The sequence below is a fragment of the Brevundimonas sp. AC546 genome, from assembly GCF_979258305.1.
The window spans coordinates 1,001,252-1,228,005 of the sequence record NZ_OZ409849.1 but is presented as its reverse complement, the minus strand read 5'-3'; the positions used below and the strand labels follow the sequence as shown (position 1 = coordinate 1,228,005).

201 protein-coding genes, 1 tRNA gene, 4 pseudogenes and 1 riboswitch (2 of these 207 running past the window's edge) are annotated in these 226,754 nt (G+C 66.8%); of the genes and pseudogenes, 134 read left to right on the top strand and 72 right to left on the bottom strand.

All coding sequences use genetic code 11. From position 1 onward, the window contains the following. The 10 genes and pseudogenes from gspE to ACZZZD_RS06075 form a co-directional block, all read left to right on the top strand. A protein-coding gene (gene gspE, locus ACZZZD_RS06120) for a type II secretion system ATPase GspE (RefSeq protein ID WP_463433580.1) crosses the window boundary here: on the top strand, positions 1-78 show its end. The gene continues 1,476 nt to the left of window position 1, outside the view; only the last 78 of its 1,554 coding nucleotides appear in the window; its start codon lies beyond the left edge, outside the window; its stop codon occupies positions 76-78. Further along, positions 78-1,295 carry a type II secretion system inner membrane protein GspF gene (gene gspF, locus ACZZZD_RS06115; RefSeq protein ID WP_463433578.1) on the top strand — a complete coding sequence of 406 codons (1,218 nt, stop codon included), beginning with the start codon at positions 78-80 and terminating at the stop codon, positions 1,293-1,295. The genes gspE and gspF overlap by 1 nt, the downstream gene beginning before the upstream one ends. A 13-nt stretch (positions 1,296-1,308) precedes the next feature. After that, entirely contained in the window at positions 1,309-1,761 is a 453-nt protein-coding gene (gene gspG, locus ACZZZD_RS06110) for a type II secretion system major pseudopilin GspG (RefSeq protein ID WP_463433576.1), read from the top strand. Further along, positions 1,742-2,206 (top strand): GspH/FimT family pseudopilin, encoded by a 465-nt coding sequence (locus tag ACZZZD_RS06105; RefSeq protein ID WP_463433574.1) that lies wholly within the window; start codon positions 1,742-1,744, stop codon positions 2,204-2,206. Before gspG ends, ACZZZD_RS06105 begins: the two co-directional genes overlap by 20 nt. After that, on the top strand, positions 2,199-2,567 hold the full coding sequence (gspI, locus tag ACZZZD_RS06100) for a type II secretion system minor pseudopilin GspI (RefSeq protein ID WP_463433572.1): 369 nt from the start codon (positions 2,199-2,201) through the stop codon (positions 2,565-2,567). The genes ACZZZD_RS06105 and gspI overlap by 8 nt, the downstream gene beginning before the upstream one ends. Then, a complete protein-coding gene (gene gspJ, locus ACZZZD_RS06095; protein WP_463433570.1) occupies positions 2,564-3,160 on the top strand; it encodes a type II secretion system minor pseudopilin GspJ in 597 nt (198 codons plus the stop codon). The genes gspI and gspJ overlap by 4 nt, the downstream gene beginning before the upstream one ends. A 41-nt stretch (positions 3,161-3,201) precedes the next feature. After that, positions 3,202-4,158 carry a type II secretion system minor pseudopilin GspK gene (gene gspK, locus ACZZZD_RS06090; RefSeq protein WP_463433568.1) on the top strand — a complete coding sequence of 319 codons (957 nt, stop codon included), beginning with the start codon at positions 3,202-3,204 and terminating at the stop codon, positions 4,156-4,158. Further along, positions 4,155-5,246 carry a type II secretion system protein GspL gene (gene gspL / locus ACZZZD_RS06085; RefSeq protein WP_463433566.1) on the top strand — a complete coding sequence of 364 codons (1,092 nt, stop codon included), beginning with the start codon at positions 4,155-4,157 and terminating at the stop codon, positions 5,244-5,246. The genes gspK and gspL overlap by 4 nt, the downstream gene beginning before the upstream one ends. Continuing rightward, positions 5,243-5,389: pseudogene (gene gspM / locus ACZZZD_RS06080) on the top strand (type II secretion system protein GspM); the annotation flags it as partial. The gene gspL and the pseudogene gspM, both read left to right, overlap by 4 nt. Positions 5,390-5,414: 25 nt before the next feature. Further along, positions 5,415-5,729, top strand: a pseudogene (locus ACZZZD_RS06075) (hypothetical protein); the annotation flags it as partial. A gap of 243 nt (positions 5,730-5,972) precedes the next feature. Here ACZZZD_RS06075 and ACZZZD_RS06070 read toward each other — a convergent pair. The 5 genes from ACZZZD_RS06070 to ACZZZD_RS06050 all read right to left on the bottom strand — a co-directional run bounded on the left by ACZZZD_RS06070 (position 5,973) and on the right by ACZZZD_RS06050 (position 15,471). After that, positions 5,973-8,879, bottom strand: coding sequence for a TonB-dependent receptor (locus ACZZZD_RS06070; RefSeq protein ID WP_463436094.1), 2,907 nt, complete (start codon positions 8,877-8,879; stop codon positions 5,973-5,975). A gap of 154 nt (positions 8,880-9,033) precedes the next feature. Next, positions 9,034-10,023: a FecR family protein gene (locus ACZZZD_RS06065; protein ID WP_463433564.1), complete on the bottom strand. Its 990-nt coding sequence runs from the start codon at positions 10,021-10,023 to the stop codon at positions 9,034-9,036. A gap of 87 nt (positions 10,024-10,110) precedes the next feature. Continuing rightward, on the bottom strand, positions 10,111-10,692 hold the full coding sequence (locus ACZZZD_RS06060; protein ID WP_463433562.1) for an RNA polymerase sigma factor: 582 nt from the start codon (positions 10,690-10,692) through the stop codon (positions 10,111-10,113). 45 nt (positions 10,693-10,737) lie between these two features. Beyond that, on the bottom strand, positions 10,738-13,494 hold the full coding sequence (locus tag ACZZZD_RS06055) for a TonB-dependent receptor (protein ID WP_463433560.1): 2,757 nt from the start codon (positions 13,492-13,494) through the stop codon (positions 10,738-10,740). A 141-nt stretch (positions 13,495-13,635) separates the two neighbouring features. After that, positions 13,636-15,471, bottom strand: coding sequence for a Ca2+-dependent phosphoinositide-specific phospholipase C (locus tag ACZZZD_RS06050; RefSeq protein WP_463433558.1), 1,836 nt, complete (start codon positions 15,469-15,471; stop codon positions 13,636-13,638). Between the two features lie 201 nt (positions 15,472-15,672). Here ACZZZD_RS06050 and ACZZZD_RS06045 point away from each other — a divergent pair, with 201 nt between their 5' ends. Further along, positions 15,673-15,972 (top strand): hypothetical protein, encoded by a 300-nt coding sequence (locus ACZZZD_RS06045; RefSeq protein WP_463433556.1) that lies wholly within the window; start codon positions 15,673-15,675, stop codon positions 15,970-15,972. Positions 15,973-16,318: 346 nt separating this feature from the next. Here the strand turns inward: ACZZZD_RS06045 and ACZZZD_RS06040 are convergent, their stop codons facing one another. Continuing rightward, the gene (locus tag ACZZZD_RS06040; RefSeq protein WP_463433554.1) at positions 16,319-17,761 is read right to left on the bottom strand and encodes an aldehyde dehydrogenase family protein; all 1,443 of its coding nucleotides are present in this window, start codon (positions 17,759-17,761) and stop codon (positions 16,319-16,321) included. Positions 17,762-18,018: 257 nt separating this feature from the next. Between ACZZZD_RS06040 and kdgD the strand changes: the two genes are divergently transcribed. From kdgD to ACZZZD_RS06025, 3 genes are read left to right on the top strand one after another with little or no spacing between them, the layout of a single operon-like run. Continuing rightward, positions 18,019-18,963 (top strand): 5-dehydro-4-deoxyglucarate dehydratase, encoded by a 945-nt coding sequence (gene kdgD, locus ACZZZD_RS06035; RefSeq protein ID WP_428153445.1) that lies wholly within the window; start codon positions 18,019-18,021, stop codon positions 18,961-18,963. Positions 18,964-19,019: 56 nt separating this feature from the next. Beyond that, positions 19,020-19,925, top strand: a complete 906-nt coding sequence (locus ACZZZD_RS06030) for a LysR substrate-binding domain-containing protein (RefSeq protein ID WP_428153446.1) — start codon at positions 19,020-19,022, stop codon at positions 19,923-19,925. Between the two features lie 11 nt (positions 19,926-19,936). Next, positions 19,937-21,508: a carboxylesterase/lipase family protein gene (locus tag ACZZZD_RS06025; protein WP_463433550.1), complete on the top strand. Its 1,572-nt coding sequence runs from the start codon at positions 19,937-19,939 to the stop codon at positions 21,506-21,508. Between the two features lie 29 nt (positions 21,509-21,537). On the opposite strand, the gene ACZZZD_RS06020 is transcribed toward ACZZZD_RS06025, so the two are convergent. Further along, positions 21,538-23,385, bottom strand: coding sequence for a hypothetical protein (locus tag ACZZZD_RS06020; protein WP_463433548.1), 1,848 nt, complete (start codon positions 23,383-23,385; stop codon positions 21,538-21,540). Then, on the bottom strand, positions 23,385-24,749 hold the full coding sequence (locus tag ACZZZD_RS06015; protein WP_463433546.1) for an MFS transporter: 1,365 nt from the start codon (positions 24,747-24,749) through the stop codon (positions 23,385-23,387). The genes ACZZZD_RS06020 and ACZZZD_RS06015 overlap by 1 nt, the downstream gene beginning before the upstream one ends. A 352-nt stretch (positions 24,750-25,101) precedes the next feature. Between ACZZZD_RS06015 and ACZZZD_RS06010 the strand changes: the two genes are divergently transcribed. From ACZZZD_RS06010 to ACZZZD_RS05975, 8 genes are all read left to right on the top strand, one after another. Further along, complete coding sequence (locus ACZZZD_RS06010) at positions 25,102-27,924, top strand: TonB-dependent receptor (RefSeq protein ID WP_463433544.1); 2,823 nt, start codon at positions 25,102-25,104, stop codon at positions 27,922-27,924. 326 nt (positions 27,925-28,250) lie between these two features. Then, entirely contained in the window at positions 28,251-28,340 is a 90-nt protein-coding gene (locus tag ACZZZD_RS06005) for a potassium-transporting ATPase subunit F (protein WP_196066341.1), read from the top strand. 18 nt (positions 28,341-28,358) lie between these two features. Further along, on the top strand, positions 28,359-30,068 hold the full coding sequence (gene kdpA / locus ACZZZD_RS06000; protein ID WP_463433542.1) for a potassium-transporting ATPase subunit KdpA: 1,710 nt from the start codon (positions 28,359-28,361) through the stop codon (positions 30,066-30,068). An 18-nt stretch (positions 30,069-30,086) separates the two neighbouring features. Continuing rightward, positions 30,087-32,153 (top strand): potassium-transporting ATPase subunit KdpB, encoded by a 2,067-nt coding sequence (gene kdpB, locus ACZZZD_RS05995; protein ID WP_463433540.1) that lies wholly within the window; start codon positions 30,087-30,089, stop codon positions 32,151-32,153. A 23-nt stretch (positions 32,154-32,176) separates the two neighbouring features. Further along, a complete protein-coding gene (locus tag ACZZZD_RS05990) occupies positions 32,177-32,893 on the top strand; it encodes a TorF family putative porin (RefSeq protein WP_463433538.1) in 717 nt (238 codons plus the stop codon). A gap of 10 nt (positions 32,894-32,903) precedes the next feature. Next, on the top strand, positions 32,904-33,482 hold the full coding sequence (gene kdpC / locus ACZZZD_RS05985) for a K(+)-transporting ATPase subunit C (protein ID WP_463433536.1): 579 nt from the start codon (positions 32,904-32,906) through the stop codon (positions 33,480-33,482). Continuing rightward, on the top strand, positions 33,483-36,194 hold the full coding sequence (locus ACZZZD_RS05980) for a DUF4118 domain-containing protein (RefSeq protein WP_463433534.1): 2,712 nt from the start codon (positions 33,483-33,485) through the stop codon (positions 36,192-36,194). Further along, positions 36,194-36,883, top strand: coding sequence for a response regulator (locus ACZZZD_RS05975; protein WP_463433532.1), 690 nt, complete (start codon positions 36,194-36,196; stop codon positions 36,881-36,883). Before ACZZZD_RS05980 ends, ACZZZD_RS05975 begins: the two co-directional genes overlap by 1 nt. Before the next feature lie 267 nt (positions 36,884-37,150). On the opposite strand, the gene ACZZZD_RS05970 is transcribed toward ACZZZD_RS05975, so the two are convergent. Together ACZZZD_RS05970 and ACZZZD_RS05965 are read right to left on the bottom strand one after the other, a co-directional pair. Next, the gene (locus tag ACZZZD_RS05970) at positions 37,151-38,263 is read right to left on the bottom strand and encodes a glycoside hydrolase family 5 protein (protein WP_463433530.1); all 1,113 of its coding nucleotides are present in this window, start codon (positions 38,261-38,263) and stop codon (positions 37,151-37,153) included. A gap of 71 nt (positions 38,264-38,334) precedes the next feature. After that, entirely contained in the window at positions 38,335-39,573 is a 1,239-nt protein-coding gene (locus ACZZZD_RS05965) for an MFS transporter (RefSeq protein ID WP_463433528.1), read from the bottom strand. A gap of 127 nt (positions 39,574-39,700) precedes the next feature. On the opposite strand from ACZZZD_RS05965, the gene ACZZZD_RS05960 reads away from it, so the two are divergent. The 3 genes from ACZZZD_RS05960 (at position 39,701) to ACZZZD_RS05950 (ending at position 46,135) form a co-directional block, all read left to right on the top strand. Then, the gene (locus tag ACZZZD_RS05960) at positions 39,701-40,735 is read left to right on the top strand and encodes a LacI family DNA-binding transcriptional regulator (RefSeq protein ID WP_463433526.1); all 1,035 of its coding nucleotides are present in this window, start codon (positions 39,701-39,703) and stop codon (positions 40,733-40,735) included. Positions 40,736-40,857: 122 nt separating this feature from the next. Next, on the top strand, positions 40,858-43,575 hold the full coding sequence (locus tag ACZZZD_RS05955) for a TonB-dependent receptor (RefSeq protein ID WP_463433524.1): 2,718 nt from the start codon (positions 40,858-40,860) through the stop codon (positions 43,573-43,575). Between the two features lie 67 nt (positions 43,576-43,642). Continuing rightward, positions 43,643-46,135, top strand: coding sequence for a glycoside hydrolase family 3 protein (locus ACZZZD_RS05950; protein WP_463433522.1), 2,493 nt, complete (start codon positions 43,643-43,645; stop codon positions 46,133-46,135). Positions 46,136-46,173: 38 nt separating this feature from the next. Here ACZZZD_RS05950 and cobU read toward each other — a convergent pair whose 3' ends face one another. Beyond that, positions 46,174-46,692 carry a bifunctional adenosylcobinamide kinase/adenosylcobinamide-phosphate guanylyltransferase gene (cobU, locus tag ACZZZD_RS05945; protein WP_463433520.1) on the bottom strand — a complete coding sequence of 173 codons (519 nt, stop codon included), beginning with the start codon at positions 46,690-46,692 and terminating at the stop codon, positions 46,174-46,176. A gap of 37 nt (positions 46,693-46,729) precedes the next feature. After that, positions 46,730-46,936, top strand: a riboswitch (cobalamin riboswitch). 153 nt (positions 46,937-47,089) lie between these two features. Between cobU and ACZZZD_RS05940 the strand changes: the two genes are divergently transcribed. From ACZZZD_RS05940 to pyk, 16 genes are all read left to right on the top strand, one after another. Then, a complete protein-coding gene (locus tag ACZZZD_RS05940; RefSeq protein WP_463433518.1) occupies positions 47,090-49,072 on the top strand; it encodes a TonB-dependent receptor plug domain-containing protein in 1,983 nt (660 codons plus the stop codon). A gap of 4 nt (positions 49,073-49,076) precedes the next feature. After that, on the top strand, positions 49,077-50,054 hold the full coding sequence (gene cobD / locus ACZZZD_RS05935; RefSeq protein WP_463433516.1) for a threonine-phosphate decarboxylase CobD: 978 nt from the start codon (positions 49,077-49,079) through the stop codon (positions 50,052-50,054). Further along, positions 50,051-50,674, top strand: a complete 624-nt coding sequence (gene cobO, locus ACZZZD_RS05930) for a cob(I)yrinic acid a,c-diamide adenosyltransferase (RefSeq protein ID WP_463433514.1) — start codon at positions 50,051-50,053, stop codon at positions 50,672-50,674. Before cobD ends, cobO begins: the two co-directional genes overlap by 4 nt. Further along, positions 50,674-51,558, top strand: coding sequence for an ABC transporter substrate-binding protein (locus ACZZZD_RS05925; RefSeq protein WP_463433512.1), 885 nt, complete (start codon positions 50,674-50,676; stop codon positions 51,556-51,558). Before cobO ends, ACZZZD_RS05925 begins: the two co-directional genes overlap by 1 nt. Beyond that, positions 51,555-52,541: a FecCD family ABC transporter permease gene (locus ACZZZD_RS05920; RefSeq protein WP_463433510.1), complete on the top strand. Its 987-nt coding sequence runs from the start codon at positions 51,555-51,557 to the stop codon at positions 52,539-52,541. The genes ACZZZD_RS05925 and ACZZZD_RS05920 overlap by 4 nt, the downstream gene beginning before the upstream one ends. Further along, positions 52,538-53,308 carry an ABC transporter ATP-binding protein gene (locus ACZZZD_RS05915; protein WP_463433508.1) on the top strand — a complete coding sequence of 257 codons (771 nt, stop codon included), beginning with the start codon at positions 52,538-52,540 and terminating at the stop codon, positions 53,306-53,308. Before ACZZZD_RS05920 ends, ACZZZD_RS05915 begins: the two co-directional genes overlap by 4 nt. Next, on the top strand, positions 53,301-54,227 hold the full coding sequence (gene cbiB, locus ACZZZD_RS05910) for an adenosylcobinamide-phosphate synthase CbiB (protein WP_463433506.1): 927 nt from the start codon (positions 53,301-53,303) through the stop codon (positions 54,225-54,227). Before ACZZZD_RS05915 ends, cbiB begins: the two co-directional genes overlap by 8 nt. Beyond that, the gene (locus ACZZZD_RS05905) at positions 54,215-55,702 is read left to right on the top strand and encodes a cobyric acid synthase (protein WP_463433504.1); all 1,488 of its coding nucleotides are present in this window, start codon (positions 54,215-54,217) and stop codon (positions 55,700-55,702) included. The genes cbiB and ACZZZD_RS05905 overlap by 13 nt, the downstream gene beginning before the upstream one ends. 8 nt (positions 55,703-55,710) lie before the next feature. Beyond that, positions 55,711-56,709 carry a nicotinate-nucleotide--dimethylbenzimidazole phosphoribosyltransferase gene (gene cobT / locus ACZZZD_RS05900; RefSeq protein ID WP_463433502.1) on the top strand — a complete coding sequence of 333 codons (999 nt, stop codon included), beginning with the start codon at positions 55,711-55,713 and terminating at the stop codon, positions 56,707-56,709. A gap of 1 nt (position 56,710) precedes the next feature. Next, positions 56,711-57,478, top strand: coding sequence for an adenosylcobinamide-GDP ribazoletransferase (cobS, locus tag ACZZZD_RS05895; protein ID WP_463433500.1), 768 nt, complete (start codon positions 56,711-56,713; stop codon positions 57,476-57,478). A gap of 62 nt (positions 57,479-57,540) precedes the next feature. Further along, positions 57,541-57,975: a tyrosine phosphatase family protein gene (locus ACZZZD_RS05890; protein ID WP_463433498.1), complete on the top strand. Its 435-nt coding sequence runs from the start codon at positions 57,541-57,543 to the stop codon at positions 57,973-57,975. 274 nt (positions 57,976-58,249) lie between these two features. Beyond that, positions 58,250-60,286, top strand: a complete 2,037-nt coding sequence (locus tag ACZZZD_RS05885; protein WP_463433496.1) for a TonB-dependent receptor — start codon at positions 58,250-58,252, stop codon at positions 60,284-60,286. Between the two features lie 163 nt (positions 60,287-60,449). Then, positions 60,450-61,658: an LL-diaminopimelate aminotransferase gene (locus tag ACZZZD_RS05880; RefSeq protein WP_463433495.1), complete on the top strand. Its 1,209-nt coding sequence runs from the start codon at positions 60,450-60,452 to the stop codon at positions 61,656-61,658. Positions 61,659-61,660: 2 nt separating this feature from the next. Then, entirely contained in the window at positions 61,661-62,605 is a 945-nt protein-coding gene (locus tag ACZZZD_RS05875) for a DUF808 domain-containing protein (RefSeq protein WP_463433493.1), read from the top strand. A 75-nt stretch (positions 62,606-62,680) separates the two neighbouring features. Further along, the gene (locus ACZZZD_RS05870) at positions 62,681-64,390 is read left to right on the top strand and encodes an alkaline phosphatase family protein (protein ID WP_463433491.1); all 1,710 of its coding nucleotides are present in this window, start codon (positions 62,681-62,683) and stop codon (positions 64,388-64,390) included. Positions 64,391-64,525: 135 nt separating this feature from the next. Then, complete coding sequence (gene pyk / locus ACZZZD_RS05865) at positions 64,526-65,971, top strand: pyruvate kinase (protein WP_463433489.1); 1,446 nt, start codon at positions 64,526-64,528, stop codon at positions 65,969-65,971. Here the strand turns inward: pyk and ACZZZD_RS05860 are convergent. From ACZZZD_RS05860 to ACZZZD_RS05845, 4 genes are all read right to left on the bottom strand, one after another. After that, positions 65,968-67,005, bottom strand: a complete 1,038-nt coding sequence (locus ACZZZD_RS05860; RefSeq protein ID WP_463433487.1) for an oxidoreductase — start codon at positions 67,003-67,005, stop codon at positions 65,968-65,970. The genes pyk and ACZZZD_RS05860 overlap by 4 nt on opposite strands. A 7-nt stretch (positions 67,006-67,012) precedes the next feature. Next, positions 67,013-67,999 carry a helix-turn-helix domain-containing protein gene (locus ACZZZD_RS05855; protein ID WP_463433485.1) on the bottom strand — a complete coding sequence of 329 codons (987 nt, stop codon included), beginning with the start codon at positions 67,997-67,999 and terminating at the stop codon, positions 67,013-67,015. A 152-nt stretch (positions 68,000-68,151) separates the two neighbouring features. After that, entirely contained in the window at positions 68,152-68,451 is a 300-nt protein-coding gene (locus tag ACZZZD_RS05850) for a helix-turn-helix domain-containing protein (RefSeq protein WP_463433483.1), read from the bottom strand. After that, positions 68,444-68,581, bottom strand: a complete 138-nt coding sequence (locus ACZZZD_RS05845) for a hypothetical protein (protein ID WP_159850192.1) — start codon at positions 68,579-68,581, stop codon at positions 68,444-68,446. The genes ACZZZD_RS05850 and ACZZZD_RS05845 overlap by 8 nt, the downstream gene beginning before the upstream one ends. Between ACZZZD_RS05845 and ACZZZD_RS05840 the strand changes: the two genes are divergently transcribed. After that, positions 68,580-70,115, top strand: a complete 1,536-nt coding sequence (locus tag ACZZZD_RS05840) for an acyl-CoA carboxylase subunit beta (RefSeq protein WP_463433480.1) — start codon at positions 68,580-68,582, stop codon at positions 70,113-70,115. The two genes, ACZZZD_RS05845 and ACZZZD_RS05840, sit on opposite strands and share 2 nt — an antisense overlap. Positions 70,116-70,300: 185 nt before the next feature. Here the strand turns inward: ACZZZD_RS05840 and ACZZZD_RS05835 are convergent, their stop codons facing one another. Further along, positions 70,301-70,672, bottom strand: a complete 372-nt coding sequence (locus ACZZZD_RS05835; protein ID WP_463433478.1) for a GIY-YIG nuclease family protein — start codon at positions 70,670-70,672, stop codon at positions 70,301-70,303. 126 nt (positions 70,673-70,798) lie between these two features. Here ACZZZD_RS05835 and ACZZZD_RS05830 point away from each other — a divergent pair, with 126 nt between their 5' ends. The 7 genes from ACZZZD_RS05830 to tdh all read left to right on the top strand — a co-directional run bounded on the left by ACZZZD_RS05830 (position 70,799) and on the right by tdh (position 80,348). Beyond that, a complete protein-coding gene (locus ACZZZD_RS05830; RefSeq protein WP_463433476.1) occupies positions 70,799-72,778 on the top strand; it encodes an acetyl-CoA carboxylase biotin carboxylase subunit in 1,980 nt (659 codons plus the stop codon). Positions 72,779-72,938: 160 nt separating this feature from the next. Then, positions 72,939-74,318, top strand: coding sequence for a methylmalonyl-CoA mutase family protein (locus ACZZZD_RS05825; protein ID WP_463433474.1), 1,380 nt, complete (start codon positions 72,939-72,941; stop codon positions 74,316-74,318). Beyond that, positions 74,315-76,498, top strand: a complete 2,184-nt coding sequence (gene scpA / locus ACZZZD_RS05820; RefSeq protein ID WP_463433472.1) for a methylmalonyl-CoA mutase — start codon at positions 74,315-74,317, stop codon at positions 76,496-76,498. Before ACZZZD_RS05825 ends, scpA begins: the two co-directional genes overlap by 4 nt. Next, positions 76,495-76,917, top strand: a complete 423-nt coding sequence (gene mce / locus ACZZZD_RS05815; protein ID WP_463433470.1) for a methylmalonyl-CoA epimerase — start codon at positions 76,495-76,497, stop codon at positions 76,915-76,917. Before scpA ends, mce begins: the two co-directional genes overlap by 4 nt. A gap of 63 nt (positions 76,918-76,980) precedes the next feature. Then, positions 76,981-77,898 (top strand): DUF4232 domain-containing protein, encoded by a 918-nt coding sequence (locus ACZZZD_RS05810; protein WP_463433468.1) that lies wholly within the window; start codon positions 76,981-76,983, stop codon positions 77,896-77,898. A 41-nt stretch (positions 77,899-77,939) separates the two neighbouring features. Continuing rightward, a complete protein-coding gene (locus ACZZZD_RS05805; RefSeq protein WP_463433466.1) occupies positions 77,940-79,130 on the top strand; it encodes a glycine C-acetyltransferase in 1,191 nt (396 codons plus the stop codon). Between the two features lie 165 nt (positions 79,131-79,295). After that, positions 79,296-80,348, top strand: a complete 1,053-nt coding sequence (tdh, locus tag ACZZZD_RS05800) for an L-threonine 3-dehydrogenase (RefSeq protein ID WP_463433464.1) — start codon at positions 79,296-79,298, stop codon at positions 80,346-80,348. Positions 80,349-80,514: 166 nt separating this feature from the next. Here tdh and ACZZZD_RS05795 read toward each other — a convergent pair whose 3' ends face one another. Both ACZZZD_RS05795 and ACZZZD_RS05790 read right to left on the bottom strand, forming a co-directional pair. Next, the gene (locus ACZZZD_RS05795) at positions 80,515-82,911 is read right to left on the bottom strand and encodes a TonB-dependent receptor (protein ID WP_463433462.1); all 2,397 of its coding nucleotides are present in this window, start codon (positions 82,909-82,911) and stop codon (positions 80,515-80,517) included. A gap of 101 nt (positions 82,912-83,012) precedes the next feature. Next, a complete protein-coding gene (locus ACZZZD_RS05790; RefSeq protein ID WP_463433460.1) occupies positions 83,013-84,035 on the bottom strand; it encodes a DNA topoisomerase IB in 1,023 nt (340 codons plus the stop codon). Positions 84,036-84,151: 116 nt separating this feature from the next. On the opposite strand from ACZZZD_RS05790, the gene rlmJ reads away from it, so the two are divergent. Continuing rightward, a complete protein-coding gene (gene rlmJ / locus ACZZZD_RS05785) occupies positions 84,152-84,967 on the top strand; it encodes a 23S rRNA (adenine(2030)-N(6))-methyltransferase RlmJ (RefSeq protein ID WP_463433458.1) in 816 nt (271 codons plus the stop codon). Positions 84,968-85,198: 231 nt separating this feature from the next. Further along, positions 85,199-85,930, top strand: coding sequence for a glutamine amidotransferase-related protein (locus tag ACZZZD_RS05780; protein WP_463433456.1), 732 nt, complete (start codon positions 85,199-85,201; stop codon positions 85,928-85,930). On the opposite strand, the gene ACZZZD_RS05775 is transcribed toward ACZZZD_RS05780, so the two are convergent. Next, positions 85,927-86,985 carry a YeiH family protein gene (locus ACZZZD_RS05775; protein ID WP_463433454.1) on the bottom strand — a complete coding sequence of 353 codons (1,059 nt, stop codon included), beginning with the start codon at positions 86,983-86,985 and terminating at the stop codon, positions 85,927-85,929. The two genes, ACZZZD_RS05780 and ACZZZD_RS05775, sit on opposite strands and share 4 nt — an antisense overlap. 79 nt (positions 86,986-87,064) lie before the next feature. Here ACZZZD_RS05775 and ACZZZD_RS05770 point away from each other — a divergent pair, with 79 nt between their 5' ends. Next, complete coding sequence (locus ACZZZD_RS05770; RefSeq protein ID WP_463433453.1) at positions 87,065-87,940, top strand: LysR family transcriptional regulator; 876 nt, start codon at positions 87,065-87,067, stop codon at positions 87,938-87,940. Here ACZZZD_RS05770 and hemF read toward each other — a convergent pair. Continuing rightward, entirely contained in the window at positions 87,937-88,818 is an 882-nt protein-coding gene (hemF, locus tag ACZZZD_RS05765) for an oxygen-dependent coproporphyrinogen oxidase (protein WP_463436092.1), read from the bottom strand. The genes ACZZZD_RS05770 and hemF overlap by 4 nt on opposite strands. Positions 88,819-88,921: 103 nt before the next feature. Between hemF and ACZZZD_RS05760 the strand changes: the two genes are divergently transcribed. After that, positions 88,922-90,166 carry a dipeptidase gene (locus tag ACZZZD_RS05760; protein ID WP_463433451.1) on the top strand — a complete coding sequence of 415 codons (1,245 nt, stop codon included), beginning with the start codon at positions 88,922-88,924 and terminating at the stop codon, positions 90,164-90,166. On the opposite strand, the gene ACZZZD_RS05755 is transcribed toward ACZZZD_RS05760, so the two are convergent. Together ACZZZD_RS05755 and ACZZZD_RS05750 are read right to left on the bottom strand one after the other, a co-directional pair. Then, a complete protein-coding gene (locus tag ACZZZD_RS05755; RefSeq protein ID WP_463433449.1) occupies positions 90,163-90,774 on the bottom strand; it encodes a DUF2726 domain-containing protein in 612 nt (203 codons plus the stop codon). The two genes, ACZZZD_RS05760 and ACZZZD_RS05755, sit on opposite strands and share 4 nt — an antisense overlap. Before the next feature lie 75 nt (positions 90,775-90,849). After that, on the bottom strand, positions 90,850-91,299 hold the full coding sequence (locus tag ACZZZD_RS05750) for a tRNA (cytidine(34)-2'-O)-methyltransferase (protein WP_463433447.1): 450 nt from the start codon (positions 91,297-91,299) through the stop codon (positions 90,850-90,852). A gap of 194 nt (positions 91,300-91,493) precedes the next feature. Between ACZZZD_RS05750 and petA the strand changes: the two genes are divergently transcribed. From petA to ACZZZD_RS05720, 6 genes are all read left to right on the top strand, one after another. Next, on the top strand, positions 91,494-92,051 hold the full coding sequence (petA, locus tag ACZZZD_RS05745; protein WP_463433445.1) for a ubiquinol-cytochrome c reductase iron-sulfur subunit: 558 nt from the start codon (positions 91,494-91,496) through the stop codon (positions 92,049-92,051). A gap of 16 nt (positions 92,052-92,067) precedes the next feature. Continuing rightward, positions 92,068-93,372 (top strand): cytochrome b, encoded by a 1,305-nt coding sequence (locus tag ACZZZD_RS05740; protein WP_463433443.1) that lies wholly within the window; start codon positions 92,068-92,070, stop codon positions 93,370-93,372. A 5-nt stretch (positions 93,373-93,377) separates the two neighbouring features. Then, entirely contained in the window at positions 93,378-94,262 is an 885-nt protein-coding gene (locus ACZZZD_RS05735) for a cytochrome c1 (RefSeq protein ID WP_463433441.1), read from the top strand. Positions 94,263-94,332: 70 nt separating this feature from the next. Then, positions 94,333-94,797: a hypothetical protein gene (locus ACZZZD_RS05730; protein WP_463433439.1), complete on the top strand. Its 465-nt coding sequence runs from the start codon at positions 94,333-94,335 to the stop codon at positions 94,795-94,797. An 81-nt stretch (positions 94,798-94,878) separates the two neighbouring features. Beyond that, a complete protein-coding gene (locus ACZZZD_RS05725; RefSeq protein WP_463433437.1) occupies positions 94,879-96,546 on the top strand; it encodes a M28 family metallopeptidase in 1,668 nt (555 codons plus the stop codon). 72 nt (positions 96,547-96,618) lie between these two features. After that, positions 96,619-98,259 (top strand): M28 family peptidase, encoded by a 1,641-nt coding sequence (locus ACZZZD_RS05720; RefSeq protein ID WP_463433435.1) that lies wholly within the window; start codon positions 96,619-96,621, stop codon positions 98,257-98,259. A 132-nt stretch (positions 98,260-98,391) separates the two neighbouring features. Here ACZZZD_RS05720 and ACZZZD_RS05715 read toward each other — a convergent pair whose 3' ends face one another. Next, positions 98,392-99,822: a helix-turn-helix domain-containing protein gene (locus ACZZZD_RS05715; protein ID WP_463433433.1), complete on the bottom strand. Its 1,431-nt coding sequence runs from the start codon at positions 99,820-99,822 to the stop codon at positions 98,392-98,394. 155 nt (positions 99,823-99,977) lie between these two features. Between ACZZZD_RS05715 and aceA the strand changes: the two genes are divergently transcribed. Together aceA and ACZZZD_RS05705 are read left to right on the top strand one after the other, a co-directional pair. Next, positions 99,978-101,258: an isocitrate lyase gene (gene aceA / locus ACZZZD_RS05710; protein WP_463433431.1), complete on the top strand. Its 1,281-nt coding sequence runs from the start codon at positions 99,978-99,980 to the stop codon at positions 101,256-101,258. A gap of 20 nt (positions 101,259-101,278) precedes the next feature. After that, positions 101,279-101,488 (top strand): hypothetical protein, encoded by a 210-nt coding sequence (locus ACZZZD_RS05705; RefSeq protein WP_087121723.1) that lies wholly within the window; start codon positions 101,279-101,281, stop codon positions 101,486-101,488. Positions 101,489-101,555: 67 nt separating this feature from the next. Here the strand turns inward: ACZZZD_RS05705 and ACZZZD_RS05700 are convergent, their stop codons facing one another. Beyond that, entirely contained in the window at positions 101,556-102,689 is a 1,134-nt protein-coding gene (locus ACZZZD_RS05700; protein ID WP_463433427.1) for a hypothetical protein, read from the bottom strand. A gap of 82 nt (positions 102,690-102,771) precedes the next feature. After that, positions 102,772-103,707: a ribose-phosphate pyrophosphokinase gene (locus tag ACZZZD_RS05695; RefSeq protein ID WP_135193234.1), complete on the bottom strand. Its 936-nt coding sequence runs from the start codon at positions 103,705-103,707 to the stop codon at positions 102,772-102,774. A 190-nt stretch (positions 103,708-103,897) separates the two neighbouring features. Between ACZZZD_RS05695 and ACZZZD_RS05690 the strand changes: the two genes are divergently transcribed. Beyond that, a complete protein-coding gene (locus ACZZZD_RS05690) occupies positions 103,898-104,752 on the top strand; it encodes an outer membrane protein assembly factor BamD (RefSeq protein WP_463433424.1) in 855 nt (284 codons plus the stop codon). A gap of 76 nt (positions 104,753-104,828) precedes the next feature. Then, complete coding sequence (recN, locus tag ACZZZD_RS05685; protein WP_463433422.1) at positions 104,829-106,526, top strand: DNA repair protein RecN; 1,698 nt, start codon at positions 104,829-104,831, stop codon at positions 106,524-106,526. Between the two features lie 9 nt (positions 106,527-106,535). Here the strand turns inward: recN and ACZZZD_RS05680 are convergent, their stop codons facing one another. The 4 genes from ACZZZD_RS05680 to ACZZZD_RS05665 all read right to left on the bottom strand — a co-directional run bounded on the left by ACZZZD_RS05680 (position 106,536) and on the right by ACZZZD_RS05665 (position 109,898). After that, the gene (locus tag ACZZZD_RS05680) at positions 106,536-107,453 is read right to left on the bottom strand and encodes a cobalamin biosynthesis protein CbiG (protein ID WP_463433420.1); all 918 of its coding nucleotides are present in this window, start codon (positions 107,451-107,453) and stop codon (positions 106,536-106,538) included. 86 nt (positions 107,454-107,539) lie between these two features. Beyond that, positions 107,540-108,055, bottom strand: coding sequence for a hypothetical protein (locus ACZZZD_RS05675; RefSeq protein ID WP_463433418.1), 516 nt, complete (start codon positions 108,053-108,055; stop codon positions 107,540-107,542). A 5-nt stretch (positions 108,056-108,060) separates the two neighbouring features. Next, on the bottom strand, positions 108,061-108,858 hold the full coding sequence (xth, locus tag ACZZZD_RS05670) for an exodeoxyribonuclease III (RefSeq protein WP_463436090.1): 798 nt from the start codon (positions 108,856-108,858) through the stop codon (positions 108,061-108,063). A gap of 101 nt (positions 108,859-108,959) precedes the next feature. Next, complete coding sequence (locus tag ACZZZD_RS05665; RefSeq protein WP_463433416.1) at positions 108,960-109,898, bottom strand: hypothetical protein; 939 nt, start codon at positions 109,896-109,898, stop codon at positions 108,960-108,962. A gap of 194 nt (positions 109,899-110,092) precedes the next feature. Here ACZZZD_RS05665 and ACZZZD_RS05660 point away from each other — a divergent pair, with 194 nt between their 5' ends. From ACZZZD_RS05660 to ACZZZD_RS05635, 6 genes are all read left to right on the top strand, one after another. After that, on the top strand, positions 110,093-111,109 hold the full coding sequence (locus tag ACZZZD_RS05660) for an MBL fold metallo-hydrolase (RefSeq protein ID WP_463433414.1): 1,017 nt from the start codon (positions 110,093-110,095) through the stop codon (positions 111,107-111,109). Next, positions 111,106-111,879 (top strand): enoyl-CoA hydratase, encoded by a 774-nt coding sequence (locus ACZZZD_RS05655; protein ID WP_463433412.1) that lies wholly within the window; start codon positions 111,106-111,108, stop codon positions 111,877-111,879. The genes ACZZZD_RS05660 and ACZZZD_RS05655 overlap by 4 nt, the downstream gene beginning before the upstream one ends. Positions 111,880-111,947: 68 nt before the next feature. Continuing rightward, entirely contained in the window at positions 111,948-112,442 is a 495-nt protein-coding gene (locus ACZZZD_RS05650; protein WP_463433410.1) for a GNAT family N-acetyltransferase, read from the top strand. Positions 112,443-112,479: 37 nt separating this feature from the next. Then, positions 112,480-113,025 carry a DUF1285 domain-containing protein gene (locus tag ACZZZD_RS05645; protein ID WP_463433408.1) on the top strand — a complete coding sequence of 182 codons (546 nt, stop codon included), beginning with the start codon at positions 112,480-112,482 and terminating at the stop codon, positions 113,023-113,025. Beyond that, entirely contained in the window at positions 113,022-113,684 is a 663-nt protein-coding gene (locus tag ACZZZD_RS05640; protein ID WP_463433406.1) for a CoA pyrophosphatase, read from the top strand. The genes ACZZZD_RS05645 and ACZZZD_RS05640 overlap by 4 nt, the downstream gene beginning before the upstream one ends. Further along, a complete protein-coding gene (locus tag ACZZZD_RS05635) occupies positions 113,681-114,895 on the top strand; it encodes a CCA tRNA nucleotidyltransferase (RefSeq protein WP_463433404.1) in 1,215 nt (404 codons plus the stop codon). Before ACZZZD_RS05640 ends, ACZZZD_RS05635 begins: the two co-directional genes overlap by 4 nt. Here the strand turns inward: ACZZZD_RS05635 and ACZZZD_RS05630 are convergent. After that, the gene (locus tag ACZZZD_RS05630; RefSeq protein ID WP_463433402.1) at positions 114,870-115,829 is read right to left on the bottom strand and encodes an endonuclease/exonuclease/phosphatase family protein; all 960 of its coding nucleotides are present in this window, start codon (positions 115,827-115,829) and stop codon (positions 114,870-114,872) included. The two genes, ACZZZD_RS05635 and ACZZZD_RS05630, sit on opposite strands and share 26 nt — an antisense overlap. 68 nt (positions 115,830-115,897) lie before the next feature. Here ACZZZD_RS05630 and ACZZZD_RS05625 point away from each other — a divergent pair, with 68 nt between their 5' ends. The 21 genes from ACZZZD_RS05625 to ACZZZD_RS05525 all read left to right on the top strand — a co-directional run bounded on the left by ACZZZD_RS05625 (position 115,898) and on the right by ACZZZD_RS05525 (position 133,143). Then, positions 115,898-116,359 (top strand): DUF4112 domain-containing protein, encoded by a 462-nt coding sequence (locus ACZZZD_RS05625; protein ID WP_463433400.1) that lies wholly within the window; start codon positions 115,898-115,900, stop codon positions 116,357-116,359. A 144-nt stretch (positions 116,360-116,503) separates the two neighbouring features. Next, positions 116,504-117,955, top strand: a complete 1,452-nt coding sequence (locus tag ACZZZD_RS05620; protein ID WP_463433398.1) for a DUF2793 domain-containing protein — start codon at positions 116,504-116,506, stop codon at positions 117,953-117,955. Next, complete coding sequence (locus ACZZZD_RS05615; RefSeq protein WP_463433396.1) at positions 117,952-118,107, top strand: hypothetical protein; 156 nt, start codon at positions 117,952-117,954, stop codon at positions 118,105-118,107. The genes ACZZZD_RS05620 and ACZZZD_RS05615 overlap by 4 nt, the downstream gene beginning before the upstream one ends. Next, the gene (locus tag ACZZZD_RS05610; RefSeq protein WP_463433394.1) at positions 118,104-118,373 is read left to right on the top strand and encodes a hypothetical protein; all 270 of its coding nucleotides are present in this window, start codon (positions 118,104-118,106) and stop codon (positions 118,371-118,373) included. Before ACZZZD_RS05615 ends, ACZZZD_RS05610 begins: the two co-directional genes overlap by 4 nt. Next, positions 118,370-118,753: a M15 family metallopeptidase gene (locus ACZZZD_RS05605; protein ID WP_463433392.1), complete on the top strand. Its 384-nt coding sequence runs from the start codon at positions 118,370-118,372 to the stop codon at positions 118,751-118,753. Before ACZZZD_RS05610 ends, ACZZZD_RS05605 begins: the two co-directional genes overlap by 4 nt. Next, a complete protein-coding gene (locus ACZZZD_RS05600) occupies positions 118,750-119,229 on the top strand; it encodes a hypothetical protein (protein WP_463433390.1) in 480 nt (159 codons plus the stop codon). The genes ACZZZD_RS05605 and ACZZZD_RS05600 overlap by 4 nt, the downstream gene beginning before the upstream one ends. Before the next feature lie 370 nt (positions 119,230-119,599). Continuing rightward, on the top strand, positions 119,600-120,418 hold the full coding sequence (locus ACZZZD_RS05595; protein WP_463433388.1) for a flagellin: 819 nt from the start codon (positions 119,600-119,602) through the stop codon (positions 120,416-120,418). 275 nt (positions 120,419-120,693) lie between these two features. Then, entirely contained in the window at positions 120,694-121,500 is an 807-nt protein-coding gene (locus ACZZZD_RS05590) for a flagellin (protein ID WP_463433386.1), read from the top strand. Between the two features lie 144 nt (positions 121,501-121,644). Further along, positions 121,645-122,451, top strand: a complete 807-nt coding sequence (locus tag ACZZZD_RS05585; RefSeq protein ID WP_463433384.1) for a flagellin — start codon at positions 121,645-121,647, stop codon at positions 122,449-122,451. A 114-nt stretch (positions 122,452-122,565) separates the two neighbouring features. Next, positions 122,566-123,396 carry a flagellin gene (locus ACZZZD_RS05580; protein WP_463433382.1) on the top strand — a complete coding sequence of 277 codons (831 nt, stop codon included), beginning with the start codon at positions 122,566-122,568 and terminating at the stop codon, positions 123,394-123,396. A 67-nt stretch (positions 123,397-123,463) separates the two neighbouring features. Next, positions 123,464-123,751 carry a flagellar protein FlaG gene (locus tag ACZZZD_RS05575; protein ID WP_463433380.1) on the top strand — a complete coding sequence of 96 codons (288 nt, stop codon included), beginning with the start codon at positions 123,464-123,466 and terminating at the stop codon, positions 123,749-123,751. Between the two features lie 136 nt (positions 123,752-123,887). After that, a complete protein-coding gene (locus ACZZZD_RS05570; protein WP_463433378.1) occupies positions 123,888-124,736 on the top strand; it encodes a flagellin in 849 nt (282 codons plus the stop codon). Between the two features lie 60 nt (positions 124,737-124,796). Next, complete coding sequence (locus ACZZZD_RS05565) at positions 124,797-127,487, top strand: NHL repeat-containing protein (protein WP_463433376.1); 2,691 nt, start codon at positions 124,797-124,799, stop codon at positions 127,485-127,487. A gap of 81 nt (positions 127,488-127,568) precedes the next feature. Further along, positions 127,569-128,237, top strand: coding sequence for a hypothetical protein (locus tag ACZZZD_RS05560; RefSeq protein WP_463433374.1), 669 nt, complete (start codon positions 127,569-127,571; stop codon positions 128,235-128,237). Then, entirely contained in the window at positions 128,237-128,659 is a 423-nt protein-coding gene (locus tag ACZZZD_RS05555; protein ID WP_463433372.1) for a hypothetical protein, read from the top strand. The genes ACZZZD_RS05560 and ACZZZD_RS05555 overlap by 1 nt, the downstream gene beginning before the upstream one ends. 169 nt (positions 128,660-128,828) lie before the next feature. Next, positions 128,829-129,329: a single-stranded DNA-binding protein gene (gene ssb, locus ACZZZD_RS05550; RefSeq protein WP_159850440.1), complete on the top strand. Its 501-nt coding sequence runs from the start codon at positions 128,829-128,831 to the stop codon at positions 129,327-129,329. Between the two features lie 26 nt (positions 129,330-129,355). Then, positions 129,356-129,811 carry a thiol-disulfide oxidoreductase DCC family protein gene (locus ACZZZD_RS05545; RefSeq protein ID WP_463433369.1) on the top strand — a complete coding sequence of 152 codons (456 nt, stop codon included), beginning with the start codon at positions 129,356-129,358 and terminating at the stop codon, positions 129,809-129,811. Next, complete coding sequence (locus ACZZZD_RS05540; RefSeq protein WP_463433367.1) at positions 129,808-131,109, top strand: SDR family oxidoreductase; 1,302 nt, start codon at positions 129,808-129,810, stop codon at positions 131,107-131,109. The genes ACZZZD_RS05545 and ACZZZD_RS05540 overlap by 4 nt, the downstream gene beginning before the upstream one ends. Further along, on the top strand, positions 131,106-131,576 hold the full coding sequence (locus ACZZZD_RS05535) for a DUF2269 family protein (RefSeq protein WP_463433365.1): 471 nt from the start codon (positions 131,106-131,108) through the stop codon (positions 131,574-131,576). The genes ACZZZD_RS05540 and ACZZZD_RS05535 overlap by 4 nt, the downstream gene beginning before the upstream one ends. A 63-nt stretch (positions 131,577-131,639) precedes the next feature. After that, complete coding sequence (locus ACZZZD_RS05530) at positions 131,640-132,578, top strand: DMT family transporter (RefSeq protein WP_463433363.1); 939 nt, start codon at positions 131,640-131,642, stop codon at positions 132,576-132,578. Between the two features lie 31 nt (positions 132,579-132,609). Beyond that, complete coding sequence (locus tag ACZZZD_RS05525) at positions 132,610-133,143, top strand: DUF1003 domain-containing protein (protein WP_463433361.1); 534 nt, start codon at positions 132,610-132,612, stop codon at positions 133,141-133,143. A gap of 39 nt (positions 133,144-133,182) precedes the next feature. On the opposite strand, the gene ACZZZD_RS05520 is transcribed toward ACZZZD_RS05525, so the two are convergent. Then, positions 133,183-133,758, bottom strand: a complete 576-nt coding sequence (locus ACZZZD_RS05520; RefSeq protein ID WP_463433359.1) for a superoxide dismutase family protein — start codon at positions 133,756-133,758, stop codon at positions 133,183-133,185. Between the two features lie 122 nt (positions 133,759-133,880). On the opposite strand from ACZZZD_RS05520, the gene gyrA reads away from it, so the two are divergent. The 5 genes from gyrA (at position 133,881) to ACZZZD_RS05495 (ending at position 140,013) form a co-directional block, all read left to right on the top strand. Continuing rightward, entirely contained in the window at positions 133,881-136,661 is a 2,781-nt protein-coding gene (gene gyrA / locus ACZZZD_RS05515) for a DNA gyrase subunit A (protein WP_463433357.1), read from the top strand. 175 nt (positions 136,662-136,836) lie between these two features. After that, positions 136,837-137,685, top strand: coding sequence for an aminotransferase class IV (locus tag ACZZZD_RS05510; protein ID WP_463433355.1), 849 nt, complete (start codon positions 136,837-136,839; stop codon positions 137,683-137,685). Between the two features lie 53 nt (positions 137,686-137,738). After that, positions 137,739-138,227, top strand: a complete 489-nt coding sequence (gene coaD / locus ACZZZD_RS05505) for a pantetheine-phosphate adenylyltransferase (protein WP_159850458.1) — start codon at positions 137,739-137,741, stop codon at positions 138,225-138,227. A 6-nt stretch (positions 138,228-138,233) separates the two neighbouring features. Then, positions 138,234-139,109 carry a peptidylprolyl isomerase gene (locus tag ACZZZD_RS05500; protein ID WP_463433353.1) on the top strand — a complete coding sequence of 292 codons (876 nt, stop codon included), beginning with the start codon at positions 138,234-138,236 and terminating at the stop codon, positions 139,107-139,109. Positions 139,110-139,137: 28 nt separating this feature from the next. Then, the gene (locus ACZZZD_RS05495; RefSeq protein WP_463433351.1) at positions 139,138-140,013 is read left to right on the top strand and encodes a peptidylprolyl isomerase; all 876 of its coding nucleotides are present in this window, start codon (positions 139,138-139,140) and stop codon (positions 140,011-140,013) included. Positions 140,014-140,326: 313 nt separating this feature from the next. On the opposite strand, the gene ACZZZD_RS05490 is transcribed toward ACZZZD_RS05495, so the two are convergent. Beyond that, complete coding sequence (locus ACZZZD_RS05490) at positions 140,327-141,439, bottom strand: Ppx/GppA phosphatase family protein (protein WP_463433349.1); 1,113 nt, start codon at positions 141,437-141,439, stop codon at positions 140,327-140,329. A 147-nt stretch (positions 141,440-141,586) separates the two neighbouring features. Here ACZZZD_RS05490 and hspQ point away from each other — a divergent pair, with 147 nt between their 5' ends. Together hspQ and phhA are read left to right on the top strand one after the other, a co-directional pair. Further along, complete coding sequence (hspQ, locus tag ACZZZD_RS05485; RefSeq protein ID WP_428156016.1) at positions 141,587-141,895, top strand: heat shock protein HspQ; 309 nt, start codon at positions 141,587-141,589, stop codon at positions 141,893-141,895. 55 nt (positions 141,896-141,950) lie between these two features. Beyond that, complete coding sequence (gene phhA, locus ACZZZD_RS05480; RefSeq protein WP_463433347.1) at positions 141,951-142,826, top strand: phenylalanine 4-monooxygenase; 876 nt, start codon at positions 141,951-141,953, stop codon at positions 142,824-142,826. Positions 142,827-142,829: 3 nt separating this feature from the next. Here phhA and ACZZZD_RS05475 read toward each other — a convergent pair whose 3' ends face one another. The 6 genes from ACZZZD_RS05475 to ACZZZD_RS05450 form a co-directional block, all read right to left on the bottom strand. Next, the gene (locus ACZZZD_RS05475; protein ID WP_463433345.1) at positions 142,830-143,225 is read right to left on the bottom strand and encodes a hypothetical protein; all 396 of its coding nucleotides are present in this window, start codon (positions 143,223-143,225) and stop codon (positions 142,830-142,832) included. 76 nt (positions 143,226-143,301) lie between these two features. Beyond that, on the bottom strand, positions 143,302-144,585 hold the full coding sequence (locus ACZZZD_RS05470; RefSeq protein WP_463433343.1) for an MFS transporter: 1,284 nt from the start codon (positions 144,583-144,585) through the stop codon (positions 143,302-143,304). Positions 144,586-144,592: 7 nt separating this feature from the next. Continuing rightward, complete coding sequence (gene astB / locus ACZZZD_RS05465; RefSeq protein ID WP_463433341.1) at positions 144,593-145,939, bottom strand: N-succinylarginine dihydrolase; 1,347 nt, start codon at positions 145,937-145,939, stop codon at positions 144,593-144,595. A 175-nt stretch (positions 145,940-146,114) separates the two neighbouring features. Further along, positions 146,115-147,533 carry a succinylglutamate-semialdehyde dehydrogenase gene (gene astD, locus ACZZZD_RS05460; protein WP_463433339.1) on the bottom strand — a complete coding sequence of 473 codons (1,419 nt, stop codon included), beginning with the start codon at positions 147,531-147,533 and terminating at the stop codon, positions 146,115-146,117. Between the two features lie 178 nt (positions 147,534-147,711). Continuing rightward, positions 147,712-148,719, bottom strand: coding sequence for an arginine N-succinyltransferase (locus ACZZZD_RS05455; protein WP_463433337.1), 1,008 nt, complete (start codon positions 148,717-148,719; stop codon positions 147,712-147,714). A gap of 1 nt (position 148,720) precedes the next feature. Then, positions 148,721-149,971, bottom strand: coding sequence for a hydrolase (locus ACZZZD_RS05450; RefSeq protein WP_463433335.1), 1,251 nt, complete (start codon positions 149,969-149,971; stop codon positions 148,721-148,723). Between the two features lie 96 nt (positions 149,972-150,067). Here ACZZZD_RS05450 and ACZZZD_RS05445 point away from each other — a divergent pair, with 96 nt between their 5' ends. Next, on the top strand, positions 150,068-150,610 hold the full coding sequence (locus ACZZZD_RS05445) for a hypothetical protein (protein WP_463433333.1): 543 nt from the start codon (positions 150,068-150,070) through the stop codon (positions 150,608-150,610). Beyond that, complete coding sequence (gene arsC, locus ACZZZD_RS05440; protein WP_463433331.1) at positions 150,610-150,951, top strand: arsenate reductase (glutaredoxin); 342 nt, start codon at positions 150,610-150,612, stop codon at positions 150,949-150,951. Before ACZZZD_RS05445 ends, arsC begins: the two co-directional genes overlap by 1 nt. 13 nt (positions 150,952-150,964) lie before the next feature. Here the strand turns inward: arsC and ACZZZD_RS05435 are convergent, their stop codons facing one another. The 4 genes from ACZZZD_RS05435 to ACZZZD_RS05420 form a co-directional block, all read right to left on the bottom strand. Then, on the bottom strand, positions 150,965-155,215 hold the full coding sequence (locus ACZZZD_RS05435; protein WP_463433329.1) for a translocation/assembly module TamB domain-containing protein: 4,251 nt from the start codon (positions 155,213-155,215) through the stop codon (positions 150,965-150,967). Further along, positions 155,212-157,005, bottom strand: coding sequence for an autotransporter assembly complex protein TamA (locus ACZZZD_RS05430; protein ID WP_463433327.1), 1,794 nt, complete (start codon positions 157,003-157,005; stop codon positions 155,212-155,214). Before ACZZZD_RS05430 ends, ACZZZD_RS05435 begins: the two co-directional genes overlap by 4 nt. A 44-nt stretch (positions 157,006-157,049) precedes the next feature. Then, complete coding sequence (locus ACZZZD_RS05425; RefSeq protein ID WP_463433325.1) at positions 157,050-157,316, bottom strand: hypothetical protein; 267 nt, start codon at positions 157,314-157,316, stop codon at positions 157,050-157,052. A 74-nt stretch (positions 157,317-157,390) separates the two neighbouring features. Then, positions 157,391-158,473 carry a CaiB/BaiF CoA transferase family protein gene (locus tag ACZZZD_RS05420; protein WP_463433323.1) on the bottom strand — a complete coding sequence of 361 codons (1,083 nt, stop codon included), beginning with the start codon at positions 158,471-158,473 and terminating at the stop codon, positions 157,391-157,393. A 94-nt stretch (positions 158,474-158,567) separates the two neighbouring features. On the opposite strand from ACZZZD_RS05420, the gene ACZZZD_RS05415 reads away from it, so the two are divergent. After that, positions 158,568-158,644: transfer RNA gene (locus ACZZZD_RS05415), tRNA-Lys, on the top strand. A gap of 38 nt (positions 158,645-158,682) precedes the next feature. On the opposite strand, the gene ACZZZD_RS05410 is transcribed toward ACZZZD_RS05415, so the two are convergent. Continuing rightward, complete coding sequence (locus ACZZZD_RS05410; RefSeq protein ID WP_463433321.1) at positions 158,683-159,402, bottom strand: NUDIX hydrolase; 720 nt, start codon at positions 159,400-159,402, stop codon at positions 158,683-158,685. A gap of 139 nt (positions 159,403-159,541) precedes the next feature. After that, complete coding sequence (gene rnr / locus ACZZZD_RS05405) at positions 159,542-161,857, bottom strand: ribonuclease R (RefSeq protein WP_463433319.1); 2,316 nt, start codon at positions 161,855-161,857, stop codon at positions 159,542-159,544. A 116-nt stretch (positions 161,858-161,973) separates the two neighbouring features. Here rnr and ACZZZD_RS05400 point away from each other — a divergent pair, with 116 nt between their 5' ends. Both ACZZZD_RS05400 and ACZZZD_RS05395 read left to right on the top strand, forming a co-directional pair. Further along, positions 161,974-163,374, top strand: coding sequence for a pyridoxal-phosphate dependent enzyme (locus ACZZZD_RS05400; protein ID WP_463433317.1), 1,401 nt, complete (start codon positions 161,974-161,976; stop codon positions 163,372-163,374). A gap of 5 nt (positions 163,375-163,379) precedes the next feature. Further along, positions 163,380-164,543, top strand: a complete 1,164-nt coding sequence (locus tag ACZZZD_RS05395; protein WP_463433315.1) for a cystathionine gamma-synthase — start codon at positions 163,380-163,382, stop codon at positions 164,541-164,543. A gap of 2 nt (positions 164,544-164,545) precedes the next feature. Here the strand turns inward: ACZZZD_RS05395 and ACZZZD_RS05390 are convergent, their stop codons facing one another. From ACZZZD_RS05390 to ACZZZD_RS05365, 6 genes are all read right to left on the bottom strand, one after another. Then, complete coding sequence (locus ACZZZD_RS05390) at positions 164,546-164,803, bottom strand: hypothetical protein (protein ID WP_463433313.1); 258 nt, start codon at positions 164,801-164,803, stop codon at positions 164,546-164,548. 25 nt (positions 164,804-164,828) lie between these two features. Next, positions 164,829-165,002: a hypothetical protein gene (locus ACZZZD_RS05385; protein ID WP_425984430.1), complete on the bottom strand. Its 174-nt coding sequence runs from the start codon at positions 165,000-165,002 to the stop codon at positions 164,829-164,831. 42 nt (positions 165,003-165,044) lie between these two features. Then, complete coding sequence (locus ACZZZD_RS05380; protein WP_008260450.1) at positions 165,045-165,257, bottom strand: cold-shock protein; 213 nt, start codon at positions 165,255-165,257, stop codon at positions 165,045-165,047. A 174-nt stretch (positions 165,258-165,431) separates the two neighbouring features. Then, a complete protein-coding gene (locus tag ACZZZD_RS05375; protein ID WP_463433308.1) occupies positions 165,432-166,145 on the bottom strand; it encodes a TorF family putative porin in 714 nt (237 codons plus the stop codon). 38 nt (positions 166,146-166,183) lie between these two features. Then, positions 166,184-167,116 (bottom strand): NAD(P)H-dependent flavin oxidoreductase, encoded by a 933-nt coding sequence (locus ACZZZD_RS05370; protein ID WP_463433306.1) that lies wholly within the window; start codon positions 167,114-167,116, stop codon positions 166,184-166,186. A gap of 104 nt (positions 167,117-167,220) precedes the next feature. Continuing rightward, positions 167,221-167,799 carry an endonuclease domain-containing protein gene (locus tag ACZZZD_RS05365; protein WP_463436089.1) on the bottom strand — a complete coding sequence of 193 codons (579 nt, stop codon included), beginning with the start codon at positions 167,797-167,799 and terminating at the stop codon, positions 167,221-167,223. A gap of 161 nt (positions 167,800-167,960) precedes the next feature. On the opposite strand from ACZZZD_RS05365, the gene queF reads away from it, so the two are divergent. Then, entirely contained in the window at positions 167,961-168,422 is a 462-nt protein-coding gene (gene queF, locus ACZZZD_RS05360; protein WP_463436088.1) for a preQ(1) synthase, read from the top strand. A 298-nt stretch (positions 168,423-168,720) separates the two neighbouring features. After that, on the top strand, positions 168,721-169,596 hold the full coding sequence (locus ACZZZD_RS05355; RefSeq protein ID WP_463433304.1) for a DUF817 domain-containing protein: 876 nt from the start codon (positions 168,721-168,723) through the stop codon (positions 169,594-169,596). Here the strand turns inward: ACZZZD_RS05355 and ACZZZD_RS05350 are convergent. Both ACZZZD_RS05350 and ACZZZD_RS05345 read right to left on the bottom strand, forming a co-directional pair. Then, entirely contained in the window at positions 169,568-170,230 is a 663-nt protein-coding gene (locus ACZZZD_RS05350; protein ID WP_463433302.1) for a DedA family protein, read from the bottom strand. The two genes, ACZZZD_RS05355 and ACZZZD_RS05350, sit on opposite strands and share 29 nt — an antisense overlap. Positions 170,231-170,302: 72 nt before the next feature. Next, on the bottom strand, positions 170,303-170,896 hold the full coding sequence (locus ACZZZD_RS05345) for a nitroreductase family protein (protein ID WP_463433300.1): 594 nt from the start codon (positions 170,894-170,896) through the stop codon (positions 170,303-170,305). A gap of 45 nt (positions 170,897-170,941) precedes the next feature. Here ACZZZD_RS05345 and ACZZZD_RS05340 point away from each other — a divergent pair, with 45 nt between their 5' ends. Together ACZZZD_RS05340 and cysE are read left to right on the top strand one after the other, a co-directional pair. Further along, positions 170,942-171,568 carry an NUDIX domain-containing protein gene (locus tag ACZZZD_RS05340; protein WP_463433298.1) on the top strand — a complete coding sequence of 209 codons (627 nt, stop codon included), beginning with the start codon at positions 170,942-170,944 and terminating at the stop codon, positions 171,566-171,568. Between the two features lie 20 nt (positions 171,569-171,588). Next, positions 171,589-172,416, top strand: coding sequence for a serine O-acetyltransferase (cysE, locus tag ACZZZD_RS05335; RefSeq protein ID WP_159844961.1), 828 nt, complete (start codon positions 171,589-171,591; stop codon positions 172,414-172,416). A 12-nt stretch (positions 172,417-172,428) separates the two neighbouring features. Here cysE and ACZZZD_RS05330 read toward each other — a convergent pair whose 3' ends face one another. The 3 genes from ACZZZD_RS05330 to ACZZZD_RS05320 all read right to left on the bottom strand — a co-directional run bounded on the left by ACZZZD_RS05330 (position 172,429) and on the right by ACZZZD_RS05320 (position 174,993). Continuing rightward, complete coding sequence (locus ACZZZD_RS05330) at positions 172,429-172,581, bottom strand: hypothetical protein (protein ID WP_463433296.1); 153 nt, start codon at positions 172,579-172,581, stop codon at positions 172,429-172,431. Beyond that, positions 172,578-172,811 carry a hypothetical protein gene (locus ACZZZD_RS05325; RefSeq protein WP_463433294.1) on the bottom strand — a complete coding sequence of 78 codons (234 nt, stop codon included), beginning with the start codon at positions 172,809-172,811 and terminating at the stop codon, positions 172,578-172,580. The genes ACZZZD_RS05330 and ACZZZD_RS05325 overlap by 4 nt, the downstream gene beginning before the upstream one ends. 106 nt (positions 172,812-172,917) lie before the next feature. Then, positions 172,918-174,993 carry a TonB-dependent siderophore receptor gene (locus tag ACZZZD_RS05320; RefSeq protein ID WP_463433292.1) on the bottom strand — a complete coding sequence of 692 codons (2,076 nt, stop codon included), beginning with the start codon at positions 174,991-174,993 and terminating at the stop codon, positions 172,918-172,920. A gap of 48 nt (positions 174,994-175,041) precedes the next feature. Here ACZZZD_RS05320 and ACZZZD_RS05315 point away from each other — a divergent pair, with 48 nt between their 5' ends. Continuing rightward, on the top strand, positions 175,042-176,247 hold the full coding sequence (locus ACZZZD_RS05315) for a DUF1624 domain-containing protein (protein ID WP_463433290.1): 1,206 nt from the start codon (positions 175,042-175,044) through the stop codon (positions 176,245-176,247). Positions 176,248-176,332: 85 nt separating this feature from the next. Further along, on the top strand, positions 176,333-176,542 hold the full coding sequence (locus ACZZZD_RS05310; protein WP_463433288.1) for a DUF3126 family protein: 210 nt from the start codon (positions 176,333-176,335) through the stop codon (positions 176,540-176,542). A gap of 26 nt (positions 176,543-176,568) precedes the next feature. Here the strand turns inward: ACZZZD_RS05310 and ACZZZD_RS05305 are convergent, their stop codons facing one another. Further along, a complete protein-coding gene (locus ACZZZD_RS05305) occupies positions 176,569-177,369 on the bottom strand; it encodes a DUF4198 domain-containing protein (RefSeq protein ID WP_463433286.1) in 801 nt (266 codons plus the stop codon). Positions 177,370-177,493: 124 nt separating this feature from the next. Here ACZZZD_RS05305 and ACZZZD_RS05300 point away from each other — a divergent pair, with 124 nt between their 5' ends. Beyond that, positions 177,494-178,192 (top strand): AIM24 family protein, encoded by a 699-nt coding sequence (locus ACZZZD_RS05300; protein ID WP_463433284.1) that lies wholly within the window; start codon positions 177,494-177,496, stop codon positions 178,190-178,192. Positions 178,193-178,254: 62 nt separating this feature from the next. Here ACZZZD_RS05300 and ACZZZD_RS05295 read toward each other — a convergent pair whose 3' ends face one another. Continuing rightward, the gene (locus ACZZZD_RS05295; protein ID WP_463433282.1) at positions 178,255-178,497 is read right to left on the bottom strand and encodes a DUF2164 domain-containing protein; all 243 of its coding nucleotides are present in this window, start codon (positions 178,495-178,497) and stop codon (positions 178,255-178,257) included. After that, positions 178,497-180,404, bottom strand: a complete 1,908-nt coding sequence (locus ACZZZD_RS05290) for an ABC-F family ATP-binding cassette domain-containing protein (RefSeq protein WP_463433280.1) — start codon at positions 180,402-180,404, stop codon at positions 178,497-178,499. The genes ACZZZD_RS05295 and ACZZZD_RS05290 overlap by 1 nt, the downstream gene beginning before the upstream one ends. 150 nt (positions 180,405-180,554) lie before the next feature. Between ACZZZD_RS05290 and ndk the strand changes: the two genes are divergently transcribed. Then, the gene (gene ndk, locus ACZZZD_RS05285) at positions 180,555-180,974 is read left to right on the top strand and encodes a nucleoside-diphosphate kinase (RefSeq protein WP_426016316.1); all 420 of its coding nucleotides are present in this window, start codon (positions 180,555-180,557) and stop codon (positions 180,972-180,974) included. A gap of 149 nt (positions 180,975-181,123) precedes the next feature. Continuing rightward, entirely contained in the window at positions 181,124-181,324 is a 201-nt protein-coding gene (locus tag ACZZZD_RS05280) for a YMGG-like glycine zipper-containing protein (protein ID WP_017504673.1), read from the top strand. Between the two features lie 77 nt (positions 181,325-181,401). Here the strand turns inward: ACZZZD_RS05280 and ACZZZD_RS05275 are convergent, their stop codons facing one another. From ACZZZD_RS05275 to ACZZZD_RS05260, 4 genes are all read right to left on the bottom strand, one after another. Continuing rightward, complete coding sequence (locus ACZZZD_RS05275; RefSeq protein WP_463433278.1) at positions 181,402-183,453, bottom strand: M13 family metallopeptidase; 2,052 nt, start codon at positions 183,451-183,453, stop codon at positions 181,402-181,404. A 733-nt stretch (positions 183,454-184,186) separates the two neighbouring features. Beyond that, entirely contained in the window at positions 184,187-186,271 is a 2,085-nt protein-coding gene (locus ACZZZD_RS05270; RefSeq protein ID WP_463433277.1) for a glycoside hydrolase family 65 protein, read from the bottom strand. Between the two features lie 60 nt (positions 186,272-186,331). Further along, a complete protein-coding gene (locus ACZZZD_RS05265; protein ID WP_463433276.1) occupies positions 186,332-186,622 on the bottom strand; it encodes a hypothetical protein in 291 nt (96 codons plus the stop codon). Next, complete coding sequence (locus tag ACZZZD_RS05260) at positions 186,619-187,224, bottom strand: cysteine hydrolase family protein (RefSeq protein WP_463433274.1); 606 nt, start codon at positions 187,222-187,224, stop codon at positions 186,619-186,621. Before ACZZZD_RS05260 ends, ACZZZD_RS05265 begins: the two co-directional genes overlap by 4 nt. 435 nt (positions 187,225-187,659) lie before the next feature. On the opposite strand from ACZZZD_RS05260, the gene ACZZZD_RS05255 reads away from it, so the two are divergent. Together ACZZZD_RS05255 and ACZZZD_RS05250 are read left to right on the top strand one after the other, a co-directional pair. Next, entirely contained in the window at positions 187,660-188,382 is a 723-nt protein-coding gene (locus ACZZZD_RS05255) for a cytochrome c oxidase assembly protein (RefSeq protein WP_463433272.1), read from the top strand. Beyond that, positions 188,379-189,098 (top strand): cytochrome b, encoded by a 720-nt coding sequence (locus ACZZZD_RS05250; protein ID WP_463433270.1) that lies wholly within the window; start codon positions 188,379-188,381, stop codon positions 189,096-189,098. Before ACZZZD_RS05255 ends, ACZZZD_RS05250 begins: the two co-directional genes overlap by 4 nt. 7 nt (positions 189,099-189,105) lie before the next feature. Here the strand turns inward: ACZZZD_RS05250 and ACZZZD_RS05245 are convergent. After that, positions 189,106-189,567, bottom strand: a pseudogene (locus ACZZZD_RS05245) (c-type cytochrome); the annotation flags it as partial. A 223-nt stretch (positions 189,568-189,790) separates the two neighbouring features. Here ACZZZD_RS05245 and ACZZZD_RS05240 point away from each other — a divergent pair. The 6 genes from ACZZZD_RS05240 to ACZZZD_RS05215 all read left to right on the top strand — a co-directional run bounded on the left by ACZZZD_RS05240 (position 189,791) and on the right by ACZZZD_RS05215 (position 195,829). Then, positions 189,791-190,189 (top strand): c-type cytochrome, encoded by a 399-nt coding sequence (locus ACZZZD_RS05240; RefSeq protein WP_463433268.1) that lies wholly within the window; start codon positions 189,791-189,793, stop codon positions 190,187-190,189. Continuing rightward, positions 190,179-191,156 (top strand): cytochrome c oxidase subunit II, encoded by a 978-nt coding sequence (gene coxB, locus ACZZZD_RS05235; RefSeq protein ID WP_463433266.1) that lies wholly within the window; start codon positions 190,179-190,181, stop codon positions 191,154-191,156. Before ACZZZD_RS05240 ends, coxB begins: the two co-directional genes overlap by 11 nt. Continuing rightward, positions 191,153-193,699 carry a cytochrome c oxidase subunit I gene (gene ctaD, locus ACZZZD_RS05230; RefSeq protein WP_463433264.1) on the top strand — a complete coding sequence of 849 codons (2,547 nt, stop codon included), beginning with the start codon at positions 191,153-191,155 and terminating at the stop codon, positions 193,697-193,699. The genes coxB and ctaD overlap by 4 nt, the downstream gene beginning before the upstream one ends. Continuing rightward, the gene (locus ACZZZD_RS05225) at positions 193,696-194,004 is read left to right on the top strand and encodes a hypothetical protein (RefSeq protein ID WP_463433262.1); all 309 of its coding nucleotides are present in this window, start codon (positions 193,696-193,698) and stop codon (positions 194,002-194,004) included. The genes ctaD and ACZZZD_RS05225 overlap by 4 nt, the downstream gene beginning before the upstream one ends. Before the next feature lie 95 nt (positions 194,005-194,099). Then, positions 194,100-194,525, top strand: coding sequence for a DUF2231 domain-containing protein (locus ACZZZD_RS05220; RefSeq protein ID WP_463433260.1), 426 nt, complete (start codon positions 194,100-194,102; stop codon positions 194,523-194,525). A gap of 38 nt (positions 194,526-194,563) precedes the next feature. Further along, entirely contained in the window at positions 194,564-195,829 is a 1,266-nt protein-coding gene (locus ACZZZD_RS05215; RefSeq protein ID WP_463436087.1) for a PQQ-dependent sugar dehydrogenase, read from the top strand. 6 nt (positions 195,830-195,835) lie between these two features. Here ACZZZD_RS05215 and ACZZZD_RS05210 read toward each other — a convergent pair whose 3' ends face one another. The 5 genes from ACZZZD_RS05210 to ACZZZD_RS05190 form a co-directional block, all read right to left on the bottom strand. Continuing rightward, positions 195,836-196,510, bottom strand: a complete 675-nt coding sequence (locus ACZZZD_RS05210) for a helix-turn-helix transcriptional regulator (protein ID WP_463433258.1) — start codon at positions 196,508-196,510, stop codon at positions 195,836-195,838. Between the two features lie 172 nt (positions 196,511-196,682). Further along, on the bottom strand, positions 196,683-197,570 hold the full coding sequence (locus tag ACZZZD_RS05205; RefSeq protein WP_463433256.1) for a hypothetical protein: 888 nt from the start codon (positions 197,568-197,570) through the stop codon (positions 196,683-196,685). A gap of 31 nt (positions 197,571-197,601) precedes the next feature. Continuing rightward, entirely contained in the window at positions 197,602-200,217 is a 2,616-nt protein-coding gene (locus ACZZZD_RS05200) for a fimbria/pilus outer membrane usher protein (RefSeq protein WP_463433254.1), read from the bottom strand. A 9-nt stretch (positions 200,218-200,226) separates the two neighbouring features. After that, entirely contained in the window at positions 200,227-200,967 is a 741-nt protein-coding gene (locus ACZZZD_RS05195; RefSeq protein ID WP_463433252.1) for a fimbrial biogenesis chaperone, read from the bottom strand. Positions 200,968-201,037: 70 nt separating this feature from the next. After that, positions 201,038-201,628, bottom strand: a complete 591-nt coding sequence (locus ACZZZD_RS05190; RefSeq protein WP_463433250.1) for a hypothetical protein — start codon at positions 201,626-201,628, stop codon at positions 201,038-201,040. Between the two features lie 409 nt (positions 201,629-202,037). Between ACZZZD_RS05190 and ACZZZD_RS05185 the strand changes: the two genes are divergently transcribed. Next, on the top strand, positions 202,038-202,784 hold the full coding sequence (locus ACZZZD_RS05185; RefSeq protein WP_463433248.1) for a helix-turn-helix transcriptional regulator: 747 nt from the start codon (positions 202,038-202,040) through the stop codon (positions 202,782-202,784). 32 nt (positions 202,785-202,816) lie between these two features. Here the strand turns inward: ACZZZD_RS05185 and ACZZZD_RS05180 are convergent, their stop codons facing one another. Both ACZZZD_RS05180 and ACZZZD_RS05175 read right to left on the bottom strand, forming a co-directional pair. Beyond that, a complete protein-coding gene (locus ACZZZD_RS05180; protein ID WP_463433246.1) occupies positions 202,817-203,158 on the bottom strand; it encodes an energy transducer TonB family protein in 342 nt (113 codons plus the stop codon). Positions 203,159-203,276: 118 nt separating this feature from the next. Next, complete coding sequence (locus ACZZZD_RS05175) at positions 203,277-204,152, bottom strand: LysR family transcriptional regulator (protein ID WP_463433244.1); 876 nt, start codon at positions 204,150-204,152, stop codon at positions 203,277-203,279. Positions 204,153-204,268: 116 nt separating this feature from the next. On the opposite strand from ACZZZD_RS05175, the gene ACZZZD_RS05170 reads away from it, so the two are divergent. From ACZZZD_RS05170 to ACZZZD_RS05110, 13 genes and pseudogenes are all read left to right on the top strand, one after another. Continuing rightward, positions 204,269-205,771, top strand: coding sequence for a CoA-acylating methylmalonate-semialdehyde dehydrogenase (locus ACZZZD_RS05170; RefSeq protein WP_463433242.1), 1,503 nt, complete (start codon positions 204,269-204,271; stop codon positions 205,769-205,771). Positions 205,772-205,778: 7 nt separating this feature from the next. Beyond that, positions 205,779-206,915, top strand: a complete 1,137-nt coding sequence (locus ACZZZD_RS05165) for an isobutyryl-CoA dehydrogenase (protein WP_463433240.1) — start codon at positions 205,779-205,781, stop codon at positions 206,913-206,915. Continuing rightward, positions 206,915-207,319, top strand: coding sequence for a hypothetical protein (locus ACZZZD_RS05160; protein WP_463433238.1), 405 nt, complete (start codon positions 206,915-206,917; stop codon positions 207,317-207,319). Before ACZZZD_RS05165 ends, ACZZZD_RS05160 begins: the two co-directional genes overlap by 1 nt. A 216-nt stretch (positions 207,320-207,535) precedes the next feature. Continuing rightward, positions 207,536-207,757, top strand: a pseudogene (locus ACZZZD_RS05155) (DUF6968 family protein); the annotation flags it as partial. Then, the gene (locus ACZZZD_RS05150; RefSeq protein WP_463433236.1) at positions 207,754-208,803 is read left to right on the top strand and encodes an enoyl-CoA hydratase/isomerase family protein; all 1,050 of its coding nucleotides are present in this window, start codon (positions 207,754-207,756) and stop codon (positions 208,801-208,803) included. The pseudogene ACZZZD_RS05155 and the gene ACZZZD_RS05150, both read left to right, overlap by 4 nt. Before the next feature lie 54 nt (positions 208,804-208,857). Beyond that, positions 208,858-209,760: a 3-hydroxyisobutyrate dehydrogenase gene (mmsB, locus tag ACZZZD_RS05145; protein ID WP_463433234.1), complete on the top strand. Its 903-nt coding sequence runs from the start codon at positions 208,858-208,860 to the stop codon at positions 209,758-209,760. Between the two features lie 361 nt (positions 209,761-210,121). Continuing rightward, on the top strand, positions 210,122-211,195 hold the full coding sequence (locus tag ACZZZD_RS05140; RefSeq protein ID WP_463433232.1) for a LacI family DNA-binding transcriptional regulator: 1,074 nt from the start codon (positions 210,122-210,124) through the stop codon (positions 211,193-211,195). Between the two features lie 49 nt (positions 211,196-211,244). Further along, positions 211,245-214,283, top strand: coding sequence for a TonB-dependent receptor (locus ACZZZD_RS05135; protein ID WP_463433230.1), 3,039 nt, complete (start codon positions 211,245-211,247; stop codon positions 214,281-214,283). Positions 214,284-214,379: 96 nt separating this feature from the next. Continuing rightward, a complete protein-coding gene (locus ACZZZD_RS05130) occupies positions 214,380-215,834 on the top strand; it encodes a glucoamylase family protein (protein ID WP_463433228.1) in 1,455 nt (484 codons plus the stop codon). Beyond that, complete coding sequence (locus ACZZZD_RS05125) at positions 215,831-217,099, top strand: sugar ABC transporter substrate-binding protein (protein WP_463433226.1); 1,269 nt, start codon at positions 215,831-215,833, stop codon at positions 217,097-217,099. Before ACZZZD_RS05130 ends, ACZZZD_RS05125 begins: the two co-directional genes overlap by 4 nt. Next, positions 217,096-218,028: a carbohydrate ABC transporter permease gene (locus ACZZZD_RS05120; protein ID WP_463433224.1), complete on the top strand. Its 933-nt coding sequence runs from the start codon at positions 217,096-217,098 to the stop codon at positions 218,026-218,028. Before ACZZZD_RS05125 ends, ACZZZD_RS05120 begins: the two co-directional genes overlap by 4 nt. Positions 218,029-218,173: 145 nt before the next feature. Beyond that, on the top strand, positions 218,174-218,989 hold the full coding sequence (locus tag ACZZZD_RS05115; RefSeq protein WP_463433222.1) for a carbohydrate ABC transporter permease: 816 nt from the start codon (positions 218,174-218,176) through the stop codon (positions 218,987-218,989). Positions 218,990-219,152: 163 nt separating this feature from the next. Beyond that, positions 219,153-222,365, top strand: a complete 3,213-nt coding sequence (locus ACZZZD_RS05110) for a discoidin domain-containing protein (RefSeq protein WP_463433220.1) — start codon at positions 219,153-219,155, stop codon at positions 222,363-222,365. A 156-nt stretch (positions 222,366-222,521) separates the two neighbouring features. Here the strand turns inward: ACZZZD_RS05110 and ACZZZD_RS05105 are convergent, their stop codons facing one another. Further along, a complete protein-coding gene (locus tag ACZZZD_RS05105; RefSeq protein ID WP_463433218.1) occupies positions 222,522-223,610 on the bottom strand; it encodes an ABC transporter ATP-binding protein in 1,089 nt (362 codons plus the stop codon). Between the two features lie 88 nt (positions 223,611-223,698). Beyond that, positions 223,699-224,346, bottom strand: a complete 648-nt coding sequence (locus ACZZZD_RS05100) for a glutathione S-transferase family protein (RefSeq protein ID WP_463433216.1) — start codon at positions 224,344-224,346, stop codon at positions 223,699-223,701. Between the two features lie 136 nt (positions 224,347-224,482). On the opposite strand from ACZZZD_RS05100, the gene ACZZZD_RS05095 reads away from it, so the two are divergent. Next, positions 224,483-226,754, top strand: partial view of a TonB-dependent receptor domain-containing protein gene (locus tag ACZZZD_RS05095; protein ID WP_463433214.1) — the 5' portion only. The gene runs 347 nt beyond the window's last position; the window shows 2,272 of its 2,619 coding nt (coding positions 1-2,272); it begins with the start codon at positions 224,483-224,485; its stop codon lies beyond the right edge, outside the window.

Sequence of the window (226,754 nt, the reverse complement as noted above, 5' to 3'; positions counted from 1 at the left end):
CGTGTCGCCCGGCAGGAAACCCAGCAGGACGCCGCTCATCTGGAACCCCCGACGTCGTCACAGGGAGCCGCGGCCTGATGGCCTTGTTCGACTATGTGGCTGTGGACGCTGAGGGCCGAACCGTCACGGGCGCCGTCGCGGCATTGGACGACGCCGCCGTCCGAAAGACGCTGGGCCGAAAGAGGCTGGTTCCCTTGGACATCACGCCCTCGACCGGCGCGACGTCCCATGTTGATCGCGCGTCTTCGGGCAAGCCGGGGCGTTTGAGCTCGAAGGCCCTGGCGCTCACGACCCGGCAACTGGCGACCTTGGTTTCGGTCGCGCCCATTGAAGAGGCCTTGCGCACGATCGCTCTTCAGGCGGATCGGCCCATGGTGCGAATGATCCTGGAGACCGTGCACCGCGGAGTGATGAGCGGACGGCGTCTGTCGGACGCGATGGCTTTGGAACCCAGAGCCTTTCCGCCGCTCTATCGCGCAATGGTTTCGGCAGGTGAAACGTCCGGAGCGCTTCAGTCGATCCTTGAGCGTCTGGCCGACAGACTCGAACTGGACGAGCAGGTTCGGGGCAAGGTGATTACCGCTCTGGTCTATCCTCTCGTCTTGGCCATCGTTGCGCTCGGCGTCATCGGGGCCCTGATGACCTTCGTCGTTCCCAAGGTCGTCGATCAGTTCGACAGCATGGGGCAGACCCTGCCGCTGCTGACGCGCCTGGTGATCGGCGTGTCGGAGCTGATGCAAAACTGGAGCTGGCTGCTCGCGCTCGTCATCGCCGTCGGGGCGATCGGTTTTGCAGCGATGTGGCGAAACCCGGCCTTTAGGCTGACAGTCGACCACCTGCAGCTGCGATTGCCCCTGGTCGGGCGACTGACCCGCGATCTGCACGGCGCCAAGATGGCTCGGACGCTGTCGACGATGATCGCCGCAGGTCTTCCGGTTCTGGAGGGCCTGACCATTACGGCGCGCACCGTGTCCAACCGGGCGCTGAGGCGCGCGACCGAGACGATGGCGGATACGGTGCGCGAAGGCGGCGGCCTGTCGAGCGCCATGCGCCGGGCCGACGTTTTCCCTCCCATCCTTGTCTACATGACCGCCTCGGGTGAGAGCAGCGGGCGGCTGGAGCCCATGCTCGACCGCGCGGCCGACTATCTTGAGCGCGAGTTCGCGACGTTCACAGCCGTGATGCTGAGCCTGCTGGAGCCGGCGATCATTGTCATCATGGGCGGGATTGTCTGCCTGATCGTGCTGTCGATCCTGTTGCCCATTCTTCAGATCAATACCCTGGCGATGGGGTGAGGAGTTGCTTGAGATGACCCAAACCAAGAAACAGGCCCAGCGTCGCCGACGCGCCGGATTCACCCTGGTGGAGCTGATGGTGGTGATCGTCATCATCGGTCTTTTGGCGACGGTCGTCGCCATCAATGTCCTGCCGGCCCAGGGCAAGGCCATGGTCGGAAAGGCCAGAGCCGATATTTCGACGCTCGAACAGGCGATCGAAACCTATCGGCTCGACAACCTGACCTTCCCGGATAGCGCCCAGGGCCTGCAGGCTCTGGTGGCGGCGCCCCAGGGTTTGTCTCAGCCTGAGCGCTACCGCGAAGGCGGCTACGTCCGTCGGTTGCCCAAGGATCCCTGGGGCCAGGACTATCAGTATCGGCGCCCGAGCACGCACGGCGGTCAGTTCGACGTCTTCTCATGGGGCGCGGACGGCAAGGAGGGCGGCGAGGGTGAGGATGCGGACCTTGGCAACTGGCAGAGCTAGGCTCGGTCGGAAGCCGCGCGCCGGTTTCACCCTGGTCGAGCTGATGATGACGGTCGCCATCATCGCGATGGCGGGCGCCGCCGTGGTCATGGTCGCGCCCGATCCGAGGCCCGCCGTTGGTGCGGAGGCCGAGCGATTCGCCGCCCGATTGGCCAGCGCGCGAGACGAGGCGATGCTGACCAACCAACCGATCGCCGTCGAGACGACCACGTCAGGTTATGGGTTTCAGGCTTTCGATGGTTGGGCCTGGACCAAGCTAGAGGAGGGGCCATTCAAACCCGTGCTTTGGGAAACCGGCACCATCGCCGAGGCGGGTCAAGAGGCGGCGCTGGTCGTCTTCGACCCCACAGGCGTGGCGGACCCGTACCGACTGACCCTGAGACGCGAGGGCCGGGCGCGGGTCGTGACGGTGGATGGCGCCGGCGAGGTCAAGGTCGATGACTGATCGGTGCGCCCGGCGCAATGGCTTCACCCTGGTCGAGATGCTGGTCGCCCTGGCGGTCTTCGGCCTGTCCGCCATGGCGCTGTTGAATCTGGTTGGGGAGAACACGCGTTCGGCGGCGCGGGTGGAGAGCCGCACCCTCGGCGGGATCGTGGCGGACAATCTGGTCATCGAGGCGGTCATCGCGCCTTCGCTCAGTGACGGCGTGTCGAACGGGCGAACGAACCTGGCGGGCCGGGACTGGAGCTGGACACGGATCGTGGCGCCCACCGACGTCGCCGACATCCAGCGGGTCGAGGTCCGGGTGTCTAATGACGAGGGGCAGGCGGCGGATCGCACGGCCTTCCGGGCGCGGGCCTCATGAGCCGGGATCCAGGACGAGCAGGCTTCACCCTCGTTGAAGTCATGATCTCGCTGCTGATCTTTGCGTTGATCGCCGCAGCAGGCGCGACGGTGTTGACCCAAACCATCGACAACCGTTTCGCCATCAAGGCTGAAACGGACCGGACTGGCGACCTGCAGCGTATGCGCGCGCTTCTGAAATCGGATATTGGCCAAGCGACTGCGCGTCGGACGCGGGGCACGACAGGTCGCCCGCAACAGCAGCCGATCATCGGCGCGACCCAGGCGGGCGCGCCGGTCCTGACTCTGGTGAGGGCCGGCTGGTCCAATCCCGGCGATCAGCCCCGCGCCTCGCTTCAGCGGGTGGAGTACAGCCTTGTTGACGACCGTCTCGAACGGCGGGTTGCACCCCGGCTGGACGGATCTCGTGTCGGATCGGCCCAGGTGCTCTATCGCGGTGTGTCGGACGTGAAGATCAGTTTCGTCCGCGACGGGGTCGAGGCGCCTGCGTTTATTTCCAGCGCGGACAAGCCGATGCCGGACGCGGTGCGTCTGGTGATGACGCTCAAAGGTCTGGGCCGGGTCGAGCAGCTCTTTCTGGTGGGCGGCCGATGACCCCTTCGGGCAGAGCGAGAACTTCCGGGCGCCGCGAAGGCATGGCCTTGCTGACCGTGCTGCTGCTGGTGGCGGTGATGTCGGTCGTGGCCGTGGCCGTGCTGGATGACGTTCGCTTCTCGGTCAGGCGCGCCACCAACGCCGAGGGTCAAGCCCAAGCCCAGATGTACGCCGACGGCGCCGAACTGCTCGCGCTGCGCCAGGTCGCCCAACTCATCGCGATGGGACCGACCAGGACGCCGCTGGAGCCGGAGTGGAACGGGCGTGTTCTCAGCTTTCCGATCGACGGAGGAAGCCTGAGCGCGGTCGTGCGCGATGGTCAGAACTGCTTCAACCTCAACAGCGTGGCCGAAGGACAGGGCGAGGACCTGACGGCGCGTCCGGCCGGGATTGCGCAGTTCGTCGCCCTTGGACGAAGCGTCGGCCTGACGGAGGGGACAGCCCGCGCTGTGGCCGACGGTCTTGTGGATTGGCTCGACGTTGATCCGGCGACCCGGCCCTCGGGCGCAGAAGATGGCGCATATGCAGGCTCAGCTGTCCCTTATCGAACCGGCGGCGTCATGCTGGCCGAGGTCAGTGAGCTTCGCGCGATCCGTGGCGTCGACGCCCAGACCTATAAACGTCTGCGGCCTTTCGTCTGCGCTCTGCCAGTCGCTCGGCCAAGCGTGCTGAACGTCAACACCCTGACGCCGGAGGCGGCGCCGCTGCTGATGATGTTGATGGAGGGCAAGATCGGTCTGTCGGCGGCGCGCGCCGCGATTGAGGCGCGGCCTCGCAACGGATGGCAGAGCGTTGACGCCTTCTGGAGCCAGCCAGCCCTGCTGGGATCCGCCGCCTCGCCGCAAGCGCGGGAGCAGACGAGCCTTCTTACCCGATATTTCGATCTGCGCGTCGATGTCGATTACGGCGGCTCCCGCGCAGTTCGCACCGCCCTTCTTTATGCGCCGCCCGAGGGCGGGGCCAGAACCGTCATCCAACGCTGGACCCTCGACGAATGAGTTCCACTCGCCTGATCCTTATCCCGAGCCGGGCCTCGGAACCCGCCTCATTCATGGTGATTGCGTCGGACGGCGCGGTCTTGCAGCGTGGTCTGATGCCGCTCGATCCGGTCGAGAAGCCCCTGGCCATGCGAACAGTGGCCATTGCGCCCGGCGCCGATGTGCTCGTCCAATGGGTGCATGTGCCGGCTGGGAGCGACGTTCAGAAGCGCTCGGCGGTCTTGTGGGCGCTGCGAGACCGGCTGGCTGCGGCCTCGGAAAGTCTTGAAGTCGCCCTAAGCGCAGCCGTCGAGGGTGAGGATCAGGTCGCGGTCATATTCGACGCGTCATTGCGGCGGGTCTGGCTGGACTATTGCGAAGCGCTCGGCGTTACCGTCGATGTCCTGTTGCCCGACACGCTCGTCGTTCCCGCGCCGCTGTCAGAAGACAGCATAATGGCGGTGTCGTTTCCGCCTAATGTCGCCCTGCGGGGTCGACGTCTGGCGGCGACTGTCCAGCCTGATATGGTCGAACTGCTCACCGAAGGATGGTCGCTCGTCATCCTTGAAGAGGCCGAGGATATCGAGCGGCTGATGATCGAGGCGTCTCTGCGGCCGGCGATCAATCTCATTGAGCGCCGCCGTGTTTCCGTCGGTGGCAGCTGGAAGCGGGTTATGGCTCTGGCCGTCATTCTCGTGTCGACACCATTGATGTTGACCCTCGCCATGGCTGCGCGTGACGACATCATGGCGAGCCGGATGGAAAAACAGACTCGGCAGATCCTAACGCGCGCGGCGCCTGACCTGGCGACCTCTCCCGATCCCCGGGCCGCTCTGGAGGGTCGGCTCACAGCAGCTCCGGCGGGGGGTGTCACCGGCGTAGCTGCGGCGCTTTTTGCGGCCGTCGAGGGCGTGGATGGGGCCGAACTCGACAGTTTCACCGCAGATCCGGAAGGCGGCGTGCGGGCCACGGTGAGCTATTCCGCATATCAGGATCTCGACACGCTCAAACGCGCGGTGATGAGCGCCGGCCTTGTGATGGACGACGCAAGCACGGTCGATGACGCAGGTCGCGTCGTCAGCGAAATCCGGATCGGAGTCGCATTATGATTGCTCTGTTTGACCCGGCGACGCGCTGGTGGTGGTCACGTACGGACCGCGAGCGGCAGATGCTCGCCGTTATGGCGGTCATGGCTGCGGGTGTCTTCGTGTGGATGCTCGTCGTGAGTTCCTGCAGGGGCCTGGCGCGACGCAGCAGCCGAGCGGCGCGCCGAGGCGCGCACGACCTTGTTGCGGATCGACGCGGGCGTGAGGCGTCTGCCGAACAGCCCGAGCACCGCAGCCGCAAAAACGGCCCGGACCGACATCGAACCCCTGGTCCGGCAGAGCGCCGAGGCAGTCGGTTTGGTCATCACCACGGGTATGGATCCGTCAGGCGGGTTGGGGTTCCGGACCGATCAAACGACGAGCGCGCAACTCTTTGCCTGGCTGATGACGCTCAAGACGGAGCATGGATTGGACGTTTCGCGGTTGGCTGTTGTCGAAAATGCGGACGCCACTCTTCAGGTGGATGGCGGGTTCGCGCCGTCTTGAAGCCACTGTGTTTGCTGCATTCATGCCAAACGCTGTGGGCTCCCCACAGCTTCTAGAGTGCTGTCAGGACCAGAATCGATCTGGAGATGCTCCCTTCAATCGCCCGACCACGGTCCGAAATGCCCATTCTCACGGCGGAAACCTCGTCGGTCCATTATGGCGATAGTGGCGCATCACGGACGCTCCAAACCGCGAGAGGTTCCCGGCAGCCTCGGCTGGTGTAATGGTGTTTCGCAAAGCTTCCTACCAGTTCAACTCCAGGCCGAACGAAACCTGCCGACCGGCAGAGCCGACTTGGAGTAGGCGAGCGGGCGTGCGTTCGTAGGCCAGATCGCGGGTGTCGGTCAGGTTGGTGGCGGCGATTGACAGTCGGGTCCTTGCGTCGATCCGATAGGTGGCCTGGGCGTCCAGGTAGCCCGCGGCGCCGACGATGAACGCCGATACCCCGCCGCCCTGCAGGTCGGCCTCGGAGCGGAAGGCGGATCGCCATGACCAGGACAGGTTCAAGGCAAAGGGGCCGCGCTCAAGATACGGATTGATCGACCAGGCGAGGTCCGAAACGCCGGTCAGGCGCTCGCCGTCCGCCAGGCGGCTGTCGGTCCAGGTCGCGCTGGCCCAGACGCCCAAACCGCCGCCCAATCGGTGGTGCAGGCCCGCCTCCAGCCCGTCGATCCGGGCCTGGCCGACATTGCGTGGACGCGACATCAGCACCGGCGCCTGGACCGCCGCGCCGGTTCGGGTCTCGAACGTCAGGGTCTCGACGGCCCAGGTCGCCTGGATGAAGTCGCGGATCGTCTTACGGAACAGGGCCAAGCTGAAACTGGTCCGGCGGCCGGTGACCTCATAGGACAGGTCCAGATTGGTCGAGACATAGGGGGTCAGTTCGGGGTTGCCGCCGATCCCGCTGAAGATCACGCCCGGCTCGGGCCTGTCGACGGCCGCCTGCCCGTATTGATAGATGGCCGAGACCAGAACGCTGGCGGGCACCGTCGAGGCGCGCAGGTCGGCCAGGGAGGGGCGGGTGATGGTCCGTGACGCCGCCAGGCGCACGACGGCGTCGTCCGCGATGTCGAACGCCAGGTTCAGGCTGGGCAGCAGGATCGCATTCTCGCCGTCATGAGTCAGGGGCGTGACCTGCGCCGCGCCGCCCACGGCAGCCATGCGCGCGCCCTCCACCTGGGTGCGCGTCCCGACCAGCCGCAGCCCGGTGTTGCCGAAATAGGACAGGCCGCTCCCACGCCCGTCGAAGTCCGCCCGGACATAGGCCGCCGCAACCCGCTCCTCGACGCCGTAAGAGTTCTGCAAGTCCGAGCCTGTGGGCGTCAGGTCGTCCGGCCGAAAGACCACGTCGTCGCGTTCGCCGGGCAGGACGAAGGCGGCGCGTAGCCGGTCGAACGCTGGCGTGATCCAGGGCCCGGGGCGCGCAGCGATCAGGTCGGAAAACACATCCCCCGGCGTGACGCCGTCATAGAGGCCGGCGATGTCGCCCTGGCCGGGGCGCAGGGCCGCGCGTCGGTCGCGGCGCTGATAGTCGCGGCTGCGCGTGCTGAACTGCCCCCCCATCTGAACGGACGAAAGCCGAAGGCCGCCCCAGGTTCGGTCCAGGGTCCGGCGGGCGTCCAGGACGGCGGTCACGTCCTCGTCGCGGGATTCGACCGCCCTGATATTCAACTGAGCCAGAACCAGCCGGGAGGGATCCAACAGATCGAAGTCGGTCGTTAGCCGGTCTGCCCGACGCGCGTCGGCGGCGCCCTTCAGATCGAAAACGTAGGCGACGCCTTCCGGCGACTGGGCCGACAGTCGCTCCAGCGGCGTGTCGAGCACGGAGTGCGCGCTGGAGACGCTGAGGCGCGGGGTCAGTCGCCAGTTCCCGCGTCGCAGTTCGGCCCCCAGCGAGGTGGCGATGTTCAGGTGCGACTGGTCCGAGAACTCGGTGTTGTTGTCGATCCGTCCGGCGGCGATCCGGCCCGCCGTGACGACCCCGTCCTGTACCCGCTGGATCGCGCCCGGCGTCGCCAACCGCTCGCCCAGGCCGAAGACCAGCCGGTCCTCGCGGATGGCGTTGTCGAAGGTCGAGACCAGGGCGTCGAGGTCGAGGCGAAGGTCAGGCGAGACCTGCCAGTCCACGCCGACGAAACCGCTGCGGCGGCGTCGATCCTCGCTTTCGACCGTGGTGCGCAGGTCGTTGGGCGCCGCCAGAGTGCGGCCGTCCACGACGATCTCTCCATAGCGCATGACCTGAAACCGATCATAGCGGACCGATCTCTGCTCCTGCGACAGACCCGCGACCAGGCCGGCGGAACCGCTCGATAAGACCCATCGTCCGCCGACGGACAGATCGGGGCTGATGCGTCCGTCACGCGTCGTGGTCTCGCCGCCAAGCCGCAGCGTCAGGAACGGATCGCCGTCCAGCCCGCCGGCCGTCTCGATGTCGATGTTGGAGCCGATGCCGCCTTCAGTCAGGTCCGCCGTGGCGGACTTGGTCAGGCGCGCGCCCGCCAGCAGATCGACGGACAGGGCGCGAAACCGGAACTGCCGTCCGCTTTGCGTCGAGTTGCGGATGTTCTCGTTGAAGGCCACGGGGGCGCCGTTCAGGGTCACGGACTGGAACAGCGGCCCCAGACCCCGCACGCTGACGAACTGACCCTCGCCGACCTCGCGCTCGATGGCGACGCCCGGCACCCGTTGCAGCGCCTCGGCCAGATTGGCGGACGGCAGGTCGCCGATCCGTTCGGACGATAGGCCGTCGGAGATGACGTCGGCGTCGCGCTTGCGCCGCAAGGCCTCGTCGATCCGATCCGACAGGCGGCCGACGACCTCGACCGCTTCCAGTTCGGTCGTTTCGGGCGGGGGCGACGCGGCCGGGCGGACTGTCGGGGCGACGGCCCATATGCGCACGCCCCGCGGCCCGACGAAGCGATACCGCAGATCGGTCCCCTCCAGCATCCGCGCCAGCGCGACGCGCCAGCTCATCCGTCCGTTGACCGCGCGCGTCCGCACGTCCCGGCCGGGACGTTGCACGAAGGCCAGTTCGCACCCGGCCTCCAGGCACAGGCGCAACAGGGCGGACGAGGCGTCCTGGCCGGCGATGTCGAAGGCCTGAACGCGCGACCCGGACTGGGCCAGCGCCGGCTGGGCAAGGGCAGCCATCACGGCGACGGTCGCAACCCCGCAGACGACGCGCCGAGGCTTGCGTCGCACGCCGGCGGGCAGCGATGCAGCGGGCGGTTTCACAGCGAGCCTCGGGGAGATGTTCCGTGAAGCCCTTAGCGCAGTCCCATGACAGGTCTGCGATACGGCCGCCTCACTCCGCGCGGATCAGCCGCCGGCCGTCTTCGTCCTGCACGATGCGGATCGGCAGCAGGGCCGCCATCCGGTCCTCCAGCGCGTCCTCGCCCTCAAGCGGCAGGACCACGGTCACGCGGGCGCGCCCCAGCGCGGGATCGGCCAGGACCAAGGGGTGCGCCGAGTAACGGGCGACGGCGGCGACCACGGCCGACAGGGGCGCGTCCTGGAACACCAGGCGACGCTTGCGCCAGGCCGTCGCCATCTCGACGTCGGCGGCGGTCTTGCGGATGCCCGGCTTGCCCGGCTGGAAGTCCGCGCGTTCGCCCGGCGACAGCGTCAGGGCGCCGTCCAGCGCACCTTTGGCCGTCGCATCGCGCGTCCCGACCGCGACCCGCCCCTGCAACAGCGAGATCTGCGCGCCGTCACCGGTCAGGGTCGTGACGAAGCGCGTGCCGGTCACGATCACCCGACGATCCCCGACTGCGACCTGGAAGGGACGGGCTGTGTTGTGGGCCACCTCGAAATAGGCCGCGCCCCGTTCCAGCGTCGCACGGCGCGCGTCGTCGCCCAGGTTCACGCGGATGGCGGATCCGGCGTCCAGTGTCACCCGCGACCCATCGTCCAGGGCGATGTCAGTGATTCTGCCGGGCGCCGTCTCGTAAAGCCGACCCTGTTCGGCGCCCTTCAACATCGGAACCAGGACGACGGCGGCGGCGACGGCCGCCACGGCGAGACCTGACGTCAGCAAGGGACGGCGCGTCATCGACTTGCGCTCGCTGCGACGCAGGGCCGCCAGATCGCCGGCGAAGGCGCTGCGCAAGGGTTCCAGCGCCGCTTGGTCAGCCTTGGCCTGTTCGTACTGACGTAGATGGTCGGGATCGGCCTCCAGCCACGCGATCAGGCCGGCCTGTTCGCGTGTGCCCGCGCCCGGCCGCGCCATGCGGGCCAGCCACGCCTCGGCCGTCCTGGGACGGGCGGCGATCAGGATGTTCAGGCGCTCCAGCATCAGCGTGGCGATTTCCTCTTAAACGCGCGGCGCGGGTCGCCTTTGCAGCCCGCCTCAAAAAACACAACGATCCAGATGCGAGACACCTCAGTCGCCCCGCGATTTCTTCAGTTGACGGAGGGCTTCGGCGATATGTTTTTCCACCATGCTGACCGATACGCCCAGCCGCCCGGCGATCTGGCGGTAGGTCAGGGCCTCGAACCGGTGCAGCAGAAAGGCGTCGCGGGTCTTGGGCGGCAAAGCGCGGATCACGGCGGCGGCGGCGGCCAGGTCCTGTCGGCGGATCAGCCCGGTCTCGGCGTCGGGCGTCTCGCTAGCGATGGCGCGCGGTCCGTTGTCCAGGTCGTGGATGTCATGGGCGCTGCGTCGCGCGCTCTCGCGTCCTTCGGCCTTCCAGCGGTCCAGCTGGATGTTGCGCGCGATGACGAACAGCAGGGGCCGGGCGTCGGCGCTGTTCAAATCATGGCCGGCGCGGTGAAAGCGCACGAAGGCCTCCTGAACCACGTCCTCGGCGTCGCCGGCGCCGCGGGTCTTGCGCAACAGATAGGCGACCAGATCGGCCCGCAGACGGTTCACCTCGGCCTCGACGCCGGTGTCCGCCGCAGGCGCAAAGACGCCCCCTCCCGAACAGGAGGAGGCGTCACGGCGAGGCGAACGCGCGGGGATCACGCGCTCGCCTGACAGTCAGGGCAGGGGTTCAGGTCCACGAACGGATCAGAACTCCATCCGCAGGCCCAGATTGATCCGGCGTCCCGACATTTCGTACATCGTGGGGAAGGACGGATCCATCGTGTAGCCCTTGGTCGCCTCGTCGGTGACGTTGATGCCTTCCAGGTTGATTTGGATGGCGTCGGTCACCCGGTAGCTGGCCGACAGATCGACTTGGCCATAACCCTCGCGCCAGATCGGATACATTTCGTAGCCTATGGCTTCGACGTACTTGTCCTTGAAGTTGTAGGACGCCCGCGCCTGGAACCTGGCGTTCTCGTAGAACAGGGTGACGTTGTAGGTGTTGTCGGCCAGGCCGACCGGCGGGGTGGGAATGCCCAGCTTCGACGTGCCGGTCAGCGAACTGTCCAGCACGGTGTAGTTGGCGTTGATCCCGAACCCTTCCAGCGGTGCATAGAACTGGCCGAACGGCACCACGGCGACCAGCTCGACCCCGCTGACCTCATAGGAGCCCGGTTCGTTGATCGGCTGATAGACGTCGAAGGTATAGACCCCGTCGATCGTGCCGTTGGCATTATACTTGGTCACGTTCGGCACGGTGCCCGTCAGGGCCTGACGCACCACGCCCTCGATTTCCTTCCAGAAATACGAGACCGCCAGCAGGCCGCCGTCGCCCAGATACTGCTCCAGCCCCACTTCCCACTGTTTGGCGTAGGTCGGCTTCAGATTGGGGTTGCCGTCGGTGAAGCGGAAGGAGTTGAAGCTGGCCGTGCGCTTGTAGGCCAGGTCCGTCAGGGCCGGGCGGATCAGGGTCTCCGACGCCGCAGCGCGGAACACCAGGCTGTCGGTCAGTTCAGCCGTGAGGTTCACGCTGGGCAGCAGCTTGTCATAGCCGCCGTCGCTCGAAATCGGCGCAGGCGTGAAGCCGGTCGAACCGTTCGGGTTCTGGATCTGGTGATAGCCCGAAGAAGTGATCGAGGTATCGACATAGCGCGCCCCGCCGTTGACCGAGACCGGCACCGGACCGATGTCGAAGTTCAGGTCCGCCATGGCGTAGAGCGAAAGGACCTTTTCCGACACTTCATAGTAGTCGCCGGGCGTGAACGGCGTGGAGAAGCCGTCGTAGCGGAAGGTGCGACGGGCGTAGTCGTTCGACACCTGGCTCCAGTTCAGATCGCGAATGCTGAAGGCGCCGCCGGGAACCAGGTCGCCGATCGGCGTCAGTTCGCTTTGCGACATCGGACGGTTCAGATAGTCGACGCGGCCCGGCCCGGTCCCCTGGATGTTCAGGGCGCCGTACTGCCGCTCCTTGGACTTGTCGGTATAGCGCGCGCCGAACTGGACGCTGGTCAGGGCCGGGAAAAAGTCCAGGCCCAGGTATTTGGTGAAGTCGATCTGGGCGGCGTATTTGTCGTCGGTGATCTGTTCCAGCGACGTCTCATAGGCTTCGAACAGATAGCTCTGAGGCGAGTTATACATGTCGATCGAGGCGGGGTTGGCGCTCTTGATCGTCTCGCCGCCGTCGGCGGTCCAGCGCGTCCGCGACGGCGCATAGGCGACGTGCTTCAGATTGGCGTAGTCCAGCGTCTTCTCGGCGCCGGAATAGCCGGCCAGGGCGTGCAGCTTCCAGCTGTCGCCGCTCCAGTTCAGCTCGGTCCCGAACTGGCGATAGTCGGTCTCGTTGATCTGCTCCTTGCTGAGCATCTCGTGCTGGGTGAGCGTGTAGGAGACGTCGCGCAGCACCACCATTCCGTAGTCGGCCAAGGTGGTCTTGTCGAACTCGTGGATCGTCTCAAGTGTCGAACGGCTGGAGGCCGAATAGGCCGCCGCATCATACTGGTCTTCGGTGGTCTCGTAGCGGCCGATCAGGGCGTCGAACGACAGGCTGAACTCAGCCGACGGACGATACTGCAGCGACAGGGCTCCGCCCCACTGATCCTGGGTGTTCAGATAGGCGCGGTCGCCCACCTTGTCCTGGAAGATGATCCGGTCGGTCTCGGCCGTATTGGCGCGGTTCTGGACGATCACGCCGGCGTCGCGCGCCAGGACGGCGGCGGCCTGCGTGCCGCGCACGCCGGTCGAGGTCGCCAGGAAACGCGTCAGGGGACGGAAGTTGATGCCCGATTCCGAGTCCGTGCGGTTGGTCCGGCGTGCGCTCGAGAAGGACACCAGCGCCCCCCAGTCGCCCCAGGTGTCGCTGGCCAGGAAGGACAGTTTCGGATCGGTCTTTTCCGAGATGGAGTTGTAGGCGCCCTCGGCCGAGGCCACGACGCGACGACCCTCGTAGTCGAACGGACGTGCGGTCGAGATGTTGACCGAACCGGCGATGCCGCCTTCCTCGTCCGCCGCGCGCGGGGACTTCTGGACCGTGACCTGCTGGATGATTTCCGAGGCGAAGATGTCGAACTCGACGTCGCGCCCGCCGCTGCCCGAGGCGGTCGCCAGGCCGTTGATGGTGACGAAGGTGAACTCGCTGGGCAGGCCGCGCACCGACACGCGCTGGCCCAGGCCCCTGTTGCGCTCGATGGTCACGCCGGGGATGCGTTGCAGCGCCTCCGCCAGGTTCTGCTCGGGGAAGTTGGCCACGTCGGTCGCCACGATCGAATCGGAGAAGCCGATCGTCTTGCGCTTGATGTCGACGGCCTCTTCCAGGCTGCGGCGATAGCTGCCGGTGACGATGATCTCGTCGACCTGGGACACGTTAGCCTGCGCCGAGACTTGGTCGGCCGTTTGCGCGAAGGCGGCGAACGGCGAGACGGCCGCGACGACCAGCGCCGTCGTGCCGAGAATTCGGTTCTTCATTTGGACTACCCCCAGAGAGCTTGACGCGTTTCACCCGCGAAACACGTCGACCGGCCCATGGCGTCACGCCGGCCGATCTACCGCCCTCAACGACGGCGTCACCCCGCCCCTCAGCGTGTGACAGCCGATTTCATCCAATGTTCACGGCGCTGTCGCGTTCGGCCCCGCAACCGGCCCAAGACGGGCCTTGGCCAGCGCCGCCTGCACCTCGGCGCGCGCCGCCTCCATGTCGCGGCGGAAGGTCTCCGAGCGCTGTTCGGCGCCATAGATGACCGCGCCCGACAGGATGCCGGCCTCGGCGGCGCTGTAGCTGTGCGAGCCGCAGACGAAGCGGCTCTCGGCGAACTCGCGACCGCGCGCATACAGGGCGTCGGCCCGCTGGGGCGCCAGTTCGGCCAGGATCATGGCGATGTGCATCCCATGCGCCGAATGGCCGGATGGATAGTCGGGATTGCCCGCCAGATGGTCGCTTTTGGCCTCGCAGATCGGCAGGTCCGTGCCGATATAGGGCCGCTTGGTTCCCCAGTGTTCCTTGGCCACGCCCACGACCGAGCGGTCATTGCCCGACCGGTCCAGCAGGGCCGTCAGCACCGGCGCCTGTTCCGGCGTCAGGCGCACGCCCAGCGCCTGGGCGAAATGGTCGTATTTGTCGCCCGTGACATCGGCGGTCGCCACGTCCCAGCGCGCCGTGCCCTGAAGCGCGCGGGTCTCGCGGAACACCTCGGCGTTGGCGCGGTCGCGGGGCGAACCCGGCTCGGGCGGCGGGGCCAGCACCGTCGTCAGGTCCGGTCGATCCCCTGGCGCCAGATAGCCGCGCACGGGCGCGCCCGAAACCATCTCGACCGCCAGCCCGTCGCAGCGCGCGGCCGCCCGCACCGGATTGCACGCCGCCGCCTGGGCACCCGGCAGCCGCACCTCATAGGTCGCAAAGCGCGGATCGGCCCAATAGTAGTCGGTCGACACATACTGCGCCCCGCTGGCGAAGGCGGCGGTGCGACGGCCCACGTCGGCGGTCCTGGCCTCGACCGTATCGGCGTCGGCGCGAGTGCGCACGATGAAGCCCTGGCGCACGGCCGCGCGGATGCGATCCTGCTGGGCCACCGGATCGTTGAGCGTCAGATAGGCGGCGGCGGAGCTGGCCTCGTCGGTGTTGACGAACATCGCCCGGCCCTGAAGCGACGGTCGCCCGGCCGCATAGGCCGCGACCTTCTCCGGCCCTTCGTCCAAAGCAAAGAAGACCTTGCCGCGCGCCTCGCCCACCGTCGGCCAGCCGCCCGCCAGCACGCCGTGGCGAAGAGTGGCGTGGTCGCCGCGCACCTGGTCCGGCGTGATCAGGCGACCGGCGTCGAACACCGCGCGGATCTCGGCGTCCAGCGCGTCCCAGGCGGCCGCGTCGAAGTCCATCGGCGCCATGCCGCCCGGCATGGAGGCCCCACCTGTCTTGGCGTTCAGCATGATCAGGATCGGCGCGTGATCGGGATGGGCGGCCGACCAGTCGCGGATCTGGGTCAGACAGGCGACGAAGGTCAGGCAGGAACTGCGGAAATCCACGTCGGGCATATGCAGCACCTTCATCCCCGGCCGCGCCATGGCGTCCTGGAAGTCCGCGCTTGTCGGCGCGCCCTGGCCTGCTCGACCGAGGGCCGAGGCCGGGCGCGCATATCGGCCGCCCAGGGGGTCGTTCAGCACGTCGATCTCCAGCTGACGGGCGCCGGCGTCCAATTGTTCCGTCAACGGACGATGCGCATAGTCCAGCCCCGTCGCGCGCGGATCGGCCGCCGTCATCGCCGCCAGTTCCGCCTCGGGGATGGCCAGTTTGTAGCTGTTGTGGGTGCCGACCGCGGCGATGTCGTTCATCCGCAACGACCGATCCATCCAGACCCGCGCACAGCCATCCCCGCCCGCTGCGCGCACATCGGCGGCGGCCGGCTCGCAGGATGACGCGCCCAGAAGCAGGGCGAGGACAAGAGCGCTCATGATCGATCTCCGGGAGGGACGCCGCTGGAAATCGCGCGTCCCTCAGACAACGACCGTGAACCACGCTTCCTCAACAGGGGCGTGACAGGTTCTGCTCGCGGCTCGCCTGTCTGGCCACTACGGCGCGTTGCCGCAACGTCCAGATGCTTCGTCATACTGGCCTCGATCGACTTCGCTCGATCCCGACGATTGGAGATATTGATGCGCGGGCCGGAGGAAGACAGCGAAGCGGTGACGCGTGTAAGGGCCTATCTGCACGTCATACGATCTGCCGAAGACGCGCCGATGCCGCCGCTACTGCTGAAGGTATGGGTCGCCCACGACTGTATGGTTGAACGGCTGGAGTTCGTGCCCTTCGTCCACGAACAGACCAACACCGACCTGCGCGCCGCCGCCGTAGGTCGCCGCTTCCCGTCGCCAACTCAGGACATGCTGCTGCCGCTCAGAGTCGCTGTGCAACCGGCGCCGGCCGAAGACTCAGCAAGCGCGCCTCAAGAGTAGTCGTGCTGTCAGGTTATTGGCCGCAGGACTAAATTTGGTCGGCCGCACATGATCTCACGCTGTTGCCGCCGGTCAGGCCTCCTCCTTCGCATCGGTATCGGCCGGACGACGAGCGTGTGCAGCAAGCCGGATCCGCCCAGTACACCCACGAAGTCGGACAACGGATACGCGCCCACAACGCCGCAGCTTGATCGGTCCGAGGCCGCCTAACGCCGCCCTTGCGGGCCTACACCGATTACCGCTTGGCGCATTACGGACGCTGGGAGCATGAGAGGGCAGGGCGGTTTGCGCCTAAGTCGCATTCAGAGAAATGTTTTCGCTGTGGGGGCACTCCCCTTTCGGCGTGTCACCCCGCCGAATAGCTGGTCTTGATCTGGGTGTAGAACTCCACGGCGGCGAAGCCCTGTTCCCGCGCGCCGTAGGAGGACTTCTTCGAGCCGCCGAAGGGGACGTGATAGTCGACCCCGGCGGTGGCCAGGTTGACCATGGTCATGCCGGCGCGGGCGTTCCTCTGGAATTCGCGGGCGTGTTTCAGCGACTGGGTGACGATGCCGGCCGACAGGCCGAACTCCACGCCGTTGGCGACGGCGAGCGCCTCCTCGTAGCTGGCGACGCGGATGGTCGAGGCGACGGGGCCGAAGACCTCTTCATTGTTGATGCGGGCGTCGGCGGCGGTATCGGCGATCAGGGTCGGCTGGACGTACCAGCCGGGCGCGTCGAACGTCAGGCGCTCGCCGCCCGTGACGATGCGGCCGCCGGCTTCGCGGGCGATGTCGATGTATTTGTAGGAGGTCTCGCGCTGGGCCTCGGTCACCGCCGGGCCCATCTGGGTGTTGGGATCCAGCGCATCGCCGACGCGCAGGGCCGCGACCTTCTCGCCCAGGGCCTTGACGAAGCGGTCGTGGATGCCGTCCTGAACGATCAGGCGGCTGGAGGCGGTGCAGCGCTGGCCGGTGGCGAAGAAGCTGCCGTCCAGGGCGATGTTCACGGCCCGGTCCAGGTCGGCGTCGTCCAGCACGATCAGCGGGTTCTTGCCGCCCATTTCCAGCTGGACCCGCGCCTGGCGCCGGACCGCGCCCTCGGCGACGCCCGCGCCCACGGCTTGCGAGCCGGTGAACGAAATGCCGTCGATGCCCGGATGGGCGACGATGGCGCGGCCGACGTCGCCGTCGCCGATGACCATATTGACCACGCCCTTGGGCAGGCCGGCCTCATGCAGGACGGCGATCAGGGCCTCGGCCGTGGCCGGGGTCGGGCCGGCGGGCTTGATGACGACGGTGTTGCCGAAGGCGATGGCCGGCGCGATCTTCCACGCCGGAATGGCGATGGGGAAGTTCCAGGGCGTGATCAGTCCGAAGACGCCGACCGCCTGACGATAGGTCTGGATCTCCACGCCGGGGCGGGTCGAGGCCAGGTTCTGGCCGTGGACGCGCAGGGCCTCGCCGGCGAAATACTTCAGGATGCGGGCGGCGCGCATGGTCTCGCCGATGCCCTCAGGCAGGGTCTTGCCCTCCTCACGGGCCAGCAGGCGACCGATCTGGGCTGCGCGCTCCATGATCAGCGACCCGGCCTTGTCCAGCACGTCGAAGCGCACTTCCGGCGAGGCGTCGGACCAGCCGGGGAAGGCGGCGCGCGCCGCCTGAACGGCCTGATCCACCTCGGCGGCCCCGCCCTTGGGCGTGCGCGCCACCACGTCGCGCGTGTCCGACGGGTTCAGGCTCTCGCCCGCAAACGCGCCCGCGACCTTCTCGCCGCCAATCCAGTGCGTGAGGTCAAGCGTGTCAGTCATGAAGGGGACTCCTGCGGTGATACAGGGGAGCTAGGAAGTCCGGCCCCCAACGGGAATTGCCAATTCGGCATGGATCGGTGCGGCGTTCGCATCGATCCCATTTGGCGGGACGATCGGACCAATCCAGACAAAAGCCGCATCGGTCGATAGCGGCTTTGGCTTAGACCCGCCGGGATGGGGTGGATACCGTTAAGTCCAAGGCGAGAAGACAAAACGCCGCAGGGGCGGCTATGCGCCGTGAGACGACAGGAATTCCCATGTCCAGAATGACTCCGACCGAGATGGCCGGCACGATCGGCGGCGGCCTGCTGTCGTTTCCGGTGACCCATTTCGACGCCGAGGGCCGCTTCAATGAGGCCGGCTATCGCGAACATTGCGGCTGGATGCTGCAGCACGATCTGGCCGGCCTGTTCGCCGCCGGCGGGACGGGCGAGTTCTTCTCGCTGACGCCGGGCGAGGTCGAGGCCGTGGTCAAGGCTGCGGTGGCCGAGACGGCCGGCAAGACCCCGGTGATCGCGGGCGCAGGCTATGGCACCGCCATCGCCGTCGAGATGGCGAAGTCGGCTGAGGCTGCGGGCGCCGACGGCATCCTGCTGCTGCCGCCCTATCTGATGTTCCCCGGCCAGGAAGGCCTGGCGGCGCACGTCGAGGCGGTGTGCAAGGCCACTAGCCTGGGCGTCATCGTCTACAACCGCGACAACGCTGTGCTGAAGGCCGAGACGCTTGAGACGCTATGCGAGCGCAATCCGAACCTGGTCGGGTTCAAGGACGGCGTCGGCGACATCGAGCTGATGATGCAGGTCTATGCCCGGATGGGCGATCGGCTGACCTATGTCGGCGGCCTGCCCACGGCCGAGACCTTTGCGCCGGCCTATCTGGAGATGGGCGTCACCACCTATTCGTCGGCCGTGTTCAACTTCGTGCCTGACTTCGCCTTGAGCTTCTACAAGGCGGTGCGCGAGCGCGATCACGAGACGATCATGGCGGGTCTGCGCGACTTCGTGCTGCCGTACGTGGCCCTGCGCAACAAGGGCAAGGGATACGCTGTTTCCATCGTCAAGGCGGGCATGACGGCCATCGGCCGCAGCGCCGGTCCGGTTCGCACGCCGTTGACCGACCTGAACGCGGCCGAGTTCGCCGAGCTGGAAGCCTTGATCGCCAAGGTCCAGCCGGCGCCGGTCAAGCTGGCGGCGAACGGCTGAACCGTGACCTGTCCCCCTCGGATCGAAGCGACTAGGTTCGTCGGTTCGAGGGAGGCATGACCATGTTCGAACTGAGCCAGCTCCGGTGCTTCGTCGCCGTGGCCGAGGAACTGCATTTCGGCCGGGCGGCGACGCGGCTGAACATGACCCAGCCGCCGCTGAGCCGGCAGGTGCAACTGCTGGAGCGGATCTTGGGCGTGGTTTTGCTGGACCGCACCAGCCGTTCGGTGCGGCTGACGCCCGCCGGTCGGGGCTTTCTTATCGAGGCGCGGCGGATCCTGCGTCTGGCCGAGACGGCGGCCCTGGCGACGCGGCGGATCGCCAGCGGCGATGCGGGGCGGGTGGCGATCGGCTTCACGGCGGCGTCGGGCTACAGCTTCCTGCCCAAGCTGGTGGAGTTGGGGCGCACCAAACTGCCCAATGTCGATCTGGCGCTGCGCGAGATGGTGACCGGCGAACAGATCGAGGCCCTGCTGACCGGGCGGATCGATCTGGGCCTGATCCGGCCGCCATTGAACCGGCCCGAGTTCGACAAGTTGCGGGTCATGACCGAGCCCTTGCTGGCGGCCCTGCCGACCGGCGATCCGCGCCTGGCCAAGGCGGTGATCGACCTTTCGGATTTCGACGGCCTGCCCATGGTCATGTATGCCCCCGAGGGGGCCGGTTATTTCTACGGCATGCTGAGCGGCCTGTTCGACGAGGCGGGGGTCTCGCCGCAGTTCGTGCAGCACATGAGCCAGATCCACTCGATCCTGGCCCTGGTCCACGCCCGGATCGGCGCGGCCGTGGTGCCGGAGGCGGCGACGCGTCTGCATTTCGACGGGGTGGAGTTCCGGCCCCTGAACATCACCCCGGCCCAGCCGGTCGAACTGTTCGTGGCTTGGCGCCGCGACAACGACAATCCCAGCCTGAAGCCCTTCCTGGCCCTGATCGAGGCCCAGGTGGAGGGCGCTGCCCCCTAAGGAGACGCCTCATGGTCGAGCACACGCGACGGACGGTCTGCGCCTTGGGCGGCGGGGTCGCGCTGGCGGCAATGGCCGGAGGGGTGATGGCTGAGGGTGCGGCGCCGGTGGCGACGACGCGTCACGGTCGGGTGCGCGGTTCTCTGGATCGGGACATCAAGGTCTTCAAGGGCCTGCGCTATGGGGCGGATACGTCGGCGCGACGGTTTCAGTCGCCGGTCGCGCCCCAGGCCTGGCGCGGGATCGCCGAGGCGACGACCTATGGCCATGCGTCGCCGCAGAAGAGCGACGAGCCGGACCAGGACGAGGACTGCCTGTTCCTGAACGTCTGGACGCCGGGCCTGGCCGACGGGGCGGCGCGGCCGGTCATGGTCTATGTCCACGGCGGAGCCCATGCCAACGGCTCGGGTTCCAGTCCGCTGTATGACGGCGCAGCCCTGTGCCGACGCGGCGACGTGGTGGTGGTGACGGCCAACCACCGGCTGAATGTGTTCGGCTACAACGGTCTGGGCCAAATCCTGGGCGGCGCCTATGCGGCCTCGGGCAGCGTCGGCAATCTGGATCTGATCCTAGCGCTGGAGTGGGTGCGGGACAATATCGCGAACTTCGGTGGCGACCCGGCGAACGTCACCGTTTTTGGTCAGTCGGGCGGCGGGGCCAAACTGGTGACGCTGATGGCCATGCCGCGTGCGGCCGGTCTGTATCACCGCGTTATCACCATGAGCGGTCAGCATGTGACGGCCATGGGGCCGCAGCATGCTGAGCTGCGGATGCGCGCCTTCTTGGATCATCTGGGGCTGACGCCGGAACGGGCGGCCGAGCTGGCGACCCTGCCGGCGGCGCGACTGGTCGAGGCGTTGCGGATGGCCGATCCGATCGAGAAGGGCGGGATGTATTTCCACTCGGTGATGGATCACGACACGCTGCCGCGTCATCCGTTCGTGCCGGATGCGCCGCGCGAGAGCGGGCATATCCCGATGATCATCGGCAACACCCATGACGAGGCACGGGCCTTCACGGCGGGGGACGAGCGGAACTTCCACCTGACCTGGGATACGGTGGCGGCCAAGCTGGCGCCGGAGTTCGTGGTCGATCTGAACGCGCAATATGTGGTCGACTGGTATCGTCAGCGTTTCCCGCAGATGTCGCCCAGCGATGTCTTCTTCGCGGCGGCGACCTGTGGTCGGTCGCGGCCGGGGCATCTGATCCAGGCCGAGGAACGGGCCAGGCTGAACGGCCCGACGTGGATGTATCAGCTGGACTTCGGGTCGCCGGTCGAGCCGCGCCTGGGCGCCTTCCACAGTTTCGACATCGCACTGGCCTTCGACAATTGCGACAAGCCGGGCTCGAAGACGGGGACGGGCGCGCAGGCGCTGAAGGTGGCCGAGGCGATGAGCGAGACCTTCATCGCTTTCGCCCGGACCGGCGATCCGAACAACGCCGCCATTCCGGCCTGGGGGCGCTATGCGCTTTCGGAGCGGGCGACGATGATCTTCGACGTGGACAGCCGGATCGAAAACGATCCTCGCGCCGACGAGCGTCGCCTGTTCCAGACCGCGCCGTTCCTGAAACAGGGAACCTGATTTAGAGTGGTAAGCGAGAGCTGGCGGCTCTACCGATCCCAGGGGAATTTCAGCGTCGGCGTGTTGACGTAACGGTCCATCGCCAGAATCAGTCGAGCGCCGGATCCCGGCGCAAGGCGCAGGGTGAAGGCGGCGTCGTTCACCTCGCGCCGCATGTCGCCGACGGCGACCGAGCGAATACGGTGCTCGCCATAGCCGCCGCCCTGCACGATCACGGTGCGCGACTGGGTCGGGCTGAGGTTGACCAGGGTGACGGCGGTCTCTGTCGCGGTCATTCGGTCGATCAGGGCGGCCATGTCCTGGGGCAAACCGGCGCGGCGGGCGTCGGCGTCGAAATAGCGCAGACGGGCGTACAGCGGCGAACCGCCGGCGTTGGCGCTGGTCGGGGACCAGGTCGGACGGGCGATGTGAAGCGCCCCCATGGTCTGTTGCATCAGGGCGGTGACGGCGGCGGGGTTCTGGTCCAGCACGGCGTCGGCCAGACGTGTGTCGGGCGTGGTCGTGTCCTCGCGCTGAGCCTTGGCCCGTTCGGCGACCTTGACCATGTCGGCGGCCAGGGCCTTTTCCGGCCAGGCCGCGTCGCGGCCTTCCAGATAAGCGATCCACGGATGATCGGGGGCGCGACGACGGTCGGCCTCCTTCATCGAGAACCACCAGATGTCGTGGGCGTTCGCTAGGTGCAGCCCGTCCTTCCAGCCGTACCAGCCGTCTGGCCCGTACATGGTCGGGGTCTGGACCTTGCCATCGACCGTGCGTTTCTGGGCGTTGATACGGTCGGCCTGGGCGCGCCAGGTCTGGAGATATTTGTCGTCGCCGGTCAGCAGATACGCGTTGAAGAAGCCGATGGCGGTACGCGGCACCCGGTTACGGTTCTCGCGCTCGCCGTTGACCGGATTGACCGGGCTGAAGCCCCAGCCATAGGTCCCGCCCCACCATTTGCCGTCAGCGGCCGAGCCGATCACTCCGTCCAGCCCGACGTTGGACGGCAGGATGTCGTCGTTGGCCTTCGCCCGTTCCGCCCAGGCGTCGACATAGGTCAGCAGCCAGTCGCGATATTTGGCCTCGTGCCCCAGCATGAAGGCGTTCAGGGCCAGGGTGGTCGAGAACAGGTTCAGAGGATGATCGCCGACGATGTCGGTGTATTCCTCGTAGTGCTGGAGGGTTTCCTCGTAGGTGTCCTCGCCGTGCTCCATATGAAAGCCGGTGGTGTCGAACGGGTCGCCGGCCCAGTCCAGGGCCGTGGCCTTGCGCAGCATCGGCCCGCGCGAGCCGTTCATCAGGCTGCGGATCACCTTGTGTTCGGGGTCGTAGTTCGGCGCGCTGGGATCCTCGCCCATATAGAGGCCAGCGAAGCGGCGGGCGCGGGCGTTCAGGCGGGGATCGTGCGGGTCGGACAGGCCCTGGACGTTGAACATCGTCATCTCTTCGGCATGGTGCTGCCAGTCGAGTTGGACGTTGAACTCCTTGTAGAACATGCCGCCGCGCGCGATTTCGACGTCGGTGGTCTTCGCCTGGGTGAACTGGCGCAGGTGGCCTTCCCAAGCCTGGGTGTACATCGTCTTGACGATGTCTGGTCCGCCGAGGGCGTGAAGCAGGGGCCAGTCGTTGACGTTCTCGATCGTGTCGTCGGGACCGTCGTTGGCGCCCCAGCGTTCGAAATGCAGGAAATAGCCCCGCGCGTCGAAGTACCGGGCGTAGAAGACCTCGCACGCCTCGGCCTGGGTTCGGATCAACTCGCGCTGCATCAGGGCCCAGGTCGGCGCCGCCATCGGAGAGGCGATCTCGACCGGTGCGGCGAAAGCGGACGCCGGCTTGAGCGCTAGGCCCATGGCCGCCAGCGAGGCGCCGGCGAGAACGCTTCTGCGGGTGGCGCGCATCAGGCCTTGGCCTCTTCGACCTTCAGGGTCAGGCGTTCGATCTTGCCGGTGATCAGGAAGTAGGCGGCGATGACCAGCAGGCAGTGCAAACCGACGAACCAGAGGGCGCCGTCGAACGAGCCGGTGGCGGCGACGATGTAGCCGATGACGATGGGGGTTACGATGCCGGCCGTATTGCCGAAGGTGTTGAAGATGCCGCCGGTGACGCCGACGAATTCGCGCGGCGAGGTGTCGGACACGACAGCCCAGCCCAGCGAGGCGATGCCCTTGCCGAAGAAGGCCACGGCCATGACAACGACGATCAGGGCCGAGTTGTCGATATAGGCGCAGGCGATGATCAAGGCTGACAGGACCATGCCGATCAGCAGAGGGGTCTTGCGGGCGATGGTCAGGGAGCCAGTCTTCTTGAGCAAGATATCCGAGATGACCCCGCCCAGCACCCCGCCGACGAAGCCGAACAAGGCCGGGGCGGCGGCGGCGAAGCCGGCCTCCATGATGTTCAGGCCGCGCTCCTTGACCAGATAAATCGGGAACCATGTCACGAAGAAATAAGTCAGGACGTTGATGCCGTACTGGCCGATGAAGACCCCGATCAGCATGCGGCTGCCCAGCACCTGTTTGACGTTGTTCCAGGTGAAGCCGGCCGATTTGGTCAGGGCCTTGTTCTCCATGTTGATCAGGCCGCCGCCGGCCGCGATGTAGTCCAACTCGGCCTGATTGACGCCGGGATGCCGGTCCGGGCTGTGGACCAGCTTCCAGAAAACGAAGGCCGCGACGATGCCCAGGCCCCCCATCACGAAGAAGACCGAGTGCCAGTCGAAGGTGTGCACCAGCCAACCCATGAAGGGCGCGAACACCACCAGCGAGAAATACTGGGCCGAGTTGAAGATGGCCGAGGCGGTGCCGCGCTCGGAACCGGGAAACCAGGCGGCGACCAGCCTGGCGTTGCCGGGGAAGGAGGGGCTCTCGGCCAGGCCCACCATGAAGCGCATGGCGAACAGGCCGATGAAGATCATGCCGCCCGCCAGGAAGCCGGAGAAGCCCTGGAACAGGGTGAACAGCGACCACAGGGCGATGGCCAGGGTGTAGATCAGCTTGGTGCCGAACCGGTCCAGCAGGGCGCCGCCAGGGATCTGGCCCAGCACATAGGCCCAGGCGAAGGCGGACAGGATGTAGCCCATCTGAATCGCGTCCAGACCCAGTTCCTTGGAAGCGGCGTCGCCGGCGATTGAGAAGGTCGAACGGTCCGCATAGTTGATCGTCGTCAGCAGGAAGATCAGCAGCAGGATCATGAAACGGACACGGGTCCGGCGGCCTGTCGGCGCAGCGGCATCGCCGGTCGGGGGGGCTTCCTGGGCGGTCATTCGACGCGTTTCCTCGATCTGTGGAGACCAGACCGGGGTCGCATTCGCCGCGGGCCGCCTCATCCCTGTGGTCACGCTTCTTTTGAGCGCATTGAATCCGACGATAGGTAGGATGACACCGGGCGTCTAAGCCAAAAACCCTATGGATTGATCCATAAGCGGTATCGATCCGGTTTCGTGCATCGGTTCAGTTTTTGTATCGGTCCATGCCTTCTTCGGATTGGCCTGTATCGATCGACCGATCCAATGTCGGCTTGAAGCGGACCGGCGAAGGTCGGCCGTCGGCGTATCGGGCGACCGGGACGCCACCCAACGAGAGACCCACGAAACGTGGGCAAGGGGAGGAGACCATATGATGCGCTCGACGCATGGATTCCAATTTGCGCTCAAGGTCGGCGTCTCGGCGCTGGCGATGTCGGCGATGCTCGGCGCGGGCGGTGCGGTGGCGCAGGACGCCTCGACGCCGGCTTCGGGTCAGACCGACGCGACAGACGTCGATGAGATCGTCGTCACCGGCTTCAGGGCCTCGCTGGTCAGCGCGCTGAACATCAAGAAGAACGAGAGTGGCGTCGTGGACGCCATTTCGGCCGAGGACATCGCAGACTTCCCCGACCTGAACCTGGCAGAGTCGCTGCAGCGTATCCCCGGCGTGTCCATCACACGCCGATCGGGCGAAGGGCGTCAGATTTCGGTGCGCGGCCTTGGCTCCGACTATACCCGGGTACGGGTCAACGGCATGGAGGCCATCGCCACCTCGTCGGGCACGTCCAACTCGGGCGGCACCAATCGCGGACGCGGCTTCGATTTCAACATCTTCTCGTCGGACCTGTTCTCCAACCTGATCGTGCGCAAGACGGCCTCGGCCGAGGTGGACGAGGGTTCGCTGGGCGCCACGGTCGATCTGAACGCCTCCAAGCCGTTCGACAGCCCCGGCCGCCGCGTCGTCCTCTCAGCTCAGGGCAGTTACAACGAGCTGGCGGGCGACATCACGCCTGGCGTCTCGTTCCTGGCCAGCGACCGCTTCCTGGACGGCAAACTGGGCGTGCTGGTCTCGGCCTCCTACGACGAGCGCCACCTGATCGAGGAAGGCGCCAACATCACCCGCTGGACCTACGGCGGCTTCAACGATGGGTGGAATCCGGCTTCCACCGTCGCTGGCAAGACGATCCAGCAGATCAACTACAAGGTCGGGGACGAGGGTCGAAACGGCTATGACGACGCGGCGAATGGGCTCTACCATCCCCGTATCCCGTCCTACGCCAGTTATGACACGTCATCGCAGCGACTGGGTCTCTCCGGTGCTGTGCAATTTCGCCCGAACGACTCGACTTTATTTACCGTCGAAGCGCTCTATTCCAAGTTCGAGGGCGAACGCTACGAGTCGCAGCTTCAGGCCTTGGGCCTCAGCCGAAACGGCTCCGGTAAGCCGCAGTCGATCATTCGTTCGGGCATCGTCGAGGGCAATAACCTTGTCCAGGCCAATATCGATCGCGTCGATCTTCGCACTCAGACCAGCCTGAACCAACTGAACACCGAGTTTAAACAGATCACTGCCGTCGTCGAACACGACTTCAACGATCGTTTCCGTGTCAAGGCCACCGCCGGCCGGTCGGAATCGACCTATGAGGATCCAATCGCGACGACCGTCACCTTCGAACGGTTGAACTCCGACAACTTCTCCTACGATTTCCGCCCGCGGATGATGGAGATGAGCCTGGGCTTCGATGCGACGGACCCGAACGCCTGGGCCATGGTGCCCGGTACGTCGGAAGTGCGTCTGACACCGGAGTGGGTCGATAACGCGTTCACCACCTACAAGCTGGCCAGCGAATACGACGTCAACGACAACCTGACGCTCAAAGTCGGCGTCGACTACAAGCGGTTCGACTATTCGACCGGCGCCCAGCAACGTGCGACCACGAACAACGTGCCGGCGATCCCCGCCGGGGCGGGCATCGCCGCCCTGTCGCGCACCTTCAATTTCGATGAAGGCCTAGGCCTGCCCGGCACGGCGCTCAAGAGCTGGCTGGCGCCTGATCTTGGCAAGTTCATCGCCCAGTACGACATCTACAGCAACACCGGCATTTGGGCACTGCGCGAGAACACGGGCGCCACGGCCGCGATCAAGGAAGAGACGACCGGCGCCTACGTACAACTGGATTATAACTTCAACGCCTTCGGTCTGCCCTGGCGCGGCGACATCGGTTACCGCTGGTTCCAGACCGACCTCGCGTCGAGCGGCAACAATGCGGTCGGTGGCGCGATTTCCTATGCCACGGTCGACAACAGCTATGACATGTGGCTGCCGTCCGCCAATCTGGCGGTCGATCTGCGCGACGACCTGATCGTCCGCGTCAGCGCCGCCGAGACCATCGCGCGCGCCGGCATCGGCAGTCTGTCGCCCGGCGGCACAGTTAACGTCCAGGGCACCAACCGAAACTACTCAGCGGGCAACCCCTTCCTGGAACCGATCAAGTCCAAGAACCTGGACCTCTCGCTGGAATGGTATCCCCAAACTGGTGCAATCATGGCGGTGGGCGTCTTCTACAAGGACATCGACACCTTTGTTCAGACCCTGCGCCGGCGCGCGCCCTACAACACTCTGGGGCTGCCCGATTCTTTCCTGATCGGCACCGGCGCAACGTCGACCGATGAGTTCGATATCAGCCAGCCGATCAATACCCCTGGCGGTGAACTGAAGGGCTTCGAGGTAAATCTGCAACTGCCTTTCACCGATCTGCTGCCCGGCATCTGGTCCGGCTTCGGCATCTTGGCCAACTACACCTATGTCGACTCGCAGATCGACTATGTCACCTCGACGACGGCTGGGGCGCCGATGATCAACGCCACTCTGACCGGCCTGTCGAAGAACGCCTGGAACGGCACCCTCTATTATGAGAACGAGAAGTTCAGCGCTCGCGTTTCGGTCGCCTATCGCGACCAATATCTGACGGGCGTGCCTGGCACCGACTTCAACAATGTCGCGGGCACGAACGAGACGACCAACGTCGATGCTCAGGTCAGTTACAATCTGACGGATGATCTGCGGCTGAGCGTTGAGGGGCTCAACCTGACCGACGAATACGCCGATCTGTATGTAGACGATTCCAACCGTCTGAACGCCTACACCCACACGGGCCGGCAGTTCGTCGTCGGACTTCGCTACACCTTCTAAGCGGGCCTCCCTCCCTGATCCCGCGCTTGGCGCCGCCCCTTCACTGGGGCGGCGTTTTTTTTTAGCCCACTTCCGTTGGCTTCTCCGCGTGGACTCAACCTGACAGCGCTTTTTGATTTGAGGTGTTTTTGGTTCGGGCCAAGAGCGCGGTTTTATGAATCCTTTAGGCGCGAAGCGGGAACTCGCATCGCGCCATTATGCGGCTCCATGGTCCAGTCCCGCTCGAACTTGAGCGAGGAGGCTGGCATGGCCGATGTGATTTATCTGGCGGTGGGGGCAGGGGCGTTCGCCGCCTTTGCCGCACTGGCCGCTGCGTTGAAACGGGTATGACGATGATCGCCATGCTCTGGGGGGCGGGGGCGGTGGTCGTCGCCGTTTACATGGTCGCGGCGCTGCTGCGGCCCGAGCGGTTCTAAGGGACCGGGACGGAATTCATGAACATTCAAGGATGGGGCGAGATCGCCCTGACCCTTGGGCTGGCCGTAATGCTCGGCTGGCCCATCGGCATTTATATGTCGCGCGTCTGGAACGGCGAACGGACCTGGCTGGACCCGGTGCTCAAGCCGGTGGAAGCCGTCTTCTATGGCGCTGCGGGCGTCGATCCGAAGCGCAGCCAAGGCTGGCTGGGCTATGCCGGCGCCCTGCTGGCCTTCAACCTTGCGGGCTTCGTCCTGCTGTATGCGATCCTGCGTCTGCAGGGCTTGTTGCCGCTGAACCCGCAAGGGTTCGCGGGCGTGTCGCCGCACCTGGCCTTCAACACCGCCGTCAGCTTCGTCACCAACACCAACTGGCAGAGCTACGGCGGCGAGACGACCCTGTCGACCTTCACCCAGATGGTTGGCCTGACGGTGCAGAACTTCGTCTCGGCCGCCACCGGCGCGACCATTGCGGCGGCCCTGGCGCGCGCCTTCGTCGCCAATCGCGGCGAGGGCGTCGGTAACTTCTGGGCCGACCTGACGCGCACCACCCTCTATGTCCTTTTGCCCGCCGCCCTGATCCTGGCCGTGACCCTGTCCGGTCTCGGCATCGTCCAGAGCCTGGCGGCGAACGTCCACGCAGTCGGCGTCGAGGGCGGGTCCCAGACACTGCCGCTGTTCCCGGCGGCCAGCCAGGTCGCGATCAAACAGTTGGGTATCAACGGCGGCGGCGTCTTCAACGTCAACGGCGCCCACCCGTTCGAGAACCCGAACGCCATCACCAATCTTCTCAGCGCCGTGGCGATCAACGTCATGGGTTGGGCCGCCTTCTTCGCCTTTGGCCGCACGACCCTGGCGGGACGCGACATCAAGGCCCTGGCGACGGCGGCGCTGATCCTGCTGACCGTGTCCAGCGCCGCCATGTATGTCATCGAGACCCAACCGGCGCCGTCCCTGGTCGCAGCCCAGGTGGACGCCTCGGTGAACATGGAGGGCAAGGAGGTTCGCTTCGGCGCCCCGGCCTCGACCGTCTGGTCCGTCGTCACGACCGGCGCCTCGAACGGCTCGGTCAATTCGATGCACGCCAGCTTCATGCCCTTGGGCGGCGGCTTGCAGATGTTCCTGATGCAACTGGGCGAGATCCTGCCCGGCGGCGTCGGTTCGGGCATCGCCATCATGGTGGTCATGGCCCTGCTGTCGGTCTTCGTCGCCGGCCTCATGGTCGGTCGAACGCCGGAATATCTGGGCAAGAAGATCGAGGCGCGCGAGATTCAGTTCGCCATGATCGCGGTGCTGATCCTGCCGCTGACGGTGCTGGGTTTCTCGGCGATCTCCGCCGTCTTCCCGACGGCGCTGGCGGGCCTGCTGAACAGGGGACCGCATGGCCTGTCCGAAATCCTGTACGCCTATACCTCGGCGGCGGCGAACAATGGCTCGGCCTTTGCGGGCCTGACCGCCAACGCGCCCTGGTGGAACACGACCCTGGGCCTGGCCATGCTGTTCGGGCGGTTCATTCCGGCCGTCGCCGTCCTGGCCATCGCCGGCAGCCTGGTCGTCAAGCCCAAGCTGGCGCCCAGCCCCGGCACCCTGCCCACCGACAACGGCCTGTTCATCGGCCTGCTGATCGGCGTGATCCTCATCCTCGGCGGTTTGCAGTTTCTGCCCGCCCTCGCCCTGGGACCCATCGTCGAGCACTTCCAGGTGCTCGCCGCGGTCGCCGGCGCCTGATCCTCCGGACATCCTGACATGACACAAATCACATTGGACCCCGGCGAAGGCGGCCGTTCGTCGCCCCTCGCGGGCGGGCTCTCCGGGGCGATGATCGGACGCGCCGTCGGCGACGCGCTCGTTAAGCTGAACCCCGTCAAACTGATCAAGAACCCGGTCATCTTCACCACCTGGATCGTGGCGCTTCTGTCCACGATCTCGGCGGCGGCGGCCATCGCCGGCGGTCAGTCGGCAGGCTTTGCGGTGCAACTGGCCCTGTGGCTGTGGGCCACGGTCCTGTTCGCCAACATCGCCGAAAGCATCGCCGAGGGACGCGGCAAGGCGGCGGCCGACAGCCTGCGCGCCACCCGCGTCACGACCAAGGCCAAGCTGATCGTCGATCCCAAGACCGGCACGGTGGTCCCCACCAATGCGTCGGAGCTTGAGGTCGGGTCGATCATCCTGGTCGAGGCGGGCGACGTGATCGCCTCGGACGGCGAGATCATCGAGGGCGTGGCCTCGGTCAACGAGGCCGCCATCACCGGCGAAAGCGCCCCGGTGATCCGCGAAAGCGGCGGCGACCGTTCGGCCGTGACCGGCGGCACCACCGTCGTGTCCGACTGGATCAAGGTGCGCATCACCGCCAAGCCGGGCTCCACCTTCCTCGACCGCATGATCGCCATGGTCGAAGGCGCGGACCGTCGCAAGACACCGAACGAGCTGGCCCTGGCCGTGCTGCTGGCCGGCTTGACCCTGATCTTCCTGATCGCGGTCGTGACCCTGGTGGGGCTGGGTGCGTACTCCGGCGTCGATCTGGACCCGATCGTCTTGGGCGCCCTGTTCATCACCCTGATCCCGACCACGATCGGGGGGCTGTTGTCCGCTGTCGGCATCGCCGGCATGGACCGGTTGCTGAAGGTGAACGTTCTGGCGACCTCTGGCCGTGCGGTCGAGGCGGCAGGCGACGTCGACACCCTGCTGCTCGACAAGACAGGCACCATCACCTTCGGCAACCGCATGGCGACCGAGGTCATTCCGGTTCCGGGCGTCCGACCCGAGGCCGCCCTGGCCGCCGCCGTCATGGCGTCCCTGGCCGACGAGACGCCCGAGGGCCGCTCCATCGTCGAACTGGGCCGCAACGCCGGCGTCTCGGTCGATCAACCGACCGGCGCCGTCGCCATTCCCTTCACCGCCGTCACCCGTCAGTCGGGCCTGGACGTCGGCAAGGACAGCTGGAGAAAAGGCGCGGTCGATGCGGTGTTGAAGGATCTGGGTCGGGCCGACGGCACGGCTCCGGCCGAGTTCCGCCAGGCCGTGGACCGGATCGCCCGTTCGGGCGGCACGCCCCTGGCCGTCACCCAGAACGGCGCCCTGGTCGGCGTCATCCACCTGAAGGACGTGGTCAAGCCGGGCGTGAAGGCGCGCTTCGCCGACCTGCGCCGTATGGGCCTGCGCACCGTGATGATCACCGGCGACAATCCGGTCACGGCCGCCGCCATCGCGTCGGAGGCCGGGGTGGACGACTACCTCGCCGAGGCCACGCCCGAGGACAAGATGCGCCTCATCAAGGCCGAACAGGCCAAGGGCCGTCTGGTCGCCATGTGCGGCGATGGCGCCAACGACGCGCCTGCGCTCGCTCAGGCCGATGTCGGCGTCGCCATGCAGACCGGCGCCCAGGCCGCCCGCGAGGCCGGCAATATGGTCGATCTCGACAGCGACCCGACCAAGGTCATCGAGATCGTCGAGGTCGGCAAGCAACTGCTGATCACACGCGGCGCCCTGACGACCTTCTCGGTCGCCAACGACGTGGCCAAGTATTTCGCCATCATCCCGGCGATGTTCGTGGTCTCCCTGCCGGCCCTGGGCGCGCTGAACGTCATGCATCTGCACAGCCCGCAGAGCGCCATCCTGTCGGCGGTGATCTTCAACGCCCTGGTCATCGTCGCCCTGATCCCGTTGGCGCTCAAAGGCGTCAAATACCGGGCCATCGGCGCCGGCGCCCTCTTGGGTCGCAACCTGCTGATCTACGGCCTGGGCGGCCTGATCGCCCCGTTCGTCGGCATCAAGCTGATCGACCTCCTCATCTCCGCGCTCGGCCTGGCCTGATGCGCGCTTCCAAGGACACCTCGATGCGTAAACCCCTCTCCAGGGCCTCGGGCCGCAACGACGCCTGGTTCGCCGCCGCCTGCATCGTCGGCATCGCCGGCTTGGGCCTGTGCAGCGAAGCCAGGGCCCAGGACGTTTCGGCAAACGTCGCCGTCACCTCCGACTATGTCTTCCGCGGCGTCAGCCAGACTCAGGAAAACCCGGCGATATCGGCGGGCGTCGATCTGACCAGGAACGGCTTCTACGCCGGCGGCTGGGCCTCTAACGTCGACTTCGGCGACGACACGGACGCCGAGGTCGATCTCTATGCCGGATATCGGCCCGAGGTCGCCGGCTATGCCCTGGACTTCGGTGTCATCGGCTACCTTTACGCCGGCCAGCCCGACGGCGCGGACTATGACTATGTCGAACTGAAAGCCGCCACCTCGCGCGCTGTGGGCCCCGCCACCCTGGGCGCCGCCGTCTATTATTCGCCCGACTTCTTCGGCGCGTCGGAAGACGAGGCGACCTACGCCGAGGTCAACGGCGTCGTCAGCCCGGCCGACAAATGGACGATCTCCGGCGCCGTGGGCCATCAGTGGGTGTCGTCTGACCTCGACTACACCACCTGGAACCTGGGCGCGGCCTATCAGCTGACCAGCAATCTGGCGGTGGACCTGCGCTATCACGACACCGATCAACACGACTTCGGCGACATCTACGGCTCACGCGCCGTGGCGACGCTGAAGGCCAGCTTCTGAGGCGACGACCATGGTCAACCAACTTCGCCCGGCCCTCGTGATAATGGCCCTTTTCACCCTGCTGCTGGGCCTGGCCTATCCGCTGGCCGTCACCGGCATCGCCCAGGCCGCCTTCCCCAGCCAGGCCAACGGCAGTCTGGTGCGCGACGCCGGCGGTCAGGTCGTCGGTTCGGCCCTGATCGGCCAACCGTTCGCCGGCGCGACCTATCTGCACCCCCGTCCTTCGGCCGCAGGCGACGGCTATGACGCCGCCGCCTCGTCCGGCTCCAACATGGGGCCGCTTAATGAGGACCTGGCCGCTCGCGTCGCCGAAAGCGCCCAGGCGATCCGTGCCGAAGACGGCCCCGGCGTCATCCCCGCCGATGCGGTGACGACCTCGGGTTCGGGCCTCGACCCGGACGTATCTCCGGCCTACGCTCGGTTTCAGGCCGCGCGGATCGCCCGCGCCAGAGGCGTCCCCGTGCAGCAGGTCCAGAGCATCATCGACGCGCACATCGAGGGGGCCTTCCTCGGCTTCATCGGCCAACCGCACGTCAATGTCCTGCTGACCAACCGCGCGCTGGACACCCGCTTCGGCGCGGAGGGCTGATTGCCCGAACCGACGCCCGATCCGGCTAACACGACGCCCGCGACTTCAGCCGTTCCGCGCCGCAAGCGTGGGCGGCTGAAGGTGTTTCTGGGCATGTCGCCCGGCGTGGGCAAGACCTATGAGATGCTGCGCGCCGCGCGCCGGCGAAAGGCCGAAGGGCTGGATGTCGTCGTCGGCGTGGTCGAGACTCACGGCCGCAAGGAGACGATGAGCCTGTTGCGCGGCCTGGACGTCATGCCGCGCGCGCCGATCGATCACCGCGACCGTGCGCTGATGGAGTTCGACCTCGACGGCGCCCTGGCGCGGCGTCCCGAACTGCTGCTGGTCGACGAATACGCCCACTCCAACGCACCCGGTTCGCGCCATCCGAAACGGTGGCAGGACGTTGAGGAGCTGCGCGACGCCGGGATCGACATCTGGACGACGCTGAACATCCAGCATCTGGAGAGCCTGTCCGACGTCGTCCTGCGCATCACCGGCGTGCGCCAGCGCGAGGCCGTGCCCGACAGCGCCCTGACCGGCGCCGACGACATCGAGGTCGTGGACATCACACCCGAGGACCTGCGGGCGCGTCTGGCCGAGGGCAAGGTCTATGTGCCCGAGACGGCGCGGGTGGCGTCCGAGAACTTCTTCAAGATCGAGAACCTAACGGCCCTGCGCGAACTGGCCCTGCGCCGCGCGGCCCAGACGGTGGACGACCAGCTGCTGTCGCACCTGCGTGAGCGCGGCGTGTCAGGGCCGTGGGCGGCGAACGAGCGGATTCTGGTCCTGGTCGGCGGCGACGCCATGACCGCCTCACTGGTTCGCACCGGACGGCGGATGTCGGACATGATGATGGACGCCCCCTGGTCGGTGGCCCACGTCGAACGGCCCAGTGGATCGCGCGCCGACGCCCGCTCGGCGGGCCGACTGTCCGAGGCCTTCAAGCTGGCCGAACAACTGGGCGGACGGCCCGTGACGATCAGCGGCGACGACGTGGTCCGCGCCGTGCTGGACCACGCCCACCGCAACAACGTCACCCAGATCGTCATCGGCAAGACGCGCGGCGGGCGGTTCAGCGAATGGACAGGACGGGCGCTGGCGACCGAACTGCTGCGCAAGGCCCAGGGCGTCGCCGTCCACGTCGTGACCGAGGGCGACCTGACCGCGCCGGAACCGGCGATCAAGTCGGGCGTCAGGGCGGCGCTGGACTGGCGCGGCTATCCGGCGGGCGCGGCCTTCGTCCTGGCCGCGACGGGCGCCGCCCTGTTGCTGGACACCCGGTTCGAGCGGGTCGATCTGGGCGTCATCTATCTGGCGGCCGTGGTGGCGGCAGGGGTGCTGAACGGGCTGCGGCCCGCACTGGCGGCCGCGACCCTGGCCTTCCTGACCTACAACTTCCTGTTCCTTCAGCCGCGCTACAGCTTCCTGATCGGCTCGCCTACGGACGTGCTGACTTTGATTGTCTTCTGGGGCGTGGCCCTGGGCACGGGCGCTTTAGCCGGACGGGTGCGCGAACAGGCGAGGGCGGCCCAGCGTCGCGCCGCCGCCGTCTCGGCCCTGCTGGCCGCCAGCCAGACCCTGTCGGCGGGTCAGGATCGCGCCACCACGGCCCGCAGTCTGGCCGAACAGGCCTCGGCCGCCGCCGGCGCCGGGGCGGTCGTATTGCTGCCCGAAGACGACGACCTCACCCTGACCGCCGCCAGCCCCGAGGGCGTGACCTTGGCCCCCGACGCCATGGCCGCCGCCCGCTGGGCCTGGACCCATGGCGAGGTCACGGGACACGGCACGGGCACCCTGCCGCAGACCCACTGGCGGTTTCAGCCTCTGCAGGGCGTGCGCGGCCGGGCCGGCGTGGCGGGCATCGACGCCTCGGCCGTGGCGGCGGGATCGGATGAGGAACGCCTGGCCATGGCCCTGCTGGATCAGGGCGCGGTGGCGCTGGAGAGGGCCGACCTGGCCGGTCAGGCGCTGGAGACCGAGACCCTGCGCCGGGCCGACCGTTTCCGCGCCGCCCTGATGAACTCGGTCAGCCACGATCTGCGCACGCCCCTGTCCACCGTCCTGGGCTCGGCGACGACCCTGATCGACTACGGCGCGACTCTGAAACCCGAGGTCCGCGACGACCTGCTGCTCAGCATCCGCGAGGAGGCCGAACGCCTGTCGCGCTATGTCGGCGACCTGCTGGACATGACCCGGCTGGAGGGCGGTGGGCTGAACGTGCGCACCGACTGGAGCGATGTGCGCGACATCCTGAACGCCGCCGCCGACCGGGTGTCGCGTCGCCTGGGCCGGCGTCAGGTCACGCGCGACTTCCCGACCCAGCTCAGCATGGTCGAGGCGGATCCGGGCCTGTTGGAACAGGCCGTGGTCAACATTCTGGAAAACGCCATCGCCTATAGCCCCGATGGCACGACCATCGAACTGGCGGCCTATGAAGATCGCGGCGCCGTCGTCATCTCTATCGAGGACGAGGGGCGCGGCATCCCCACCGCCGAACTGGAACGGGTGTTCGACAAGTTCCGCCGCATGGAAGAGTCCACCGACCGCGCCCCCGACCGGGTTCAGGGTGCCGGCCTGGGCCTGGCCATCGCCAAGGGCTTCGTCGAGGCCATGCGCGGCCGCATCGCCGCCGCCAGCCCGATTCAGGACGGCCCCGACGGGAGCAAGCTCGGCGCCCGCATCCTGATCAGCCTGCCCAAGTCCATCGCCACCCACCGGGATCTGCTGTGATGTCCGCCGTTCGCCCTCAGGTTCTGGTCATCGACGACGAGCCCCAGATTCACCGCTTCCTCGCCCCCGCTCTGGACGCCGCCGGCTATGAACCCCGCCGCGCCGACAGCGGTCAGGAAGGCCTGCGCGCCATCGCCCTGTGGAACCCCGACGCCGTGGTGCTGGACCTCGGCCTGCCCGACATGGACGGCAAGGACGTGCTGATGAGGGCGCGCGAGTTCTATCAGGGGCCGATCATCGTCCTGTCCGCCCGCGACCGCGAGGCCGAAAAGATCGTGGCCCTGGACTTGGGCGCCAACGACTATGTGGAAAAGCCGTTCGGCGTCGGCGAACTGCTGGCGCGCATCCGGGCAGGCCTGCGTCAGGGCGCGCTGACGCCGGTCGCGGGCGGCGTGGTCACGGCCGGCGATGTCGTGATCGACCTGGACCGCCGCATCGTCACCCGCGCCGGCGAACGGGTGAAGCTGCGGCCCAAGGAGTACGACATCCTGGCCTATCTGGCGCGCAATGCCGGCAAGGTGCTGGGCCATGTCGATCTGCTCAAGACTGTCTGGGGCGCCGGCCATGCCGACGATGTCCAGTATCTGCGTGTCGTCGTGGGGCAATTGCGGCACAAGCTGGAGGCCGATCCGGCTGAACCGATATTGATCGTGACAGAGCCAGGCGTGGGCTACCGCCTGGCGGCCTAAGTTGCTTCAACCGAAAGAACGGATCGCCGACCTGATCACCGACCTAGAACGGGGGGCGACCATCTTCAGCCTGGCGTCGGCCGGTTTGGGATGCCGAGCGGCCGAGGGTTCCGGGATCATCTGCATGGCGATCGCCGGCGCCGCGGTGGTTCCCGCCCCTTACGGGCGTCGTAGCGGACCACAGCACCTCGAGGATCGCCCTCGTGGCGTCCGTGGCTGACGCAGGCGGCGCAGACGTCGCCTAAGGAAAGGGTATGGTCGGCGGCGTCAGGTGCAGTCTGGATTGAACCGTTCCGCTCCCGCCCAGTCGCACTGGCCGTCGATGCAGGCGATCAGATTGCTGTCGAAACGGTTGGTGGCGTGGTCGAAGACCTTGAACCATCCGCCGTCGTCCCAAACGGCGGTCGGCATCTCCATCGATGCGGCGTAGGTGGCCTGGAACCTGGCGTAGTAGAGCCGGATGTTGTTGCAGTTCATGGTCGGCAGCTGGCTATGCCAGCCCACCCCCCATTCGCCGATGAAGACGGGCATCCCCTGACCGGTCGTCGCGGCCCAACGGGCCATCGTCTCCATGGGGCCGCGGATGTCCGCGTCGGTCCACGCGTCGGCGTAGTCCCCCTGGTTGTCGCCCGCAAAGGTCCAGGGATTGTAGTGATGGAATGTCGCCATAACATAGGGATCGCGGCCCGCCCCGACGTCTGAAAGGTCAGGCCATGTCCGGGCCATTTCATCGGCGCCGAACCACTGGTTCCCGCCGATCACGACGATGCGCGACCTGTCTCTCGCCCTGATCTGATCATAGGCAAGGCCCGTCATGCGCCTGAGGATGGCCGGCGGCATCGGATCGTGGTTGGCGAGATGCGGTTCGTTCAGGATCTCGAAGATCAGGCGATGATCCCGGTCGCCGAACTGCTCGCTGATGTCGGCCCAGACCTGGCCGAGCACTTCGGCCCGACCGCTCTCCTTCAGCCGTTTCTCATGATGGGCGTTGATCACCACATAAAGTCCGGGGTGGGACAGGGCGTAATCGACGACGGCCTTCAACGCCGCCAGACGCGGGGAGGCGAGGTCGATGCGTCCTGTGTCCGCGTCCGCCAGCGTGTCGCCATCCACCTCTTCGGTCCAGGTGACCGGGATCCGTAAGACGCGAAAACCGCGATCATAATAGGCGTCGATCTTGGGTCGGGCTGCCTCCAATGTCGGAGGGTGTTGGCTGTTGTCGAACATCTGGCCGAGATTGAAGCCCTTGCCCATCTGCGACGCGGCCTCGTGGGCAGTCGGCCCCGCTGCCGAGGATTGGGCGATCAATGCCGCAGCAGCGGTCGCCGAGAAGGAAGGTGTGGCGACCCCGACAGCGATGCAGCAAATCAGACCTGCCAAGATCTCTAAACTCTTCATGTCCGCGTCTCGCCCATCGCAACGCCGTATTGACAGCGCTGTCTTTCATTTTGTCAACGCGTCTTGCGCACGCCGTACACAACGCCCCCGCCGAGCAGGGCGATGGCCGCCGAGGCGATCATCAGGGTCGGCCAGTCCGAACGCGTCGGCCCCAGGGCGACGATCGCCAATACAGGGGCAAGAATGGCGGGCAGGGTGTTTGTCAGGTTCATCACGCCCAGATCGCGAGCGGTGTTCTGTCTTGAGGGCAGAATTTGAGCTACCAGCGCGGTATCCACCGTGGTGTAGAGGCCGAACCCCAGTCCATAGAGAATATAGCCGACAAGCGGCCCAGGCCATTGCGGCCAGAAGGCGAACACCAGCAGCCCGCTCGCGAGCAGGCCGCCCGCCAAAAGGATGAACGGCTTGCGCCGACCAAGGCGGTCCGAGAGCAGACCGCCGGCGAACCCGGCGGCGAGGGTCAGAACCGTAGAAATGGCGATCAGCTTGGCCAGGCCGCTCTCGACCGTCTCGCCCGTGAACCGATCTGCATATCGCGCATAGTCCGCCAGATAGAAGAGCATATAGGCGCCGACCACGCTGGCGGCGATCTGGAAGCAGAAGCGCGAGGCCCAGACGAAGCCGAAGTCCGCGTTGAGACGACTGCGCGGCTGAGACGTCGGCTCCGATGCGCGTGGCGGGCTCGGCCCTTCGCGCCAGGTCAGCAGCAAGGGCAGGACGCAGACCGACACCAGGATGCTCAAAACGATCAGCCGTGCGGCGGGGGAGGGGAACAGAGGTGTCGCGACCAGCACGCCGCTGGCCGCACCCATGGGCGCAGCGAGGCCGATGAAGGCGGCCACGCGTCCCTTTTGATCGTCGGGCACCCTGTCAGCAAAGACCGCATGCAAAGGGGCGAACATCAGATTGAAGGCGAGCTGAAAGCCCATGATCGCGATGACCAGGCCGCGCGGTGAGCTCGCGGCCTCGACTGCGGCATAGGCCAGCAAGACGCCGATAAGGCCGCACAGGATCCAGGGCCGGCGTCGGCCAAAGCGGCCCGGTGTGCGGTCGCTGATCCAGCCGGCCCCGAGGTTGGCGAGGCTGGCGGTCACGGCGCCCCACAGCGTGACGAGGCTGAGCAGACCGATCTTGTCACCCGGAGCGAGGACGGTCGCCTGAAGCGGAATCAGCAGGGTCAACAGCGGCACAAAGGCGATAAATGCGCCGATATAGGCCAGGGTCAGGATCGCGATGAATCCGGCGCCTACGCGGGCGGGCCCGGCCTGTTGAACGTCGTGGACGGACTGCATGACGTGGAGCAGTGACGATTGTCTGCGTCCTTCGCGAGCGAAATCTTGCGAGCCCACGCGCAAACGGGCCATAGGTCGGGTTCGAACCGACGACTCGTTACGGGCGTCTGCGGGGGCGGGGACCAAGATGCCTGCGACGATTTATGATGTTGCCGCCCTGGCGGGCGTATCCATCAAATCCGTGTCTCGGGTGCTGAATCGCGAACCCAATGTCAGCGCTGCACTTCAGGCCAAGGTTCAGGCTGCGGTCGAAAGCCTGGACTACCAACCGAGTCTGTCGGCGCGCACTTTGGCCGGCGCGTCGTCCTATCTGATCGCGGCCTTCGTCGACGCTGATCTGACCCTGGAGCATTGGCGAAGCGGGCGCGGCAACGACTATCTGAGCCGGCTCGAGTATGGCGCGCTCGTGGAGTGCCGAAAGGCCGGGTATCACCTCCTGGTGGAGCTTGTGGACTATGGGGCGCCGAGCCTTGAGGCCCGGCTGCTGTCCTTGTTGAGATCGCTCAGGCCGGACGGGGTGCTACTGACGCCGCCAAACGCCGACGATCCGACTGTGCTCGATATTCTGGAGCGTACAGGCACGCCCTTCGTGCGATTGGGCGCCGACCGGGATCTGGGGCGAGGCATGCGGGTCTTCATGGACGACCACCAGGCCGCGATGGACATGACGAACCATCTGATCGGCCTGGGGCATCGTAGGCTCGGCTTCGTCTCGGGGCCGGCGGCCTATGCGGCCAGTCAGGCGCGCCGCGAAGGTTATGAGGCGGCCTTGGCGGCCCAGGGCCTGACCGCGCAGCCGGAGTTGATCGTCGAAGGCGACTTTACCTTCGCCTCTGGCCGTCAGGCCGGAGAGGCGCTGTTGACCTTGGCGCATCCGCCCACGGCCATCTTCGCCAGCAATGACGACATGGCCCTGGGCGTCCTGAACGCCGCAGCCGCCTTGAGCATCGCAGCGCCCGGCGGGATTTCGGTCTGCGGCTTCGATGATACGCCCAGCGCCATGTTCTCCACCCCGCCCCTGACCACTGTGCGCCAGCCGGTCGCCGAGATGGCGGCCGCCGCCACACGCATGTTGCTGGACGCGGCGCGGACGCCCGGTCGCGCCGTCGAGAAGATCGACTATGTGCTGGTCGATCGATCCTCAACTCAACCGCCGGGCTGAATATTTCTTTGTCGTTGACAGCGCTGTCAAACAGAGACAGTTTGAAGTTGGGAAACGGGCGCATCACGCGGTGCGTCATCATGCTGGAGCTCTGGAAAACAGGGCCCGCGGGAGGGAAGACCATGATCCGCTTCAGACAATCGCTTCTGCTCGGCTGCGCGACGTTCGCGATCGCGGCAGGTGCAGGGCAGGCCTTCGCGCAGAGCGCCGAGCCGGCTGACAGACCTCAAGACAGCGCGACGGATGTCGGCGAAGTGGTCGTGACCGCCGAGCGCCGCGAACAGTCGCTGCAGAACTATGCCGGCGTCGCCCAGGCCATTTCAGGCAAGGAACTGCAGGCGATCGGCATCGACCAGATCGAGGATCTGCAGTCCGCCGTTCCAGGCCTGTCGATCTCCAACCAGGAAGGCAACGTCCAGATCTACATCCGCGGCGTAGGCACGGCGAACAACACCGAACTGGGCGATCCTTCCGCCGCCACCCACCTCAATGGCGTGTACCTGCCCCGGCCGCGCGGCCTTGGCGGCATGTTCTTCGACCTAGCGCGGGTCGAAATCGCCAAGGGCCCGCAAGGCACCCTGCGGGGACGCAACGCCGTCGCCGGCACCCTGAACATCATTCCCAACATGCCGCGGCTGGGCGACCGATCCGGTTATGTCCAGGGCGAAGTCGGCACCCTGGAAACCACCGGCTACGAAGCGGCGCTGAACCTGCCGATCGGCGAGACCCAGGCGATCCGCGCCGCCATCTACGGCGTGGATAAGGGCACGGCGTACAAGAATGTCGGTAGCGACCAGACGCTGGATCCGACCGGCATCCAGGAGCTGTTTTCAGCCCGACTGTCCTATCTGTATCAGCCGAACGACCGCTTCCGCCTCAGCCTGATGGGCGACTATGAGTCCGAGCGCGGCACCGGCTATCCTGCGACCAATATCCGTAACGGTCTGGTCGGCGGCGGCACGCCCGATCAGCTGGAATTGCGCGACGTGCTGTATCGCGGGCCGCAAGGGCTGGTCGAGAACGACAACTGGGGCCTGGCGCTGAACGCGTCCTACGACTTCGGGCCTGCGGTGCTGGAGTATTCGGCCAGCCGCCGCAACGTCGACTATTATCAGGTCAACGCCGCCAATGAGGGTGTGGTGCGCCCCGGCTACGGCGCCGCGAACGTCGACTATGACAACTTTGGCACCCAATATTGGCTGACCCTGTCGGAATCCGACATCCACGAACTGCGTCTGTCGTCGCCGGCGGATTCGAAGGCGATCTGGTCCGCGGGCCTGTTCTACTTCAAGGAAAGCCAACAGGTCGGCTTCCTCTCGGTCGTGGACAAGGGGCAATTCTACTCCGGCACGGAGTTCACCTTCCCGGACGTGCAGTCGGACTCCTTCGCCGCTTATGCCGATCTGACCTATCCTGTCACCGATCAACTGCGCCTCAAGGCCGGTTATCGCTACACGGAAGAGAACAAGTCGCGGAACGGGATCGGCGGCAATTGGTCGCTTGGTCTCGGGTCGGAAGGCTTCAACTGCTGCTTCAACACGCGTCTTGGGACCGAGGGTTTCCGCCCAATCTTCACGGGGCGTGCCAGCTACGCCCCCCCGACGCCCGGCAACAATCAGGAGGCGGCGCAGTATTTCCAGGGCGCCTTCCAGTCCGGCGCGCGGGACACCTTCATGCAGCAGATCGCCGGCGTCGCCGACGGTTCGCGACCCAATGGCACCTGCGTCGATCGGCCGGACACCCAGCCTGCGGGCGGCGGACAGGTCTGTCCCGCCAACGGTCAGCACAGCTTCTTCCAGATCACCGCGCCGGGCGCGCAGGTTGGATCGTACGAGGATACATTCAGCGACTACCGTGTCGGATTCGAATATGATCTGACGGCTGACAACCTCTTCTACGGTGCGGTTTCTACGGGCCATAAGTCGGGTGGCTTCAACGACACCATCACCATCAACGGCGTCCAGACCGCGCCGACGTTCGCGCCTGAATCCGTGACCCTGTTCGAGCTGGGCACGAAGAACACCTTCCGCCCCGCCAGCGGTCGGATCGATTTGAACGCGAACGTCTTCTACTATGACTATGCGGACCAGGTGTTCCAGACCCTGGTGTCGCTGGGCACCGGCCCTGGCGGGGCCAGCGCGGGCTTCTCTCAGCAGAACATCAATGTGGCCCAGTCCACCATCAAGGGCTTCGAGCTGGAATCGCGGTTCGACCTGCCGTTCAACACGCGCCTGGACCTGATCGGCTCCTATATCGACGCCAAGGCCGATAGCGGCGTGCTGACGGATACACGCGGTACCGACTACGGCGACGGGACGCCGAACTTCAACGTCGACATCGCCGGCAACGAATTGCCCAATGTGTCGAAGGTCAACCTGAACGCCCACTTGCAGACGACGGTGGGTCTGTTCGGCGGCCGCGCCGATTTCCACCTGCTGGCCAACTATCGGTCGAGCTTCTACCTGAACATCTACAACGAAGCGCCGGTGATCCAGTTTACGGCTCGTCCGACCGACGCCGCCGGCCAGGCCGCCTATGACGCCTTCAAGGCTTCGTTGGCGGGGCAGACCGTCAATCCGACGTCTCCGCCCGCCAGCCCCTATCTGCGCAGCACCGATGCGCGCCAGGGCGGTTTCTGGGCGCGGCAGGAAGGCTACGCCACCGTCAACCTTGGCGCGGGCTGGGAGCCGACCAGCGGCCGCTATCGCATCGAGGCCTACGTCAACAACGCCTTCGACAAGACGGTCGTCGAAAAGCAACTGGTGTCGGATCAGGTCGTCAACGTTCTGTTCCTCAACCAGCCGCGCACGGCCGGTATCCGGTTGCGCGCGAACTTCTAAACTCCTGAGCCTTGAGGCGGCGTCGATCTCCGGATCGTCGCCGCCCTTTTTTAGTCCGAGGTCCTGTATGTCTGCGTCCCGTCGATCGCTCGTGTCCGCCATCGCCTTGGCCGCCGTCCTGGCGGGAACGGCTTCCCCTTCGTCGGCCCAGCATGCACCGGCCGCGAAGGCCGATCCCGCCGTCTGGCCTCAGGCCGCCAGCCCTACCACCATCACCGATCCGCAAACCGAGGCCATGATCGACGGCCTGATGGCGCGGATGACGTTGGAGGAAAAGGTCGGTCAGATCATCCAGGCCGATATCGCCTCCATCACGCCGGCTGACCTGGCCCAGTATCCGATCGGGTCCATCCTGGCGGGCGGCAACTCCTCTCCCGATGGAAACGAGCGTGCGCCGATACAGGATTGGGTCGCCCTGTCGCGCGCCTTCCGGGCGGCGGCTGAGGCGCGTCCCGGCGCCGCCGTGCCGCTGATGTTCGGCATCGACGCCGTCCACGGCCATAACAACATCGTCGGCGCGACCCTGTTTCCGCACAATATCGGCCTGGGCGCCGCGCGGGATCCGGACCTGATCCAGCGGATCGGCGCCGCCACGGCCCAAGAGGTGGCGGCCTCGGGCGCAGACTGGACGTTCGGGCCGACGCTGGCCGTGCCCCGTAACGACCGCTGGGGTCGAACTTATGAAGGCTACAGCGAAAATCCCGAGGTCGGCGCCGCCTACGCCGGTCCCATGACCCTGGGCCTGCAAGGCGCGCTGGTCGCCGGACGCCCTCTGGCCGCCGACAAGATCGCAGGATCCGCCAAACATTTCGTCGCCGATGGCGGGACCCATGACGGCGTCGATCAGGGCGATGCGCGGATATCGGAATCCGACCTCATCGCCATTCACGCCCAGGGCTATGTGCCGGCCATCGACGCCGGCGTCCTGACGGTCATGGCGTCCTTCTCGAGCTGGAACGGAGACAAGATCACTGGCGACTCCTCGCTTCTGACCGATGTCCTGAAAGGACGGATGGGTTTCGAAGGCTTCGTCGTCGGCGACTGGAACGCCCACGGCCAGGTCGAAGGCTGCAGCAACGAAAGCTGCGCCCAGGCGATCAACGCTGGTCTCGACATGTTCATGGCGCCGGACAGCTGGCGCGGCCTCTACGTCAACACCCTGGCCCAGGCCCGGTCAGGCGAGATCTCGGCCGCGCGTCTGGACGACGCCGTGCGGCGCATCCTGAGGGTCAAGGCCAAGCTCGGCGTCTTCGATCGAGACCGCGCTCTGGAAGGGCGCGCCGATGTGCTGGGCTCGCCCGACCACCGGGCGCTGGCGCGAGAGGCTGTGCGAAAGTCTCTCGTCCTGCTCAAGAACGACGGGGTCCTGCCCATCCGGCCGGGCGCGCGCGTTCTGGTCGCCGGCGAGGCGGCCGACTCCATTGGTCAGGCATCGGGCGGTTGGACGGTGACCTGGCAGGGCGCGGACACGACGAATGCCGACTTTCCCGGGGGTACGTCCCTGTGGGCCGGTCTGAAGGCGGCGGTCGCCGACGCCGGCGGAGTCGCTGAACTAAGCCCTGAAGGCGCCTATCGCGACAAACCCGACATCGCCATCGTGGTGTTCGGCGAGACGCCCTATGCCGAGTTTCAGGGCGACGTCGAAACCCTCGACTTCGGTCCTGAGGAGCCGCTGGCGCTGCTGAAACGGCTTCAGGCGGCTGGTATCCCGACCGTCTCCGTCTTCCTCAGCGGACGCCCGCTGTGGGTCAATCCCGAGATCAACGCCTCCGACGCCTTCGTCGCCGCCTGGCTGCCCGGAGCGGAAGGCGAGGGCGTCGCCGACGTGCTGGTCGCCAAGTCCGACGGCAAGGCCGCGCACGATTTTACAGGACGGCTGCCCTTCTCCTGGCCTCGGACCTCGGATCAGTTCACGCTGAATGTCGGGGATACAGGGTATGACCCGCAGTTCGCCTATGGCTACGGGCTGAGCTACGCCGCACCGACCGTCACGCCCCTGCTTTCCGAAGCGGGCGCGACGACCATCGCCAGAAGCAACCTCGATCGGTATTTCAGCGACGGCCGTATCCAGGCGCCTTGGTCGCTGATCCTGCGGGACGATGGCGGAGACGCCCGAGTCGGCCAGGCCCTGTCGGCGTCCAGCCCCCGAGACCGGGTGTCGGTCAAACCCGCCGACGGCGCGGCCCAGGAAAGCGCGATGGCGCTGACCTTCACCGGCCAGGCTCAGGCCGTCGTCTTCGGCCCGGCTGTCGATCTGTCGCGCCAACGCAACGGCGACATGGTGCTGACGACGGCGGTTCGGCTCGACGCCCCGATCACCGGGGCGGTCCATCTCGGCTTCGGCAAGGACACGGTCGATATCGCGCCCCTGCTTGGCGATGCGAAGGTCGGCGAATGGCGCACGATCCGCGTCAGGCTGGCCTGTTTCGACGCCGAACGCGTCGGCACGGCGGCGGTCGAGACCCCGTTCGTGATGGGCTCCGGCTCCGCCCTGCGCCTCACCCTGGCGGATATCGGCATCGTCCCCAACGACGCCGAAGCCAGTTGCCCCACAACCTAGGTCGCTGCGTCGCTGGGTAGGGCCAACTGACAGCCCGTCTAGGCCGATTTCAGGGTCAGGCCCAAGCCAGCGACGACCAGGACGACATCGTCGACTTCGGCGGCGAGGCGCTGATGCAGGCGGCCGGCGTGGTCGCGGAAAGCACGCGCCAGGGCGTTGTCCGGCACGATGCCCCAACCGACCTCGTTGGAAACCAGCAGGAGCGTGGCCGGGCAGGCTGCGACGGCTGCGCACAGGATTTGCGTCTCGGCCTCGATAACCCGATCGGCGGCCATGATGTTGCTGAGCCATAAAGTCAGGCAATCGACGATGGCCACATCGCCCGCAGCCAGGTCGCCGATGGCCTGCGACAGCGTCACCGGCGCCTCGACCGTCACCCAGCCGGACGACCGCTCGGCGCGGTGCCGCGCGATCCGGTCGTTCATCTCCTCATCGAAGGCTTCGGCGGTGGCGATCATGACGCGACGGCGGTCGTCGGGCCGTGCAAGGACCTCCGCGCGATCAAGGGCGTAGCGCGTCTTGCCGGATCGGGCGCCGCCAAGGATAAGGCTCGCCATGAGAAACACTCCATTGCCTGGAGCGACGCTATGACCTATTGGCCGCGTCGCGACAGGTTCCCCAGCAATGGGGATTAAAAGGGAACTCAGGTGTAAGACCTGGGCTGCCCACGCAACTGTAAGCGGCGAGCCCGCGGACCAATAGCCACTGGGGTTGACCGGCGAAAGCCGTAGACCCTGGGAAGGCGGTTCGCACCGGCGTTGACCCGCGAGCCAGGAGACCTGCCCGTCGTGGTCGTCCTTCGCGCGGACGTGGTGTGCCGAGCGGAACGGGATCTACCCGAATGACGACGTCTGTTGTGCCGCGTTTTCGCGCGGCCGCGACCGGGCGCGTCTGTGTGTTCGATTGCGGTCTCGTGGGGCCGGTGCGTTGTCGAGCAATGGGATTGGACCCGATATGAAACGCGAACTTCTTCTTGGCGCCGCCGCAGCGACGCTTCTTCTCAGCGCGAACAGTACGATGGCGCAGACGCAGGCCGATCGTTCGGCCGCCGCCTCGACCACGGATTCGTCGTTGCTGGACGACGTGATCGTCACCGCCAACCGTTCCGCTCAGGCCGCCGATCGCGTGGGCCAGTCGGTCACCGTCCTGACGACGCAAGCGATCAAGACCAGCCAGACGGTAGGCATAGCCGATCTGCTGATCCGCACGCCGGGCGTTACCCTGTCCCGCAACGGGGGCGTGGGAGCCTCCACCGCCTTGCGCATTCGCGGCGCCGAGTCGGACCAGACAGTCGCGGTCATCGACGGCGTCAAGCTGAACGATCCGTCGGGCACAGGGGGCGGCTATAACTTCGGCAACCTGCTGGTCGGCGACGTCGCGCGCATCGAGGTGTTGCGCGGCGCGCAATCGACCCTGTGGGGATCGCAAGCCATCGGCGGCGTGGTCAACATCGTCACCGCCGAACCGACGCGTCCGTTCCAGGCCGGGCTAGACGCCGAGGCCGGATCGCGCGGCACGACCTATCTGCGCGGCAACATCGGGGGCGCGACCGAACGGGCCACGTGGCGTCTGGCCGCCTCTCACTACGACACCGACGGGTTCTCTACCTTCGCACGCGGGACGGAGAGGGACGGCTACGAGAACTTCGGCCTGAGCGGGCGGGCCACGATCCGCGTTGTCGAGGGTGTCTCGCTGGACCTGCGCGCCGTCTATTCCGACGGCGAGGTGGACATAGACGGCTTCCTGCCGGCGCCGACCTTCGCTTTCGGCGACACGCGTGAAACGTCGAGCACGAAGGAGCTGGTCACCTATACCGGTTTGAACTTCGACCTCTTCGACGGCCGCTTCAGCAACCGTATCGCCTATGGCTACACCCGCACCGAGCGCCACAACGAGAACCCCGATCAGGCCGTAACTCCGGTGACCTTCGACGCGGAGGGCTTGAACAAGCGCTTCGAATATCAGGGCGTGTTCGACATTCGCCAGGGTTGGACCGCCACCTTCGGCGCCGAGCATGAAGAGTCCGATTTCAGTTCCGTCTCGCCGTCCTCCTTCGACGCGGACCCCGCGCCGGCGACCGCCGGGGTCGGTCTGAACGGCTATTACGCCCAGTTGCAGGCCGAGGTCTTCGACGGCCTGACCCTGACCGGCGGCGTGCGGCGCGACGAGCACGACACCTTCGGCGGCAAGACGCTGGGCCAGGTTGCGGCGGCCTGGTCGCTGAACGACGGTTCGACTGTGCTGCGCGCCAGCTTCGGCCAGGGCTTCAAGGCGCCGAGCCTTTATCAGCTCTATAGCGAATACGGGAACACGGCCCTGGCGCCGGAAGAGGCGGACGGTTGGGACGCGGGCGTGGAACAGCATCTGCTGGACGGAAGCCTGATCCTGTCGGCGACCTATTTTTCGCGCGAGACGACCAACCAGATCGACTACGTCTCCTGCGCCTCGACCGTGACGCCTGCGACGGCGCCGCTCTGCTTCGTCAATGGCACGCAACGCTTCGGTTATTACAGCAATACAGCGTTGACCGAGGCCGACGGGGTCGAACTGGCGGCGGACTACGAAATCGGGGCGTTCCGGGTCAACGCGAACTACACCCAGACAAACGCCGAAAATCGCACCCCCGGCGCCAACCTGGGTCGCGAGCTGGCGCGTCGTCCGAAGGAGGCTGCGAACCTTAACGTCGCCTATGTCTGGCCGTTCGGCCTGTCGACCTCGGTCGCGGTTCGGCACGCAGGCGACAGCTTCGACAACGCGTCGAACACGACGCGGCTGAAGGGCTACACCCTGGTGGATCTACGCGCCTCCTATCCCATCAACGAGACGCTGGAGATCTATGGCCGCGTCGAGAACGTCGGCGACGAGGTCTATGAGACGACCCGCAACTACGGCGTCGCGGGACGCGGAACCTTCGTCGGCGTGCGCGCCCGTTTCTAGTCTGATGGCCGACAGGATTGTTCATGGCGGTCGTCTTGCTGCGGCGCGGGGGGAACACCCCCTCGCGCCGCAGCCTTGGCTTGACCTGTCGACCGGCATCAATCCGCACGGCTGGAGATGGCGCCGGGCGCCGGCATCGACGTTGGCCCGATTGCCAGATCCTGCAGATATCTCGGCCCTGGAGGCCGTCGCCGCCCAGGCGTTCGGAACCCAGGCCGATCGCGTCGTCGCCGTGGCGGGCGCGGAGGCCGCTCTGAGGCTGATGCCCACGTTACTGGGCGGCCGTCGCGTCGCGATCGCCACGCCAACGTACGGGAGCCACGCTGACGCCTGGCGTATGGCGGGCGCCGACGTGACTGCAACCTCTCGGGACGGCCTCTTCTCGGCAGAGGCCGACGTTCGGATCGTCGTCAATCCCAACAATCCCGACGGGGCGGCGACGCCTGGCGCGCACCTCGTCCAACGGGCCGAAGGGGGGTGGCTGATCATCGACGAGTCCTTCGTGGAGGTTCAGCCGGACCTGAGCGCTGCGTCTCTTGATCACGCCCGAACGATCATCCTGCGGTCGTTCGGAAAATTCTTCGGTCTGCCGGGCGTCAGGCTTGGCTTCGTCATCGCGCCGCCGTCGATCGCCGACAGGCTTAGACGTCTGATCGGCGACTGGGCGGTTGGTGCGGACGCCATCACCATGGGGCGAGCGGCCTATGCGGATGTCGCTTGGCTCGAGCGGACGCGACGGCGACTTGGCGGCGACGCCCGGCGTATGGACGACCTCCTCGTCGCTAACGATTTTGAGGTCGTGGGCGGCGCCAGTCTGTTTCGACTGGCGCGTTGCGTGGACGCCCAGGCCAGGGCCTGGCGGTTGGCCGAGCAGGGAGTGCTCGTGCGGACATTCGACTTCGATCCTGAACTGATCCGTTTCGGTCTGCCGGGGCGAGGACACTGGCGACGCCTTCGATTGGCGCTGGAGCGCACACGATGACCGAACGAACACCCGACGACGCGGAGACCGAAGCAGAACACGCCGAGGCGATGAAGGCCTTGCAAGCCGAGCGGCGCGAGCTGATGCGTTCCAAGACCGAGGAACGTGGCCTGCTGATCGTCAACACCGGCGACGGCAAGGGTAAGTCCACGGCTGGTTTTGGCATGGTCGCCCGCGCGCTGGGATGGGGTCAGAAGGTCGGCGTCGTCCAGTATATCAAGGGCAAGTGGATCACCGGCGAGCGACAGTTCTTCCGCAAATTCCCCGATCAGGTCCGTTACGCTGTCATGGGCGAAGGCTTCACCTGGGACACCCAGGACCGGGCGCGCGATGTCGCGGCGGCGCAGGCTGCTTGGGCGGTGTCGTTGGAGATGATCGCCGATCCGGAAATCGATTTCGTCCTGCTGGATGAGCTGAATATCGCGCTGCGCTACGACTATCTGGATATCCATGAGGTGGTGGCTGGCCTCGTGTCGCGACCAGCGGGCAAACATGTCTGCGTCACCGGCCGCAACGCCAAGCCGGAGCTGCTGGCCGTTGCGGACCTGGTCACCGAGATGACGCTGGTGAAACACCCCTTCGAACAGGGCGTGAAGGCGCAGCGCGGGATCGACTTCTGATGACGCTGGACCGGCGGATGGTGATGGCGGGCGGCCTGGCTGCGGCCGGATGCAGCGCCGCGCCCCGCGTCGAAAAGCCGGTCACGCCGTCGGTTCGGCCGCAGCGCGTGGTGTCGCTGAATCCCTGTCTGGACGTCATTCTCGTCCAGGTCGCCGATCGGTCGCAGATCGCGGCCCTGAGCCACTATGCGCGCGACGATTACGGATCGACCATCGCCGATCTGGCCCGGACCTTGCCGTTCACCTACGAGACAGCGGAAGAGGTGCTGGCGCTGAGCCCGGACCTGGTGTTGACGGGTCGTCATTCCTCGTTGGCGACCCGCAATGCGCTGGATCGGTTGGGCATTCCCGCCGCCTTGTTCGCCGTGCCCGATACAGTCGAGGAGAGCCTGGACCAGGTCCGGGAGGTCGCGCGACGGGTCGGCCATCCAGAGCGGGGCGAGGCCTTGGTGGGTCGTATCAAAGGGGCGCTGGCCGCCGCCGCCCCGACGCCTGGAACCCGACCCTTGTCGGCACTGGTCTTCATGCCTGGCGGGTTCGTGTCCGGCCCGGGCACGCTGATGGACGAGATGATGCGCCGGATGGGGTTGCAGAACGCGGCGACCCGCTATGGTCTTCGGCGATCGATGAACCTTCCGCTCGAACTCGTGATCGCTGATCCCCCGGAGGTGTTGTTGTCGGGAGAACCGTATCCGGGCGCGCCTAGCTGGGCGGAGCGGGTCATGGAACATCCGGCCCTGGCCCGTGTCGCCGGCGAGATGCAGCGGGCGGTCTTTCCCGAGCGGCTGCTGTTCTGTGGCGGACCGGTCCTTATCCAGACGGCGGGGGCCCTTGCGCGTGCGCGGCAAGGCGCGCTGGCGAAACAGCAGAGGGCGCAATCATGAAACCCGTCAGCCGACCGCTTTTGTATTCGGGATTGGTCGTCCTGCTCATGGTCCTGTCGGGCCTCAGTCTGATGGCCGGCAAGGTCTGGGTGCCGTTCAGCGTCTGGGGTCAGCCCGATCTGGACCCGCGCTGGGCCATAGTGTTCGAACTGCGTTTGCCGCGCACCATCCTGGGCATTGTCGTCGGTGCGGCCCTGGGGCTCTGCGGAGCGGCGCTGCAGGGCTATACGCGCAATCCGCTGGCCGATCCCGGCGTGCTCGGCGTGTCGGCCATGGCCGCGCTGGGGGCGGTGCTGACCCTCTATTACGGCGTCACGGACCACGCGCCCTGGGCTCTGCCCGTCGCAGCGATCAGCGGGGCGCTGATCGGCGTCGTCATCCTGATGTTGCTGTCTGGTTCGGCGTCGAGCCTGGTGACGTTCATTCTTGCGGGAGCGATCCTGAACATTCTCTCGAGCGCGGGCGTGTCGCTGGCCCTGTCGCTGGCGCCCAACCCCTGGGCGGTGAATGAGATCGTGGATTGGCTTATGGGATCGCTCGCAGATCGCAGCTTCGAGGAGGTGCGGATGGCGCTGCCGTTCATCGTCGCCGGCTGTGCGCTGCTGCTGACGACCGGTCGGGCGCTGGACGCCCTGACCCTTGGCGACATCGGGGCGCGGTCGCTGGGCGTGTCCATGTTGCGGACGCGCTGGGCCCTGGCGTTGGGCGTCGGGTTGGCGGCAGGCGCGAGCGTCGCGGTGACGGGAGTCATAGGTTTCGTGGGCCTGGTGACGCCGCATCTGTTGCGGCCGCTGGTAGGGGGGCGGCCTGGGGCGCTGCTGGTTCCCAGTCTTCTTGGCGGGGCGGTCATCGTGCTGGCAGGTGACATTCTGGTGCGGATGACTCCGGCGGCGGGAGAAGTGAAGCTGGGGGTCGCGATGGCGGCGTTGGGGGCGCCGTTCTTCCTCCTGTTGCTGTTACGCCTGCGGAGGAAGATCACGTGAGCGTCCTGTCGTGCGCCGGGCTGAAGGTGGATATCGGCGGTCACTCGATCCTTTCTGCTGGCGATCTCACCTTCCAAGCCGGCAAGGTGACCGCCATCGTCGGTCCGAACGGCGCCGGCAAATCGACCCTGCTGAATTGCCTGGCGGGACTAAGGGCGCCGACCGGCGGCGTCGTCAGGCTAGACGGCGCAGCTCTTTCCCAAATGAAGCCGCGGGAGCGCGCGCAGCGGCTCGCCTTCTTGCCGCAGACGCCGGAAATCGCCTGGGCGGTCGAGGCGCGGACCCTGGTCGAACTGGGGCGGACACCCTTCATCGGCGCGCGCGGCCTGGCGGAGGACGATGATGCAGCCGTCGACCGGGCCATGGCCGCAGCCAACGTCGCGGGCTTTGCGCATCGGATCGTCGATACGCTATCGGGCGGAGAGCGGGCGCGGGTTTTGATCGCGCGAGCCCTGGCGGGCGAACCACAATGGCTGCTGGCCGACGAGCCTCTCACCGGACTGGATCCGGCGCATCAGTTGGACGCAGCCGCCCTGTTCAGGCGGCTGGCGGATCAGGGCGTCGGCGTGCTGGCGACCCTGCACGACCTGTCCATGGCGCTTCGCCTGTCCGACCGGATCATCGTCCTCGCAGAGGGGAAGGTCCTTGCGGATGACCGGCCTGCGATGGCTCTGACGCCCGAGCTTCTCCGGCGCGCCTATGGCGTGGAGGCGAGCGTGACCCAAGGGCCCGGGGGCCCGCTGATCGATGTGATCGGACGTGTTTGACCGTGCTGGGCGACTGGCCCTCGCCGCGCTCATAACTGAGGCGAGCGTCGGATATCCGGATGGTCTTCACCGTCGGCTTCCCCATCCGGTGACGGGTCTCGGCGCCTTGATCAACATCGGCGAAACATGGCTGAATGATGCAGACCATTCGCCGCGCCGGCGTAAGCTTGGGGGCGTGGCGACCTTGGCGGTGACGGTCGGCGTCGCGGCGCTGGCCGGCGTGGCCGCCGCGCGCCTGCCCGGTCCCGCGCCCGTCCTGGCCGCCACCCTGGGGCTGGCCCAGCGAAGCCTGTACGACCACGTCGCGGCCGTGGCGCGCGCTCTGGAAGCGGATGACCTGCCCGCCGCCCGTGCGGCGGTCGGCAGGATTGTCGGCCGCGACACCGCAGCGCTGGACGCGTCCGGGGTGGCGGCTGCGGCGATCGAGAGCCTGGCCGAGAGTTTCAACGACGGCGTCGTGGCGCCCGCATTCTGGCTGGCCATCCTGGGATTGCCCGGCCTTTACGCCTACAAGGCCGTCAACACCGCCGACAGTCTGATTGGCCACAAGGAACCGCGCTGGAAGGATTTCGGTTGGGCGGCGGCGCGCACCGATGATCTGATGAACCTGGCGCCGGCCAGGCTGGCGGGCGTCCTGATCGCCATGGCGGGCGCAAGCGGATGGACGGTGATGATGCGCGACGCCCGCCATCACGCCTCGCCCAACGCGGGCTGGCCCGAGGCGGCGATGGCCGGCGCCCTGGGCGTGCGGCTGGGCGGTCCCGTGGCCTATGATGGCGTCATGACCGACCGCCCGACTTTTGGAGACGGCCCCCCGCCGTCGGCCCACGATCTTCGGCGGGCGTTGACCGTCTATGTCCGCGCCTGCGGGCTTCTATGGGGCGCGGTCGTTGTTGGAGCCCGTCTATGCCGGCGTTGATGATCCAGGGCTGCGGCTCCGATGTCGGAAAGTCTGTGCTGGTGGCGGGCCTGTGCCGACTGTTCACCAACCAGGGCTGGCGCGTGCGGCCGTTCAAGCCGCAGAACATGAGCAACAACGCCGCCGTCACGGAACCGGACGAGACCGGTCGGCGCGGCGAGATCGGCCGGGCGCAGGCTCTTCAGGCCATCGCCTGCCGCACGCCCCTGACTGTGCATATGAACCCGGTCCTGCTGAAGCCCCAGAGCGATGTCGGCGCCCAACTGGTCGTGCGCGGCCATGTCGAGGCGAGCTATCAGGCCATGGCGTATCAGGCGCGCAAGGCCGCGCTGCTGGATGTCGTTCTGGACAGTTTTGATCGCCTTCAGACGGAGGCCGACCTGGTCGTGGTCGAGGGGGCCGGCAGCCCGGCGGAGATCAACCTGCGCCGGGGCGACATCGCCAACATGGGATTTGCGCTGGCCGCCGACGTGCCCGTCGTCCTGGTCGGCGACATAGACCGGGGCCACGTCATCGCCGCCCTGGTCGGCGCCAAGGCCGTGCTGGACGAGGCGGACAGCGGGGCGATCAAGGGCTTCATCATCAACAAGTTTCGCGGCGACCCTGCACTGTTCGATGACGGAAGACGCGAGATCGTCGCTCGCACCGGCTGGCCCGACATGGGGCTTGTTCCCTGGTTGGCGGCGGCGCGCCGACTGCCGGCCGAGGACGCCGTCGCGCTGGGGCGGGTGATCGAGGCTGGACCTCGCCGCGTGAAGATCGTCGTGCCGATCCTGCGCCATATCGCAAACTTCGACGACTTCGACCCGTTGCAGGCCGAGCCCCTGGTCGACCTTGTCTATATTCGGCCGGGATCGCCGCTGCCGGGCGACGCCGATCTGGTCATTCTGCCGGGCTCAAAGGCCACCTTGTCGGATCTGGCATTCTTTCGCGCTCAGGGCTGGGACATCGACCTCAAGGCGCATGTGCGGCGCGGCGGTCGGGTTCTGGGCGTTTGCGGTGGTTTTCAGATGCTGGGCAGGACGGTCGCCGATCCGGACGGGGTCGAGGGACCCGCAGGGATCGCAGAGGGTCTGGGCTTGCTTAAGGTCGAGACGATTCTACAGGGCGACAAGGTGCTCGAACCCTGCAAGGGCCGCACGATCATCGGCGACGGGGCTTACGAAGGGTTCGAGATGCACATGGGGCGGACCACAGGGGAGGGACTGATGCGTCCGCTGCTGAGGCGCCAGGATGGGAGCGGCGAGGGGGCGGTGTCCGAGGACGGCCGGGTCGCGGGCTGCTACGTTCATCGATTATTCGACGCAGGCTCGGCGCGGGCGGCCTTGCTGAGCCAGCTCGGCGTCACCGCCGGTTCGGTCGATCATCACATCGCGGTCGATGAGGCGCTGGATGAATTGGCCGCCGCGCTTGAGGATCATCTCGACGTGCCGGCTCTCGCGCGATTGGCGGGATTGAAGGAGCAGAGGCTTTGACCGGATGTGTGACAGAAACTCAGGTCCGCAGACTGTTGGACGCCCAGGCCCGACCGCCGGGCTCCCTGGGACGGATCGAGGATGTCGCCGTCCAACTGGCGCTGACTCAGCAACGCGTGCCGCCCCGCGCGGATCGGATCGCCCTGCTCCTTTTCGCCGGCGATCACGGCCTGACTGAAGACGGCGTTTCGCGCTATCCGGCCGAGGTGACCCAGGCCATGGTCGCCACCCTGCTGGCGGGCAAGGCCACGGCCAGCGCCTTCGCGCGCGCCCTGAGCGTCGATCTGGTCGTGATCGACGCGGGCGTGAATGCGGACCTGCCGTCGCATCCGACCTTGATAGACGCCAAGGTGCGCAAGGGGACGGGCAACAGCGCGCGCGAGCCCGCGATGACGGTCGCCGAACTCGAACTCGCCCTTCGACGCGGATATGATCGCGCGGCGGCGGCCATAGACGGCGGCGCCGATGTGTTGGCGCTTGGCGAGATGGGCATAGGCAACAGCGCGTCGGCGGCCCTGCTCATGCATAGGCTGCTGCCTGCGCCGCTGGAAGATTGCGTCGGGGTGGGCGCGGGCCATGACGAGGGTGGACTGGCGCACAAGCGCGCGGTGCTGGAACGTGCGGCGGCCAGGTCCGACGCCAGCGCGCCGTTCGACGTGCTGAGACAGTTCGGCGGGCTGGAAATCGCCATGATGGCGGGGGCCATCCATGGGGCGGCGGATCGCTCGACTCCCATTCTGATCGACGGCTTCATCTGCACCGCCGCAGCCCTTGCGGCTGTCCGGCTTCGGCCGGAAACGCGTTCAGCCTGCCTGTTCGCCCACAGATCGGCCGAGGCTGGTCATGGACGGATGCTGGAGGCGCTGTCTGCCGAGCCGTTGCTGAACCTTTCGCTCAGACTGGGCGAGGGCACGGGCGCGTTGCTGGCCGCGCCGCTGTTGCGCGCTGCGGCGGCCCTCCTTTCGGAAGTCGCCAGCCTGGATGACGTCCTGGCGGGTCGTCTCTGACATGCCGCGCCAACTCGCCCTGTTCCTGGCCGCAGTTCAGTTCCTGACCCGCATTCCCGTGCCGGTGCTGCAAGATTTTCAACCGGAGTGGACGGCCCGGGCCGCCCGGTATTTTCCGTTGGTGGGCGTCGGGACGGGCGCGGTTACGGCCGCCGTTCTGGTGGCGACATCCCAGGTTTGGGACGGCCTTCTGCCGGCCTTGCTGGCAGTGGCTGTGGGCATATTGATGACGGGCGCCTTTCACGAAGACGGCCTAGCTGACACCTTCGACGGACTGGGCGGGGGCGGCTCCAAGGTGCGACGCCTGGAGATCATGAAGGATAGCCGCATCGGAACCTTCGGCGTCCTGGCCCTGGGCCTGGTGACCGCCATCAAGGTCGCCGCCATCGCCGACATGCTCGTCTGGACCGCCGCCCTCGCGATCATCGGCGCCCACGCAGCCGGGCGCGCCGCGGCCGTGGTCGCGATGCGGGCCTTGCCCTACGCCGGCGACCGGGCCTGGGCCAAGGTCAAGCCCGTCGCCGAGGGGGTCACCGCGGCTGAAGCCGGGGTCGCCCTGGCCTTCGGCCTGCTGGCGTTGACGCCTCTCGCCCTGGCGGAGCCGCTCGCCGCTGTGGCAGGTCTGGCGGCCGGCGCCATCGCGGCGTTGTTGATGGCCTGGATGGCGCAGCGCCTGATCGGCGGCTGGGTCGGGGATACGCTTGGTGCGACGGAACAGCTGTTCGAGATGGCTTTCCTGATGGCGGTCGCGGGCGCGCTGACCCGGTGATCGTCGTTTCGCCCCTTCATCAACTTGAGGACGGCTTGGCGCGCTGGAGGCCGTCCCACGTCGTGAGCCTTTCCTCGCCGGGCGGCGGTCACGTCGCGCTGCCCGCTAATGTCCAGATCCTGCGGCTGACCTTTCACGACATCGCGACGCCACGGGATGGTCTGGTGATGGCGACGGAGGCGGATGTCGCTGCGCTGCTGACGTTCGATCGGACATGGTCCGGGGTCCGCCCGATTCTGGTCCACTGCTGGGCCGGCGTCAGCCGCTCTCCCGCCGTCGCCTACATCCTCGCCTGCGCCCGCAGCGCGCCGGGGGGCGAGACGATCCTGGCGGAACGCCTGCGCGAGATTGCGCCCTATGCGACGCCGAACGCACATCTGATCGCCCTTGCAGACCGGCGCCTAGCGCGAGGGGGTGCGATGTCCCGCGCCATCGCCGCCATCGGCCGAGGCGCAGAAACCCATAGCGGAACACTGTTCACACTCGACCACCCTTAGGCGCCGGTGCGAGCATCGCTGCAGGCCTACGCTTGTACTTCGGCTGGACGTTGATCGTCCGGCCATCTCTTTCTTCCGCTATGTTCCTACATCGACTGAGGCCGGGCGCTTGTCGCCTGGCTTCTTATTTGTTGGAAAGCATTTGGGTGTCGGCAGGTCGTTTCCGAGTTCGAGCGATCATTGCCAGCGCGCGGCTGCGCTTTGGCTTCACGCCTCTTGACGCTTTCGGGCCGGTAACGCTTTGACGACGCGCGCCGAACGCTTAGGCAGGGGCATGATCCAAGACGTTCCTCCCTCCGCCGTCGCACCTACCGCTCTGCCCGAGATCGTCGTCACCGCCGCCCGCCTGCCGCCGGCGGCGGCCGACGCCGCGTTTTCGGTCGTGAGGATCGATCAGTCGGTGTTGTCCCGATCCATGCGCCTGGACGAGGCGCTGCGGTCCGTGCCGGCGGTGTCGCTGTTTCGACGCACGACCAGCGCGGCGGCCAATCCGACGACCCAGGGCATATCGCTGAGAGCCATCGCGCCGTCGGGGGCGGGGCGAACGCTGGTGCTGCTGGACGGGGTGCCGCTGAACGACCCGTTCGGGGGGTGGGTCATCTGGTCCCAGGCCACGCCGGAATCGCTGGAGAGCCTGGACGTGATCCGGGGTTCGGGTTCGGGACCGTACGGGGCTGGCGCACTGACCGGAACGATCACGCTGCGAGAGCGGGGTGAGGGCGGCGTGCTGGATGTCTCGGCGGCCGAACGCGGCGGCCTGCGCGCGGCGGGGTCGGCCTCCACGCGCCTGGGGCCGGTGGCGGTGACGCTGAGTGGACTGCGCGAGGTCAGCGATGGCTATGTGCCCGTGCGAGGATCGGCTGCGGGGGCGGCGGACACGCCTTTGGATCTCGACAGTCGCAGCGCGGCCTTGCGAGTTGATACGGCCTTAGGACAGGCCAATCTGTCGGTGCGGGCGGCGACCTGGGAAGAGGATCGCGGATCGGGCCTGGCCGGAACCCGCGCCAACGCCAGCGGTCACAGCCTCAGCGCCACAGCCGCTCAGGCGCCGACGGCGAACGGCTATGGATGGCGGCTGCAGGCGTGGCGGATCGACAGCAACCTGGCCAACAGTTCGGCCGCTGTGTCGGCCGACCGGGCGACCACCACACCCGCCAACGACCAGTTCAAGACCCCCGCGACCGGATGGGGGCTGAACGCCGCCCTGCGTCGCCGTGTGTCGGACTTCGTGGGCGGGCGGCTGGAGTGGGAGGTCGGGGCGGACGCCCGCTTCAACGACGGCGAAACCAATGAGCTTTTCAGCAATCCGACCGGCGCGGGCTTTACTCGCATCCGCCGTGCGGGTGGGGAGACGGCGGTGGCCGGGGCCTATGTCGATGCATCGTGGACGGCGGCCGAATGGCTGGTGGCCGGCGGTCTGCGTGTGGACCGCTGGGAGAACAAGGGCGGGTTCCGCAACGAGAATACGTTGGCGACCGGCGCGGTGTTGCTGGCAGAGAACGACCCGGATCGGTCGGGCGAGGTGGTCAGCGCGCGGCTGGCGGTGCGGCGCGATTTAGGCGGCGGCTATGCGGCGCGGGCGGCGGCCTATTCCGGTTTCCGGCCGGCGACCTTGAATGAACTGCACCGTCCGTTCCGCGTCGGCAACGACATCACCGAGGCCAACGCCGCCCTGAGCCCCGAGACGCTGAAGGGGATCGAGACCGGGCTGGCATTCGACCGCGACGGGGTGCACTGGGGCGCCACGGTGTTCTGGAGCCAGATCGAGGACGCCATCGTCAATGTGACGATCGGCGCAGGCCCCGCGACCTTCCCGCGCGCCGGGTTCGTGCCGGCCGGTGGTGTGCTGCGCCAGCGCCAGAACGCCGGGACCATCGACGCGTGGGGTGTGGAGCTGAACGGCGCCGTGGACCTGTCATCCGTCCTGTCGCTGAACGCCGCCGCCTCCTGGACGGACGCCGAGATCGACGGCGGATCCGCCGCAGCGCAACTGACGGGCCTGCGTCCCGCTCAGGCGCCGGAATGGAGCGCGACCGCCGGGCTGGACTGGCGCGCGACGGATCGTCTGACTTTGGCGCTGGCGGCGCGTTACGAATCCAGCCGGTTCGACGACGACCTGAACAGCCGCGTGCTGGACGCCGCCGTGACGCTGGATGCGCGGGGTGAGTGGACGCTGAACCCGAGTACGACGCTGTGGGTGGCTGCGGACAATCTGTTCGATAAGGATGTCGAGGTGTCGGAGACAGGAACGGGCGTTGCCGGATACGGCCCGCCGCGCACTGTCAGCGCAGGCTTCCGTCTCAGCTATTGATCGCGGTGGAAGCGTCATTTTCGGCTGCGTTGTTGCGCGACGCACAGATTTCGTCCGTCCAGCGGGTGAAAATCACCTTCAACGCTGTTGCGTGGGACCAAAGGCGCGCTAATCGCTAGACACGGCCGACCCCCGGCCCAAGACCCCGAACGACGAGCCTGTCATGTCCGAAGAATTCTACCGCATGAAGCGGTTGCCGCCTTATGTCATCGCCGAGACCAATGCGATGCGTGCGGCGGCCCGTGCGGCGGGCGAGGACGTGATCGACCTGGGGATGGGCAACCCCGACCTGCCGCCGCCCCAGCATGTGATCGACAAGCTGATCGAGGTGGCGCGCAAGCCTGACGCCCACGGCTATTCGGCGTCGCGAGGCATTCCCGGGCTGCGCCGCGCCCAGGCCAACTATTACGGCCGTCGCTTCGGCGTCGATCTGGATCCCGAGACCGAGGTGATCGTCACCATGGGCTCCAAGGAGGGGTTGGCCAGCCTGGCCACCGCCATCACCGAGCCGGGCGACGTGATCCTGGCGCCCAATCCGTCCTATCCGATCCACACCTTCGGCTTCATCATCGCCGGCGCCGCGATCCGCAGCGTGCCGACCACGCCGGACGAGAAGTATTTCGAGGCGTTGGAGCGGGCCATGGCCTTCACCGTGCCCCGGCCCAAGATACTGGTGATGAACTATCCGTCGAACCCGACAGCGGAGACGGTGGATCTGGCCTTCTACGAACGCGTCGTGGATTTCGCCAAGGCCAACGACCTGTGGATCATCAGCGACCTGGCCTATTCGGAGCTGTATTACGACGGCAAGCCGACGGTCTCGATCCTGCAGGTGCCGGGGGCCAAGGACGTGGCCATCGAGTTCACCTCGCTGTCCAAGACCTACAGCATGGCCGGCTGGCGGATGGGGTTCGCGGTCGGCAACAAAAAGCTGATCGCGGCCATGACTCGGGTGAAGTCCTATCTAGACTACGGCGCCTTCACGCCCATCCAGGCGGCGGCTTGTGCGGCGCTGAACGGGCCGCAGGACATCGTCGAGCAGAACCGCAAACTCTATCACCGCCGCCGCGACGTGTTGGTCGAGAGCTTCGGTCGCGCGGGCTGGGACATTCCCAAACCCGCCGCCTCCATGTTCGCCTGGGCGCCGTTGCCGCCGTCCTTGGCGCACATGGGCAGTCTTGAGTTCTCCAAGCAACTGCTGACCCACGCCAAGGTCGCGGTCGCGGCGGGCGTCGGTTATGGCGAGAACGGCGAGGGCTTCGTCCGCATCGCCCTGGTCGAGAACGAGCAGCGCATCCGCCAGGCCGCCCGCAACATCAAATCCTATCTGAAATCGCAGGGCGTGAACGTGCCGCCCAGCCGGGAAGACTGAGCATGCCATCCGGACTAATCGCGCTGCTCGACGATGTCGCGGGCATCGCAAAGCTGGCCGCCGCCTCGCTGGATGACGTAGGCGCGGCGGCGGGCAAGGCTTCGACCAAGGCGGCCGGGGTCGTGGTGGACGATGCGGCGGTGACGCCGCGCTATGTCATGGGTCTGTCGCCCAGCCGCGAACTGCCGATCATCGGCAAGATCGCTCTGGGGTCGTTCCGCAACAAGCTGATCTTCATCCTGCCGGCGGCGCTGTTGCTGAGCGCATTCGCGCCCTGGGCCATCACGCCGATCCTGATGTGCGGCGGGACCTATCTGTGTTTCGAGGGGGCGGAGAAGCTGCTGGAGGCGTTCGGGCATGGCGGGCACGAGGACGCCGCGCCGGTCACGGGCGATCCGGCCGCGCTGGAGAAGACGACCGTGTCAGGAGCGGTGCGGACCGACCTGATCCTGTCGGGCGAGATCATGGCCATCGCCCTGGCCGATGTGGCGGCCCAACCCATCCTGACCCAGGCGGCGGTGCTGGCGGTGGTCGGCATCGCCATGACCGTGGTCGTCTATGGCGCGGTCGGTCTGATCGTGAAGATGGACGATATCGGCCTGGTCCTGGCCAAACGCCCGAACGGCGGCGTGCGCGCCCTGGGGCGAGGTCTGGTCAAGGGCATGCCCGTGGTGATGAGCGCCCTGTCGGTCATCGGCACGGCCGCCATGCTGTGGGTCGGCGGCGGCATTCTGCTGCACGGTTCCCATACGCTGGGTCTGCACTGGCCGGCCGTGCCGCTGGAGCATCTGGCCCACGCGGTCGGACAGGTGTTCGGGCCGCTGGCGGGGGTGATGAGCTGGCTGACGACGGCCGTGGCCTCGGCCGTGATCGGCTTGATCGTCGGCGGGCTGGTCGTTCTGGTCGTACATCAGGTCGGGAAGCTGCGGGCCAAGGAATCACACTAGGAGCGACGGCGCGCTGTCACGCGGATGCAATCCGCGGCGGCTAGAGGCCGGTCGCCTGTTGTTGGAGTTCTTCGCATGTCCCTGTCCCGTCACGCCGCCGCTGCGTTCCTGGCCGCCCTGTCGATGGCGGGCGCCGCCTGCGCCTCCGTCGCCGAGGCCCCGGTTCAGCAGGTCGCCCCCCAGGCTTCTGTCGCCGCCCTGACGCCGCCGAAACTGATCGTGACCATCGTGGTGGATCAGTTCAGCGCCAACCTCTTCAACCAGTATCGCAGCCGTTACACCGGCGGCCTGCGCCGCCTGGCGGACCAGGGGCTGGTGTCGATCAACGGCTATCAGACCCACGGCCTGACCGAGACCTGTCCCGGTCACTCGACCGTGCTGACGGGGATGCACCCGGTCGAGACGGGCATTCCCGCCAACGATTGGATCGACCCCAAGACCGGCAAGGAAGTCTATTGCCTGGCCGCGCCGCAAAACCATCTGGCGCACGGGCGCGACGACACCGACAACGGGCCGGTGGGGCCGGACCAACTGCGCGTCACGACGCTGGGCGATTGGCTGAAGGCGCAAAGCCCCGACAGCAAGGTCATGGCTGTCTCTGGCAAGGATCGTGGCGCGATCAACTTAGCCGGCCATCAGGGCCAGGCCTTCTGGTTCACCGAAGGGTTCGGCCTGACGACCTATGTCGAGCCGGGGCAGACGGCGCAACACAGGCTGGCGCCCGTCGCGGCTTTCAACGCCGATTTCAACGCCTGGATGGCGGCGACGCCGGTGGCCTGGGACTATCAGAGCGAAGATTGCCGCGCGCTGGCCGGCGACTGGACCATTCGCGGCCAGACCTTCCATTCAATGCTGCCGCCGGCGGGGCTGAAGTTCGACACCTCGCCGCTGCTGGACGAACAGACGCTGAAGGCGGCGGAATATCTGCTGGACAGCCAGAAGCTGGGGCAGGGCGCGACGACCGACATGCTGGGCGTCAGCCTGTCGGCGACGGACCGGATCGGCCACATGTACGGTACTCAGGGCCCGGAGATGTGCGAGCAGATGCACCGGCTGGACACGGCGCTGGGCGCCTTCCTGGACAAGCTGACCCAAGTTCCGGGCGGGGCGCTGGTGGTGCTGACAGCCGATCACGGCGGGTCGGACTTCGTCGAGCGGCTGCATGAGCACGGCTATCCCCAGGCGCACCGTGCCGACATGGATGCGATCAAGGGCGTCAACGCCGCGCTGAAGACGCGCTTCAATCTGGACGCCGATCCGCTGCAATCCGGCGGCAGCGGCCTGATGGTCGCCGACGCCGAGCACAGGTCGCTGCCCGATCCGCTGAGGACACAGGTGGCCGAGGCGGCCGTCGAGATGCTGCGCGCCCTGCCGGATGTCGCCTTCGCCGAGACGCGCGACCGGCTGCTGACCGAGCCTCTGCCCGACAGCCGCCAGCCGGAGATGATGACGGTGCGCGAACGCATGCGCCTGTCGACCGTGGCCGAACGATCGCCCGACATCCAGTTCGCCTGGGCCCAGAACACCACGGCCGGCGGTCGCGTCGGCTCGACCTTGGCCGGCCACGGCACGCCGTGGGAATACGACCGTCGCGTGCCGATCATCTTCTGGTGGCCGGGCGCCTATGGCGAAGAGCGGTTCCTGCCCATCCGCACGGTCGATATCGCCCCGACCCTGGCCCACATCATCGGCGTACCGGCCCCCCAAGTCGAAGGACGTTGCATGGACCTCAACGGGTTTTCTGTGACTGCCTGTGCGCCGACGGTCGAGGCCGCGGCGCGATAAACTCCTGTTTCGGGGTCGTAAACTCGTGTTTCCCGGAGGGGCTGCGGTCTTACCTGGAAAAGGTTTCGTTGGCACAAGGGTGCAAAGCGCCCAAGCCGTCCCCTACGGATGGCGTCAGAGCCACAGGAAACGTTCATGAACAGAGCCCGCCGCGCCCGCATCGTCGCGACCCTTGGGCCCGCAAGCCGTGCGCCCGGCACAGTCAAGGCCCTGGCCCAGGCCGGGGTGGACGTGTTCCGTCTGAACTTCAGCCACGGTTCGCATGAGGATCACGCCGCCGCACTGAAGGCCGTGCGCGGCGCCGAGGCGGCCTTGCAGCGCCCGCTGGGTGTGCTGGCGGACTTGCAGGGACCCAAGCTGCGGCTGGGCCGGTTCAAGGACGTCGAGATCGCGGTCAAGCCGGGCCACACCATGCGTTTCGATCTGGACCCCGCGCCGGGCGACGAGACCCGGGTGCAGATGCCGCATCCCGAAATTTTCAAGGCCCTGCGTACCGGCATGCTGCTGCTGCTGGATGACGGCCGGGTGCGGTTGCGCGTCGGCGAGCGCGCCGACGACTGGGCGGATGTGACAGTGGAGAGCGGCTCGAAGCTTTCGGACCGCAAGGGCGTGGCCGTGCCTGAGGCCGTGATCCCGGTCTCGGCCCTGACGCCCAAGGACCGCGAGGACCTGGCCTTCGCCCTGCGGATGGGGGTGGATTGGGTGGCGCTCAGCTTCGTGCAGAAGCCCGAGGACATGGCCGAGCTGAAGCGGATCGTGAACGGCCAAGCCGCCTGTTTGGCCAAGATCGAGAAGCCGGCGGCCCTGGCCGATCTGGAAGCCATCCTCGACTATTGCGACGGGGTCATGGTGGCGCGTGGCGACCTGGGCGTCGAACTGGACCCCGAGGACGTGCCCGTGGCGCAAAAACAGATCGTTCGCGCGGCGCGTAATCGCGGCGTGCCGGTGATCGTGGCGACCCAGATGCTGGAATCCATGACCAGCGCGCCGGCCCCGACGCGCGCCGAGGCGACCGACGTGGCCAACGCGGTCTATGAAGGCGCGGACGCCCTGATGCTGTCGGCCGAGACGGCTTCGGGCGACTATCCGCTGGAATCCGTCGGCATCATGAGCCGGATCATCGAGCGGGTCGAACGCGATCCGATGTGGCCAAGCCTGATGCGGGCCGAACATGCCGGCATGGACGAACATGACGTGGACGCCCTGGTCGGCGCGGCGGCCATGGCGGCGAACGCACCCTCGACCGGATGCATGGTGGTGTTCACGACCTTGGGCGGGACGGCGCGACGGATGGCGCGCGAGCGGCCGCTGAAGCCGATCCTGGCGTTGACGCCGAACCCCAACACCGCGCGTCGCCTGTCTCTGGTCTGGGGATTGGAGCCGCGTCTGGGCGAACAGCCGGACTCGCTGGAGGCCGTCACCGACGACGCCGTGAACAGTGCGGTCAAATATGGCCTGGCCGAGCCGGGACAGCGTATCCTGATCCTGGCGGGCACGCCGTTCGGGGCGCCCGGCGCGGCCAATCTGCTGCGACTGGCCCATGCGCCTGCGACGGCGGCAAAGGGCCGCAAGAAGAGCTAGAGGACGATCTCGCGACGCTCGGCCGCGCTGCGCCGGCCGGCGTCGAGGATGTGCATGACCGTCAGGGCCTGATCTGCGGTGACGGGCGGCGGCCCCTTGCCCAGGATCGCGTCGCGCATGGCGGCGTAAAAGGCGGGATAGTCGCCGCGTTCGGACGTGGGCGTGGTGCGGATCGTTTCATCATCGATCTGTCGGGTCAGGACGCCGGGCGAGCGATCGAGACCCCAGTCGGCGTCGCCGGGACGCAGGCCCGCCTTGGACTGCCCCTCTTGGGCGTCCAGGCCGTGCTTTACGAAACTGCCGCCCGTGCCGTGGACGACGTAGCGCAGGCTGGAGTCGGCGGCGAGGTGGCTCATGTTGAGGATCACCCGCAGCCGGTCGTAGCGCAGCAGGACGTGGGCGTAGTCGATGGCCGTCGCCCCGTGACGCTGGGCCTGTAGGTCGGCATAGATGCCCAAGGGAGGACCGAACAACTGCACCGCTTGGTCGATCAGGTGCGGCCCCAGGTCGGCCCAGACGCCGCCGTCGCGCTTGTCCTTCCAGCGGTCGGTGACGGCCGGGCGAAAGCGGTCGTAATGGCTCTCGAACACGGCGATCTCGCCCAGTTCACCCTCGGCGATCAGGTGGCGCAGGGTCAGGAAGTCGGCGTCCCAACGGCGATTCTGGAAGACGCTGAACACGCCGGGCGCCTGGGCCGCGACAGCGGCGACGGCTTCAGCGTCGGCCAGGGTCCCGGCGAACGGCTTGTCCACCACCACCGACTTGCCGGCCTTCAGCGCGGCGATCGACTGTTCGGCGTGCAGGGCGTCGGGCGTGGCGACGACGATCAGTTGGATGTCTTCCCGCGCCAACGCCGCGTCCAGATCGGGCAGGATTTCCACGTCGGGCAGGTCGGCATGCACCGCCTCGGGCCGCGACGAGACGACGGCGGTCAGGGTCAGGCTGGGCGTTGCGGCGATGAGGGGCGCGTGGAAGGTCTGGCCCGCCAGGCCATAGCCGACGACGGCGACGCCGATGGGATCGTTTGAGGTCATGGCCCGATCAATAGCGATCCGGGCGCGGGCCATCCAGCACATAGGGCACCACGCCGCGCTCGTTTTCCGGCACGCGCAGAGGCCGGTCCAGCGGCGGGAAGGCGCGTTGGGTGCAGTCGGTGCGCTCGCAGATGCGGCAACTGACGCCGATCCGGGTAGCCGGGCCGTTCAGATCGAGGCCGGCGGCATAGACCAGGGCACCCGCATGCTCGACCTCGCACCCCAGCGACAGGGCATAGCGACGGTCGTTCGCCAGATACGAACCGCTGGGCTTGGACACGCTGCGGGCGATGGAGATGTAGCGCGATCCGTCCGGCATCTCGGCCAACTGCACCCCGATCCGGTCGGGCGCGGCGAAGGCTTCGTGAACATTCCATAGAGGGCAGGCGCCGCCGAAGCGGGCGAACTGGAAACGGGTGGCGCTGTGCCGCTTGGTGATGTTGCCGGCCATGTCGACGCGGGCGAAATAGAAGGGCACGCCGCGCCAGCCGGGCCGTTGCAGGGTCGAGAGCCGGTGGCAGACCTGCTCGAAACTGACCTGGAAGCGGGTGCGAAGCCGGTCGATGTCGTGCTTCTCCTCCCGCGCCGCCTCCAGGAACGCGCGGTAGGGCAGCAGAAGCGCGCCGGCGGCGTAGTTGGCCAGACCGACACGGGCCACGTCACGCGCCGCCTGGGTGCGGAAGGCGGCCTGGTCCAGTTCCGCCTCGATAAGGTCGCGGAACGACAGCAGGGCCAACTGGTGCGCCAGCTGGAACGAGCGCGTTGCGCCGGGTTGCCAGGCGTCCAAGCTCAGGATGCGGCTGGCGGGGTCGTAGCGGCGCAACGCCTCCAGACCCGGCACATCGACGGCCCGCACGCCGTGGAGGTCGGACAGGGCGCGCTCCAGCGTGCGCTCGACCTGCCCGGACTCGCGCGGCAGGGTCGCCGCGAGCGCCTCCGCCGCCGTGTCCAGCGTGTCGATATAGTTGTCGCGGTAATGGAAGAAGTCGCGCACTTCTTCATAGGGCAGCAGGGCGACGCTGGCGCCCCGCTCGTCGCGCCCCAGGGTATCGTCCAGCGCCTTGATCCGCTCGTCCAGACGACGGAAGGTCTGGTGCAGGGCAAGAAACTGACGCGCGAGCCGCGGGGTGTTGGCGACGGCCTGTTTCAGTTCGGCGGCGGTCGGGGGTTCCGCCCCCCGCTGACTGGACCCGCGATGTCGGTGGTGGCCTCGCGAAGGTCGGCGATCAGGCGGGCGTCCCCCTCCAGGTCGAACAAACTGGCGTCCACGTGAAAGGCGCGGGTCAGGGCGATCAGGACGCGGGCGGTGGCCGGGCGCTGATTGGTCTCGATCTGCGACAGATAGGACGGCGACAGGCCCAGCCGCTCGGCGCAGGCCTCCAGCGTCCAGCCACGCGCCTCGCGCAGCTTGCGCAGTTTGGCGCCCAGGAAAAGCTTCTCAGCCATTCGCAACTTTGCAGATCATATCGCCATCTTTTGCAAGCCCGCGCAGTTCCACACTTTTTGCAAAGTTGCGTTTGCCTATTTGCGATGAAGGCGCCACGCCTTGCGCGAACGAGAGGCGAAGATCCATCATGACTCAAGCCATCCTTGAAGAACTGGAGCGCCGTCGCGCCGCCGCCAAACTGGGCGGTGGGGAAAAGCGTATCGCCGCCCAGCACGCCAAGGGCAAGCTGACGGCGCGCGAACGCATCGACGTGCTGCTGGACGAGGGCTCCTTCGAGGAGACCGACATGTTCGTCGAGCACCGCAGCCACGACTTCGGCATGCAGGACCAGCGCATTCCCGGCGACGGCGTGGTGACGGGGCGCGGGACCATCGGCGGGCGGCTGGTCTATGTCTTCTCCAAGGACTTCACCGTCTTCGGCGGGAGCCTGTCGGGCGCCCATGCGGCCAAGATCGTCAAGTTGCAGAAGATGGCCCTGACCACCGGCGCGCCGATCATCGGCCTGTTCGACGCCGGCGGCGCGCGGATCCAGGAGGGGGTCGAAAGCCTGGCCGGATACGCCGACATCTTCCTGCAGAACACCCTGGCCAGCGGCGTCATTCCCCAGATCAGCGTGATCATGGGGCCGTGCGCGGGGGGCGACGTCTATTCGCCGGCCATCACCGACTTCATCTTCATGGTGAAGGACACGTCCTACATGTACGTGACCGGCCCCGACGTGGTGAAGACCGTCACCAACGAGGTCGTCAGCCATGAGGACCTGGGCGGCGCCCGCGTTCACGCCGGCAAGTCGGGCGTGGCGGACGGGGCGTTCGAGAACGATCTGGAGGCCCTGTCGGAGGTGCGCCGCCTGATCGGTTTCCTGCCCCTGTCGAACCGCGAAAAACCGCCGGTGCGCGAAAGCTACGACGAGCCGGAACGGGACGAACCGTCGCTGGACACTCTGATCCCGGCCAATCCCAACCAGCCCTATGATATGAAGGAGCTGATCCTGAAGGTGGTCGACGAGGCCGACTTCTTCGAGATCGGAGCCGACTTCGCCAGGAACATCATCTGCGGTTTCGGTCGGCTGGACGGCCAGACGGTCGGCATCGTCGCCAACCAGCCCCAGGTGCTGGCGGGCGTGCTGGACATCGATTCAAGCCGTAAGGCCGCGCGGTTCGTGCGCTTCTGCGACGCCTTCGACATTGCGCTGGTGACCCTGGTGGACGTGCCGGGCTTCATGCCGGGAACCAAGCAGGAATACGGCGCCCTGATCAAACACGGGGCCAAGCTGCTGTTCGCATACGCCGAGGCGACGGTGCCGAAACTGACCCTGATAACGCGCAAGGCCTATGGCGGCGCCTATGACGTGATGAGTTCGAAACACCTGCGCGGCGACGTCAACTACGCCTGGCCTACCGCCGAGATCGCGGTCATGGGCGCCAAGGGGGCGGTCGAGATCATCTTCCGCAAGGAGGCCGGCGACCCGGCGGCCCTGGCCGCGCGCGAGGCGGAGTACAAGGACCGGTTCGCCAATCCGTTCGTGGCAGCGGGGCTGGGCTACATCGACGACGTCATCATGCCGCACGGGACGCGGCGGCGGCTGGTGAAGGCGCTGCGGACGTTGAAGAACAAGGTCCAGGAGAACCCCTGGAAGAAGCACGATAATATTCCGCTGTGATGTCGGTTTTGATGCTTTCCCAGAGCTCGTCATCCTCGGGCTTGTCCCGAGGATCCAAACTCCCGGTATTGGGTGTGGACCATCGGTCTCACGGGCTCCGCGTCGCCGGCCGGGGCGCACCGTCGAAAACCGGGAGTCTGGACCCTCGCCACAAGGGCGAGGATGACGGTCTTGAGAGAGGGGCCTCACTCCTCCGGCGGCGTCCAGTTTCGGTAGGCTTCGGGGTCGGGCTCCGCCCCCGACGCCCGCACCAGTTCGGCGAACAGATCATCCCAATGCGGATTCGTCCGTTCGATCAGATTGGACTTCCAGTCGCGCGGCCAGCGTTTCAGCGACTTCTCCCGCTGGATCGCACCAACGATGGTCTCGTGGAATTCGTACCAGACAAGACGCTTCAAGCCGTATCGCTTGGTGAAGCCGTCGATGACGCCTGCCCGGTGCTGGCCTACGCGCGTCACCAGTTGGCTGCTGACGCCGACATAGACGACGCCGTGCATCCGATTGGCCATCATGTAGCAGCCGATCAGGCTGTCCGCCGTCACCATCGCATCCCCCATCACCCGTCATCCTCGGGCTTGTCCCGAGGATCCAGAACTCCCGGTATCGACTGTGGCCCACCGGCCGCGACGGAGTCTCTGGATCCTAGGCACAAGGCCTAGGATGACGGCAGAGGAAATATAGCCATGTTCTCCAAAATCCTCATCGCCAACCGGGGCGAGATCGCGGTTCGGATCATCAAGACCTGCCGCCGCATGGGCATCAAGACGGTGCAGGTCTATTCGGAGGCCGACGCCGGCTCGTTGGCGGTCGAGATGGCCGACGAGGCGGTGCTGATCGGGCCGGCGCCGGCGGCGCAGTCGTATCTGCTGGCGGACAAGATCGTCGAGGCGGTGCGCCAGACGGGGGCGCAGGCCGTGCATCCGGGCTTTGGGTTCCTGAGCGAGAACGCCGGGTTCGCGCGGCGGCTGAGGGACGAGGGGATCGCCTTTATCGGCCCGAACCCCGAGGCCATCGAGGCCATGGGCGACAAGATCAGCTCCAAGAAGCTGGCGGCCGAGGCGGGGGTCTCGACCGTGCCGGGCCATATGGGGCTGATCGAGACGCCGGAGGAGGCGGTCAAGATCGCCAATCAGATCGGCTATCCGATCATGATCAAGGCCTCGGCCGGCGGCGGCGGCAAGGGGATCCGCGTGGCCCATTCGGACGCCGACATGGCCGAGGGGTTTGCGGCGGTGAAGGCCGAGGCGCTGAACGCCTTTGGCGACGACCGGGTCTTTCTTGAGAAGTTCATCATCGACCCGCGCCATATCGAGATCCAGGTGCTGGGCGACAAGCACGGCCATGTGGTCCACCTGTTCGAGCGCGAATGTTCGATCCAGCGCCGCAACCAGAAGGTCATCGAGGAGGCGCCGTCGCCCCTGCTGGACGAGGCCACCCGCGCCGCCATGGGCGCGCAGGCCGTCGCCCTGGCGCAGGCCGTGAACTATGACTCGGCAGGGACGGTCGAGTTCGTGGCCGGTCAGGACAAGAGCTTCTTCTTCCTGGAGATGAACACCCGGCTGCAGGTCGAGCATCCGGTGACGGAGCTGATCACCGGGGTCGATCTGGTCGAACAGATGATCCGTTCGGCCTGGGGCGAGGCTCTGGCCTTCGAGCAGAAGGACCTGTCGATCAACGGCTGGGCCATCGAGAGCCGGATTTATGCCGAGGATCCCTATCGCGGCTTCCTACCGTCCATCGGGCGGCTGGTGCGTTATGAGCAGCCCGAAGAAGGCGACCAGGGCGACTACACCGTTCGCAACGACTCCGGCGTTCGTGAGGGCGACGAGATCAGCATGTTCTACGACCCGATGATCGCCAAACTGTGCGCCTGGGGCGAGACGCGCGAGGATGCGGTGACGGGCATGGCTCGGGCGCTGGAGGACACCCACCTGTCGGGCCTGGGCCACAATGTGCCCTTCCTGGCGGCGGTGATGGATCAGGACCGGTTCAAGTCGGGCGAACTGTCGACCAGCTATATCAAGGACGAGTTCCCGGACGGCTTCCACGGCCTGCGCCCGACGCAGGCGCAGGAGCGCATCCTGATCGCCTCAGCCCTGGCCATGCACGAGGTCATCGCCGAACAGGACGGCGACCCGTCGGACCGCACCGACTGGATCGTGATGATCGACAAGACGCCCCATGGCGTCGGCCTGTCCTATGACGAGGACGAGGAGATGATCCTGACCCTGACGGGCGGCGGCGACATCCGCCTGTCGGACATCGACTGGCGCCCCGGCCTGGCCCAGTTCAAGGCCGAGCTGGACGGCGAGCCCTTCACCGCCGAGGTGAAACGCGTCGCCGACGGCTTCGACATCCGCCACCGCGCGGCGCGGGCCCGGGTGCGCGTCCTGCGCCCCCACGTCGCCGAACTGTACGCCCGACTGCCCGAAAAGGTCGCGCCCGACACCTCCAAGATGGTGCTGTCGCCGATGCCGGGCCTGGTGGTCTCGATCCCCGTCGTGGTCGGCCAGGAGGTCAAGACCGGCGAGACCGTCGCCATCATCGAGGCCATGAAGATGCAGAACATCCTCAAGGCCGAACGCGACGGCGTGGTGAAGGCCGTCGGCGCCAAGGACGGCGATCCGGTGGCGGCGGACGACGTGCTGGTGGAGTTCGGGTGATGCGGCAGAGCCCCTCCGTCTCGCCGCTTTGCGTCGATCCACCTCCCCATTTCATGGGGAGGAGACAGGCGGTCGATCCGTCTCCTCCCCACGCAGTGGGGAGGGGGACCGCGAAGCGGTGGAGGGGCTCTTACCGCCGCGCGGGCGGGGAGGGCTGCGCGTGACCTTCCCCACCCCCACGCCCCTCGAATGGCGCGAGGCCGCCCAGAAGGCGTTGAAGGATCGACCCCTCGAGTCGCTGATGCATCTCGACGCCGACCAGTTGGTCACCCGCCCCCTCTACGCCGGCGCCACCGGCGTCCAATCGATCTTCGCCCCGCGTCCGTCCGATTCCGAAGGCCGCGCCTGGGACCTGCGCACCCTGGTCGAGGGCGACGACGCCGAGGCGGTCAACGCCGCCGTCCTGACCGATCTGGAGAACGGCGCCGCCTCGGTGGTGCTCAAAGGCCGCGTGCTGGCGGACTCCGCGCCGCTGGGCCGGGCGCTGGACGGCGTGGCTCTGGAACTGGCGCCGGTCGCGCTGGACGCGGGGATCGACGGCCCGGACGCGGCCAACGCCCTGGCCGTCGTCGCCAAGGGCGCGCCGCGCGCCAAGCTGCGCTTCCATATGGACCCGGTTTCGGCCTTCGCCGAGGCGGGCGGGGCCCCGCGTTCGGTCGAAGAGCATCTGAGCCTGGCCGCCAATACGGCGGCGCGCCATGCGGGCGCCTATCCCGACGCGACCTTCTTCATGGCCAGCGGGCGCGTGGCGCACGAGGCCGGCGGATCGGCGGCGCAAGAACTGGCCTTTGCGGCCGCCAGCGTCGTGGCCCATGTGAAGGCGGCCGTGGACGCAGGCATGTCGGTCGAGGCGGCCCTGCGCGGCACGGTCGTCGGTCTGTCGGTCGATGCGGAATATTTCGACAGCCTGGCCAAGGTCCGCGCCATGCGCCTGATCTGGTCCAGCCTGACCCACGCGTTCGGGGTGCAGGCTCCGGCCGTGATCGAGGCGCGCTCGTCGCGGCGGATGCTGTCGGCGCGCGATCCCTGGCCCAATCTGCTGCGGCTGACGGCGGCGGGGTTTGCGGGCGCCGTGGGGGGCGCGGACGTGGTGGTGCTGGACGGCTTCACCCGCGCCTCGGGCCGGTCCGATGCCTTCGCCCGTCGCCAGGCGCGCAACACCCAGCTGGTGCTGATGGAGGAGGCGAACCTGGGCCGGGTCGACGATCCGGCCGCCGGAAGCTGGTATCTCGACGCCCGCACCCGCGACCTCGCCGAGGCCGGCTGGGCCGAGTTCCAGATGATCGAGGCCGAGGGCGGTCTGGTCGAGGCGCTGAAGGGCTCGGTGATCCAGCCCCGCATCGCCCGCGCCCGCGCCCTGCGCGAGGCGGCTCTGAAAAACGGCGCGGCCCAGATCATCGGCGTGACGAAATATGTGGACGCGGACGTGCGTTCAGCCACCGTCGAGGCGGCTGACGCGGCGCCGTCGCCGGTCGAGCGGGTGTGCGAACCTCTGAGCCCGATCCGCTTTGCGGCGGCCTTCGAGGAGGCGGCTCAATGAGCGCTTTTGGGAGTTTCCCCGACTTCAGCAAGATCGCCCTGACCCTCGACCCGACCGGGCAGGGGCCGGCGCGCGAGGCCTGGGCCACGCCCGAGGGACTGACGGTCGAGACCGCCTATGGACCCGAGGGACTGGACGAACTGGGTCACCAGCACGGCCTGCCGGGCTTCGCGCCCTTCGTGCGCGGTCCATATCCGACCATGTATGCGGGCAATCCCTGGACCATCCGCCAGTACGCCGGCTTTTCGACCGCCGAGGAGTCGAACGCCTTCTATCGTCGCAATCTGGCGGCGGGGCAGAAGGGGCTGAGCATCGCCTTCGATCTGGCGACGCACCGGGGCTATGACAGCGATCACCCGCGGGTGACGGGCGATGTCGGCATGGCCGGCGTGGCCATCGACAGCATCTATGACATGCGGACCCTGTTCGACGGCATACCGCTGGACCAGATGTCGGTGTCGATGACGATGAACGGCGCGGTTTTGCCGATCCTGGCCCTCTATGTCGTCGCGGCCGAGGAGCAGGGCGTGCCCCACGCCGCCCTGACCGGGACCATTCAGAACGACATTCTGAAGGAGTTCATGGTCCGCAACACCTACATCTATCCGCCCGAGCCCTCGATGCGGATCATCGCCGACATCTTCGCCTGGACGGCGCAGGAGACGCCGAAGTTCAACTCCATTTCGATCTCCGGCTATCACATGCAGGAGGCGGGGGCCTCCGCCGATATCGAACTGGCCTACACCCTGGCGGACGGGATCGAATATCTGCGCGCGGGCGTGGCCGCCGGGATGCCCATCGACCGGTTCGCGCCGCGCCTGAGCTTCTTCTGGGCCATCGGCATGAACTATTTCATGGAGGTGGCCAAGATGCGGGCCGGCCGCCTGCTGTGGGCCGAGGCGGTGCGGAAAGAGGGCGGCGAGAACCCCAAATCCCTGTCCCTGCGCGCTCACTGCCAGACATCCGGCTGGAGCCTGGCGGCCCAGGACGTCTTCAACAACGTCCCCCGCACCATGGTCGAGGCCATGGCGGCGGCGGGCGGCCAGACGCAGAGCCTGCACACCAACGCACTGGACGAGGCCCTTGCGCTTCCGACCGACTTCTCGGCCCGGATCGCACGGAATACGCAAATCCTGCTGCAGCAGGAGACGGGCCTGACCCGCGTCATCGACCCCTGGGGCGGCAGCTTCTACGTTGAGCGCCTGACCCACGAGCTGGCCGAACGCGCCCGCGCCCACATGGCCGAGGTCGAGGCCTTGGGCGGTATGGCCAAGGCTATCGAGGCCGGCATTCCCAAGCTGCGGATCGAGGAATCCGCCGCCAGGACCCAGGCCCGGATCGACACCGGCCAGCAGACTGTGGTCGGGGTGAACAAATATCTGAACCCCGTCGTCGACGATATTCCGATGCTGAAGGTCGACAATGCGGCGGTGCTGGCCGCCCAGATCGACAAGCTGAAACGGTTGCGGGCCGAGCGGGATCAGGCGGCGACCGATGCAGCGCTTCAAGCGCTGACCGATGGCGCGCGTGGTGACGCCAACCTGCTGGAGTTGGCGGTCCAGGCGGCGCGGGCCAAGGCCACGGTGGGCGAGATCTCCGACGCGCTGGAGGCCGCATTCGGCCGTCACGTGGCGACGGTCCAGACCGTGTCAGGCGTCTATGCGAAAGAGGCGGGGAGCGATCCGCGCTTCGCCCGCGCCCGCGAGATGGTGGCGACCTTCGTCGAAAACGACGGTGGCCCGCCGCGCATCCTGGTCGCCAAACTGGGCCAGGACGGCCATGACCGGGGTCAGAAGGTGGTGGCCACCGGCTACGGCGACCTGGGCTTCGAGGTGACGGCCGGCAGCCTGTTTCAGACCCCGTCGGAGGCCGCGCAGGAAGCGGTCGAGAAAGGCGTCCATGCGGTGGGCGCATCGTCCCTGGCGGCCGGACATCTGACGCTGGTACCGGAACTGAAGGCCGAGCTGGAGAAGCTGGGTCGGCCCGACATCATGATCGTGGTCGGGGGCGTCATCCCGCCGTCGGACGTGCAGCCTCTGCTCGATATGGGGGCCGCCGCCGTCTATCCGCCTGGTTCGGCCATCGCCGACACGGCGGTCGATCTAATCGAGAAGCTGAACCAGCGGCTGGGTTACGCCCAGCCTGCTCCCCCCAAGGCGAAGAGTGAGGACAAGCCATGATCGGCGCCCTGAACCACGTCGGCGTCGCCACGCCGTCCATCGCGGACTCGATCAAACTGTATCGCGACGTCCTGGGGGCGACGAAGATCGGTGAACCGTTTGACCTGCCTGCGCAGGGTGTGAAGGTCTGTTTCGTCGATCTGCCCAACGCCCAGATCGAACTGATTGAACCCTTCGACGACACCAGCCCGATTATGGGCTTCCTGGCCAAGAACCCGAAGGGCGGCCAGCACCACGTTTGTTTCGAGGTCGGCGATATCCATGCCGCCATCGCAGAGATGCGGGCCAAAGACGTGACGATCCTGGGCACGGGCGAGCCGCGCATCGGGGCGCATGGGACGCCGGTCGTCTTCCTGCATCCGCGCAATATGGGCGGGGTGCTGATCGAACTGATGGAGACGCCGAAAAGCGATCACTGACGTTCGACGGCGGAGCCTTTCGCCAGCTTGACCGTTGCTGAACCGAATGGGAGAGACTTCACCATGATGCGCCGCCTGACCGCTTTCGTCGCCATCGCCGCCCTGACCGGCATGTCTGCCTGTTCGCAGGGTGAACCGGAGCAGCCCACCGCGCCTGTCGAGCCGCAAGCCGCGCCGACGTCCAGCGCGCCATCGGTCGGCTATGCCTGCGAAAGCGGCGCGACGTTGCAGGTTCAGTATGCCGACAGCAACACGGCGCAGCTCCTCTACAAGACCCAGACCTACGCTTTGCGGTCGGTCCAGGCGGCCAGCGGCGCGCGCTATGTCGGGGCGGGCGTGGAATGGTGGACGGCGACGCGCGACGGTCAGGAAAGCGGCACGCTGAGCCGCCTTGGCCCGGACGGCACGACCGGCGTGGCGGTGCTGGAGCGGTGCTCGCGGCCGATCGCGGCGGCCGGTGTCGCCATGACGCCCGCGCCGATGCCGACGCCCGGCCAGACCCCGACGCCTGCGCCGGGCGGGGTGCTGCCGGCCTCCCTGCCATGCAAGGGGCCGCAGTTGAAGATGACAGCCGAGGGCGGCGACGCAGGCGCGGGCAATCGGGTGCGTAACTTCAGCCTCCAGAACGTCGGGACGCAGGCCTGCAGCCTGACTGGCTATCCCGGTGTGACGTTACAGGATGCGCGGGGCCGCGCCGTGACCTCGATCCGCGCCGACCAGAGCCCCGGCAGCTATTTCCGTCAGGGCCAGGCGCCGACCCCTGTCGAGATCGCGCCGCAAGCCAAGGCCTATTTTGAAACGGCCTGGAATGTAGTCCCGGACGAGACGATGCAGAAGTCCTGCCCCAACGTGGCGACCCTGCGTATGACCGCGCCGGGCGACACCGCCGCGGTCAGCCTGCCGTTCGAGTTCCAGCCGTGCGGCGGCAAGATCCGCGTCAGCCCCATCCGCGCCGAGGCGGACCCTCAACCGGCGACCTGATGCGGGTGGAAACGGATCGGAAATCGGCGTAGGTCGCGACCATGACTCAGACATTCTATGACCGCGTCTCCGCCGAGCTGACCGACATCGACGCCCAAGGCCTGACCAAGCCCGAACGCATCATCGCCTCGCGTCAGGGACCGGTGATCCAGGTCGCCGGCCGTGACGTGCTGAACTTCTGCGCCAACAACTATCTGGGCCTGGCCGGCGACGAACGCGTCACCCAGGCCGGGATAGCCGCGCAGAACAAATGGGGCGCGGGCACCGCCTCGGTCCGCTTCATCTGCGGCACCCTGGAAATCCACAAGGAACTCGAAGCCGCCATCGCCGGCTATCTCGGCTTCGAGGAGGCCATCCTGTTCGCCGCCGCCTTCGACGCCAACGGCGGCCTGTTCGAACCCCTGCTGGGCGAGAACGACGCCATCGTCTCGGACAGCCTTAACCACGCGTCAATCATTGACGGCGTGCGGCTGTGCAAGGCCAAACGCTATCGGTTCGCCAACTCGGACGTGGACGAGCTGGAAACTCGGCTGAAAGAGGCCCGTGCCGCCGGGGCCCGCGACATCATCATCGCCACCGACGGCGCCTTCTCGATGGACGGCTATATCGCCAAGCTGGATCAGATCCGCGCCCTGGCCGACCAGTACGGCGCCCTTATCATGGTGGACGACTGCCACGCGACGGGCTTTTTGGGTCCGCAGGGCAAGGGCTCTTTCGCCCACCACGGGGTCGAGGTGGACTTCGTCACCGGCACCTTCGGCAAGGCGCTTGGCGGCGCCATGGGCGGCTTCATTTGCGCCAGGAAGTCGGTGGTCGAACTGCTGAAACAGCGCGCGCGCCCCTACCTCTTCTCCAATGCTCTCGCGCCCGCCGTCTGCGGCTCCAGCCTGGAAGCCATCCGCATCGCCCAAGGCGCCGAGGGCGACGCCCTGCGCACCCGCCTGTCGGCCAACGCCCACCGCTATCGGGGCGCCATGGCCGACGCGGGCTTCACCCTGCTGGACGGCGAACACCCGATCATCCCGGTCATGCTGGGCGACGCCAAGCTGGCCCAGGACTTCGCCGCCCGCGCGCTGGAGCTGGGCGTCTACGTCATCGGCTTCAGCTTCCCCGTCGTCCCGCGCGGCCAGGCCCGCATCCGCACCCAGATGTCGGCCGCCCACACCTTCGACCAGATCGACCAGACGGTCGCGGCCTTCACCCAGGCGGGCCGGGAGTTGGGCGTTATCTGACGCCTGCGCCCGTCACCGTCGCCACATTATTCCCGTCATCCTCGGGCTTGTCCCGAGGATCCATACTCCCGGTTTTCGCCGGTGCGCACCGTTCGCGACGGAGTTTATGGATCCTAGGCACAAGGCCTAGGATGACGATCTTAGAGTTTTTCAGGAGACGCCATCATGGCTGAAACAATGAAAGCCCTGGCCAAGACCGCGCCCGGCGTCGGCCTCGAACTGATCGACGCTCCGGTCCCCGAGGCGGGACCCGAGGACGTGCTGATCCGCGTGCACCGCACCGCCGTCTGCGGCACCGACATCCACATCTGGAATTGGGACGAGTGGTCCCAGAAGAACGTCCCGACCCCGATGATCACCGGCCACGAGTTCGCCGGCGAGATTGTCGCCATCGGCAAGGACGTGGATCGCCCGCTCAAGATCGGCCAGCGCGTCTCGGCCGAGGGGCATGTCATCGACCTAAACTCCGAGGCGGCACGCGCCGGCCACTTCCACCTGGACCCGCATACGCGCGGCATCGGCGTGAACCGCCAGGGCGCCTTCGCCGAGTTCGTGGTCGCCCCCGCCTTCAACGTCATCGAACTGCCCGACGACGTCCCCTATGAGATCGGCTCGATCCTGGATCCGTTCGGCAATGCGGTTCACACGGCGCAGCAGTTCGACCTGCTGGGCGAGGACGTCCTGGTCACCGGCGCCGGCCCCATCGGCATGATGGCGGCCGCCGTGGCCCGTCATGCGGGCGCGCGCACCGTGGTCCTGACCGACATCAACGACTTCCGGCTGGAGTTGGCGCAGAAGGTGGCGCCGGGCGTCCGCACCGTGAACACGACCAAGGAAGACATCCACGACGTGATGAAGGAGCTGGGCCTCAAGGTCGGCTTCGACGTGGCGCTGGAGATGTCCGGCTCCCCCATCGCCTTCAAACAATGCGTCGACACCCTGATCATGGGCGGCGGCATGGCCATGCTGGGCATTCCGTCCAAGCCGATGGAAACCGACTGGGGCGCCATCATCCTGAAGGCCCTGACGATCAAGGGCGTCTACGGCCGCGAGATGTTCACCACTTGGCGCAAGATGCTGGGCCTGCTGAAAGCCGGCCTGGACCTCAGCCCCCTGATCACCCACCGCCTGGGCTATGCCGACTATCGCGAAGGCTTCGAAGCGATGAAGTCGGGGCAGTCGGGCAAGGTGGTGCTGGACTGGGACAAGGCCGCCTGAGAACCAGCGTCTCCTCCCTGCGAAGCGGGGAGGGGGACCGCGCGTAGCGTGGTGGAGGGGCTCTTGAAGTCCCACAGGTGCCAGTGATGCGGCAAGAACCTCTCCGTCACGGCGCCGAAGAAGCGCCGCGCCACCTCCCCACGCGGTGGGGAGGAGACATGTCTCGTCAGTACCGCGCCCGCAGGGTGATTCCCACGGTGCGCGGATCGCCGGGCGTGCCCAGCACAAGGCCCGAGTTGCCGGCCTGGACCGTCAGCAGTTGGAGATAGTCTTCGTCGAAGGCGTTCTTGACGAAGACGAAGGCCTCCCAGCCGTTGTCGGACCGGAAGCCGGCGCGCAGGTTGACGATGCTGTAGCCCTCGATCTCGGTATGACGCGAGACGGCAGCGTCGGCGTTGTAGGTCGAGCGATAGCTGGCGTCGGCGCCGAAATAGGCCTCGCCGGCCTGACCCAGGCCTTGCACGTCACGATGCAGTTCGCCGCCGATCGATCCGGCCCAGGGCGAGACGCCCGGCAGATCCTCGCCCGACAGGTCGCAGGCCAGGGTGGATGTGCCGATCGACTCCAGCGGGCAGGGGCCGTTGGTGAAGCTTGCGTATTTGGCGTCCGTCCAGGCGATGTTGGCATAGGCGTCCAGCCACGGCGCCGGCCGGGCAAAGGCGTCGAGTTCGATGCCCTGGATTTCCACCTTGTCTGCATTTGCCAGGTAGCCGCGCAGCGCGCCGGGGCCGGTGTCGACGACATTGGCCTGATAGTCTTCGACATCGGTGCGATAAGCGGCCAGGTTGGCGGTCACCCGCTTGTCGAACAGCTGGGTCTTGAGGCCCAGCTCATAGGTGGTGACCACCTCGGGCTCGACCACGGCGTTGGTAAGTGCGGGCGTGCCGTCGGGCAGGTTGGGGATGCCGGCCATGTTGATGCCGCCGGACTTGTAGCCCCGCGCGAACGAGCCATAGGCGAGGATTGTGTCCGAGAAATCGTAGGACAGGGCCACCTGTCCAGACAGGTCTCCGTCGGAGATGTCGGCGGCATAGGCCTGGGGCCGGGCGACACCGAGCCTGCGGGTCAGATCGGCGGCGCTGCCGGGACCGCCACCGGTGACGGTCGAGACATAGGCGCCGTCCTTTTCCTCATGGGTGTAGCGCAGGCCGGGTGTCAGATGCAGCCGGTCGGTGATGTTCCAGGTCAACTGACCAAAGACCGCCAGCGAGTCGGTCTCGATCCGCGAGTCGTTGAACACCTCGTAGCCTTCGAGCAGGCCGGGGTTCGTCCCCGGAACGAGGGCATTGGTGACAGGGTCGCGGACGGTGGTCAGCCAGTAGGAGGCGTCGCGGCCGTATTCGGTGACGCCGTGGGTCTCGACCGCCTGGTGGAAAGCGTAGGCGCCGACGGTCCAGTCGATGCGGTTGGCGCCGTTGGAGGACAGGCGGAACTCCTGGCTCCACTGGTCTTGGTCTGATGGGTTGGCGGACTGCCGCGTGATGTCCAAGGCCGTGTAGTCGCGGTCGTTGGCCGGACGCCAGTCCCACGCCCGCCAGGCCGAGACCGAGGTCAGGGTGGCCCAGCCGAAATCGTAGTCGACGATGGCCGAGAAGCCGCGCTGGATCTGATCGGCGGCGATCGCACCGTCGACATCGGCGATCCTGTCGTAGGGATTGGTGCTGCCGGGCGTATAGCCCAGACCTGCGGCAAGGGCCGGGAAACGGAGATTGACGGGCTTGGCGGTCTCGCCGACGCGGACATACAGTTGGGTGCAGCAGTCGGGCGTCTGGTCCGAATAGTCTGCGAACAGGCGGACGGTCAGCCTGTCCGTCGGCTGGAACAGCAGTTGGCCGCGCAGGCTGATGGAGTCCTGAGCGTTCTGCTCGCGGCCGACGGTGACATTGTCCACCAGGCCGTCGCGGCGGGTCGAGACGAAGGACAGGCGGGCGGCCAGCTTTTCGTCGATCAGCGGACCCGACACCGACCCCTTGGCCTGCAGGAAGCCGTAGTCGCCGATGCTGACTTCGCCCTGAGCCTCCGGCGTAAAGCTGGGCGCGCGGGTGATGATGTTCAGGGCGCCGGCGGTGGTGTTCTTGCCGAACAGCGTCCCCTGCGGTCCGCGCAGGATCTCGATCCGCTCGATGTCCACGAAGTCCAGCGTCGCTGTTGCGGGGCGGCTATAATAGACCTGATCGATATAGATGCCGACGCCCTGTTCCAGCCCGTCGTTGGCCAAGCCATAGCTGGCGCCCAGGCCCCGGATGGTGATGGCGGTGTTGCGGGCGTTGGGGCTGAGCAATTGGACGCTCGGCGCCAGCTGGGTGATCTGGCCGATGTTGTAGGCGCCGGTGCGGTCCAGCAGTTCCTCGTTCACGACAGTCAGGGCGATGGGCACGTCCTGCGCCCGCTCATCCCGCCGTCGGGCGGTGACGACGATGTCGCCGACGCTGGCGACGCTGGGCGTATTCACCTGCGGCTCGACGGGCTCGTCAGGCGCGGCGAAGGCGATGGCGGGCGCGCCCAAGCAAGCGAGGATGGCCGTGGCGGGCAGCAGGCGTCGGGCGGTTGCAGATGTTCTCATGTTCCCCTCCGGCGACGTGATGCGCCGAGACGGAAGAGGACGGTCTTAAATCCTAGTGATCAAATGGGGATTTCTAACGCCAGCGATGAGATCGGCTGAGGTCAGGCGGCAAGCAACTGTTTGATCAACGCCTTTTCGAAACCCTTGGTCTCCGAACCGGGCAGGACGTCGGCGATGGCGCCGCTTTCATACAGGGCGAAGACCTTGGGATGGACGTAGGAGGCGCGGCAGACGGTGGGCGTGTTGCCCAGTAGGCCGGCGACCGCCTTGACGCAGACGGTGATCTTTCGCTTGGCGTCGGTGGGCGACGAAGCCGCCTCCATGTCGCGCAGCGCCCGCGCCGCCGAGACGGTGCCGGCCCAAGTGCGGAAGTCCTTGGCCGAGAACTGCTCGCCCATCGCCTCGCGGATGTAGGCGTTCACGTCGTCGGAATCGACCGGGCAGAGCGTGCCGTCGGCCGAGCGGTATTTGAACAGTTGCTGGCCGGGCAAACCCTCCAACTCACGCACCACGCGGGCGAGGCGGCGGTCCTTGACGCTGACGCTGTGGTCCTTGCCGCTCTTGCCGCGAAACTCGAACGTCAGGGCCGAGCCGTCCACCTCAAGGTGGCGCTTGTGCAGGGTGGTCAGGCCGTAGCTGCGGTTCTGTTTGGCGTAGATGGAGTTGCCGACGCGGATCAGGGTGATCTCCAGCAGGCGCACGGCGGTGGCCAGCACCTTGTCCCGGCACACACCGCGTAGGGCCAGATCGTGCTCAACCTTGTCGCGCAGTTTGGGCAGGGCGCGCGAGAAGGCGGGCAGCTTGTCGAACTTGTTCTCAGACCGGGCCGTGCTCCAGTCATTGTGATAGCGATACTGTTTGCGGCCCTTCACGTCGCGGCCGGTGGCCTGGATATGGCCGTTGGCCTTCGGGCAGATCCAGACGTCGGTCCAGGCGGGCGGTATGGCCAGGGCGCGGATGCGGGCCACGACTTTGGCGTCGGTGACGGTCGTGCCCTTTGCGTCACGATACGACCAGCCCTTGCCGGCGCGGCGACGGGTCAGGCCTGCGAACTCGTCGCTGCAATAGCTGAGACCCTGAGGCACCTGGGCGTCGATGTCGAACGCGTGCGATCCGTCGGCCATCCGCCGCGTTTCCTTTTCATTGGTCTTTCAGCCGCTTGCCGAAGACGAGCGACGAACGCGGGGCCGGGGCGGCGAGTTCCGCTTGACCGCGGGAACAGGGCGCGGGACGAGGCGGCATGAACTATCGCCACAGCTTTCACGCCGGAAACTTCGCCGACTTGGTCAAACACGCTCTGGTCCTGTGGCTGGTAAAGACGAAGCAGGCAGCGGGACCGCTGACGGTGTTCGACACCCATGCCGGTGCGGGGCTGTACGACCTGTCAGGGGACGGGACGCGGTCCAGGGAGGCCGAGGCCGGGGTCGCGCGACTGATCACGGCTGACGGTCGATCCCCGCTGATGGACGCGCTGGCGGACGAGGTGGCGGCGATCAATCCCGACGGCGGCGTAAGGTATTATCCGGGGTCGCCCCTGCTGATCGCCGACGCGCTCAAGGACGGCGGGCGCTACGTCGGGTTCGAGCTGAACCCGCCTGTTCGGGCCATGTTGGCCGAGGCGCTGGCGGGACGGAAGAACGCCGAGGCGCGCGAGGGCGACGGTTATGCGGCGGTGGTTGCGGAGGCGGCGAAGGTTCGGGGGCCGATGGTGCTGATCGATCCGCCATTCGAGAAGCCCGACGATTATGTGCGCTCGGCCGAGACGGCGACCGCGGTGGTGCGGGGCGACCCAACTGCGACGGTGGCTGTCTGGACCCCGCTGAAAGATCTGGAGACCTTCGACGGCTTCATCCGGCGGCTGCAGGGCAAGGCCGGGCCGACCCTGGTCGCGGAGGCGCGGCTGAGGCCCCTGACCAATCCGATGAAGATGAACGGCTGCGCCCTGGTGGTGGTCAATCCGCCGGCGGGTGCGGAGGCCGCCGCGAACGAAATCTGCGGCTGGGTCGCCGGAGCGTTGGGCGAGGCCGGCGGGCGGGCAGAGATCTGGACCTTCTGAAAAGTTGGACTCCAAAAAACAGTCCAACGAGTCCAAGTGAGTCCAACTTTTGGCCGCGGGCGACGATGTCAAAGACCGATCGACCATCATAACCCATGTCAGAGGTGCGGTAGGTCGATTGCGTGACGAAGTCTGCAAAGCCTTGTGCGCCAAGGGATTGCGCGCGGCGATTAGGATGGCTGGGCCGTGTTTCGGGTGGCGCGCAGGTCGCAATCGGCTAGGGTTCCGCACATGACGCGCATCGCCATTCTGGAAACCGGCCACCCGCCCGAGCATCTGAAGGACGACTTCGACGACTATCCGGCGCGGTTTCGGGCGCTGCTGGGCGAAGGCGTGGCGACGACGCGGTTCGACGTGCAGTCGGGGCATCTGCCGGATGATCCTTCGGCGTTTCAGGGCGCCATCGTCACCGGCTCGGCGGCGGGGGTCTATGACGACCTGCCGTGGATTCCGCAGTTGGTAGAGTGGCTGAGGGCGGCGCGGGGGCGGACGCGGCTGGTGGGCATCTGTTTCGGCCATCAGGCGCTGGCCCATGCCTTTGGCGGGGCGGTCGAGAAGTCGGACAAGGGCTGGGGCGTGGGGCTGCATCGTTACGAGGTGCAAATCGACGAGCCGTGGATGCATCCGCGCGCGCGGACCATCTCCATTCCGGTCTCTCACCAGGATCAGGTGACGGCGATCTCGGACGACGCGCGGGTGATCGCCTCCAGCGGGTTCACCCCCTACGCCGGTCTGGCCTGGGGGCAGGACGCGATGTCGTTCCAGTGCCACCCTGAGTTCCAGCCGGACTATGCGGCGGCCTTGATCGAGGGCCGGCGCGGGGCGCGCATCCCGCATGATCTGGCGGACGAGGCGATCGACAGTCTGAAACGGCCCAACGACCGGGCGGTGCTGACCGCCTGGATCCGCGCCTTCCTGCTGCTGACCCCGCCGCCGGTCGAGGATCAGGGCAGCGGAATCTAAAGGCCCAGGAGGCGGATCAGCACCAGCGCCAGCACCACCAGGGCGCCCAGCGACAGGACGACGGCGGCGACGACGCGGCCGCCGGCGCGGGCGACGGCGCGGATGTCGGTCTGGAGGCCCAGGGCGGCCATGGCGACGACGGTCAGCAGGCTGGAGGCGGCGGCCATCGGCGCGAGGGCGGCTTGGGGGATCAGGTCCAAAGAGCGCAGAGCGATCATGATCAGGAAGCCGACGATGAACCAGGGCAGCAGGCGGGCGAGGCCGGACTTGGCCGCCGTCGGCGCGCGGTCGCGGAAGATCAGCGACAGGGCCAGGATGACGGGGCCGAGCATCAGGACGCGCACCAGCTTGACCACCGTGCCGGTCTGAGTTGCGACGGCGCCGAACGGGGCGGCGGCGGCCAGCACCTGCGGCACCGCATAGACGGTCAGGCCGGCCAGGGCGCCGTATTGCAGGCCGTTCAGATGGATCAGGCCGCCCAGCAAGGGCAGGGTCAGCACCACAATCACGCCGAGCACGGCGGTGAAGGCGATGGAGGCGGCGACCTCTTCGCCGTCAGCGTCGATGACGGGGGCCACGGCGGCGATGGCGGAGTTGCCGCAGATGGCGTTGCCACAGGCGATCAGGAGGGCCATGCGAGGGTTCAGGCCCAGGGCGCGGCCGACGCCGAAACCGACGACGATTCCGACGACGACCAAAAGTAGGATTCCGACGACGAAAGATACGCCCAGCGACAACAGGGTCGCGGCGCTGACCGAGGCGCCCAGCAGGACCACCGCGACCTCCAGCAGGGTCTTGGCCGAGAAGTCGATGCCGGCCTTGAACCGCACATCGGGAGTCCAGGCGGTGCGGACGGCGGCGCCCAGCAGTATGGCAAGCACCAGCGGCTCCAGCCAGACATGGCCGATGACGTCGCGCTCGATGCTGGTCAGGCCGATGGCCGCCAGGGTGACCAGCAGGCACAGCATGACGCCTGGGCGGATCGCCCGTCCGAACGCCGTCGCCGACGCCAGTGACGGCGTGTGCGCGGGCGCGGGCAGGGCGGCGGACTTCATGGTCAAGCCTGATGCGCCCGCTCTCGACGGCGGTCCAACGGATAGTTATGGTCATTTCAATCCGATTTGGAGATTAATCGTGACCCTGGAACGCCTGCGCATCTTCGTCGCCGTGGCCGAGCGCGACCATGTGACGGCGGCGGCGCGGGCGCTGAACCTGACGCAGTCGGCGGTGTCGAATGCGCTGGCGGCGCTGGAGGCCGAGCATGACGTGCGGCTGTTCGACCGGGTCGGGCGGGGCGTCGTGTTGAACGAGACCGGCCGGGCCTTCCTGCCCGAAGCGAAGGCGGTGCTGGCGCGGGCAGCGGCGGCGGAAGCCGCGCTGGCGGACATGAGCGCCCTGCGGCGCGGACGGCTGGCGGTGTTCGCCAGCCAGACCATCGCCAGTTACTGGCTGCCGCGCCGGCTGGTGGATTTCCACACGGCCTATCCGGGCGTCGAACTGGCGGTCGAGATCGGCAACACGCGCGAGGCGGCGCAGGCGGTGCTGAGCGGCGCGGCCGAGATCGGCCTGGTCGAGGGGGCGGTGGACGAACCGGCCCTGTCGCAGGTTCAGGTAGGGTCGGACCGGCTGGCGGTGCTGGTGACGCCGGATCATCCCTGGGCGACGCGACGGCGTTTGGAGGCGAGCGATCTGGCGGGCCAGCCTTGGGTGCTGCGCGAGGTCGGGTCGGGAACGCGGTCGACGCTGGAGGCGGCGGTGCGGGGCATGGGGGTCGATCCCGCGACCCTGTCGGTGTCGATGACCCTGCCGTCGAACGAGGCCGTGCTGGCGGCGGCGGAGGCGGGGGCGGGGGCGACGGCCCTGTCGGAAAGCGTGGCCTATGCGTCGGTGGCGGCCGGACGACTGGTGACGGCACCCTTCACCCTACCGGAACGGCCGTTCCGGTTGTTAAGGCACAGGGAGCGGTATCGCAGCCGAGCGGGGGATGTGTTCGTGGAAGCGATGGGTTAGGGCCACTTCACCACCGGCGGCATGGACGACAGGATCGAGTCGACGTTCCCGCCGGTCTTCAGGCCGAACATGGTGCCGCGGTCGTAGAGCAGGTTGAACTCGACGTAGCGGCCGCGCCGGATCAGTTGTTCCTCGCGCTCTTCCGCCGTCCAGGGCTCGGCCATGCGGGCGGCGACGATGCGGGGATAGACGTCCAGGAAGGCCAGGCCGATGTCGCGGGTGAAGGCGAAGTCGCGGTCGTAGTCGCCGCTGTCGTGATGGTCGTAGAAGACGCCGCCGGTGCCGCGCGGCTCCTTGCGGTGGGGCAGGTAGAAATACTCGTCGCACCAGGCCTTGTACTTGGCGTGCCAGTCCGGGTCGTGGGCGTCGCAGGCGGCCTGCATGGCGGCGTGGAAGGCGACGGTGTCGGGGTGATCCTGACGACGATCCGCCATCAGCACGGGCGTCAGGTCGCCGCCGCCGCCGAACCAGCTCTTGGTCGTGGCGATGAAACGGGTGTTCATATGCACCGCCGGGATGCGTGGGCTGACCGGATGGCAGATCAGGCTGACGCCCGTGGCGAAGAAGCGCGGATCGACGTCGGCGCCGGGCACGGTCTTCGCATAGTCGGCGGGGAAGCTGCCGTGGACGGTCGAGACGTGGACGCCGACCTTCTCGAAAAGGCGACCATGCATCATGCCCATGACGCCGCCGCCGCCTTCCGTGCGGTCCCAGGCGGTGCGGACGAAGCGGCCGGGCTCGCCGGGAAACAGGTCGGCAGGGGCGGCATCCTCCAGCGCCTCGAAGGCGGCATGGATGCGGTCGCGCAGATGTTCGAACCAGGCGCGGGTCTCGACCTTCTTGAGGTCGAGCGGATCGGAGAAGACGGCGTCGCTCATGGCGCGCTTGAACCACGTCGCGGCGGCGGCGTCATCCGGACAGGTTGTCATAAGCGGAATCGCGGGCGCTAATGGCCGCCTGCCGTTTTCAGGAAGCCTGCCCATGATCCGTCGTCTCGTCTCCGTCGCCGTCATATCGCTCGCGGTGGGAGGCGCGGCCCATGCCCAGGAGGCGGACGAGGCGCGGGTGATGGAGATCTTGAAGACCACGCCGCTGATCGACGGGCACAACGACCTGCCGTGGGCGCTGAGGCAGCAGTATGGGAACGACGTTTATGCCGTTGATTTGACGAAAAATCTGGCGGCGTCCACCAAGCTTCATACCGACATCGTGCGGCTGAGGGCCGGGGGCGTCGGCGGTCAGTTCTGGTCCGTCTATGTGCCCGCCAGCCTGACGCCGCTGGAGGCTGTCGAGGAGACGTTCGAACAGATCGACACGGCGAAACGGATCATCGCCGCCCATCCCGAGACCTTCGGCCTGGCGACCACGGCGGATCAGGTGGATGCGGTGTTCAAGTCGGGCCGGATCGCCAGCCTGATCGGGATGGAGGGCGGCTATTCCATCGACGATTCCCTGGCCCTGCTGCGGGAGTTCTATCGGGCCGGCGCGCGCTACATGACCCTGACTCACTCCAAGACCACGACCTGGGCCGACAGCGCGACGGACGCGCCGAAATGGGGCGGGCTCAGTCCGTTCGGCGAAGACGTGATCAGGGAGATGAACCGGCTGGGGATGATGGTGGACCTGAGCCACGTCTCCGAGGAGACGATGCTGGACGCCATGCGGGTCTCTGATGCGCCGGTGATCTTTTCCCACTCGTCGGCGCGGGCGGTGACGGATCACCCGCGCAACGTGCCGGACCGGGTGCTGCGGATGATGCCCCAGGACGGCGGCATCGTGATGATCAACCTGGTGCCCGGCTTCGTGTCCGAACGGGTTCGGGCGTGGAACGGGGCCAAGGCGGGCGAAGAGGCGCGGCTGAAGACGCTGAACCCCGGCGATCCCGGCGCGGTCGAGGCCGGACTGACCGCCTGGACCACTGCCAATCCGACGCCGCAGGCGACGCTGGCCGACGTGGTGGCGCATATTCAGCATGTGCGAGAGGTCGCAGGTATCGACCATGTCGGCCTGGGCGCCGATTTCGACGGCATCGGCAGCCTGCCCGAGGGCATGGGCGGGGTGGACGCCTATCCGCGCATCCTGGCGGCGCTGATGGAAGCTGGCTGGACTGAGGCGGACATCCGCAAGATCGCCGGCGAGAACCTGTTGCGGGTCATGCGGGCCGTCGAGGCCGTGGCGGCGTCAAAGGCCGACGAACGGCCGTCGATGGCGCGGCTGGAGCCTTAGGCAGGAGCCATCGACACCTTGTCGGCGACATGGGCCTGAAGGACGCGAGCAAGGTCGCGTTCGATGTCATCGGCGCTGTGCTGTGGCGTCACTTCAACATAAGCCACGCCAGCGCGTTGCAGCGCGGCCTTCTTGACGGCGTCCCGCGCGTAGGCTGTGCCCTGATAATGACCTTCGCCCTGATATTCGATGGCCGCCAGGGGCCAGCCGCCGTTGGATATGATCAGGATATCGACACGCTTGCTGTTGATCGCGCGAAAGGCGTCGTCGTCTGGTGATCGCAGAATCTCACCAAGGCATACCTGCGCCATCACCCGCCCCTTGATGTCGAGGCGCTTCATCGCCCGTTCTGCGGCATAGAAGACCGAAGCTTCGGCGCGGGACATCAGGGGTCGGGCCTGGAAGACGGCGCCCATCACCGTATCGAGTTGGGCCGTCGCGATTTGTGGCCGCATAGCGATCTTGGCGCCGGGCTTGAACTTGGCGATGGCCGCGCGTCGTGCTGCACGCCGCTTGCCTCGTTTGCGGCTGAGTTCCCAGCCACCGACGATCACGAGAAAGGCGACGATCGCCACCAAGGTCGGAGCCGTGTCCATTGTGATCTGCATCCTCGTCTAAGCTTCGGGATGTCTGTCTATCAATGCAGGATTGTAGAGCGCCTTAGCAGACGAGGTAAACGCCGTTTATCCGATCCCGCCGGTCTGGCGCAGGCCTTCCCACAGGGCGATGCCGGCGGTGACGGAGAGGTTTAGCGAGCGGGCGGCGGGGCGCAGCGGCACGACGACGCGAGCGTCGGCGGCGGCGTGGACGTAGTCGGGGGCGCCGGCGCTCTCCTTGCCAAACAGAAGCACGTCGTCAGGCTGGAAGACGAAGTCGGGCAGGGGCGTGGCGCCGCGCGTTGTGAACAGAACCAGCCGTCCGGCGGGACGATCGGCCTGGAAAGCCTCCCAATCGGCATGGCGGGTCATGTGCGACAGGGGGCCGTAATCAAGGGCCGCGCGCTTCATGGCGCGGTCGTCGAACCGGAAGCCGGTCGGCTCGATCACGTGCAGATCGACGCCGAAACAGGCCGACAATCGGATGCAGGCTCCGACGTTCTGAGGAATGTCCGGTTGAAAAAGGGCGAGACGCATTCTAAGGCCTGACATACGCGCGGCGAGGGGGTTTGTCGCGGTCTGTTTGCGAGCGTTTCGCAAGAAACGTCAGCAGCTTGCGTCGAACGGGCGCAAGTCTCGGGCCGTCGGGGATTTCCGGCGTCTATTGTTGGTTCGTGCCGTGGCTGGGAGAGGCTCCTGAGCTTCTTCCGCGGCGTTCGAGAGGTGGAAACGTGGCCGAATCGGTCGTGCATACCGAAGACACTCACAGCCCCGAGGGCGGTGATCCTAATCGTCGTGACTTCATCTACATCGCAGCGGGCGCTGCGGCGGTCGGCGCGGGGGCGATGATCGCCTGGCCGCTGATCAATCAGATGAACCCGGCCGCCGACACCCTGGCCCTGGCGTCGATCGAGTTCGACCTGACCAAGGTTCAGGAAGGCCAGCAGGTCGTCATCAAATGGCAGGGCAAGCCGGTGTTCGTGCGTTACCGCACCCCGGCCGAGCTGCAGCGCGTGATCGCGGACGATCACGCCTCGGACCTGAAGCAGCCGCAGACGGACGCCGAACGGACCAAGCCGGGTCACGAGAAATATCTGGTCGTCGTCGGTTCCTGCACCCATCTCGGCTGCGTTCCGACGTTCGGCGCGGGCGATTTCGGCGGCTGGTTCTGCCCCTGCCACGGCTCGCACTACGATGCGTCCGGCCGTATTCGCAAGGGGCCTGCGCCCCTGAACCTTGTTGTGCCGGAATACGATTACCTGTCCGACACCCGCGTCAAGATCGGTTGAGGACCAAGGGGGGATCATGAGCGATCACGAGAGCACCTACGTCCCGAAAACGGGCGTCGAGAAGTGGCTGGACACCCGGCTGCCGATCATCCGTTTCGGCGCGGACTACATGTCCCTGCCGACGCCGCGGAACCTGAACTACTGGTGGACCTTCGGCGGCATCCTGGCCCTGTGCCTGATGACGCAGATCGTCACCGGCATCGTTCTGGCCATGCACTATACGCCGAACGTCGATCTGGCCTTCGCCTCGGTCGAGCGCATCATGCGCGACGTCAACGGCGGCTGGTTGCTGCGCTACGTTCACGCCAACGGCGCGTCGATGTTCTTCATCGCCGTCTATCTGCACATGCTGCGGGGGCTGTACTACGGCTCCTACAAGGCGCCGCGCGAGATGATCTGGATCATCGGCTGCGTGATTTTCTTCCTGATGATCGCCACCGCCTTCCTGGGCTACGTCCTGCCGTGGGGCCAGATGTCGTTCTGGGGCGCGGAGGTCATCACCAACCTGATCGGCGCCATTCCGGTGCTGGGCGAGCCGATCCTGATCTGGCTGCGCGGCGGACCGGCGATCGACAATGCGACGCTGAACCGCTTCTTCTCGCTGCACTATCTGCTTCCCTTCGCCATCCTGGGCTGCGTCGTGCTGCACCTTTGGGCGCTGCACGCTGCGGGTCAGAACAACCCGGTCGGCATCCTGATCCCCAAGGATCGGGAGAAGAAGGACATGCTGCCCTTCCACCCGTATTTCACGGTCAAGGACGGGTTCGCGATCATCCTGTTCCTGATCCTGTTCGCGATCTTCGTCTTCTATCAGCCGAACGCCCTGGGCCACGCCGACAACTATATCCCGGCCAACCCGCTGGTGACGCCGGCGCACATCGTGCCCGAGTGGTACATGCTGCCCTTCTACGCGATCCTGCGCGCCATCCCGGACAAGTTCGGCGGCGTGGTGGCGATGTTCAGCGCCATCGGCGTGTTGTTCGTCCTGCCCTGGTTGGATACGTCCAAGGTGCGCTCGATGCGTTACCGTCCGACGATGCGGACCTTCTTCATCATATTCCTGGTGGTGGGCGTGGGTCTGGGCTGGTGCGGTGGTCAGCTGCCTGACGCGCCGGTGATCGGGTCGTTCAAGACCTTCACCCTGATCGACGGCGACCTGAACTCCTTCCTGTGGCTGACGCGGGTGTTCACCCTCTATTACTTCGCCTTCTTCCTGATCATCATGCCGTTGGTCGGATTGAAGGAGCAGCCGCTGCCGATCCCGGCGACGATTTCCGAACCGGTGCTGACCGGCGCGGACGCCGTCGAGCAGAAGGGCTGAGGGTCATGACGATTGGAATGAAGACCGTGTCGATCAAAAAGATCATCGCCTCGGCCGCCATCGTGCTGAGCCTGGGTTTGGGCCTGATGAGCGCCGCCCCCGCCATGGCGGCCGGCGCCGCCGCCCACCCGCGCTCGGGCGGTTTCAGCTTCGAGGGGCCGTTCGGAACCTATGACCAGGGTCAGCTGCAACGCGGCTACAAGGTCTATCACGAGGTCTGCGCCGCCTGTCACGGCATGAACCTGATGCACTATCGGAACCTGGGCGACCGTCACGGGCCGTTCTGGAATCCGAAATACCCGAACCCGAACGACAACCCTGTCGTGAAGGCCCTGGCCAAGGAAGTGCAGGTCGGCGACATCGACAGCGAGACCGGCGAGGCGATCCAGCGCGACGCCACCCCGGCCGACAAGTTCCGCTCGCCTTACCCGAACGCTACGGCGGCGGCGGCGGGCAACGGCGGCGCCGCGCCGCCCGACCTGTCGGTCATGGCCAAGGCCCGTCACGACGGCGCCAACTACATCTATTCGCTGCTGTCGGGCTACAAGGCCCCGCCGGCCGGACTGCAGATCCGCGACGGCCAGCACTACAACCCCTATATGGCCGGCGACCTGACGCCATTCTGGACGGGCGATCATCACGATGTGCCGCCCGGCGGCTTCATCGCCATGCCGCCGCCCCTGCAGAACGGGCAGGTGACCTATGACGACGGTTCGCCCCAGACGGTGGACCAATACGCCAAGGACGTCGCGGCCTTCATCGCCTGGACGTCGGAACCCAAGATGGTCGAGCGCAAGCAGGCGGGCTTCGGCGTGCTGATCTATCTGCTGCTGTTCGCTGGCATCACCTACGTCGCCTACCGCCGGATCTGGAAGGGCGTCGCCCACTAAAGGGTCGCCGTCCGTTCGAAATCTTTAGCCCGCCGAAGTTCGCTTCGGCGGGCTTTTTCGTTTGCGACGAATGGCTTCTAAGACGCCTGGACATCAGCGGCTTGCCGGCGGGTTGTTTCCATCGCGTCTAGGTAGCAAAGGCTCGCATGGTATGCCTACATCCCAACAACGATCTTGGGAGATGACCATGTTTGTGACGGCTCTTGCTTTGGCGTTGGCGACATTGGCCGCGCCGCAATCTTCCACTCCGACATCGTCGAACTCGCAGGTGATCTATGCGGTGGGCGGTGGTCTGGCGCGGTTCGACGACAATGACCGTCGTCTGATCGTCGAAAACGAGCGGCGTGATCAGATTCAGCGCTGGCGTCAGGTCGTGATCAACCAGCGGATCGAACTTGCGGATCGTCTTGATCGGATGATCGCTAGCGGCGACTGCGCCGGTGCACGTGATCTGGCTGTTCGCGGACGATATGCCGACATCCGCGAGGCCTTGACCAAGACCTGCGATGCACATGAGGCTGCAATCCAAGGCTGACGTAAGGGCGGGATTGTGTCGACAGTCGGGTGATCGCCCCCTAGGGTTCCTCATCCGTTTTCGGCTGTGGGGCCACTGTTCATGCGTCTTGTTTCTTCGTTCGCCGCCGTCCTGTTGGCGGGCGCCGCCTTGTCGGCCTGCGCCACGGCAACTGATCCCGCAGCGGTTCACACCGTCCCGGTCTTCGACGCCGAGCGGATTTCGCAGGACATCAAGACCCTGTCGGACGACAGCTATGAGGGACGCGGCATCGCCACGCCGGCGGAAGAGAAGGTCGTGCGCTATCTGAGCGAAGGCTATGCCGCCGCCGGTTTCGAGCCGGGCGGACCAAACGGTCAGTGGACGCAGGACGTGATCCTGAACCGCTTCACCCAGTCCAATGTCCAGGCCTCGCTGAAGCTGGGCGACTGGACCCTGCCGATGACCCAAGGGCGCGAGGTCGCCATTTCGACCCGCCGCCCGGCCGAGCACGTCAGCCTGAAGGACGCACCTCTGGTCTTCGTCGGTTACGGCATCGATGCGCCCGAACGCCAGTGGAACGACTTCAAGGGACAGGACCTGCGCGGCAAGATTCTGGTCGTGCTGGTCAACGACGCCGACTTCGAGGAGCCGGCGCTGGACACTTTCGGCGGCAAGGCCATGACCTATTACGGCCGCTGGACCTACAAATACGAAGAGGCGGCCAAGCACGGCGCGGCGGGCGTGCTGATCGTGCACGAGACGGCGCCGGCTTCGTATGGCTGGCAAACGGTCGCCAACTCGTGGGGCGTGCCGCAGTTCGACATCTTGCGCCAGAATGCGGCGGCCGAGCGCGTGTCGATGGAGGGCTGGATCCAGCGTGACGTGGCCGTCGATCTGTTCCGCCGCGCCGGCCTCGATTTCGAGGCGCTGAAGGTCCAGGCGCGCAGCCGCGACTTCCAGCCCGTCGCCCTGACCGGCGCGTCCTTCTCGACCGAGTTCGACGTGGCGACCAATCAGGTCACCAGCCACAATGTTATCGCCCGCCTGCCGGGTGCGACCCATCCCGACGAGACGGTCCTCTATACCGCCCACTGGGACCATATCGGCATGGGCGAGCCGGACGCGACGGGCGACCGCATCTTCAACGGCGCGGTGGACAACGCCTCGGGCACGGCGGGCCTGTTGGAGTTGGCGCGGATGTTCGGCGGCGCGCCGCGCACCGATCGATCCATCGTGATCATCAGCTTCACCGGCGAGGAAAGCGGTTTGCTGGGCTCGGAATACTATGCCGTCAATCCGGTCTATCCGTTGGCCAAGACGGTCGGCGGCTTCAATATGGATTCGATGAACGTCTATGGCCGCGTCACCGGCCTGGGCGTCACCGGCTATGGTCAGTCGGACTTCGACGAGCGTCTGGCGGCGGCCATTCAGCTACAGGGTCGGACCCTGGTTCCCGATTACGAGAACGCGGCCGGCACCTACTATCGCTCCGACCACTTCCCCCTGGCCAAGCGCGGTGTGCCGATGGCCTATGCCGGCAGCCGAGGCGACTTCCGCGATGCGCCGATCGCCGAGCGTGAAGCGGCGCGAGCCGAATACGGCGCCAAACGCTATCACCAGGCGGCGGACGAATGGTCGCCGGACTGGGACTATCGCGGCATGATCGAGGACCTGACGGTCTTCTATGACGTCGGCCGCGCCCTGGCGAACGGTCGCGACTGGCCGGAATGGAAGCCGGGGTCGGAGTTCGGCCCGGTGCGCGCCACTTCGGCGTCCGAGCGCCGCTAAACCGCAGAAATCGAAGCAGGGGGCGGAGAGATATCTCCGCCCTTTCGTCGTTGTCCTTATTGAGTGCGCCTCATGATCCTCCGTCGTTTTTCCTTCGTCGCCTTCTCGGCGCTCGCCCTTGCCGCCTGCGCAACTGCACCAGTCGCCGTACCGACGCCCCGGCTCGACGCCTTCGCCGTCGCATCGGCCGCGACGCCCCAGTTCAGCGCCCAGCGCCTGTCGGACCACATCAAATATCTGGCGTCGGACGAGATGGAGGGCCGGTTCCCCGGCCTGGTCGGAGAACGGCTGACGCTGGCCTATTTGCAGGCCCAGTATGAGGCGATGGGGCTGGAGCCGGGCGGTCGGGACGGATCGTGGCTGCAGCCGGTCGATCTGGTGCGGTTCACGCCGCAGCGGGCGCCGACGGCGTCGTGGGCCGGGGCGGACGGCGTTTCGCATCCGCTGGTTTCGGGGACCGACATCACCCTGCGCGCCGGCTCGGCCGATCCCGTCGTGAAGGCCGAGGCGCCGCTGGTCTTCGCTGGATTCGGCATTTCAGCGCCGACCTGGGACGACTATGGCGATGCAGACCTGACGGGCAAGATCGTAGTCGTGCTGCGTGGTCAGCCGACGTCGATGGGCGAGGATCCGAACTTCTACGGCTCGACCACCCACAAGACGCAAGAAGCCCTGAAGCGCGGAGCCGTGGGGGTCATCACGCTTCAGGATCAGGACAACCGGTGGCGTCGCGCCGTGGGCGGGGCGACCCGGCCGCAGATGACGGTCAAGGGCGCTGAGGATCCGCGCTTCACCGGGGCGATCAATCTGGCCGCCGCGACGGCCATCGGCGGCGCGGCGCTGACCGACGCGGTCGAGCGGGCCAAGACGAGCGCCCTGGGCGGCGCCGTCGATCTGGGCGCGCAGCTGAGCGTGGACATCGCCGAGACGACCGAGGTCATCCACTCCAACAATCTGCTGGCTAAGATTCCCGGCACGGAACGGCCGGACGAATATGTCTTCTACTCCGCCCACTGGGACCACGTCGGAAAGGCGAAGACGCCGAACGCCGAGGGCGACGACATCTTCAACGGCGCCTGGGACAATGCCTCGGGCACGGCGGGCCTGATCGAGATGGCGCGCGCGTTCAAGGCGGGGCCTGCGCCGAAACGCACCGTGGTCTTCCTGCACGTCACGGCCGAGGAGCAGGGATTGCTGGGGTCCGAGGCCTATGCCGCCGATCCGGTCTATCCGCTGGCGAAGACGGCGGCGGACATCAACATCGACATGCTGCCCTTCACGCCGGCGACGCGGGATGTGGCGGTGTTTGGGGTCGGCAAGTCGGAGCTGGAGGACATCCTGGGGCGGTTCGCCGCTGTGCAGGGTCGGGTGGTGACGGGCGACGGCTATCCCGAAGAGGGCTTCTACTACCGCTCGGACCATTTCAACTTCGCGGCGGGCGGGGTGCCGGCCCTGATGCCGTGGACCGGCCGCGATTTCGTCGAGGGCGGGATCGCGGTCGGGAAACCCTATTACGAGGCGGCGATGGCGAAGGACTACCACCAGCTCAGCGATGAATGGCGCGCCGACTACGACTTCACGGCGGCGTTGCAGAATCTGGACCTGCTGTATCGGCTGGGCTTGACGGTGGCCGACAGCGAAAGCTGGCCCGCGTGGAAGCCGACGGCCGAGTTCAACGCCATTCGCGACCGCACGGCCGACCAACGGCGGTGAATTGCCCTCTGTCTCGTTATCCTAGGGCTTGTCCCTAGGATCCAAACTCCCGGTTTCGACGACAGTGCTCGTAGTACAAACACCGGGACTCTGGATCCTCGCCACAAGGGCGAGGATGACGGGCTGGGGAAGTCAGGCCGCCGCGAACGGATAGGGGCTCACCGACTTCGACCAGTCATCGACCGCCAGCGGGCGATCGATGGGCGCGGCGGCGCGCTCGGCGCAGGGGTGGCGGTGGCACAGGCGGCAGGCGGGACCGATGGGCGTCACCTCTGGGTTTTGCAGGTCGACGCCGTGGGCATAGGCCAGACGGGACGCGTGACGCAGTTCGCAGCCCAGGCCGACGGCGAGGTCGTGGCTCTCGCCATAGCCGTCGTGGCCCTGGCGTTCGACGGTGCGGGCGAATGTGAACCAGCGCCCACCATCTGGCGTCTCGATGATCTGGGTGACGATCCGGCCGGGCGTACGGAAGGCGGAATGCAGCCGCCAGCGCGGGCATGCCCCGCCGAAACGCGAAAAGGGGAAGGCCCCGGCCGCATAGCGTTTGGAGATGTTGCCCGCCTGATCGACCCGCATCAGGAAGAAGGGCACGCCGCGCGCGGTGGGGCGCGACAGGGTGGTCAGGCGGTGCGCGGCCTGTTCGTAGCTGACGCCGAACCGGGCCTGGAGCCGGGCCAGGTCGTAGCCTGTGTCCTCGGCCGTGCGCTGGAAGGCGGCGTAGGGCATCAGGGTCGCTGCGGCGAGGGTGTTGGTCAGGGCGACCTTGAGCAAGGATCGCGTCGCATCGTCGGGGGCGTTGGCGGCCTGGGCCATGTCGTGCAGGGCCGGGCCGTGTTCGACCAAGGCCAACTGATAGGCGACGGCGAAGGCGCGCGAAGAGGGACCGAGCGTTTCGGACAACAGCAGACGGCGGCGGTGCAGGTCGTAGCGGCGGGTCCACTCCACCATTACCTCGGCCGGCAGGGTGCGGACGCCCAGGTCGTGTTTGGCCGCCAGCCGGTGGCGTGCGGCGGGCTCGAACCCGTCGGCGTGGACGGGCGCATCGGCCGCCAAGGCGTCGGACAGGGCCTCGCCCATCTGGTCCAGCTCGGAGAAGTGGTTGCCGCGCGACTGAAGGTATTCGCGCACCCATTCGGCGGGGCTGGTTTCGATCAGGCTCTCGCCGGTTTCGGCCGCCGCACGGGCGCGGGTGCGGCCGTCGTCAAAGGCTTGGTAGAGGCGCAGCAGGGCGTCGGCGACGCCGGGCGCCTCTTCCAGCAGTTGCACCAATTCATGGCGCGGCGCGGACAGGCCCTTGAACAGAGGGTCGGCCAGGATTTCGGTCAGCCGCGCCTCGTCGGCGGCGACGCCCTGGTTCAGGCTTCGCAGATCGACGTCATAGGTGTCGGCGAGGCGCAGCAACAGCTGGGCCGACACGGGGCGCTGGTTGCGCTCTATGTGATTGAGGTAGCTTGGAGAAACGTCCAGGTCGGCGGCCATGGCCGTCTGGGTCAAGCCGAGGTCGCGCCGCAGACGTTTGAGCCGGGCACCCAGGAACAGCTTACGATCAGCGGCGATGTTCATTGTCACAAGATGTCATAACATGACCGATATAGAAAGTCATATTATGACAAGATGACTTTGTTGTTGTGGCTCGAGCTGTGTCAGTTTTGACCGCTACGTGTTCTTGTCCCTGAGACGGCGGCTGCGGCCGCGCCCATCAGAGACCGAGTTCGACCATGACCACCTTCGCTGACCTGGTTCCATCGCCTGCCGGCCGTTTCGACGGCATCGAGCGCCCCTACACCCCGGAGGACGTTCTGCGCCTGCGTGGTTCGGTGCCAGTCACCCACACGCTGGCTGAACGCGGCGCCAATCGCCTTTGGCAGCTTCTGCACGACGAACCCTTCATCAACGCTCTGGGCGCCGTCACCGGCAACCAGGCCATGCAGATGGTCCGGGCCGGGCTGAAGGCCATCTATCTGTCGGGCTGGCAGGTCGCGGCCGACGCCAATACGGCCGGGGCCATGTATCCCGACCAGTCGCTGTACCCGGCCAACGCCGCGCCGGAGCTGTGCCGCCGCATCAACCGGACCCTGCAGCGCGCCGACCAGATCGAACACGCCGAGGGCGGGGCCAAGCGCGACTGGTTCGCGCCCATCGTCGCGGATGCGGAGGCCGGCTTCGGCGGGCCGCTGAACAGCTTCGAGATCATGAAGGCCTTCATCGAGGCGGGCGCCGCCGGTGTCCACTTCGAGGACCAGCTGGCGTCCGAGAAGAAGTGCGGCCACCTGGGCGGCAAGGTGCTGATCCCGACCCAGGCGCACGAGCGCAATCTGGTCGCCGCGCGTCTGGCCGCCGACGTCATGGGCACGCCGACCATTACGGTCGCACGTACCGACGCCGAAAGCGCCCAACTGATCACATCTGACATCGACGAGCGGGACCAGCCCTTCATCGACCGCGATAACCGCACGCCGGAGGGCTTCTTCCGCCTGAAGGAGGGCACGGGCCTGGACCACTGCATCGCGCGCGGCCTGTCCTATGCCAACATCGCCGACCTGTTGTGGTGGGAGACCTCGCACCCCGATCTGGATGACGCGAAGAAGTTCGCCGAGGCCGTGCAGAAGCAGCACCCGGGCAAGCTGATGGCCTACAACTGTTCGCCGTCCTTCAATTGGAAGGCCAAGCTGGACGACGCCACCATCGCCAAGTTCCAGCGCGAGCTGGGGGCCATGGGCTACAAGTTCCAGTTCGTGACCCTGGCGGGCTTCCACAGCCTGAACAACTCCATGTTCGAGCTGGCGGACGGTTATCGCGATCGCGGCATGGCGGCCTATTCGGAGCTGCAACAGCGCGAGTTCGCCAACGAGGCCATCGGCTACACCGCCACGCGTCACCAGCGCGAAGTCGGCACCGGATATTTCGACCAGGTCGCCACGGTCATTTCCAACGGTCAGTCGTCCACGACGGCGCTGAAGGACTCGACCGAGACCGCCCAGTTCACCCACGCGGCTTAATCCAGGAAAGGAACCACACAATGGAACCGCTGACCCGAACCGAAGCCATCATCGATTTCTGCCTGGCGCCCCTGGCGCTCGACACCGGCACGGAGGCCGAGCGAGAGGTGCGCCGTCGCATGACCCATGTGCTGCGAACCTATCAGGCCAAGACCGCAGCGCCGGTCGCCGTGGACTTCTCGTCCATGCCGTCCCAGGTGATCAATGAGGCGGCCCACGGCTACGAATAGGCCGTTCGCCCAAAGAAAAAGGCCCGCTCCGATCGCTCGGGGCGGGCCTTGTCGTGCTGGACGCGGTTTAGCGCGGGCCGGACGGCGTCGTGTTCAGCGACTGGGTCGCGGTGCCGGCGGCCGCCGGGACGGGCGTCTGAGGAACCGAGACCGAGATGGGCGTGCGCGCCGGGGCGGCGCCGGTTTCCTGGGGATCACCGACGATGATGGTGGTGATCTGGGTCGCTTCGGTCGTGCAGGTGGCCAGGTCGCGGGTCACGTGGCGGCCCAGGCAGAAGACGTCCTCGTAGCTGGGGCGCGAGGCGGCCAGGCACTGGAACAGCATAAGCTTGGACATGTTGAGGCAGAACTCGCTGTTCGGCTCGCGCGTCAGGGCCTCGGTATTTACCCGCGCCTCGTCGCCGCCGGAACCCAGAGCGGCGAGGGCGGCGATGGCCAGCGAACGAACCACGGCAGGCGTGTAGGGCGGCGCCTTGCGCGAGGGTTCGACAGCTAGGCCCGTGCCGCTGTTGGCGGCGGCGAACAGCAGGTTGGCTTCGTCGGCAGAGGGCAGCATGTCCACGTCAGACAGGGTCTTAGCGCTTTCCAGACGGACTTCGCGATGCGGGATCGGCACGATGGCCCAACTGCGGCGCGGATCGCTGCGGCCCTGGATGGTATAGGCGTCCTGCTCGATGGCCTCGGCGATGCCGCGCATGGCAATCGCGTCCTTGCCGATGGTGCTGGAAATCAGGCCGGCGGCGGCGTCGGCGCCGGGCAGGGTGGCGGCATAGGCCGGATCGGCGATGATCTGGGCGACCATCTGCTGGCGCTGGACAGGATCGATGGCGTACTGGCGCACGCCGGCGACGAACTCGGGCGACTGCAGGGCGATGATCGAGCCATAAGCGATCAGGCCGCGCGACAACTGGTTGGGATCATAGGATGCGCCCTTGCGCAGGGCGACCTGGATCGATTCGGCGTCGGGGAATCCACCCGGCTGGATCGTGCGGGCCTCGCGCAGGAAGGCGACGTAGATGGAGGCGGCGTCCGCCACGTCCTTATTCAGCGAAATGGGCGGGGGCTGGCGGGCGGCCAGCTCCGCCGCAAGACGTTGCGCTTCCAGCTCAGCCTTCGACGGTCCGCTCTCGCAGCTGGCGAGCAGGACGGCGGCGGCGAGGGCGGCGGCGGAAAGGCCGCGGCTCAGGAGGGCCGATTTCATGGAGACTTCCTCAGGCGATCACGCGCGCAAAAGCGCCAACACTATTGGCGCTTATAAGGCAGGCCCTATGGTTATCCGAAGGTTAATCGAAGAGCTTGGAAACCGATTCCTCGTTCGCGATCCGTCGGATAGCCTCGCCGACGAGCGGAGCCACGGAAACCGTTCGGATTTTCGGGCAGTTCAAAACTTCGTGGGGTTGCTCGATGGAGTTGGTGATCACCAACTCCTTCAGCGGGCCGTCGGTGATCCGCTGGACGGCCGGGCCGGACAGGACGCCGTGGCTGATATAGGCCGAGACCTCGGTCGCGCCCTGGTCGATCAGGGCCTTGGCGGCGTTGACCAGGGTGCCTCCCGAATCGACGATGTCGTCGAACAGGATGCAGCGGCGGCCCTGAACGTCGCCGATGATGTTCATGACTTCGCTCTCGCCCGCCTTGGGCCGGCGCTTGTCGACGATGGCCAGGTCTGCGTCCAGGCGGCTGGCCAGCGAGCGGGCGCGCACCACGCCGCCGACATCGGGAGAGACGATCATCAGGTCGTCGCCGCGGGCGTATCTTTCCTTGATGTCCTGCGCCAGCACGGGCGTGGCCACCAGATTGTCGGTCGGAATGTCGAAGAAGCCCTGGATCTGGCCCGCGTGCAGATCCATCGTCAGGACGCGGTCGGCGCCGGCGCGGGTGATCAGATTGGCGACCAGTTTGGCCGAGATCGGCGTGCGGCCGCCGGTCTTACGATCCTGACGCGCATAGCCGAAATAGGGGATGACGGCCGTGATCCGCCGCGCCGAGGCTCGCACCAGGGCGTCGGTGATAATCAGCAGCTCCATCAGGTTGTCGTTCGCCGGATAGGAGGTCGACTGAAGGATGAAGACATCCTCGCCGCGCACGTTCTCCTCGATGATGGCGAAGACCTCGTTGTCGGCGAACCGCTTGACCTGGGCCTTGGTGAGCGGCGCATCCAGATGGTCGGCGATCGCCTGGGACAGTGCGCGGTTGGAGTTGCCTGAGAGCAGCTTCATCGGCCGGTCATCCTTTCGCCGTCATCCGCCCCCCATGAACGGCGGTCGGTTGGCGCGCTCTTTACCAGTGGAGCCGGGCAGGGCAAGTCGTATGCTGAGATTTCCTCGGCATGGCGCGGCTCGGTTGCGGGTGCTAGAGGTCGCCGCGTTGGTTTCCGGGGGAACGGCTTAGGGCCTTCCTTCACACGTCATGGGGTCGTCCTTGTCCGCTTCTAAGTTCCGTTCCGGCATGGTGCTGATGGCCGCGGCGATCGCCGCAGTGACGATTTCAGGCTGCGCAGGCAAAGAGCGCCCGCGCCTCGCCTATGAAGAGCGTCCGGTCGAAGCCCTGTACAACACCGGCTATGAGCGCCTGCAGCAGCGCCGTTGGTCGGACGCCGTCGACTATTTCCAGGAAGTGGAACGCCAGCACCCCTATTCGGACTGGGCGCGCCGCGCGATCCTGATGCAGGTCTACGCCTACTATCAGAACAACGCCTACGCCGACGCCATCGCGGCGGCCGACAGGTTCATCCAGCTGTTCCCCGGCAATCCGTCGGCCGCCTACGCCTTCTACATGAAGGCGGTCTGCAACTTCGAGCAGATCACCGACGTGGGTCGCGACCAGGGTTACGCCACCGCCGCCCTCGCGGGTCTGAAGGACGTATCGCGCCGTTATCCGGGCACGCCCTATGCGTCGGACGCCGCCGTCAAGATCGACATGGTCAACGATCAGCTGGCCGGCAAGGAAATGAACATCGGCCGCTACTATCAGCGCGCCAACCAGCCGCTGGCGGCCGTGAACCGCTACAAGTCGGTCATCGCCAACCCCGACTTCCAGCGCACCTCGCATACGCCCGAGGCGCTCTACCGTCTGGTCGAGGTGAACCTGCAGCTGGGCTTGAAGGAAGAGGCGACCCGCAATGGCGCGGTGCTTGGCTACAACTTCCCCGGCAGCCCCTGGTACGCCGAGGCCTACGCCCTCCTGACCGAAAATGGCCAGACGCCGGACAAGGCGCCCGAGGGCAAGCGTGAGAGCTGGCTGCAACGGATCATTCCGGGCTGATCACGCAACGGCTTGTGAAATGCCGCCGGTGTCGGGATTCTGTCGGTCATGATTCGTTCTCCCGGCGCTTGAAGCGATGCTGACCGCCCTTTCCTTTCGCGATGTCGTCCTGGTGGACGTGCTCGATCTCGAGGTCGAGAGCGGCTTGACCGTGCTGACCGGCGAGACCGGGGCCGGCAAGTCGATCATTCTGGACGCCCTGGGCCTGGCGCTGGGCGGACGGGGCGATGCGGGTCTGGTCAGGAACGGCGCCAAACAGGCGGTCGCGACGGCCATCTTCTCCGCGCCCGACGATCCCGATCTTCTGGCCCTCGTCGCCGAGAAGGGGTTCGAGGTCCGGCCGGGCGAGGATTTGATCCTGCGCCGGGTGCTGGGCGCCGACGGCCGCAGCCGCGCCTATGTCAACGATCAGCCTGCCGGGGTGACGGCCCTGCGCGAGATCGGCGCGGCTTTGGTCGAGGTGCATGGACAGCATGAGACGGTCGGCCTGCTGGACTGGCGCACCCATCGCGGCTCGCTGGACGCCTATGGCGGTCTTCAGCCGCAACTGCTGGCGGTCGCGGCGGCTTCGATCAAGCTGAAGGCCGCGGAGGCCAGGCTGGCCGAGTTGAAGGCCCAGGCCGCCGACGCCGCCGCGCGTCTGGAAGAGATAAGCCTGAACCTGTCCGAGCTGGATGCGCTGGATCCGCGCGCCGATGAGGAAACGGAACTGGCGGGCGAACGGGCGCTGCTGGGCGCGGCGGAAAAGGCCATCGCCGATCTTGCCGACGCCCGCATCCAGCTGGGCGGCGACAAGCTGAGCCAAAAGCTGGGCGCGGCCCTTCGCGCCGTCGAACATGCGCGCCAGCGGGCCGGGCAGGCGGGGGCCGAGGGGGATCATCCGGTCATCCTGAAACTGTCCGCCGCCGTTGACGCCATCGACCGCACCATGGTCGAGGCCGCTGAGGCCGTCGCCGCCGTGGATGCCGCCGCCGCCGCCTTCGACTATGAGCCGGGCCGACTGGACAAGGCCGAGGAACGCCTGTTCGCCCTGCGCGCCGCCGCCCGCAAGCTGAACACCACGGTCGATGCCCTGCCGACCTTGCGCATCCGTCTGCGCGAGCAACTGCGGCTGATCGAAGATGGTGAAGAGGCCCTGACCAATGCGGGGCGCGAGGCGGCGGAAGCGGCCGAATCCTATGACTTGGCCGCCGAATTCTTGACCTCGGCGCGCGAGGCGGCGGCCGAGCGCCTGACCGCCGCCGTCATGGGCGAGCTGGGTCCGCTGAAGCTGGAGCGGGCGCGGTTCCGCGTGGCGCTGGAGCCGATTGAGGGCCGGCGCGGCCCGGACGGGGTCGAGACCGTGCGGTTCCAGATCGCCACCAACGCCGGCACCGACTTCGGCCCGCTGGACGCCATCGCGTCCGGGGGCGAACTGGCCCGTTTCGCCCTGGCGATGAAGGCGGCCCTGGCCAGCCGCGAGGACATGCGCCAGCCGGTGATGATCTTCGACGAGGTGGATCAGGGCGTCGGCGGGGCCGTGGCTGAAGCCGTCGGCTCGCGCCTGAAACGCCTGTCGAACGGCGCCCAGGTTCTGGTGGTGACCCACAGTCCGCAGGTGGCGTCGCGCGGCCATGCCCACTGGAAGGTGATGAAGGCCGACCGCGATGGCGTGACGACCACGACTGTCGTCACCCTGGACGACCAGCGTCGCCAGGAAGAGATCGCCCGGATGCTGTCCGGCGCCGAGATCACCGACGAGGCGCGCGCGGCGGCGAGGGCCCTGATCGGCTGACGGACAGGCTCAGACGCCCAGGATCCAGCCTTCTTCCTGCTCGACCTGTGCGATCAACTCGGGCGAGGCGTCCTTGGGCGGGCTGAAGGCCTTGGTCAGGTCGCCGGCCTCGTCCCTGCGGGCCAGGGCCTCGGCGGTCGAACGGACTTGGGCCTGGTCCTTGAATTCGCCTTCGTTCGGCTTGGTCTCGTGCATCGAGGGCCAGACCTCGACGACCAGGGCGGACAGGGGCTCGACGTCGTCGGGCGTCAAGGCACGCCAACCTGTGCCGAAGGGCCAGACGGCGCCGGACGGGCCGAGGCTTTCCAGCAGCCGACGCACGGCCGGGATGCCGACCAGGGTCTGGCCGCCCACGGCGCCTGCGCCGTGCATCTGCCACACGCTCTTGGGCTGAAGTCGGCCCTTGCGTGCCGCGTTCTCGGTGGCGCGGAATTCGGGGATGTCGGCGCCGGAGCCTGCGGGCGGCTTGGTCGTGGTCAGCCAGCGCTGCGCCTGTTTGGCCGGTGCGCCCCACAGGGGCCAGGCCTCGTCGGTCATCAGCCGGTTCATCTTGGCCGCGACCTGATAGCGGTTGTTGGTGTTGTCGGCCTTGTCCACGATGTTCGACGCGATGAACTTCCACATCGCTTGCCACGGGGCCTGCCCCGACGCGCCGTCCAGCTTCAGCCGCGCCGCCGTGCCGACGGGATAGCCGAAGTTGAAGTCCAGCCCGACCAGCACCCGGTCGCCGCGCTTCCTGTGATCCGCCAGGATCGAGGCCAGCAGGGCTTCGCCCTCGGCGCGGGTCGCGACATTGTGGGTCTCGGTATAGAGGCGAAACCGTACGTCGCGCTTCGCCACGCCGATCCACAGCGAGGTGTCGCCGAGCTTCTTGGTTTCGGCGGCGGTCCAGTCGGCGACGATATAGGCGTCGAAAAGGCGGGCCAAGGCGGCCTCCTTGATAAAGGCATGTCTTCAGGAGTGAGCGGGGCTTCTAGCGCCCCATCGCGGCGACCGAAAGGCCCTGTCGCGTCTCAACCCTTCAGCAGGGCTTCCAGATGCGACAGCCAGCGTCGGCCCAGGCGCAGCGCTTCGCCGGGCGAGCCGGTCTGGGCGGGCAGGGCGGCGTCCCACAGGGCCAGTTCGAACTCGGGATGGCGGGCGTCGGCGAACATCAGACGCAGCACCACCTGTTCGGCGTCGGGGGCCAGGACATCCAGCGACTTTCGCACCTCGCCCCGACGGACGCGGGCGACCACATGACCATCGACGATGATCTCGCCGCCATCGACCTCGTCGAAAGCATAGACCAGGCCGTGGGCGCCGTTGGCCCACAGCACGACCACCTGTTCGATGTCGAAGTTCAGCGCGCAGGCGCGACCCTCGCCCGGCGACAGGGCCTCGACCTCGGGCGCGGCGCCCAGGGTCTTGAGCATGGCGCGGTGCAGGCGACGCGGCGGCTCCATCCACCACGACAGGGCCAGGGCCAGCGTCGTCAGCAGGGCCGCCGCCAGGGCGATCAGCAGAACCACCCGCAAGGCGTCGGCCATGGGCGTCAGGCCTCCCCGTCTCTGGCGAGATCGAGATCGACAACCACGGGAACGTGGTCGCTGGGCTTTTCCATGTCGCGGGCGTCGCGGTGAGTCTCGATGCCCCGGAACCGGTCGGCGGCCTGGGGGGACAGCAGGGCGAAGTCGATGCGGATGCCGTGGTCGCGCTGCCAGGCGCCGGCCTGATAGTCCCAGAAGCTGTAGGTGCCGGCGGGCTCGCCGCCGATCTCGTGCGCGTCCGCCAAGCCCAGGTTCTTGAGCGCGCGGAAGGCTTGGCGGCTCTGCGGCTGGAACAGGGCATCGTCGGTCCAGGCGGCAGGATTTTTGGCGTCCTCGGCCTCGGGGATGACATTGTAGTCGCCGCACAGGGCCAGCGGCTCCTCGAACGCCATCAGGTCGCGGGCGTGGCGGTTCAGGCGCTCGAACCAGGCCAGCTTGTAGGCGAACTTCTCGGTCCCGATCGGATTGCCGTTCGGCAGATAGATGGCCCCGACGCGGATCGGTCGGGGCGCCTCGACCAGGGCCTCGATATAGCGGGCCTGTTCGTCCGCATCGTCGCCGGGCAGGCCGCGCCGGATATCGGACAGCGGGTATTTCGACAGCAGGGCGACGCCGTTGTAGCTCTTCTGGCCGTGGGTCTCGACATTGTAGCCCAAGCTCTCGAAGGCCTCGCGCGGGAACTTCTCGTCCACGCATTTGATCTCCTGGAAACAGGCGACGTCGGGGGCGGCCTGTTCCAGCCAGGCCAGCACGGTGGGCAGGCGGGCGTTGACGGAGTTCACGTTCCAGGTGGCGATGCGCATGACGGCGACGCTAGGCTGCGTCACGGGTTCGCGAAAGAGGGTGCAAAAGAAAAGGGCCGCCGGATCGCTCCGACGGCCCCTTCATCAGGTCTTTGGCTGGCTTACGGGCGACCACCGGCCGGTGCAGCCGCCGCGGCCGGAGCCGTCGTCAGCTTGCAGCCGCCGCCGATGGCTTGGGCGGTGGCGCAGGGATAGACCTGCTTAACCGCATTCTCGGCGTTCAGACGGGCGATGACGCCATCGGCGCCGTCACACTTGGCTTCATAGAAGACGCCGTTGGCGTTGCGGCCCATCAGGCGGGCTTCGGTCACGTCGCAGGGCGCGGCCTCGGAACCGGCTAGCAGGGTCTTCACGTAGCCGGCGTTCTCGGCCGTGGTGGTGAAGGCGCAGGTTCCGCTTTCGGCCAGCACCTGGATGCAGGGCGTCTTGGACCAGGCGTTGTTCAGGTTCTTGATCCAGAAGCCCGCCGCGTCGGAACAGCCGACCTCATAGGCGATGCCGCCGTCGGTGGCGCGGCCCAGCACCTTCACCTCATCGACTGTGCAGGCAACGCCGGCCTGTTGAGCATATTCGCGAAGGAACTTCTGTGTGTCCGTGTTCGCCGCGATCGTGCATTGCGGGCCGACTTCGGCTTCCGGGTTGGCAGCGCGCATTTTCGTAGCCGAGTCCGCCAGGATGACGCAGTCGGTCACGACCGGCGGAGTCTTGGATTCGATGATGTAGCCGGGGCCGGCGGCGCAGGCCATTTCGTAGACCGAAGTCTGCTCGGTCGTCGTGCCCAGCAGCTTGGCTTCGGTGACCTGACAATTGGTGTTGCCGAGGGTGGCTTGTTCCTGCGCGGCGGCCAGGATCTGTTCCGGCGACGGCGCGGCGGGTTGGCGATCGCGACGGCTGCGGCCGGCGCCCGCTCGGGAAGAGCCTTCCGTGGCCACTGGCCGGCCGCTGTCATCGGTTTGCCGCGTGGTCTGTGCGGCGGCGGGGACGATGGAGATTGCGCTGAACATCAGCGCCGCGAGGGCGGCGGCGAAGCGGGCTTTCATGAGGATACCTCGGAAATTGGGACGCTGCAGGCTTCGTGGCGGTCTATTCGGGCGGGGTCAAGGCAGCGGGTGGACGCGGTGACGAAGAACGGCATAGTGTTGGATAGTTTCGATTGGAGACCCACTTGGCGGACGATGCGGCGGCACTTTCAAAGAGGGAGGCGGCTCGTGGCCTGACCTATCCGGTTGACACCGTGCCGCTCCCCGGCGAGGCGATAGAGGTCGCGCGCGGGGTGCTGTGGCTGCGCTTCACCCTGCCGTTCCAGCTGGATCATGTGAACGTCTATGCGATCCGTGACGGCGAAGGCTGGGTCTTGATCGACACGGGATTGAACACGCGCGGTTCGGTCGCCGCCTGGGAAGCGGCGCTGGGGAGGGCTTTCGAGGACCGACCGGTGACGCGGCTTATCTGCACCCACATGCATCCCGACCATATCGGCCTGGCGGGATGGCTGTGCGAACGGACGGGCGCGCCCCTGCTGATGTCGCAGATCGAATATATCACCGGCCGAATGCTGATGGCCGAGCAGGCGGGCGATGCGCCGGCCAACGGCGAGGTCTTCTATCGCGCGGCGGGGTGGGACGAGGCGCAGATCGAACGCTGGCGCGCGGACTATGGCGGGTTCGCCAAGGGTGTCAGTCCGATGCCACGCAGCTACCGCCGGCTATCCGACGGCGATGCCCTGCGCATCGACGGCGACGACTGGATCGTGGTGATCGGGTCGGGCCACAGCCCGGAGCATGTCTGCCTGTGGCGGCGATCGGACGACGTTTTTATCGCCGGGGACCAGATTTTGCCGCGCATATCGTCGAACGTGTCGGTCTGGTCTACGGAGCCGCAGGCCGATCCGCTTGGCGACTGGATGGACTCGCTGGCGAAGCTGAGGGTGCTGCTTCCGGAAGGCGCGTTCATTCTGCCGGCGCATGGCGAGCCCTTCTATGGCGTCCATGCGCGGCTTGATGCGCTGAAGCGTGGACACGAGGTGGCGCTGAAACGGCTTGAGCGGACGTTGCGTCAACCGTCTAGGGTCATCGACGGCTTCCCGGCCGTGTTCGGTCGGGCGGTCGGGGACGGTGTGCTGGGCATGGCCACGGGCGAGGCTCAGGCGCACCTGAACTATCTGGAACGACGCGGCCGCGCCACGCGGACGCGGGACGAGAACGGCGTCGACTGGTGGACCACCGTCGCACAGGACGAGGAAACGACGTGAGCGAACATATCCGCAGCGAACTGGTCGAAGGCGTTCTGACCCTGACGCTAGACCGGGCTGACAAGAAGAACGCCATCACCCAGGCCATGTATTCGGCCCTGGCCGAGGCGACTGAGCGGGCGCGTACTGACGACGCCGTGCGGGTGCTGCTGCTTCGCGCCGAGGGCGACAGCTTTTCGGCCGGCAACGACATTCAGGATTTCATCGCCTTGGGATCGCAGGGTGCGGGACCGGGCGAGATGCCGGTGTTCCGTTTCCTGAAGGCGCTGGCGGACCTGGACAAACCGGCCGTGGCGGCGGTGAAGGGGCGGGCGGTCGGGATCGGCCTGACCATGCTGCTGCACTGCGATCTGGTGGTGGTGGCCGAGGACGCCCTGTTGTCGGTGCCCTTTGTCAACCTGGCCCTGGCGCCCGAGGCGGCGTCCAGCCTGCTGCTGCCGGCCGTGATCGGCCATCAGCGGGCCTTTGAACTGTTCGCTCTGGGCGAGCCGTTGGACGGCAAGACTGCCATGGCCTGGGGCATCGCCAACCGGGCGGTTCCGGCCGATCAGGTCGAGGCGACGGCGGCGGAGCTGGCGGCGCGAGTGGCGGCACGTGCGCCCAACTCCATCCGCAAGACCAAGCGGCTGATGCGTGACGCGGAGGGCCTGTGGGCGCTGATGCAGCGCGAGGGCGAGGCGTTCGGTTCGCAGATGAAGAGCCCGGAGGCCATGGAAGCCTTCATGGCCTTCACCCAAAAGCGGGCGCCGGACTTTTCCAAGGCGGGCTAACTGTCATCGAACCGCGCCTTGATTTGGCGCAGCTTTGCTTCTAGGTGCCCGCGCTTGTTGGAGCGCCGATGCCGCACGCCCTCGCCATACCTGCGGCCCTGAGCCGGATCGAAGCCGAGACACCGGCCGACGCCGAAGGCGTGGAAGCCCTGGTCATGGCCGCCTTTGGGCCGGGCCGGTTCGCCAAGACGGCCGAGCGCCTACGCGAGGGCTCCCACGCCGCTGTGGGTTTCGTCGCGCGGCTGGACGGGCGGGTGATCGGCTCGGTGCGGCTGTGGCCCGTCACGGTCGGTGAAACTGCGGCCCTGTTCCTCGGCCCCATCGCGGTGGATGCCGGCCGACGCAGCGACGGCCTGGGCGCCGAACTGGTGCAGGCCTGTCTGGACCAGGCGCGGACGTTGGATGTCGGCGGGGTGCTGTTGGTCGGGGACGCGGCCTATTTCGAGCGGTTCGGATTCGCCCATGCGCCCAAGGCGATCCTGCCCGGACCTGTGGATCGTCGCCGCGTCCTGTGGCTGGCGACCGGCGTGGATCAGGTTTCGGGACCGGTTCGCATCGGCTGACCTTTCCCGCCCGCTTTGCGGGGCTTAAGTCAGAGGGATGAATGATCCCAAGTCAGGACTGAAAGCCGTCGCCCAGGCGGCGAAACAGGCGCCCGGCAAAGGGCTGCCGCCGGTTCACCTGTGGCATCCCGAGCATTGCGGCGAGATCGACATCGTCATCCGGGCGGACGGCGTGTGGATGCACGACGGCTCGCCCATCGGCCGCAAGGAACTGGTGCGGCTGTTCTCGACGGTGTTGCGCAAAGACCCAGACGGCTATCACCTAGTCACGCCGGTCGAGAAGCTGAAGATCCAGGTCGAGGACCTGCCGTTCCGGGCCGTGGCGATAGCGCGCGAGGGCGGCGACCTGGTGTTCACGACCGATGTCGGGGACGAGGTGCAGGCAAGCGAGGCCGATCCCATCGTGGTCGAGACCGATCCGGCGACGGGCGAACCGGCGCCGCGCATCCATGTGCGACGCGACCTGTGGGCGCGTATCGCGCGCTCGGTCTTCTACGAACTGGTCGAGATGGCTGAAGAGGTCGACGGGCGGCTGGTCGTTCGCTCAGGCGGTCAGGCCTTTTCGCTGGGAGCCGTGACGTGAGCCTGGAGACTCTCAGAACGCGTTTGGTCGAGCGGCTGGCGCCGGTCGAGACCTGGCGGCCGGAACTGGTCGCGGCGCGGTCGGACTTCGACCTGAATCCCCAGGCGGCGCGGACGGCGAAGGAGCTTCGGCCCGCGGCGGTGCTGATCCCCATCGTGGCGCGGCCCGAGGGGGCGACGGTTCTGCTGACGCGGCGGGCCGACACCCTGGCGCGGCACACGGGCCAGATCGCCTTTCCGGGCGGGCGGCTGGACCCCGGCGAAAACGCGGTCCAGGCGGCCCTGCGCGAGGCGGACGAGGAGGTGGCGCTGAACCCGGCGGCGGTAGAGGTGCTGGGCCTGTCCGACGCCTATGAGACCGGCACGGGCTTTCTGGTGACGCCGGTGATTGGCTGGCTGCGCGAGGCGCCGATCACGACGCCCTCGCCGGACGAGGTGGCTGAGGTCTTCGAGACGCCTTGGGACTTCCTGATGGACGCCGCCAATCACCGTCGCGACTTCTACGACATGGACGAGGGACTGCGGCGCTGGTTCTGGGCCATGCCCTGGGGCGAGCGTTATATCTGGGGCGTGACGGCCGGGATCCTGAAGGCGCTGCACGTGCGGCTGTACGGCGACGAGGCGGCGCCCGAAGTCGCGGCGGACGAGGACGCTGCATGAGCGTCTCTATGGCAGGACAGCCGTGGCTGGAATCTGAGGCGACGCGGGCGGTGATGGCGGCGCTGGAGGCGGCGGGCGGTCCGGGCTGCGCGCGTTTCGTCGGCGGGTGCGTGCGCAACAGCCTGCTCGGCCAGTCGGTCGACGACATCGACATCGCCACGCGGCTGAGACCGGAAGAGACCATAGCAGCGCTGAAGGCGGCCGGGCTGAAGGCCGTGCCGACCGGGGTGGAGCACGGTACGGTGACGGGGGTGTCGGAGCGGCGACCCTATGAGATCACGACCCTGCGCCGCGACGTCGAAACGGACGGACGCCGCGCGGTCGTCGCCTTCACCGAGGACTGGGCCGAGGATGCGGCCCGACGAGATTTCCGGCTGAACGCCCTCTATGCCGATGCGGCCGGGACGGTGTTCGACCCGACTGGCGGCGGGTTGGACGACGCGGCGGCGGGACGGATCGTCTTCGTCGGCGAGGCGGAGACGCGCATCCGCGAGGACTATCTGCGCATCCTGCGCTTCTTCCGGTTTTACGCCTGGTACGGGCGGGGCGCGCCGGACTCGGTCGGGCTGGCGGCCTGTGCGGCGTTGAAGGCCGGCATGGCGCAGCTGTCGGCCGAGCGGGTGTCCAAGGAGCTGCTGAAACTGCTGGCGGCGCGCGATCCGCGTGCGGCGGTGCGGGCGATGGCCGAAACGGGCGTGCTGGCCCAGGTGCTGCCGCAGGTGCAGCCCTTGCCGCTGTTCGAGGCGATGTGTGGTCTGACCGACGACCCGGTGATGCGGCTGTCGGCGCTTCTGCCCGCCGATGCGGCGGCAGTGGTCGGGATCGCGAGCGCTTTACGCCTGTCGAACGTGGTGCGGGACCGACTGGCGGCAGCCGTGGGGGGCGGCCCGGCTGTGTCGCCGCGCATGAGCGACGCCGAGGCGCGGGCGGCGATCTATCGGCTGGGACGCAGGGCGTTCGAGGATCGGCTGATGCGCGCCGAGGCGGCAGGCGAGGGCGACGGCGCGCGGCTGCGTTCGCTGGCCGCCGACTGGACGCCGCCGAAGATGCCGGTCGGCGGGCGCGATTTGGCGCGGCTGGGCCTCGCCGCAGGGCCTGAGACGGGCCGGCTGATCAAGGCGTTCGAGGACGGCTGGGTCGCCGACGACTTTCCGACCGACGGGCACGAGGCGCGGTTGAAGGCGCTTATTTTGGCGATTGCGCGCGGGTGAACTCTGTGACGACCGGGCGATGGTCGGACCCCGTCGGCTGGCCCAACCGTCGCGTGATCAGGGCCAGGTCGGGGGAGTGATAGACCTGATCGATGGTGATGCCGGTGAAGGCCGGGGCCTGGCTGGGCCATGTGGCGGGCCAGCCGGGCGCGGGGATCAGGCCCATGTCCGCCTGGATCTGGCGACCGATGCGGGCGGTCGAGACGCTGTTGAAATCGCCGGCGGCGATGACCGGGTGGTCCGGCGCGGCCTTGCGACGCTCAGTCAGGGCCATGACCTGGCTGATCTGGCCCCACTGATACTGATAGGGCCACGGGCGGGTCAGGTGAACGCCGAACACGTTGATCGGGCCGATGGGCGTCTGGACGGTCGCGCCCACGGCGCTGAGGCCGTCGTTGCGGTCGGGCAGGCGTTGCAGGATCGGATAGCGCGAGGCGATGATCGACCGCGCATGGTCGCCGGGGCCGCGCGTCCGTCCGATCAGCGCTCGGTGAGGATAGTCCGGTAGAAGATCGTCCAGGCGCGAAGCCGGCGCCTGGCCCATTTCGACCAGCACCAGAATGTCGGCGTCGGCGGCGGAAATCGAACGGCGCATCGCCTCAACGTCCGTGTTGAACACCCAAAGATTGGCCGAATAGACCCGCACGATCGGCTGGCCTGGAACGGGGACGCCCTTTGGCGGCGTCCACTGGGGCCAGACCGAAATGGTCAGCACCAGACAGGCCAGTCCGCCGATGATCGAGGCCGGCCACAGTCGCAGGATCAGACAGACCAGAGTCACGCCGACGGCCGCCAGCAGCACCGGCGACGTGAACTGGGCCAGGATGTCGACCCAGCGATGTCCGATCCCGCTGAGGGCCGCCCCGCCGAACGCCGCCAGCCCCAGCAACAGGGCGCTTGCCGTCACATTCGCCGCCAGCTTGATCAGGGTCATCGAAGACGTATCTCTTGGATTGAACGGGAAGCGTCGCGCCGCGTTAAGGCGACGCTTTGGAGGGCGACATGGCCAGACGGTCGATCCGGGATATCGAGAACATCTGGTCCAATGTCGAGGGCGTAAAGAAGCTGTCTGACCGCGTAATCGGCATCGGGCCGTTCGGCCTGGGGCTGGACGCCATGCTGACCTGGGTGCCGGTGGTCGGCACGGTCTATACGGTCGGAACCGGGGGCTGGCTGATGCTTCAGGCGGTGCGCGCCAAAGCGATGCCGGCGACTCTCGCGCGGATGGGGGCCTATATGGCCATCGACACGGCGACCGGCACGGTGCCCCTCGCGGGCGACATCGTGGACACCTTTTTCCCCGGCCAGCTGATGGCGGCGCGGGCGCTGCAAAAGCACATCGAAAGCACCCACTGGGTCGAGGACACCGAGGTCAATGCGCGCGCCAGCGGCGACCACGAGATGCACGAGGCGCGGGTGCAAAACGACCAGACGCTGAAGCGGATCGTCTATCTTCACGACTGAGATGTGCGGGCTGAACAGGCCTAGCCATCGCATTCGTCGAGACGAAACCGCATGAAATCAAAGGCCTGATTGACGACATCGACCGTCTTCCGGCCTGAGGTAGGGCCGCGTCCAGACTGATCTCCGACGACAACGGAGAGAAGAATGAGCGACGATTTCAGCGCGCGTCTGGCCCTGCCCTATCTGGCGGCGGGACAGATGCAGAAGCATGTGACCCTGAATACCGCCCTGACCAGGCTGGACGCGCTGTTGCAGACGGCGGTGGTCAGCCGGACGACGGCCATCCAGCCGGGCGATGCGTCCGACGGCGACCTCTACATCCTGGGGGAAGATGCAGAGGGCGCGGCGTGGGCCGGGCGAGCAGCCGGAACCCTGATGCGGTTCGAGGCAGGCGGGTGGGCCGTTGTGCCGACGCCCGATGGCCTGATCGCCGTGGTGCTGGACGAAGGCGCCGTCGTGGTGCGGGCCGATACGGGCTGGGTGGGCTTGGGCGATCGGCTGGGCGAGGTTCAAAATCTTGCACGGCTGGGCCTGGGCACGACCGCCGATGACGCCAACCCCCTGTCCGCCAAGATCAACGCCGGTCTGTTCACCGCGCGCGGCGTGGAGGAGGGCGGCGACGGCGACCTGCGCCTGACGCTGAACAAGGAGGCGGCGAGCGATGTGCTGTCGCTGCTGTTCCAGAGCGGATACGCCGCCCGCGCCGAACTGGGCCTGATCGGCGAGGACGATCTGGGCCTCAAGGCCTGCGACGACGCCGGCACGTGGCGGCCTGTATTGCGCGTGGACCGTGCGACCGGCCGGATCGCCTTCGATCAGGGCGCGGTCAGGCGTGAGACGACCGTGTTCACCAGCGACGGCGACTACGCCCCGCCCCCGTGGGCGCGCTGGATCGAGGTCGCTTGCGTGGGCGGCGGCGGTGGGGGCGGTGCAGGCCTCGCCGGACCGGCTGGAACCGCTCGCTTCGGCGGTGGCGGTGGCGGGGCAGGCGGTCTGACGCAGAGCCGCTGGTCCATTGAAGACTTGGACGACGCCTTGGCGATCACGGTCGGGACGGGGGGCGTGGGCGGCGCTGCGGGCGGCGAGAGCCGGATCGCGACAGGAGGGACCGTTCTGTTGCGCGCGACGGGCGGGGCCGCTGGAGCCGTGGGAACATCCAGTGCGAGCCTGGGCGGCGTTGGCGGGCTGGGCCTGCGCCCCGCCAATCCCGGCGGCGGTTCGTCGATCACGGCGACGGCGACGATGGGTGGCGAAACCGCCTGTGCCGATGGGCCGGGCGGGGGAGGCGGGGGCGGCGGGCTGAGCGCGACCGATGTCACCCGCGCCGGGGGGGCGGGCGGCGCTGGCGGCTGGTCGGGCTTTCGCGCGGCCGGGGGCGTCGCGGGCGCTGCGGGTCAGGCCTCTGCGAAACCGTCTGTTTCGATGGTCGGCGGCGGTGGCGGCGGTGGAAACGCCTCGGCAAACGGGGGCGGAAGCGCCGGCGGCGCCGGCGCGACCTTCGGCGCGGGCGGCGGCGGGGGAGGCGCAGGCCTGACGGCCGCCGGCCAAGGCGGTTCAGGCGCTGCGGGCGCGGTTCGCATCACGGCTGTCGGATGAGCCGGCGGCGACATCCGGCAGAGCCGGTCGAGGTGCTGGAGGCCGAGGCGTGGGAAGCGCCCAACAGCCTCAGCGACGGGGAATGGCGCGCCCATTCCGGCTGGGACGGCCGCTGCGCCGTCGAAACCTATGACGAGGAGGACGAACGATGACCCGACGTGTGCAAGGGGCCAGGCCGTTGGCGGAGGGGCGCTGGTTATTTCGCCGCCTCTATGCCTTCGCCGTAAGTGCGGGCTTGTGGGTGCTGCTGATGCGCACCGTCGGACGAATGCCGCCCGAGATGCTGCCCAGGATGACGGACGGGTTGATGGGGCTGCTGGCCTTGATCCTGGTGCTGTATCTGGTCGCGCCAACCGCCCAGCAACTGGTCGCCCTGATCGCCAACGCCCGCCTGAAGATCACGGGAGGCCGGCCATGAGCTTTCGGCTGTCCAGCCGGTCGCGCGCGCGGCTTGAGGGCGTACATCCGGCGCTGACGGCGGTAGTCGAGGCGGCCATCGTCCGCACGCCCGTGGACTTCATGGTCACCGAAGGGGTGCGCACGCCCGCCCGCCAGGCTTCGCTGGTTAAAGCCGGCGCCAGCCGCACGACGCGCTCGCGCCACCTGACCGGCCACGCCGTCGATGTGGCCGCCTTGGTGGAAGGCCAGGTGCGGTGGGACTGGCCCCTGTATGGCCGGATCGCCGAGGCGTTCAAGGCGGCGGCGCTCGATCTGAAGACGCCGCTGATCTGGGGCGGCGACTGGAAGACGCTGCGGGACGGCCCGCATTTCGAGCTGGATCGAAAGGCCTTTCCATGAGCGCCGGGTCGATCCTGCGCGCGCTGACGCCCTTGGGCTGGCTGGTCGCGGGCGCGGTAGTCCTGGCGCTTGGGTTCGCCTTGCTGGGCGGGTTCGGCTTTCGCTGGGATCCGCTGAACTTGCAGCACAAGCGTCTGGAAACCGCGCGAACCCAGGCGGAAGACGCCGCCGCCGTGGCAACTGCGCTAGCTCACGCCCGGCGGCTCGAAACCGAAGGCGCGGCGGCGCAGGCCGGACGCGTCGATCACTATCAACACAGGACCACGGCTGTGGAGCGGGCGACCGCGACCGCCGTCGCACAGGCCAGGAGCGCCGATGACGCCGAACACCCCTTGGAAAGCCGCCGCGCTGATCATCTGCGCGGCCATGACGACGAGCTGTGCAGGCTCGCCCCCGATCTCGGCGGTTGCGCCGGCGCGACTGGTGCTGCCGGAGGCGGCTCGTCGGCCGTGCGCTCTGGCGACCTTACCGGTTGAACCGACGGCGGGCGATCTCGATGCGGCCTATGTGCTCCGCGGCGCCCAGATCGTCGCCTGCGATGGCGCACGGCGTCTGGCGGTCGAGACCCTGCTGGCCGAACGCACGATGCAGGATGCGCAATACGGCCTGAAACGGCCTGGCAACTGACGCCCTGCAAAAACGACTCGGCAACTTCTGCCGCCTGAGGGGCAGGTTTGCCGGGTCATCTCGCCGAGCGTCGGCATAAGTTCAATGAAAACAATCCAGGCGTCAGGCTGGCGCCCGGTTTCGAGCTGGCCCCGCCCTTGCTCTCTAACAGTCCGAGCAAAATGCTCCTGGCGCTAAAATGGCGCCTGACATCACACGAAGTGAAAAAGGACAGCCAAAATGGCTAACAGCATCAATACGAATTACGGCGCAGCCATTGCGCTGCAGAACCTAAATGCGACCAACGCTCAGTTGGAGCGCACGCAGAACCGTGTCAACACGGGCCTGAAAGTCTCCACCGCCAAGGATAACGGCGCGATCTACGCCATCGCGACGACCCAGCGCGCCAACATGGGCGCCATGGATGCGGTCAAGAATTCGCTGCAGCGCGGACAGGCTGTCGTCGATGTGGCGCTCGCCGCCGGCGACACCGTCACCGCAGCGCTCGAAGAAATGAAGCAGCTGGCGGTCAACATCCAGTCTTCGGTCGCCGGTTCCGACGCCGAAACCGCTTATCTAACTGATTTCAATGCCTTGGGTAAGGAAATCGACGCCTCGCTGAAGGGCGCCACGTTTGATGGCGTCAACCTGTGGAACACCACCACCGCCACTTCCGTCACCACCAATGTGAGCGGCGGCAGCTATCAGATCGGTTTCGGCACGGTGGACAAGGCCGCAGCGGCGCCCATCGTCGCCGTCTCGGCCGGCACGGCCGTCCGCGCCGGCGCGACGACGATAATCGTCGACGCCGCCATCAAGGAAGTCACCTCCAACCTGGCCACGCTGGGCACCCAGTCCAAGTCGGTCGGCCGTCAGCTGACCTTCGTCGGCAAGCTGCAGGACGCAACCGAAGCCGGCATCGGCAACCTGGTGGACGCCGACCTGGCCAAGGAAAGCGCCAAGCTGACCGCCCTGCAGACGAAGCAACAACTGGGCGTCCAGGCCCTGTCGATCGCCAACTCGTCCAGCTCGATCCTGCTGAGCCTGTTCCGCAACTAAGGCAGCGCACTCCCATCCTTTCGGCGCGGTCGGACAAGCGTCCGCGCCCTGCCTCACGCAGGTCTCTCGGCAAAACTTGCCGGGTGATCCCCCTCGCCCGGCAGAACCTGCCGGGCAGGAAGGACGGTAAATCAACGGTTAACCTGCAAAAACAGTAGTTTAGGCGATGTGCCGGCCCGCATTTCTGGCCCGGCAATTGCTTCTTACCGACCGAGCAAAAAGCTCCTGGCGACAAAAGACGCCGGATGTCACCGAAGTGAAAAGGACCAGCCAAAATGGCTAACAGCATCAATACGAACTACGGCGCGGCCATCGCGCTGCAAAACCTGAACAAGACCAACGCCGCGTTGGAGACGACCCAGAACCGGATCAACACCGGTCAGAAGGTCTCCTCGGCCAAGGACAACGGCGCAATCTTCGCCATCGCCACGACCCAACGCGCCAACATGGGCGCCATGGATGCGGTCAAGAACTCGCTGCAACGCGGTCAGTCCATCGTCGACGTGGCTCTCGCTGCCGGCGACACCGCGACTTCGGCTCTGGAAGAAATGAAGGCCCTGGCGGTCAACATCGCCTCCTCGACCGGCGACGCGCAGACGGCCTACCTGGCTGACTACAACGCCCTGGGCAAGGAAGTGGCCTCGGCGCTTTCCGGCGCCAGCTTCGACGGCGCCAACCTGTGGACGACCGCCGCCGTCACCAACCTGACCACCAACACCTCTGGCGGCACCTACGCCATCGGCTTCGCCGCGGCGCCTTCGGCCGACGCCACCCTGACCGCCGTCAATACCGGCGCGATCACGGCCGCCAATGCGACCGTCGCCAACGTCGATGCCGCCATCAAAACCGTGACGACCAGCCTAGCCACCCTGGGCACCCAGTCCAAGTCGGTCGGTCGCCAGATGACCTTCGTCAACAAGCTGCAGGACGCGACCGAAGCCGGCATCGGCAACCTGGTGGACGCTGACCTGGCCAAGGAAAGCGCCAAGCTGACCGCCCTGCAAACCAAGCAACAGCTTGGCGTGCAGGCGCTGTCGATCGCCAACTCGTCCAGCTCGATCCTGATGAGCCTATTCCGCTGAGGCCCGGAGGCGTGATCCGTTTCGGCGGATCGCGCCAAGGCTTCGTCACCGGGGGTCGGCATCGTCCGGCCGCCACACCCTGAGCAAAACGCTCCCGTCGCCAAAACGGCGTCGGCCATCACGAAGTGAAGAAGGACAGCCAAAATGGCTAACAGCATCAACACGAACTACGGCGCTGCAATCGCTCTGCAGAACCTGAACAAGACCAACGCCCAGCTGGAAACGACCCAAAACCGCATCAACACCGGTCAGAAGGTCTCGTCGGCCAAGGACAATGGCGCGATCTTCGCCATCGCCACGACCCAGCGCGCCAACATGGGCGCCATGGACGCGGTCAAGAACTCGCTGCAACGGGGTCAGTCGATCATCGACGTCGCCCTGGCCGCGGGTGAAACCGCCACCAACGCCCTGGAAGAGATGAAGGCCCTGGCGGTCAACATCGCCTCCTCGACCGGCGACGCGCAGACGGCCTACCTGGCCGACTACAACGCCATGGGCAAGGAAGTCGCCTCGGCGCTCTCGGGCGCCAGCTTCGACGGCGTCAACCTGTGGTCCACCGCCGGCGTGACCAACCTGACGACCAATACGTCGGGCGGCACCTACGGCGTTGGTTTCGCCGCTTCGCAATCGGGCGACGCGACGCTGACCGCCGTCAACACGGGCGCCATCGCCGCCGCCGCCGCCACCACGACGGCTGTGGATGCAGCGCTGAAGACCGTCACGACCGGTCTGGCCACCTTGGGCACCCAGTCCAAGTCGGTCAGCCGTCAGGTCAGCTTCGTCAGCAAGCTGCAGGACGCGACCGAAGCCGGCATCGGCAACCTGGTGGATGCCGACCTGGCCAAGGAAAGCGCCCGCCTGACCGCCCTGCAAACCAAGCAACAGCTTGGCGTGCAGGCGCTGTCGATCGCCAACTCGTCCAGCTCGATCCTGCTGGGCCTGTTCCGCTAAGGCCCGGACGGCCGGGAGGCTTCGGCGTCCCGGCCAAAGGTCTGAAACCTCGAGCAAAACGCTCCCGTCGCCAAAATGGCGGCGGCCATCACGAAGTGAAGAAGGACAGCCAAAATGGCTAACAGCATCAACACGAACTACGGCGCTGCAATCGCTCTGCAGAACCTGAACAAGACCAACGCCCAGCTGGAAACGACCCAAAACCGCATCAACACCGGTCAGAAGGTCTCGTCGGCCAAGGACAATGGCGCGATCTTCGCCATCGCCACGACCCAACGGGCCGCCATGGGCGCACAGGATGCCGTCAAGAACTCGCTGCAACGGGGTCAGTCGATCATCGACGTCGCCCTGGCTGCGGGTGATACCGCGACATCGGCTCTGGAAGAGATGAAGGCCCTTGCGGTCAACATCGCCTCCTCGACCGGCGACGCGCAGGCAGCCTATCTGTCTGACTTCAACGCCTTGGGCAAGGAAGTGGACTCCGCGCTGAAAGGCGCGACGTTCGACGGTGTGAACCTGTGGAACACCACCACGGCGACCAACGTCACCACCTCCACGGCGGCGACTGGCAATACCTACCAAGTCGGCTTCGGCACAGTGGACAAGGCGGCCGCTACGGCGATCACCGACATCACCGCGACCGCAACCGCTCCGGCGGACGCGACTGCGGCAGCCGCCTTCGCGACCAAGGTCGACGCGGCCATCAAGGCCATGACCACCGATCTGGCGACCTTGGGCACTCAGTCCAAGTCGGTGGGTCGCACCAGCGCCTTCGTCGGCAAGCTCCAGGACGCCCTGGAATCCGGCATTGGCAACCTGGTGGACGCTGACCTGGCCAAGGAAAGCGCCCGCCTGACCGCCCTGCAGACCAAGCAACAGCTCGGCGTGCAGGCGCTGTCGATCGCCAACTCGTCCAGCTCGATCCTGTTGGGCCTGTTCCGCTAAGGCGACCGGCCGGGGCGGTTAATCCGCCCCGGCCGAGCGTCTCTCATCCTTTGGAGGAGCGCGGATCATGTCCGCGCGGGGAGCCATGACAAACAATGTCGCGAGAGTAACAAGCGTACCCCAGCCTGCCGTGCCTGCGTCCGCATCGGTCGCCCAGCCCGAACCCCGCAACGACAACAACGACGCCAGCCGGTATCGGCTGACGATCGAGGCGGTCGGCAACAACCGCTACGTCTACAAGGTCCTCGACCGGGTGACGGGGGAGGTGATCCGCCAGCTGCCGCGTGAAGACGTCGAGAAGCTGGCCGGCGATCCAACCTATCGCGGAGGAAAGGTGGTCGACACCTCGGTCTGACGACCGTCGGTCGATCCTGGCATCGTTAACGCCGCCGGCTCGCCGGACGGCGGATTCATGGTTTCCCGCGCGTTAACCCTCCGCTCACGACTCATGGTTAATACTGGCGGGAACAGAACGTCCGGGGCTTGAAGCCATGACCACCAGCATCCACACCAACACCTCGGCGATGATCGCCCTGCAGAATCTGAACAGGACCAACGACCAGTTGGCTTCGACGCAGAGCCGGGTGAACACGGGACTGAAGGTCCAGGGGGCTCGCGACAACGCCGCAGTCTGGGCCGTCGCCCAGGGACAGCGTGCGGATATGGGCTCGCTGGAAGCCGTAACCACCAGCCTGAACCGCGCGACCTCGATCGCCGACGTGTCGCTGGCGGCGGGCGAACAGATCTCGGACCTGCTGATCGAGTTGAAGGGCAAGGCGACCGCCGCGTCTGATGAAAGCGCCACCCTGGCGATGCGGACCTCCTACAATGACGAGTTCCAGTCGCTACTGAAGTCGATCCAGTCGTTCGCGGACAATGCGATCTTCGACGGTTCGAACATTCTGGACGGCACGGCGACCGCCGGCATCAACTTCCTGGCCAGCGCCGACGGCGCCGAGACCATCACCCTGGACCGCCAGGACATGACGCTGACGGGCCTGGGGCTTGCGGCTTCCACGACGCCGGCGGCGGCGGCGCCGGACCTGTTGACCAAGGCGAACGCTGATGACGCCCTGACGCGGATCAACACCGCCATCTCCACCAGCACGTCGCGACTGGCCGAGCTCGGCGCCCAATCCAAGCAGATCGAGCGCCATACCACCTATATCGGCAAGCTGTCGGACGCGCTGGAGGCCGGCATCGGCAATCTGGTAGACGCCGATCTCGCCAAGGAAAGCGCGCGCCTTCAGGCCCTGCAGGTTCAGCAGCAGCTTGGCGTTCAGGCCCTGTCGATCGCCAACCAGGCGCCGCAGATCATCCTGTCGCTCTTCAAGGGCTGACGACACAGCTTAACGGTTCATTATCGGGCGCGGCTGCACGATAGGCGCGGAGCCGCCTGAATGATCAACAACAGCTATCTGCTGGGTCTTTTCGGAGCCACGACGGACACGTCGTCGCTGATCGGCGCAACCACGTCCGCCAAGACAAAGAAGACCCAACCGACGGCCCCCTGGGCCTCGACGGCCACCCCGCCCAAGGCCAGCGACATGGTGCGCGCCGCGCTGGGCGGGCGGCGACTGATCAATGAATCCGCCGTCGATCTGGATCTCGCCGGCGCCTCGGCCGACTATCGCAAGCTCTTCGCCCTGTATCAGGGGCTGAACACCCTCAGCGCCCTGGCCGACCGCGCAAACACCAAGGGCTTGGCCAGCGCCGAAGCCGCTCAGGTCGGCAAGCGGTTCGAGGCCGGCCTGGCGGAAATGTCGGACTATCTGAAGTCCGCCGGTTTCGAAGATGTCCGGATGGTGCAGGGCGTGTCCCAGTCCACCGTGAAGACCGGCTATGCGCTGGAAAAGGCGCAATCCACCTTCGTCACCACCCCCATCCATGACGGCGCCCTGAGCGCGCCGGTCAAGGCGTTCGAGGGCGACGTCAAGTTCGCCGTCACGATCAAGACGGTTGGGGGAAGCCAGGCAGTCGATGTCGACCTGTCTGACATGGGCGCGACGCCCCGGACGATGGACAACGTCATCGCCCACATCAACGGCAAGCTGGAGACCGCAGGCGTCGCCACGCGCATCGAGCGCGAGATGATCCAGGCCCAGCCCAAGGTCATCAAGAGCGGCTCCAAGACCATCACCCTTCCGGCGGGACCGGACCAGTGGGCGCTGAAGGTGCGCGGCGCGGTCGGCGAGACGGTCGGCTTCCAGGCGGTGGACACTTCCGACGCCGTCTATGTGACCCAAGGCGTTGGGACCACGAGCGCGGCCCAGTTGCTGAAGTTCCAGGCCGACGGCGGCACCGCCCCGACCGCCCAGCAGGGCGTGAACGATCCGTTCTGGGTCGAGGGCAGGGCAGGCCAGACCAATCTGCCGGCAGGCGTCGCCGCCGTGCGGTCCAGCGCCGTCGCACCGGACGGTTCGATCTGGGTCGTCGCCGACCTGACCGAGGGCGACGCCAATCAGCCCATCAAGGGCGACCGCGACGTGGCCCTGCTGAAATACGATTCCGCCGGCAATCTGATGCAGACCAAGCTGCTGGGCGCCGCCTCCACCGCCAACGGCTTCTCCATCGCCGTGGACGCCGACGGGCGCGTCGCGGTGGCGGGCTCCGTGACCGGGGCGCTGGAGCCGGGCAAGAGCGGCGACAGCGCTACGACCGCCGACAGTTTCGTCACCGTCTTCGACGAAGACGGCAAGGAACTGTGGACCCAGAGGCGCGGCGCCAAGGCGGCGGACGAGGCGACCGAGGTCGGCTTCGGCGCGGACGGCATGGTCTATGTCGCCGGGCGGTCCAAGTCGGCGATGCCCGGCTCTGCGGCTCTCGGCGGCTGGGATTCCTACCTTCAGACCTTCCAGGAAAAGCCGCTGACCATCATCGGGCCGGTCGGCGGGGTGAACGTCTCGACGCTTCAGTTCGGCACCGGCGGCGACGATTCCGTTCAGGCCATGACGGTGTCGGGTTCGGACGTCTACACCGCCGGGGTCGAGAACGGCCGCGCCGTCGTGCGGCGCTTCACTTTGGACGGCGCCGGCGTTCCCACCCTGTCGGCGACGCGCGATCTGGGCCTCGCCAGCGGCGCCATCGCCGGGATTTCGGTCGAGAACGGCAAGGTCGTGCTGACGGGCCAGACGGACAATCCCGCCCTGGACATCGGCACGGTAACCAATGCCCATGCCGGCGGAACCGACGTCTTCGTCGCCACCATGTCGGCCGATCTGCAACCCGCGGCCAACGACCGGCTGACCTATTTCGGGGGCGCCGGTAACGACACCGCTGCCGATGTTCAGATCAAGGACGGCAAGGTCTGGATCACAGGCACGAACCGCGATGCGGGCGCGGCCAAGACCGATCCCACGCGCGCCTATCTGGCGCGGCTGAACCTGGACACCGGGGCGGTCGAATACAATCAGACCTGGCGCGGCGACGGCGATCAGGTCACGCCGACCAGCCTCAGCATCGTCTCGGGCGGCGCCAGCGTGCTGGACCGGCTGGGCCTGCCGCAGGGCGAAATCCTGCAGACGGATTCAAAGCTTCTGACCATCGGCACCTCGGCGCGCGTCGGCGATCAGTTCACCATCTCGCCGGCCAACGGCGGCCGTGCAGTCGCCGTGACCATCGACGCCAAGGACACGCTGGAGACCCTGGCCAAAAAGATCATGACGGCCTCAAACCGTCAGCTGAAGGCCACCGTCATCACCGACTCCAAGGTGGTTCCCCCGGTCCAGCGCCTTCAGATCGTGGCGGCCGACAACAAGGAGGGCGCCGTCATCTCGGCCGGCGCCGTGGGCAAGGACGCTTTGGCGGCCCTGGGTTTGTCGCCCGGCTTCGTCGGCAAAACCTCGGACAAGACCGTCAAGACCTACGGTCTGAACCTGCCCAACACGCTGAACCTGAGCGACGCCGCCGGGATCAAGTCGGCCATCGAGTCGCTGGCCCAGGCCATGACGGCGGTGCGATCCGCCTATCGCTCGCTGGGCCCGCAGACTACGACGACCACCAACACCCAGACCGGCAACGGCTCTTCGACCAGCTATCAGCAGACGCAGCTGGCCAATTATCAGGCTGCGCTAAACCGTCTTCTGGCCTGATCGCGATCATGGTCGTCCAAGGCGGTTGACGCCCGGCGCCCGGTCGGGGTTATTGACCTCCTCATCCGCGAAAGCCCCTTCATGGCCCTTCCGAAAGACAATCGCGTCATCATCGTGGTCGGCGCTGGTCTGGTGATCATCGCCGCCGTCGTGCTGGCCCTGATCTTCACCGGCGGCGGCGACAAGACGCCGGAGGATTCGCCCGCGTCCAAGGGCGGGCTGGTGGTCAATCTGGCCGACGCTCCCTCGCTGGAGCCGACGCGCGAGCTGCGCTGCTTCGTCGATGGTCAGTTCGTGGGCATGGCGACCCTGGCCGTCTGCGCCCAGCGCAACGGCCTGGCGACCGACGCCCTGGACGTGGGTCTGGACGCCACGGGCGCCCTGGCCGCTGCGCCCACCGCCGCCTTCGCCCCGCCGCCCGAGCTGCCGGCCGTCGAGATGGCCGAGGCGCCGCCAGCCTATGTCGACCAGACCCCCGCGCCCCGACCTGCGCCCGTCGCCAACGGCAGCCCCTGCCTGCGTCACAGCGGTTCCGACTGGCGTACCCTGTCGCCGAACATGAGCTTGAACGCCTGCGTCCAGGCCCTGTACGCAGGAACCTGCGTCGGGCCGGGCGATGCGCAATACGGCCGCTGGGGCGACACGACCCTGCGCCTGGTGCCGCGTCGGGTGGAACAGTCGGGCGACAATTCACGTTTCCGGACCCTGGCCGAGCAGGATCGCAACTGCCAATTTCCCGGGATGAACTGATGCGTCTTGTCGTTCTCGCCGCCGTCGCTGGAACAGCCCTGCTGGGCGCCTGCTCCAACGAACCCAAATATGAGTTTGCTGAGGGGGCCTGCTATTTCGTGGCGACGCCGGATAATGCGCCGCCCCGCCTGCAGAAGATCGCCGACGACCAGCCTCAGTTGGAACAGTGCGCGGCGCGTCTGGAAGAGATGCGTCTGCGCTTCCTGCGCATGGGCGGCTCGAACCAGGAGCTGGCGGGCGCCTATCAGGGCCGGTTCATCTTCATCGACCGCGAAGGGGTCAAGATCGGCAAGAGCCTGAACGGCAGCCGCTTCTTCGCCATGGCCCGCACCGGCGACGGCCGCCTGGCCATTCCCGGCGCCATTCAGCGCGACGAGACCGGCCGTCCCATCGCCATCGCGGCGGACCCCGCCGCCAAGTAGGACTTGCGTGACGTGAACAAAGGTGGAACATTCGGTTAACGATTATCCACCGTTTTGGCGGGTCGGATGTCGAAAGCGGCTGGCGGTGACGCGTCGCCCCGGTCAGACATCGGACTGAATTGACGGGGCAGGCGATGCAGTCGCCACTCCACACGAGAAGGAAGTTTCCATGGCGGGCAGCGTCAACAAGGTCATTCTGGTCGGCAACCTGGGTCGCGACCCCGAAATCCGGTCCATGCCGAACGGCGACCGTATCGCCAACCTGTCGATCGCGACCTCGGAAACCTGGCGCGACAAGTCCTCGGGCGAGCGGAAAGAAAAGACCGAGTGGCACCGGGTCGTCATCTTCAACGACAACATCGTCAAGGTGGTCGAGAACTATGTGAAGAAGGGCTCGACGGTCTATATCGAGGGCGCGCTTCAGACCCGCAAATGGACCGATCAGCAGGGCGTCGAGAAATATTCGACCGAGATCGTGGTCAGCCGCTTCAAGGGTGAACTGACCATGCTGGGCGGCCGTTCGGAAGGCGGATCGCAAGGCGGCGGCTATGCCGGCGGCGGCGGTGGTCGCGGCGACGACGACTATTCCTCGGGCTTCTCCACCGGCGGCGCCAACAAGCCGAGCGGCCCCAAGGAAAGCTACGACCTGAACGACGACATTCCGTTCTAAGGTTTCGGCCGTTCTAGGGGTTTGGAATGGGGCGGGGGCCTTACAGCTATCGTGAGGATCCCGCCGTACCGGCCTTTCCGGACGACCGGCCCCTGGTCCTGTTCGACGGCGATTGCGCGCTCTGCTCCGGCTCGGCGCGCAAGATTCTGAAGCACGACCGCTCCGGGCGTATCCGCCTGGCCCCGACGCAGTCGCCGCTAGGGCGGGCGCTGCTGGTCCACTACGCCGTCGATCCCGACGATCCCTATACGATGCTGCTGATCCAGGACGGCGTGGCGCGCGAGCGGTCCGACGGCGTTCTGGGCATCGCGGCCCTGCTGCCTGCGCCCTATCGGCTGGCGGTCCTCGGGCGGATCGTACCGAGGCGCGTCCGCGACACCCTCTATGATTTCATCGCGCGCCGTCGCCGTCGGTTTCCCGGCGCGACCTGGTGCGCCACGCCCCCGGCTGGGGTCGATCTGACGGACCGGGTGCTGGGATGAGCGGACGCGTGCTGGTGCTGGGCGCCAACGGCTTCATCGGCTCGCATGTTGCGGCGGCCCTGTCGTCTTCGGGCTGGTCCGTGCGCGCCGGCTCGCGCCGCATCGTCGAACCCGCCCGCCGTGCGCCGACGTTCGATTGGGTCGTCGCCGACTTCGCCAAGCTGAAGACGGCCGAGGCGTGGGCGCCGCTGCTGGTCGGCGTCGATGCGGTGGTGAACTGCGTCGGCGTGCTCCAGAACGGCGCGGGCGACAGCACACGCGCCGCCCATGTCGATGGCCCACGCGCCCTGATCGCGGCCTGCGAGGCGGCGGGCGTGCGGCGGCTGGTGCACATTTCCGCCGTCGGCGCGGACGATGACGCCGGCACCGACTACGCCCGCACGAAGGCGCAGACCGAACGGATGGTCGCCGACAGCGGCTTGGACTGGCTGATCCTGCGGCCGTCGCTGGTGGTGGATCGGGCGGCGTTCGGCGGCACGGGCCTGATCCGGGCGCTGGCGGCGTTTCCGCTGTTCAGTCCGGTGGTGGGCGGCGACCAGACCTTCCGCCCGATCCCGCTGGGCGACCTGTCCGCCGCCGTGGTGGCGACGCTGAAACCGGGCGCTCCGTCGCGCCAGTCGTTCGACATGCCAGGGCCGGAGCCTGTCACCATGGTCGAGACCATGCGCCTGTATCGTGGCTGGATGGGATTGAGCCCGGCGCCGGTCCTTCGCGTGCCGCGCGCCTTGGCCGCGCCCGCTCTCGTGATCGGCGACCTGCTGGGCCGGCTGGGGTGGTCCTCGCCGATCCGCACGACGGCGATCAAGCAGATGGACCATGACGTGTCCGGTCACGACAGCGGCTGGGCCCAGGCGCTGGGTGTGCCGTCTCGCGGCTTAACCCGCTTCCTGGCCGAGACCCCGGCCTCGGTTCAGGACGTTTGGCATGCCCGGCTGTGGTTCGTGCGGCCGGTCTCCATCCTGACCCTCGGCATGTTCTGGTTGATCACCGGACTGATCAGCTTTGGGCCGGGCTGGGACCGGGCAGTCGCCATCCTGCACGAGGGCGGTTATGGCCGTATGGCTGGCCCCATCGCCTGGTGGGGTGCGCTGCTTGACGTGGTCCTGGGGCTGATGCTGTTCGTGCGGCCATGGAACGCGCGTGTAGCGATCTTTATGTGCCTGGCCACCGTCGGCTATCTGACGGCCGCAACGCTCAGCCTGCCGCACTTCTGGATCGATCCGCTGGGGCCGTGGCTCAAGGTGCTGCCGATGATGGCCCTGTGTCTGTTCGTGGCGGCGACGGACGCGCGTCGATGAGCCTTTATGTCCTGCTGAAGATCGTCCACATCCTGTCCGGCGCCGTGCTGTTCGGCACGGGCGCGGGCATCGCCTTCTTCATGCTGCGCGCTCACGCGACCAAGGACGCGAAGACCATCGCCGAGGTCGGTCGCATCGTCGTCCTGGCCGATTTCGTCTTCACCGCTGCCGCCGTCGTGATCCAGCCCATCAGCGGTCTGGCCCTGATCCATCTACAGGGCTGGTCGCTGACCAGTTCGTGGCTGCTGGCCGCCTATGGCCTCTATGTCCTGATCGGCGTCTGCTGGCTGCCGGTCGTGGGAATCCAGTACCGGATGATGAAGCTGGCCGAACTGGCGGCAGGGCAGGGCGCGCCCTTGCCGGCCGCCTATCATCGGCTATTCCGCTGGTGGTTCGCCCTGGGCTGGCCCGCCTTCGCCGGCGTCCTGGCCATCTACTGGCTGATGGTCGCCAAGCCGGAGTTCTGAGCCGAAACCTGGGGTCATCCAAAGTGAGCCGACGCGAGGCTCTTGCCGTGGCATAGGCGATCTATGACCGACGCCAATCCTGAAGTTGGGCCCGCACCCGCGCCTCTCCCCAAAAGGCCCCACGCCCTGACCGGGCTGGAGATCGCCGCCATCGTGGCGATCATCGTCGTGTGGGGGGTGAACAACGCCGGGGCCAAGCTGGCGACCGAGCATCTGTCGCCGCTGCTAGTCGGAGCGATCCGGTTCGGCATCGCCAGCGCCTGTCTGATCGCTTTCGTGCGGCCGCCGTTCCCGGACTGGAAGAGCCTGATGCTGATCGTCATCGTCGGCGGCCCGATCCAGTATGGCTTGGCCTATACCGCCTATTGGTTGGCGACCGACGTCAGTCCGGTGACCGTCGCCAACCAGCTGTGGATTCCTTTCACCACCCTGTTCGCCTTCCTGATCCTGGGCGAGCGGCTGTCGAAGGCGGCCCTGGTCGGCATGGGCGTGGCCTTCGTCGGCGTGGCCTGGATGACGCTGGACGCCCATGCGTTGCAGGACTGGAAGGCCATTCTGGTCGCCATCGCCGCTGGCGCGGCCTGGGGTGTGACGACGGTGGTCGCACGCCGCACCACCTCCATTCCACCGCTGAAGATGCAGGGGTTGTTGGCCCTGGGCGCCTTTCCTGTCATGGCCTTCGGCTCGGCCGTGTTCGAGCATGGGCAATGGGAGGCGGTGAAGACCGCGACGCCCATGGTCTGGGCCACGCTGCTGTGGGCCGGGATCGTGTCGTCGGTGCTGGCGACGACCCTGCTGTTCTGGCTGGTGCAGCGGCGCGAGGCGGGGCGGGTGACGCCCTATCTGCTGGTGACGCCGGTGGTGTCGATGCTGATCGGCTGGGGCTTCATGGGCGACATTCTGACACCGCAGATCCTGACGGGTTCGGCCATCGCCATGGGCGGGGTGGCTCTCGTCGCTCTGGCCGAACGGGGCTTGCGCGCGGGGGCCGCCAAGGCTTGATCTGTTCCTGAGCGAGATTCAGGAGACCGCCATGCCGCACGCCCCCCTCGACGCCGACCACGTCTCCCGCCGCTGGCTGGGAAAGGCGACGCATGACCTGCCCGCAAACGAGGCCAGCGTGGTGCGCAGCGCCGCCGAACGTCGTCCGATTTCCGAGGACATCAACGAAACCTTCGACGACCGCCAGACCTTCGGCGAGAGGCTGGCGGACAGGGTGGCGACGTTCGGCGGGTCGTGGACCTTCCTGATCGCGTTCGGTCTGTTTCTGGTGGTGTGGACGGTGTTGAATCTGGTCCTCAGGCGGGACGCCTTCGATCCCTATCCCTTCATCTTCCTGAACCTGATGCTGTCGATGATCGCGGCGGCCCAGGCGCCCATCATCATGATGAGCCAGAACCGTCAGGCGCAGAAGGACCGGCTCGACGCCGGCAACGACTATCAGGTCAACCTGAAGGCCGAGATCGAGATCATGGCCCTACTGGAAAAGGTCGAGCACCTGACCGCACGCCAGGAAGAGCAGACGGAGCTGATCCGTCATCTTCTGGCGCAAAAAGAAGCCCGCTGAACGGCGTCCAGCGGGCCATCTTCAACGTTTAGGGAAGACTCAGCTCGCGCTGAGCGCCGCGCAGGCCACCCGGTCGCCGGCGCCGCCGATGGGCTGGGTCGAATGGTCGTCGGGATTGGCGTGGATGATGATGGCTGAGCCGTCTGCGTCCCACAGCCACTGGCCAGGACCTTCCGACGAGATGCGGGCGCGCGGCGTGAACAGTTCGGCGTTCACCTTGCCGTCCGCGCCGGCATAGATGTTCGGCAGGTCGCCATCGTCCGGGCCGGCCGCGTTCAGCAGGCCATGCGGGGCTTTCGGTTCGCCGTGATTGATGTGCGCGCCGGACGAGGTGAAGGGCGCGGCGCACTCGCCGGTCGCATGGATGTGGATGCCGTGCCAGCCGGGCGTCAGGCCCGAGGCTTCGATCTTGATCACAAGGCCGGTCGGCCCCTGGCGCAGATCGACGCGGCCGATGTTGGCGCCCGAGGCGTTGATCAGGACCGCCTGTCCCGTTGCACCGACGGGCGCGCGTTCGACATGGGTTTGCGGGGCGTTGCCGGTCGCGGCGCAGGCCGTGGTCAGGGCCAGCGGAGAGGCGATCATGAGGGCGGCGGCGAGAGTGTAGGCGCGCATGTGGAAAGTCCTTTCAGAGACGGGCTTTCACGGCGACGTCGCTTTGCCACCGAGCCCCTGGAATGCTAGAAATCGTCACAGCGGATCACGTTCCGATTCCGGCCGCATAAAGCCACGCTTCATTGACCGACGACAGCTACGAAAACGCCGCAACTCCGATCAACGGTCGAGGCGGCGGCTCCGACATTTCCACGATCACGATCGAGGACGAACTGAAGCGTTCGTATCTCGACTACGCCATGAGCGTGATCGTCTCGCGCGCGCTTCCCGACGCCCGTGACGGCCTCAAGCCGGTCCACCGTCGCATCCTGTATTCGATGCACGACCTGAACATGACGCCGGAGCGCAGCTATTCGAAATGCGCCCGCGTGGTCGGTGACGTGCTGGGCCGGTTCCACCCCCACGGCGACGCCTCGGTCTATATGGCCCTGGTGCGGATGGCCCAGCCCTTCTCGATGGGACTGATGCTGGTCGATGGTCAGGGCAACTTCGGCTCCGTCGATGGCGATATGCCCGCTTCGATGCGTTACACCGAGGCCAAGATGGCCCCGGCCGCCGTCGCCCTGATGGCCGACATCGACAAGGACACCGTCGATTTCCAGCCGAACTATGACGAGAAGGAACTGGAGCCCGTCGTCCTGCCGGCGCGGATTCCGAACCTGCTGGTCAACGGCGCGGGCGGCATCGCCGTCGGCATGGCGACCAACATCCCGCCGCACAATCTGGGCGAGGTTGTGGATGCGGCCCTGGCCCTGCTGGATGATCCCAACGTCACCGACGACGCCCTGCTGGACATCGTGCCCGGCCCCGACTTCCCGACGGGCGGAGAGATCATGGGCCGCACCGCGCCACGTAACGCCCTGCGCGACGGTCGCGGCTCGGTCGTCGTACGCGGTCGCGCCTCGGTCGAGGAGATTCGCAAGGATCGCGAGGCCATCGTCGTCACCGAACTGCCGTTCCAGGTCAACAAACAGACCCTGATCGAGCGCATCGCCGAAATGGTGCGCGAGAAGCGTCTGGAGGGCATTTCCGACGTCCGCGACGAATCCGACCGCCAGGGCATGCGGATCGTCATCGAGCTGAAGCGCGATGCGTCCGGCGACGTCATCCTGAACCAGCTGTGGCGCTACACCGCCATGCAGAGCTCGTTCGGCGTCAACATGCTGGCGCTGAACCACGGCCGGCCCGAGCAGATGGGCCTGCGCGACCTGTTGCAGATCTTCCTCGACTTCCGCGAGGAAGTCGTCGTTCGCCGCGTCAAGTTCGAGCTGAACAAGGCCCGCGACCGCGGCCACGTCCTGGTCGGTCTCGCCGTCGCCGTCGCCAATATCGACGAGGTGATCCACATCATCCGTTCCTCGGCCGATCCGACCGAAGCGCGCGAGCGGCTGCAGTCCAAGCCCTGGCCCGTCGGCGACATGATGGCCTTGGTCGAACTGATCGCCGATCCCCGCAGCGTCGTGATCAACGGCGACAGCCTGCAACTGACCGACGAACAGGCCCGCGCCATCCTGGCCCTTACCCTGTCGCGTCTGACCGGCCTCGGCCGTGACGACATCTTCGGCGAGGCGAACGGCCTGGCCGATACGATCCAGGGTCACCTGACCATCCTGTCGGACCGCAAGAACGTCCTGGCCATCATTCGCGACGACTTGATCGACGTGAGGGACAAGTTCGCCGTGCCGCGTCGCACCCTGATTGGGGAAGGCGACGGCGAGATGGAGGACGAGGACCTGATCCCGCGCGAGGACATGGTCGTCACCGTCACCCACGGCGGCTACGTCAAGCGCGTCGCCCTGAACGCCTATCGGACCCAGCATCGCGGCGGCAAGGGCAAGTCCGGGATGACGATGAAGGACGAGGACGCCATCACCGGCGTGTTCAGCGCCTCGACCCACACCCCGGTCCTGTTCTTCGCCACCAACGGCAAGGCCTACAAGCTGAAGACCTGGCGCCTGCCGCTGGGCAATCCGCAGTCGCGCGGCAAGGCGTTCGTCAACCTGCTGCCCATCGAGCCGGGCGACAGCATCATGAATGTCCTGCCGCTGCCTGAGGACGAGACGACCTGGGGCGACTACGACATCATGTTCGCCACCCAGGCGGGCGACGTGCGCCGCAACAAGCTGTCGGACTTCGCCACGGTCAACCGCGCCGGCAAGATCGCCATGAAGTTGGAAGGCGACGACCGCATGGTCGGCGTCGGGCTGTGCACCGCTGACGACGATATCCTGCTGACCACGGCCCTGGGCCGCGCGATCCGGTTCAAGGCCGACGACGTGCGGGTGTTCAAGGGCCGGGATTCGACCGGCGTCCGAGGCGTGCGCCTGCAGGACGGCGACGAGGTCATCTCCATGGCCATCCTGGGCCGCGTCGATGCGACGCCGGAGGAACGCTCTGCCTATGTCAAACACGCCAACGCCATGCGCAAGGCCCTGGCCGGCGCGGACGCGGAAGAGGATGTCGCGGCTCCGGCCGAGGCTGAAGAGGATGTCGCTGACGCGGCATTGTCGGTCGAACGGATCGCCGAACTTGGCGCCGCCGAACAGTTCATCCTGACGGTCACCGAGACCGGCTTCGGCAAGCGCTCCTCGGCCTATGAGTATCGCCGGACGGGTCGCGGCGGTCAGGGTTTGACGGCCCACGGCCTGGGCGGTCGCGCCGGAACGCGCCTGGCGGCGGCCTTCCCGGTCGAGGAAACCGACGACCTGCTGCTGGTCACCTCGGGCGGTCAGATGATCCGCACCCGTATCGACCAGGTCCGCATCGTCGGCCGCTCCAGCCAGGGCGTCACCATCTTCCGCACCGCCAAGGACGAAAAAGTCGTCTCGGTCGAACGTCTGCCGGACAGCGGTGGGGCGGATGACGCGGATGTCGTCGACGAAGGCGGCGAGACCGAAGCCTAAAAACCAAGACCCTCTCCCAGCGGGAGAGGGCTTGAGCGCCCGAGAGCGTCGCGATCGGCAAGCGCGAAAGGGTGAGGGGCAGGTGGTGCGAATTGGCCCACCGGCCGACCCTCATCCGGCCCTCCGGGCCACCTTCTCCCTCAGGGAGAAGGAAAGATTTGAACGGGAGCGGCCAGTGGACATCCTGATCGACGGCCACCCCGCCACGCCTGAGGACCTGGCCCATCAGGCCTTGGTCAACTACGGCGCCTACACCTCCTTCCGCGTCGAGAACGGCGCCGCACGCGGCCTCGACCTCCACCTCGCCCGTTTGGACGAAGCCGCCGTTGAACTGTTCGGCGAAAGCCCAGGCGAGACCGAGTTCCGCCGCCTGATGGCGCTCGCCGTCGCCGGTCGCAACGCCTGCTGGCTCCGCGTCAGCCTGTTCTCGCCCGAGATTGGCCATCGCAACCCGTCCTTCATCGGACGGCCCAAGGTCATGACAGTCGTCTCGCCCCCGCCGCTGCCGTTGGCGACCCGCATGCGGGTGACGGCGGTCCCCCATGTCCGCGAGGCGGCGCAACTGAAACACGTCGCCACCTTCGGCCAGACTCGTGTGCGCCGGGCCGCACGTGCGGCGGGCTTCGACGACGCCCTGTTCGTCGATGGTGAGGGCCATGTGTCCGAAGGCGTGACCTGGAACATCGGCTTCGTCCAGGGCGACCGCATCGTCTGGCCCCAGGCGCCGATGCTGGCCGGCGTGACCCAGGCGGTGATCCAGCGCGGTCTGGCCGAGGCGGGCCTGACCTCGGAAACCCGCCCGGTCTCGCTTTCCGAAGTTTCCGCTTTCGACGCCGCCTTTCTGTGCAACAGCGCCACGCCCGTTTGTGCCATCACGGCCATAGACGGTGTCGCCTTCGCCAATGAGCCCGCCCTGCTGGCCCGGATCGAGGCTGCCTGGTCCGCCCAGCCGCCGCAGGTCATCGCGCCCCGCGACGATGATACCCGCGACGATGACGATGGCGTCAGCCGGCTAGGCCGCTGATTTCGCACCTGCTAAACGACGCGAACGGCACGCGACAGGCTGGGGAGACACGCATGCGCATCGGGCTTTATCCGGGCACCTTCGACCCGGTGACGAACGGGCATACCGACATCATCAAGCGGGCGCTGAAGCTGGTGGACCGGCTGGTCATCGGCGTGGCCCAGAACGACGACAAGGGGCCGTTGTTCTCCACAGCCGAGCGCGTCGAGATGCTCAAGGCCGAGGTCGCGGGCTTCGGCGGCGACATCGTCGTCCAGCCCTTTTCGACCCTGCTGATGCATTTCGCGGAAGAGCTGGACGCCAATGTCATCATCCGGGGTCTCCGCGCCGTCGCCGACTTCGAATACGAGTTCCAGATGACGGCCATGAACCAGCGCCTCAATCAGGACATCGAGACCGTATTCCTGATGGCCGATCCGCGCCACCAAGCCATCGCCTCGCGCCTGGTCAAGGAGATCGCCCGTCTGGACGGCGCGATCGACAGTTTCGTCAGCCCCGCCATCGCCGAGCGCGTGCGGGCCAAGGTCAAGAACGGGATTTGATAGACTATGCGTAAGGCGATCATCGCGGCGACCGTCGCCGCCCTCCTGGCGAGCGGCGCAGTACAGGCCCAGGTGCAGGCTCCGGCCGTGGCTCAGGCCGTTCCGGCGGCCTCCGACTGGCGCACCATCGCGCCGGAAAACCTGCTGGTCATCGACACGTCCAAGGGCCGCGTGCTGGTCGAACTGGTCCCGGTCGCCGCGCCAAACCATGCCGAACGCATCCGCACCCTAGCCAATCAGGGCTTCTACGACGGTCTGAAGTTCCACCGCGTCATCCCTGAATTCATGGCGCAAACCGGCGATCCCCAAGGCACAGGCGAGGGCGGCAGCGAGCTGCCCGACCTGAAGGCCGAGTTCAGCTTCCGCCGCGGTCGTGACGCCGGTTTCGTCGCCGTGCCCAGCGTCGGCCCCGGCGTGCGCGGCCTGGTCAGCGACCTGCCGGTCGAGACCCAGCCCGACGCCCAGATGATGGTCACCGCCGACTTCAAGGTCGATGCCCACGGCCTGTTCTGCCCCGGCGTCCTGGGCATGGCCCGTTCGGGCGCGCCCGACAGCGCCAACAGCCAGTTCTTCCTGATGATGGGGGCCCGCGACCAGTTGGACGGCGTCTATACCGCCTTCGGCCGCGTTGTTTCTGGCCTGGACGTGGTCGGCAAGCTGAAGAAGGGCTCGGACGCCGAGGACGGCAAGGTCACCGACCCCGACACCATGACCCAGGTCCGGATGGCTTCGGCGATGCCCGAAGCCGGCCGCCCGACGGTGCGCGTCCTGAACGCAAACAGCGCCGCCTTCGCCGAGCGCATCGCCGCGACCCGTGCTGCGCGCGGTAACGGCTTCAGCATCTGTGACGTTCAGCCGGTGGCCGAGGTCGTCGGCGGCTGACGCTTTCAAGACGACGGGGGAGGGGACGATGACCATTCGCACGCTGATGATCGCCACGGCCATGCTGACCGCGACGGCCGGGGCAGCCTTAGCCCAAGACGCGACCGCCGTGCCTGCGCCCCCGCCGCCTCCGGCCGAGTGGCGCACCGTCGCGCCCGAGAACCTGCTGGTCATCGACACCAGCAAGGGCCAGGTCCTGGTCGAGCTGGCGCCGCAAATCGCCCCGGCGCACGTCGAGCGGATCAAGTTGCTGGCCTCGCGCGGCTTCTACGACAATCTGGTCTGGCATCGGGTGATCGACTGGTTCATGGCCCAGACCGGCGACCCGCTGGGCACGGGCGACGGCCAGAGCTGGTATCCCGATCTGAAGGGCGAGTTCACCTTCCGTCGCGGGGCGGACATGGCCTTCACTCCCGTCGCGGCCCCCGTTGGCGCTCTGGTCGGCTTCGTCGATTCCATTCCCGTCCAGACCCAACCCGACGCCCTGATGTCGGGCACCGGCGATCAAAAGGTCCACGGCTGGGCGCTGTACTGCCCCGGCGTCGCCGGCATGGCCCGCGACGAGGGCAATGACACCGCCAACAGCCAGTTCTTCCTGATGCGTCAGGCCTATCCGGCGTTGGACAAGCGCTACACCGTTTGGGGTCGCGTCGTGTCCGGTCTGGACGTCGTGCGGGCGCTGAAGGCCAGCCCCGACCCCAGCGGCATCGTCGCCGACCCCGACCGCATGACTCGCGTCCGCGTCGCCTCCGACCTGCCCGCCGCAGAGCGGCCGGCGGCGGCCGTCCTGAACACCAGCTCCGCCACCTTCCAGACCTTGGCGCAGCAGGCCCGTCAGGCCAGAGGCGCGGATTTCTCGGTCTGCGACATCGAACTTCCGGTGCAGGTCAGCCCGGCCGCCTGATCGTCTCGCACTTGTTTCGAGCGCCCATTGCGTGTCAGATATGCAATCTGAGCGATGGAGAGGCGGCGATGAGGAAGGCGTGGTTTCTGTTTAGTCTGGCGGCGGTCGCTCTGCTTTCAGCGGGCTGCGCCACTCCATCTGACATGGTCATGGCCGGGATGTGCTCTGACAAGGCATGCTTCGACGCCTTGCGCGCGTTTAACGAAGGGCGCGCCACATCCCCGCATCAGATGTCCGCAGAAGACCTTCGGGAGCTGGGAGAAAAGCAGGGAATTCGGACGCCGACCAAGGCGGACCGCCATAATTCGGGTTATTAGGCTGCGGCCGACCCCTTGCCCTTACCCCGCCGACGTCGCCTGCGTTTCGGCGGCGCCTTGTCCTCGCGCATCCGCTGCAGCAGCAGGCCTTCGCGTAGGCCCCGATCGGCGACCCTGACCCGTTCGGATGGCCAGGCGCGCTGGATCGCCTCCAGAATCGCAGCGCCAGCCAGAACCAGGTCCGCCCGGTCGGGGCCGATGCAGGCCTCTCTGGCCCGCCCGTCCGGCCCAAGCGCCTTCAGCCGATCCGCCGCCGCCTCGCATTCGGTCCGCGTCATCCACAGCCCGTCGACCCGGTCGCGGTTGTAGCGCGGCAGGTTCAGGTGGATGCCCGCCAAGCTGGTGATCGCGCCCGAGGTCCCGACCAGATGCGCCCGGTCCTGGCGGAACAGAGCCATCAGTTCCACGTCCTCGATCTCACCCGCCGCTATGGCCGCGCCCATGTCGGCAACCATGGACTCGTACCATTGCTCAAGTTCGGCTTCGCCCACGCCGGCAGGCTCGGGATGTCGTTCCGCCAGGGTGACGACGCCCAGCGGCGCCGACATCCAGGCGGTGGTCGTCCACTCCGTCTCCTCGCGCTTCAGCCACGACAGCTCGGTCGAGCCGCCGCCCACATCAATGATAAGTACGCCCTCGGCCTTGGGGTCGATCAGGTTCAGGCAACCCTCGACCGCCAACTGCGCCTCTTCTGCGGGGTCGATGATGCGCAAGCGCAGACCCGTTCCTTTGCGCACCCGGTCGATGAACTCGGCGCCGTTTTCGGCGGCGCGGCAGGCCTGCGTGGCGACCGCGCTCAGCCGGGCCGAGTCCACGCCCTTCCTGACGATCCTTTCGGCGCACAGGGCCAGGGCGTCATAGGCCCGGTCCATGGCGCGCGGGTCCAGCAGGCCTGTGCGTGACAGGCCTTCGCCCAGGCGCACGATGCGGCTGAAGCTGTCGACGACGCGAAAGCCTTCGCGCGACGGCCGCGCGATCAGCAGCCGACAATTATTGGTCCCCAGATCGAGCGCGCCATACAGCGGCGCATCTCGACCCGACGCATCCCGTGACCGGGAAGGCTGGGACCGCTCGTCGCGCCGTCGGGGCGCGCCGTGGGTCTCCGGCATGGGTCGTCATTCCGATGTGGGCGGTCCAAAACGGCGCCCGTCCCGTTCAGCCTAACCTGCGAAGATCGTCCGCGCCAAGCCATTCTGTCAGGAAGATGAACGAGAGTGATGGGGTCCGGCTCATGCGCCGGATCGTATCACCCTATCATGACCCAGGTTCACACAGCCCGTTTCGCCATCGGTCAGATCGTTCGCCACCGCGACGACGCCTTTCGCGGCGTGGTGATGGATGTCGATCACGCCTATGACGGCCCGGCCGGAGAGACCGGCCTGGTCGCCGCCGATCAGCCCTTCTACCGCGTCTATGCCTTGGGCGACGATGGCGGCTTCGTCGCCTATGCGGCCGAGGGCGTTCTGGAAGACGGTCAATCCGTCCTGTTGCCCGACGACGCCGATCGCTGGTTCACGACAGACGGCCTGGGGCACCACGCGCCTCTGGACGAACAACTGCACTGACAGTTGGAAGGCGCGGCCGGGCCGGGCTAGACTGCCGACAAAAGAGGAGCGCTCCATGTCCGACTTCGAACACGTCTTCGAACAGCCGCCCGAGGGCGCGGCCGCCGACTGGACCATTCCCCAGAACTGGGCCGCCTATACGGAGGTCGAGCACCAGACCTGGGACACCCTGTACGCCCGCCAGATGAAGATCCTGCCGGGCCGCGCCTGCGACGCCTTCCTGCGTGGGCTGGACGCGCTGGACCTGAACGCCGGCGGCATACCCGACTTCGACGTGATCAATCCCAAGCTTCAGGCCCTGACCGGCTGGACCGTGGTCTGCGTGCCGGGCCTGGTCCCGGACGAGGTCTTCTTCGACCACCTGGCCAACCGTCGTTTCGTCTCGGGCCAGTTCATCAGGAAGCCGGACCAACTGGACTACCTCCAGGAACCCGACATCTTCCACGACGTCTTCGGCCATGTGCCGATGCTGACCGACCCCGATTTCGCCGCCTATATGGAGGCCTATGGCAAGGGCGGCCAACGCGCGGCCGGCCTGGGCATGCTGCCCAACCTGGCGCGTCTGTATTGGTACACGGTGGAGTTCGGCCTGATGAAGGACACGGATGGCCTGCGCATCTATGGCGCCGGCATCGTGTCGTCCTCGACCGAGAGCGTCTTTGCGCTGCACGACCCGTCGCCCAACCGCATCGGCTTCGACCTGGAACGGGTGATGCGCACCCTCTACCGGATCGACGACTTCCAGCAGGTCTATTTCGTCATCGACAGCCTGGAAGCCCTGAAGGACGAGACGCTCAGGGACTTCGGCCCGTTCTATGCGGCGCTGAAGGGCCAAGACGACCTGCCCATCGAAACCGTCCTGCCGACCGATCGTGTCTTCACCCGCGGCACTCAGGCCTACGCCCAGCGCGGCGGGCGGTTCGCCGCCTGAGCGTCAGTGCGGGATAAAGCTAGCCGAGACCTGGGCGCCGTCCGACGGCATCAATAGCAAGCATTCCGTTCCATCAGTGCTGACCTCGCAGCCCCGCCATTCGACATGCCAACCTGAGGCGGCAGGGTTTTCGGCCTTGAGATGGATGGGCGTGCCGGCCGGCGTGCGGATCCAGCACAGTCGCGGCGCATCGTGGGGGTCATATTGGAACCGGGTTGGGCCGCACCGCACCCCGACCGGATCACTGCGGATAATGGCGCTGCTGGTCACATCGCCGGACGCCACGACGGTCAGCAAAGGGTCGATGCGATGCGCTTCGACGACGATGTCGGTCAGCGTCGTCGGGTCCGACTGCGGGCTGAGGCCGAGCGCAAGCAGGGCAAGCGGTGTGAACAACAAGGCTAAGCTCGACGACTGGATTACAAAGGGTCGTCGGCTATGGACCACGGCGAGGCCGCCATCAAGCCAGGGCCGGTCAGGTGTGCGTAATCAGGCTGTTGTGCTTCGTGTCCCGCATGCGGATGAAGGTCAGCAACGACAGCCCGATCATGCCGGTGACGTACCAGAAGAAGACGCTCTCGACGCCCGCGCCCTTCAGCCATAGCGCCACATATTCGGCCGTCCCGCCGAACACCGCATTGGCGATGGCGTAGGGCAGGGCGACGCCAAGCGCGCGGATGTGGGCCGGGAATAGCTCGGCCTTCACCACCGCATTGATCGCCGTATAGCCCGACACGATCACCAGCCCGGCCAGCGCCAGCAGGAAGGCGACGAACGGGCTCTCCACCGTCGACAGCGCCGTCATGATCGGCACGGTGCACAGCACCCCGAGCACGCCGAACGCGATCATCACCGGCCGCCTGCCCACCCGGTCCGACAGGGCGCCGACCGCCGGCTGCAACAGCATGAACAGGAACAGGGCCGCCGCGCTGATCTCGGTCGCCGTGTTCTTGGGAAAGCCCGTCGTATTGACCAGGAACTTCTGCAGATAGGTCGTGTAGGTATAGAAGGCCAGGGTGCCGCCGGCCGTCAGGCCCAGCACCATCAACGCCTCCTTGGGGTGTTTCAGGATCAACTGCGTGGCGCTGGATTTCGGCGCATCCTTCTCGTCCGTCGCCTTGTGCGTCTCGTCCAGCCGGCGACGCAGCCAGAAGACGATCACCGCCAGACCGGCCCCGACGAAGAAGGGAATGCGCCAGCCCCACGACGCCAGCGCCGTCTCGCTGAGCGTATTCTGCAGCACGATCAACAGCAGCAGCGCGATCAACTGGCCCGAGATCAGGGTGACGTACTGGAAACTGGACCAGAAGCCGCGCCGATGCGGCTCGGCCATTTCCGACAGATAGGTGGCGCTGGACCCGTATTCCCCGCCGACGCTGAGCCCCTGCAAAAGCCGCGCGAACAGCAGCAGGGCTGGGGCCGCCAGGCCGATGGTCGCATAGCCGGGCGTCACGCCGATGATCAGCGACCCGGTGCACATCAGCGTCACCGACAGGGTCAGCCCCGCCTTGCGCCCCTTGCGATCGGCATAGACGCCCATGATCCACGCCCCGATCGGCCGCATCAGGAAACCCACCGCAAACACGGCGGCGGCGCTCAGAAGTTGGGCCGTCGGGTCTTCGCTGGGAAAGAAGACCGGCGCAAAATACAGGGTGAAGGCCGCATAGGCGTACCAGTCGAACCACTCCACCAGATTGCCGGCGGACCCGCCGACGATGTTTCTCAGGCGGCGGGCGGGGCTCATCGGCGCATCGGTCATCGGCGCATCACACTCTCTGGAAGGGATAGAAGTCGGACCCAAGCCTCAGAATTGTCGTCAGTTCGTCCAACGCCCCCCGGCTTTCACCCAGCAGGTCGGGATCGGCCAGATCGGCTGGCCGCAGTTCGTCGCGGTACCAGCGCTTCGCCCAGTCGGCCAACCGGCCGTGCAGGGCCTCCGTCAGCCGCATGGCGGGATTGGTCGCCGCCAGCTCCGCGTCGTTGAGCACGACCCGAAGACGCAGGCAGGCCGGCCCGCCGCCGTTCCGCATCGACTGGCGCACGTCGACATACTGCACCCGGCCGATAGGGCCGTTGGAGGCGGCCAGGCCTTGCGCCACCGCATGGCTGCGCGGGTTGTCGCGGGTCTCGGTCGGGCAGATCAGGGTCAGACGATCCTCACCCGGAATCTGGATCAGCATGGAGTTGAACAGGTAGCTGCTGATCGCATCGGCCAGCGGCAGGTCGGCGGACGAGACCTCGACGAAGATCGGCTCGAACAGACCGTCCGCCGCGCGACGGATGGCGTCCTGCGTCCCTGCCGTGTCCTCGAACGCCAGGTCGTGGAAGAACAGGGTCTCCAGCGCCCCCACACAGACCACGTCATTGTGGAACGTCCCGCCCGCGATGGCGGCCTTGGACTGCTGGGCCAAGACTACGCCTGATGCCTCATGGCGACGAGCAATCGCTTCCGACGCCTCTCGTGTCTGACGCGCGGGATAAAGGCCGTCCCAAGGCTCGAATGCCTCGCGCCCCCAGACCAGCAGATTGACGCCCGTCGCACCATGCTCGGCGCATAGCCGCACATGGTTGGCCGCGCCCTCGTCGGCTAAATGCGCGACCGAGGGCAGGGCGTCGTGAACCGCGAACCGCGACGTGTCGGGAAACAGGGCGTCCAGCGCCCGCTTCGTCTGCTGGTGCTCCAGCGACCGATGCAGGTTGGTGATCAGATTAGCGGGCGTGAAATGCACCCGCCCGTCGGCAGCGTCGGCCGCGTCCGCGCTGGGCGTCACGGTCGCGGCGTTGGCGGCCCACATGGGCGAGGCCGAACAGGCGGCGGCGGCGAAGGACGGCGCATCCTTCCACGCCCGCTCCAGCACCTGGGCGTCCGATCCGGTGAAGCCCAGGGTCCGCAGGAAGGGGATGTTCGGACGTTCGTGCGGCGGCAGGACGAACTGGGGAAGGCCCAGGTCGGCCAAGGTCTTCATCTTGTCGAGCCCCTGCAACACCGCCCCCCGCGGATTCGACGCCTCGCCCTTGTTCAGGCTGGAGGCCAGATTGCCCGGCGACAGCCCTGCGTAGGAGTGCGTCGGTCCGATCAGGCCGTCCGCGTTGGCTTCGACGGCGGTGGTCACCACGCTTCCCTCTCCCAGAGGGAGAGGGCTTGAGGCTCGCAGAGCGCAGCGATGCGCTTGCCGAAAGGGTGAGGGGTTGCGGTGCGTCCCGTCGGACACCGTAACCCCTCACCCGAACGCGCCAGAACGACGGCTGCGCCGCCGTGCGCGCTCTCCCTCTCCCGCTGGGAGAGGGTCACGCCCTCAGTCCCTTGATCTCGGCTTCGATGTTCGCGACCGCATCGGCTTCGAAGCTCGCCACCGGATAGGCGCAGTAATCCGCCGCATAATAGGCGCTCGGCCGGTGGTTCCCGCTGGCGCCCAGGCCACCGAACGGCATGTCGCCCGCCGCCCCGGTGGTCGGCCGGTTGAAGTTGACCACGCCCGCGCGGATGCGGCGGATGAAATGGTCCCAGTTGGCCGGATCATCGCTGACCAGGCCCGCCGATAGACCATAGCGGGTCGCGTTGGCCGCCTGGATCGCCGCGTCGAACGTCGCCACGCGCGTCACCGATAGGAAGGGCGCGAACATCTCTTCGTCCGGCACGTGGATCCCCGTCACGTCGATGATGGCCGGCTTGACGAAGGCGCCCGGCAGATTGGCGACCGGGCCCGAGGCGCGGATCACCCTGGCCCCGCTGTCGATCCGCTCCTGCAACGCCTTCAGCGCTGCCTCGGCCGCGCGTGCCGAGATCAGCGGGCCCGCATAGGGTTCGGGATCGCTGTCCCACGGGCCGAAGACCAGACGGTCCGACAGGGCGGCGATGGCTTCGATGATCGCGTCGCCCTGCGGCCCTTCCGGCACGATCAAACGACGCGCGCACGAACAGCGCTGGCCGGTGGTGATGAAGGCGGACTGCACCGCGATGCCTGCTGCGGCTTCCGCATTCGCCGCATCCCACACCACCAGCGGATTGTTGCCGCCCAGCTCCAGCGCCAGAATGACGTGCGGGTCGTCGGCGAACTTCTTGCGGAAATGCGCGCCGGCCGCACCGGATCCGGTGAACATCAGGGCGTCGATCCCGGCGTCCAGCAGGGCCGCGCCCGTCTCGCGCCCGCCCTGCGCCACATTGACCACGCCGGTCGGCAGGTCGGCGGCGGCGAAGGCCTCGGCCATCACCTGACCCACCAGGGGTGTCTCTTCCGACGGCTTGAACACGACGGTATCGCCCGCCAGCAGGGCCGGGACGATATGGCCGTTGGGCAGATGACCGGGGAAGTTGAACGGGCCCAGCACCGCCGCCACCCCGTGCGGCCGATGCCGCAGGGTCGCGCGCCCAAAGGCCGTGTCGGTCGATCGCTCGCCGGTGCGTTCGTCATAGGCGCGGATCGAGACGTCGACCTTGCCGATCATGGCGGCCGCCTCGGTCTTCGTCTCCCACAGCGGCTTGCCGGTCTCGCGGGCGATGGCCTCGGCGATCTGGGGCGCGCGGTCCTTCAGCACGGCCTGATAACGTTTGACCGCCTCGATCCTCTCGGCCCGAGACGCGTCGGCCCAGGCGGGGAAGGCGGCGCGGGCGGCGTCCACGGCGGCCTGGACCTGGGCCGGACTGGCGGCTTCGCCCTCCCAGTTGGTGGCTTCGGTGGCGGGGTCGGTGGAGGTGAAACGGGTCATGATTGCACTCCCCTTCTCCCCTCGGGGGAGAAGGTGGCTCGCGGAGCGAGACGGATGAGGGGGTTGCCAGATGCGGAGTCGATGTTTGACGCGAGGAACTGCTGAACCAGCCCCCTCATCCGAGCGGCTTCGCCGCCCACCTTCTCCCCCGAGGGGAGAAGGGATGTGCGTGCGACGGTCATGATTTCACGCGGACGGTGGCGCCGGCCTTGATCTTCAGCGCGGCGGCGGTTTCGGCGGTCAGGCGCACGGTGTCGCCTTCGATGTCGGCTTTCGCCCGCACGGCGCGGAAGGCGGCGATGCTGTCGGTCGAGATCAGGGCCGGCAACTCGGCCTCGACCGATCCGACGATCTCGACCGTCAGCCGCCGCGCATCGCGCACCGTTCGGATATTGTCGCGCCCGCACGACACGGTCGGCCCGGCGTCGAAGATGTCCACCAGGCCGTTGGGCCGGAAGCCTTCGCTTTCCAGAAGGGCCATGGCCGGCACCCCTTGCGGATGGACCTTGCCGATCACGGCGCGCGCCGGTTCGGGCAGCAGTTCGGTATAGATCGGGTGGCGCGGCGCCAGGTCCAGGATGAACTGCTTGTCGGTCGATCCGCTCATCCGGTCGGCGTGGTCGAACTCCATCGGGAAGAACTTGTGCGCCACATGGTCCCAGAAGGGGCAGGCGCCGTCGGGCGTGAAGACCCCGCGCAGCTCGGCCAGCACATTCTCGGCGAACAGTTCGGGCTGGGCGCCGATCAGCATATAGCGCGACTGGCTCAGCAGACGCCCCGCGCCGCCCTTGCGCCGATCCGCCTTCAGAAACAGCGACCCGACTTCGGTCCAGCCGGTGCATTCGTTGACCAGCACCAGGGTCTGGTGATCCAGCTTGACCCCCAGCGACGGCGAAGACGCCGTATTGTGCACCACCCGGAACGAGAAGAACGGCCGCTTCAGCCCCACCGTCGCCTTGACCGACCCGACCCCATCGATGTCGCCAGTGTCGCCGTCCTCCAGCATCAACGTATACCAGGCCTCCTGCGCCGTGACCTGGCCCCGGAAGCTGGCCTGGCTCAGCTCCAGTCGGTCGGACAGGGCGTCGGGATCTTCGGGCAGGCTGGTGAAGCCGGGACCGGACAGGATGGCCAGCTCCAGCAGGTGATCGAGATCGGCAGGGCCGGCGGGACGGACGACGAGCATTCTAGAGAGTTTCCATCCGCAGGGATTTCAGTTTGGTCGCGTCGATCTCGCCCGAGGCGATCTTGCACAGGATGAGGGCGCTCAGCTGGGCGCGTTCGACGAAGCTGTCGGGCCAGGCGAACTCCTGGTCCGAATGGATGTCGCCGCCCCGCACCCCGAGCGTGTCGATGTTGGGCAGGCCGGCGGCGTGCAGATTATTGCCCTCGCACACCCCGCCCGAGGGCTTCCACGCAATGGGCTGGCCCAGCAGGGCGCCGGCTTCCTTCACCGCCTCGAACAGGGCTGTCTGGGCCGCGTCCATCGGCTTGGGCGCGCGGGTGAAGCCGCCGTGCAGATCCAGGGTCAGCCCCTCGAACGGCGGCGCGGCGGCGATGACGCGCACCGAGGCGTCGATCCAGTCGGCGGCGACCTTGTCCGGCACGCGCACATTGAACCGCACCACCGCATTGTCGGCGACGACGTTCAGCGCGCCGCCGCCCGAAATCTTAGCCACATTGACGGTGACGCCCTCGTGCTGGCCGTTCAGTCCATGCAGGGCGGCGGCGATGATGGCCGCGCCCGCCACTGCATTGCGGCCCTCGTCGAAGGCCCGCCCCGCATGGGCCGCGCGGCCCGTGACGATCAGATGATAGTTGCCGCTGCCCTTTCTGGCTCCCGCCAGCGTCCCGTCCGCCAGCGCCGGCTCATAGGTCAGGCCCACATGGCCCCGCGCGCCCAGCTCGGCCAGCAAGGGCGCGGAGGCCGGCGAGCCGATCTCCTCGTCGGGGCTCAGCAGCACGGTCCAGCCGACGCCATGTTTGTCGGGATGGGTCTCGAACGCCTCCAGCGCGGCCAGCAGCACGCTGATCCCGCCCTTCATGTCCGCCACGCCGGGACCGTTCAGGGCGCCGTCCGCCCGTGTCGTCACGGTCTGGAACCGGCTGTCGGCGGGGAAGACGGTATCGTAATGGCCCGTCAGCACGACCTGGATCGGCGCACTGGGTCGGGCCGTGATCTTCAGCGCGTCGGCATGGGCCTCAGTCCGCACCGATCCGTCGTCTGCGACGCTCGTCGAGCCTTGCGTCGGGATGCGTTCGACCGTGGCGGGCAGGGGCTTTGCCGCCGCTTCCAGCGCGTCCAGCACGGCGTTCAGCCCGACCGCGTTACGGCTGCCGGAGTTGATGTTGGCCCAGTCGATGGTGCGCCCGATGATGGCCTCGCGTCGCGCGGCGACGTGGTCGAGGACGGCCTGGTCAGAGGTCAGAATCCGCATCGGCCGGACCCTAGACGCCCCGACCACAAAGGTGAAGGTCGGGGTCTGTAAGTCATCGCCGATCACAGCTAGTTTCCGCGCGAACAGGGACGCGACATGACACGCACGACGATCGATCTGTGGCTCCGGGCCATGAACCCGCTGATGTTGCCGCGCGGCATGGCCGAGGCGCAACGGTCCGCGCGGTCCATGGTGATCGGCCTGGGCATCGCCCTGATCATCGGCTTGATCCCGACTTGGTGGATGTTCACCTCGGGCTGGTTCGAGACGGCGATGAGCACCGAATACGCCAAGATGGGTCTGTCGGCCGATCAACTCGCCATGCAACAAGAGTTCATGAAGGTCATCTGGCCCTTCGCTATCGGCTTTGGCGCCATCTTCACCGTCCTGCTCTACAGCGTGCTGGCGGTGGTTCAGTGGCGGATGATGACGCGCGCCATCCCGATCATCATGCTGGCCCTGATCGCCTATAGTCTGGTGGCCAATCTGGGGATGCGGCTGCTGGGCACGATGCCGACGCCGGAGCTGCCGCTGTGGATCACCCTCACGACCTGGCCGGCCATGGTCGTTTCCGGCGTGATCTATGTCGCGTCGCTGCAGGGCGCCATGCTGCTGCACCGCCTTCGGAACGAGCCCTGATGTCGGTCGTCCTCTACCACAACCCGAAATGCAGCACCTCCCGCAACGCCCTGGCGCTTTTGCGCGAGAAGGGCGTCGAGCCGACGGTGGTCGAATATCTGAAGACCGGTTGGGACCGCGCGACGCTGGAGCGACTGGCGACCCGGACCGGCGTCGGCCTGGCGGGCCTGCTGCGCAAGAAGGAGGCCGACGCCAAGGCCCTGCTGGACGCCGGCGCCGACGATGAAGCCATCCTGGCCGCCGCCGTCGCCCAGCCGATCCTGATCGAACGCCCCATCGTCGAGACCGACAAGAGCGCCGTCATCGGTCGCCCGCCGGAGCGGGTGCTGGAGGTTCTCTAGCCGCCGCCGCGCGCTAGCGCGTGCGACGGCCCCGGTTCGGGCGACGGTCGCCGGCCTCGCGGCTTTCGTGACGCCAGCGGATCGACAGGCTGGTGTCGCCCTGGCCGCCGAACTGCGAACTGACGGCGATGTTGCGCCGGGGCTGCCATTCGACCTTGACGGCCGCGCCGTTCTCGCCGCCGCCGATGACCTCCAGATAGACGTCGTCGGTGATATAGCGTCCTCCCGCGACCGTGACCGCTGAGGCTTCGCCGCCGAAGGACAGCCGGTCCAGACCCGCCAGTTCGCGCAGGTTGCCGATCACGTCGAACCCGCCGCCGCCGGCCAGGGCCGCGACGCCCGCCGCCAGCTGCGCCGCCTCGAAGGCCGACAGCTGCGACGCCGACCGCCCGAACAGCACCTGCGAGAGGATCTCGTCCTGCGGCAGGGAAGGGGTCGAGGTCAGGGCGATCTTCGGCTCGGCCGCCGTGCCGGTGACGTCGATCGAGGCGGTCAGGGCCGCATCCTCGCGCGTCGCCGCCAGGTTCAGCCGGATCTGCTTGGAATCGGTGGACAGGGTCACCCGGCCCGTGTCGTCGAACACGAACCGCTTGCCCGCGAACTCATAGTCGCCGCGCACCACATTGGCCGAGCCGGTCAGTTGCGGGTTGGCGATGGTGCCGCGCACCCGTGCATTGACGTCCAGCACCACGTTCAGCCCACGCCCGTTGACCCGCACCTTGCCGCCGGTCGAGCGCAGGGCGATGTCCAGGCCGATTTGAGGCCCGCGCGCCTTCTGCTCGGTCTCTACGGGGTCGCCGCCGGGTCGGTTGATCTCGACCACATCCATGGAGACGATGCCGGTGGCGCCGGGCAGTTCCGGCTCGATCTTGGCCTCGTCGATGTCGATCCGTCCGCCCAGCTGGATATTGCCGTCCGCCCCGCGAACGATGGTGATCGGGCCTGAGGCGCGCGCCTCGGCGATGTCGTTGTCGATGACGCGGAAGCGGCTCAGGGTCAGTTGCGCATTCGATCCCGATCCCTGGCGCAGGCCGATGCGGCCCTGACCGGACACCGTGCCGCCTGTTCCGTCGTTGGCGGTGAAGGTCTCGATCTGCGCCGTCGTGTCGTCGAACCGGGTCCGCAGGGTCATGTCGCTCAGCACCAGGCCGACGGCGTTCTCGCGATAGGATCCCTGGCTCAAGTCGAACCGGCCGTTCAGGCGCGGTGCGTTCAGGGTGCCGGCGAGGGTCGCCTGACCGTTGACCTGACCCGCCAGGCTGCGTTCGCCGCCCAGGAACAGGTCCCAGATCGGCTGGATCTGGCCGTTGATCGATACCCGGCCCGACATTTCGCGCGTCCGGGCGATGGCCAGCCGCAGCGGCGCGGCCGAGGCTTCGACCGGCAGGACGACATCGGCGGAGGCTTGCACCGCCCCTTCGTCCACGGCCGTCGCCTTGATGGTCAGTCGGTCGCCAGCCAGGGTGGCGTCCACCCGTCCGTCCACGGCCAAGCCGCGCGGGGCATCGATGCTGCGCACGTTCTGCAGGGCGATGTTGGCCGTGCCCGACAGGTCGCTTCCGGCGCCGCGCATGGCGACCTGGCCCGTCACGCTGCCCCGCAGTTCGGGCGAGATCGACCCTAGGTCCACCTGCGTCAGGTCGGCCTGAACCGCGACCGTGCGCGCATCCTGGCGCAGGTCGGCCAGCAGCACGCCGCCCCCGATGCCCAGGTCCAGATGGGCCGTGCGGTTCGCGCCGTTCAGGGTGATCGAGGCCGGGCTGCGGGTGGTGAAGGCCACCTCGCGCACCCGACCGCCGCCGCGCAGCGTCAGGCCCTGCACCTCGTTCTGGCGCGAATAGACGCCCGTGCCGTTGAACTGGGCCGGCGTCGGCCCGCCCACGTCCAACGCCAGGGTGAAGGGCAGGTTGTTCAGCGTGCCGCGACCGTCTAGGTCCAGGGTGCGGATGATCCAGCTCTGGCCCGCCAGCCGCACATTGCGTCCGCTGACGTCTAGGATGGCGCTGTCCGATCCGCCGCCGTCCGTCAGTCGCACGCGGCCGTTGGCCTCGCCCGAGGCCAGGAAGGCCCCGGCGCGCGCCGTGAACGTCAGGTCCGCGCTGGACGGAATATTGTTCGACAGGGCGACGGCGCCCTTGGCCGTCACGCCGCCCGCGTCAACATCCAGGTCACTGAGCCTGATGCGCTTGCCGCCCAGGAAGAAGTTGCCCGAGGCGCGTGCGGGGCCATAGTTCGAGCCGCTGACGACCGTGATCCGCCCGTCAGACGCGTCCGCGCCCTTGCGGAAGCTCAGCGTCAGATCGGCGTTGTTCAGCGTCAGGGCGCCGGCCGTCACCTGCTGGAAGCCGGCGGTCAGATCGACGCGCGGCTGGGACAGGGTGCCGGTCAGGGCGCCGCGTCCGTTCATGTCGCCGCCGATCTCGACCGGCCCAGCCGCGAACGGCCCCCGCGCGTTCCAATCCAGCGCCAGCCTCAGATTGCCCGCCGTCTCGATGATGCCCTTGGCGCCCGCGCGACCGGCCGCGCCGGTCAGTTCCCCGCGCTCGATCTCGATCCGGCCGCCGTTCAGCTGGCCGGCCAGTTGCAGGCGAGGCGTCTTGCCCAGCAGGCGATCCAGCTCGGACATGCCGACGGTCAGGTTTCGACCCCGTCCGTCGAAGTTCAGCACCCAGGGGGCGCCCGTCCGCGCCGACGACGCCCGGATCGGCCCGCCGAAGGCGCCGCGCGCCTCGGGCAGCACACGCCTTGCGTCCGTCAGTTGCGCCTCGCCGCGGAAGCTCATCCCGCCCAGCAGGTTGCGCGAGCCCGAGCCGTTCAACGTCAGGCCCTGACCCTGAAGATCGACCTTCTCCAATAGGATGGCGCCGTCCTTCATCCGCGCCGCCTGCATCTGCACGCGTGGCGCCGAACCCAAGAGGCCGCCGATGATGCCTTCGCCCGATCCGCCATTGGCGCGGATGTCGCCGTCCAGATCCATGCGGCCGTTCTTGACCTGCACGTTCAGCGGCCCGGCGATGCGGGTCGCGCGATAACTGGCGACGTTGGCGTTCAACAGGGTCGCCTGACCGTTCAGGCTCCAGGTCTGGGCGTCGCCCTTGAACAGGCCGGAATAGGCGGCCGGTCCGGCCACATCGGACCCGACCAGTCGGCTCAGCGACACGGTCTGGATATTCAGAGTGATCCCGTCCGGCGAACTGCGATCCGAGTTGCGGATCAGGCCCCGCGCCTCGGACTGGACGTTGTCGGAGATCAGCTTCCACGCCACGCCCTGGCTGGCCTTGTCGGGCGTCGGAACCATGGCGAAGCCAAAGCGCGCCGTGCGGCCGATGCGGGTGACGAACGGCTCCAGCAGATCCGAACCGCTGAAGTCGGCGAAGCCCGAGACGCGCGATCCCTTGTCGCCGAAATGGCCCTGGACGATCAGGGGGACGAACTGCCCCGTCTGCACCCGCGCATTGACGACATCGGCGTTCAGCACCGCGACCGCCGAAAACGGCTGATCGGGCGAATAGCCCAGAGCGCCGGCCAGCGGCCCGCCCTGGGCTTCGTTGGCGCGCAGGTTCAGGCGCGTGTCTTCCAGCTTGCCGCCGAAGGTCGCGGCCAGGCGCAGATAGTCGCCCGGCCGGTTCAGGCTGTCGGCGTTGACGGTGGCGCTCTTGGCCCCGGCGCGCGGCAGGCTGGCGTCGCCCGACAGGCTCCAGCGACCGTACTCCTTGGAGAAGCCTTCCATCAGTTCGACGTTGGCGGCGAACTTGTCGATCCGAACCGAGATCGGCTGCGGGCTGGGCGGTTCGCCGCTGGGCGGCTCGACCACGGGCCGGCGCAGGACGCGGATGGTCTCCGCCTTGATGTCGTTGGCATGGAAGCTGCGGCTCACCAGCGCCAGATACGACCAGTCCATGCTGAGGTTGTTCGCCTCCAGCCAGACGCCCTGGCTATCGGCCAGGGTGATGCGGTCGATGGTGAAGTCGCTCAGCAGGTCGCCCTTCAGCCCATAGACCTTGAGCCGGCCATAACGGCTGATCTTCAGGTCTTGCAGTCGTTGCAGCACCATCTCGCGGCCACCGTCCGAGGCTATGTAGTAGCGGCCGCCCACCAGTGCGGCGGCGATCAGCACCAGCAGGCCTGCGATGACCGCGCCGGTAATCACGGCGATGCGTTTGACCAGCCCACGACGCGGCTTTGTAGGCCGCGCGGCCTTGGTCGGCGTCGTCTCTTGCGGCGTGGTTTCGGGCGGCGTGGCTTCAGGCGGTGTGTCGGTCAAAACGCCTGCCCGATGCTGATGTAGATCTGGAAGGCCGAGTCGCCTTCACTCTTGTTCAGGGGCATCGCCACGTCCGCCCGGATCGGCCCGAACGGCAGCATGTAGCGCACGCCCACGCCCGCGCCGTAGCGCATGTTGGTCAGGTTCGGCGTCTCCTGGAAACCCACCGAACCAGCGTCCACGAAGGCGACGGCCTGGAAGCTCTGGCCGATCGACTGACGCACCTCGAACGAGGTTTCGAACAGCGACAGGCCCCCGCGCGGCGTCCCGTCCGGCAGTTGCGGATTGACGCCCTGATAGGAATAGCCCCGCACTGAGCCGCCGCCGCCGGAATAGAACAGGCGGTCCGCCGGCACGCTCAGCTCGCTTCCGCCGACGATGGACCCGATCTTCATGCGCCCGGCCAGAATGGTGCGGTCACCGGCCACCGGGAAATAGGCCGTCCCTTGCGTTTCGGTACGCAGGAACAGGATGTTGCTCTCGCCCGTCACCGCCGTCGGCTGCACCGCCAGATTGACCCGCCAGCCCTTGGTCGGGTTCAGCGGATCGTTGGAATGATCGATATAGGCGCTGGTCCGTGCGGTGATGATCGCCAGGTCGCGGTCGAAGGTCACGCGCTGAGGCGGCAGGGTGGTGAAGTCGTAGCGGGTCTCGCTGTAGCGCCCCGCGTCCAGCCCGATGCCGTAGTTGAAATAGGAGGTCTTGCCGATCCGCTGCTGCAAGTCGGCATACAGGACCAGGGCGGTGCGCAGATAGGCGTCGGTGTCTTCGTTGACCACCGCCGCGCCCAGCTTCAGCGTCCGGCCGGGCCGGCGCCAGTGGGGCAGGGACAGGTCCGCGCCGATCCGGCTGTCGATGTCCGCCAGCCGGGCTTCCAGCCGCAAGGTGTCCGCACGACCGAAGCGGTTGTAGCGGGTCTGGATCACATCCACCCCGACGCCTTCGGCCGTGGACCAGGTGGCGCCCGCTTCCAGCACGCGGCGCGGCCGGTCCTGCAGGCTGACGATCACGGGACGCAGGCCATCCGGGGTCACCTGGTCCAGCGGCGACAGGGCTACGCCAATCCCGTCATAGACGCCGGTGTCCAGCAGACGGCGCTCCAGTTCGGCGACCTGGTCGGGGTCGAAGCGGTCGCCTTCGTTCCACGGCGCGAGCCCGGCGACCCAATCGGGATTGGTTCGGCCCCGCGTCGACAGGCGAACGCCGTCCAGCCGCACCAAAGCGCCCGAGGCGATGCGGTATTCCGGCGCGACGGTAAAGGCGGCGTGGTCCACCACAACCCGGCGCGGATTGGCCTTGGCGTCGGCGTATCCGTCGCGAACCAAGGCCGCGACCAGCCGCCCTTCGCCCGAGATGACATCCACCGCCCGACCGGGATCGCCGGCCTTCAGGGCGATGGCGGTCTTGGCCTTGTCCGCCGCCTCGGCCTCGGGGGCGGGATCGACCCACTGAATGGTCGGATCGGTCAGCAGGAAACGTCGGCCCGGCTGCACCGAGACGATGGCGACCGGCGTCTCCTCGCCCTCGACGATGTCTTCCACGACAGGCTGGTAATAGGCCTCGGAGCGCAGCAGGGCTGTCGCCGAGCTAACGGCGCTCTCCGCACGACGACGGGCCTCGAACCGGCTGGCCGGCGCCTCGTCGACCTCGCCCACGGCGCGCTCCAGCGCCCGGCGCAGTTCAGCATCCATGTCGCCCCGGATCTGCGCGCGGGGGTCCGCCGCCGCCGCATGGGCGCAGGCCGAAAAGGCCGCAAGGGTCGCGACCAGCAGGTTAGGCCTGAACGTCAAACTCGATCTTTCGTCAAAACTGCGCCCCCCGGCAAACCTGCTCTTCAGTAGAACAGGGTCTCGCTCTCGGGTTGGACCGTCTGTTCCGACGTGCGTTCATCAGGCGGAAGGTTGCTGGACGGCGGAGGTGTGGGGGTCGGGTCCTGCACCTCGGGTGGGGGCGGCGGCGTCTCTTCCTTCACCGGCGGGCGCGCGGGCGCCACGGGCGCTTCGATGTAATCGTCGTCATCCCTCGACGGCCGATCGTCGCAGGCCGAGAGCGCAAGGACGCCCAACGCAGCGGCGGCCAGAACTAATGTCGAGCGTGTCATGAAAGTCCCCGGGTCTTCGCTCTAGCAACGCCTGCGGCGCTAAGCCGTTCCCTTAGCGCTGAAAACGACGACGGTCATCCTGCGTGATGGGACCATTTCGTGACCATCTGGTCCAGCGTCAGGTCTGACTTCGGACCTGGCTCCGCCGCCTTGCCGTCGAACAGGGGCGCCGGGCGCGGCAGGCCGTCCTGGAATGTTCCCCTGGCCTGATTGTGCGGATGGTCGGGCGCCTCGGCCAGGCTGAGCACCGGCGTGACGCAAGCCTCTGTTCCGGCGAAATGGGCGCTCCAGTCGTCGCGGTCGCGTGTGGCGAACAGGGCGGCGAACCGCGCCTGCAAGGCAGGCCAGGCGGCGATATCGTACTGAACCGCCTCGCCCGGATCGATCTCCAGCCCGGCCAGCAGGGCGGCGTAAAAGCGCGGCTCCAGCGCCGCCACCGCCACGAACCCGCCGTCGCGACAGGTATAGCACCGATAGAAGGGCGCGCCTCCGTCCAGCAGATTGCCCCCCCGCCGCTCGCTCCACATCCCCTCACCGCGCAGAGCCTGGAACAGCCCGCCCAACAGGGCCGCGCCGTCGGTCATGGCCGCATCCACCACCCGACCACGCCCGGTGGTCTTGGCCTCCACAAGCGCCGCCAGCACGCCGACCACCAGCAGCATGGCCCCGCCGCCATAGTCGCCTACCAGGTTCAGCGGCGGGAAGGGCGGACGATCCGCCTCCCCCATGGCGTGCAACACCCCCGACAGGCCGATGTAGTTCAGGTCATGCCCCACCGCATTCGCCAACGGCCCCGTCTGGCCCCAGCCCGTCACCCGCCCGAACACCAGCGCGGGTTTTCTCGCCTGCAGCACCTCCGGCCCATAGCCCAGCCGCTCCATCACGCCGGGCCTGAACCCTTCGATCACGGCGTCCGCCCCATCTATCAGTTGCAGGATACGCTCGCGGTCGACGTCCGACTTCAGATCGACCGGCACGGCGATCCGACCCCGGTGCAGCACCGCGCCGCCGACCTCGTCGAACACCGCGGGCCCGGCCAAGGCGTCGCGCGTCAGGCGCACCACCTCCGCCCCCAGGTCCGCCAGCATCATGCCGGCGAAGGTGACCGGCCCCAGGCCGTCGAATTCGATGATGCGGACGCCATTTAACGGTTGCATGGCACATGAGTAGCAGACCGGGTCTTGACCGGAAGGCCGGATTACAACAGAAGGCGCCCTTCGACGGTTCGGGAGCGCCCGGACGTCGCACGGTGCGTCCTTAGCTCAGTTGGTTAGAGCATCTGACTTTTAATCAGAGGGTCCTCGGTTCGAGCCCGAGAGGACGTACCATTTTGGCCCGCGTCGGCGGGCCTCAGCCAGATCGATCGTCAGTCCCTGTGTTCGACCACATGACGACCGCGCACCATCCGCACGAAGGGCAGCGGGCGGTTGGGGCTTGCTTGGTCTTGACCAAGCCGCTCGGCCAACTCTCCCAGCACGAACCGGGTGATGGCGGGCAAGTCCAGGGCGCGGGCGTCGTCCAGCGCAAGCCACGCGATCTCGTCCAGTTCTCCTGATCCGGCCGTCGGTTCGGGCGTCAGCAGCGCCTCGGCCGGCGCCATGAAGAACCGCGCGTCGAACCGGCGCGTGCGGCCCGGCGGGGTGATGGCGCGGGCGATATAGGACAGGACCGTCAGATCGGGCAGGGCGCCGGCCTGACGATATTCGCGCCACGGTCCCGCGACGCTGGCCGACGGTGCGGGCCGCCCCAGGATCAATCCGGTTTCCTCAAACGTCTCGCGCACCGCAGTCAGGGCCAGGGCGCGCGCACGGCGGGCTGGCAGTTCCCTCTCCAACCGTCGCGCCACATCGGACGACAGGTCGCCGGCCAAGGCGGCGATGAAGTCGCTGCGGTCGATTCGCCCGCCGGGAAACACCCATTTCGACGCCATGAACACATGCCCCGCCGCCCGCCGGCCCATCAGAACCTCGGGTTTGGCGCCGCCCCGCGTCAGGATCAGCGTCGCCGCATCCTTAGGCCTCTGCACGCCCCCGACGCGCGGGGCGTCGGCGAGATCCTGTGCGGCGTCGAAGGGCTGATCCTTCATTCCGCTCATCCCGGCGAAAGCCAGGACCCCGTGCTTTCGTTCGCACTGGCGGTCGGGTTTGGCGTCCGAGTCACGCGACAAGCGCTCTTCGCCCAAAGAACTGGATTCCGGCTTTCGCTGGGATGAGCGGATGTTTTTATCACTTCCGCTTGCCCTTGCGCACGCCTTTCAACCCGCCGGAGGGACGGCCGCCCTTTGCGGGCTTGGGACCACCGGGGCGGTTCTTGCCCCGCAATGGCGGGCCATCGCCGCCGCGTCCGCGCACACCATAGCGTGGAGCGGGGGCGTTGGGATCGCGGGCTTCGGGCTCGCTGAGCATTTCGAACACCAGGCCGCCGGTGACCGGCGTGGCCTCCATCAGCTTCACCTCGACCTTGCGGCCCAGGGTGAACCGCTTGCCGGTGCGTTCCCCGACCAGGGCGTGGGCGCGGTCGTCGTGGGTGAAATATTCGCTGCCCAGGGTCGAGACCGGGACAAGCCCATCGGCCCCCGTCTCGTCCAACCGGATGAACAGGCCGAACCGGGTCACGCCGGTGATCCGCCCGATGAAGGTCGCCCCGACGCGGTCTTCCAGATAGGCGGCGATGTAGCGATCCATGGCGTCGCGTTCGGCGGCCATGGAGCGGCGCTCGGTCATGGTGACGCCCTCGGCGATGGCCGGCAGTTCGGCGATCTCACGGTCGGTCAGCCCGTCCTTTCCCAGCCCCAGCGCTCGGATCAGGCCGCGGTGGACGATCAGGTCGGAATAGCGCCGGATCGGCGAGGTGAAGTGGGCGTAGCGATCTAGGTTCAGGCCAAAGTGGCCGATGTTCTCGGGGCTGTAGATCGCCTGCATCTGGCTGCGCAGGACCACCTCGTTGACCACGTCGGCGTGTTCGGTGTCGCGGGTCTCGTCCAGCAGCTTGTTGAACCGCTTGGTCGTGCCTGGCTCGCCCTTGTTCCACGGCTTGCCGATGGTCGACAGGAAGTCGGCCAGGTTGAAGATCTTCTCCTGGCTGGGCGTATCGTGGATGCGGTAAATGAGTGGAGTTTGCTTCTGCTCCAGCGTCTCGGCGGCGCAGACGTTGGCCTGGATCATCATCTCCTCGATCAGCCGATGCGCCTCCAGTGAGGCGCGCTTCTCGATGGACGCGATGCCGCCATCCGGGGCCATGCGGATGCGGCGTTCGGCCGATTCGATCTGCAGCGGACTGCGCTTCAGCCGGCCTTTCAGCATGGCGTGGTAGGCGTTCCACAGCGGATAGAGGATGGCCTCCATGATCGGGCCGGTGGCGTCGTCCGTTTGCCCGTCAATGGCGGCCTGGGCCTGTTCGTAGCTGAGCTTGGCGTGCGACCGCATCAGGCCGCGCACGAACTTGTGGCCGGTCTTTCGGCCGTCCTTGTCGAAGACCATCCGCACGGCCAGGCAGGCGCGGTTCTCGCCCTCCTTCAGGCTGCACAGGCCGTTCGACAGCACCTCCGGCAGCATCGGCTCGACGCGGTCGGGGAAATAGGTCGAGTTGCCCTTGTCGCGGGCCTCGCGGTCCAGATGGGTTCCGGGGCGGACATAGGCGGCGACGTCGGCGATGGCGACCCAGACGATCCAGCCGCCTTCGTTCTTTGGATCCTCGTCACGGGCCGCATAGACGGCGTCATCGTGGTCGCGCGCGTCGGCGGGGTCGATAGTGATGAAGGGCACTTCGCGCAGGTCCTCGCGCCCCTTCAGCGTCGGCAGGGCCTGATCTTCGGCTTCGCGCTCGACGGCTTCGGAGAAGCCTGTCGGGATGCTGTGGGCGTAGATGGCGATCAGGGAGGCGGCGCGGGGATCGTCCTCCTTGCCGATATGTTCCAGGATCTTGCCGCGCTTGGGACCATATCGCTGGTCGCCCTTTTCGATCGCGGCCAGGACCAGATCGCCGTCGCGCAGGTCGCCGGACTGGGCCTGGGGCACCAGCAGCACGTCCTTGGAACGGCGGTCGACAGGCTCGACGCGCGTCTCGCGCGCCGACTTGCGGATCACCCCCAGAACGCGGTTCGTGCCGACGTCCAGCTTCTTGATCAGCCGGGCTTCCCAGCCGTCGCCGCCGCGCTGGAACTTGACCAGCACACGGTCGCCCAGGCCAGGGGCAGGACCGGGTTTGGACTTGTCGGGCATCAGGATGGCGCGCGGCGCGTCGGCGCTGGCCTCGACCAGACGGACATACAGTTCGCCGTCGCCGTCGCGTTCGATCACGTCGGCGACGCCGACGGGGGGCAGGGCGCCGGCCTCGGAGAAGCCTTTGCGGCCGCGCTTTCCCAGCCGGCCTTCTTCTTCAAGCTCGCGGATCATTTCGCGCAGGGCCCGGCGGTCGCCGCCCTTCAGCCCGAAATGGCGTGCGATATCGGTCTTCTCGGCCGATCCGGCCTCGCGCAGGAAGGCGAGGAGGGTGTCTTTGTCGGGCAGGCCGGCGGGCGGCCTCTTGGATGAATTGGTCATTATGTCTTTCGTAGCGCGGAACCGCGCCCTTGGGTAAATCTTGAGGTCAAATCTTGCGTGAGTTGACCGAGTGAATGCGGGGCTTCAGCTTCCGCCGTCCCCGAATGGAGTCTTCGATGTCCCTGCATGCCCCCGCCCTGAGCGCGACCGTGAAGTCGCCGCTGGATCTGATCGGCAAGACGCCGATGGTGGAGGTGACGAAGATCGACACCGGCAAGTGCCGCCTGCTGCTGAAGCTGGAGTCCCAGAACCCCGGCGGCTCGATCAAGGACCGGATCGCCGTCGAGATGCTGGACGCCGCTGAAAAGGAAGGCTGGCTGAAGGAGGGCGGCGCCATCGTCGAGGCGACGGCGGGCAATACCGGCCTGGCGCTGACGCTGGTCGGTCGGGCGCGGGGTTATAAGGTGCTGCTGGTCATCCCGGACAAGATGTCGAAGGAAAAAATCCAGCATCTCAGGGCCATGGGCGCCGATGTTCGCCTGACGCGTTCGGACGTGCCGCACGGGCATCCGGAATATTACACCGACATGGCCGAGCGTCTGTCCCAAGCCATTCCGGGCGCCTATTACGTCAACCAGTTCGCCAACCAGTCGAACGCCGACGCCCACGTGAAGACGACGGGGCCGGAAATCTGGGAGCAGACGGGCGGCGACATCGACGCCTTCGTCGCCGGCATCGGCTCGGGCGGCACCATCACCGGCGTGGCTCGGTTCCTGAAAAGCGTGGGATCGAAGGCCGAGATCATCCTGGCCGATCCGGTCGGCTCGACCCTGGCCGGCATCGTCAACGACGGCGTGCCGGGGCCGGACGGCAGCTATACGGTCGAGGGCATCGGGCAGAACTTCGTGCCCGACACGGCGGACATGAGCCTGATCGACAAGGCCTATTCCATCCCGGACGCCGAGGCGATCGCCACAGCGCGCGAGCTGCTGCTGAAGGAAGGCATCCTGGCCGGCTCGTCGTCCGGCACCCTGATCGCCTCGGCCCTGCGCTGGTGCCGGGAGCAGACCGAGGCCAAGACCTGCGTCACCTTCGTCTGCGACACCGGGGCCAAATACCTGTCCAAGGTCTATAACGACGCCTGGCTGGCCGATCAGGGTCTGGGCGAGGGCGAGCTGCACGGCGACCTGTCGGACCTGATCAACCGCAAATACGAGAAAGGCGATGTGGTGGTCGCCGGGCCGGACGACACCCTGGACACCGCCTTCAAGCGGATGAAGGGCGCCGACGTGTCCCAACTGCCGATCATCAAGGACGGCCGTCTGGTCGGCATCCTGGACGAAAGCGATCTGATCCACGTGATGAACACCGACGAGATCACGCGTAAGGAAAGGTTCGCCAAGCCGGTCGCCTCGGCCATGACCCGCGATCTGGACACGGTTCAGGTCAAAGAACCGCTGGACGCCCTGATCCCCGTCTTCGACCGCGACCGCGTCGCCATCGTGCTGGACGGCGAGAAATTCGTCGGCCTGATCACCCGCACCGACCTGATCAACCACCTCAGCCTGAACCGGTAAGAACCATGGCCGACAAGAAGAACAGCCAAGGGTTTTCCACCCGCGCCATCCATGCCGGACAGCATCCCGACCCAACGACGGGTGCGGTGATGACGCCGATCTATGCGACCTCGACCTATGCCCAGGAAAGCCCGGGTGTGAACAAGGGGTACGAGTATGCGCGGGGCAAGAACCCGACGCGCGAGGCGTTCGAGGCCTGTATCGCGGACCTGGAGGGCGGCACGCACGGGTTCGGCTTTGGTTCGGGCATGGCGGCGACGTCGACGGCGCTGGAGCTGCTGGACGCGGGCGATCACATCGTCACGGGCGACGACCTGTACGGCGGGTCGTGGCGTCTGTTCGAGCGGGTGCGTCGGCGCACCATGGGACTGGACTTCGCCTATGTGGACCTGAGCGACATCGCCGCGGTCGAGGCGGCGATCACGCCCAAGACCAAGATGCTGTGGGTCGAGACGCCCACCAATCCGCTGATGAAGCTGGCCGACATCGCCGCCCTGTCGAAGGTGGCCAAGGCGCATGGGCTGCTGCTGATCGTCGACAACACCTTCGCCACCCCCTTCTGCCAGCAGCCGCTGAGCCTGGGCGCGGACGTGGTCATGCATTCGGCGACCAAATACCTGAACGGCCATTCCGACATCATCGGCGGGGTGCTGGTGACGGCCGATCCCGACCTGGCGACGCGGATCAAGTTCCTGCAGAACTCGGTCGGCGGGATCATGGGGCCGTTCGACGCCTTCCTCGCCAACCGGGGCTTGAAGACCCTGGCGCTGCGGATGAAGGCGCATTGCGAGAACGCCCTGACGGTGGCGCGGTGGCTGGAGACGCGCAAGGGCGTGGCCAAGGTGATCTATCCCGGCCTGATCGCCCACCCGCAGCACGAGCTGGCCGCACGCCAGATGAGCGGCGGTTACGGCGGGATGGTGACGGTGATCCTGGAAGGCGACCTGGAGCGCACGAAACGCGTGCTGGAGCGGGTCGAGGTCTTCACCCTGGCGGAGTCGCTGGGCGGGGTCGAGAGCCTGGTGAACCACCCGGCGATCATGACCCACGCCAGCGTGCCCAAGGAGGTGCGCGAGGCTGGCGGCGTCACCGACAACCTGATCCGGCTATCGGTCGGGGTCGAGAACGTCGAGGACCTGATCGCGGATCTGGATCAGGCCCTGGGCTGATCTCAGCTGGAGGGAAGGGCGGTCTGGTGGCCGGTGACGGGCGGCAGCTTCTTCTTGGGAGCGGCGCGTTTCACCGGCGCCTTGGCGGCCTTGGGCAGGGCGGCGCGGCGGGCGATCTCGGTGTCGATCACAGGCAGGATATCAGCGGCGGCCATCACCTGGGTCGAGGCGCCGGTTTCGGCCAGGCGCGCAGCGTTGGCGCGCAGGCTGTTGAGGTCGGCGTCGGTCATCGTCGGGATTTTTTCGGCGAGGGTCGTCATGGGTCACGTCCTGATGGAACGGGCTTCAGGGCCGGCGCGCGAGGCGCCAGCCCTTCAGCTGATTGAAGGCGATCTCGACCACGACGCGGTCGCCCAGCATGGATAGGCCTTTAGGCGAACCGAGCGAGGGCAGGACCGAGACGACGTGGCCGTTGTCCAGGCGGACCTTGCGGCCGCCCAGAGGCAGGTGCTTCGTCACGACGCCATCAAAAGCGATGGCGTGCGTGTTGAGAAGCGTGTCCTACTCTGCCGCCGTAAGGCGACCAGCGGATTCCTTGCCGGAGCGCGAGTCGCGTTCGATTTCGTAGGAAATCTTCTGGCCTTCGTTCAGCGAACCAACGCTCGAAGTTTCGACGGCCGAGGCGTGGACGAAGACGTCCTTGCCGCCGTCATCGGGAGCGATGAAGCCGTAGCCTTTGGTGGGGTTGTACCATTTTACAGTGCCGGTAGCCATTTGGAGACCTCCGTCTGGCGTTGACCGCAGGGAGGGATCCCTGGTCGGCCTGTCGGGTCTGAATGGGATCGGCTTTTGGACCTCGGTGCGTGATGCAAAGGGAGCAGCGGCGTTACGCAGAGAGATCGACAGCCCCTATATGGGCCTCCAACGCCCATTCTGCAAGGCGCGCCCCTAGAAGGCGTAGGCGACCCTGGCGACCAAGGCGTCTTCGTACTGCTCGCCGAAGGTGTGGGCGTCGGTGTCGTAGTAGCGCAGGTCGAGGTCCAGGGCGCCCGTGACCGCATAGGTCACGCCGGCGTTCCAGCCCGTGTAGTCGGGGGCGCCGTCCTGCTCGCGACGGCCGACGGCGACCGTGCCGTTCAGACGGTTGGTGAAGTCCCAGCCCACGCGGCCCTCGACCCAGGTGAAGCTGTCGGTCGAACCGGCGGCGTCGGGCGAATACTGCACCTGCAGGCGGGCGCTGGCGGGCCCGATGGACCGGCTGGCGTTGCCGGTGAACTCCCAACCGTCCTCGTCATAACCGGCCTCGGCGTCCAGGCGGTTCTTGTAGGCCGCGTTGAAATCGAAGCGGTAGCCGAAGGCCTCGGGCTGATAGCCGACCACGAACTCGGCCTCGAGGTTGGAACCGCCCGCCTGGATCGTTTCGAAGCCGGGGCCGGCGTAGAACAGGCCGTTCTCGCTTTCCCAGATCGCCGAGCCGTAGACGTAGCCGTCGTTGCCGGACTTGGACGCGTTCTTGGAGCGGTTGTCCGTTCCCGCGCCCAGTTCGAACGACCAGGCGTCGCGAGCGGACGCCGCCGGGGAGGATTGGGTCGCCGCTGGAGTCGCGAAGGCGGCGGCCATGGCGGCGGCGGAAAGGGCGGCGAGGACGGTCGTGCGGATCATGGCGGCTCCAACGCGCGAGAAGCGGATTGGCGCCGCCTTTAGCGCGCCCCGGCCTTGATGGCGAATTCATCCGTCGCCTGAACAAACTCCTGCCGCAGGCGCGCGACCAGTTCGGCGGTCGGCAGGACGTCGTGGATGGCGCCCGCGCCCTGGCCGGCGGACCAGACGGTCTTCCAGGCCTTGGCCTCGTCGCCCATGTCCAGCTTGTGCTCGGGTAGGTGTTTCGGGTCGATTCCGTTTTCGATCAACGACTTGCTCATGAAGTTGGCCGGTATGCCCGAGACCGCCGGGGTGTGGACGATGTCGGTCGAGCCGCTGTCGATCACCATCTGCTTGTAGGCGGGCGGGGCCATGGCCTCGGTCGTGTTGATGAAGCGGGTGCCCATATAGGCGAAGTCGGCGCCCAGCATCAGCGCCGCCGCGACATCTTGTCCCGTCGAGAGGGCGCCCGACAGGATGATGGTCCCCTTGAAGAAGCTTCGCACCTCGTTGACCAGGGCGAAGGGGTTGATGATGCCCGCGTGGCCGCCTGCGCCGTTGGCGACCAGGATCAGGCCATCGACGCCCGCCTCGGCCGCCTTTCTCGCATGACGGATGTTGGCGATGTCGTGGAAGACCTGACCGCCATAGCCGTGAACCGCATCGACCACGTCGCGCACGGCGCCCAGGGAGGTGATGATCAGCGGCACCTTCTCCTCGACCGACACCATCATGTCGGCCATCAGGCGCGGATTGGTCGGGTGGACGATGTGGTTGACGCCGAAGGCGGCGGCCTCGGGCGTCAGCCGGCCCTTGATCTCGTGAATCCAGTCGCGATAGCCCTCGGTCGTGCGCTGGTTCAGCGACGGGAAGGTGCCGATCACGCCTGCATTACAGGCCTCGACCACCAGGTCCGGCCCGGAGACCAGGAACATGGGCGCCGAAATGATCGGCAGGATCAGACCTTTTTGCAGCGAAGCGGGAATGGCCACGGGCGTCTCCTGAAGTTTTCTTTCGCTACGCTTAGCGGGCTGTCGCGGGGGAAGGCAATCGGGAGGATTTCAGACGGTGGCGCGAAAAACAGAGTCTAATTCGTCTAATCTCGGGGGTGAGTTGAAATTGCACTTGCACGCGGGAATGGAGTGCAATGTGCAAGGACGTGCAATTTCGCGGGCGGGGTTGGGCTTCGTGAGTCCGACGTTTCGCCCTCTTGGCTGAAACCGCGCATTGTATGGGCGTCTGCGGGGGCGGTTGGTCGAATGACGCTGGTGGGCGTCAGGGCGTTGAAACGGCGGGAGAAGTTTTCGGGAAGAAGGATGGGGCGCCTCTTAATCCTCCCCCGTCGGGGGAGGGGGACCGCGAAGCGGTGGAGGGGGCCGATCGCGCACCTGCCGGTGAAGATGATCCACCACCGCCGCCATCTCGCCCAGCACATCCGTGCCGCGACCCGAACGACGGTGATCCCGCGCAGGTTTAGCCATTCCGTGCGGCGTCTGTCGTGTCCGACGGCGTCGGGCTGGGCATGGCTGTCGCCGTCCACCTCGACCGCCAGACGGGCGTCCTCGCAATAGAAGTCCAGGAGGTAGGGGCCGATGGGATGCTGGCGGCGAAAGCGTATGCCGTCGAGGCGGCGGCCCCGGATTTGGCCCCACAGCAGCACCTCAGGCAGGGTCATTTCACGGCGCAACTCGCGGGCGCGGGCGACGGTAGACTTGGGTGCATAGGTCATTTGCGTCCTCGACCGCGTGCGCGGCCGGCCCCCTCCACCGCTTCGCGGTCCCCCTCCCCCGATGGGGGAGGATTTTCATACGCGTCGCAAGCGCCTAAATGCGCCCCATGACCCACTATACCGACAACCTCAGCCAGCTCGGCGCCCAGACCGGCGCCCCGACCAGCCCCGAGACGGCCGTGCTGGAGCGGGTGCCGAACCCGCATGCGGACACGCTGTATCTGGCCCGGTTCACGGCGCCCGAGTTCACCAGCCTGTGCCCGGTGACGGGACAGCCGGACTTCGCCCACATCGTCATCGACTATGCGCCGGACGAGTGGCTGGTCGAGTCCAAGAGCCTGAAACTGTATCTGACCAGCTTCCGCAACCACGGCGCCTTCCACGAGGACTGCACCGTCGCCATCGGCCGGCGGCTGGCGGACCTGCTGGCGCCGAAATGGCTGAGGATCGGGGGGTATTGGTATCCGCGTGGCGGCATCCCCATCGACGTCTTCTGGCAGACCGGCGCGCCGCCGGAGGGGCTGTGGCTGCCGGATCAAGGCGTGCCGACCTATCGTGGGCGGGGGTAGGAGGATGAACAGGCGGCGCCTGTTCGCGGCGGCCGGCCTCGCCGTCGTGGTTCTGGCGGCCATCTATGGATGGCGCATGACGCAGAATGAGTACTGTAGAAGCTTGACCCAACGGGCGGAGCTGCGCGCTGGGGATGAGATCAATCGGAGTCCTTTGGGTCACTGCTACGTGGCGAAAGCTGGCCGCAGCGAGCCGGTCTGAGACTTTGACGGTTGGCATAGAGATGTCCTTGGAGGTCTGTGTGACCCCTCATCCGTCGGCCTTCGGCCGCCACCTTCTCCCGCAAGGGGAGAAGGAATGACGACTTACCGCCTTCCCCTCGAAGCCTGGGGCCGTCGTCTGATGACGCGCGCCGAGGTCTGGGCCGATCGATCCCGCCCGCGTCGTTACGCATACGAATTCCTCTGGTTCGGGCTGAAGCAGGGGTGGGCGTGTCTGTTCGGGGGGCTGATGCTGGGCTTGATCCTGGCGACCTTCCTATTCTGGCCGGAGGGGCCGCCGGTGTCGCGCTACGACTTTCTGGCGGTCGGGGCGGTGCTGATCCAGGCGGCGATGCTGGCCTTCAAGCTGGAGAGCTGGGAGGAGGCGCGGGTGATCTTCCTGTTCCATGTGGCGGGGACGATCATGGAGTTGTTCAAGACCGCGCATGGGTCGTGGATCTATCCCGAGGCCAGTCTGCTGCGCATCGGGGCGGTGCCGCTGTTCTCGGGCTTCATGTATGCGGCGGTGGGCAGCTATATCGCGCGGGTTCAGCGCATCTTCCACATCCGGGTGCGGGGGTATCCGCCGCTGTGGACGACCTGGGTGCTGGCGGCGGCGATCTACGTCAACTTCTTCGCTCATCACTGGCTGCCGGACGTGCGGATCGCGCTGTTCGCTGCGACCGTGCTGCTGTTCGGGCGGGGGTGGTTCTATTTCACCGCAGACAGCAGGCGGCGGTCGATGCCGTTGCTGCTGGGATACGGGCTGGTGGCGATGTTCATCTGGTTCGCCGAGAACCTGGGCACGTTCGGGCGGGCCTGGGTCTATCCGGGACAGGAGGCGGGGTGGGAGATGGTGTCCCTGGCCAAGCTGGGCAGCTGGTTCCTGCTGATGATCATCTCGGTCGTGCTGGTGTCGATCGTGCACCGGCCGGAGGAGGAGATCAGCGGCTCTCCAGCGCCCCGCGCATGACGGCGGACTTGCGGCTCATGCGGGCCTTGATCAGGCGATAGGCGACGGCGACGACCAGGATCGCCAAGGCGATGGCGCCGATCAGCAGGGTGGGGCCGTGGGCCTCGCTGAGGACCTCCATCTTGGCCAGGCCCTGAGCCGCCAGATAGCCGGGCGCCAGCATGGCCAGCACCCAGACGATGCCCGAGGTGACGTTGCCGAACTGGAACGACCGCTGGCGCATCCTGAGCATACCCAACGTCATGGGCACGAAGGCGCGCAAGGGACCAAAGAAGCGGCCGACGAAGATCGACATGATGCCGTAGCGACGGCAGTAGAGCCGGGTCCAGGCGATGCGGCGGCGGTGCGGCTTGAACATCGGGCGCTGCAGGAAGCGCACGCCCAGCCGACGTCCGGCCCAGTAGGAGACGGCGTCGCCGATCACCGCGCTGATGACGCAGCCGCCGATGACGCTGACGGGATCCAGCACGCCGGCCGCGATCAGACCGCCGGCGGCGATCAGGAGGCCGGTGGCGGGCACGAAGGCGCCGATCACCGCCAATGACTCGACGAAGACGACCAGGCCCAGCAATAGGCCGGCCCACATATGGTTGCGGGCGATGAAGTCGCCCACGGCTTGCAACAGGGAATCCATACGTGGGCCTTGGGGGAGGAAGGCGGGGTCGGTCGAGGGCTAACCGGCGCGGGGCGACCTTATGTCACCGGCTTACGGCAGGCGTGTGACCTTGGCGGCGATGTCGGGGCGGGGGCGCTCAAGAGGCGGCTCGGTCAGGGTTCCGATATGGATGAAGCCGGCGACGGTTTCGCCCTCGGTCAGGCCGAACAGCCGGGCGGCCTGGGCGTCATAGCTGTACCAGTCGGTGATCCAGCTGGAGGAATAGCCGAGACCGCCGGCCGCGTGTTCCAGGTTCATGCACACCGCCCCGGCCGACAGCTGCTGCTCCCAGATCGGCTTGGCGTCGGGGATGGGGGTCGAGACGACCAGGATGGTGAGGGGCGCGGCGGTCAACTTGGCCAGGACGGCCTGATCCTTGGCCGGTCGGTTGTGCAGTTCGGCCAGCACCGCGAGCCGTTCGGCGATCTCGGCGCGCGATTGCGGCCCCATGACCACGAACCGCCAGGGGAACAGTTTACCATGGTCCGGGGTGCGGGCGCCCAGGGTCAGGATCTGCTCCAGCTCCGCCTCGGACGGGCCGGGCGCGACCAGGGCCTGGGCCGGGGCCGAACGGCGCGTCGCCAGCCGGTCGAGAAAGGCCTGTGACGGAACGGGCAGGGGCAGCGGTTCGTTGAGCGCGGTCATGCCGTCTAGCTAGGTTTTCGCCCCCGGCTTCGCCATAGGTGACTCATGAAGATTTCCGACGAACCGAAATGGGCGAAGGGCCTGTCCAAACCGCCGGCGTGGCGCAGCGACGGGACCAAGACCCTGTTCGACAGCCCGTGGCTGGCCCTGACCCGGCATGCGGCGACGGCGCCGACGGGGCATGCGGCCGACTATGCCGTGGTGCGGTTCAAGAATGTGGGGACCGGCGTCCTGCCGGTGCATGACGACGGCACCGTGACCCTGGTGGGTCAGCAGCGGTTCGCCCTGGCCAACTACTCGTGGGAAATGCCCGAGGGCGGCGCGCCGCTGGACGAGCATCCGTTCGACGGGGTCCGGCGCGAACTGGCCGAGGAGGCGGGGCTGGAGGCCGAACACTGGGCGCCGGCCTTGACGGTCGAGATGTCCAACTCGGTCACCGACGAGATCGGCAAGACCTGGATCGCGTGGGGTCTGACGCCTGCGCTCACCGCGCCGGACCCGACCGAGATCATCGCGGTGGTGCGCGTGCCCTTCCTGGATCTGCTGGACGAGATCGGGCGTGGCACCGTGCGTGACAGCCTGACGGTGGCGACGGCGTACAAGGCCTATCATATGGCGATGAACGGCGAACTGCCGCCGGCGCTGGCGCAGGCGATGTTGGGGCGCGTATGATGAGTACGAAGGAGCCGGTCATGGCCAAGCTTGAAATCGTCGCGGAAACCGAAACCGACAGCGTGTGGCGCCAGCTGCGCGCCTCGGCCGAGGCTGCGTCGCGCGAGGAGCCGCAACTGGGCTCGCAGATGAATGCGGTGATCCTGTCGCACGACGATCTGGCCGGCGCGCTCAGCTTCCAGATCGCGCGCAAGCTGGCCGACGGCGAGATGAGCGCCATGTCGGTGCGCGAGGTCTGCCTGTCGGCGTTCAAGGCCGATCCGGTCATGGTCGAGGCGGCGGAAGCGGACTTGCAGGCGGTGGCCGAACGCGACCCGGCGATCCGCAATCTGTTGCAGCCGTTCCTGTATTTCAAAGGCTTCCAGGCGCTTCAGGGCTGGCGCGTGGCGCACTGGCTGTGGGGGCAGGGGCGCGAGACGCTGGCCTTCCACTTCCAGAGCCGGATTTCGGAGCTGTTTCAGGTGGACATCCATCCGGGCGCGCAACTGGGCAAGGGTCTGTTCCTCGACCACGGCACCGGCATCGTCATCGGCGAGACGGCGGTGGTCGGCGACGACGTCTCCATGTTGCACGGCGTGACCCTGGGCGGAACGGGCGCGGATCGCGGCGACCGTCACCCCAAGATCGGCAAGGGCGTGCTGCTGGGCGCCGGGGCCAAGGTGCTGGGCAACATCCACGTCGGCGACTACGCCAAGGTGGCCTCCGGCTCGGTGGTGCTGAAGGCCGTGCCGTCCGGCTGCACCGTGGCGGGGGTGCCGGCCCGGCTGGTCAACTGCCCGACCAACGCCGAACCGGCCCGCACCATGGATCACACCCTGGCCGACGTGGTGTACGACTTCGTCATCTGACGACGAGCATAGTCATTTGGCCGGTGCGACCAGCTGAATTTCCACCGTCTTGTCGACGTAGCCGAACTTGTCGAACACGCGACCGACCATGATCGCTGCGACGAGGATTGCGAGAGGTCCGCCCACGCCTGCCCCAATCAGAAAGGTCCGTGTCTTCGCTTTCACGCGGAGATGTCCTCTGAAGCCTTCCTTTTAGGCAGGACGACGATGAGGACCACAAACATGAGGAAGGCGAGGATTGTCAGCGCGCCGAGCAGTTTTGCAAGTTCGAACGCAAAGTTTGCGATCCCGCCGAAGCCAAGAACGGCGCACGCGAAAGCTGACACCATCGCCATGACGCCGACCACGAAGCCGACGATCGAAACGATGAGCGATGTTCGGACGATAGGGTGCATTCACCGTCTCTCTTGCTGTTCAGCGCGAAGCCGTTGTGAAACTCCTAGTGGCGCTTAACAGGCTTTGGACGCGTGTCCAGTGCGGCTACGCTTCATACAGGCAGCCTCACAGGGCGATCCTGAGCGAGGCGCGCACGCTGCGGGGCGCGCCGGGGAAGATCCACAGGGCGCTGTAGGAGCTGGCGGCGTATCGCTCGTCGAACAGGTTGTCGACCTCGATCCGGGCCGTGACCTGGGGCGTCAGGCCGTATTCCAGCGCCGCCTTGGCCTTCCAATAGGCGGGCAGGCGCACGGGGTTCAGCGTCAGGGCGCCGGTTCGATCTCCGACGTAGGCGGAGCCGGCCATCACCGACCAGGTCGTGCCGTGCGCCGTGTCGAACCGGCCGATGGCGAACAGCGAGCCGGACTGTTCGGGCACGTTCAGCACGGCGTCGGTGGCGAAGGCGCTGTCGTCGGCCTTGGCGTCGGTCCAGGCGTAGTTGGCCACCACCTGCCACGCGTCGTCGATCCGCAGGGATCCGTCCAGCTCTATCCCGCGCGTCGTCAGCTTGCCGACCGGGGCCAGGTAGTTGGGATCGATCGGGTCGGTGGTCAGGATGTTCGACTTCTCGATGTCGAAGACGGTGGCGGCCAAATCCAGCCCGTCCCAGGCGCCGGCCAGGCCGATCTCGTAACCCTTGCCGTCCTCTGGCGCGAAGCCTGAACCGTCGCGACCTGTCCCTGAGTTCAGCACGAAGGACTGGCCATAGCTGGCGTGGGCAGTCAGGTTGTCGGTCAGGCGATAGCGAGCGGCGAAGCGGTATTTCAGCGGCGTGTCGCGGGCCTCGCCGATGCCTCCGGTGCGGTTGTTGCGGATGGTCTGGTCGTAGTCGTCGAACCGTAGGCCGGCCAGCAGGCTGAGGCGGTCGTTCACCTCCCACAGGTCCTGAGCGTAGAGGGTGACGACCTCGCGGGTTTCCAGATTGTCGGTGAAGGGCAGGGGCGTCGGCGGCGTCACCGCGCCATAGACGGGGTTGAAGACGTCGATCGGATAGGGATTGGCGGCGGTCGGATTGATGCGCAGCCATTTCTCGCCATAGGTCAGCTGATAGGCCTTCACTCCGAAGCCGAGGTTGTGGACGCCTAGGCCGGTCGCGACTACGCCGTTCAGCTCCAGCCGGGCCGACAGGTCCTCGACCGTAAAGTCGCGGCCTCGGCGTTGGCGCCACAGCGTGTCGCCGACCAGGCGAGAGTGATCGCTGGACAGGCCCTTCAGCGAGCCGCCGCGCCAGGCGATGCCGCCGTTCAGGCTCCAGTCGTCGTTGATGCGGTATTCGCCGGTGATCTGGTGCCGTTCGTTGCGGAACCGGGTCACGCCGTCGCCGGGCTCGCCGTAATAGTTCGATTCCGGCAAGGCCAGGGCGTCGCCGTCGATCGCCGGCATCCCCCGGTCGAACAGGGTGGTGAAGGTCGTGAACTCGCCCACATAGGTCAGGCGCAGGTCGTCATTGAGCCGCCAGGTCAGGGACGGGGCGATCACCGTGCGGTCCAGGCCGACATGATCGCGCCAACCGGTGCTGGTCTCGCCCGCCACCACCAGCCGTCCGGCCAGGGTGTCGCTGATGGGGCCCGTCAGGTCCAGTTCGCCGCGCGTCAGACCGAACGAGCCGACCGTGGCGGTGAAGGTGGCGGCGGTGGCGAAACGCGGGGTCTTGGACACGATGTTGATCCGTCCCGCCGGGTCGATGTCGCCAAACAGGGCGCCGGACGGCCCCTTCAGCACCTCGATCCGTTCGGCCGTGGCCGGATCACGCGGCGGGGCCATGCCGCGATTGGCCAGGAAGCCGTCGACGTAATATTCCGCGCCGCCGTCTGGCGTGCCCAGGAAGCCGCGGATGGCGAAGTTGTCCATCACCCCGCCGCGATTGTTCTGCTGGCTGACGCCGCTGACCAGTTCCAAGGCGTCGGCCAGACGCGTAGCCCCCAAGGCCTTGATCAGATCGTTCTCGATGGAGCGGCTGGACGGCGACATCGCCTCCGTCACCGGCCCGGCGCCCAGGGTCAGGTCGCGCGGCGCCTGACGACGGCCCAGGACGACGATCTCGCCCACCGTCTGCGGTTCGACCGCCTCGATTAGTGCAGGGGCGTGGGCGTTGGCGGCGACCAGCAGGCACGCGCCGGCGCAGCTCATGAGGAGGGACAAGGCAGACTCCGTTTGTAACGTTATAATATATCGGCTATCCGCTCCCGCATGACGATGTCAACCACTGCAACGCCTGTTCCCGCCTTCGCCCCTCCGATCACCGCCATGGTCCGATCGGTCGGTCGGATCCGATCCATCGACGCCCTGCGTGGGCTGGTGATCCTGCTGATGCTGGTCGATCACACGCGGGAGTTTTTCTTCTTCCACGCCCAGGTGCCGGACCCGATGAACGTGGCGGAGACGTCGCCCGACCTTTTCTTCACCCGGCTGTCGGCGCATTTTTGCGCGCCGATCTTCGTCGCCCTGACCGGCCTTGGGGCGTGGCTCTATGGGAACAAGCAGGCGGTGGGGGAGAGTGGGGCCAAGGCCGCGTCCGGCTTCCTGTTCAAGCGCGGCCTGTTCCTTGTGGCGCTGGAGTTGACGGTTGTCAGCTTCGCCTGGAGTTTTTCGTTCACGCCCGAGATCATCTATCTGCAGGTGATATGGGTCATCGGCCTGTCGATGATCGCCCTGGCCGCCCTGGTGCATCTTCCGAAATGGGCGTTGATTGCAGTCGGACTGACCCTCGTGCTGGGCCACAATCTGCTGGATCCGATCACCATCGCGGCGGGTCAGCCAGGGCATCTGCTGTGGGCCATTCTGCATGACCGCAGCCTGATGGACATGCCGTGGGGCGGACAACTGCGCACCTCCTATCCGCTGTTGCCATGGATCGGGGTGGCGACGCTGGGGTACGCCATCGGGCCGTGGTTCGTCGGCGAGCAGAGGACGCGGCTGCGGCGGCTGGTGCTGCTGGGGGTGAGCGCGCTGGCGCTGTTCGTCGTGTTGCGGACGATCAACGTTTATGGCGATCCGACGCCCTGGGCGGAGCAGGCGACACCGATCCAGACGGTGATGAGCGTACTGAACCTGACCAAATATCCGCCGTCGGCCGACTTCCTGCTGCTGACGCTGGGCGTCGGGGCGCTGATCCTGGCGGGGCTGGAGAAGGCGCCGGGTCGGCTGGTGGGCTTGCTGGCCGTGTTCGGCGCAGCGCCGCTGTTCTTCTACATCCTCCACATCTATGCGCTGCACCTGCTCAATCTCGCGGCTCTGACCGCCTTCGGTCCCAATCAGGAGGATGGCTTCGCCGTGCCGGGCGTCGGATGGCTGTGGTTCCTGGCGGCGGTCCTCGCTGTGCCCTGCTGGTTCGCCTGTCGCTGGTTTGCGCAGGTGAAGCGCAACAGTTCGCAGTGGTGGATGAAGTATCTCTGAAACGGGAAAATGCGCGTCACCGGTTTCCCTGAACGGCCGATGTCTCTAGGGTCCGCCGCCAACGTTCAGACCATGAGGCCCCCCCGTGAAAGACACCGACCTGAAGCGCATCGAGGCCCACCTCAAGCGCACCTTCAACACCGGCGGCATCATCCTGAAGGCTCGTCCCAAGCAGAACAACTCGGCCGAGGTCTATGTCGGCGACGAGTTCATCGGCATCGTCTTCGAGGACGAGGACGAAGAAGGCTCGTTCATGTTCGAAATGGCGATCCTGGCCGAAGACCTGCCGGAATAGAGACTGTCACCCAACGGCCCTGACCTTCAGTCCGCGTGGGCGATGAAGGTCAGGGTGTGGGTATAGCTGCGATACGGCGTCGGGGCACCGGCGGGTGAGGCCACGCGGTGGCGGACCTGGGTCATGTAGGCCCCCGGTTCGGCTACCTTCAGCGTCACCAGGCCCGAGGGGTCGGTGGTCAGCTCCGCCTCGATCTTCCTGCCGTCATATTGGCCGGCTTCGCGAAAGACGGTGACGGCGGCGTTGGCGACCGGCTGGCCGTCGAACAGCAGGCGCAAGGGCGCATCCTCGCCCGCCACGATGTCGTTGGGCTGGATCAGAGGCTGAAGCTCAAGTCCTTGGCCCGAGGGCTTCAGAGCCGCATCGTCGGGATCGCCGCGCACCACATAGACGTCGGCGGTGGTGATGCTCTGAACATCGACCAATTCGGCGCCGGGCGGGGGCACCTCGTCCTCTTCGCCGACCATCTTCCAGCCGGACGAGGTTTCGTACATCTTGGCCGCACGGCCCTCGCGTGCGCCGGACGACAGGCGATAGAGGCCGTCGACCGGCGTCGGGGCCTCGAACACCGCCAGGTCGCGCAGATAGGTCACGGCGGTGATCGGCGTGTCGCCGTTGGGGCCGACGATGTGGAAATGGTCGGAGCGCATAACCACCTCGGCGTTGAACACATCCTCGGTGAAGGCGGCCTCGACCGTCACATGATCGCGGTTGGTGGCGTCGAAGACATTGGGCCGAAGATAGGGCGAGTGGGCCTGGGCCGCGCCGGCGCTCCAGACCGCGAGCAGGCTGGCCAGCAGGCCGGCGTGGATGGTGGTTCTGGCCATGGCCGCGCTCCTCAGTTCGCGGGTACAATATAATATTGCGAGGCGTTTGCAATATTATAGACTTGCGCGACCGACTGTCGTTCGCCCAGGCTAAGCTTTCCAGAAATCTTCGTTTGAGGTCTCCATGCCCGTAAAAACCGTCGCCGAGTTCGTCGCCGCCTACAAGGAGAAGGACGTCAGCACCGAAGCCTTCGAACTGGAGAACCAGTATCTGCTGGAGGTGCGGCTGGACGGGTCGGTCTGGGCCAAGTCCGGAGCCATGGTGGCGCGGACGGGACAGGTGAAGTTCACCCGCCAGGGCCTGATGGAGCAGGGCCTCGGCAACCTGCTGAAGAAGGCCGTCAGCGGCGAGGGCATGGTGCTGATGAAGGTGGAGGGCCAGGGACGCGTCTATCTGGCCGACACGGGTAAGAAGATCACCCTGCTGCGGCTCGCTGACGAGACCATCTTCGTCAACGGCAATGATGTGTTGGCGCTGGAAAACGGCGTCAGCAACCAGATCACCATGATGAAGCGCGTCGCGGGCATGATGTCCGGCGGCCTGTTCAACGTGAAGCTGAGCGGCAGCGGCATCGTCGCCATCACCTCCCACTACGACCCGCTGATCCTCAAGGTCAGCGCGGCGACCGGCCCGGTCTTCACCGATCCGAACGCCACTGTGGCCTGGTCGGGAAGCCTGTCGCCGGAGATCGCCACCGACATCTCGTTCAAGACCCTGGTGGGCCGCGGCTCGGGCGAGAGCATCCAGATGAAGTTCGCCGGCGAGGGGTGGGTCGTGGTCCAGCCCTATGAGGAAACCTATATGCAGGCCGCCAGCAACTGACGGGGCGCGAGCGGGGCGCCTGTCGCCCCGCTCGCAGTTTGCATCGCCGACGGTGGTGATCCTTACCGGGACCGCTCCAGCCCATAGAGGGCCTCGACGATGTCTTCGGCCTTCTGCTGGACCAACTGCTGGGCGTCGTGGACGCCGCGATTGTAGAAGGCGCCGCCGATTTCCTTGCCGATGAAGTCCAGCAGCATCTCGGCGGACAGTTGTCCCAGTTCCTGATCCAGTTCGCGGGCGAAATAGTCGCGCAGCTTGCCGGTCGCGGCGGCGCGTTCGTCCTTGGAGAATTCGATCGGCTTCATCAGGAAACCTCGGCCAGGGCTTCCTCCGCTGCGACCCAGGCCGCTTCGGCCGTCGCGAGGTCGGCCTCGGTCTTGGCGCGGGCGCGTGTCAGGCCTTCCAGGGCTTTCGGATTGTTGACCGAGGCGGTGGCCATGTCGTCGTCGATGCGGGAAATCTCGGCGGTCAGGCGGGTCATGTTTTCCTCCGCCTTCTTGACGGCGTGACGCAGAGTCGAGGGCGAAGGGCCTGATCGCTTCTTGTTGCCCCTATCGTTCGCGCCGCGGGCGCTCTCTACTTGAGGGGCGCCGGAGGTGTCTTTTGCCTCTTCCTTCTTGATCTGGCTGGGCTTGGATATGGCGGCCTTGGCGCGATCCAGCACGAACTTGGCGTAATCCTCCATGTCGCCATCATAGGGTTTCACCGTGCCGTCGGCGGCCAGCCACAAACGGTCTGCAACCATCTCCATCAGCGAACGGTCGTGGGTGATCAGGATGACAGCGCCGGTGTAGTCGTTCAGCGCGTCCAGCAACGCCCGGCGGCTGTCGATGTCCAGGTGGTTGGTCGGTTCGTCGAGGATTAGGACGTGGGGCGCATCCATCGCCACCATGTTCAGCAGCAGGCGCGCGCGCTCGCCGCCCGACAGGCTGTCGACCGTGGTCTCCTGCTTTTCGTAGCCCAGGCCGAACTGGGCCAGTTTGGAGCGGCGGGCGCTCTCGGGCGCATCCGGCATGGCGCGACGGATGATCTCCAGCGGCGTGTCGGTCGGATCCATCGCCTCGATCTGATGCTGGTGGAACCAGCCGACGCGCATCTTCTTGTCGCGGTGCAGTTCGCCCTCGGACACGTTCAGGGCGCCGGCGATCATCTTGGCGAAGGTGGATTTGCCCGCGCCGTTGACGCCCAGCAGGCCGATGCGGTCGTCCAGGTCCATCCGCAGGTTCAGATTGCGCAGGATCGGCTTGCCGGTGTCGTAACCCACATTGGCCCGCTCCAGCCGGATCAGCGGCGGCGCCAGGGGGCGCGGCGGCGAGGGCAGGGTGAAGGGGGCGACCCGCTCCTCGATGGTGGTGGCCACCGGCTGCATCTTCTCCAGCCGCTTCATGCGCGACTGGGCCTGGGCGGCCTTGGAGGCCTTGGCCTTGAACCGATCGACGAAGGACTGAAGGTGGGCGCGTTCGGCGTCCTGCTTGGCCTTGGCCGACAACTGCAGCCGGGCCTTCTCGGCGCGGGCCTTTTCGAAGGCGTCGTAGTTGCCGGTGTAGAGGGTCAGGGTGTGGTTCGCGAGGTGCAGGATATGGGTGCAGACCTCGTTCAGCATCTCGCGATCGTGGGAGATGATCAGGGCGGTGTGCGGGTATTTCTTCAGCCGCGCCTCAAGCCACAGGGCGCCTTCCAGGTCGAGATAGTTGGTCGGTTCGTCGAGCAGCAGCATGTCCGGCTCGGCGAACAGGGCCGCCGCCAGCGCCACGCGCATGCGCCAGCCGCCCGAAAATTCGGACATCGGCCGGGCCTGGTTCTCCTGATCGAAGCCCAGGCCGACCAGGATTTCGGCGGCGCGCGCAGGCGCGGCGTCGGCGTCGATCTCGATCAGGCGGGCCCAGATCTCGCCCATCTCCTCGGGAGGCGCAGTCTCCAGCCGGCCCAGCAGGGTATGGCGTTCGACGTCGGCTTCCAGAATGGTGTCGATGACGCTGACCGGCGTCGCGGGGTGTTCCTGATCGACCGAGCCGATGCGGGCGGTCTTGGGCAGGCTGATCTCGTCGCCGGCGGCGTGAAGCTCGCCCAGGATCAGCTTGAACAGGGTAGACTTGCCGATGCCGTTGCGGCCGACCAGGCCGACCTTAGCGCCCGGCGGCAGGCTGACGGAGGCGTCCACGAGGAATTTGCGGCCCCAGGCGTTGAAGGTCAGGTCGGTGATCTGGAGCATTGCGACGAAGGTTCTTCGATTGAGCGACACCCCTCAATCGGCAAGTCGGCGTGCGACGTGCGTCAGGGATGCAAAAGGGACAGTTGGAAACTCGGGAGGTCGTCGCTATAAGCCCGCGACACTCAAACTCCCAACAAGAAGTCACTTTCCATGACCGAACGCACCTTCTCGATCATCAAGCCCGACGCCACGCGCCGCAACCTGACCGGCGCGATCAACGCCGTGATCGAAGGCGCCGGCCTGCGCATCGTGGCCCAGCGCCGCGTCAAGCTGTCGACCGAGCAAGCCCAGAAGTTCTACGAAGTCCACGCCGAGCGTCCGTTCTACGGCGAACTGGTCGAGCAGATGACCGCCGAGCCGGTCGTCGTTCAGGTGCTGGAAGGCGACAACGCCGTCGCCGCCTATCGCGAAGTCATGGGCGCCACCAACCCCAAGGACGCCGCCGACGGCACGATCCGCAAGCAGTTCGCCCTGTCGATCGGTGAAAACTCGGTCCACGGCTCTGACAGCCAGGACAACGCCAAGATCGAGATCGCCCAGTTCTTCACCGACGACCAGATCGTCGGCTAAGCGCTCAAGCCGCGAGGGACCGCGTCCCGAGCGTAGCGCAAGGAGGGAAGCCTCCCTCGCATAGCGTGACTATATAGGCCCGCGTCCGGAACCGGACGCGGGCCTTGTCGTTTGGTCCTCATCGTCTCATTCCCTCCCGGAGAAGAACCATGAAGACCATGATCAAACTGGCCCCCGTCATCGGCGTCGTGGCCCTGCTGGCCGCCTGCGGCCAGACGATGGAACAACGCGCCGCCACCGGCGCCCTGGGCGGCGCCGTCGCCGGTCAGGTCATCGGCGGCAACACGGGTTCGACCGTGGCCGGCGCCGCCATCGGCGCCGTCGCCGGCGCGGCGACCAAGCCCCGCTAAATCCAGGCAAAAAGCCCGGATGACAAAAAGGCCCGGAGCGTGCGCTCCGGGCCTTTTCTGCGTCTGAGATCTGGCGCTTACCAGATGCGGGCGCGGGCCTCGGGGGCGATATATTCCTTCTGGTCCGGCGAAATGCCGAAGGCGGCGTACCAGGCGTCGATGTTGCGCGGCGAGGTGGCGGCGCGCACCGAACCGGGCGAGTGCGGATCGGTGGTCAACTGCTCCTTCAGCGCCGCTTCGCGCGACTTCTCGCGCCAGACCTGCGCCCAGCCCAGGAAGACGCGCTGATCGCCCGACAGGCCGTCGATCACCGGGGCCGGCTGACCGTTCAGCGACTTGTGATAGGCGTCTAGCGCCAGCAGCAGCCCGCCCAGGTCGGCGATGTTCTCGCCCATGGTCAGGTCGCCGTTAACGTGGACGCCGGGGAGCGGCTCCAGACCGTCATAGATGTCGCCCAGCACCTTGGCGCGCGCCTCGAAGCGGGCGGCGTCCTCGGCCGTCCACCAGTCGCGCAGCACGCCGTCGCCGTCGGACTTGCGGCCCTGGTCGTCGAAGCCGTGGGTGATCTCGTGGCCGATGACCGCGCCGATGCCGCCGTAGTTGACGGCCGGGTCCGCCTTGGGATCGAAGAAGGGCGCCTGCAGGATGGCGGCCGGGAAGACGATCTCGTTGCGCGGCGGGTTGTAATAGGCGTTCACCGTCTGGGGCGTCATGCCCCATTCCAGCGGATCGACCGGCTGGCCGATCTTGCTGCGCTTGTAGGCCCACTCGAAGGCCGAGGATCGCTCGACGTTGCCGTAAAGGTCGTCGGCGCTCAGCTCCAGCCCGTCATAGGAGCGCCATTTGTCGGGATAGCCGATCTTCACCCCGAACTTGGACATCTTGTAGAGTGCCTGCTCGCGCGTGGGCTCGCTCATCCAGTCCAGGGTCTTCAGCCGCTCGGTCATGGCGGCGCGGATGTTGCCGACCAGGGTTTCCATCTGGGCCTTGGACGAGGCGGGGAAGTGCAGGCGGACATATTCCTGGGCCAGGACCTCGCCCAGCTGACCATCGACCAGGGCCACGCCCCGGTTCCAGCGGGGACGGTTTTCGGGCTGACCGCGCAGGGTCTTGCCGCGGAAGTCGAAGCGGGCGTCCACGAAGGCCTTGGACAGATAGGGGCTGGCCTGATCGACCACATTGAACGCCTGCCAGGCCTTCAGCGTCTCGATAGGGGTGTCGGCGAACACCTGGGCGATGCCGGGGATGGCGGTGTTTTCCATCAGCACCAGGGTGTCGACATCCGACACCTGAGCGCCGGCCAGGAAGCCGGACCAGTCGAAGCCGGGGGCCAGGGTCGCCAGGTCCGCGACCTTGGTCGGGTTGTAGAGCTTGTCGATCTGGCGACGCTCGACCGTCGTCCACTGCTTGTCGGCGACCTTGGTTTCGAAGGCCAGGATGTCGGCTGCGGCCTTGGCCGGATTGGTCCAGCCGATGGCGGTCAGGGTGGTGGTCAGATAGCCGAGATAGGCCTCGCGCTGGGCGGCGAAATCAGGCTTCAGATAGTAGTCGCGGTCCGGCAGGCCCAGCGATCCCTGACCCAGATAGGCCGAGTTCAGGTCGGGCTTCTGCAGGTCTTCGAAGACGTCGATGCCGAACAGCGAGGCGCCGAAGCCGGAGTGGCTCTCGCCCATCAAGCGGGCCATGCCGGCGTGGTCGCTCACGGCCTTGACGGCGGCGAGGTCAGCGGCGACAGGCGTCGCGCCTAACTGCTCGATCTTGGCCTCGTCCATGAAGCTGGCGTAGAGGGCGCCGACCTTCTGGGCGTTGGCGTTGGTGGGGTTGGCGGCGCTGGTCTCGATGATCGATTTCAGTTGGGCCTGGGCGTTCTCATACAGGACGTCGAACGGGCCGAAGCGGGCCTTGTCGGCCGGGATCTCGGTCGTGCGCAGGTAGGCGCCGTTGGCGTATTCGTTGAAGTCGTCGCCCGGATTGACCGCCGTGTCGCGACCCGCGAGGTCGAAGCCCCATGCGCCGAACGGGGAGGCGCCCGGCGCGCCGTGCGAGTGGTCCTGGGCCGAGGCCGCGCCGCCAGTCAGGGCGACGACGATACAGGCCGAGCAGGCGGCCATCAGACGAATGCGATTCATGAAAAAGACAGTCCCGATTTTGATCGGCGGCACCATCGCGCCGGTGCGGCGGTCTGTCGCATGACGTTTTTGTAATCTTCAAGGCCGGGCTGATCGAGGAACCCGGTCCGCCTACGTTCTAAGGCCCCAGCTTGCGATGGCAGGGATGCCGCCCGGAAGCGGACGCGCCTCTCCGTCAGGCTGTCATTGGCGAGACGCTCAGCCTGCGCCGAACCAGCGTCAATGACGCGTGCCAGACATTTCGGGCCGCCCGCGCCATCCGCACGGTGCGCGGGAACTGTGGTTCTCGACCGGGCCGTGCTGCCTCATAAGCCTGCTGCGAACGGCATGGGGCGGCCGATACGACGGCTATCGCGAAAGCAGCCCAGTCGGCGGCAGCCTGATGGTGAGATCACGCCGCCTCGCGTTCGGCAGCTTCCAGGACGCTTGTAGCCCGTTCGATTTCAGCCAGGGCGGCGCCGACGACTGAATCCATCTCGTAAGAGCTGGTGATACCCTGGATGAAGGGGGGTCGTCCCATAATGAAGGGAAGGCCGAGGCAGAACAGACGATCCTGACCCCCATCACCTGCGAGGGGATAAAAGCTGTCGTCGATGGCGATGCCTCCGGCCGTTTCGCCGTCAGGCGCTGAGCCGGCGTTGCGGATGAGGCCTTGCTGGCGCAGAGAGTGCGCAAACGCGGAAATGGCGCCACACTGTCCATCGCATTGTTGAAGGCGCGTTCGGTCGGGACCTTAAAGCCAGGTAATTTCAGCCAATGCGCCCTGCTCGGCGTGCAAGCGGGCGGCGCATCCGTTCAGCCAAATCCTTTCGACGGTGATGGCCTCCCAGCCCTGCGGCAGTGTCGTCAAGCGGGCGGGCCAACTCGCCGGATCGCCCCGCGCGTTCAGACCCGTGAAACCGTAGAGCAGCCCCATCAACATGCCGGCTAGATTGGCGAAGAACGGGCCGGCGGCCGTCTCGCTGTCGGGGTGGTCGGGGCGGTATTCCAGACACTGATGGAAGCGGCCGGCATCATAGGCGGCGTAGCCGACGTCGAACAGTTTCAGCGCCAGGGCGCGGTCGCCCACCATTGCGGCCCAGGCGCTGTAGAGGGCAGGGAACATTGGGGCGCCGACGTATTCCTCCCAATGCGACAGGTAGAAATCCAACGTCTTGCACGCGGTCGTCGGGTCGGTTTGAAACCCGCCAGGGAACAGACCAGCCAGAGGCGATGGCGTGGCGCCCTTGGGTTCATCGACCCGAAAGTCGTCGTGTGCCGCGATCACGCCGTCGGATCGCACAGGCAGATAGAGCTTCTCACGGACCCGTCGCCAGGCCGCAGGCGGGTTCCGTCCGATCGCCTCAGCCGTCGCTATGGCGCGCGACAAGACGTCGTCGATCAGCATCAGGGTGAAGGCGTCGTTGTCGGGCGGATTAGGCACCTCGGCCGGTCCGGTCGCGCGCAGCAACTCATAGCCACGCCCGGTCAGGGTCAGTCGGCTGACGATCCAGTTCGCCACACCGTCAAGCACGGGCCAGGCGTCGTCGCGAAGGAAAGTTTCTTCGCCCGTGGCATCGGCGAAAAGGCTGAAGGCGCGGGCGACGTGCAGCGAGCCGTGATCCTCATGCGCCGCGCCCGATCCCCCGCCCGGCGTGGCCTCCTGCGCCGTCAGCGGGGCCGCCTCCCACGGGAACTGAAGCCCCCGACGACCGGACAGGCGCGCATTGGACGCAGCGGCCGACATGCCCCGTGTTCGGAAAGCCAGCAGTGCTCGCGCCGAATCCGGCTGGCTGAGGGCCACCGGGGGCACGCAAAAGGCGTCGATGTCCCACATCACATGGCCGAAATAGTAGGTGTAGTCGCGCCAGGCGGCCAGGCCGAAGATCGAGGTCGCAGCGGGCGAGGCCGCATGCACCGAGCTGTTGAGATAGAAGAAGGCGGCGTCGATGAGCGCCTGATGCTCGACGCTGGCGCCCTTCACGACGATCCGTCCGCGCCAGAGGTTACGCCACGCCTCGCGGTTGCGCCTGCGCAGGGTGTCGAACCCGCTTTGCGCGGCACGTGCCACGCGACGCACCGCCTCTTCGTCCGGGCGGGCGTGGATCAGCGACGGCACGAGCGCCGCCAACTGTCGAAGTCGAACGCCGCGCTTGCCGACTAGGCCCATATCGTAGGTCGTCTGTAGCGGCCCGATCGCGTCCCAATGGGTGACATCGCGGTTTGCGGCAGGCGTCGTTTCGGTCCAGAGCGCCAGTCCGCAGGTGGAAAGGTCGCCGTCGGTAGACCACAGCAGGGACCCGTCACACGCGGGTTCCGGCTCGCCCGGCGTGTCGGTCCGCCGTCGCACGACCCGACCGCGAAGATTTGCGGTCGAGGTTCGAGCGCGCAGTTTGATGGTGCAACTCGCGTCGGGCTGCACGGTGACTTCCTGCAGCACCAACACCGGGGCGGTGCGGCTGGCGAAGGTGACGACTTCGATGCTTGCCTCCACATCGCCGAACTGTGCGCGCCACTGTGTCGTCAGTTCCGCGGTGGCGAAGTCATAGGCCTGGCGAAGGTCGCTGACACACCAGGGCTGGTCCGACAGCCAGACGCCGTTGATGCAGATGTCGGCCTCCAGGGGATAGGGAACCGGAGCGCCCGCCTCGATCCGACGCTCGGGATCTTCGCCGACCACGCCGTTGACCATCGTCATGCCGGCCGCGAGCGCCATTTCCCGCACGCGAAGGCCGATCAGGCCGTTCGAGACGTAGGCCGGTAGCGCGCCATTCCGCGCGCCGTGCTCCTCGGGCGGGTTGATCGGCCTCCAGTCCGCGACGGATTTATCGCCAGCCATGTCTCACCTCGTGTTCCCCTCGTTCGACAGCCAATCAACAGAGTGGTTTCGACCTGGTTCCTATGTGTCCTGGCGATCGGCGAGCGGCGGAGACGTGAAGATATAGATGCCGGCCTCGACCAGCCTGGCGATCAGATCCCGGGGGTCTTCAGCAGACTTCGGCTCAAGCGCGGGCCTGTATTCAGCGACCAGGGCGCCATCTCTCCACAAAGCGACTGTCGCGTTGTGCCGTTCGGCGCGTCGCCGCGCCTGCTGCAGGGCGTCAGCCCCATCCGTGGCGATCAGCGTCTCAGGCTCGCCGCCATCACAGTATCGAAGTTGATATCGAAGGACGGAGGCGCGCGGTTTCATGTGCGCCAGCCTTCAAGCACCTCGTCGCTTTCGGCCGTTTCGATCTGTTGACCGAACCGATCGCTGTAGAGGGCCAGGAGATCGTCGTGCGGCCCGTCCGCCGAACTGCACACTGCATCGGTGACGACCACGACGCGATAACCGAGATCGACGGCGCCCAAGACCGCCGCCAGGACGCAGACATCTGTTTCCGCGCCGCTGATGACCACCGTATCGACGCCTGCGTTTCGGAGATCATCGTGAAGCGATGTGCCGAGCCAGGGGGAATAGACCCGCTTGTCCAGCAGGCGTGCAGGCGGGACGAACCGCTGCAGCGGCAGGGTCAACTCGATCAACCCGGGATCCAGCGCCTCCAACGTCATCGATGACCAATGGCGCCAATAGCGACGCCAGGCGCCGTGGCCCTCATCGGGGTGCGCCACGGGGATGAAACGTGTGAAACACGTCCTTTCCGTCTTCGCCTCGCAAAGCCGCACGATCATCGGAAGAACCCGCTCGGCCCAAGGCGCCCGCCACGCGGTTTCCTCGACGAACATCCTTTGCATGTCGATGCAGAGGTGAACTGCAGTGGAAGGAATGGCGTCTCGCAAGCCCTGGGCCATGGCTTAGACCGTATCAGCGCACGGCGCGGCCACATCTGCATGCGTCTTGTCGTGGCTTGACGCGTGCTCCCCGGAATGATGTTCGATTACGCCGCTTTCCACCTCGGTGCGGGAAAAGACCTCCTCCTGACCCGACTCCAGGAGCTCGTCCTCAGCCCCACCCAACCCACCTTGGGCGAGGCCGCGCGATCTCTCTCCGGCACCCGACGCGGCAGCAGAAGACGCGGTTTCGGCAGAGGTGAACCTGGCAGAGAGGGGCATGGCGATTCCAACATCCAGTGTGGAAGTTTAACCTGAGGAGGGGAGCGGGGTTCCTATGTCCGGTTTTGGTCCGTGACGGAGTGAGGTGGGTCGCGGGCCGGGAACCCGTCGGGGCGTCCAGGCTTTCAAGCAGGAGCTTGAGGGGATGCGCGTGCGGCAGCCGAAGATGCGATCATGAGCCCGGCCTTGGCCTGGACGCCTTATTGCGGGCCTGCGCCTGAGTTTGGCGAATGGCGCTGGAATCTCGATCCAGTGTTGCTGGTCGTGCTGGTTGCGGCGACGGGGTTGATCGCGTGGCGGCTGGAGGGGCGGCGTCGAGCGTTTGGGTTGGCGGCGATGGCGGTGCTGGCGTTTGGGTTTGTCTCGCCCCTCTGCGCCCTGAGTTCGGCGCTGTTTTCGGCGCGGACCGTGCATCATGTCTTGCTGGTGGGGGTTGCGGCGCCTCTGCTAGCTGCAGCCTTGCCGGATCGGCGGTATGGGTCGCTGGTGCTGGCGACGGCCATGCAGGCGGTGGTGTTCTGGGCTTGGCATGCGCCGGACGCCTATGCGGCGGCTCTGTCGAATGACGCTGTGTATTGGGTGATGCAGATCAGCCTGCTGGCCAGCGCTGTCTGGTTCTGGGCCTGCGCGCGTGCGGCAACGGCGCCGGCGGCGGTATTGGCGCTTCTGGCGGCGATGCTGGCGATGGGGCTGCTGGGAGCGGTGCTGACCTTTGCGGGTCAGGCCGTCTATGCGCCGCACGCCTATACGACCCTGGCCTGGGGCATGACGCCGCTGGAGGACCAGCAGGCGGCCGGGCTGATCATGTGGGCGCCGGCGGCGGCGCTCTATCTGTTCGCGGCGCTTTGGCGGCTGGGTCGGATGATCGGGCCTGATGTCGAGGCGCGGGCGGCGTGATCGAGAAGCTTTTCACGCAATTACTCGAATGGGCGGCGGGGCACCATGACGAGGGGCGGTATTCGCCTGTCGGCATCCTGTTCCACTGGGTCATGGCGGGGCTGGTGATCTTCCAGCTCGGCTGGGGCTGGTGGATGGGGCGTCAGCCGGTTGGCGGGGCGATGGTGGCCGCCTATGACCTGCATTTCGCGGTCGGGGTGCTGATGCTGATTTTGGTGATCGGGCGGCTGTCGTGGCGGTTGCTGGCGCCCAATCTGATCAACGATGCAGACAAGCCGGGGTGGGAGAGCATGGCCGCCCATGTGACCCACTATATCTTCTACATCTGCCTGTTCGGCCTGCCGCTGTCGGGCTGGGCCATGATTTCGGCGACGGATCGGACGCGGCAGCTGGAGACCTTGGGTTTCATCAAATGGCCGCTGCTGCCGCTTCAGGAGTTGTCGAACACCCAGTTATGGGCGATCGAGGCGGCGGCGGAATGGATGCACTGGGGGCTGGTTGTGACCTTGCTGCTGATGATACCCATCCACGCCGGCGCCGCGCTCAAGCACCATCTGATCGATAGGGACGACGTGTTTCACGCGATGCTGCCGGTCGTGCCGCAGCTTCGACCGAGGCGGACCCGGTGGCAGCGGCGCTGGCGGGCCCTGGAGAAGCGGGTCGTGTCGACAGCCAGAACGCTATGGCGCGGGCTTCTGGGTCCGAAAGCGATTTGACGGCGGCGGCCATGACGCCGCGCGGATCGTTGCGGCGCTCGCCCGACTTCCAGCGGTCGATCTGTTCAAGCGTATAGGCGACGGGCTGGCCCGCGATCTGCGGATTGCCGCCCTGACCCGAGCCTTGGCCGTCCACGCCATGACAGGAGGCACAGGCGACGATCCCTCGCGAGGCGTCGCCATTCAGATAGATGGCGGGTGTGGACGTGGCGGGAGGGGAGGGCATTTGCGGGATGGGCAGCGCCGCATAATAGGCCGCGACATTGCGACGGCCTTTCTGGTCCAGCGCCTTAGCGATACGGGTCATGGCGTCGTCGGGACGCAGGCCTGAGGCGTAGTCTTCCATCTGTTTCTGCAGATAGCCGGCGTCCAGTCCTGCCAGGCGTGGCGCGGCCACGCCGTCGCCGCCGCCGTCTAGGCCGTGACAGGTGAAACACGCGTTGGCCGCGCCGCCCGGGCCGCCACTCATGGCGATTATCTGGCCGTTCGCGGCAAAGGCGCGGTCTGTCTGGCCCTGCCTGGAATCACAGGCGGCCAGGGCCAACAATAAAAAAGGGGCAAGGGTCGCGCGCACTGCGGTGCAACACCTGCTTATGGCGGAGGTTCCCCATGACATGAAGACGGGGCCGCATGTCGCAGTCGGGAACCTCCGCCCTCGAAGGGGATTGGTCTGGCGAAGCTTTGGGGGGCGGATGGGTTTTCGGACGACGGGCGAGGCGATGGGGCGGCGGGCGACGACCGGCGCGCTGGCGCTCGCCCTGTGCGCCTGCGTGGACAAGGCCGACCTGCCGCGACCGATGGTCCAGGCCGACCCGGCCGCCGGACTGGCGGTGATCGAGGAAGTCGGTTGCGCCGCCTGTCACAAGATTCCCGGCGTCGCCTGGCCCGAGGGGCGGTCGGGGTCGAACCTCGCGGGGTTCGGGGCGCGGCCCCTGATCGCGGGACGCCTGCCGAACCAGCCCGATGTCCTGATCCGCTGGCTGATCGACGCGCCGTCGATGGATCCGGGAACCGCCATGCCGCCCATGCCCCTGACGCAAGACCAAGCCCGCGACGTCGCGGCCTATCTGTACACGCTCGATGAAGACTGAAGCCCCTCCCGGAATCGCCGGCTGGCCCCCGCCCGTGCTCGATCCGGCCGGGCCGTTCGCCGGGCCGATCCAGACAGTGGCCTGGGTGCTGTTCGTCATGGCGGCGGTGGTCATGGTCGTCGTGCTGGTCGCGCTGGGCGTCGCCCTGTTCGGGCCGCGCAGGTGGAAGCGGCGGGTCGGGGGCGAGCGGCTGATCTGGATCGCCGGCCTGGTCTTTCCGGTGGTCGTGTTGACGGGCCTGCTGATCTATGGACTGACGACGACGGCGCGGGTGGCCGATGCGCCAAAGCCGGGCGAGATGCGCGTGCGGGTCACGGGCGAGATGTGGTGGTGGCGCGTCGCCTATCTGGACGACCAGGGCCGCGAGATCGTCCAGGACGCCAACGAGGTGCACGTCCCCGCCGGTCAACCGGTGGTGTTCGAGCTGGAAAGCGCGGACGTGATCCACAGCTTCTGGGTGCCGCGCCTGGGCGGCAAGACCGACATGATCCCCGGACGGCGCAACTTCATGCGGTTGCAGGCCGATACGCCCGGAACCTATGGCGGACAGTGCGCGGAATATTGCGGCGGGCCGCACGCCCTGATGGGGCTGGTGGTCGTGGCCCATGCGCCGGACGACTACGCCGCCTGGCTGGCGCGACAGTCGCGACCGGCCGCCGCCGTGCCGTCGGCTCAGGGACCGCTGGCGCTGATCGACCAGGGGCGCAACGTCTTCGCCGCCTCGGGCTGCGCCGCCTGCCACACCATTCGTGGGACCGAGGCGAACGGGCTGGCCGGGCCTGACCTGACCCATGTCGGGTCGCGCCAGACCCTGGGCGCCGGCATCCTGCCGAACAATCAGGGGACGATGGCCGGCTGGATCTCGGACAGTCAGAGCCTGAAGCCGGGCAACCGAATGCCCTCCTATGCGGTCCTGTCGGGTCAGGACGTGCGCGCCGTCGCCGCCTATCTGGAAAGCCTCAAATGAGTTCGGAAACCGGGTTCGATCCCGAACTCTACAAACGCTTTCCCACGACCGAGCCCCGGCCCGAGGGCGAACTGGAGCAGTTGGAGGAGGTCTGGTGCGGCCCGCGGCGTCCGTGGGAGTGGATCACGGCGATCAACAACAACTACATCGGCGTCTATTACGTCGGCGCAGCCATGCTGTTCTTCGTGCTGGCCGGGGTGCTGGCCCTGTTGATGCGGACCCAGCTGGCCCTGCCGATGACGGGCTTCCTGGCGCAGGAGACCTACAACCAGATCTTCACGATGCACGGCACGGTGATGATGTTCCTGTTCGCCGTCCCGGCGGTCGAGGCGCTGGGCGTGCTGCTGTTGCCCCAGATGCTGGGCGCGCGCGACCTGCCGTTCCCGAGGCTGAGCGCCTACGCCTTCTGGGCCTATCTGGTCGGCGGGCTATGCTTCTTCGCCTCGCTGTTCTTCGGCCTGGCGCCGAACGGCGGCTGGTTCATGTATCCGCCGCTGACCTCGACCACCTATTCCCCGGGGATCAACGCCGACTTCTGGCTGCTGGGCATCGGCTTCATCGAGATCTCGGCCATCGCCGGCGCCATCGAAATCATCGTCGGCGTGTTGAAGACCCGCGCGCCGGGCATGACGTTGGACAAGTTGCCGATCTTCGCCTGGGCCATGCTGATCTTCGCCTGCATGATCATCATCGCCTTCCCGTCGATCATCCTGTCGACCCTGCTGCTGGAGCTGGAGAGGGCGTTGGGCTGGCCCTTCTTCGATGCGGCCAAGGGGGGCGACCCCATGTTGTGGCAGCACCTGTTCTGGTTCTTCGGCCACCCGGAGGTCTACATCATCTTCCTGCCGGCGGCGGGGGCGATGTCCACCGTGATCCCGGCCGTCGCCCAGACCAAGCTGGTCGGTTATCGGCTGGTGGTCCTGGCCATGCTGGCGACGGGGTTCATCAGCTTCGGCGTCTGGGCGCACCACATGTTCACCACGGGCATGCCGCAGATTTCGATCAACTATTTCAGCGCCGCCTCGATGGCCGTCAGCGTGCCGGCGGGGGTTCAGGTCTTCGCCTGGATCGCCACCCTGGCGGCGGGAAGGATGCGATTCAACACGCCCGGCCTGTTTGCGGTCGGGGGGCTGGTGATCTTCGTCATGGGGGGGCTGACCGGGGTCATGGTCGCCATGGTGCCGTTCGACTGGCAGGCCCACGACAGCTATTTCATCGTCGCCCACCTGCACTATGTCCTGATCGGCGGGATGGTCTTTCCCCTGTTCGCCGCCATCTACTATTGGACGCCGATGTCCAGCCGCCGGCCGCTGAGCGAGCGTTGGGGCAAGTGGATATTCTGGCTGATGTTCGTTGGGCACAACGTCACCTTCATGCCCATGCACCTGACCGGGCTGATGGGCATGCCGCGCCGGGTCTATACCTATCTGCCGGATCGCGGATGGGAGCTGCCCAACATGATCTCGACCGTCGGCTCCTTCATGTTCGGCCTGGCGGTACTGCTGTGGGTCGTCGATATGATCCGCAACTTCCGCCCGTTCGGGAACAAGGACGCCGGCAATGTCTTCGGCGGGCCTGGGTTGGAGTGGTTGCCGTCTGGCCGCTACTCGCTGCGGTCCGTCCCGGTGATCAAAAGCCTGTATCCCGTCTGGGACCAGCCGGAGCTGGCCCGCGATGTGGAGGCCGGCCGATACTTCCTGCCCGGCGCGCCGCGCGGCCAGCGTGAGACGATGATCACCAGTCCGATCAACGCCGAGCCGCAATACCTGCAACGCATGCCCCGACCCTCCAGCTGGTATGTGTGGGGCGCGATCTTCACGGCAGGATTCTTCCTGATCCTGACGATCCAGGCCTATCTCGTCTCGGTCATCAGCGGCGTCCTGGCCATCTATTGCATCCTGAAATGGTGCTGGGGTCTGGACCGGCCCAGCGGCCCGGCGACGGTGGATGTGGGCGCAGGCGTGCGGCTGCCGACATATGTGTCCGGGCCCAGCAGCCACGGCTGGTGGGCCATGGTCATCACCCTGATCGTGGCGGGCATGGTGGCGATCATGGCCTGTTTCTCCTACATCTTCCTGTGGAGCCGACGGCCGGATCTGTGGCTGGCGCCGCCTGACCTGGGTTCGCTGCCCCTGACGCTGGGCCTCCTCATTGCAGCCGGCTTGGGCGGTTGGGCGTCTCAAGGCGCGCTGAAGCTGGATCGGCCGCGTAGCGCCGGCATCGCCGCCGTCCTGATGCTGGCTGCGACCCTGGCGGCGGGCGGCGCCTGGGCGGCCGAAGCTTCGGCGTGGTGGAACTCGGGCCTGCGTCCCGACGCGTCCAGCCAGGGCGCGACCGTCTATGCTCTGCTGGCCTGGCAGGGGATGTTCGTCGGCATCTCGCTGCTGATGGGACCGTTCGTCGTGCTGCGCTGGCTGTGCGGTCTGGTGTCGCCCAAGTATCCCGCCACCTTTGAACTGGTCGCCCTGTTCTTGGCCTTCACGGCGGTTCAAGGCGCGGCGACGACCCTGCTGATCCGCCTGTTTCCCGGCGTCGTCGCATGAAGTTCTGGCTACTGATGCTGGGCGGCCTGCTGATCTGGGCCGCCCATTTCCTGGGCCTGTATCTGCTGTCGAGCGCCAGCGATGTGGCCCGCGATGACGCCGCCGCCTGGAATGGGGCGGGGCTAGCCTTCAGCCTGATCTGTCTTTTGGTGATCGCCGGTCTGTGCTGGCGTTGCATCGTCTGGCTGCGAATGAAACCAACCGACGAGACCCGCGCCTTTGGCCTGCGGCTGGCGGTCGCCGGCGGGCTGCTGGGCGGGATCGGCGTCATTTTTCAGACCATGGTCTTGTTGGCGCCAGTCTGACGGCGAGCGGAAATGACGCAGCGCCGATATCCAGGGCGGGTGAACCATTTCGCGATCAGACGGTTAGCCAAGCTAGACTTCAGGAGAGGGCAGGCATGAGCATCCATGGACTATCAGGCGCGGTCGTTCGACCTCTGCACGGCCTATTGCTGGCGTTTCCGATCGCGCTGTTCACCTTCGCCCTGTTCACGGATATCGCCTATCTGAAGACGGCCGAGATCCAGTGGACCAACTTCTCGGCCTGGCTGATCACCGGCGCTCTGGTGTTCGGCGGGGTCGCCGGCGTCTTTTCCATCTTCGATTTCGTGCTGGGCCTGCGCCACGGCCGGTCAAACCGCGCCACGCTCCATCTTGTCACCCTGGCGTTGGCCTGGGTGCTGGGCCTGGTGAACGCCTTCAAACACAGCCAGGACGCCTGGAGCTCGGTCGGCGCTTTCGGCGTGATCCTGTCCATCCTCTGCACAATCCTGGTCCTGGTCGCCGGCTGGACCGCCTATGCCGCGCGGGAGACCATCCGATGAACAAGAACCTGCTCGCCGCCAGCGCCGCGACCCTTGCCATGGCCCTGACCGTCGCCTCTTGCGGCAACGCCAGCGATCCCAAGCTGAATCAGACGGGCAGTGCGCCCGACCTGCCCCAGGTCAACGAGACCCTGGTTCCGGCGATGAAGATCAGCCCGCCGGCGAACTGGAACGGCGAGACGCCGACCGTGCCTGCAGGCTTCACCATCAGCGCCTTCGCCACCGATCTGAAGATCCCTCGCCAGATGCTGGTGCTGCCGAATGGCGACGTGCTGATCGCCGAGGGGCGCGGCGGCCACGCGCCAGCCATGCGACCCAAGGACGTGATCGCCGGCGTCATCAAGAAACAGGGCAATACCAAGATCAAGGGCGGCAACCGCATCACCCTGCTGCGCGACGGCAACAACGACGGCATCCCTGAACTCCGCACTGTCCTGGTCGAGAACCTGGATGCGCCATACGGTCTCGCTTACGTCGACGGCTATCTCTACGTCGCCGAACAGGGGGCGCTGGTTCGCTTTGCCTTCCAGCCAGGCCAGACCGGCATTGCGACGCCGGCCGAGCGGGTGACAGAACTGCCGTCGCGCATCAACCACCACTGGACCAAGTCCCTGACCGCCAGCGCAGATGGGACGAAACTCTACGTCGGCATCGGCTCCAACTCCAACGTCGGCGAGCGCGGCCTGGCCGTGGAAGAAGAGCGCGCCGTGGTCTGGGAAATCGACCGCGCGACCGGTGCGCGCCGCACCATCGCCACCGGCATTCGCAACCCGACCGCCCTGGCGATCGAGCCGACCACCAGCCTGTTGTGGTCGGTGGTCAACGAGCGCGACGAACTGGGCCCGCAACTGGTGCCGGATTACCTGACTCAGGTCCGCGACGGCGCCTTCTACGGCTGGCCCTACAGCTACTGGGGCCAGAACACCGATCCGCGCGTGATGCCGCAGAACCCGGGAATGGTCGCCAGGGCGATCAAGCCCGACTACGCCCTGGGATCGCACGTGGCGGCGCTGGGCATCGACTTCGCGCGAAACGGCGGCTTCGGCGGCGCGTTTTCTAACGGCGCCTTCATCGGCATGCACGGCAGCTGGAACCGTCAGGATCCGTCCGGCTACAAGGTCGCCTGGGTGCCCTTCAACGCCGGTCGTCCGGCAGGACCGCCTGTCGATTTCGCCACCGGCTTCCTGAAGAACGGCGAGGCTCGGGGCCGCCCTGTCGGCGTCGCCTTCGACGCTAACAAGCGCGTGCTGCTGGTCGCTGACGACTTGTCCAACACCGTCTGGCGCATCGCCCCGGCGCGGTAATCCCTGTCAGGGAGTGAGTTGGAAGCTGAGACGTAGCGCGCCGGTGATCCCCTTGACGCCCATCCTCATGCAGATGGCGCGCAGGTGGGCGCGGACGGTGTGGATGGACATGTCCAGCTTGCGGCCGATGTCCTTGGGCGCGTCGCCGCAGGTCAGGTAGGACAGAACAGACGTCTCCGCGCGCGTCAGGCCGAAGACGGCGCGTAGAGGCTCGATCCGTTCTGCGCTCAGCGGTCTGGCTTGGGAGGCCGTCGCGAAAATCTTGTCGGCCACGTCGGGCAGGACGGCGAGGTCAAGCAGGCACCAAGCGTCGTCCCCCGCACGAAACAGGATGCGTCCACTGGCTTGCCGACCATCGGCGAGACGCGCGAGCAGCACTTCGAACTCGGGGCGATTGCGATGGGTGGAGCAGATGAACATTTCGCCCGATCCGATCACGCCGCAGGCCGCCAGGTCGCGGCCCCTGGCGTTGGCGTGCAGGATGCGACCATGCGGGTCGAGAACAAAACGCGCCATCATGTCATGCTCGAACCACGCCGCGCCGCGTTGGGCGTCGAGCCGTCCATCGTTCACCTTGAGCGTACTGAACACGCGGGGGGGGACGGCTTCCCCGACCTGGGTCCGATACTGACGCGCGGCCCTGTGCCTGACCGCCGTCGTCATAACGTCGTGTTCGATCATCCTGATGTCTTCCCTCAGCCCTACGCCTCGACGGCCGCCGCAAGCGGGCGGCATCGATCCTGCCGACAGCCCTTTCGGCACGCGCAAATCGTTAACATGGTGGATAAGTCTGGGTAATAGCCCATGTTGGCTAACCAAGATGGGGTATAGGCCATTGATAGATCTAGGATAATCAGTTCGGAGATACATCAATGGTGAGTATATCCTCGTATCGCCCCGCCATTTGAGCGCCCGCAACGCCGAGCGTGAACGACATCGGCAGGGACATGCCGGCCAGGGTTCGGGGCGGATCTACTTCGCGGGTCCAGAGGGAGGTTAGATCCACCGCGACGCCGTCCAGATCGACGGTGTAGGGCACCGTCGAATCCGACACGATGTCGTCGGCGGTCACCCGTCGCATCACGCCCTGATGTTCCGATTTGATGGTCAGGATCGAGGGGGCGTTGGCGCGAACCTGCACGAAAATGCGTCGCGTCGCCCCCGTGACGGCGTCGCCGAAGTCCACCGTCTCCACACTGCTGTTCGAGCCGAAGGCGCCAGCCGCGCCCGCAATATTCAACTGGGCGCGGGGCGTGGAAAGCAGCGAGACCCGCAGGGGTATGGACGGCAGAATATCGGTGCGGTTCGTGTCCTGAACCAGGATGTGCAGGTCGGCGTCATGCTCGCCGGCTTCGGGCACAGCGTCCACCACGACGGCGGCGTCGAACTGAACATCCTGGGTCGTGCGGCCGGCGAGGGTGAAGTTGAACACGCCGGGTTCAAGGCTGGAGGCGACGAAGCCGGAGGTCTCGCGCGGCTTGAACTGCACACCCACGCCGCCCACCGGCACGCCTGCGATTTCGGCCCCGGCGTCGTCGGTGAAGGACAGTCGGATGTCGCAGGCGCTGTCGGTTCGGTTTTCCAGCTTCAGGTTCAGAGCGCCCGACGAAGACCCGATCGCGAAGGGATTGTAGTTGATCGTTACCGTGCCGGGACCCTGGGTCAGGGCCAGGTCGCAAGTCTGGGCGCGACACGCGAACCCCGCGAACAGCACGACGGTCGCCGCCAGGAAGGGCGACATCCACTGGCGCGCGGCAGCGAGCGAGGGCGTTTTACTGGACTGTATGAATCTCGCCGACATCGACGATTCCCCCCTCATTGGCCGGGACGACGAACTCGCCGACGACGGCGCCCTGGATGACGATGCGATAGCGGCCAGGCGCCAGGCCATCGGCGACAAAGCGTCCGCTTCGGTTGGTGAAGAACAACTTGCCCTCGGCGTCGTCCGGTTGATCGGCGCGCTTGAGCTGGCCGCCGACCAGCCCGACCGGCCCCGACGACGACACCAGCACGCCCCGCGCCGTGCGCGATGCGTCGCTGCCGACGGTGAGGTGATAGCCATTGCCGAAACCGGGGAAGACCGTGACGACGCCCGCCCCCAAATCATAGCCGGCGGGCAGGGGTTCGGCGTCGATCTCGAACCGCCGCACGCCATAGGCGCGGTCGATCCCCGCCATCGCCGGGCCCAGCAGGCCGCTGTGGGCGATGGGATAGCCGCTGGAATCCGTCAGGCTGACGCGCGACTTCGACAGGGTGGGATGCCGGCTGGCGATTACGAATCCTTCGCGCGAGGCGCGGCCGATGCCAAAGGCGCCATCGGCGTAACCGATCATGGTCGATAGGCGCCACAGCGACTCCTGGCGGGTGGCGCCGCCCGGCTGTGACGACACCAGACGGTTGGACACCAACTCTGCATCGAACCGGTTGTTGATGTATCGGACATCGGCGGAAACGGCCTGGTTCGAGCGGTCCTGCGACAGGCGCAGGTCGCCGCTGACATCGTTCAGACGGCCCGATGAGGCGCGCGACACCCCGACCTCGCGGAAGTCGCTGTCGCTGTCGTAACGCGCCGTGCTGCTCCAGCGGCCTCCGAAGCGGGAAGTCAGGGTGAAGCCGATGCGGTCTTCCTTGCGGCCGTCCTCCGCCGTGCCCTGCTGCCAGGCCAGGTTGACCGCGAACTTGCGGAAGCTGCGGCCGAGCGAGAGACTGAGATCCGTGCGGTCTCTCTGGTTTCGGCCTTTGACGAAAGCGCCGCCAGCGGTCACCGAATAGTCCCGCAGCCGCAGCAGAACCCGCGCCGCCGCTCGCCATTTCTCGCGGTTGAACGCGGTTTCGTCGAAGGCGCTCTGGAAGAACTTGCTGGTCGCCTGGGCCGAGGCGACGAAACGCAGTTCGACATCGCGGCTGAAGCGGACTTCGCGCAGATAGTCGACGGCGGCGACATAGCCCGTATCTCCCGTGTCGCCGTTGTGGCTCCCGCCGCCGCTGACCTGGATGAGGCCGGCGGGAGAGCCCCAGATGGCCAGGCCGCCGACTTGGCCGCGCCCTTTGGCCATCTGGGCATTGGCGCCCAGGGTCATGGCGTCGCTGACCCCCTTTCGCACGAATCCTGTCGTGGCCAGGGTCGAGCCATATTGCAGCTGTCCGCCTTGTTCGAGAACGCCGGCCGACACACCGAAGTCCAGCACGCCGCGATCCAGCAGGCCGGCGCCGCCGAACAGGTCGAACACGGCGATCTCGCGCTGACCATTGTCGTCTTCCACCAGAAGGCGGACGGTGTTGGCGCCTTCGCCGAACGGAAAGTCGCCCAGCGAATAGGGACCCGCCTCCAGTCGGATACGCTCGACGATGACTCCATTGACCTCGACCACCACCAGGGCGGGGCGGTCCAGGATGAACTGGCGGCGGCCCGAAGGGCGGACGTTCTGGAAAGGGCGAATGGTCGAATAGGCCCGAGCCGCCGACAGGCCCAAAAAGCGCTGCGAGCCCTGAAAACTCTCGACCGGCGGTGCGAACTCCCCGGCCGTCAGTCGCACGGCCGAGTTGAACAGGTCCTTGGTCAGGCGGATCTCTCGCCGCGTCCAGCGGCTGTCATTCGCGCTGCCGTCGTAGTCCGCGCCGGCCGTGAGGGTGACGCCGTCGAAGCCGCCCAGATTGGCGAACATGTCGACGCCGCCCTGAAGCGGCGAGAACCGGCTGTCGGTGTGCGAATACTGCTGGGCCATTGTGATATTGGCGCCCGCTGAGAAGTTGGCGGGCTGATCGAAAGCGGCGGGATCGACGCTTTCTTCCTGCGAAAAGCCGATCCGGCGTTGAGCGCGGGCGTCAGGGCTGAGCGTCGCGACGAAGGTCAGCGACAGCGGGTCGAAGGTCAGCGAGAACCCATCGGTGTTCAGGTCGGCCATATTGACCTTGGTCTGCGCCCCAATCCGCGCGGTCAGCGCCTCGCGCACGCGCGGCGCCACCTGCGATTTCAACAGGTCCATCAGACCGACTGCGTCGACCAGACCCTCGCCCTGGGCGTCGACTTCGCCGCTGACGTCGCCCAGATATTTGCCCTCCAGGGTCAACGGCCCCTGGATCGGGCTGAGGACCGGCATGGGTCGGGCGGAAGGCGTCTGATCCTGGACGCGGGTGGTTATGGTCGGGGCGGACGACAGGGGCGCGGCGGCGGCTGCGGCCTCGTGCGTCCGGTCGATCGCCACGGTCGCCATCCACGGTCCCGTCGAACGCCCGTCATAGTCGGAGGCCGTGCGAATGATCTCGTCGGCGCCTTGGACGGCGCTGGCGTTCAGGGCCGCGGCGAGAGAGCCTCCCAGACACGCAACCACGCCCAGGCGGCCGACTCGGCGGCGGTGGACAAGGCGAAGGTTTGACCGGGCGGCCATCCCGCACGCTCACAGAAGGGCGATCGAGGCGGTGACGTCTCCGGGGGCGAGGGTGGAGACGAGGGCGGCAGGGACCCGGATCTGTCGCGTGCCGCCGCCGGGGATGACGCTGACCTCGCCGACATCGACATCGGCGGCCGCGACCTCGTGCGGTTTTCCGTCGGCTGTCGTCAGGATGTAGCGGGCCTCGCGCAGATGAACGAAGCCGGTTCCCGGGTTGCGAGCGTCGATCAGGATGTCGCCATTGGGCGCTCGCGATACGGCGCCGACCTCGACCGAGGCCTTGGCGCGGGCAGGGGCGACAAAGACGTAGGTGTTGATGGTGAAGGCGACCTGGACATCGGCGCCGGCGCCGCCATCGGCGTTCATCGTCTGCATGTTGATGGGCAGCTGGGCGGCCCTGACCAGATACATCCGGCCGTCTTCGCCGGGGTCGCCGAGGTAGCGTACCTGAACGACCTGATCGCGGTTGGGCGGAATGACCGATTGGACGGGGAAGGCGACGATGTCGTTCTCTTCTGGAACCAGGCTGCGCGCCCCCTTGTCGTCCACCTGCATCCGATAGACTTCGATTTCGACCGTCGCCGGGGTCGAACTGGTGTTGCGCACGGTCAGGCGGTAGCTGGAGCCGCTGCCGGCCGGCGTGATCTTGGCGACCATGGGCGACACGTCCATCGCCCGGCTGGATGTGGCCGAGCCGATCAGCAGCATGCCGACGGCCAGGACCGTCGCGAAATCGCGAACCCTCATGACTTCCCCCTCATCTTGCAGAAACACGAAAGAAAACAGGGCCGCCTGCGGGCGGCCCTGTTGGTCGCGATCAGGCCGGATTGAGCGCGAAGGTGAACGTCTCGGAATAGGTGCCGGCGGGGGCGGACGCCGCACCTGGACCCGAGGGGGAGGCCGCACAGCCCGACGAGCCGGGGTTGGACGGGTCGCCTTGCGTGCCGCCGACGCCGCTGCCGCCGGGGACATTGTAGCAAAGGTTCAGGAACAGATCGCCGAAGATGCCGTCAGCCAGTTTCTGGCTGTAGCCGCCCGAATTGGTGACGATCGCCGGGCTGCCCGGATAGGTGTCGACGGCCGCAAAGCCCATGCTGGGGATTTCCGGCACCGACAGGTCCCAGTCGTAGTTGATCAGCACGCCAGCGGGGGATTTGAAGTCGCCGTTCGCGGCGCTGGACGTCAGTTTGGCGCCGGTCGCCGAGTTGCACGACATCCGCAGGGTGGTGACTTTCTGACGGGCGCCGTTGGCGACGGCGACATTGCCCCCGGCGACATTGGCCAGGCCGATGCCACAGAAGTTGGTGACGCTGGTCGAGACCGTCACATTGGTTTGGGCGTTCGACGCAGTCGGCAGGGCCAACAGCGCCGCGACGGCGGTCGCCGCCGCAACGAGATATGCACGCATGATATCCTCCAAGTCTTCGTTACCCCCGACCCCGTTGATGGGAGCGGGCATTGCATCCTCCAGAAGCAACGACGGCATCTAAGTCCCAGGCGAAAAGAGCCGCATCGCCAAAGCGATTACGTGTGTTGACCTAGTCAATGTTGGTATCAGGATTGGTGCGCCAGCCGCCGTGCGAGATCCCGATTGCCATGTATATGGCGAAGCTTCGGGCTAACGCCGACAATCGGCGTGTCACAGAAGCCGCCGACGAGTGCCTCGCATTACAATCGAAGATTGTTACACGGTTCCTTTGAGTTGTGGATTGGCGACGGTACATCCGTGCTTGTTTGCGTGACAAATTAACCGTCAGCAGCTTAAGGGAACTATCTCCCCTAACTCGGGTATGCCATTTTTATTAATAGGGATTAGGGTGGAGCCAGCCATCGACTTGCGAACACTTGAGTTTGTTTCGCAAAACGGATGCGCCTGCGTGGCATGGCTAGAGAGGGAGGCTGGGGTGATTGTGGGTGTTACAGGGTTCCTGTCCGGGGAACACTCGGGGCAAGATCCTGATTCCGAGCAGGCCGTCTTCATGTTTGAAGACGAACCCAGCGAAGCGCCGACCTGGTCGCGCGCAATCACGGCCTGGGTCAACACGGATCCCCGCGTACGGATGCTGCTATCGCGGTCAGGCAGAATTCATTGGGTCAACGACGCGGCCTATCGGATGCTCAAGGACGGGGGCGGCGGTTTTCGCGCGACCAACAACATTCTGATCGCCGAGAACGACAAGACGGCGGGTGTCCTTGGGCGAATATTGGCGGATGCACCGATGGACGCCGCCCTGTTCGGCATCACGCCGCCGGAGGCGGATCGACAATGGCTGCTGTGGGCCCAACAACTTATCCCAGGCGATGAAGCCAGCATCGGGTTCGCCGCGCACCGCATCGCGGACCCGGTGTCTTATGAAGTCATGCTTCAACTTCATCATCTCACGCCCTGCGAAACCCAGATCGTCACAATGATGCTGGCGGGTGTGGAGACCGGTCGGATCGCTCAGCGGCAGGACATCTCGATCGAGACGCTGCGCACCCATATCAAGCACGCCTACAGAAAACTCGACGTCAAAAGTCGGGGCGAGTTATTCGCCAAGGCGGTCGATTTCGCGGGTCTGTGAGGACTGGCCAGGGGGCACCTCGTCCATCACCTTTAGGGTGTGAAGTCGATCGTCCGTTCGAATGGGGCATCGACAGGGCGGCCGCGTTCAACAATGGGTGTGATCTCCGCGCCGTTCATCAGGGCCAAGGCGGCCTCGCCGAACCCGTAGCCGGGACGCGTCTCTTCCAGCACGACACAGTCGGTTACTTGGCCCGATGCAAGGGCCATACAGCGCAGACGAACACTGAAACGATCGGTAGAGGCAGGCTGCGGCGCAATGGTCCGCTCGATGGCCGGTTTCGGCGCGGCATACAGCGCGGCGTCCTTGAGCAAGGGGCCGTTGGAGGCGCTCAGCAGGGTCGTGATCAGGGTCAGGCTGAAGGTCAGGGTCATGGCAGGTCTCGCTCGCCCTGTATTAAGATTTGGGCGCGACCTCCGTTCCCTCGAAGGCGAACTTTGCTCGACGAGCGTCAGAAAATACACGCAGAGCTGCTGCGTCGGCGTCGCGAGATCAGTAGGGGCGAAGGCTGGCCTGCCGCGTCTCGCACAGCGACTTCAGCCAGGTGCGCACTGTCCGCAGTCGCGAAGTGTCGTGAACGTCGCGGTGGGTGGCCAGCCAAAAGCGGCGTTCGATCAGGATCGAGGGCAGGACGCGCACCAGGCCTTCGGCCAGGAAGCAGGGGAGGACGCCAATGCCGCCGCCGGCTGCGATTATCTCCTTCTGAGCGCGGATCGAGGACGAGGCGACATGAGGTGTCAGGCCGGGGCGCACTTCGTCCAGGTATCGCAGCTCAGGCGCATAGATCAGGTCGTCGATATAGCCGACGATGTCGAAGGCGGTCAGGTCGTCGACGGTCTGGGGCGCGCCGTGCTGCGCCAGGTGATCGGACGAGGCGTAGAGGGCGAGTTGATAGGGCGTCAGCGGCTCGACGATCAGGCGCGCGGCGTCTGGCGCGGCCAGGGTGATCGCCATGTCCACCTCGCGTCGGGTCGGCGACAGGAAGCCGGACGTGGCCGCCAGTTCGATCCGCAGGCCGGGGCTGGCGCGGCGCAGGGCGGGCAGGGCAGGGGCCACGATACTGACGCCGAAGCCTTCCGAGGCGCTGATGCGCACGACGCCGGCCAGGGTGTCGGCCTGGGTCACACGCGCGGCGGCCTCCATCGCGCTTTCGGCCTCCAGACCCATGTCGAGCAACTGGGCGCCCGCCGCCGTCAGCTGAAGCCCGGTGGTGGACCGGACGACGAGGGTGGATTTGAGCGTGCTTTCCAGCCGCGCCACGCGTCGCCCGACGGTGGCCGCGTCAACGCCCAGCCGCACTGCCGCGCCGCCCAGAGATCCCGCCCGTGCGGCAGCGATGAAGATGCGAAGGTCGTCCCAGTCGAACATCGCGAATGATCCCGTCGTGCAAAAATGCAGAAAGCTGGCTGCAACTTTGCATTATCGACACGCGCGCCGGAGTGATAGCCATAAGCGAACAAAAGAACGATCAGGGAGATCAGGCCATGCGCGACATCCGCCACTTCATCGACGGTGCGGCCTTCGACGGCGCGTCCGGGCGTTTCGGCGACGTGTTCAACCCCAACACCGGCGAGGTGCAGGCGCGCGTGCAGCTGGCGACGACCGGCGAGGTCGATCGCGCGGTCCAGGCGGCGCAGAACGCCTTCGACGGCTGGGCCAGCACCAATCCCCAGCGCCGCGCCCGCGTCATGTTCGACTTCAAACGCCTGGTCGAGGCGCGGATGGATGAGTTGGCCGAACTGCTGTCCAGCGAACACGGCAAGGTCATCGCCGACTCCAAGGGCGACATCCAGCGCGGGCTGGAGGTGATCGAGTTCGCTTGCGGCATTCCCCACGCGCTGAAGGGTGAATACACCCAAGGCGCCGGCCCCGGCATCGACGTCTATTCGATGCGCCAGCCGCTGGGCGTGGTGGCGGGCATCACCCCGTTCAACTTCCCCGGCATGATCCCGATGTGGATGTTCGGCGTGGCCATCGCGGTCGGCAACACCTTCGTGCTGAAGCCGTCGGAACGGGACCCGTCCCTGCCGGTGCGCCTGGCCGAACTGATGCTGGAGGCCGGGGCGCCCAATGGCGTGCTGAACGTGGTGCACGGCGACAAGACGGCGGTCGACGCCATCCTGACCCATCCGCTGGTCCACGCTGTCAGCTTCGTCGGCTCGTCCGACATCGCCCACTATGTCTATCAAACCGGCGCCGCCAACCATAAGCGGGTCCAGGCCATGGGCGGGGCCAAGAACCACGGCATCGTCCTGCCTGACGCCGACATGGATCAGGTCATCAAGGATCTGTCGGGCGCGGCTTATGGCTCGGCCGGTGAACGCTGCATGGCCCTGCCGGTCGTGGTGCCGGTCGGCAAGAAGACGGCCGACGAACTGCGCGAGCGGATGGTGGCGGAGATCCCGTCGATGCGTGTCGGCGTGTCCACCGACGCGGGCGCCCACTATGGCCCTGTCGTCACCGCTCAGCACCGCGACCGGATCGCCGGCTGGATCGAGAAGGGCGTGCAGGAAGGCGCCGAACTGGTCGTCGACGGCCGCGACTTCAGCCTGCAAGGGCACGAGAAGGGCTATTTCATCGGCCCGTCGCTGTTCGACCACGTGAAGCCGGAAATGTCGTCCTATCAGGAGGAAATCTTCGGACCGGTGCTGCAGATCGTGCGGGCCGAGACGTTTGAGGAGGCGCTGGCCCTGCCGTCGAACCACCAGTACGGCAACGGCGTCGCCATCTTCACCCAGAACGGCCGCGCGGCGCGTGATTTCGCCGCTCGGGTCAATGTCGGCATGGTGGGGATCAATGTGCCGATCCCGGTGCCGGTCGCCTATCATACCTTCGGCGGCTGGAAGCGTTCGGCCTTCGGCGACATTAACCAGCACGGCATGGAGGGCGTCCGCTTCTGGACCAAGACCAAGACCGTCACCGCCCGCTGGCCGGATTCGGCCCTGGAGCATTCGGACAGTTCGTTCGTCATTCCGACGATGCGCTGAGGTCGCCATGGATTTCGCCCTTACCGACGATCAGCGCGCCATTCAGGACGCGGCCCGCGCCTTCGCCGACGCCGAACTGGCGCCCCATTCCGCCCGCTGGGACGAGGACAAACACTTCCCCGTCGATGTGATGAAGCAGGCGGCCGAGATGGGCTTCTGCGGCATCTATACCGCTGAGGAACACGGCGGCATGGCCCTTGGCCGCGTCGAGGCGGCGCTGATCTTTGAGGAGCTTTCGCGCGGCGACGTGGCGACGGCGGCCTTCATCTCGATCCATAATATGGCGACGTGGATGATCGACCGGTTCGGGTCGGACGAGCTGCGCGGGCGGTTCGTGCCGTCGCTGGTGTCGATGGACAGGATCGCGAGCTACTGCCTGACCGAGCCGGGTTCGGGATCGGATGCGGCGGCGCTGCGGACTACGGCCGTGCGTGACGGCGACCACTATGTGCTGAATGGGTCCAAGGCCTTCATCTCGGGCGCGGGGACCAGCGACCTCTATGTCGTCATGGTCCGCACGGGCGGGGAGGGCGCCAAAGGCGTCAGCGCCATTGTCATCGAGGCCGGGACGCCCGGTCTGTCGTTCGGCGCGCAGGAGAAGAAGATGGGCTGGAACGCCCAGCCGACCGCCATCGTCCAGTTCGACGACTGCCGCGTGCCTGTCGCCAATCTGCTGGGCGAAGAGGGGGCAGGCTTCCGTTACGCTATGGCCGGGCTGGACGGCGGGCGGCTGAACATCGCCGCGTGTTCGCTGGGCGGGGCGCGGCTGGCGCTGGAGACGGCCCAGGATTACGTGGCCACGCGCAAACAGTTCGGCCGTCCGATCGGCGAGTTTCAGGCGCTGCAGTTCCGTTTGGCGGACATGGCCACCGACTTGGAGGCGGCGCGGCTGATGGTGCTGCGCGGCGCCTGGGCCATCGACAACGATCATCCTGAGAAGACGAAGTGGTGCGCCATGGCCAAGCGGCTGGCCACCGACGCCTGTTTCCAGATCGCCGACGAGGCGCTGCAACTGCACGGCGGTTACGGCTATCTGAAGGACTATCCGCTGGAGCGGATCGTGCGTGATCTGCGGGTCCACCGCATCCTGGAAGGCACGAACGAGATCATGCGCGTGATCGTGGCGCGGGAAATGAGGCGGTGATGAGCGGCAAACCGGTCGCCTGGTCCTGGGCCGCCTTGGGTGTATCCGCGCTGGTTCTTGGCCAGGTGCTCAGCGGCTGTCTGATCTTCATCGAATCCGTTCGAACAGGGCTGGACGCCGACATGGCGCATATGGTCGGAGCAATGTCGCCAATGGATGTCGTTGTCGGCGGGTTTCAGATCGGACTGTTCGGCGCGGTGTTCCTGATCCTCGGATGGTGGATCGCCAGAGCCTTCGGCGGGTCGCGCAGCCTGTTCCTGATCGTCGCGTCCGCCATTCCCGCTGGGATCGTCCTGATCTTAAAGGGCGTCTTCCTGGTTGGATGGCTGTTTGACGATCTCCGAGGGAGTGTCGCGCCGTTTGAGCAGAATACATTGTTCTACTTCCGAATTATCTCGAAGTGATCTGCATCGGCGGCGCTTTTGCATTGGCTGCATGGGCGTTTGCGGCGGTCAGTCGCGTTCTGGAGCGATGAGCTTGGGTAAAAAGTCCGACGCGGAAGTCCCGACAATGAACGATGTCGTCTGCGAGCGCAGGTACCAGATGGTGTTGGCTGGAGAGGCGACGCCGTTCATGGTCCGTTGGGCGAAACCCGCGCCTGATCTAAAGGCGATTGGAACTGTTCCTATCACATCGAATGGCCGCACAGGCCCACGGCGAGCCGTCAGGCGTTCGGCGTTGATTCCGTCCAGGCGCTGCATTTGGCGATGATGAGCGTCGCATCAGAACTCTATACGTCAAAGCCGCCGGTCTTCTGGTGGGAAACCGATGATGTGCTCGGATTGCCGGTATTGTCTGCCGTAACTGAGTTCGAGGCCGCCAGAACAAAGGGGCGTTCATGACCGAACCCGAAGTCATAACCCGCATCGAGAGCAGCGTCGGTCGCATCACCCTGAACCGTCCCAAGGCGATCCATGCGCTGAACCGGTCGATGTGCGAGGCGATGATCGCGGCGCTGCTAAATTGGCGTGATGACACGTCGGTTCGGTCCGTGCTGATCGATCATGCGGGCGAGCGGGGCTTCTGCGCTGGCGGCGATATCCGCATGATCGCCGACAGCGGTGCGGGCGACGGTGTGGATGCGAAGGCCTTCTTCCTGGCCGAATACAGGCTGAACAACCTGCTGTTCGGCTATCCCAAGCCCATCGCCGCCATCGTTGACGGCATCGTCATGGGCGGCGGCGTCGGGATTTCGGAACCGGCGGACGTCCGCATCGCCACAGAACGCACCACCTACGCCATGCCTGAGACGGGCATCGGTCTGTATCCCGAGGTCGGGGGCGGATGGTTCCTGCCGCGTCTGCCGGGCCAGACCGGCGTCTGGATCGGCCTGACGGGCGCGCGGCTGAAGGCGGCGGACACGGTGGTGCTCGGTATCCACACGCATTTCGTGCCGAGCGACGGCGTCGAGGCGTTGAAAGCCGATCTGTTGGTCGAGGCCGCCGATCCGGCTGCAGTCGCCACACGTCACGCAAAGGACGCTGGGCCTGCGCCTCTGGCCACCCATCGCGAGGCCATCGATCGGCTGTTCGCCTTCGACACGGTCGAGGAGATTTTCGCGGCGCTGGAGGCGGACGGGTCCGACTGGGCCTCGGCGCAACTGGCGACGCTGAAGACCAAGTCGCCGACCTCGCTGAAGGTCACGCTGCGTCATATCCGCGAGGGGGCGAAGGCGGCGTCGTTCAGCGACAACATGGCCGTCGAATACGCCGTCAGCGGCCGGATCGGCGCGACCCACGACTTCCAGGAAGGCGTGCGGGCCGTGATCGTGGACAAGGACAATGCGCCCAAATGGTCTCCGGTGGACCTGTCGGGCGTTACGACATCGACGCTGGATGCGCTGTTCGCGCCCCTGCCGGACAATGAAAAATGGACGCCGCTGGCATAAGCCCTGGGTCCCCGCTTTCGCGGGGATGAGCGGAAGATTCAAGGGAGAGAGACCATGACCAAGATCGCCTTCATCGGCCTGGGCAATATGGGCGGCGGCATGGCCGCCAACCAGGCCAAGGCCGGCCATGCGGTCGCCGCCTTCGACCTGTCAACGCAGGCGCTAGAGCGGGCCAGTGCGGCCGGCTGCGGCGCGGCGGCTTCGGTCGCCGAGGCCGTCAAGGACGCCGAGGTCGTCATCACCATGCTGCCCGCCGGGCCGCATGTGCTGAAGGTCTATTCGGAACAGATCATCGGCGCGGCGCCCTCTTCGGCCCTGCTGCTGGATTGCTCGACCATCGACGTGGAGACGGCGCGCAAGGTCGCCGGTCTTGCGAAGGCCGCCGGATACGCCTTTGCTGACGCGCCGGTGTCTGGCGGAGTGGTGGCCGCTGAAGCGGGCAGCCTGGCCTTCATGGTCGGCTGCGACGAGGCCGATTTCGCGCGCGTCGAGTTGGCGCTGGCGCCGATGAGCCGGGTCGTCATCCGCGCGGGCGACCACGGCGCGGGTCAGGCGGCCAAGATTTGCAACAACATGCTGTTGGGCATTTCCATGCTGGGCACATGTGAAGCCATCGCCCTGGCCGAGAAGCTGGGCCTCGACCCGGAGCGCTTCTTCGAAATCACATCTCAATCTACTGGTCAGTGCTGGAGTGTGAACAGCTATTTCCCTTGGCCTGGCCCGGTGCCGACCGCCCCGTCGAACCGCGGCTATCAGGGTGGTTTCGCCACGGCCATGATGCTGAAGGACCTGAAGCTGGCCCAGGATGCGGCGGCAAAATCGGGCGCCTCCACGCCGCTCGGCGCTCAGGCCGAGGCCCTGTACGCCTTGTTCGACGGCATGGGCCACGGCGGACTCGACTTTTCCGCCATGCTGCAGATGCTGCGCGGGCGGTTGTCGGATCTGAATCCCGCCTGACGCGCATCACGCGATTCCAAAGCCCGCACCGTTTCGACGGTGCGGACCTTTTTCATGCCTCGTCGGTCGATTCGAACTGAGGCCAGCCCGTGCGACCAAGCCGCGCGCCTGAAGCGTTGGTTATTGGTGCAGTGTTTTAGACTATCTCCAGAAAAACCTTGGGCCTGCAATGAGTTGTCAGGCAGTCGCTCTTCACCCGGCGTCCTCGAACACAAAGCTTCGCTGAAAAATAGCCCGAAATGCGGCCGAACGCGGCTTGCGGCGCGCATTACTCCCGTGTCATGTAACCGCTTACATCATCTATCGACGGATCTTCGAGAAGGGGCCGGGACGGTAGGGAGCAGGGAGAGACCGATTGGATATGGCCGCGCCAACCGCAGCGCCGTCTGCGACGCATGAGGGTTCGCCTTTCGCCAAGGCCGCCACCATGCGCGACGTGGCCGAACGCGCCCAGGTGTCGGTGGCGTCCGTCTCCCGCGTCCTAAATGGCTTGGGCGTGACCTCAGACGCGACGCGCCAGCGCGTGCTCGATGCCGTCGAGGACCTGCGTTACGTGCCGCACTTCGGCGCCCGCAGCCTGTCGACCAGCAAGAACGACACCATCGGCGTGATTCTGCCCGATCTGTTCGGCGAGTTCTTCTCGGAGCTGATCCGGGGCATGGACTTAGCCGCCCGCGCCCATGGCAAACACTTGATCGTCTCCAGCTCGCACGACGGCGCCGACGACACCCTGGCGGCCGTGCGGTCGATGCGGGGGCGAGTGGACGGCATGATCGTGCTGTCGCCCCATCTCGGCGCGGCGAACCTGGCGTCCGAGTTCGCTGGCCGCATGCCCGTGCTGCTGATGAATGGCGGCACGGCCGAGGCGGGACGCGCCGCCATCATGATCGACAACCACGGCGGCGCCGTCTGCGCCGTCGAACACCTGATCGCCACGGGACGTCGTCGCATCGCCCACATCCGCGGCGCCGCCGGAAACATCGAAGCTGACACCCGCGCGGCGGGTTATGCGGCGGCGCTGAACGGACATCCCCCGATCATCGTCGAGGGCGACTTCTCCCAGGCCTCCGGTCACCGCGCCGCGACCCGGTTGCTGGCCATGTCGGAGCGGCCCGACGCCGTCTTCGCCGCCAACGACATGATGGCCGTCGGCGCGCTTCTGGCTTTCCAGGAAGCGGGCGTGCGTTGTCCCGAAGACATCGCCGTCATCGGCTTCGACGACGTGCCCATCGCCGCCCTGATGCGGCCCGCGCTGACCACCATGCGCGTCAATATCGCGGAAATCGGCCGTCGAGGCGTCGAACGCCTCATCGGTCTCGTCCAGGCCGGCCAGACCGCCGAGACACCGGACACCGCTTGCGAAATCGTTCGTCCGATCCTGGTCGAACGCCAATCCACCGCGGCGGCATCGTCCGCCAGGTTCAACAAAGGGTAGGCCAGCCATGTCGCTGAAAACCGATCCCATCAGGAGGGGAGAGCTCAGGATGAACCAGTTCAACACGCGTAAGGCCGCCTTGGCCGCCGCATCGGCTATCGCCATCAGCATGGCGTTCGTCGGCGCCGCCCAGGCGCAGAACGCAACGACGACGCTACGTGGCGCGGTCTATGACGGCCAAACCGTAGAAGCCGGTGCGACGGTCGTCGCTACCGAAGTCTCCACCGGCTACGCGACCCGTTCGCGCGTCGGCGCCGACGGCCGCTATGTTCTTTCGGGCCTGCGTCCCGGCACCTATCGGGTGCAGGTGACCAGCGCGGACGGTCAGACGGCGGAGGAGACCGTCACCCTTTCGCTGGGGCAGGTTGGCACGCTGAACCTGGACGTCGCCACGGCCGCTACGACAGGAGCAGCGACGGACGGCGCGACCGAACTGGGCGAGATCGTCGTCACCGGTCGCCGCGTCTTCGAGGTTCGCACGCCCGAAGTCGCCACCAACGTGACGCAGCAGCAGATCAACAACCTGCCGCAGATCAGCCGCAACTTCCTGAACTTCGCCGCCCTGGCTCCGGGTCTGCGCGTGACCGAAGACGACAGCGAGCGGACGATTTCCGCCGGCGGTCAGACCGCCCAGGCGATCAACGTCTTCATCGACGGTCAGAACCGCAAGTCGCTGATCAGCGACGGGGGCGTCGCCGGCCAGGACGACAGCCGCGGCACGCCCTTCCCGCAGGGCGCCGTGCAGGAATTCCGTGTCATCAGCCAGAACTTCAAGGCTGAGTACGAACAGGCCGGTTCGGCTATCGTCACCGCCGTGACCCGTTCGGGCACCAACGAGTTCCACGGCGACGCCTTTGTCTTTTTCCAAGACCCGGATTGGGTCGCCCAGGATCAGGTATCCGAGCGTGACGGCCGCGAAAAGGCTCCGGTGCGTCGTCTGCAGTACGGCGCCAGCCTGGGTGGACCGATCATCCAGGACCGCCTGCACTTCTTCGGCGCCTATGAGCGCAAGGACGAGGAACGGGTGGCCCAGTCCTTCCTGAACCGCACCGAATACAACGACTTCTTCGCGGGCGACCTGGGCACGGTCTCGACGCCTTACGAACAGGACGTCTTCTTCGGCAAGCTGTCGTGGCAGATTGACGACCGTCAGCGTCTTGAGTTCAGCACCGAATACAAGACGGAAGAGGACATCCGCGGCGCCAGCGGCCAGAACGCCCCGAGTCGCGCCACCCGCAACAATGGTGAGACCCAGGCCTTCAACCTGCGGCACCAGTTCCAGGGTCAGCGCTTCCTGAACGAGTTCGCGATCGACTACCTGAAGTCGAGCTATGAACAGTCGGTGATCAACGGCTCGGACTATGGCCGTGAATACGTCATCTTCAACGATGCCAATGACGACCCCGACGACGGTTTCCAGTACAACGTCAACGATCGAAATTCGACGGTCTTCACGGCCGGTGGTCGTGCCGACGCCCAGTTCCTGGAGCAGAAGAGCACAACGATCCGCAACGATCTGACGATCCCGGATCTGGCCTGGATGGGCACGCACACAATCAAGATCGGTGCGAAATACTCGATGCAGAACTATTTCGTGCAGAAGGATTTCGGACGTAACCCGACGTTCGTGTACGATATCGAAGCGCTTCCTGAGATCAACGGCAGCCGGGAAATTCCGGTCGCCGTAAACCTTGGTGTCGCGGTCCCGTCGGTCGACGTCGATAACAATGTCATCGGTCTTTATATTCAGGACGACTGGCAGATCACCGACAAGCTTGAGATCAACCTCGGCATCCGGTGGGACTACGAGGACAACGCCGTCAATAATGACTACCGCACGCCGGACTCTATCCGTAACATGCTGGCTGCGATCCAGAATCTGCCGGGTTACGACTTCCCGTCCTATTTCAATCCATCGGACTACATCTCGGACGGGGATCGCAAGGCGTTCACGGGCGCTTTCCAACCCCGTTTTGGATTCTCCTATGACGTGTTCGGTGACGAGCAGACGGTTATCTTCGGTGGCGCCGGCCGCTATTACGACCGCATCGGATTCAACTTCGCCTTCGATGAGAGGTTCAAGCCGTTCCAGTTCAACAAGACGCTTTACTTCACCCGAGACGGGTCGCCCATCCAGACGGGCACAGACGGTGACGGTAATCCTGCCTTTACGCCGACCGTGGCGTGGAATGCGTCCTATCTGACGCCCGCCGGTCTCGACCCACTGCTCGCCGCCGATCCTGGCGCCGGCGAGGTCTTCTTGATGAAGAACGATTTCGAGCCGCCGCGCACGGATCAATTCAACATCGGCGTGCGTCAGAAGTTCGGTCGTTGGCAGACCGCGCTGACGCTGGCCGCTGGGCACACCGAAGGTGAATCGGCTTGGTACATAGCCAACGCCTTGACCGAGACGGGTGGCCGATTCAACGGGCCGAGCCCGACATCAGTGGGCTTCTCGCAGTTCCGCAACAGCATCTTCTTCCAGAACACGGACAAGGAGCGCGATTACAAGGCGATCTATTTCACGGCCGACAAGCCCTACAATGCCGAGGATCGCTGGGGCTTCAACCTCGCCTACACCTATATGGACGCGACCCAGAACGGCAGCCGCGACAACGGCTACGGCGCGTTCGACTTCGACTACAACACGCCTGAACTGTCGCCAGAGTACCGATCGTCCACGGACGAGCGTCACCGCATCGTGGCGTCCGGCACCCTGGGCCTGCCCGCCGACTTCCTGCTGTCGGGTATCGTCACCCTGGGTTCGGGTCTGCCGTACAATATCAACGACTGCCCGAACGCACCGGCCGGCGGCCCCAACATCTGTTTCAACGCCGGGAACCCCGAGAAGCGCGCCTTCCTGCCGGGTCTGAACTTCGCCTATCGCCAGGTCGATCTGCGCCTGACCAAGGGCTTCGACGTCTTCGGCGGACAGCGGGTCGAGTTCATCGCCGACGCGATCAACATCTTCAACTTCACCAACTTCAACGCGTTCGACACCGGCTTTAACAGCCCACGATACGGCGCGGGAACGGGGGTCTTCCTGCCGACGCGCAGCTTCCAGGTGGGCCTGCGTTACTCCTTCTAAACCCTGAGCCTGGGCCGTCTTTCGCTTGTCGAAAGGCGGCCTTTCTTTTTTGATGCAGACCCAGTGAGCGTGCTTATGAATCGTCGAAACTTCCTGATGCGAACCACGACAGGCGCTGCGGCTTTGGCCGTTGGCTTTCCCGTAATGGCCTCGGCGCAGCAGGCAGTGAATGCGGCGGTGACGGGGGCGGTGAACGGGACGGAGCGGCGGCCTCTGCGGCTGGATCGCGAGATCGAGGAACTTCAGGAGCGGACGTTCCGCTGGTTCGAGAAGGTCACGGATCGGCGCACGGGTCTGACGCCGGATCGCTGGCCGACGCCGTCCTTCTGTTCGGTGGCGGCGGTCGGGTTTGCCCTGACCTGCTGGCCGGTGGGCGTGGAGCGCGGCTGGATGAGCCGGGCCGAGGCGCGCGAGCGGACCCTGACCACGCTGCGATTCTTCCATGACTTGCCGCAGGGGCCGGAAGCGACCGGCACGGCGGGCCACAAGGGCTTCTTCTATCATTTCCTCGACATGCAGACCGGGCTGCGGTTCGCGCAGAACGAGCTGTCCACGGTCGATACGGCCCTGCTGATCGGGGGCATGTTGTTCGCCGCCCGCTATTTCGACGGCCACCATGCCGACGAGGCGGAAATCCGTCAGAAGGCCCAGGCCATCTACGAACGGATCGAATGGCCGTGGGCCGTGATCCGCGACAACCGCATCACAATGGGCTGGCATCCCGAGAGCGGCTTCATCCCCTCGGACTGGCACGTCTATAACGAAGGCATGCTGGTGCTGCTGCTGGCTGTGGGCAGCCCGACCCATCCGGTGTCGGTCAATGTCTGGCACGAATGGGCCGCCAGCTACGACGAGAGCTGGACTGACCGCTGGGGCAGCTGGCACCTGAACTTCGCGCCCATCTTCGGGCATCAGTACAGCCATATGTTCATCGACTTCCGCGGCATTCAGGACGCCTGGATGCGGGGGCAGTCGGCCCAACTGGGCGAGCAACTGGACTATTTCGAGAACAGCCGCCGCGCCGTCTATGCCCAGCAGAAATACGCCCACGACAATGTCGCGGGCTGGGCCGGCTATTCGTCCGAGGTCTGGGGCCTGACGGCCTGCGACGGGCCGGGCGACTTCAAACAGGTGATCGACGGCAAGGAACGCGAGTTCTTCAGCTATTCCGCGCGCGGGCCGGGAGAGCGCGACGACGGCACCATCGCCCCTACGGCGGCGGCCAGCTCCATCGCCTTCGCGCCCGAGATCGTCGTGCCCTGCGTCAAGGCGATGAAGCAGAAATACGGGACGGGCATCTATACCGAGTGGGGTTTCCTCGACAGCTTCAACCCCACCCTGACGGTGCGCGACGGACCGTTGCAGCACGGCAAGATCGTGGACGGCGTCGGCTGGGTGGACGGCGACTATCTGGGCATCGACCAGGGGCCGATCGTCATCATGACCGAGAACCACAGGTCCGACTTCGTCTGGCGCTATATGCGCGGCGAGCCCAATATCCGTCGCGGGCTTGAGATTTCGGGCTTCACCGGCGGATGGCTGAACGCATGACGCAGACCGCCCATAGGCGCGCCGCCTTGGCCATGATGGCGGGAGGGGCGGCTGCGGCCTGCACCCCGCGCCGGTCGGGCGAGACCGTGCTGCGCTTCTGGGCCATGGGCAATGAGGGCGGGACCGTCGGGCAGCTGATGCCCGAGTTCGAGCGGCGCAATCCGGGCGTCCGGGTCTCGGTTCAGCCCCTGCCGTGGACGGCGGCGCACGAGAAGCTGCTGACCGCCTATGCCGGGGCGTCGCTGCCGGACGTCAGCCAGATCGGCAATACCTGGGTCGCGGAGCTGAGCGCCATCGGCGCCCTGTCGCCGACCCCGCCGCAAGCCGCCAACCTGCTGACCGATCAGTTCCCGGCGGTGCTGGAGACCAACCAGATCGCCGGACGGGCCATGACCACGCCCTGGTATGTAGACACCCGGCTGCTGTTCTATCGCAAGGATCTGCTGGCGCGGGCCGGGTTCGAGGCGCCGCCCGAGGACTGGACCGAATGGAAGCGGGCCATGCACGGGATCAAGCGCGTGGCGGGCGGTGCTGACTTCGCCATCCTGCTGCCGCTGAACGAGTTCGAGCAACTGCTGACGTTCGGGCTTCAGATCGACGAGCCGCTGCTGCGCGACGGGGATACGCGGGGCAATTTCTCCAGCCCCGGCTTCGTGGCGGCCCTGGGCTTCTACCGCAGCCTGTTTGCGGAAGGGCTGGCGCCTCTGGCCTCGGCGACGCAGATTTCCAACGTCTGGACCGAGTTCGCCAAGGGCTATTTCAGCTTCTACTTCTCCGGCCCGTGGAGCGTGGGCGATTTCCGGGACAAGCTGCCCGCGTCGTTCCAGCCGAACTGGGCCACCGCCGGCGTGCCGGGACCGAACGGCCTGGGCGCCTCGGCGCCGGGCGGGTCCAGCCTGGCGGTGTTCAAGTCCTCGCCGCATCAGGACGCGGCCTGGGCCCTGGTCCGCTATCTGTCCGAGCCGGCCGTGCAGGCCCGGTTCAACACCATCGTCGGCGACCTGCCGGCGCGCCAGAGCGCCTGGGACATCGCGGGCGTCGAACGCGACCCAATGCTGGCGCCCTTCCGGGGGCAGTTGTCGCGCGCCAAGGCGGTGCCCAAGGTGCCGGAATGGGAGCGGATCGTGACGGAGATGCAGATCGTCGCCGAACGGATGGTGCGCGGCGAATACAGCCCTGAGACCGCTGCCGCCGAGATCGACCGCCGCGCCGACCGACTGCTGGAGAAGCGCCGCTGGATGATGGAACAGGGCAGGGCCGTATGACCGTCGTCGATCCCACTCTCGCGAAGGTCAGGCCGTCGCGGGGACGCGGCGCCCGTGAACGGGCGGCCTGGGTCTTCGTCGCTCCGGCCATGATCGCCATCGGCCTGTTCTTCGCCATTCCGGTGATCGCGGCCTTGTTGCTCAGTCTGACCGACTTCGACATCTACGCCCTGGCGAACCTGGACAATCTGCGTTTCGTCGGTTTGCAGAACTATGAGCGGCTGCTGACCAATCCCCTGTTCTGGGGGGCGATGAAGAACACCCTGACCTTCGCGGTCTTGGGCGTGCCGCTCTCCATTGCGGCCTCCCTGGCGGCGGCGGTGATTCTGAATGCGCGGGTGGTGAAGTGGCGGCCGATCTGGCGGGTGATGTTCTTCGCCCCCTACGTCACCACCTTGGTCGCGACGGCGGTGGTCTGGCGCTATCTGCTGCACACCCGATACGGCGTCATCAACTGGGGCCTGGAGAGCATCGGCCTGCCCGCCGTGGACTGGCTGGGCGACCCGTCGACCTCGATCCCCGCCATCCTGATGTTCGTGGTCTGGAAGATCTTCGGCTACAATATGTTGATTTTCCTGGCGGTTCTTCAGACCGTGCCTGACGACCTCTATGAGGCCGCCCGCATCGACGGCGCAGGGCCGTGGAAACAGTTCCGCCATGTCACCCTGCCGGCCATTGCGCCGACCATGCTGCTGGTCTCGATCATCTCGGTCGCCAGCTTCTTCCAACTGTTCGCCGAACCCTATGTGATGACCCAAGGGGGGCCGGCCCAGAGCACGGTGACGGTGCTCTACTTCATGTACGAAGAGGGCTTCAAATGGTGGAACCTGGGTTCCGCCAGCGCCGTGGCCTTCGTCCTGTTCCTGTGCATCCTGGCGATTACCCTGGTCCAGTTGGCGGTGGCGAAGCGCGTGGGGGCGTATCAGTGAAAATGTCCCTTCAAGTCCGTCATCCTCGCCCTTGTGGCGAGGATCCAGACTCCCGGTGTGTCCGCATCCTGCACCCTCGTCGAACGCCGGGAGTTTGGATCCTAGGGACAAGCCCTAGGATGACGGCAATGGAGGAAGGCGGCCTGTGAAAATCAAAAGCCTTCTCCTCAATCTCGCCGTCGCCCTCATCGCGCTGGTCGTTCTGTTCCCGCTGGTCTGGATGGTGTCGGTCAGCCTCATGGCGACTGGCGAGGCCGCCGTCTTTCCGCCGCCGCTGGTTCCGTCCCACTGGACGCTGGAGCATTACCGCGACCTGTTCCTGAACCAGGGCATGGGGCGGTATCTTTGGAACAGCTTCGCCCTGGCGACATTGGCGACGATCCTGGCGCTCGGCTTTACCGTCCCGGCCGGCTACGCCTTCGCCAAGCTGAAGTTCGCGGGGCGAGAGCGGCTGTTTCAATTCCTGGTCGCCGCCCTGGTGGTCCCAGCCCAGATCGGCACCCTGCCGCTGTTCCTGATGCTGAAGGGGATGGGTCTGGTGAACACATACGCCGGGGCGCTGGTCCCGTGGCTGGCCTCGATCTTCGGCCTGTTCCTGGTGCGCCAATACGCGCTGAGCATTCCCGACGAGATGCTGGAGGCCGCCCGGATCGACGGCGCCAGCGAGGGCCAGATTTTCCGCCGCGTTGTCCTGCCGACCTTGCAGCCGATCATCGTGACCCTGGGCCTGTTCGTCTTCCTGGGAAGCTGGAACGACTTCCTCTGGCCGCTGATCATCCTGACGGACCAGTCGAACTATACGCTGCCGGTCGCCTTGGCGGCCCTGTCGCGCGAGCATGTCCAAGACATCGAACTGATGATGGCCGGCGCCGTCGTCACGGTCGCGCCCGTGCTGATCCTCTTCCTCGCCCTGCAACGCTATTACATCCGCGGCATGCTCGCGGGCAGCGTGAAGGGCTGAATCTGAAACGACCTACCCCTCAATAATCGTCATCCTCGCCCTTGTGGCGAGGATCCAGACTCCCGGTGGCGGACGTGCGTCCCCGGTTTCGACGGAGTCTCTGGATCCTAGGCACAAGGCCTAGGATGACGACGAGGGGGAGGGGCTCATTGGAGTAATCCGAATGCGTATCCTGACCTCCATCTTCGCGCTCAGCGCCGCCTTGATGGCCGCCCCAGCCGTCGCGCAGGAGACGCGCGTGCTCGACACCATGGACGACGCCGCGCGTTGGGAGGCCAGCGCCTCGACCGACGTTCACGCCGCCGTCTCCGCCGTCGCCGGGCATGACGGACGGGCGGTGCGGCTCGACTACGATTTCGACGGCAAGGCGGGTTATGCGGTGCTCAGCCGGCCGCTGCCGTTCGACCTGCCCGACAACTACGAAATCAGTTTCTGGGTGCGCGGCGCCGGGCCGACCAACACCTTCGAGGTCAAGCTGACCGACGCCTCGGCGGACAATGTCTGGTGGAAGCAGACAGCGCGCTATGACTTCCCCGACGGCTGGACCCGGTTCGTGATCAAGCGCCGCCAGGTGTCCAAGGCCTGGGGGCCCAGTCCCGAGACGGTGCTGCGTCGCGCCGAGCGGGTCGAGTTCGTCGTGGTCGCGGCAGACGGCGGCAAGGGATCGGTCGAGATCGACCAGCTTTCCCTGCGCGCCTTGCCGGTCGATCCGCCGGTCCCGCCCCAGCCGGTCGCCAGCGATGTGCGGGCAGAGACGGGTGCCGCCAACGCCGTCGATCTGGACTTGAAGACCGCCTGGAGCCCGCCGGTGGGCGAGGCGTCGACCCTGACCCTGGACCTGGGTTATGAGCGCGAGTTCGGGGGCCTGACCCTGCGCTGGGGTGAAAGAGGCGCGGCGGCGGACTATAGGGTTTCGGCCTCGACTGACGGGCGGGACTGGCGCGAACTGGCCACGGTCCAGGGCGGCAATGGCGGCGTCGACTGGTTGCGCACGCCCGAGGCGACGGCGCGCTGGCTGAAGCTGGAGCCGTTGAAGCCCGTTCCGACGCCGGACGTGGTCGGTTCGTCCGGCGCTGGCCAGCGGCTGGACGCGACCCAGGCGGCGACCTATGCCTTGAACGAGATTGAGGTCGAACCCCTGGCCTTCGGCGCCGACCCCACGGTCTTCGTCGAGGCGGTGGCCAAGGAGAACCGGCGTGGCCTCTATCCGCGCGGCTTCTCCGGCGAGCAGTCCTACTGGACCCTGGTCGGGGTCGATGGGGGCGGGGAGAGCGGCCTGATCGGCGAGGACGGCGGCATCGAACTGCGTCGCGCCGGCCCCAGTATCGAGCCCTTCGTGGTCGACAACGGGCGGCTGATCACCTGGGCCGACGTCGGTATCGAACAGGGGCTGAAGGACAACGACCTGCCGATCCCGTCGGTGACCTGGACCGCCGATGACTGGACGCTGAAGATCACCAGCTTCGCCGACGGTCAGGCCGATCAGGCGCAGTTGTGGGGGCGTTACGACCTGACCAACACCTCCACTCGGCCGCGCACCCTGACCCTGGCCCTCGCCGCCCGGCCGATGCAGGTGAATGCACCGCGCCAGTTCCTGGCCATTCCCGGCGGCGTCAGTCCGGTCGAGACCATCGTCTGGGACGGCGCCGAACTGGCGTTGAACGACACGGTTCGGGTGCAGCCGCTGGCGACGCCGGATCAGGTCGCGCTCGCGACCTTCGATGGGGGCAGCGACCCTCAATCCCTGATCCTGCCGTCCGCGCGGCGACCGGCCGTCGAGGCCCTGACGACGACGGACGCGACCGGCCTGGCCGCCGGAGCCTTGACCTATGATCTGACCTTGCAACCGGGCGAGACGCGCACGGTCGGTTGGGTGTCGCAATTGTCCGGCGAGGATCTGGCACCCGAGCCGGTGGGGCAGGCGGCCGCGGTTCTGGATACGGTCGAGACACGGCTGGCCGCCGAATGGCGCGAGAAGCTGGACCGGGTCGAGCTGACCCTGCCGCCCGCCGCCCAGCGGATCGAGGACGCGTTGAAGTCTTCGCTGGCCCATATGCTGATGTCGCGTCAGGGGCCGATTCTTCAGCCCGGCACCCGCAGCTACAACCGCTCCTGGATCCGCGACGGGGCGATGATGGCCGAGGGGCTGAACCGGCTGGGCATGGCCGAGCATTCCGCCGACTATCTGCGCTGGTACGCCCCCTATGTGTTCGAGAACGGCAAGGTGCCGTGCTGCGTCGATGCGAGGGGCGCCGACCCCGTGCCCGAGAACGACAGCCATGGCGAGTTCGTCTTCCTGGCCGCCGAGACCTATCGCTACACCCGCGACGAGACTCTGCTGCGTCAGGTCTGGCCCCAGGTGCAGAAGGCCATCGCCTATATGGACGACCTTCGCGCCTCGACCCGGACGGTGGCGTTCCAGGCGCCTGATCAGCGGCATCTCTACGGCCTGCTGCCGCCGACGATCAGCCACGAGGGTTATTCGGACAAAACGGCCTATTCCTACTGGGACGATTTCTGGGGCCTGCTGGGCTATAAGGACGCGGTCTTCATCGCCGAGGTTTTGGGCGATGCGGACTCTGCCGCCCGCTATGCACAGGCGCGCGATCAGTTCTCCGCCGACATCCGCGCCTCCATCACGGCGACGGCGGCGCATCACGACATCGACTGGATCGCCGGCGCGGCCGACCGGGGCGATTTCGACGCCACCTCGACCACCATCGCCCTGTCGCCGGCGGGTGAGCAGGATAATCTGCCGCCGGAGCTGATGGCGCGAACCTTCGACCGTTATTGGGAAAACTTCCAAAACCGGCTGACTAATCGCACGGCTTGGAAGGACTATACCCCCTACGAATGGCGGCTGGTCGGGGCCTTCGTGCGGCTGGGTCAGAAGGACCGCGCGCTGGCAGTGATGGACTTCCTGATGGCCGATCGCCGGCCCGAGGCCTGGAACGGCTGGGCAGAAGTCGTGGGGCACGAGAAGCGCGAGCCGCGCTTCATCGGCGATATGCCCCACGCCTGGATCAGCTCGGACTATGTCCGCTCGGCGCTGGACCTGTTCGCCTATGAGCGGGACCGTGACCATGCCCTAGTGCTGGCGGCGGGCGTGCCGGAGGCTTGGCTGGATACGGAAGAAGGCGTCGGCGTGAAGGGTCTGCGCACCGCCTATGGGCCGCTGACCTATGGCTATCGAAAGGAACGGCAGGGGTATGTGCTGACCCTGGGCGACGGGGCGACGCCGCCGGGCGGGTTCGTCCTGCAATGGCCGGCGGGGCAGGGGCGGCCGGAGCAGTTGCGGATCGACGGCCGCGCGGCGACGTGGGCGGGTGACGAACTGGTCATTCCGGTTGGGACGCGGCGGGTGGAGTTGCGCTGACTATCGATGTCCCTTCTCCCATTGGGAGAAGGTGGCCCGAAGGGCCGGATGAGGGGCGGGTGGTAGTGACGTCGCACAACCGCGACCCTCATCCTTTCGCGCAAGACCGTTCGCTACGCTCTCGGGCGCTCAAGCCCTCTCCCAATGGGAGAGGGATCAGAGTCTCTGGAACGCCTTACCGGTCGCGTCGAACAGGTGCGCCTGTCGGGCGGGCACGTGCAGTGTCAATCGCTCGCCGGCCTTGGCGCGCAGTTCGCCCGCCAACTGAACCGTCAGCGTGTCTTGCGATGCCGGATGCTTCAGATGCGCCATGGTCGTGGCGCCCAGGGTTTCCACGAACATGACCTCGGCGTTCAACGCATCGCCGTCGCCGGTCGTGGTCAGGTGTTCGGGGCGGACGCCCAGGGTCATGACATCGCCGGGCTTGGCGGCTGCGGCGTCCACGGCGACCCGGATTGTCTCGCCTGCCGACGTCTTCAGCGTCGCGCCAGCAGCCGAGGCTTTCACGATCTCGGCGCTCAGCAGGTTCATCTTCGGGCTGCCGATGAAGCCTGCAACGAACAGGTTGGCCGGGTGGTCGTACAGGTCCATCGGCGCGCCGACCTGTTCGATCCGGCCGCCGTTCAGCACCACGATCCGGTCGGCCAGGGTCATGGCCTCTACCTGGTCGTGGGTGACGTAGATCATGGTGGTCTTCAGCTCGGCGTGCAGCCGCGCGAACTCGTAGCGCATCCGCACCCGCAGGGCGGCGTCCAGGTTGGACAGGGGTTCGTCGAACAGGAAGACCTCGGGTTCGCGCACGATGGCGCGGCCGATGGCGACGCGCTGGCGCTGACCGCCCGACATGGCCTTGGGCTTGCGGTCCAGATAGTCGGTGATGCTCAGCGCCTCGGCGGCGGCGCGGACGCGGCGGTCGATCTCGCCCTTGTCCGTCTTGGCCAGCTTCAGGCCGAAGGCCATGTTCTCATAGGCCGTCATGTGCGGATAAAGCGCATAGGACTGGAACACCATAGCGATGCCCCGGTCCGACGGCGACAGGTCGTTGACCACGCGGTCGCCGATGGAGACCTGGCCCGTCGTGGCTTCTTCCAGCCCGGCGATGGTCCGCAACAGGGTGGACTTGCCGCAGCCTGATGGGCCGACGAAGACGATGAACTCGCCGTCGGCGATTTCCAGATCGACGCCCTTCAGCACCTCGACGGCGCCGAACGCCTTCTTCACGTCGACCAGACGGACGTTCGCCATGCTTCCTGCTTCCCTGATCCGTTTCTATTTTGCCGCACCGTAACCGGTTACATCGCAGGATCAATGGCGCGAGACGTCTCAGTCGCGATCAGTCGCGATCCGGTGCGCCGAGCGGGAAATAGTCGCGATAGGGGCGGGCCTCGTCCACGCAACGGGCGATGGAAGGGCGCGCCAGCAGCCGAGCGCGATAGGCTTTCAGCGTCTCGAACCGTTCAGGGATCGGGTGGGTCCAGTCGGCGTAGAACAGGGCAGGCGCGGCGGCGCAGTCGGCCAGGCTGAACCCATGATCGGTGGCCCATTCGCGTCCGGCCAGACGCTGATCCAGCCAGGCGTAGGTCGTCTCCAGCATTTTCCGCGCCTCGGCGTCGCCCAGCGGGTCGCGGTCGGTCTCGGCGCGCATCGAGTTGAAGACGATCCGGCCCTGGGGCGTCGAGACGTAGTTGTCGAACACCCGATCCATCATCCGCACCTCGACGGCGGCTGCGGCGTCGTCGGGGATCAGGCGAACCGGGCCGGGGTAATAGGCTTGCAGATATTCGATGATGGACGAGGATTCGAGCACCGTCGTCTCGCCGTCCTGCAAAACCGGGAACCGCTTGAGAGGCCACAGGGCGAGCAGTTCCGCATTGGCCGATGGATCTTCCAGCGTGCGGTATTCGAAGGCGATGTCATTCTCGTAAAAGGAGATCAGCGCCTTCTGGCAGAAGGAGGAGAAGGGGTGGGCGTAGAGTTTCATTGCGTCCTCCAGACCAGTTGTCCGATGTGACTTTCGCCCGGCGCGGACGGGAGTCAATTTGCAAAACTGCAAAATTACACTTTCGCAAAACGGCGCCGCTGGATAGAAGCCCGCCAAAGATCGCGGGGACCACGACATGACGCAGCGCAAAATCCTGATGGCGACGGCTTCGTTCGCCTGGCTGACCATTGCCGGGGCCGTGCAGGCGCAAGAGACTTCGCGCGTGGACGACATCGTCGTCACCGGTTCGCGGATCGCGGGCGGGGACCGGATCGCGCCGGTCGAGACGGTGGGCCGCCAGACCATCGCCGCCGCCGGAATCGCCGACGCCTCGCAGCTGGTGCGGCTGGTGACCGCCAACTCGGGATCGGAGGCCCAGGTCGATCAGTTGAACCAGCCGCAGAGCTCGGGCACGGCCCAGTTCAACCTGCGCAATCTGGGCCTGGGTTCGACGCTGGTGCTGGTGGACGGTCAGCGCTGGACCAACAGCGCCGTGGTTGCGACGGACGGTTCGGGCTTCGTCGATATCAACTCGCTCGTGCCGATGATCGCTCTGCAAAGGGTCGAGGTGGTCAAGGACGGCGCCTCGGCCGTCTATGGCTCGGACGCGGTGGCGGGCGTGGTCAACTTCATCACCCGTCGCGATGTCGCCCGGCCCGAGGTCAGCGCCAAATACGCCGTCGCCGACGGGTCGGAAGAGAGTGTGATCGAGGCCATCGGCGGGCTGAAACTGCTTGGCGGCGACCTGACGCTGGCGGCCTCGCATTTCCACCGATCGGCCCTGGGGTCGGACGAGCGGGACTTCACCCAGGCCGAACGCTATGGCCGCGCGGCCTGGACCGCCGTGACCAGCTATGGTCAGCCGGGATCCTATTTCCGGCCCAGCCGCAACGGGTTCTCGCCCGACCCGGCGTGCGGCGACCCGGCGTTCGGCAGCGCCTATCTGAACGCGCCGACCGACACGTTCTGCCGGTTGGACTATTCCGACTTCTTCGACCTGACGCCGGAGGAGACGCGGACGCAAGCGTTCGCGGACTATCGTCGGCCTGTGGGCGACATGACCCTGTCGCTGCAGGCGGCCTGGTCGGCGACGAACACCATCGCGCGCCAGTCGCCGTCGTTGCCGATCCTGGCGCGTTCGCTGACGGTGCCGGCGTCGCATCCCGACAACCCGTTCGGCGAGACGGTCCTGTTCCGGGGGCGTCTGTTGGGCGCCGAGGCAGGGGCGTCGCAGGCGGAGTTCGACTACCGGACCTGGCGCATCGCCGGCGGTCTGGACGGGCGGTTTTCCAACGGCTGGACATGGAACTTGGCGGCGACCAGAAGCCGTCAGCACGTCGCATACGACAAGCCCGACACCCTCGGCAGCGCCTTGCAGAATGCGCTGAACGGCCTGGGCGGGGCGGGCTGCAACCCGGCGACTGGGGCGCCCGGCGTCGGGGCCTGTCAGTATTTCAACCCGTTCGGCAGCGCCTATCTGGGGACCGGCACGGCCAACAGCACAGCCCTGATCGACAGCCTGATCGGCTCGACCGGCCTGCGGGGCGCCTCGACCCTGACGACGGTGGACGCCTCGACCAGCGGCGAGGCCTTCGCCTGGAAAGACGGGTCGGTCGATGTCGCGGTCGGCGCCCAGTATCGCCGCAGCGCCTTCCGCCACGACTGGAGCGATCTGGTCAATGCGGGCGACCTTCTGACGGCGGGCGTGTCGCCCGACTTCGAGGGCGATCAGGAGGCGCTGGCGGCCTTCGCCGAGGCGCGCATTCATCTGGGCGACCGGATCGAGGCGCAGCTGGCCGGCCGCTACGAATCCTACGACGGCGACGAGGGCCGGTTCAGTCCCAAGGCCGCCATCCGCTGGGACGTCACCGACGCCCTGGCTCTGCGCGCGTCCTGGGGGCAGGGGTTCCGCGCCCCATCGGTCTATGCCCAGTCGGGCGCCCAGGCGTCGCAGCCGTCGGTGTTCGACCGGGGCGCCTTCGTCTTCGTCAACACCCTGACCTCGGGCCGGGCCGACCTGAAGCCCGAGAAGTCCGAAAGCCTCAGCCTGGGCGCGGTATGGGCGCCGATAGAGGGGCTGGAGCTGGGCCTCGACGCCTGGCGGTTCGACTACACCGACCAAGTGGTCAAGGAGTCGGCGCAAGCCATCATCGATCAGGCGGCGGCGGACACGGCCGGGGGGCTGAGCGGCACGGACGCGCAGGACCGCATCACCCGCTCGCCCAGCGGCGCCCTGACCTTCGTCCAGCTCTATTTCGTCAACGCTTCGTCCATCGATACGCAAGGGATCGACCTGTCCGCCCGCTATCGCCACGGCCTGTGGGGCGGGGAGGCGTCGGCGTCGGCGACCTGGACCTATGTGGACGCCTACGACATCCGGCTGAATGCGTCGGCGGCCCGGGTGTCGG

What these genes read in the sequence shown, in the direction of transcription:
- gspF (WP_463433578.1), top strand. Translation starts at nt 78, where the DNA reads ATGGCCTTGTTCGACTATGTGGCTGTGGACGCTGAGGGCCGAACCGTC.
- gspG (WP_463433576.1), top strand. Translation starts at nt 1,309, where the DNA reads ATGACCCAAACCAAGAAACAGGCCCAGCGTCGCCGACGCGCCGGATTC.
- gspI (WP_463433572.1), top strand. Translation starts at nt 2,199, where the DNA reads ATGACTGATCGGTGCGCCCGGCGCAATGGCTTCACCCTGGTCGAGATG.
- gspJ (WP_463433570.1), top strand. Translation starts at nt 2,564, where the DNA reads ATGAGCCGGGATCCAGGACGAGCAGGCTTCACCCTCGTTGAAGTCATG.
- gspK (WP_463433568.1), top strand. Translation starts at nt 3,202, where the DNA reads ATGGCCTTGCTGACCGTGCTGCTGCTGGTGGCGGTGATGTCGGTCGTG.
- gspL (WP_463433566.1), top strand. Translation starts at nt 4,155, where the DNA reads ATGAGTTCCACTCGCCTGATCCTTATCCCGAGCCGGGCCTCGGAACCC.
- ACZZZD_RS06070 (WP_463436094.1), bottom strand. Translation starts at nt 8,879, where the DNA reads ATGGCTGCCCTTGCCCAGCCGGCGCTGGCCCAGTCCGGGTCGCGCGTT.
- ACZZZD_RS06065 (WP_463433564.1), bottom strand. Translation starts at nt 10,023, where the DNA reads ATGCTGGAGCGCCTGAACATCCTGATCGCCGCCCGTCCCAGGACGGCC.
- ACZZZD_RS06055 (WP_463433560.1), bottom strand. Translation starts at nt 13,494, where the DNA reads ATGAAGAACCGAATTCTCGGCACGACGGCGCTGGTCGTCGCGGCCGTC.
- ACZZZD_RS06050 (WP_463433558.1), bottom strand. Translation starts at nt 15,471, where the DNA reads ATGAGCGCTCTTGTCCTCGCCCTGCTTCTGGGCGCGTCATCCTGCGAG.
- ACZZZD_RS06045 (WP_463433556.1), top strand. Translation starts at nt 15,673, where the DNA reads ATGCGCGGGCCGGAGGAAGACAGCGAAGCGGTGACGCGTGTAAGGGCC.
- ACZZZD_RS06040 (WP_463433554.1), bottom strand. Translation starts at nt 17,761, where the DNA reads ATGACTGACACGCTTGACCTCACGCACTGGATTGGCGGCGAGAAGGTC.
- kdgD (WP_428153445.1), top strand. Translation starts at nt 18,019, where the DNA reads ATGTCCAGAATGACTCCGACCGAGATGGCCGGCACGATCGGCGGCGGC.
- ACZZZD_RS06030 (WP_428153446.1), top strand. Translation starts at nt 19,020, where the DNA reads ATGACCATGTTCGAACTGAGCCAGCTCCGGTGCTTCGTCGCCGTGGCC.
- ACZZZD_RS06025 (WP_463433550.1), top strand. Translation starts at nt 19,937, where the DNA reads ATGGTCGAGCACACGCGACGGACGGTCTGCGCCTTGGGCGGCGGGGTC.
- ACZZZD_RS06020 (WP_463433548.1), bottom strand. Translation starts at nt 23,385, where the DNA reads ATGCGCGCCACCCGCAGAAGCGTTCTCGCCGGCGCCTCGCTGGCGGCC.
- ACZZZD_RS06015 (WP_463433546.1), bottom strand. Translation starts at nt 24,749, where the DNA reads ATGACCGCCCAGGAAGCCCCCCCGACCGGCGATGCCGCTGCGCCGACA.
- ACZZZD_RS06010 (WP_463433544.1), top strand. Translation starts at nt 25,102, where the DNA reads ATGATGCGCTCGACGCATGGATTCCAATTTGCGCTCAAGGTCGGCGTC.
- ACZZZD_RS06005 (WP_196066341.1), top strand. Translation starts at nt 28,251, where the DNA reads ATGACGATGATCGCCATGCTCTGGGGGGCGGGGGCGGTGGTCGTCGCC.
- kdpA (WP_463433542.1), top strand. Translation starts at nt 28,359, where the DNA reads ATGAACATTCAAGGATGGGGCGAGATCGCCCTGACCCTTGGGCTGGCC.
- kdpB (WP_463433540.1), top strand. Translation starts at nt 30,087, where the DNA reads ATGACACAAATCACATTGGACCCCGGCGAAGGCGGCCGTTCGTCGCCC.
- ACZZZD_RS05990 (WP_463433538.1), top strand. Translation starts at nt 32,177, where the DNA reads ATGCGTAAACCCCTCTCCAGGGCCTCGGGCCGCAACGACGCCTGGTTC.
- kdpC (WP_463433536.1), top strand. Translation starts at nt 32,904, where the DNA reads ATGGTCAACCAACTTCGCCCGGCCCTCGTGATAATGGCCCTTTTCACC.
- ACZZZD_RS05975 (WP_463433532.1), top strand. Translation starts at nt 36,194, where the DNA reads ATGTCCGCCGTTCGCCCTCAGGTTCTGGTCATCGACGACGAGCCCCAG.
- ACZZZD_RS05965 (WP_463433528.1), bottom strand. Translation starts at nt 39,573, where the DNA reads ATGCAGTCCGTCCACGACGTTCAACAGGCCGGGCCCGCCCGCGTAGGC.
- ACZZZD_RS05960 (WP_463433526.1), top strand. Translation starts at nt 39,701, where the DNA reads ATGCCTGCGACGATTTATGATGTTGCCGCCCTGGCGGGCGTATCCATC.
- ACZZZD_RS05955 (WP_463433524.1), top strand. Translation starts at nt 40,858, where the DNA reads ATGATCCGCTTCAGACAATCGCTTCTGCTCGGCTGCGCGACGTTCGCG.
- ACZZZD_RS05950 (WP_463433522.1), top strand. Translation starts at nt 43,643, where the DNA reads ATGTCTGCGTCCCGTCGATCGCTCGTGTCCGCCATCGCCTTGGCCGCC.
- cobU (WP_463433520.1), bottom strand. Translation starts at nt 46,692, where the DNA reads ATGGCGAGCCTTATCCTTGGCGGCGCCCGATCCGGCAAGACGCGCTAC.
- ACZZZD_RS05940 (WP_463433518.1), top strand. Translation starts at nt 47,090, where the DNA reads ATGAAACGCGAACTTCTTCTTGGCGCCGCCGCAGCGACGCTTCTTCTC.
- cobD (WP_463433516.1), top strand. Translation starts at nt 49,077, where the DNA reads ATGGCCGACAGGATTGTTCATGGCGGTCGTCTTGCTGCGGCGCGGGGG.
- cobO (WP_463433514.1), top strand. Translation starts at nt 50,051, where the DNA reads ATGACCGAACGAACACCCGACGACGCGGAGACCGAAGCAGAACACGCC.
- ACZZZD_RS05925 (WP_463433512.1), top strand. Translation starts at nt 50,674, where the DNA reads ATGACGCTGGACCGGCGGATGGTGATGGCGGGCGGCCTGGCTGCGGCC.
- ACZZZD_RS05920 (WP_463433510.1), top strand. Translation starts at nt 51,555, where the DNA reads ATGAAACCCGTCAGCCGACCGCTTTTGTATTCGGGATTGGTCGTCCTG.
- ACZZZD_RS05905 (WP_463433504.1), top strand. Translation starts at nt 54,215, where the DNA reads ATGCCGGCGTTGATGATCCAGGGCTGCGGCTCCGATGTCGGAAAGTCT.
- cobS (WP_463433500.1), top strand. Translation starts at nt 56,711, where the DNA reads ATGCCGCGCCAACTCGCCCTGTTCCTGGCCGCAGTTCAGTTCCTGACC.
- ACZZZD_RS05885 (WP_463433496.1), top strand. Translation starts at nt 58,250, where the DNA reads ATGATCCAAGACGTTCCTCCCTCCGCCGTCGCACCTACCGCTCTGCCC.
- ACZZZD_RS05880 (WP_463433495.1), top strand. Translation starts at nt 60,450, where the DNA reads ATGTCCGAAGAATTCTACCGCATGAAGCGGTTGCCGCCTTATGTCATC.
- ACZZZD_RS05875 (WP_463433493.1), top strand. Translation starts at nt 61,661, where the DNA reads ATGCCATCCGGACTAATCGCGCTGCTCGACGATGTCGCGGGCATCGCA.
- ACZZZD_RS05870 (WP_463433491.1), top strand. Translation starts at nt 62,681, where the DNA reads ATGTCCCTGTCCCGTCACGCCGCCGCTGCGTTCCTGGCCGCCCTGTCG.
- pyk (WP_463433489.1), top strand. Translation starts at nt 64,526, where the DNA reads ATGAACAGAGCCCGCCGCGCCCGCATCGTCGCGACCCTTGGGCCCGCA.
- ACZZZD_RS05860 (WP_463433487.1), bottom strand. Translation starts at nt 67,005, where the DNA reads ATGACCTCAAACGATCCCATCGGCGTCGCCGTCGTCGGCTATGGCCTG.
- ACZZZD_RS05850 (WP_463433483.1), bottom strand. Translation starts at nt 68,451, where the DNA reads ATGGCTGAGAAGCTTTTCCTGGGCGCCAAACTGCGCAAGCTGCGCGAG.
- ACZZZD_RS05840 (WP_463433480.1), top strand. Translation starts at nt 68,580, where the DNA reads ATGACTCAAGCCATCCTTGAAGAACTGGAGCGCCGTCGCGCCGCCGCC.
- ACZZZD_RS05845 (WP_159850192.1), bottom strand. Translation starts at nt 68,581, where the DNA reads ATGATGGATCTTCGCCTCTCGTTCGCGCAAGGCGTGGCGCCTTCATCG.
- ACZZZD_RS05835 (WP_463433478.1), bottom strand. Translation starts at nt 70,672, where the DNA reads ATGGGGGATGCGATGGTGACGGCGGACAGCCTGATCGGCTGCTACATG.
- ACZZZD_RS05830 (WP_463433476.1), top strand. Translation starts at nt 70,799, where the DNA reads ATGTTCTCCAAAATCCTCATCGCCAACCGGGGCGAGATCGCGGTTCGG.
- scpA (WP_463433472.1), top strand. Translation starts at nt 74,315, where the DNA reads ATGAGCGCTTTTGGGAGTTTCCCCGACTTCAGCAAGATCGCCCTGACC.
- mce (WP_463433470.1), top strand. Translation starts at nt 76,495, where the DNA reads ATGATCGGCGCCCTGAACCACGTCGGCGTCGCCACGCCGTCCATCGCG.
- ACZZZD_RS05810 (WP_463433468.1), top strand. Translation starts at nt 76,981, where the DNA reads ATGATGCGCCGCCTGACCGCTTTCGTCGCCATCGCCGCCCTGACCGGC.
- ACZZZD_RS05805 (WP_463433466.1), top strand. Translation starts at nt 77,940, where the DNA reads ATGACTCAGACATTCTATGACCGCGTCTCCGCCGAGCTGACCGACATC.
- tdh (WP_463433464.1), top strand. Translation starts at nt 79,296, where the DNA reads ATGGCTGAAACAATGAAAGCCCTGGCCAAGACCGCGCCCGGCGTCGGC.
- ACZZZD_RS05795 (WP_463433462.1), bottom strand. Translation starts at nt 82,911, where the DNA reads ATGAGAACATCTGCAACCGCCCGACGCCTGCTGCCCGCCACGGCCATC.
- ACZZZD_RS05790 (WP_463433460.1), bottom strand. Translation starts at nt 84,035, where the DNA reads ATGGCCGACGGATCGCACGCGTTCGACATCGACGCCCAGGTGCCTCAG.
- rlmJ (WP_463433458.1), top strand. Translation starts at nt 84,152, where the DNA reads ATGAACTATCGCCACAGCTTTCACGCCGGAAACTTCGCCGACTTGGTC.
- ACZZZD_RS05780 (WP_463433456.1), top strand. Translation starts at nt 85,199, where the DNA reads ATGACGCGCATCGCCATTCTGGAAACCGGCCACCCGCCCGAGCATCTG.
- ACZZZD_RS05775 (WP_463433454.1), bottom strand. Translation starts at nt 86,985, where the DNA reads ATGAAGTCCGCCGCCCTGCCCGCGCCCGCGCACACGCCGTCACTGGCG.
- hemF (WP_463436092.1), bottom strand. Translation starts at nt 88,818, where the DNA reads ATGAGCGACGCCGTCTTCTCCGATCCGCTCGACCTCAAGAAGGTCGAG.
- ACZZZD_RS05760 (WP_463433451.1), top strand. Translation starts at nt 88,922, where the DNA reads ATGATCCGTCGTCTCGTCTCCGTCGCCGTCATATCGCTCGCGGTGGGA.
- ACZZZD_RS05755 (WP_463433449.1), bottom strand. Translation starts at nt 90,774, where the DNA reads ATGCAGATCACAATGGACACGGCTCCGACCTTGGTGGCGATCGTCGCC.
- ACZZZD_RS05750 (WP_463433447.1), bottom strand. Translation starts at nt 91,299, where the DNA reads ATGCGTCTCGCCCTTTTTCAACCGGACATTCCTCAGAACGTCGGAGCC.
- ACZZZD_RS05740 (WP_463433443.1), top strand. Translation starts at nt 92,068, where the DNA reads ATGAGCGATCACGAGAGCACCTACGTCCCGAAAACGGGCGTCGAGAAG.
- ACZZZD_RS05735 (WP_463433441.1), top strand. Translation starts at nt 93,378, where the DNA reads ATGACGATTGGAATGAAGACCGTGTCGATCAAAAAGATCATCGCCTCG.
- ACZZZD_RS05730 (WP_463433439.1), top strand. Translation starts at nt 94,333, where the DNA reads ATGGCTTCTAAGACGCCTGGACATCAGCGGCTTGCCGGCGGGTTGTTT.
- ACZZZD_RS05725 (WP_463433437.1), top strand. Translation starts at nt 94,879, where the DNA reads ATGCGTCTTGTTTCTTCGTTCGCCGCCGTCCTGTTGGCGGGCGCCGCC.
- ACZZZD_RS05720 (WP_463433435.1), top strand. Translation starts at nt 96,619, where the DNA reads ATGATCCTCCGTCGTTTTTCCTTCGTCGCCTTCTCGGCGCTCGCCCTT.
- ACZZZD_RS05715 (WP_463433433.1), bottom strand. Translation starts at nt 99,822, where the DNA reads ATGAACATCGCCGCTGATCGTAAGCTGTTCCTGGGTGCCCGGCTCAAA.
- aceA (WP_463433431.1), top strand. Translation starts at nt 99,978, where the DNA reads ATGACCACCTTCGCTGACCTGGTTCCATCGCCTGCCGGCCGTTTCGAC.
- ACZZZD_RS05705 (WP_087121723.1), top strand. Translation starts at nt 101,279, where the DNA reads ATGGAACCGCTGACCCGAACCGAAGCCATCATCGATTTCTGCCTGGCG.
- ACZZZD_RS05700 (WP_463433427.1), bottom strand. Translation starts at nt 102,689, where the DNA reads ATGAAATCGGCCCTCCTGAGCCGCGGCCTTTCCGCCGCCGCCCTCGCC.
- ACZZZD_RS05695 (WP_135193234.1), bottom strand. Translation starts at nt 103,707, where the DNA reads ATGAAGCTGCTCTCAGGCAACTCCAACCGCGCACTGTCCCAGGCGATC.
- ACZZZD_RS05690 (WP_463433424.1), top strand. Translation starts at nt 103,898, where the DNA reads ATGGGGTCGTCCTTGTCCGCTTCTAAGTTCCGTTCCGGCATGGTGCTG.
- recN (WP_463433422.1), top strand. Translation starts at nt 104,829, where the DNA reads ATGCTGACCGCCCTTTCCTTTCGCGATGTCGTCCTGGTGGACGTGCTC.
- ACZZZD_RS05675 (WP_463433418.1), bottom strand. Translation starts at nt 108,055, where the DNA reads ATGGCCGACGCCTTGCGGGTGGTTCTGCTGATCGCCCTGGCGGCGGCC.
- xth (WP_463436090.1), bottom strand. Translation starts at nt 108,858, where the DNA reads ATGCGCATCGCCACCTGGAACGTGAACTCCGTCAACGCCCGCCTGCCC.
- ACZZZD_RS05665 (WP_463433416.1), bottom strand. Translation starts at nt 109,898, where the DNA reads ATGAAAGCCCGCTTCGCCGCCGCCCTCGCGGCGCTGATGTTCAGCGCA.
- ACZZZD_RS05650 (WP_463433410.1), top strand. Translation starts at nt 111,948, where the DNA reads ATGCCGCACGCCCTCGCCATACCTGCGGCCCTGAGCCGGATCGAAGCC.
- ACZZZD_RS05645 (WP_463433408.1), top strand. Translation starts at nt 112,480, where the DNA reads ATGAATGATCCCAAGTCAGGACTGAAAGCCGTCGCCCAGGCGGCGAAA.
- ACZZZD_RS05635 (WP_463433404.1), top strand. Translation starts at nt 113,681, where the DNA reads ATGAGCGTCTCTATGGCAGGACAGCCGTGGCTGGAATCTGAGGCGACG.
- ACZZZD_RS05630 (WP_463433402.1), bottom strand. Translation starts at nt 115,829, where the DNA reads ATGACCCTGATCAAGCTGGCGGCGAATGTGACGGCAAGCGCCCTGTTG.
- ACZZZD_RS05625 (WP_463433400.1), top strand. Translation starts at nt 115,898, where the DNA reads ATGGCCAGACGGTCGATCCGGGATATCGAGAACATCTGGTCCAATGTC.
- ACZZZD_RS05620 (WP_463433398.1), top strand. Translation starts at nt 116,504, where the DNA reads ATGAGCGACGATTTCAGCGCGCGTCTGGCCCTGCCCTATCTGGCGGCG.
- ACZZZD_RS05615 (WP_463433396.1), top strand. Translation starts at nt 117,952, where the DNA reads ATGAGCCGGCGGCGACATCCGGCAGAGCCGGTCGAGGTGCTGGAGGCC.
- ACZZZD_RS05610 (WP_463433394.1), top strand. Translation starts at nt 118,104, where the DNA reads ATGACCCGACGTGTGCAAGGGGCCAGGCCGTTGGCGGAGGGGCGCTGG.
- ACZZZD_RS05605 (WP_463433392.1), top strand. Translation starts at nt 118,370, where the DNA reads ATGAGCTTTCGGCTGTCCAGCCGGTCGCGCGCGCGGCTTGAGGGCGTA.
- ACZZZD_RS05600 (WP_463433390.1), top strand. Translation starts at nt 118,750, where the DNA reads ATGAGCGCCGGGTCGATCCTGCGCGCGCTGACGCCCTTGGGCTGGCTG.
- ACZZZD_RS05595 (WP_463433388.1), top strand. Translation starts at nt 119,600, where the DNA reads ATGGCTAACAGCATCAATACGAATTACGGCGCAGCCATTGCGCTGCAG.
- ACZZZD_RS05590 (WP_463433386.1), top strand. Translation starts at nt 120,694, where the DNA reads ATGGCTAACAGCATCAATACGAACTACGGCGCGGCCATCGCGCTGCAA.
- ACZZZD_RS05585 (WP_463433384.1), top strand. Translation starts at nt 121,645, where the DNA reads ATGGCTAACAGCATCAACACGAACTACGGCGCTGCAATCGCTCTGCAG.
- ACZZZD_RS05580 (WP_463433382.1), top strand. Translation starts at nt 122,566, where the DNA reads ATGGCTAACAGCATCAACACGAACTACGGCGCTGCAATCGCTCTGCAG.
- ACZZZD_RS05575 (WP_463433380.1), top strand. Translation starts at nt 123,464, where the DNA reads ATGTCCGCGCGGGGAGCCATGACAAACAATGTCGCGAGAGTAACAAGC.
- ACZZZD_RS05570 (WP_463433378.1), top strand. Translation starts at nt 123,888, where the DNA reads ATGACCACCAGCATCCACACCAACACCTCGGCGATGATCGCCCTGCAG.
- ACZZZD_RS05565 (WP_463433376.1), top strand. Translation starts at nt 124,797, where the DNA reads ATGATCAACAACAGCTATCTGCTGGGTCTTTTCGGAGCCACGACGGAC.
- ACZZZD_RS05560 (WP_463433374.1), top strand. Translation starts at nt 127,569, where the DNA reads ATGGCCCTTCCGAAAGACAATCGCGTCATCATCGTGGTCGGCGCTGGT.
- ACZZZD_RS05555 (WP_463433372.1), top strand. Translation starts at nt 128,237, where the DNA reads ATGCGTCTTGTCGTTCTCGCCGCCGTCGCTGGAACAGCCCTGCTGGGC.
- ssb (WP_159850440.1), top strand. Translation starts at nt 128,829, where the DNA reads ATGGCGGGCAGCGTCAACAAGGTCATTCTGGTCGGCAACCTGGGTCGC.
- ACZZZD_RS05545 (WP_463433369.1), top strand. Translation starts at nt 129,356, where the DNA reads ATGGGGCGGGGGCCTTACAGCTATCGTGAGGATCCCGCCGTACCGGCC.
- ACZZZD_RS05540 (WP_463433367.1), top strand. Translation starts at nt 129,808, where the DNA reads ATGAGCGGACGCGTGCTGGTGCTGGGCGCCAACGGCTTCATCGGCTCG.
- ACZZZD_RS05535 (WP_463433365.1), top strand. Translation starts at nt 131,106, where the DNA reads ATGAGCCTTTATGTCCTGCTGAAGATCGTCCACATCCTGTCCGGCGCC.
- ACZZZD_RS05530 (WP_463433363.1), top strand. Translation starts at nt 131,640, where the DNA reads ATGACCGACGCCAATCCTGAAGTTGGGCCCGCACCCGCGCCTCTCCCC.
- ACZZZD_RS05525 (WP_463433361.1), top strand. Translation starts at nt 132,610, where the DNA reads ATGCCGCACGCCCCCCTCGACGCCGACCACGTCTCCCGCCGCTGGCTG.
- ACZZZD_RS05520 (WP_463433359.1), bottom strand. Translation starts at nt 133,758, where the DNA reads ATGCGCGCCTACACTCTCGCCGCCGCCCTCATGATCGCCTCTCCGCTG.
- coaD (WP_159850458.1), top strand. Translation starts at nt 137,739, where the DNA reads ATGCGCATCGGGCTTTATCCGGGCACCTTCGACCCGGTGACGAACGGG.
- ACZZZD_RS05500 (WP_463433353.1), top strand. Translation starts at nt 138,234, where the DNA reads ATGCGTAAGGCGATCATCGCGGCGACCGTCGCCGCCCTCCTGGCGAGC.
- ACZZZD_RS05495 (WP_463433351.1), top strand. Translation starts at nt 139,138, where the DNA reads ATGACCATTCGCACGCTGATGATCGCCACGGCCATGCTGACCGCGACG.
- ACZZZD_RS05490 (WP_463433349.1), bottom strand. Translation starts at nt 141,439, where the DNA reads ATGCCGGAGACCCACGGCGCGCCCCGACGGCGCGACGAGCGGTCCCAG.
- hspQ (WP_428156016.1), top strand. Translation starts at nt 141,587, where the DNA reads ATGACCCAGGTTCACACAGCCCGTTTCGCCATCGGTCAGATCGTTCGC.
- phhA (WP_463433347.1), top strand. Translation starts at nt 141,951, where the DNA reads ATGTCCGACTTCGAACACGTCTTCGAACAGCCGCCCGAGGGCGCGGCC.
- ACZZZD_RS05470 (WP_463433343.1), bottom strand. Translation starts at nt 144,585, where the DNA reads ATGACCGATGCGCCGATGAGCCCCGCCCGCCGCCTGAGAAACATCGTC.
- astD (WP_463433339.1), bottom strand. Translation starts at nt 147,533, where the DNA reads ATGACCCGTTTCACCTCCACCGACCCCGCCACCGAAGCCACCAACTGG.
- ACZZZD_RS05455 (WP_463433337.1), bottom strand. Translation starts at nt 148,719, where the DNA reads ATGCTCGTCGTCCGTCCCGCCGGCCCTGCCGATCTCGATCACCTGCTG.
- ACZZZD_RS05450 (WP_463433335.1), bottom strand. Translation starts at nt 149,971, where the DNA reads ATGCGGATTCTGACCTCTGACCAGGCCGTCCTCGACCACGTCGCCGCG.
- ACZZZD_RS05445 (WP_463433333.1), top strand. Translation starts at nt 150,068, where the DNA reads ATGACACGCACGACGATCGATCTGTGGCTCCGGGCCATGAACCCGCTG.
- arsC (WP_463433331.1), top strand. Translation starts at nt 150,610, where the DNA reads ATGTCGGTCGTCCTCTACCACAACCCGAAATGCAGCACCTCCCGCAAC.
- ACZZZD_RS05425 (WP_463433325.1), bottom strand. Translation starts at nt 157,316, where the DNA reads ATGACACGCTCGACATTAGTTCTGGCCGCCGCTGCGTTGGGCGTCCTT.
- ACZZZD_RS05420 (WP_463433323.1), bottom strand. Translation starts at nt 158,473, where the DNA reads ATGCAACCGTTAAATGGCGTCCGCATCATCGAATTCGACGGCCTGGGG.
- ACZZZD_RS05410 (WP_463433321.1), bottom strand. Translation starts at nt 159,402, where the DNA reads ATGAAGGATCAGCCCTTCGACGCCGCACAGGATCTCGCCGACGCCCCG.
- rnr (WP_463433319.1), bottom strand. Translation starts at nt 161,857, where the DNA reads ATGACCAATTCATCCAAGAGGCCGCCCGCCGGCCTGCCCGACAAAGAC.
- ACZZZD_RS05400 (WP_463433317.1), top strand. Translation starts at nt 161,974, where the DNA reads ATGTCCCTGCATGCCCCCGCCCTGAGCGCGACCGTGAAGTCGCCGCTG.
- ACZZZD_RS05395 (WP_463433315.1), top strand. Translation starts at nt 163,380, where the DNA reads ATGGCCGACAAGAAGAACAGCCAAGGGTTTTCCACCCGCGCCATCCAT.
- ACZZZD_RS05390 (WP_463433313.1), bottom strand. Translation starts at nt 164,803, where the DNA reads ATGACGACCCTCGCCGAAAAAATCCCGACGATGACCGACGCCGACCTC.
- ACZZZD_RS05380 (WP_008260450.1), bottom strand. Translation starts at nt 165,257, where the DNA reads ATGGCTACCGGCACTGTAAAATGGTACAACCCCACCAAAGGCTACGGC.
- ACZZZD_RS05375 (WP_463433308.1), bottom strand. Translation starts at nt 166,145, where the DNA reads ATGATCCGCACGACCGTCCTCGCCGCCCTTTCCGCCGCCGCCATGGCC.
- ACZZZD_RS05365 (WP_463436089.1), bottom strand. Translation starts at nt 167,799, where the DNA reads ATGACCCTGCCTGAGGTGCTGCTGTGGGGCCAAATCCGGGGCCGCCGC.
- queF (WP_463436088.1), top strand. Translation starts at nt 167,961, where the DNA reads ATGACCCACTATACCGACAACCTCAGCCAGCTCGGCGCCCAGACCGGC.
- ACZZZD_RS05355 (WP_463433304.1), top strand. Translation starts at nt 168,721, where the DNA reads ATGACGACTTACCGCCTTCCCCTCGAAGCCTGGGGCCGTCGTCTGATG.
- ACZZZD_RS05350 (WP_463433302.1), bottom strand. Translation starts at nt 170,230, where the DNA reads ATGGATTCCCTGTTGCAAGCCGTGGGCGACTTCATCGCCCGCAACCAT.
- ACZZZD_RS05345 (WP_463433300.1), bottom strand. Translation starts at nt 170,896, where the DNA reads ATGACCGCGCTCAACGAACCGCTGCCCCTGCCCGTTCCGTCACAGGCC.
- ACZZZD_RS05340 (WP_463433298.1), top strand. Translation starts at nt 170,942, where the DNA reads ATGAAGATTTCCGACGAACCGAAATGGGCGAAGGGCCTGTCCAAACCG.
- cysE (WP_159844961.1), top strand. Translation starts at nt 171,589, where the DNA reads ATGGCCAAGCTTGAAATCGTCGCGGAAACCGAAACCGACAGCGTGTGG.
- ACZZZD_RS05325 (WP_463433294.1), bottom strand. Translation starts at nt 172,811, where the DNA reads ATGCACCCTATCGTCCGAACATCGCTCATCGTTTCGATCGTCGGCTTC.
- ACZZZD_RS05315 (WP_463433290.1), top strand. Translation starts at nt 175,042, where the DNA reads ATGACGATGTCAACCACTGCAACGCCTGTTCCCGCCTTCGCCCCTCCG.
- ACZZZD_RS05305 (WP_463433286.1), bottom strand. Translation starts at nt 177,369, where the DNA reads ATGGCCAGAACCACCATCCACGCCGGCCTGCTGGCCAGCCTGCTCGCG.
- ACZZZD_RS05300 (WP_463433284.1), top strand. Translation starts at nt 177,494, where the DNA reads ATGCCCGTAAAAACCGTCGCCGAGTTCGTCGCCGCCTACAAGGAGAAG.
- ACZZZD_RS05295 (WP_463433282.1), bottom strand. Translation starts at nt 178,497, where the DNA reads ATGAAGCCGATCGAATTCTCCAAGGACGAACGCGCCGCCGCGACCGGC.
- ACZZZD_RS05290 (WP_463433280.1), bottom strand. Translation starts at nt 180,404, where the DNA reads ATGCTCCAGATCACCGACCTGACCTTCAACGCCTGGGGCCGCAAATTC.
- ndk (WP_426016316.1), top strand. Translation starts at nt 180,555, where the DNA reads ATGACCGAACGCACCTTCTCGATCATCAAGCCCGACGCCACGCGCCGC.
- ACZZZD_RS05280 (WP_017504673.1), top strand. Translation starts at nt 181,124, where the DNA reads ATGAAGACCATGATCAAACTGGCCCCCGTCATCGGCGTCGTGGCCCTG.
- ACZZZD_RS05275 (WP_463433278.1), bottom strand. Translation starts at nt 183,453, where the DNA reads ATGAATCGCATTCGTCTGATGGCCGCCTGCTCGGCCTGTATCGTCGTC.
- ACZZZD_RS05270 (WP_463433277.1), bottom strand. Translation starts at nt 186,271, where the DNA reads ATGGCTGGCGATAAATCCGTCGCGGACTGGAGGCCGATCAACCCGCCC.
- ACZZZD_RS05265 (WP_463433276.1), bottom strand. Translation starts at nt 186,622, where the DNA reads ATGAAACCGCGCGCCTCCGTCCTTCGATATCAACTTCGATACTGTGAT.
- ACZZZD_RS05260 (WP_463433274.1), bottom strand. Translation starts at nt 187,224, where the DNA reads ATGGCCCAGGGCTTGCGAGACGCCATTCCTTCCACTGCAGTTCACCTC.
- ACZZZD_RS05255 (WP_463433272.1), top strand. Translation starts at nt 187,660, where the DNA reads ATGAGCCCGGCCTTGGCCTGGACGCCTTATTGCGGGCCTGCGCCTGAG.
- ACZZZD_RS05240 (WP_463433268.1), top strand. Translation starts at nt 189,791, where the DNA reads ATGGGTTTTCGGACGACGGGCGAGGCGATGGGGCGGCGGGCGACGACC.
- coxB (WP_463433266.1), top strand. Translation starts at nt 190,179, where the DNA reads ATGAAGACTGAAGCCCCTCCCGGAATCGCCGGCTGGCCCCCGCCCGTG.
- ctaD (WP_463433264.1), top strand. Translation starts at nt 191,153, where the DNA reads ATGAGTTCGGAAACCGGGTTCGATCCCGAACTCTACAAACGCTTTCCC.
- ACZZZD_RS05225 (WP_463433262.1), top strand. Translation starts at nt 193,696, where the DNA reads ATGAAGTTCTGGCTACTGATGCTGGGCGGCCTGCTGATCTGGGCCGCC.
- ACZZZD_RS05220 (WP_463433260.1), top strand. Translation starts at nt 194,100, where the DNA reads ATGAGCATCCATGGACTATCAGGCGCGGTCGTTCGACCTCTGCACGGC.
- ACZZZD_RS05215 (WP_463436087.1), top strand. Translation starts at nt 194,564, where the DNA reads ATGGCCCTGACCGTCGCCTCTTGCGGCAACGCCAGCGATCCCAAGCTG.
- ACZZZD_RS05210 (WP_463433258.1), bottom strand. Translation starts at nt 196,510, where the DNA reads ATGATCGAACACGACGTTATGACGACGGCGGTCAGGCACAGGGCCGCG.
- ACZZZD_RS05205 (WP_463433256.1), bottom strand. Translation starts at nt 197,570, where the DNA reads ATGTCGCCCTTCCTGGCGGCGACCGTCGTGCTGTTCGCGGGGTTCGCG.
- ACZZZD_RS05200 (WP_463433254.1), bottom strand. Translation starts at nt 200,217, where the DNA reads ATGGCCGCCCGGTCAAACCTTCGCCTTGTCCACCGCCGCCGAGTCGGC.
- ACZZZD_RS05195 (WP_463433252.1), bottom strand. Translation starts at nt 200,967, where the DNA reads ATGAGGGTTCGCGATTTCGCGACGGTCCTGGCCGTCGGCATGCTGCTG.
- ACZZZD_RS05190 (WP_463433250.1), bottom strand. Translation starts at nt 201,628, where the DNA reads ATGCGTGCATATCTCGTTGCGGCGGCGACCGCCGTCGCGGCGCTGTTG.
- ACZZZD_RS05180 (WP_463433246.1), bottom strand. Translation starts at nt 203,158, where the DNA reads ATGACCCTGACCTTCAGCCTGACCCTGATCACGACCCTGCTGAGCGCC.
- ACZZZD_RS05175 (WP_463433244.1), bottom strand. Translation starts at nt 204,152, where the DNA reads ATGTTCGACTGGGACGACCTTCGCATCTTCATCGCTGCCGCACGGGCG.
- ACZZZD_RS05170 (WP_463433242.1), top strand. Translation starts at nt 204,269, where the DNA reads ATGCGCGACATCCGCCACTTCATCGACGGTGCGGCCTTCGACGGCGCG.
- ACZZZD_RS05165 (WP_463433240.1), top strand. Translation starts at nt 205,779, where the DNA reads ATGGATTTCGCCCTTACCGACGATCAGCGCGCCATTCAGGACGCGGCC.
- ACZZZD_RS05160 (WP_463433238.1), top strand. Translation starts at nt 206,915, where the DNA reads ATGAGCGGCAAACCGGTCGCCTGGTCCTGGGCCGCCTTGGGTGTATCC.
- ACZZZD_RS05150 (WP_463433236.1), top strand. Translation starts at nt 207,754, where the DNA reads ATGACCGAACCCGAAGTCATAACCCGCATCGAGAGCAGCGTCGGTCGC.
- mmsB (WP_463433234.1), top strand. Translation starts at nt 208,858, where the DNA reads ATGACCAAGATCGCCTTCATCGGCCTGGGCAATATGGGCGGCGGCATG.
- ACZZZD_RS05140 (WP_463433232.1), top strand. Translation starts at nt 210,122, where the DNA reads ATGGCCGCGCCAACCGCAGCGCCGTCTGCGACGCATGAGGGTTCGCCT.
- ACZZZD_RS05135 (WP_463433230.1), top strand. Translation starts at nt 211,245, where the DNA reads ATGAACCAGTTCAACACGCGTAAGGCCGCCTTGGCCGCCGCATCGGCT.
- ACZZZD_RS05130 (WP_463433228.1), top strand. Translation starts at nt 214,380, where the DNA reads ATGCGAACCACGACAGGCGCTGCGGCTTTGGCCGTTGGCTTTCCCGTA.
- ACZZZD_RS05125 (WP_463433226.1), top strand. Translation starts at nt 215,831, where the DNA reads ATGACGCAGACCGCCCATAGGCGCGCCGCCTTGGCCATGATGGCGGGA.
- ACZZZD_RS05120 (WP_463433224.1), top strand. Translation starts at nt 217,096, where the DNA reads ATGACCGTCGTCGATCCCACTCTCGCGAAGGTCAGGCCGTCGCGGGGA.
- ACZZZD_RS05110 (WP_463433220.1), top strand. Translation starts at nt 219,153, where the DNA reads ATGCGTATCCTGACCTCCATCTTCGCGCTCAGCGCCGCCTTGATGGCC.
- ACZZZD_RS05105 (WP_463433218.1), bottom strand. Translation starts at nt 223,610, where the DNA reads ATGGCGAACGTCCGTCTGGTCGACGTGAAGAAGGCGTTCGGCGCCGTC.
- ACZZZD_RS05100 (WP_463433216.1), bottom strand. Translation starts at nt 224,346, where the DNA reads ATGAAACTCTACGCCCACCCCTTCTCCTCCTTCTGCCAGAAGGCGCTG.